The sequence below is a fragment of the Paenibacillus selenitireducens genome (assembly GCF_002021565.1).
GTDB lineage: Bacteria > Bacillota > Bacilli > Paenibacillales > Paenibacillaceae > Paenibacillus_K > Paenibacillus_K selenitireducens.
Window position 1 is genome coordinate 345,570 of the sequence record NZ_MSZX01000002.1, and the last position, 230,686, is coordinate 576,255.

Consider the following 230,686-nt stretch of genomic DNA (forward strand, 5'->3'; position numbering starts at 1 on the left):
ACAGAACCTGCAGGAACTTAAGAAAGAGGGTGAACGTACGATGTCCATTCGTGTTCTCATTGTTGATGATACGAAATTTCTACGCCTGATGTTAACGGATATATTAACAAAATCCGGGTATGAGGTTGTAGGTCAAGCAGAGAACGGTGTTATTGCCGTCGACAAGTTCAGAGAATTGCGGCCCGATCTGGTGATTATGGATATTACGATGCCAGAGATGGACGGAATTACGGCGTTAAAGGAGATTAGGGCCATCGAGCCGCAGTCTGTCATCTTAATCTGCTCTGCGATGAGTCAGCGAGATCTCATTTCCAAGGCATTAAAGGCAGGCGCGAACAATTATGTGATGAAGCCGTTCGAACCTGAGCGCGTCAAGGAGATCATTCTTGAAGTTATGCCACTAATGGAGAACAACAAAAAAGAAAAAGCATCCATAAAAGCTCCGATTGAGCCGGAACCTGTGCAAGAATCCGTGGTGACGGAAGACCAGGCAACTAAATTGCGCAAATCGTTTGCTGAACAGACCAGTGAACAGTATATCTTATCTGAAGCAGCCGTAGCGCCGATAGAAGACTCGTTTCCAGAACCAGAACTAGAATCACCAATAGAACCTCGCCTTGAAGTGAAGGAAGCACTTGTCTCGGAAACGCCCGACTTGGTGGAACAGGTAGAACCCATGTTGGAAGCAAGAATATCTTCCGAAGCGGAAGAAGAGTTCGGCACATTACTCGAAGGCATTGAAAATCCAACCCCAACAGGGATCACTGCGGATCATGAACGAAGCAACCCTGGCGTATTGGAAGAAATAACAGCTGCATCTGCGGAAGCTGCAGTTTCGGTTACCGCTGTCAACGAGATAAATATCTCCGCGGAATCCCTCCCGGGTGATTTTACGCATCTGTCCAAACGTCTGGAGGCTGAGCTCAAGCATACCCCTGAGGAGCCTATCTCTAATACATCAGAAGAGCAGCAAGCTAGCGCAGAGGAAGTATCTTTAGACGAGAACAACGAAGAACAGACTGGAACGAATCATCTTGATGAGAATGAACTTGATGAACAAGAAGGATCACCTTCCCGTTCATCGAATCCTGCCGTCTGGTTCGAACAATTGATTTTTTCCAATTCCAATAAAACGGGGGATGCTGAGATGGCAAGAAATCCGCAAATGATAGATGCTGAGGTCAGACAGGAACATCATGTGGCAACAATCGATCAAGGTAGCAGTTCAAGCATGCTGCCAGAACTGAAACGCAAAAATATGCGGAACTTCGCAAGCAGTATCATGTGCAAATTTTCAGAACAGGTCGATGGGAAGGAAATGGACTATTTCGTTGTCTACAACGAATTTGACAAGTCGATTCGGATCGATATGATCTCTCCCGATGAGAAGCGCAACAGCATTCAATTATCGCTCGACGGGTTCACTTTTATTATGGAATGGCTCGAACAGAAGGGCGTACGCATCGATAAAGTCTTAGATTAATAGAAGCCATCAAAGTTAAGGAGGACAATCATGAAGAACAAGCAAATCAGTCAATTAACTTTGTGCGATTCTTATAACCATTCTCAGATCATACCGATCGCCAATGCGAGGCAAATCTTTGACAAAATCGTTAAGGTCTACGTCAGCCGTGAAGATATCTATAATCACTCGAAGACGCCGAGGGAGTTCCAAGCCTATCAAAACATTGATAGCGAAACCTTGCTTATTGTCGTGAGTATCCGCAGTGATTGGTGGACGCCATGGAAAGGCATGGTGACGGAAGACGTTTATTTTTATCGAGAACCTTTTGCGCAATGAGGTACAGAAGTGAATGAAGAAGCGGGCAACTCCAATCAGGGAGAGGCTCGTTTCTTTTTTTTGTTCTATAAAGGCGCGGAAAGGAGCGGTTATGGTACAAGACGGCAGGTTCATAGACATAATTATCACAAGCGGAGAGGAGCGGACCGAATGCCTAAAGACGCCAAACCATCGTATCGAATACATGTACATCCCGGAAAGGAGAATAGAGAACACATCATGGATGAGCTTGCCAAGCAAGTGATTCAGCGCAATGTAGTGGATTTTCACATGCAAAACGAAAGGGTAAAAAAAATCCCCCTACCAGGACGAGCAGGCTGAACCAATAAAGGAAGCAGACATTTTCTAATGATGAAAATGAATCGTCATGGGGGAGGCGATAATGAGAGCAGCCATTTATGTACGTGTTAGTACGACCAAAGACAGTCAGAAGGATAGCCCGGAACATCAAATTGCAGCTTGTAAATATTTTGCGGAGGACATGGGGTGGGAGACAGCGGAAGACATGATATATGAAGACCGCGAATCTGGGACGAATATTACCGATAGGCTAGCGATTCAGCAAGCGTTAAAGGATGCACATCAGGGCGCATTCCAAGTGATTATTTTCGCCGCATTATCGCGGTTCGCACGTGATATTGGGGATTCGATCAATCTCAAGCGTAAGCTGGTGAATGCCCTTCGGATTCGCCTCATCTCCATCGACGACCATTATGATTCCGACCGAGATGATGAGATGTTATTCTCGATTATCTCGAGTATTAATCAGTCCTTGAGCGAGCAGATCAGCCGAAGTACACGTCGGGGGAAGCGGGAATCCGCGTTAAAAGGGAATTTTACAGGAAATCGGCCACCGTATGGATATGACAAAGAAACGAGAAATGGCTTAAAGACATTGGTACCCAATGAGAACCAGAAGATGGTTGTTGAGACGATTTTCCAACTGTATACAGCCAATCATTTCGGGGAGAAATCTATCGCTGCTTATTTGAATGATCAAGGAATCCCCTCCCCGAAGGATGGAAAATGGGGTATTACCACGATACAACGCATCTTGCAAAACGAAGCCTATGTCGGGAAAAATCGTTCCTCGAAATTTGAAATTCGAAAAGTGTATACCAATGTCGATGATATGACAGAACGTAAAAAAGTATTAGTTCAAAAGCCAAAACGCGAATGGCGTTACGCGCATAACAGCTGGACGCATCAAGGCATTATTGATGAAGCAACGTTCCGGCTTGCTGAGAATCTTCGCTTGCAACGCGGCGGTGGACAACGTGGCGGGCCTCGCCAAAAGGTTAATGTTTTCGCGGGAATGATGAAATGCGCACATTGCGGTTCCTCCATGGTCAGCATGAAATCCACACGTCGAATTCGAGAGCAATCGAGACGAGATTACCGATACCTCATTTGTTCCAGAAGAAGAAGGCAAGGAGAGTCAGGCTGCTGCAACAATTATTGGCTGCCGTATGATCCCTTTCACGAAGATCTCATCCAATGCATATCACAAATATTACGCAGTACATTTTCGCCAGAGGAGCTGTTGGAGAAACATAAGCGTCTTGTCCAAGTCACGCACACGGATCTCGAATCCGAAATGAAAAAACGCAAAAAGTGGATTATCGAAAATCGTAAATGTCTGATGGAGCTTCGCAAAGAACGACTCAAAGGGCATGTGTTGGATGAACATCAATATGAATTAGAAAAAAGTCATTATGAGCGGGAAATCGTGCAGCATGAGAGCAGACTCATTCAACTTCAGCAGGAATGGCAGCGTAAAACGGATATGACGGATTTATACGAGAAGACGATGGAACGGTTAAATGATCTGTTGAATGTATCCTTCGAAACCTTTGATGATAGCCAACTTACATTGAAAAAACTCATCTCTCGTATAGAAGCGGATCGTCAGGGAAATGTACATGTGTTCATGACATTTGATTAGCTTGCTGTTCTTGCGGATACGCTCCTCTATATTCATGTGTGCTTCAAACCCCATCACGAACGTAATGCAGAAACTGAATGTAAAGGGTCGTTCGCAAGCGGTTGTCGAGTTGATCAAGCTTGGGGAGCTAAAAATCTAATCTGCTTGTCACTCTAATTGACCTTCTTTACCTTTGTTTCCTATGGAAGCAGGGGTGAGGGAGGTTCTTTGATTTCCGCTCAAATCGCCAACTGTACGTATTCATCCGGTTTAATCCCCTCGTACCGAGTAAAGGCACGTTTGAAGGAGTATACATTTTCGTAACCGACCCGATGAGCGATATCATCGATTCTGCATTTTTTCTCGCGAAGTAATTCTTTGGCCATTTCCATTCGTAACCGGCATAAATAATCGTAAAAATTGATGCCTGTCACTTCTTTGAAAAGCTTGGAAACGCTAGAAGCCGACATTTGAAACAATTCCCCTAGGTTTTTTAACGATACGTCGGCGCTAGTATAGTTCTCATTGACGTAGAGCAGCAATTTGCTGCCAACCTCCATCGTGGACGATGTATTGGAATACCGATTTCGTTCGCATAGTAAAGTCCCTACTTCAAACACATAGCTCCACATGGCCGTGGTGTTCCCTGCGCTTACCATACTGGCGAATTGTTTGGCGTATATGCCCGTATCGAGATTCACCTCGTGAAGCACGCGGAGCATCGTCTCCATTAATAGCGAGACTAGACGAACCGTACTGTGCTTCGATAGTTGGCGTTTCTCATTCTCGCTGCTTATTTCTTGAAGAATATGCATCGACGTGTCAAGGTTTCCGATCTTCAGGTTGTTAATGAGCTGAACTTCCCAGTCGGTAGGATAATAAAAATCGACTTCATGTTGGATTGTTTCTTCTTGTATCGTGCGTATATGTCCGCGTGAAAATAACATATACTGCAAACGTTCATGGGCTACATAATAGGATTTGCTAATACCTACAAGACCTTGTTCCACCGTGCCATGCAAGACGTCCAGATGAAACCCGCAGTTCTGTTCCATTTCAGCCGCAACTTCGGAAGCGATCTGTTCGATCACCCCATCATCTCCAAAAGGATTTTTCGAGGATACGATCAGCGCTTTGTCTGCGTTTGTGATCTCGAACAGTTCATAGTCCAGGTGATACCGTTGCATGGTTTTCTCGACGACCAGCATCGTGATCATCTCGATTTTTCGAATTTTAGCCATATCGGAAAGATCGTGAATGGCGTGAAAGCTGACCAGCATCGTGCAATAATGCATATCGTCCGTATAAGGGATGCCGAATTTTTTCAACCCGTTCATGTGCTGATCCTCTGGAAAATAACCTTTGAGCAAGCGAAGAAACATATTTGATCTCGCAGCGCTTTCAAATGCTTGCATGGATTGTTGAAGCTCTTGGTTCTCATGCAGCAAGCGGTCGATAGACTTCGCAATGTAGTTGTATTCGGAACCGGCCCCATTCCTCACATCGTCGTACCGAATGGCAACCGAGAGCTTGTTCAGCAGGGCGTGAAGCGGGCGATAGGTGATGCGAGTCAACACAAAGGCAGAACAGGTGCCAACGGCGATCGATATAAGAATGGCCAGCAAGGAGCTGAACAGATTATGGATCCATACCCCGCTGCTGTCGGTATAGGTGACGGCATACTGCCATTCGCTCGCTTGGGATGGCAATGCAATCGTATAAGCTTTATCACTCGTACTTTGGTTATCTTGTGCGTTCTTTGTTTGCTGATAAATGCTCGATTGATGTGAGGTTATCGAAATATCCTTAAACTCGTTGCCTGCGAAACGATGCATATAATCCGAAAAGTAAGCGCTATCAATAAAAAGAACCAAAACAGCACGCGGCTGGTTTACGACCTCTAAGCTTTGAAGGACAGGAATGACGCGTTTTTTGATATCCCATAGCCCCAAATCGACAGGCTGCATAATTTTGAAATCGGTAATGGAACTTTGCATCGTGTGCTGTGTGGCTGGGTCGAATACGGCGACATGCGAGAAGAAATCGTCTGCCTGGAAGTTGCCAATGGAAGACAGGATCCATTGTTTCTCAGGGAAATAAATCATGCCGAAGGAGAGAATGCCCATGGAATTCACATCATTGTCCAGGTCTTTCCGAAGCTCAATCATTTTCAATAAATCGAATTCCTGATCATACACGTTCGTATTTTGCATGAGTTTTCTAACCCATGTTTTGCTGCTCATCGTTTTGCCGAATTGTTTGAGTTCATTTAATTTGTTGTCTACCATATCCGCGATCCGCTTGGCATCCGACGTATGCTTATCATATTGCTGTCGCTGCTCCTCCAGGATGTTCCGGTGTACGTTTAAGCTGCTAAAGATGATGATGGGAATAATCAGAATGGCGGTATAGGACATAAATATTTTTCGAAACGTGCGGTTTCCGAATTGGTTCTTATACAAATGCGTCCCTCCTTCGGCATCGAATCCATCAAAATCTATGAAAGAAAATGGCAGTCCATCATGTCGTATGAGGTCTGCCATTTCCCTATTTTTTCAAACCTTACTGGATGCTATTGTACCTGTCAAGCAATTGTTGATCGATTTCAATCAATTGGTCGAGGCCAAGCTTCTTCAATTCAGCGATATATTGATCCCAGTCATCAAGCGATTTTTGACCTAACGCCAGCTTGGTTGCAAGCTCTGTGGAGTAAGTGTTCAGGTTCGTTAATATTTTGGTCTTTGTCTCCAATTGCTTATCATCCGGGATCGCTAAGAAGTTATTATTCATGTTGACAAAATACGGTTTGTAATTTAGTACTTGCAGTTCGTTGTCTGCTTTATATTTAGGCGCACTGGAAAGCTCGAACTCCAGGTTGGAGAATTGTACGCGCGGGAAGACCGTATCTCCCATCAGCATGTTGCCCGTCACTTGCTTCGTTTTTGCCAGTTCCTCGGCCGGTCCGTTGTTGAGATATATTTTTGCGCCGTTGCTTTCCACTTTATAGGTCTGCCCTTCAATGCCCCAGAACATGAGATCTGCGTATTTGTCCGAGTATACCATATCGAAAAATTTAATGGCTGCTTCAATGTCTTTACAATCTTTTGTAATGGCATATTTATTGAAAATAAGGAAATGAGGCTCCTGCTGTACGGCAGGGGTGATGCCTTCAACCGCTTTGAGCGGCATGAGCGGCAGGAATTCGCCTCCGCCACGGATTGTGGGTTCTACATAGTTTTCCAGATTGTAATCATGCAAGGATGCCACCTGGTTGTCTGTTATTTTTTGTTGATTTTGCTCCCCTGTTGCTTCGATGAGACTCGTGTCAAGCACGCCTTCCTTCACTAATCGCTGCATGTAACGGAAGTAATCCTTGACGCCTTCCTGATACCATGGAGACACGACTTTTTTGTTCTCGACATCAACCGCTGTAACGCCTGTTCCGAGTCCGAACCATTGCGCAATGGCGCCAGTGAACTGGCCAGGATAATTGTATACAAGCACTTCGTCTTTCTTGCCGTTGCCATTGGCGTCGAGTTCTCTGAATTTCTTCAGCGTTTCCAAATATTCATCCGCTGTTGTTGGAACCGGAAGATGTAGCTTATCCAGCCAGTCTTTGCGAATGAGCATGGTAAGGGAGACGGGTGCGGGATCTTTGCCTTGGTATGTTTTCTTGTGAAGATTGCTGAACCAGTACATTTTGCCGTCGGGAGAGGTTGTTGATTTTTTGGCATAAGGGAACTCGACGTCATACATTTTTTTGATGTTGCCGTTGCTGTATTTCTCGATCAATGGGTTCAGATCTAGAAGTACGCCTTGCTTCGCTAAATTCAGAACGGTCGTATTATCAAGCTTCGATATGTTCACGATGTCCGGAAGGTTGGACCCTGATGCCATTCTTGTCTTGAGGACCACTTCATATTGTTCTGCAGGGACCATTTCGTTGTCCAGCTCTAGTCCGTTGTTTTTCAGCAGCTTGTCAATCTCTGCCCATACCGGATATTTATCTCGATCATCGAATTTAATATATTTGTTGATGCCGGCTGGGCCAAGCATTTTTAGTTTCGTAACCTTTTGTTCGGAAGAAGTGGTGCTGCCGCTGCCTTCCTGCTTCGTGCCGCTCGAACCGTTATCGGTTTTGCTGCTGCAAGCAGTGATTGATCCGACGAGCAGAACTGCCGCCATACTGGATACGAATGTTTTTTTCCAAAGCTTCATGGACGAATTCCCCCTAAAATCATTTTTTGAGTCTTATTCTTTTAATGAGCCAAGAAGCGCACCCTTGATGAAATACTTCTGAAAGAACGGATAGGTAAAGATAACGGGTAATGTTGTAAAGACGATGATCGCATACTTCAATTGAATGTTCGACAGCATGTTCTCAACGGCATTGCGGGTATCCTGAAGCGATAGCGTTTTCAAATCGACCGATTGCTGCACGACGACACGGTACAAATACATCTGCAGTGGATGCAGCTTCTCATTCGGCAGATATACGAGTGCATCGAACCAACTGTTCCAGATGGCGACGATCGAATAGATGGCAATGACTGCGATAATCGGTTTGGAAATCGGCAAGATGACTTTGAACAGCAGCTGCCAGTGGGAGGCTCCGTCAATAAATGCGGATTCCTTCAATCCTTCCGGGATTGTCGTAAAGAACGTTCGAACGAGAATGATGTTCCAGATGCTGACCATGCCGGGAATGATGACGGCGAACATGGTGTTGTATAAACCGAGCTGGTTCACCAGCAGGTAGGATGGAATCAATCCGCCTGCGAAATACATCGGGATCAGGATGAAGGCAACCACCCATTTGCGCCCCATGAGACTGCGTACGGTTAGCGGATAGGCGCCCAATATGGCCATCAGGCAATTCAGAAACGCCCCGGCAGAAACGTATATCAGCGTATTCGAGTAAGCCCACCACATTTTGGTATCGCGGATAATGAGTTCGTAGGAGCCGAGAAAGAACCCTTTGGGAAACCAGAACACGTTCATGGCTGCTACTTCTTGAGGCGAGCTGATGGACATGATGATAACGAAGTAGAAAGGATACAGTGTAATGAAACAAATGATGAGTGCGATCAAGAGAAAAGCAATATCGATTAAGATTGAACCTTGCCTGATCACGTTCGGATTTCTCCGGAGCGAGGTGATCATCGAATTCCCCCTTACCATAAGGCGTAATCAGAGTATTTGCGGCTTAGTGTATTAGCAATGTACAGCAGAGAGAAATTGATGAGCGATATGAACAGTCCGACTGCCGTACCTGAGCTGAAATTGCCGCCAAGCAGACCGTCACGGTACAAGTAGGTGCCAATGACATCTGCCGTTTCATAGACCATCGGATTATAAATAAGTAGAATAAATTCGCTGTTCGCTGACAATAAATTACCAATCGCAAAGATCAGCAGAATGAAAATCGTTGGACGAATGGAAGGCAATGTTATATGAAGCATTTGCTTGAACCGATTCGCGCCGTCCATTTTGGCCGCTTCATACATGTGCGGGTCGACGTTGGACATCGATGCGAGATACAGAATGCTGCTCCAGCCGAAAGACTTCCATATATTCGTAATCGTATAGATGACGGGGAAATACCCTGGCTCTGTATTCAAAGCCACTGTTGTTTCACCGCCGAACAGATGGACCAGTGCATTAATGATGCCGTCCGCATTGATAAAGGATAACACCATGCCGGCAACGACGACGTTGGAAATAAAGTGAGGCAAGTAGCTTGCCGTCTGCACGAATTTTTTGAAAATGCCGCTCTTCAGCTCGTTAAGCAGAAGTGCAAACAAGATCGGCACCCAAAAGCCGAATACAAGCGTGTAAAAGCTGAGTAAAAACGTGTTACGCATCAGCCTACCGAAATAAGGGCCGTTAAAAAAATCAATAAAGTGCTGCAGACCAACCCAGTTAGCGCTTTCAAATGAGAAGAAAGGTTTTCCCGGGTAATAATTCTGGAATGCGATTACGATCCCGTACATCGGTATATAGCTGAAAATAAAAATATGCAGCAGGACTGGAAGCATAATCAAATACAGCTGCATATTCTCACGTAAGCGAAAAGAGACACGCTTACCCGACTGACTCGTTGCTCTCATAACCTTCCCCTTTCACCGATCGATTGCGGCATTACCGGGCCCGTTCTTCCGCATGGATTCATAATAAAGGGGAGCTTCTAATGAAGGCAAGCAACATAATTTGATGCGCTGCGCAATATTTGCGCACTATTTTTTCTACTAATACAATCTTTAAAAGTGAATAAATGTATATCCATGTAAATAAAAGTATATTGAAATTACCAACTTCGCCCAACATACTAACCCTGTGACCGTACCTGAATCGGAACCATTCAGCTTCACATGGGAAGCGCTAGATCCTGATAGCGGAATCGCTGATGTTAAGGCTGTATTTGACCGCGGAACCTATCAACAGGGGACAACTATCGATCTAACAGGAAAGCCCGGCAAGCACCAACTGGAAATTACGGCAATAGATATGGTAGGCAACACGACGAAAAAATCCTTTATGATTGAAGTGACAACGAGTGCCAACGAAATGATCAAGCTAGTCACTCGTTTAGAAGAAGCGGGAGAATTTTCGAATCATGGGAACGCTCGCGCCCTACAAGCTCATTTGGAAACCGTGAAGAAATTTCAAGAAAAAGGCGAGACGAAGGGGATCGACACGGTCGTCATCGATTGGGAAGCAGCGCGTGCCAAAACATTTAAAATACTCGTAGGAAGCGATAAAGAACAATGGACAAATGTGATAGACAATGACGGTATAATCGAAGGAATAGACGGAAAACAAACCATTCGATTCAATCCAACGACGGCCAGATACGTGAAATTCCAGGGCATACAAAGAGCGACGGTGTATGGGTATTCCTTCTACGAATTTGAGGTACACAAAAGATTCTAATCGTTAATCATGATCATGATCGTTCGTGCGAGCGGCGAAGGGTGCAGCGAACGGAGCTTGTAATGAACGGACACAGGAGACCTTAATTATGCCAAAAACACTCAAAATGCAGGGCGAACGGACACAGCAGCTCTTATCATGCTAAACATAAGCTATATACTCATGATTCGAATGGAATAAGGGCATCTAGGTCCGAAAAACGGCTAATCAATGAGCATAGCAGACAATAAGGTCTCTCATGTCCGTTATACACAAAGAGCTTATTTCATTAGATACGATGAGAAGACACTGCAATGGAAAATGAGGTGGACAATACCAAGATGGACGTGTGACAATTCATACTAATTAAGTGGGGATGTTTGCGGTTCTATCTGTAGAACAGGAACAAGCTGAGGGTTTCGCAGATATGCGTAAGCATTGGGCGGCGAATGCAGTTCAGGAAGCGACTCGACTCGGTTTTGTTTTGACTGGCTACGGAGATCATAACTTCCATGCAAATCAACAAATTTCGCGTGAAGAAATGGCAGTGATCATCATACGTGCTAACGGTTAATCGATAGATGCGAATGCCGCATTATCGTTCAAAGATACGAATCTTATTGCCAACTGGGCGAAACCTTTTGCTGCAGCGGCGGTTCAGTCTGGGTTGATTCAAGGGAAAGGCGACGGCACTTTCGTACCGGCAGACTGAGCCACTCGCGCCGAAGCAGTAACGATGATCCTCTCATTGTTAAAGCATTTGGACAAATAATTTATTTATGTACAAAATAAAAAAGCCCGATTCCAAGAATCGGGCTCTTCCTTATAAGACAGCATTATCCTTGACGGATCGCTGTTTCCAATGCCACTTCAATCATGTCGTTGAACGTCAATTGACGCTCTTCGGAGGTCGTAGCTTCACCCGTAAGGATATGGTCACTTACCGTGAACATGGCTAGACCGTTGATTTGATGCTTCGCGGCTAAGGTGTACAATGCGGCTGTCTCCATTTCAACGGCCAACACGCCGTATGCGCCAAGCTTCAACATGGTTTCTTTATTGTAGTCCTCTGTATAGAAGATGTCAGAAGACAAGATGTTCCCAACGCGAAGGTTTAATTTCTTCTCAACACCGATATCATAAGCTGTTTTGATCAGATCAAAGTTAGCGATCGGAGCGAATGTATATCCAGGGAAACGGTTCGTATTGATGGAAGAATCCGTACATACCGCTTGAGCAATCAGAACGTCGCGCAGTTGCACATCATGTTGAATCGCACCGCATGTTCCGATACGGATAATTGTCTTCACATCATAATCTTGAATTAATTCTGTTGCGTAGATCGCGAAGGAGGGAACCCCCATACCGGACCCTTGAATGGATACAGGTTTACCTTTGTAAGTCCCTGTGTAGCCAAGCATACCGCGTACTTGGTTATGACATTTCGCATTTTCCAAGAATGTTTCAGCAATATATTTCGCGCGTAGCGGATCTCCAGGCATTAATGCTACCGGTGCTATTTCACCTTTTTTTGCTTCTAAATGTACACTCATTGAATCGTACCTCCTCACAAATTTTCAACCTTTTGAATTATGAAAACGTTTTACTCCTATACCCTAACATACCCGTTGTGAAAAATCCGTAATACAAGCCATCGGTTTTCTGTGAAGTAGATTACAAAAAAACAGTGTAGCGTTTAACTGAACTTCTTGCCAAGACCATCTATAATCGAGTTGTTCCCAGCAGTTGAGTACCACGTTCGCTGACTCGGCGAAATATAGCTGACACCATCGCAAATGGTGCGAAGTTGGGGTAGGTCGAGAATTTTGATGGTTTTGTGTTCAATCGAGATGATGCCTTCATCTTGAAAATCTTTAAGTACTTTAGAGACAGACTCTCGGGTCACGCCAACCATGTTGGCAATGACATGATGTGTCAATTTGTAGTTGATAATGTAAGCGGATTCAGATTCCAACTTCTGCCCAAGGTTACAATACATGTCATAAACGAGATTTGCCGTCTTCAAGCGCGTGTCAAGAAAGGAGATATATTGGGCTTTACGGTTGAGAATCCGCATGCTCTCCACGAGCAGCCAGTAGGAGCGTCGCAACACGCTTGGATACTCTTCCACGATGGCTAAGAAATCTTTTTTCTTCAAATACCAAGTGTGTACGGCTTCCATCGCGGCAATGGAGGCAATGCGGTAATCATCATAATGGATGGCCTCAATCTCCCCGACGACATGGCCTGGGAAGGCGACACCATATATGATTTCCTTGTCTTCTAATAAACTATACACTTTGATCGATCCCGATCGAATAATGAAGACATCGCCGCTGCGATCTCCTTCGTAGATGATGACTTGATTTTTGCGGAATTGCCGTTTTCTCAGCATGGGCATGATGCGTTCAACCGCTTCATCCGAAAGGTCTTGAAAAATTGAAATATTTCTTATATCCGTAATCATCATAGATGTCCTCACTTTCAAATTTTCATGGCATTGCAGAATAATTGCGAAGCCTAACATTTTTCCATGAAATATAGGCAAATATAAACACAGGAGTAGTGATGAAATATGACTTTCAAACGAATTTGCACCATTGTGCTCGACAGCGTAGGCATTGGCGAATTGCCTGATGCGAATAAATTCGGTGATACAGGTTCCCACACCCTCGGACATATTGCGGAGCGTGTGCCGACCATGAAGTTGCCGCATATGCAGCAGCTAGGTTTAGGGAATATCGCGCCGATCTCTACCGTTCCACCGGTTCAAGAGCCGCAGGCTATGTACGGTAAGATGGCTGAAACATCGGTCGGTAAAGACACGATGACAGGTCATTGGGAGCTGATGGGCTTGAACGTGACGATTCCTTTTGATGTCTATCCCAATGGGTTCCCAGCAGATTTTATTCAAGAATTCGAAGCTAAGACAGGTCGTAAAGTGCTTGGTAACAAACCGGCATCCGGGACAGATATTCTAGATGAGTACGGTGAAGAGCAAATGCGCACGGGTGCTTGGATTGTCTATACATCAGGGGATAGCGTATTCCAACTTGCAGCGCATGAAGAAATCATTCCACTAGAGGAATTGTATCGCGCTTGTAAGATTGCTCGTGAAATGACCTTGGAAGAGCCGGTTGCCGTAGGTCGTGTCATTGCTCGACCATATGTAGGCACGCCTGGAAGCTTCAAGAGAACGCCGAACCGTCACGACTATGCACTAGCTCCATCCGGACGGACCGTGTTGAATGCGTTGAAGGATGGCGGATATGATGTGATCGCCGTTGGGAAAATCAATGATATTTTCTCAGGTGAAGGGATCACAGAAGCGACACCAACCAAAAGCAATGAAGACGGCATTCTCAAAACCATCGAATATTTAAAAACGGATTTTAACGGCATGTTATTTACAAACCTCGTTGATTTTGATTCCTTGTATGGGCATCGTCGGGATCCTGAAGGGTATGCTGCTTGTTTGGAAGAGTTTGATCGGTATGTACCTGAGCTGCTTGCTACGCTCGGCGAAGAGGATCTCTTAATTATTACAGCTGATCACGGCAATGATCCTATACATGCAGGAACCGACCATACCCGCGAATATGTTCCTGTGTTAGCCTACAGTCCGAAGTTTCAAGGGAAAACAGCGTCCATCGGCGTTCGCAGCACATTTGCAGATTTGGCAGCCACAATCTCTGATAATTTTAAGGTTGATTTTAAGGGTCATGGGACAAGCTTTCTGTAAGTAACTACTGTTCATTATGACCGTGATGCGGCTGAAATTCAAGGTTGAACCATGTTCGTCGCGGTTAATGAAAATATATTTACACAAAAATATATGTTGGAGGGTCAACAGATGAAGAAAAAAATGAATCTTGTGCTCGTATTCGTATTGATGGTAACCATGGCGTTAACGGCATGCGGCGCGAAAAGTTCCAAAGGCGAAGGTGGCACTGCACCAGAAACTGGCGGCAAAAAGCTAAAAGTTGGTATGGTTACGGACTTAGGCAGTGTTAACGATAAATCCTTTAACCAAAATGCTTGGGAAGGATTGCAGAAGTTAAAAGCCGATATGGGCTATGACGTAAAATATTTGGAGCCAAAACAAGACGCTGACGTTATTCCAAGCTTGAACCAATTCGTAAAAGGCGGCTATGATCTGACGTGGGCAACTGCATTTACGCTTGATGATGCTGTAACAACGATCGCGAAAGAAAATCCAAATGCAAAGCTTGGTATCATTGATTCCTCAATTGAAGTACCAAACGTTGCAGCCGTATCCTTCAAAGAACAAGAGGGTGCTTACTTGGTAGGGGTTATCGCTGGATTGATGACGAAGACCAATAAAGTGGGCTTTGTCGGCGGGATGGAAATTCCTCCAATCCAACGTTTTGCAGCTGGTTTCCGTGAAGGTATCAAAGCGGTAAATCCGGATGCGAAATTAATCGTGAACTACACAGGACAATTTACACGTGTGGATATGGGTAAATCCGCAGCAGCTACGATGTACAATGATGGCGTAGATATTATTTTCCACGCTTCCGGTTTGACAGGTAACGGTGTATTTAACGAAGCTAAAGAGCGCGTAGCTAAAGGTCAAAAAGTATGGGTTATCGGTGTAGATAAAGACCAATCCTTAACTTTTGGCGATGAAGTAACACTTACGTCCATGATCAAAAAAGTAGACGTTGCTGTCTATGAAATTTCCAAACAATTAGCGGAAGGCAACTTCCCAGGCGGTAAAGTAACAAACATGGGACTTAAAGAGAACGGTGTAGACATTGCGCCAACATCCTCCAAAAACGTTCCAGCAGATGTCTTGAAGAAAGTAGAAGAATACCGTACGAAAATCATTAACGGTGAAATTACAATTCCAACCAAGTAGAAGATCGAACTGAACTGATTGAACCAAGAAGCTCCCCTCGCCTCTAATCTGCGGGGGGACGTTTCTGAAGCAGGAAGGAGAAAAGTCTAATGGCGCAACCTGAAACGGTATTGGAGCTTAAAGGAATCACAAAGCGTTTTGGTGAAGTGGTCGCGAATGAAGACATCAGCTTTGCCTTGAAGAAGGGCGAAATTCATGCATTACTGGGTGAGAATGGTGCCGGCAAATCGACATTAATGAATATCGTATTCGGATTGTATCAACCAACGGAAGGTTCTATTTGGGTCAACGGACAAGAAGTTCTTATGGATACCCCGAACCGGGCTATTGATCTCGGGATTGGGATGGTCCATCAACATTTTAAGCTAGTACAGCCTTTTACCGTAACAGAAAATATTATTCTCGGCATGGAACCGAAATCCGGCCTGAGAACAGACTTGAAAAGCGCTTCATCCAAAATACGCCAATTATCGGAGCAGTATGGCTTGAACGTGGATCCTTCTGCAAAGATTGAGAATATTTCAGTAGGGATGCAGCAACGGGTAGAAATCTTGAAAACGTTATACCGCGGCGCAGATATCGTGATTCTGGATGAGCCGACAGCTGTGCTGACACCCCAAGAGATTACCGAGTTGCTCGCAATTATGAAACGGCTTGCAAGTGAAGGAAAGTCTATTATTATTATCACGCACAAGCTGAAGGAAATTATGGAGGTTGCGGATACCTGTACGATCATTCGTCGAGGTCGCGTGATCGACTCCGTCGTTGTTAAGGATTCGAGTCCTCGAGAATTAGCAGAAAAAATGGTGGGCCGTGAAGTTCGGTTTAAGACCGATAAATCTGCAGCGGATCCGAAGCAACCGATTCTGTCCGTGAAGGACTTAAAAGTTCGTGGAGACAATGGTCAGATGGCGGTAGACGGTCTATCCTTCCAAGTTCGCGCAGGCGAGATTGTTGGTGTTGCCGGGGTTGACGGGAACGGTCAAGCCGAGTTAATCGAAGCTTTAACCGGCATGCGGCGCGTTGAAGAGGGTGAGATTGACTTGGACGGCGTAAATGTCGTGAACAAGACACCTCGTGTCGTGGGTCAATCAGGCATGTCGCATATTCCACAGGATCGGCATAAGCACGGTCTCGTGTTGGATTTTACGGTTCCTGAGAATGCGATCTTACAGACATATTACAAGCCAGAATTAACAAAAGGCGGTCTGATGGACCACAATGCAGCGGTATCGCTAGCTGAGAAGTACGTAAAATCCTTCGATATCCGTATTCCTGGTCTTGATGTTCCTGTACGCGCGATGTCCGGTGGTAATCAGCAGAAGTTGATTATTGCGCGGGAAATCGATCGTCGTCCGAAAGTATTGATTGCCGCACAACCAACTCGCGGCTTGGACGTTGGGGCCATAGAGTTCGTTCATAAGGAGCTTATTGCAGAACGAAATAATGGTAAAGGGGTACTTCTCGTATCCTTTGAATTAGAAGAAATTATGAACGTAGCCGATCGAATTATCGTGCTCTTCAACGGTCAAATCGTAGGGGAAACCTATCCAGATCAGACCAATGATCAAGAGCTCGGGTTGATGATGGCGGGTAGACGACAAGGAGGCGATTCCAATTGAATAATTTGAAAAGACTCCTGCGTCAAGAATCGGTCTGGATTCCGATCATTTCGATTGTGATTGGGATTGTGATTGGAGCGATCGTCATGCTCATCGGTGGGTATGATCCATTGCTTGCGTATTCATCGTTGGTACAGAAGATTTTCGGCAGTGTCTATGATGTCGGCGAAACGCTGCGTCAAATTGTGCCGTTGATCCTTGCGGGTCTTGCTGTTGCCATTGCCTTCCGCGGTGGGATGTTCAACATCGGGGTTGAGGGACAGATCGTGATGGGATCTCTCGGGGCTTTGATGGTGGGGAACATGATTGATTTGCCGCCTATCATCCATGGGATTGTCGCAATTATCGTCGGCGCTTTGTTCGGCGGGATCTGGGGCGCGCTCGTCGCTATATTTAAGGTGAAGCGGGGACTGAATGAAGTTATCTCCTGTATTATGTTGAACTGGATTGCCTTATATATCAGTCATATTACGATTAAAGCGTTCATGGCTGAAGCGGGCACTTCACGTTCGCAAATGATCCATGACTCCGCTAGCATCCAGATTCAGTGGTTATCAGATCTATTTAACGGCGCACGGATCCACTGGGGATTCTTCATCGTGATCTTTATTCTTATCGGTTATTACTATTACATGAATCGCACGAAGTGGGGCTATGAGTTGCGTGCGGTTGGTTACAATAAGCATGCAGCGGAATATGCAGGGATGAACGTATCCAGCATTGCGATCCGTACGTTCTTCATCTCCGGTGCGATTGGCGGTTTAATTGGTACATTCGAAGTACTCGGTGTATTTAAGTACATGGCGATTGCAGCCAATACTTCAGGAACCGGATTCGACGGTATCGCGGTAGCCTTGCTCGGTATGAACAGCGCGTTAGGCGTATTCTTATCCTCAACACTATTCGGTGCATTATATTATGGTGCACAAGGGATGAGCTTTGGTGCCGATGTACCGCCGGAAGTTATTAAGATGGTTATCAGTATCATCATCTTCTTCGCGGCTGCGCCAGGTGCTATCCGGATGTTCATCAAGATGTTCAAACGCAAATCGAAGCGAGAGGAGGGGTAACACATGGATATTCTAGCAAATCTACTGAATGGAACATTCGTGTTTGCCACGGCATTGATCTTTGCCTCACTCGGCGGGGTCATCGTCGAACGGACAGGTGTCATTAACTTGGGACTTGAAGGATTTATGGTCTCGGGAGCCTTCTCTGCAGCGATAACGACGCATTATGCAGAAAGTGCAGGGCTTGGCGGTGCATCGCCTTGGCTGGGTCTGCTCGGCGCGATGATCTTCACCCTTATCTTCTCCGGCATTCACGCACTCGCTTCGATCAAATTTAAAGCGAATCAAGTCATAAGCGGGATTGTCGTCAACTTGCTTGCGGCAAGCTCCACCTTCTTCATGGTAAAGCTGTTGTTCGAAGGTGCAGCGGAAACACCGATCATTGATCATGTATTTCATAAATGGTCTATCCCATTCTTAAGTGACATTCCGTTCCTTGGGAATGCGTTCTTCACAGCCTATCCAACGACCTTTATCGCCTATATCTTCGTCTTCGTGGTATGGTTCGTGATGTACAAGACGCCGCTTGGCTTACGGATGCGCGCGGTTGGGGAACACCCAGGAGCCGCGGATACAGCAGGTGTGAAGGTAAACCGTCTTCGTACATTATCCATCCTCGTTGGGGGATCGGTGGCTGCATTAGGTGGGGCTACAGTGGCCTTAACAGCGAATAGCAGCTTCGCGCAGAACACGATTTCAGGCCAAGGCTTTATCGCGCTTGCCGCGGTAATTTTCGGGAAGTGGAATCCGGTAGGTGCATTCGGGGCTGCGATCTTCTTCGGATTTGCGCAAGCACTGAAGGACCAGGTCGTCATCTATGATTGGGCCAGTAACATTCCGACGGAAGTATTCTACATGCTTCCATACTTGTTAACCTTGCTGGTCTTGCTCTTCGCCGTTGGACGTTCCAGCGGACCAAGCGCCCTTGGAGAACCGTACGACCCTGGGAAAAGGTAATTTATTCGTCCGTTTTTATGGATGTTCAAGGAATATTCAGGACTGTCCGTCATATGTTGATAATACAAGTTCATTATGATGGCAAAGACGCCAAGAATCATGAATCTCTCTGCAGAAGAGGTTCATGAAGCTTGGCGTTTTTTTATTACAACTAAATCAAGAGATTGGAGTTGAGGATTCGTGATCGGTCAACCCATTCGAGCCATACCTTTAGCGGTGCGTATGATCCCTAATGTAGATGCGGGATTGGCGCGTCATCTTCCGCTAGATACTTCAATTCGCAGCTTAGGCTTGATCACTTCCAGCATAGACGATGTCGGTTATACCGCGATTGATGAAGCGACGAAACGTGCAGCCGTAGATGTCGTGTATGCAAAGTCCTTTTATGCAGGTTCGGGTCATGCATCGGGACCGCTGTCTGGTGAGTTCATCGGCATCATCGGAGGGGCAACGCCTGCCGAAGTGGAGAGTGGGCTCGCGGCTGCCATGGAAGTGATGGAGCATGGCGCGTGTTTCTATGCGCTGAATGAGGAAGGTACCCATGCGTATTATGCACACGTCATTTCGCGATCAGGCCGTTATTTATCCGGGGTTGCGGGAATTCCTGAAGGGGATCCGATTGCGTATCTCATAGCTCCGCCGCTCGAAGCCATGGTCGGACTGGATGCCGCCTTGAAGGCTGCGGATGTGAAGCTCCAGACATTTTACGGACCACCGACGGAGACGAACTTTGCCGGTGGATTACTAACAGGGAGCCAGTCGGCCTGCATGGCTGCGGCGCAAGCTTTTCAGTCTGCGGTAAAAGAGGTTGTCTTGACCCCGCATGGTATCACGCTGGGGTCAGGAGGAGGTCATCGATGAGCAGTAAACAGGAAGCATTGGGGATGATTGAGACTTGGGGGATTCCAGCCTTGATTGCAGCTGCGGACGCAGCGACGAAGGCAGCAGATGTGCGCGTCATGACCTATGAGATGGTGGATGCGGGGATCGTAACGCTGTATCTCGTAGGAGATGTATCCTCTGTGCAAGCTGCGGTGGATGCGGGACGTAGTGCGGCAGAACGTGTAGGCAAGCTGCTGCACACCCATGTCATCGCAAGACCTGATTCACAGCTGCGAGCCCGGCTGTTAGGTGATTCCGATTAGGGGGTGCCCACGACGAGATGAAGGAGATCGACACGGATTTATTATCGATTCAAGAAGTTCGCGACGCGCTGCAACGTGCCAAGGAAGCTCAATCCCTCATCGCGGAGATGAATCAGGAGCAAATCGATGCGATTGTGGGAGAAATGGCACAAGAGGCGCGAAAATCTGCCGCTGATCTAGCCGAATTGGCGGTAGAAGAGACGGGGTTCGGGAATGTCCCGGATAAGACCATGAAAAATTTGTTCGTGGCAGACCATATCTACCCGGCGATTCAACCGATGAGAACGGTCGGCATGATTCATCGGGATGAGGAGCTGAAGGTATGGGAGATTGCCCAACCTGTTGGCATCGTGGCGGGAATCGTACCTTCGACGAACCCGACGTCCACCGTCATGTTCAAAGCCATGATCGCATTAAAAGCTCGTAATGCCATCGTATTTAGCCCTCACCCGGGAGCGAAGCGATGTTCCTTGGAAGCCGCGCAGCGCATGCAGAAGGCAGTGGAGCGCGCCGGAGCCCCGGCATTCAGTATCCAATGTCTGAGAATTCCCACATTGGACGCGAGCAGAGAGTTGATGACGCATCGTTCCACGGATGTCATCCTTGCCACCGGCGGGACGGCGATGGTCAAGGCGGCTTATAGCTCCGGGAAGCCGGCTTATGGCGTAGGGCCTGGCAATGTTCCTGTTTTCGTGCATTCAAGCGCAAACGTGGAGCAGGCCGCCGAAGCCATTCTTCGGAGCAAAACCTTTGATTATGGCACCATATGTGCCTCAGAGCAGGCCATCGTAGTCGATCAACGCGTCAAAGCTCAGCTTGTTGATGCGTTCGTAAGACGAGGAGCTTATATGCTCTCTACGATGGAGAAGGACCGGATTGGAAGGTTGATTCTCGCTCCCGGCGGAGGGTTGAATGCACAGATTGTAGGCAAGACTCCGCAAATTATCGCTGAGATGGCAGGATTAGCGATTCCTTCGGATACCGCCGTACTTATAGCGGAAGAGACTGAGGTCGGGAAGTCTTTTCCGTTCTCGTTGGAGAAGCTGTGTCCTATTCTGGCGCTCTATACGGTGCAAGACGTTCAACAAGGAGCTGCTTATTGCAAGAAGCTGTTAGAACTTGGCGGGTTAGGGCATACGCTTGGGATTCATGCAGAGGATGCGGGCGTTGTCGAGAAGTTCGGTATGGAGCAGCCGGCTTCCCGAATCGTGGTGAATGCAGGGACGACATTCGGAGGAATCGGGATGACCACAGGGCTTATGCCGTCATTGACATTAGGATGCGGCTCCTTCGGCAATAACATTACGTCCGATAATATTGGACCCCAGCATCTAATGAATGTGAAACGGGTAGCTTACGGTATTCGCGAACTTCCTGTGACAACCGAGAGCGTGGGAATCCACGTTCAGGAAGCGCTATCTGATCAGACGCACATCACGCGGGAAACCGTCATGGAAATCGTGAAAAGAGTGCTAGCAGAAGTGCAACGTTCATAAAATGGGGGTACATGGCATGTCCTTCACACGGAATTTATTTAAGGAGGCGTTCAAATGGCAGGAGAATGGTCGGCATTAGGAATGATTGAGACGAAAGGGCTGGTCGGTGCAGTGGAAGCGGCCGATGCGATGGTCAAAGCAGCCAACGTTAAGTTAGTCGGCAAAGTGCATGTAGGCGGCGGGTTAGTGACGGTGATGGTGCGGGGGGACGTGGGTGCCGTGAAAGCGGCGACAGATTCCGGGGCTGCGGCTGCGGAGAAGGTCGGAGAATTGATCTCCGTGCATGTCATTCCGCGTCCGCACAGCGATATCGAGCATATTTTGCCCAAGTTAGAAGGCTAACGTGAGGCGATATGGGAATCGTGACGGAGACTCGATTACGGGCCATGCTCGCAAAAGGCATCCCGAACCCGTTTATTTTGCAGGCGGAAGAAAAGTTAACGCCGGCGGCAGCGGATTTTTTGAAATCACGCGGGATTCGTATAGAAACATCGGTAAAGTCATCTGGAAGGACGTTAAATGCACCCTCGGTCTACCCCCTTATTCCTGTTGGCGTATCGAATCGGCATGTCCATTTATCTCGTGCTCACGTTGAGTGTTTGTTCGGTCCAGGATATACGCTAACACCTGATCGGGCATTATCTCAGCCGGGCCAGTATGCAGCGATTGAAACGGTCACCCTTCAGGGCCCGCGAGGAGAGATTCAACGTGTGCGTGTGTTGGGGCCTTCGCGAGCAGAGACGCAAGTAGAAATCTCGCGAACCGATGGGTATCTCTTGGGAATTCATGCACCGGTTAGGTTATCCGGAAATGTAGCGGGTACACCCGGAGCGGTGCTCGTCGGACCTCAGGGAACGCTCGAATTAAGCCATGGGGTCATTGTTGCGGAGTGCCATGTACATATGTCTATCTTGGATGCGGCGCATTTTCAAGTTCAGAATGGCGATACGATCGTTGTAGAAACTCCGTCGGATCGATCCCGTCGCATCCTATTTCCTCAGGTCATCGTTAGGGTGCATGAGCGGTATTCGCTCGATTTTCACATCGATCTGGATGAAGCCAATGCCGCGGGATTAAGGACGGGAGATTTCGTAGAAAGAATCGCATTTCAGGATCAATTTAGCTAAGGAGGCGAACCGATTGGACTTGACGCAGACCGTGGAACGGCTCGTTCGTGAGTTATTGCGCTCGATCCCGACGGACGTTATGCCGTCTCCGCAAGTGCTATATGTATTGGATGATTCGCAAGCGGCAGATCGCTATTTGGATCATTTCGTCGTATTGAAGCAAGCAGGCATCCGATATGATCTTCTCGTTTTGGATGGAGAAAACGCTGGCTGGCTGGGGAAGCAGTGTATTGAATCAACCGGAGCGGGGAACTGCATCGCGATGGATGAGCAAGCCCCGTCTCCTACGGAACTGCCGCAATCTTATGCGGCAATCATCGTTCCGGAGTTGGACTTGGATCAGGCATCCCGAATTCTCCATGGCATCCTTGGTTCCGTGGAGTCGGAATTGGTGCAGGCGGGGCTGATTCTCGGTAAACCGGTGTTCACTCGCATCGACGGGAGCGGGATGACGCAAGCGAATCGGCGTACGCTGCAAGTGACAGGACTGCCCCCAGCCTATGAACGGCGATACCGCGCTACGATTCAACAGCTTCAAGAACTAGGGATGCACATCGCCAGCTTTCAAGAACTGCCTTATCAAGTTGTGACGGCAGTTCTTCCGGGTCAGCCCGAACATTCGATGTCTAGCCCCGCGAGCACGGTGTTCTCAGCGAGGCTGTTAACCGCCTCCGATGCAGCACGCATACTTCAATCCAACCGTGACCGGGTAGTCACTGTAGCACGCGGTACCTTGATATCCCCGTTAGCAAGGGATGTGATCCGAGATCAGCGCGCTGAGCTGCGGATTGTGGATGAGGTGACATTCGATGGTGCTGGGTAAAGTGATGGGGAGCGTATGGGCGACTCATAAGGAAGCCGGCATGGATCAATTGAAGCTGCTGCTCATTCAGCCATTAGACTTCAATGGCCGGGCGCAGGGAAGCACGATGATTGCAGCGGATCGAATTGGTGCAGGGATCGGTGAACATGTCATTGTATCCCGAGGGAATCCTGCTCGCATGCTGTTCGATGGACGGAACGTGCCTATTGATGCCATCGTGGTCGGCATTGTGGATGGCATTGAACTTGGTGATGTGAAGTTATCGTTCGATACAGAGGGGGGCGAAGAACATGACTGATACGAAGCAAAGAGTGGTTCAAGAGTATGTGCCTGGTAAGCAAGTTACCTTAGCCCATGTCATTGCGAATCCTGATCCGCTCCTGTATACGAAATTAGGGATACAGGATGCAGGGGCCATCGGAATTCTCACCCTTACACCAACAGAAACCTCCATTATTGCTGCAGACATTGCAACCAAGGCAGCGGATGTCGGCCTAGGTTACTTGGATCGATTTACGGGATCGCTTGTGATCACAGGGGAAATAGCGGCTGTGGAAATGGCTATGGAAGCCATTAATACGTTCCTCTCCGTCAAGCTCCAGTATACGCCGGCCATGCTCACGAGGTCCTGATATGAAACAAGGGAAGAAAACGCTGAAACGGATTATGATCATTGGCTCGGTAGGAGCGGGAAAATCTTCACTCATGCAGGCCTTGTTTCGCGAAGATCAACCTGCAAGGAAGACGCAAAGCTTAGAATATCGCGATTGGCTTATTGATACGCCTGGGGAATACACGGAGAATCCAATGTATTACCGCTCTTTGATGGCGACATCCTTTGAAGCTTGCATGCTCATGATCGTGCAGGACGCAACCGCCAAGCATATTGCGCTGCCGCACGGATTCGCAGGAGGTTTTCCTATTCCAGCTATGGGGGTGATCACCAAGGCGGATCATCCCGACGCGAACCCGGAACGAGCTGAATCTCTTCTGCGTGTTGCAATGCCGGAAGGCGAGGTATGGCTGACTTCATCCCTAACGAAGCATAACATTGAACCTTTACGGCAAAAGCTCTTGCAATGTCTTGGTCTATCCGAAGCGGATGTTGGAGAACTCTAGAAGGAGATGTAGCCAGGATGCGGAAGCAGACGCTTAAACAAATCTGTCGTCAGTATACGTCGCTCAAACGATCCGATATTGCACAGCTTCAAGACCTCGCGAAGCAGTTGCCGATCATGGCGAATCTAGCGCAGGCGGATGTATTCATTGATTGCCTAACAAGCGAAGGGCAAGCCGCCATTGTTGTCGCCGAGTCCAAACCGGTAACCGTATCTAGCCTTTATACGGGGTCCGTGGTAGGTCAGCTCGCTTATGTGCATCATGAACCTGCCGTGCTCTACAGTCTGCATTCCGGACAACATATCACCGGGTCGCGCGGGATATCGCAAGAACAGAAAGAAATGCATCAGAATGTGGCGCCCATTACGAATGCAAGAGGGCAGACGATCGGCGTTCTCATTATGGAACGGGATATGACGAACGAGATCGAACAGCAGCGAAATGTCGCCATGCTGCAAGAAACAACGGAGCAATTAAGCGAAACCTTACTGCATCTTGCGATGCACGAAGACCGTATGACGGGGCTGATGCATGAAGGAATGATCTTATTCGATCAAGAACGATGTATCACGTATACGAATCGAAGCGCAGATGCCTGGTTGGAAAAGTTAGGCTTTTCCGCACCATCGATGGGGGCTTTTATTGCGAAGCTGCTTCCGAGGAACCTCGAGGCCACACCGAATCAAATGATATCGCATGAATTTGTGACCGGGAGTTACGCGCTTGAGGTCAAATCGATGCTGTTGTGTAAAGAAGGGCATCCTGTCGGAGGACTTCTCTTGCTCCGAGATTTATCGGAGTTGAAAGAAAAGGAGAAGGAGCTCGTGATGAAGTCTGCCTTTATTCAAGAGATTCATCATCGGGTCAAAAATAATTTGCAGACCATCTCCGGCATGCTTCGATTACAAGTACGGCGTACTTCCCATGAAGAAGTGAAGCAGACTTATCGGGATATGATTCACCGGATGAATAGCATTGCACTGATTCACGACATGCTGGCGTATAAAGGCCTCGAACACATCGATCTGCAGGAAGTCATGAGTCGGCTGTGTCCGATGATCATTCGTTCGCTAACGGTGCCTGAGCAGAACATCCGACTTGTGATGAACGAGGATCAGAGCCTCCTGTTAGAGACGGAACAGGCGACCACCATCGCTTTGATCGTTACGGAATTATTACAGAACAGTATCATCCATGGTTTTGATCAGCCGATGGATCGATCTCCGCTCATTACGATTGATTTGCAACGTACGGATGAAGTGATTTGTATGACGATTGCGGATAATGGAAAAGGATGTGCTGATTATCGCACGGCATGGGAAGATCCATCTCGGCATTTTGGATTGAACATGGTAAGGACGTTGGTGCAAGGGCAGTTAAACGGCATGTTTCAGATCGAGAGCTCCGAACAAGGTACGGTAGCCCGATTGCTGTTCACGATACATGATGTTGACGCAACGTACGAAGGAGGGGAGGCCGTTGCATACCGTTTCCACTAGAACGGAGAGAGCTCGACGGACGATCATCATCGTGGATGATGATGCGCTCATACGCATGGATCTGCGTGAGATGCTGATCGAGCATGGCTATGAAGTGGCAGCTGAAGCAAGGAACGGCGAAGAAGCCATCGAGCTTGCACATCGCTATAAGCCGGAGATCATGCTCATGGATGTCAAAATGCCCGGACGAAATGGGATTCAAGCCGCCAGAGCCATTCAGAAGATGAGTGTCCATTGGCAGAGCGGGGCGCCTGCTATCATCTTGTTGACCGCTTATAGCGACCGTTCTTATGTTGAAGAGGCTACGAAATCAGGGGTTACGGCTTATTTGGTGAAACCTGTGTCGGAGCATAATCTCATACCGGCCATCGAGGTGGCATGCAGCCAACGGGAACAGTTCATGCAGGTGCGCGTGGAACTACAGGATTTGCGCCAATCCCTTGAGGATCGCAAATGGATTGAACGGGCCAAAGGCAGGCTTATGCAAGTGCATGGATACAGCGAGGATCGAGCATATGAGTGGCTGCGAGAGCACAGTATGAACGAGCGGAAGCCCATGGTTGTGTTGGCGCAGCAGCTCATCCTGGCTCACGATTTGCAATTAGATCCAGCTGGGTGGGGCATTGAATGAAGCCGGCTCGTGAACAGTGGTTAACGAGTGTCGGCATTGACGTGGGTACCAGTACAACGAAGATGATTGTCAGCCGGTTGCGCCTCGCCCGGATGTCCAGTACGTTTGCCCTTCCTCGCTATGACATTGTTGAACGCCAGGTACGTTACGAAAGCCCGGTGATTATGACCCCTCTGGTGTCCGATCAAATTGACTCGGAGCCTTTATCCCAATGGTTGAACCAACAATATCAACTCGCAGGAATTCAACCGAGTGAGGTGAATACGGGGGCCGTGATATTTACAGGCGAAAGTGCAAGCAAATCCAATGCACAGGCGATTCTACATGGTCTTGCGGAAGATTCCGGCGCATTCGTCGTGGCTACAGCGGGAAGCGACTTGGAGGCTGTCTTAGCTGCCAAGGGTTCGGGTGCGGTTGCCTATTCCCGAGAGCAGAAGGATATCCTCGTGAATGTGGATATTGGGGGAGGAACGGCGAACGCGGCCTATTGTTATCGCGGAAAAGTCATCCATACGGTAACCTATCATGTTGGCGGACGCCTCATTCGATTGCAGCCCGATGGAACGATTACCTATATTTCGGGGGCGCTGCAGCCATGGCTAGAGGCGAATGGATATGCTCTTCGATGTGGAGAGTGCATAACCTACGAAACGTTACGAAACTTGACGATCACGCTCAATCGAAGCCTATTATCGGCGCTTCGTCACGTAAGTGACGAAACATCGCAGCTTCTGATGATAGGAAGTACTGCGCAGGAGGTTTCTCGCGAACATTCATTAACCTTTACGAAGATCATGATATCTGGCGGTATTGGGCAATGGTTCTATACGATGGATTCCAATCCTACAGCGCTCGAAGAAGTAACGGTTTTCGGAGATGTCGGACCTCTACTCGCATCAAGTTTGCGTGTGGTCTGCGAAGAACAAGGGCTTGAGATCATCCCTCCGCTCCAGACTGTGCGAGCGACGGTGTTAGGTGCAGGGATGCAGAGCACGGAAATAAGCGGTTCCACGGTACACTTTGAGCCTGGTCTTCTCCCCCTTCGCAATGTACCGATCGTACAGTTCGCTATCCCTGTTACAGATTCACCCTCATTTGCTTCTCAATACACAACGCTCCTCCATCACACCTTTCGTCAAGCAGCGGCATTATATCTGGAATCAGACGCGAGCGCATCGCGGACAGATTCACGTATACGCGTCATCGGCTTTGCGTTACAGGTTCGTAAGCTAAAGTACCTTTCCTATGATCAACTCGAGTATGTAGCAACACAGCTTATCGCAGCTTTCAGGCAGTATTTTCCGCATGTGGAAACTTTAGTGCTCGTCTGTGAGCAAGATATCGCGAAGGCGTTAGGTCAACGTCTGCATCTGCTATGTCTAGGCCAGCCGCAATTGATTTGTATTGACCAAATTCGTGTGGAACACGGTGACTATATCGATTTGGGAACTCCGGTCAACGGTACGACCATTCCTGTCATAATCAAGACCTTGGCGTTCTAAGAAATCTGGAGGGAGATGTCTTGCGTTGAAGACCAAGATGACACTGCTTGGGAAGACCTATCAGTTTCAGAGTTTGAAGGAAATTATGGCCAAAGCGAACGAAGAAAAGTCTGGTGATCAGCTTGCCGGGATCGCGGCACAAGATCATACAGAACGTATGGCAGCCAAAGCAGCCCTTGCAGAGGCAACACTGGCTGATATTCGCAATGAACCTCTGCTTCCACCAGAGCAGGATGAGGTGTCCCGCGTGATCGAAGAGCAACTCAATGAGAAGATCTATGGTGAAATCAGGAATTGGTCCATTGCCGAACTTCGTGAATATCTGCTGCGACCGTCCACAGGTCAGCCCGAAATCATCCGCCTAAGCCGCGGCCTGACGAGTGAAATGATCGCAGCCGTTGCGAAGCTGATGACCAATTTAGATCTAATCCAAGCGGCAGCGAAGATTGAAGTGTTGACACATTGCAACTATACGATTGGGCAAAAGGGTGTGCTTTCGGGCCGCGCGCAGCCCAATCATCCAACCGATGACATCTTGGGCATCAAGGCAGCACTTTACGAAGCCCTCAGCTATGGGATAGGGGATGCCGTCATTGGCGTGAATCCCGTCATTGACACGACAGATAGTGTGAGGGAAGTACTCAAAATGACGAAAGAAGTCATGCACACGTGGGAAATACCTACGCAAAACTGTGTACTTGCACATGTCACAACGCAGATGCGTGCTATTCGGCAAGGGGCGCCGGCGGATTTGATTTTCCAGAGTCTCGCAGGGACGCAAGCGGGAAATAAGGCATTCGGCATTCATGAGAAGTTATTGGATGAAGCGGATGATCTGATTCGGCGAGACGGTACTGCTGCTGGTCCGAATTTGTGGTATTTCGAGACAGGGCAAGGCTCCGAATTATCGGCAGAAGCGCATCATGGGATTGATCAAGTGACGCTGGAAGCCCGATGTTATGGACTCGCCCGCAAATATAAACCGTTTCTCGTCAATACCGTCGTCGGCTTTATCGGTCCGGAGTACCTGTACGATAACAAGCAGGTCATGCGCGCTGGCCTTGAAGATCATTTCATGGGCAAAATGCATTTGCTGCCGATGGGCGTTGATGTATGCTACACGAATCACATGAAGGCAGATCAGAACGATATGGATAATTTGGCTGTTCTGCTGGCAGCTGCGGGTGTGAATTACTTGATTGGCGTTGCGATGGCTGATGATTGTATGTTGAATTATCAATCGACAAGCTTTCATGACATCGCCACCGTGAGGGAACTATTCGGTCTGCGCCCTGCTCCGGATTTCGAGATGTGGCTGGAACGATTCGGACTGATGCAGAACGGCAGGTTGACCGCGCATGCCGGAGATCCCACTTTATTCATGTAATTGCATGTATTCGTTGGAATCAAGGAGGGTGAAAATCGATGAACGAGTCGACGACGTTGGATTGGCTCGTGGACCAAGTCATGAAAGTCCTCGAACAACAACAGGCACAGGCCACAGCACCCGAAGAATCATCGACGATTTCGGAGTCCATAACAGCGCAGGACTTCCGTTCAACACAGATCGATATCATGGATACCTACTCGCGGGTGGAAGAACTCCCGCCTTCTCTTACAGATCCTATACAACACTCAAATGTCCCTGAACCGAAATGGGCCGAAGGGATGGAGGAATTATTAGCAAGCACACCTGCCCGCATTGGGGTATGGCGAACCGGAACAAGGCCGCTAACCTCTACGATGCTTGCTTTGCGAAATGCCCATGCTGCCGCGATTGATGCCGTTTTTAGCGAAGTCTCGCCAGCACTGCTTCAGGAAATGAATCTCTTCACCGTCGAGACCCATTATGAGAATATGGAGACCTTTCTGCGGCGACCGGATAAAGGGCGATTAATTACGGATTCAGGCGTTGCGCTGATGAAGGACAAATGTATATTGAAGCCGCAAGTACAGGTTGTGATTGCAGATGGTCTCAGCGCAAATGCCATTGAGAGTAACTTGAAGGATGTCTACCCTGCGCTTATGAATGCGCTGAAAGTCTATGGATTAAGCTGCGGCACACCGTTTTTTGTCAAAGGAGGCCGTGTAGGCTGCATGGATCATATTGGTGAGATCCTGCAACCCGAAGTTCTCGTCCTGCTGATTGGCGAACGGCCGGGTCTGGTGTCGTCCGAATCTATGAGCGCTTATATGTGCTATCGTCCGCATGTTGGCACGGTCGAATCCGACCGGACCGTCATTTCCAATATTCATCGCGGGGGAACGCCGCCGATTGAAGCGGGTGCCCATATGGGGACGGTACTTCATAAGATGCTTGAACAACAGGCCAGTGGTGTCAAACTCGTGATGTAGAGGTTGGAGCATGGAAGGCTAAAAGGCGAGGAGGTGGTGGAATGAACTTGCTTCTCGGAATTTTGTTAGTGCTTCTGACATGTGCGGTCATCGTGAGCATCGTATTGCTGGCGAACAAAAATATCCGGAATTACGACGAGAAAAACCATGAGAATTTCTTGAGCTAGGCCAAGAATATGTAAAGGAGCGATACAATGAGTCAGACAACGGATCAACAACGTCTTGAAGATAAGAAAGATTTGAACCGATTTGGCTATGCGCAAGAATTGCTCCGCAGTATGGGCGGATTCTCTAACTTTGCGATCTCATTCTCCGTCATTTCCATTCTAACGGGTGCGGTATCCTTATACGGTCATGGTCTGCTGTACGGCGGTCCAGGCATGATGGGCTTTGGATGGCCGTTGGTGGCACTATTCGTCATTCTTGTCGCTGCGTCCATGGCGGAGCTTGCATCGGCGATTCCGACAGCGGGCGCGCTCTATCACTGGGCATCTCTACTTGGGAACAAACGGTGGGGCTGGTATACGGCATGGATTAACTTGATTGGCCAGATCGGAATCGTGGCAGGGATCGACTATTCGGTGGCCTTATTTGCTGATCCGCTGCTCGCATCGGTCTTCGGCTACACTTCGAATGATACGACAACCTTGATCGTATTCGCTGTCATCTTGCTCAGCCACGGCATCTTAAATCATGTCGGGATTCGATTGGTGGCGAAATTCAACGATATTTCCGCATGGTACCATATTATTATTGTTGCTGTATTGGTCGTGAGCCTAGCTTTCTTCACGAATTCGGGCTTGAAGCCGATCGATTATATTTTCCAAGTGGGAGAGACGTTCTCCGATAAACCCTATGCCTTTGCGTTCTTAATCGGATTGCTGCAAGCACAATGGACCTTTACGGGCTATGATGCGTCAGCGCATACGATCGAGGAAACGATCAACCCCCGCATTCGTGCGCCTTGGGGAATTTTCACTTCTGTTGCGTACTCCTTTGTTTTCGGTTTTATCATGCTTGTCTTTGTCACTTTATCGATCCAAGATGCGAGTGCAGCCGCAGGGGCCAGCAACGCGTTCATCTATGTCATCACCGAAGCCCTTGGGGGTACGTTCGGCAATACGATTCTGTGGTTGGTGACGCTGGCCATGTGGTTCTGCGGCTTGTCTTCGATCACATCCTTTTCTCGCATGATGTATGCCTTCTCCCGGGATAAAGGCATGCCGTTCAGCAAGCATTGGGCTCAGATTTCGCGTAAATTCCGGACACCGGCCAAAGCCATTTGGCTTGCCATCATCCTGTCCTTTGTACTTGCAGCGATCGATTATATTCTCAAGCTCATTAACCCAGAGAACACCGTAGGTACCATTGTATTTATGACGGCAATTAGCGTCGTCGGCCTCTATGTTGCGTACGGCATCCCGATGCTTCTTCGGTTAGCTGCCCAAGCCAAAGGGAAGTTCCAGCCCAAGCATCTGGGCCCATGGAATTTGGGCAAATACGGACGGTTTATTAATGTGCTTTCGTTACTATGGATCATTTTCATCAGCGTCTTGATGGTCATTCCGCCGAACCAGAACGCAGGTTATGCATTGATCGGCATGTTCGTGCTCTTGATTTTGATGGATTTTCTGTATTACAACAAACATTTTGAGGGACCGCAAGCCGCGCTCAAAACATCCATTAAAGATATCCTTCAGCGGGAAAAGGAGCTGGAGAGCTGATTAGATTTTAATGACACTTGATTCGGTCAGATGCACCTCCGTGACCACATCAAAGGTTGCTTTAGGGTAGTGGCGGACCCAGTAAGCCCATTCTGCGGCATCTCCATCCCGATAGGTCGCTCGGTATCTGAGCCCAAACCCTGCGGGATCGGAGTCTGTTTGTTGCAAATGCTTAAGCAATTTTTCCATACGGTGCTGGAGCTCTGCGCTGGCCTCCTTTTCCATATCCGCTTTAGATAAGGCAAGGGAGGCTTTTTTGCGCTCGGATACGCTTCCTGTTACCTTCATATGAATTGTTATGACAATACCATTCGCAGTTCGCGTTATGGATTGCTTGCATGTGGAATCGCTGATTTTCACGACAAAGGCATTTTGGGGTTCTCTGACCCGAAATGAAAATAGATTGCCTGATTTCATTAGCATTTTTAGAAGCTGTACTTCATGAGGCGAAAGCTTGCCAATGGACTTCGATTTGTGTAATAAAGCGATTTGATTAATATCATACTTCTGGTCCGTCACATGAATGATGGGCAAGAAAGGGTCTTTACCTTTTTCTTTCCAACGATTAAAAAATTCAGATTTCGTAATTCCGATCGTTTCGGACTCCGAAATCCCGTACTTCTGGAAGTGAAGCGTGAGTGCGTTACCATACACTTGCTCCGATGCGTTCTTGACGTTTAATACCGTCTTTGCATCTGGGGAACCCGCTGCAAACAACGAAGTCTGTTGGATCTCATATCTACGAGTCAACCAGTCGATGGCCTGTGTGAAATCTTGTTGAATATAGGCTTCTCCCATCACAATCAAGGCTAAATGCGAGAAATCGAGTTCTTGATCGAACAGGGATTGAATGGATTTTATGGCTTCTCCAATCGTTGGACCATCATGACTCGTAGTAATGAATTTGGCCTCGCCGGGAGATCGTTTCGCTGAGGGAATTCCGATTTTCATCGTTATATGTACATCGTCCGGTCGGTTAGGGATATGATCGATTCCCATCGTTGTTACAAAAGATCGTTTATCCATATCTTTGAATTGACATCCTGATAACAATAAGTTGAGAGATGTGATGAGCAGGACGATCCTATAGCATCCTGTTTTCATAGCGATACTCTCCTCCGTCAAATATATATAGAGCATAAGGAAGGGTTGGCGTGCGTTCGTTCATATGGAATCATCTAACATCATAATTTCTCATAGGTTACCCATTGATCCCTAATTTACACTCCATAACAAAAGGACACGGTTTCTATCGTTAGATAGATAACGTGTCCTTTAACGTGAACATGCCTATGTTATTTGACGACCATAACGGCACAAGGCGCATGCTGCACGACTTTATGACTAACGCTGCCGATAAATAGTTCTGAGAATAGGCTGATGCCTCGACTCCCCATGATGATCAAGTCAACGTTCTCTTCCTTCGCTTTTTTACAGATGAGTTGGGCAGGGTCTCCTGTGAAGTATGCGGTCTTATACTCGATGTTCTTATCGGCGAGAAGCTGCTCTGCATGATCTAATACTTTGCGTCCTTCCTCTTCTTGCAATGCAATAAGATCGACGCCGATCGCAACCTCATTTATGGAGATATGAGGGTTGACGTGCAGCAAGGTAAGCTTGCAATTTTTTTCATGTTGTGCGAGTTTGATTGCATGTTGAACAGCTAGGAGACTGTGCTCCGAACCATCTACTGGAACTAAAATATGTTGATACATCAGGGTGTCCTCCTTCAGATTTAATGATGTGACTCTGCGGCATCAATGCCAGCCAGATGGTGACGTCTAGCGAATAAGAAGATCACGGCGATCAGGACCATCGCTGCGCCGAAGTAGAAAGGAACCTTCGCGTTATACCATTCCGCAAGTTTACCTGCCAAGTAAGGTGCTGCAGCGCCGCCTAAGAACCGTACGAAGCTGTAGGCTGCGGATGTAACGGAACGTTCTACTGGAGCGGATTCCATAACGGCTGTGGTAATCAGCGTGTTATTAATCCCTAAGAAAATCCCCGACACGATCACGGCAATAATAACGACTTTCGGTGTATCTGCCCCAATCCCCATAACGAGCAAGGTGATGGCGAACAATGTAAGTACGATACATATCGATTTAACCGAACCTAACCAGCTTTGAAATTTCGGTGCGACAAATACAGACGTAATCGCGAGCAACAGTCCCCAACCAAAAAATACATAGCCTAGACCATGCTCATCCAAATGCATCACGAATGGAGCGTACGCCATTAAGGTGAACATCCCGAAGTTATATAAAAAGGCAGTGACGCCTAAAGTTAACAAACCAGGGAACGCTAATGCTTTGAAGGGTGCTGAGATCGGTATGGCTTTTTTGGGTTTTGGTACGTTCGGCATCATGAACAGAATGAAGAAGAAAGCCAGTGCCATCAAGACGCTAACGCCGAAGAAGGGTCCGCGCCAGGAGATGGATCCAAGCTCACCGCCAAGTAAGGGTCCAATGGCAATCCCAACCCCGAGTGCGGCTTCATAGAGAATAATGGCTTTGGCTGTTCCTGAACGGGATAAGCCGACAATGGCGGATAGCGCAGTTGCAATGAACAACGCATTCCCTAATCCCCAGCCACCACGGAACCAGACGATACTGCTGATGGCATTGGAACTCCCTGCAAGTCCTGCGAAAATAATGATCATGAAGATCCCGGTGATTAACGTCCATTTCGTGCCGAGACGAGATGAGACAAAGCCCGTAATTAGCATGGCTACGCCAGTAACTAAATTGTAACTCGTAAACAAAAGGGACACCTGACTTGGTGAAGCATGTAATTTCTCGGCGATTGCCGGTAGGATCGGGTCAACAAGGCCTAATCCCATAAAAGAAATAATGCTGGCAAATACGATGGCCCATACAGCGATCGGTTGATTTAATATGCCGGATTTCCCCGAACGCGCCTCTATTTCTTGATATTGCGATGTGGATGATGACATTGGTTATGTTTCCCCCTATAACTTGCAAATTCCATTAGCAAATGGATGAACTTGTAAGTATGTGTATGATGCATTAATATATATGTATTATACATGTATTTAGAGGAGAGTCAATAGAGATTGCTGTGTTACACAAATTTTGTTAAATTTATCGAAAGAGTATGAATGGGTAGGGTGAATGAGATGAATCAAGAACTTATCGAGAAGCTAGATTTGGAGATGGCCATGTTAATTCGCAAAGCTTCATCGATGGCTGTGGAGAAACGGTTGGGCAATTTAGATCGTTCAGGATATTTAATTCTTCATTATCTGAGTCGCCGGAGCTCCCAAGGCATCAAAGCCTTAGCTGAAGAGTTCCGATTAGATGCCTCCACAATGAGCAGACAAATTGCCGCGCTAGAGGGCAAAGGTTATGTTGAACGATTGCCTGACCCGAATGATGGGCGCGCAAGCTTATTCCAAATAACAGACTTAGGAAGCTTAGAGTTCTCAAAAGCTAAAGAAGCACGAATCCATCGATTCCACGAATTATTCGAGTCATGGACCGAAGAAGAAGGACTGCAATTTATGGAGCTTATCGGGAGACTAAATAGGGCGGATTAATTTTAAATAGAGAGAAAATGTATAATGGGGGGGAGGGAATCGCCATGAGTGAATGGTTTGAACGCAGTTTTGGAGAAGATTACTTAATCGTATATCGACACCGAGATTTACATGGCGCATACCAAGAAGTTCACAAGATGATTAACTGGCTGGGATTGCCTGCGGGTGCTAAAGTGCTTGATTTGTGCTGCGGTATGGGACGCCATTCTGTTGTCCTTGCAGATCAAGGATACGAAGTGACAGGTGTCGACCTGTCGGATGTCTTGCTGTGCGAAGCGAAGAAGCAGGATACGGACAATCGCATCAAGTGGATACAGAGCGATATGCGCGAACTTCCGCTCCAGGGCGGGTATGACGCAGTGGTGAATCTGTTTACGTCTTTTGGATACTTTGAGTCAGATGAAGAAAATATGAAAGTACTATATGAGATCAAACGCATGTTAAAGCCAGGCGCTCCTTTTATTATTGATTATCTCAATCCGATTGTGGTCGAAAATTCGTTGGTCCCTTTTTCCGAGAAAGAAGAGGAAGGGGTAAAAATTGTTCAATATCGAAAAATCGAAAATGGTTATGTGAAGAAGGAAATTGTGATTCAAGATGCAGGTCGTGATGAGCGCCGATATCTTGAACGCGTGAAGTTATATCGCTTAGATCAGTTCGAAGAAATGCTCGACAAGGTTGGGTTGCAGCTTGAGCAGGTTCACGGGACGTATGACGAAAGTACATATGATGAGGTGAATTCACCGCGAATGATCTTTGTAGGCCGAGGGTAAAGGAGTATCGTCAATGTCAACCAAGCTAGAACTAACAGCATGGGGGAGTGACATCTCACAGGTCAAAATCCCACTGCCGAATGCGTTGAAATGGGTGAATAGCTATCTCGTAGAAGGATCAAATGGCTACACGGTAATCGATCCAGGCCAGCATACGGAAGACGCCGTTGAGGCATGGCAGGCCGCATTTGCTGAATTGAACATGAAGATAAGCGATGTGGAGAAGGTGGTATTAACCCATCATCATCCAGATCATTACGGGCTTGCGGGTTGGTTTCAGGAAGCATGTGATGCACCCGTCTATATGTCGGAAATTGCCCATCAACATGCGCAGATGATGTGGGGGCAAGGACAACGAGCGACCGACGTGATTTACCGCTTGTTTGAGCAGCATGGGATGGATTCGGACATGTTAGCCGAAATCCGAACGCATCTGGAGAGCTTCGTCCCTTTTGTGAGCCCACAGCCTGAGGTGCGATATATTGAAGGGGATACGATTCAACTAGGAGATCGAACGTGGGAGACCATCCTGACGAATGGACATGCCTCGGGTCACCTCTGCTTCTACGCAGGTGCGACGAAGGAAATGATCATCGGGGATCAGGTGCTGCCGCAGATTTCACCTAATATTAGCTATGTGCCGGGCAGTGATCCACAGCCGTTAGAATCGTTCCTGACAAGTCTGCGACATTTGTCTAGTTACGACGTGGCGATCGCTTATCCGGGCCATCGTAACCCGTTCCAGCATGTACAGGGACGTATTGCCGACTTACTGGTGCATCACGAAGAGCGATTATTGAAGTTTAGGGAACTGTTGACGGAACCCAAGACGGCATATCAATGCTGCGTCGCGTTATTTAACAGCAACAAGCTTACCGTGCATCAGCTTCGGTTCGCGATGTCCGAGACCTTGGCACATCTGATCGAATTGGAGCGCAGGGGGCATGCGCGCGAAGAGCGCTTAGTAGATGGAACTATGATCTATCGGTCCGTATAGTAAATGAAGAAGCCTATTTCCGATTCAATGGGGATTAGGCTTTTTGTCGTTAGGTGCTTATTGAGGAAGCGGGTGGAGGATGCGTTGAGTAGTGGGTAGGGGGAATGGTATGGCTTGTATGAGTATGAGTATGAGTAGTAGAGTATGACCTGTATGATTAGTATGGCTGGTGGAGAGAAATGAGGATGGAGTATAGTTCATGTCGCGTGTTGTAGGTAGTATTGAGGGGAATTGGCAAGGTATGTTGTGTTGTGTGCGTTGACGATACTTCTACACTTTTTAGATTTATCTAATTTGGTCAGAATTTGAGAAGAACGGAGAAATGATTCCCACATTGGAATTGCGATATAGCGGCAATTGTTGATAGAGCGTACCTATATTGGATAATTCGAACATAGCCCTCATCACAGAGGATAACGGTACTCGTATAATGGACAAATCCAATGTAGGAGCACGAAAAGGTCCAGTATGAGCTCATTTGCACGTTCTATATTGGATTACTCCAAGATAGGGAGCAAAATCGGCAGAATTAAAGCAAAGTTAGTGGAAAAATCCAATATAGCTGAAGTATAGGTGAGAGACATCAACGTTCCCAAGCACAACTTCGATAATCACTTGTGTAATTGGTCCGGTATGAGCTCATTTGTACGTTCTGTGTTGGATTACTCCAAGATAAGGCCGATATTCACAGACTTATTGCAAAGTGCTACTGTGTATAGCCTACTGCCCCTCATCTACACACTTGCATCAGGCGATCCCCATACCTCCACACAACACAAAAACCCCGCAAACCGAATCCTCAGGTTGCGGGGTTAGTCTTCTTAAGCCAAGAAGGCTCTCAACATCCATACGTGTTTCTCAAGTGTACCTTTAATGCCTAAGAGCATATCAGAACTTGCTTCGTCTTCTGCTCCCTGAGCAACATCCATACCGGCTTTCAACTCAGCAATCACGGTTTCGAAGTCAGCTTTGATCGAAGCGACCATATCTTTTGGCGTTTCTTTGCCTGTTGCTTCTTGAATGGTAGCTGTCGCTAAGTATTCTTTCATGGTTGCGAGCGGGTTACCTTGTAAAGTTAAGATACGCTCAGCTAGATCATCGACATATGTAGCCGACTCGTTATAATATTCCTCAAATCTTTCGTGTAATGTGAAGAACTGTTCGCCTTTAACGTACCAGTGAAAGTTATGCAATTTAACGAAAAGGATATTCCAGTTAGCCAGTTGTTTATTTAGTACGTCTACGACTTGATTATTAGAGTTGCTCATGTGTAACATCTCCTCTTATTATAATTATTTCTAAATTAGAATTATTCTAAATAACTCTTGAATTGATCATAACGCATCTAGTTCAAAAAGGCAACACCTATTCTGGAAATTTCGTTTTTGGAGTAAGTTTTCCTTCAGCCATTTCCTTGGCAGCTTGCTGGCGATGCGCGATTCGACTGCTCGCAGCAGCGGCAATTGCACCGACAATGTCATCTAAGAACGTATGTATCTCGCCGTCATGTTTATCGTTCAGCTTTTCCAAAATCCCCGGCTTTAGCTTGTCCACATAACCATAGTTCGTGAAGCCGATGCTCCCATAGACATTCACGATCGAGAAGGCGAGTATTTCATCGACGCCATATAGACTTTCGTCATTTTTGATGATGTCCTGCAGCGGTTGTATCAGCTTATCTTGCTCGGCAAGCATATCAAGTTGAATGCCCGTAAGTACGGCATTCTGCACCTCACGCTTGGACAGGACCATTTCCACGTTTTCCATACAGGTCTCAAGCGTTAGATCCGGGAAATACTTCTGCTGCAAGAACAAAACCAATTCTGCAATTTGTTCGATCGTGACGCCTCGTTCCGCAATCAACCTGCGGGTGGCATCCGCGACTTTTGTACTGTCGAGACTATAAGGAGACTTTGTATCATCCATTTGAATACACCTCGAAGTTATTTTTGCTAACTGTTTCAATTAGTATACCCCAGCCTTATTTTTCATCCCGTGAAAAAAAACACATTCCAACATAGATGAATTGGACAAAAAGTAGTTATATCTCCGCCAGAGACTCGTATACATAGTAGTACAAGTACAACCATTCCGTTTAAGGAGGAAATGAAAGATGCTTATACACAAATGGCTTCGCAATTTGGCCCTAGGGGGACTCATCGCTATACCTTTAACACTGTCGGGTTGCGGGTTGTTCTCGAAAGAAGCCAGTACTCAGATTGACCCACCGCCATCGGATGTCGAATTGTCCATGATGAATGATTCACAACCCGTCCAAGCTGTCAAAACGCCACAAACTGCGAAAGCCAAAATTGAAAATGGCTTAACCGTGTTTTTAAAAGACGGCAATGGATTTCTTGCACCGATTACCTTGGACGTAAAAACCAAGAAAGACGAGAACGCAGCTGTGAAATCACTGGAAATGATGGTGGAGGACGGAAAGTATAAAGCTGACCTGCCAACAGGTTTCCAAGGAGTTCTGCCAAAAGGAACGCAAGTCAAGAGCGTAACTCGTGATGATAAACAGAAGCTTGCCATCGTTGAATTTTCCCATCAGTTCTCTGATTATAATGTGCAAGATGAGCGTAAAATTGTAGAAGCCGTGACTTGGACGTTAACGAACGATCCAACGATTGATAAAGTTCAAATCTGGCTGGACGGTCAACAATTGAACGAAATGCCTGTCGACGGATTGCCAATGGATGAACCGCTAACGCGTGAAATGGGTATCAACTTAGAGAAATCGGATAATGTCACTTACCTGAACTCGATGCCGGTTACTGTGTATTTCTCTGCCGTAACACCGGATAATGTACAATATTATGTCCCTGTTACACGCTTGATCGAACCATCATCGGATTTAGCACAAGCCTCACTGAAACAATTAATTCAAGGTCCGCTTACCACGGATAAATCCCTTGTTCCTGTCATCGACACAGAGACACAAGTGAAGCAAATCCAACAGACGAAGGATACAATCACCGTCGATTTAACGGATTCCATTTTCGATGAGAAAGACAAGACACCTTCTGAAATGCTGCAAGCCCTTGTCCTCACGCTAACGGAAAATACGAGTGCCCAAAAAGTACAAATTAAAATTAATGGTACCGAGAATGTAATCGGGGATGACGACCAAAACTATGGTAAACCCGTATCTCGTCCAAACAGCATCAATGCCATCAAATTGTAAGGGTTCGATAAGATGGATTAACCGCATAGGATACATTTGAAACAGGGGGGATGCGAATCCCCCGCTTTTTGTCTTCAAATGTTGATCCGAAAAGGTGCTTTTCTAAAAAGTCTTTGGTAGAATAGTGAAGTTACGTTTTTCTGAAAAGATGCACGTGTCAAAATAGAGGAGGTTGCAATCATGAGATTGAACGGACGAAAAACAGATCAAACACGATCGGTTTCCATCACAACAAATGCCAACAAATATGCAGAGGGTTCGGTGCTTATCGAATTTGGAGATACGAAAGTGATCTGTACGGCGACCGTAGATGAGAAGGTTCCTCCTTTTATGAAGGGTCAAGGGAAAGGCTGGATTACAGCAGAATATTCCATGCTGCCGCGGGCAACGCAAGTGCGGAACCAACGGGAATCCGCTAGAGGTAAATTAACAGGACGCACGATGGAAATTCAACGCTTAATCGGTCGCGCGCTGCGCTCGGTCGTGGATCTGCATGCACTCGGCGAACGTACCATTACACTTGATTGTGATGTCATTCAGGCGGATGGTGGGACGAGAACCACGTCGATTACCGGTTCTTTCGTTGCGATGGCCATTGCCATTCATGAAATAGCTGAGAAGCATAAATTGGCAAGATTTCCGATTACAGATTTTCTGGCTTCCGTAAGCGTTGGGATCATCAATGACGAGCCGATGTTAGATTTGAACTATGAGGAAGATTCCAAGGCCAAGGTGGACATGAACGTCGTCATGACAGGAAGCGGTAAATTCGTTGAAGTACAAGGTACAGGCGAAGAGGCACCGTTCTCCCGTGAGGAGTTCAACCAACTGCTCGCATTAGGGGAATTAGGCATTCAAGAGCTTGTCGAGCTTCAGAAGACAGCCCTTGGACCGGTTATTTCTGAGAAGATTGAAAAAGTAGCAGCGGCTGCACGGGGGTAAATCAACATGGTCAATCAGATCGCTCACGATACGATTATTGTTGCAACGAAGAACAAAGGTAAGGTGAAGGAGTTCGCGCATGCCTTTGCGGCCATTGGGAAGAACGTGCAGAGCATGTATGATTACCCGGATCTGCCAGATGTCGTTGAAGACGGTGAGACTTTTGCGGACAATGCCTTGAAGAAAGCGAAGACGGTTGCTCTAGCCTTAGGAATTCCGGTCTTAGCTGATGATTCGGGACTATGTGTCGATAAGTTGGATGGAGCACCTGGCGTGTATTCAGCGCGTTATGCCGGAGAGGGTGCTACGGACGAAGCCAACAACAAGAAGCTGCTGGATACACTGGGTCAAATGGAGCAAGGTGAAGATACGGAACAGCCGCTGTTAAGTCCAGCACAGTTCGTATGCACACTGGTGGTCTATGATCCGGAGACCGATCGTGTGATTCAGGCCTCAGGCGACGTGGAAGGATTCATTATCGCAGAACCGCGTGGCTTTGGCGGGTTCGGATATGATCCACTCTTCTATCTGCCTGAGTACGATAAGACGATGGCGGAACTCACAATGGAAGAGAAGCAGGCGATTAGTCATCGCGGAAGAGCGCTTGAACAATTAATGAGCCAAATATCGAGAAATCCCTCTTAATGGAGGGATTTTTTTTTGATCTATTCGATTACCTCGACAGGAGCAGTGATTTCAAGCGTGGCTTGATGATTTGGAAAAGGCTATAAGCACGGAGCAGCTTTCTTTTGCGCGATCGGTTAAACATGCGGAAATGATAGTTAATCTTAATCGAATCTGCCCAGTAAAATTTATATTCCTGATTACCGCTCAAAAAATCGATTTCTCGCAGGTCACTGTCTAAATAGGACTTCACGACGTGATTGGTTAATATCAGTCCCAACCCATATTCGGCATAGAGCTTTGGAGAAGCCATCATGTATAAATACACTTTATCTCCATATGAAACATCAAGATTCCCTACCGCGATTTGTCCATCGATTTCAATATATGAAAAATGTGTGTTTTGCTCTCGAGTATGAATGATTTCTTTAATAAATGCTTCATGATCTGCTTTGTTTAATAAGCTGTCCTGCCAGCGCTGCTTATGTAATGCACTAAAGTTGTCCCAAATTCGCTCATCATAGGGCTGGTTGAGTCTAATCTTCACCTCATGTTCTCTGCGCAGTTTTCGTTCTCTTCGTTCAATATCTTTGATTTTACTTTTATCGATCTTTTGGAGTAGGTAAGTATCTTTATCGATATACGGCGTCGAAGATAATTGTCTTTCATATAGTTCAAATTGCTCACTGAACGTTTGTTTGATTAAGGCTGTGTTCGGATTGTTCGATTGAAGACTGTACAGTTCGATCCATTCCCATTCGTCTTGATGCTCAAGCAGTACACCGGAAATCATTTTCACAAGTTTCTTGCCATGGTATTCTCGATGAAAGTAAAAGTTGTTTGATTCCCCGGTATCATAGACGATGAACTGCAAAGCATTCACCGTCCGCCATTTGATTCTTTGACTCACTTTGCATAATGGAGCTATGGCGACGCATTTGTCTTGATCGGTTACAACGATAATGAAAAGTTCTTTTTTCGGGTCTAACAAGTGGCGAACATAGGCCTGCAGCCACTCCCACGATGCGAAAATCTCGGGTTTTTCTACATGAAGTAATAAATCTCTCCATTGCTTTTCAAACGCATATAGTTCCTCTACGCTTCGGATGATCGATGTCTCCACTTCATTCACACCTTTACGGATTTATCCTGTTCTTGTATTAATACACCTCGTTATCTCAGATTCCTTCTACCTATCGCCCTGTTCGACAAAGGTTCTAAAAAACCGCCAAAATACGAAAAGACGTCCTATTCCGCAGATTAGGACGTCTGTATGATGATATGAATGAGTGCTTACAATGATTGCAGTGTATCCGCGATAAGGGAGGCATACGCTTTGGAGCCAGCAGGCGTGAGATGCACACCGTCTTTCTCGAAATAATCGTCCTGATGCTCACTAGCGCTGTACCAATCGATGAGCGTGGCATTCGGCATGCTACGTGATAAATCATCCAATAAATGATTCACCTGACTCTCCCATTTGCGCGGGACACGCGAATTGATGAGTAGAATATGCTCTACATTTTGAAGGGAGTTTAAGCAGCCTTCCAGTTGTTTTTTGTTGAATGCGCCATTCGTACCAAGCCCAATGATTACGGAATTGCCAAGCTTCCCATCCTGTGCAAGCTGCCTAAGCATATTGGAACCGGTTGACATCTGACGCCCAATCACAGCATCGACATGAATGCCTGGAAGCATCTCTTCGAGATAGGGCTTTCCATCCAACATGACGGAGTCTCCAATTGCTGTTACACGGCCCCATTTTCCTTCCGCTTGAGAGCTGGTGCCATCACGAGTCCCCGTTGCATCGGAATCCGGTTGCTCGGCATCTGTGTTGGAGGTAGTTCCTTTAGATTCTTCCGTCACTGCCGTCTCTTTGGCATTCACATTTGCATTTAATTCAGTATGCGTCGGAGACACAGGTTTGCTTGGTTTCACTTCAGGTACAGGCTCAGCGGTATGAGGCAGCGGAGGGGTAGGATCCGGATAGATCGGACCGAGTACTTCCTCTGCTGCAACAGGTGGTTGTGTTAGGCTTGGATCCGTAATAACTTGCTCTGACGTAGCAGCTGTAACGGGAATCCGGGTAATCATCCCGACGGAAGATACGATGAGAATGGCGATTGCGCAGGTGGATATCATCCAATGCTTCAACGAGAGCTGATTCCAGGTCCATTTCCGCTCATAAATCTGTTTCCATCCTTTTGTTATGGCGCCCCGGCGGATGGGTTCCTCGATGTATTTATAAGAAAATGCTGCAAGTAGAACACTGGCAGAGACCTGCAAGATGGTAAGTGTCCAGTTGAACCCATCGGTGTTCACGGCAGGTTTGGTTAATTCGATGATCGGATAATGCCATAGATAAATCCCATAGGAACGAACCCCAATCCACCGCAGCGGTTTCCAACTCATGAGCTTGCTTATCTGCGTTGTCGGATGGAGTAAGGAAGCAACCACCATCGCCGCCGCGACGGCTGCAATGACGAGTCCTCCATGGTAGACAAAGTCATCAAATTCATTCATATGTATGAAGAGATATAAGATCGTAGCTAATCCCAACCAACCCATGCCTTCAAAGATCCATCGTGTTCGAACGTTATGGTTTGATACGAATGTATGACTGGGTATGAGCATGGCGAGCGATGCGCCAATGAGTAATGCGAACACGCGCGTATCCGTACCATAATATACTCGACTTGGATCAAATCCGGGTTGGTACATCAATGCCATGGTCAGAACCGAAGCTAAGATGAGCAATAATGTTATGCCTACCATTTGGATCCGTTTTGGTGTGAACCGCAGACCAAGCGCGAGCAAGAGCGGCCACACGATGTAGAACTGACCTTCAACGGACAAAGACCAGAGATGAACTAGTGGTGCGGGATTACTGAATCGTTCGAAGTATGAGACTTGATGGAAAATGAGCCACCAGTTATTGCCGTAAACCGCTGTTGCAAGTACGTCGCCGCGTAATGAGGGAAGCAGCGAGCGGTCCAGCAGCGTAACCCACGCTACTAAGATTATCAGCATGAAGATGAGGGCTGGCAATAATCTTTTAAATCGACGTACCCAGAAATTCGCTAAATTCAATCGGTGTTCACTCTTTCGGCGAGCAATGATTAGATCTGTCACAAGAAAGCCGGATAGGACGAAAAATATATCAACACCGAGAAATCCGCCAGGGATCCCGGAAATATCCAAATGGTAGGCAATGACTGCGATCAGAGCAAGCGCACGCAATCCGTCTAGCCCAGTAATGTAATGACTCTTTCCTTTCTGTAGACTAGACATATGTAAGAACTCCTCTATCTATATTAACGCCAAGTTGCTGCGCCTCTTCATGATCTATAATCGGGTCAAGCTTGTCTAATAACCCCATCATTTGTTCCGTTGTCGATAATTCTTTTTGTTTCACATGAAATCAGTCCTCTCGATGTTGTGTAACATGAAGAACCCCCGCATTCAATATAGAAAACGGGGGTAAATCAACCCATTGTATTGCCCGTAATCTTGTTGTACGATCCTCTTCGTTGCCCGATGCAATGAATGATGAGACAAACATATTCCATTATATCCGATGTTATATTACAGTCAGATTACAAATAAAACACAATTTATTTCAAAATTGAAATATTGGTAAACTCATCCATTCGCTGCGTATCGCAAAAAATCGCCTGTTGGTAACAGACGCGCGGGATACGTAGAAAGTTTTGTTGGTTTCGACTTTTCCATAACATGGTAAAAACAAAATGCCCTCAACCTCCCAAGAAGCGGGAGAACGAAGGGCATTTTTTCGTAAAATGGGCAGTTATCGAATACTGACTTTATAGTGGCGTAACCATGTATCTACTTGAATGAGATAAGCGAACAGCTGAGGACCGCTCATTAACTGACCGAACCAAGGGATATTAGATTTGGCTTCATCGGATTCCGCAAGTTCCCGCAATTTCTTCACATCGATCAGCGGAAGCAGCGGGGAGTTTGCATCATCGATCACTTCCAAGAACCAGCGTTTCACGGCTGCCAAGTAGTTCGGATTATGCGTCTTCGGATAAGGACTCTTCTTGCGCGTGAGCACGTCATCTGGCAGGACGCCTTTTAACGCTTTGCGCAGAATCCCTTTCTCGCGATCGCCCGCGGCTTTGATTTCCCATGGAATGTTCCATACATACTGTACCAAGCGATGATCACAAAAAGGGACGCGAACTTCAAGCCCAACGCCCATGCTCATTCGATCCTTTCGATCTAATAAGGTTGGCATGAAGCGGGTAATATTTAAATAAGACATTTCACGCATTTTATATTCTTGTACGGATTCTCCAGGGAGATGAGGCACTTCACGCAGGGCTTGATCATACCGATCGGCAATATAGTGGAGCGGCTGAATCCATTCGGCAACTTCATTGGATAATAGCTCCGAGCGCCACTGGGATGCCAAGGACCAAGGAAAGGTACCGGCATTTAAAGCTTCATCCCGATGGAACCAAGGGTATCCGCCGAAGATTTCGTCTGCGGCTTCGCCCGAAATGGCGACCGTGATTTCTTTTTTGATTTCTTTACAGAACAAATACAGTGATGCATCTACGTCGGCCATCCCTGGTAAATCGCGCGCTTTCATCGCAGGAAGGAGAGCTTGCACGAGCTCAGGAGTATCAAATTGCATCCAATGATGTTTGGTGCCAAGATGTTCATTCATTCGTTGTATCCATGGCGCATCCGCATTCGGTTGAAAGGTGTTCGCGGTGAAGTACTTGTCATTGTCGACATAGTCGATGGAGAAGGTGCTCAAGGTTTTGCTAGAACCTGTTCGTTGATAGTATTGAACCGCAAGCGCGGTTAATGCGCTGGAATCCAAACCACCGGACAGGAGGGTACCGATGGGTACATCCGAGACGAGTTGGCGTTCCAACGTATCTTGGAGTAGTTCGCGTACCATTACGGCGGTGGCATCCACATCTTCCAAATGTTCTAAGGCTTCCAGCTTCCAGTAGACTGCGATGTGGGAACCGTTCCGGTCAAAGGTGAGGCATTGGCCTGGCCGCAGTTCCGTAAGTTGCTTGTAGACGCCATTTCCTGGCGTGCGTGCAGGACCAACCACGAAGATTTCCGCAAGTCCATCCGCGCTTACGACAGGCTCTACCGCCGGGTGGGCTAGAATGGCTTTGGGTTCCGAACCAAAAATAAACAAACCGTTCACTTCCGCGTAGAACAGTGGTTTGACCCCTAAACGATCGCGTGCTAGGAAAAGATGTTGTTCTTTCTCATTCCAGACAGCGAACGCAAAAATACCGTTAAATCGATCTAGACAAGCAGGCCCCCATTCAATATAAGCGACCAAAAGCACCTCCGTGTCACACGTGGTGCGGAACGCATGACCGCGTCCTTCCAATTCTTTGCGCAGTTCGATGGCATTATACAATTCACCATTATAGACAAGGGTATATCGATCATCACCGACGGTACGTATCATAGGCTGGGCACCATTCTCCGGATCAATGACGCTTAAGCGCCGATGCCCAAGCGCACAAGAACCAGAGATCCACGTGCCTGACGCATCAGGACCCCGTTCCGACAATGTCTCTGTCATATTTTCCAGAATGGTCGAATCCTGTGTTAAGTCTTTTCGCCAGTCGATCCAACCTGTTATTCCGCACATCAAAGCTCATCTCCTTCACGATAATTCATCCCGGAAAAATAAGGGTTTAACGGCACGACATGAATGTTCTTAGGTATATGCGGTGCGCCAGAATAAAATGTATGTCCGCCAGGAGACCCTATGAAAAATGGAACTCATTCATGAACATGAGGCACTAAGAAGGGGAGGTGAGTGGAATGGCCGAGAAATACAAGAAAAATAAAGGAAACAAATATGCGAATCAAGCCGGTTATGCTGATCAAGTAGCGGCGAAGAATGTCAAACAAGAGGCGCAGAATAATCCGAAGGATCGAATATAAGCTATTTTGGCATCAAAAAACCGACTTTCCTCGCAAATATGGAGGGAGTCGGTTTTTTATGTGCATTCTCCACTTAGGAAGAATGCACGTTCTTAGCTATTTTGGGTTTCGTTGGGGCAGGGGTGCGACTGAATAGACTGTAGAAGAAAATACCAAGCAGAATGACAAATGAGCCGATAAGTTGTTCGATGGTGAGCCGTTCTCCAAGAAGGAAATAAGCCAAGATGCATGTCCCGACAGGTTCACCTAGGATACTCATGGATATGGTAGAGGGGCTCATCCACCGGATGAGTCCATTCATTACGGTCTGCCCGAATAGCGTAGGGATCAGCGCTAATCCCGCGAAGAGAAGCCAATCTTGCTGGCTGTGACCCTGAAAGGGATAACCTAGAACTCCGCAGTACACCGCGAGAAAAACACTGCTGCTCCCATATACAATGAAAGAATAGGTCGGTAAAGAGGTGACCTGGCGAACCGATTTGCCAATAAGAAAATAAATGGCGATGACGGCAGCCCCTAGCAGCGCTAGAATGTCGCCGAATAGAGCCTCCCCACCGATACGAAAATCACCCATGCCAATAATGAAGCTGCCGATGAGGGCGAGGACACCCCCCATGATTGCCAAGCCGCGTAATCGTTCCTGAAAAAGAAAATAGCTGCCGACAAAGGTGAACACAGGCTGGAGGGTCACGAGTACCGTTGAACTAGCTACGCTCGTATATCGCAGCGATTCGAACCAGAGTATAAAGTGAACGGCAAGCAATACACCGGACAACACCATAATCCCGATTTGTTTGATGTGTAAAGCTTTGAATTCAGATCTGCTGGTTTTCTGAAGACTTAGCCATGGAAGAATGAGCATGGTCGAGAACAGCATTCGATAAAAAGCCACCATGGGTGCGGGCGCTGAGGATAATTTGACGAAGATGGCCGATGTGGATAAAGCCAGTACGCCAATGAATAAGGCAAAGTATAAAGAAGCCGAGCTAGGTTTAAGCAACAGAATTTCCTCCGATGGTTATGATGATGTGCGTACAACAGTCTAGTGCTTCCTTTCCTTCTCGTCAAGAGATACGTTAAAAGCACGTATTGTGACCGGGAATGGCCAAGCAACTCCGTGTTCATAGGTTGTTCATATTTTCTTGATAGACTGTTGAGAGAATATGAAGGAGGGGCTAGAGCCGATGAAAAAGAAGATCTGGATTGTATCCATTGTGGTGATACTTATGGCTGCATTGCTGTTCGGATACAACGCGTTGAACAAGAATAAGAAGATAACTACTGCCGTACAGCCGACGGCGAAGGTGACGAGAACGGATCTTGTCGTGAAAGTATCCGGAACCGGAACGGTATCCTCCGTGAACAAAGCAACCGTAAATTCATCAGAAACGGGGAAAATCGCAAGCATAAAGTTTAAAGAAGGTCAAAAAGTAAAAAAAGGCGAGACACTTGTCACCTTCGAAACCGAGGATATGACTTCGCAAATCCAAAAATCAGAGCTGCAAATCCAACAGAAACAAATGGATTATGAAGATTTGAAGAAGAAGTATATGGATGCAACCGAGGAAGAACGCGCTTCGATGAATACGCAGATCGAACAGAAGAAATTAGACATGCAGCTTGCCCAAATTGATTTACAGGATTTAAAGGATAAGCAAGCCAAATCAACGGTAGTAACATCGCCCATTAATGGGACGATCGTGACTAGCGCTATTCATGTTGGAGACCAAGTGTCACCGAATACGGTTATCGCGGAAATTACGGACTACGATAACCTGGAATCCATTGTTCAGGTGGATGAACTAGACGTGGATAAAGTCAAAGCGGGCCAGAAGGTTCAAATGACATTAGATGCTTTATCGGATCAAACGGTGGAGGGGAAAGTGACTGCCGTCTCGCAAGAAGGAACGGCGTCGAACGGGGTTGCCAGTTTCGATGTAACCGTTTCAATCACCAAAAATGATTCGATTAAGATTGGGATGTCTTTACAAGCAGATATTATCGTACAAAGTAAAGAAAATGCGCTCGTCGTTCCGATTGAAGCGGTTCATCAATTGGGCGGCAAATCCTTTGTTCAGCTTGCATCGGCTGCTGAGGGCACGACAACAGGCAGCACCGCTACAGGGAACAAGGAAACGGGAGCGGCTGCGGCACCTTCTGAACAGCCTCAGGAAGATAAGAGCAATAATGCGAACAGAGCGACGAATGAAGGAGCAACAAACCGAGCGAAAAATGGAAATGGCAATGGGACAAATCGGACGGATCGCAATACGATGATGCAGAACATGAAAGAAATCGAAGTTGGCATCCATAACGAATCCTATATTGAAGTCTTAAGCGGACTTGAAGAAGGAGAACAGATTCTTCTCCCGGCGGTTAAAGCCTCTACGGGCTCTTCAGCTCAAATGAATGCCGGATTTGGCGGCCTCGGCGGCATGGGGGGAGGAAACTTTGGCGGTGGACAAGGCGGATTCCGTCAAAGTACCTCATCAGGGGGTCAGCGTACAAGCGGTGGAGGCGGTTCACGATGATTGAGGAGGCTGTACAAATCCAACAACATCGCAAGCCATTGCTGATTCTTGAAAATATCGTGAAGACCTATCAAATGGGCGGTGAGCTCGTCACGACTTTACATGGCGTTTCGCTTCAAATCCACCAAGGTGAATTTGTGGCGATTGTGGGTCCGTCCGGTTCGGGCAAATCAACCTTAATGAATATGATTGGATGCTTGGATCTGCCGACGAGTGGTTCCTATTGGATCGATGGGAACGAAGTGAATCGAATGAATGATAATAAGTTAGCGGAAATCCGTAATCAGAAGATCGGTTTTATTTTTCAAAGTTTTCACTTGTTATCTGCTTTATCCGCGCTTGAAAATGTTGAACTTCCACTCGTATATCGCGGGATCTCGGCAAAAGAACGGAAAGCCCAGGCGCAGCAAGCATTACGTGAAGTAGGACTGGAAGAGCGTATTCATCACCGCCCCTCACAATTATCAGGAGGGCAGCAGCAGCGCGTAGCCATCGCCCGGGCATTGGCTGGACAGCCGCCTATACTGCTTGCGGATGAACCAACAGGAGCGTTAGATACGAAGACAGGCCATGAAGTGATGCAGATGATTCATACGCTGCACGAGAAAGGGCATACGATTGTGCTGATTACGCATGATCCTGAGATTGCGAAGCAAGCAGAGACCGTGATCCACATTGTCGACGGTCAAATATCTCACACGGAGGTGATGCAGACATGAAGCTCTCACAAGCTTTCAAGATGGCCTGGAAGAGTATTCTTTCGAACAAAACAAGAACACTGCTTACCATGCTGGGCATTATTATTGGCGTCTCGTGTGTTATTCTGCTCGTCTCGGTCGGGCAAGGGGCTACCAGCTCCGTTACCGCGCAAGTACAAGGCCTCGGCTCGAACCTGCTAACCGTATCGGTGACCGGTCGAGGTGACCATAATTCGGTTACGTTGAAGCAAGCGATGGAGTTCGCAGATTTAGAAGGCGTACAGGCGGTAGCGCCGACGGTAAGCGGGAATGTACAGGCGAAGAATGGAAGCAAAAATGTCAATGTATCCGTAGAGGGGATTACGTCCGACTATGAAGAAGTTCGAGTAACAGGCGTACAGAGCGGAAGGTTTATCCTGCCGATTGACATCGATTATACCCAGAAGGTCGCCCTGATCGGAACGGAGACGGCAACAACGTTGTTCGGTACAGAGAGCCCTGTAGGGCAATATGTCACCTTGAACGGCATGCGTTTCAAGATCGTCGGACTTTTGGAAGATAAAAGTACGACCAAGACGACAATCAAGATCCCTTTGACGTCTGCACAGCGATTATTACGATCAACTGGCATCCGTACGATTTATTTGCAGGGGGAATCCGGCGACACAACGTCTATAGTAAAGGCACTTGCCGAGCAGAAGCTAGATAAGATATTCCGAGATACAGAAGATAGCTATACCGTTACGGATCAGAAAGAGATGCTAGAGACCGTCAGTTCCATCACAGATACGCTATCGATTGCGCTTGGAGGTATCGCAGGCATTTCGCTGATCGTGGGCGGCATCGGAATCATGAATATTATGCTCGTATCCGTAACAGAGCGTACCCGTGAGATCGGGATACGGAAATCCGTCGGTGCGAAGAAACGAGATATTCTTTTGCAGTTCCTGATCGAATCCATTGTGATTAGCAGCATTAGCGGGATTATTGGGATATTGATTGGTGTAGGCGGCGGCGCACTGGTTAGCAAAATAACGAGTATGTCGATTGAGGCATCTTTGAATATTATTCTGATTTCCTTCGGATTTTCTGTATTTATTGGTGTATTCTTCGGGATTTTCCCAGCGAATAAAGCAGCAAATTTGAAACCAGTGGATGCTCTGAGGTACGATTAGGAGAGGAGGCTGAGGAATAGATGCGACAACCCAATGTACTCGTAATCGAGGATGATGCGTACATTCGCGATTTACTTTCCTTGTATTTAGATAAACATCAATTCAACTACGACATGGCAGAGAACGGTACACAGGGTATCGAGCTGTTCCTATCGGCCAAACCTGATATCGTGCTGTTAGATATTATGCTCCCTGAGATGGACGGCTGGCAGGTCTGTGAAGAAATACGCAGATATAGCGACGTTCCGGTTCTGATGATGACGGGGAAAGGCGAGAGTTATGACAAGCTGAAAGGCTTTGAGCTCGGCGCCGACGATTATATCGTGAAGCCGTTTGATCCGAAAGAACTGATGGCACGTTTGAAAGCTGTTTTAAGAAGAACACAAGCAGGTTTAGTCCAAGAAATGATCCAATACCCAGGCCTCGCCATTTTAATGAATGAATATAAATTGGTCCTGAATCAATCGGAATATATGCTGCCGCCGAAGGAAATGGAGCTGTTGCATGTATTAGCTTCTCACCCGAATAAAGTGTTCACCCGCGAGCAATTGTTGAATCAAGTCTGGGGACATGATTATTGGGGTGATTTCCGGACAGTAGACGTGCATATCAAGCGCATTCGCGAAAAAATTGGAGAGACAGAGCACTGGAAGATTGTCACGGTCTGGGGTGTGGGCTATAAGTTCGAGGTGACGGCATGATCAAGCTGCCGAACATGAAATTCGGTATTTTTGCGAAAATATTAATGACATTTGTCGGATTTCTAATCGTCTCTTTACTGATCCTGGCTTTTGTGTTCAATTGGTTCTTCCGCGGAGATTTAATGAAATCCCATCGAGATCAAGATCTCAAACAACTAGATGACATTAGACGTTACATTGAGCAGGCGTATCAAGAAGGTTGGAGTACCAGTTCTGTCAAAGCAGGACTTCGACTGGTTACCCCGCAGGAGATACGCTCCTTGTACCTCTTAGATCGACGCTCAGGGCAAATTCTGATGCAGATATCGAACCCGAAGTCGCCTGAACTGCGTCCAACGTCGGAATTAATCCAAGAAGTTCTTCGTGACACCAAGCTGACAAATAACCGGTATATGATAGAGAACGAGAACGGTAAAGCCAACGTGGTTGCTGGTTCAGTCATGCTGAATGGTCAGCCGCAATGGACGGTGATGCTGATCTCGAAGTCATTTCAGGCCGATTTCTCGAAGTCGAACAGTCGAATGGCGTTAGCGCTCGGAATCACGCTGATCGTATGTTTCTTGTTCACATTAATTCTATCCCGGCAGCTTACGCGAAGGGTGAAGCAGTTAACGGAAGCCACCCGCGCGATCGCAAAAGGGAATTTCACACCCGATATTCGCGTGAATTCGAAGGATGAGCTTGGCGAATTGGCACGGACCGTACAACAGATGGGCTATGACCTTGAAAGCTTGGATCGTATGCGTAAAGAATTTGTGGCGAATGTATCCCATGATTTACGTTCTCCGCTCACATCGATGAACGGATACATTGAAGCGATATTGGATGGAACGGTACCGGAGAAGCGAATGAAGCATTATCTAGGAATCGTTCAGGATCTGAACGGAAGATTGATTCGACTTGTGAATGATCTCTTAGATATGAGTAAAATTGATTCCGGGCAGTTGGAAATGCATTTTGGTCCATTTAATGTGACGGAGACGATTCGTCAAGTGCTTGCCAGTATGGAGTCGCAATTCGTGAAGCATCAAGTGATTTTCCGTGTATTCCCTCAAGAGGAGAAGCGGGAAGAGCATGAACGGGAAGAAATATACGTGTATGGTGATCCGGATCGAATTAAGCAAGTCCTGACGAATTTGATCCAGAATGCAATTGAGTTCTCACCAGATGGCAATTCCATTCTGGTTGATCTAGTAGAAAGCGACGGTGCAGTGATTTCCGTGAAAGATCATGGCATTGGGATGGAGAAGGAACAATTAGAGCGGATATGGGAACGTTTTTATAAAGCAGATGAAGCTAGAACAAGGCGCAATGGGACGGGGATTGGATTATCGATCGTCAAGACCATTATCGAACGACATGGTTCAGATATTCAGGTAGACAGCGTGGTTGGAGAAGGCACGAAATTCACGTTTACATTGCCTTTTGCCGAAGATAAGGGCAAGACCCATCTGGTGCAACTGGATCCTGAGTAGAGCATATACAGCATGGGAGATACGGGATATAAGGGAGGTACGGAACATGACGGAACATGCGATGGAGGTCGCCGATGTTTGTGAAGAGGACATGAATGGGGCTTTTATGGAGGAAATCGGTCCTTATCTGGAGGAGCTGCGTACATACTGTACGTATGTCGCTTCGTCTGCATGGGATGGGGAAGATTTATATCAAGAGGTGTTATTAAGAGCATTCATATATCGTGCGAGGGTTCATCGTACGTCTGCTTCATTTACGAAGCCTTATTTATTTCGCATGGCTCAAAATGTGTGGGTAGATATGTACCGGAAGCATCGAGGACGTATGATTCCATGCGAGCAGGTGGAGCATTGGGGGACGGATTCGAACCGTTATGTAGAAGTACGCGAACTTGTAGAGCATGTGGCTGATCGTGTCTCTGAGCGCCATGTGGATATGCTGCTCATGTTGGATGTCTTCCGTTACTCGATGGAGGAAATTGCGTTAATAAGCAACACCTCGGTACCTGCTGTGAAATCCGCCTTGCATCGGACACGTACGAAGTTAAGAAAAGCGAGACGTGGAAGAGGACCACAATCCGTGACGGTGTCTAATCGCGCGCAAGTGGAGCGCTGGATATATGCCGTCATGAAGGGGGATCCCAGTGAGATGTTAGCGAATGTGTCTCAAGGATGAGGTTAGGAAGAGTGGCTCATTTTGCTGAAGCCACTCTTTTCTTGTGGAAATATTGCGAAAGATGTATTACAATGGTTCTTGTCGCGTTTTTTAGTGAGCGGAACATCAAATATTGGAGTGGGCATCATGAGCAGCAACAAAAAGAATTTGTTTTTTCCTAATTTAGATATGGATCGCATTATGGGTCTCATTGGATTAATCGAATCGAATGACGCTCCTGAAACGCTAAAGGCAGAAGAGCAAAAACGGACGCTAGTCATTGAACCGATGAAACGGAGACGTCCTCAGAATGTTGAGACACTGCTTCGTAATGTATTGAATAATTAAACACGTGTTACCTAATGAAATAAGCTGTCCAAGTAGTCATGTTGATGACGGTTTGGACAGCTTATTTGTGTACTTCATGAAGTAGGTGGGTTCGTGTAACATGGATTGTAGCAACCTTATTTCGGCATTGGCCGAGGTAAGGTTTTTTCATTTTCCATGCAACGTGGAATCGGAAATTGAAGGTACACTTTCGCCAAAAAGGTATTGTATTATTATGCATTTAGCTGTATAGTCTACTTAATTAACGTTAATTAATGTTGGAGTGTGAGGGTATTCATGACTAGAAATAAGCTAAAAGAAGTGGCGATGAGGCTGTTCGGAGAGAAGGGGTATGACGGTACCGCGTTGTCTGAAATTGCGAAGGAAGTTGGCGTCAAGACACCGGCAATCTATGCCTTTTATGAGAATAAAGAAGATCTGTTTATGACGGTCTTTCGTGAAGCGATGCAATCTTATAATACGTTCATTCAAGAGGTGTCGGAAGAGCAGAAGGAATTGAACGCTCGGGAAAGCCTTTACCGGGTATTATCAAGACAATATCAATTCTACAAAAAGAGTCCAGAGCCTAATTTATTCGTTCTTCGGTATGTGTTATTTCCGCCTTCATTTCTTAAGGAAACGATTGAGGATGCCTTTCTACATTCGGACGAGACATTAACAAAGGCAATCGAAGGTTTAATCGAACAAGGGATACGAGAAGGTGTGATGAAGGATCAGTCTGTTCAGCCTCTCGTGGATGCATTTCTCAACTTGATGGACGGGTTAAGCATGCAATATTTCTATTACACTTCCAAGGAACTTTACGAACGCAAGCTGAATAATGCTTTTGAAATATTTTGGAACGGCGCGTGTTCGTAAGGAACGAGTAAGGACCAACAAGATCATATTACAACAAGGGGATGGGTTACATGAGCGAAGGCAGTCAAGTCGTGAGTAATGATTCAAAAATGCAAGATTTTGAAAGGGAACCCGTTCCCGCACATCTGCGGAAGAAATGGTTGTCCATGTCGCTCGTCTGGATTGCGATCGGTATTGATTTATCAGCGATGTTCCTGGGAGCAGAGCTTGGCGCTGGAATGAATTTGGTAGATTCGCTAACAGCTACAATGATTGGTTCGATCATTCTTGGTCTTATCGGCGCTTTATGTGCTTATGTAGGAGCCAAAACAGGGCTTTCAACAGCGATGATTAGTCGATTCTTGTTCGGTAATCGGGGTGCGCGCATCGTATCGATCATCCTCGGCGTATTCTCGCTCGGATGGTTCGGCGTGCAAGCCGGATTTTTCGCTTCAAACATGCAGACGGCTTTCCATAAATTATGGGGAATCGATTTATCCTTAGGTCTGCTATCGTTTATCGGCGGGATGTTGATGATGTCAACCGCGATTTGGGGCTACCGTTCGATTGAGAGATTAAGTGTATGGTCTGTGCCGCTTCTTATTATCTTCATCGGGATTGCGTTGTTCTCCGCGTTTCATGGGCAAGGTACATCGGCGATTTGGGAACCGATCAGCGGTGCAGCGCTGCCGATGGGAACCGCGATTTCACTCGTCATCGGGATATTTATCGTAGGGACGGTGTTATCGCCAGATATTGCACGTTGGGCACGTACACCAATGCACGCGGTAACGGCGGCGTTTATCGGTTTCTTTGTAGGAAACAGCTTTATGACGATTATTGCGATTTTCTTGTCGCGGATGATGGATACAAGTGATTTAACGAACATTTTCATTACATTAGGGTTAGGCCTTCCGGCAATTATTGTTCTAACATTGGCACAATGGACGACGAATACGAACAACTTGTATTCTGCTTCGCTAGGGTTTTCTGTTGTATTCCAACGGGTACCGAAATCGGCTATTACCATTGTTGCAGGGATCCTGGCAACCTTGTTAGCTGTATTTGGAATCTATGATCGTTTTCTATCCTTCCTGAATGTGATCACGATGTTCGTCTCTCCAATTGGGGGGATTTATACGGCAGAGTATCTTATGGTAGATCGTAAGAAGTTCACTTTTGAAGGATTGGACCGTAACAAAAATTGGGTTATTCGTTCCTTGGTTGTATGGGCAGCAGCTACATTCTTCGCCTATATGACAACCCCGTCTCCTGATGGTTTTGGATTATTCCAAATGACGAGAGTTCCGGCATTGGATGCCTTTATTTTCGCATTTATTGTGCAATGGATGGTAGGGAAAATGATGAATAAGAAAGGATTACACCATGAATAACAACAAGCTAACGGAATTAAATGAGCAGGCTATTCAATATATTGCTGTTGGCGCAGCGGTTCTAGGTACGGGCGGGGGCGGAGATCCCCATATTGGCAAATTGATGGCGATTGAGGCGATACGCAAATATGGTCCTGTCCGTGTGGTGTCGCCTGATGAGCTTGGAGACGAGGATTTGATTGTTCCTCTGTCGATGATCGGCGCACCAACGGTCATGAATGAGAAAATTCCATCAACGTTGCAAATGACGAAGCCCTTGGAATTGCTCGAAAAGGAATTGGGAAGAAAAGTGACCGCGATTATGCCGATTGAGGTAGGAGGTGGGAATTCGCTTGTGCCTGTTATTGCGGCTGCTGAGCGCGGAATTCCGATGCTGGATGCAGATGCGATGGGACGTGCTTTTCCAGAGTCGCAGATGGTTACATTCTACTTGGACGGACTGGATTGCAGTCCGGTTACGATGGCGGATGAACGAGGGAATAGTGTGCTCTTGCATGCGATCGACGGCGTATGGGAGGAACGGATTGCTCGTGCGATCACCATTCAGATGGGGGGCTCGGCTTCGATCTGTGATTACCCGGTGACGGGCGCCCAGGTGAAACAAAGTGCTATTCCACATACGTTAACGCTAGCTTATGAAATCGGAAAGACTTTATTTGAGTCCAAAGAATTGAAACAGAACCCAATTGAAGCCTTGTTGAAGCAGCTGCATGGTTATGCCTTGTTTTATGGCAAAGCCGTGGATATTCGTCGCCGTACCGAAGGCGGATTTACGCGAGGCGAGGCCGTATTTGAAGGAACCGGTGCGCAAAAAGGCCGTTCGATGCGTTTGTTCTTCCAGAACGAGTTCCTCCTTGCAACGGAGGATGGCCGCTCTCTCGCTGTAACACCGGATCTGATCTCACTTCTCGATCAAGATACCGGGATGCCGATCACGACGGAGAATTTGAAATACGGCGCACGAGTCACCGCGGTTGGCTTCCCGTGTGATCCGAGATGGAGAACGCCGAAAGGTCTAGAGACCGTAGGACCGCAATATTTCGGCTATGATACACCATATGTAACCATTGAAGAGTTAGCAGCTGAGAAAGGTGGGGAACTGTCATGAATCATACAATGACCCATAACGAAGAGATGTATCGTATCGGGATTGATGTCGGGGGGACGAACACAGACTCTGCTTTGTTGGATTCCCAACTGAATACAATTCATACCGTGAAAGTGCATACGACTCGCGATGTCAATGAAGGGATTGTAGAATCGGTACGTCGATTGATTGCGGAGAGCGGTGTGAATCCGGCACAGGTTCGATATGCGATGCTTGGAACAACACATTGCACCAATGCCATTGTTGAGCGTAAGCACTTGGGCAAGGTGGGGTTGATTCGCGTCGGGGCCCCGGCAACGACTTCCATTCCGCCGTTAGCGGATTGGGATGAATCACTGAAAGCTGCTATCGGACCGCATACTTACGTAGCAAAAGGCGGCTATGAGTATGATGGCCGTACAATCGTGGATCTAGATGAGGCGGAGATTCTTGACATCTGTACCCGCATGAAAGGAGAAGTCGATGCGGTCGCCATTTGCGGCGTATTCTCGCCTGTGAATACATCTCAAGAAAAACGCATTGAACAGCTAGCGAAACAAGTTCTTGGTGAAGACATGCCTGTTACGTTGTCCCATGAGATTGGGAGCATTGGACTCTTGGAGCGCGAGAATGCTTCCCTATTAAACGGCGCGCTGCTTAATGTGATTTCCGGGGTGGTCCATGGTTTCGAAAAGGCACTTCAAGGATTTGGAATTCAAGCCGGCGTGTATATTTGTCAGAACGACGGTACGCTGATGCGCAGTGAATATGCGCTGCGTTACCCGATTCTCACGATTGCTTGCGGACCTACGAACTCGATTCGCGGTGCAGCACATTTATCCGGGTTGAACGATGCCTTAGTTGTAGATATTGGTGGAACAACGACGGATATTGGTGTCTTGATGCAGGGCTTCCCGCGCCAGTCTTCGGCCGCAGTGGAAATCGGCGGCGTGCGTACCAACTTCCGTATGCCCGACATTTTGTCAATCGGGATTGGCGGCGGAACCATTGTAAGAGCTGGCGTTGCACCAGAAGAGGTTACGGTAGGCCCTGATAGCGTAGGATACGAGTTGCTGCAGCGTGGTCGTATCTTTGGCGGCGATACGCTTACGGCAACGGACGTGGCTGTCAAGCTGGGACGGTTCGAATGGGATGGTGCGCTTACGGAAAACTTGGATGAGGCGATTTGTCGTCAAGCTAATGCCATCATCACACGCGACATTGAGGATGCGATTGATCGTATGAAGACAAGCGCAGATCCCGTGGACGTGATTCTCGTCGGCGGCGGGAGTATCCTTGTCCCGGATAAGCTCGAAGGTGTCGCGCGAATCGTAAGACCGGATCATCTTGACGCAGCGAATGCCATTGGGGCTGCGCTTGGCGAGGTTAGCGGCGAAACCGAGCGAATCTATTCGCTTGATGATATGACATATGATGAGGCCATGGCTGAGGCACGCAGCCATGCCATCGAACAAGCCGTACTGGCGGGAGCAGACCGCGCTACCGTTCAGATCGTACTGACGGAAGATATTCCGATTGCCTATTTGCCGGGGAATGCCTTGCTTGTGAAGGTTAAAGCAGCCGGCCGGTTATAATCAGGTTAGATGCATCCTTGTATTTATATAAATAGAGGCCTCTCCTTTGTAGATGATCTACGACAGGAGAGGCCTCTATTTTTTCTGAAACTCTTTATTCTTTGCTATCGAACGCTACGGGGAGTGAGGGCATGGTTTCATATAAATCCCTCACGTCACATCCCAGGGTATTCGCAATGGATATAGCGATCTTCAGCGACATGATGCGTTTGTTCTCGATAAAATCGGTTAATCGCTCCGGTCTGTAGAGCAGTACCCGTGCAAGTTGTTCGATCGTCATCTGGGCTTCTTGCAACCGTTCTGGCAGCAGACACCGTCCTAGTTCAACCTTCATGATTATTTTCCTCCGATCATTTAAGCACGTTCCATCATTTGCTCCCGGTTCGGACCTACAGATATGAAGCGAATCGGTACGCCAATCAATTTTTCCAGATGCTCCACATATTGCTGCGCTTCTTGAGGAAGCTCGTGGAACGAGCGGATCTGGGATATATCGCATTTCCATCCTGGCATCGTGTCAACGACAGGCTCTGACTTCTGCAATTGCGGCGTATTTGGAAAATCCGTCGTGACTTGACCGTTGCTCCGGTAACCCGTGCAAATTGGGATTTCATCCAGATAACCTAGAACATCAAGGTTCGTCAGTGCTACTTCGGTTGCTCCTTGAAGCTTACAACCATAACGTGTAGCTACCGCGTCGAACCATCCCACGCGACGAGGTCTGCCGGTTGTCGCACCGAATTCTCCTGCATCACCGCCGCGTCTGCGCAATTCGTTCGCCGGTTCATCGAAAATTTCAGCCACGAAAGGACCTTCACCGACACAGCTGGAATAGGCTTTGGTCACAGCTACGATACGAGTCATCGCATAGGGCGGAACACCTGCTCCGACAGGAGCGAATCCGGCTAAGGTCGAGGAGGAGGTGACGTATGGATAGATTCCGTGATCCGGGTCACGCAAGGCGCCCAATTGCCCTTCGACTAAGACTTGCTCCCCTTGATCCAATGCATGGTGCAGCAGGGTCGTCGTATCACTTACATAAGGCTGAAGGAAAGCAGCTTGCTCCCGCAACTCGTTCATGAGTCCTTCGATTTCATAAGCGGGTTTATGATATAGATGCTGAAGCAGCACGTTCTTCGCTTCTAGGGAGCGATTAAGCTTTGTTCTTAATAATTCTTCGTCGTATAAGTCACTTACTTGGATGCCAAGCTTAATATATTTATCAGAGTAGAAGGGGGCGATGCCCTGTTTCGTGGAGCCGAACTTGCGATCAGCAAGACGTTCTTCCTCTAATTCATCGAACAGAATATGATACGGAAGGACAACCTGTGCACGGTCCGAAACATAGAGCTTTGGTGCAGGAACCCCTCTGGAGATCAATTCGTTCAGTTCCTTTTGCAAATTGGGGATGTTCAAGGCCACGCCCGGTCCAATCACGTTACCTACCCCTGGATTAAATACGCCTGACGGGAGTAAATGCAAAGCGAACTTGCCATAATGATTAATAATCGTATGTCCTGCGTTGCTTCCCCCTTGATAGCGGACAACATAGTTCGAATTCGCTGCAAGCACGTCCGTAATTTTACCTTTTCCTTCATCGCCCCAATTGGCACCTACAATCGCTGTAACTGTCATTTCTGCACTCCTATTCATTCTTGGAATTTCGGTCTACGTTCAGTATAATAAAGTTCATTATATGAAAATAATTAATATTTATAATATCTACTATTATCTCAATTTATACCAAGGAGGTGCCGTAAAACGTGATCCAGAATATGGAGCTTTACCAGGTGTTTTATATAACGGCCAAAGCGGGCAGTTTGTCCAAGGCGGCAACCGAGCTGTTCATTACGCAACCCGCGGTTACGCATTCCATCAAACAATTGGAGGCGAAGTTAGGGGGCCAATTGTTCTTCCGTACGTCTAAAGGCGTTCGATTAACAGCGGAGGGTCAAGTCCTCTTTACTTATATTGAGCAAGCCTATCATTTTATACTCAATGGGGAACGGAAAATGGCAGAGATGCATCAGCTAACCGAGGGGGAAGTAAAGATTGGGGCAGGAGATACATTATGCCGCCATTTCCTGCTGCCGCATTTACAGACGTTCCACGAAGCTTACCCGCAGATCAAAATTCAAGTGACGAATCGGACGACAAGAGAAATCATTGCACTGTTAAAAGAAGGAAAGATTGATATTGGCATCGTCAATCTGCCGATATCGGATCATCAAATCGATGTTCAAGAAAGTCTGGAGATTCACGATTGCTTCGTGACGGGCGAGAAGTATAAGCATTTATCGGAGTCTCCGATATCGCTGGAATATTTGCTGGAGCACCCCATGATTATGCTAGAACAAGGAAGCAGTACGCGGGCGTATGTGGATCAATTCATTACTTCGCAGGGGCATACCCTCAAGCCTGAAATTGAATTGGGAAGCGTTGATTTATTGGTGGAATTTGCGCGCAGTGGATTTGGCATTTCGTGTGTCATCAAAGAATTTATTGAAGCGGAACTTATGGATCATTCGTTATATGAAATTCAGCTCAAGACACCCGTACCGCCAAGGCGTGTAGGGATCATTAAGCTGAAAAGTACGCCGTTGCCCGCTGCCGCAAGACAGATTTATGATAAGTTATTGGTCAAATCGACGGAATAGGATTCCGCTCTTGTCCCTTTACTTCGGTATGAGAATATTGTATGATACCCTCATCATTTGATTTCAATGAACGACAAAATTTCACGAGGTGTTTTATGAGTGTAGTAGGGTCTAAATAGGCACAACTTAAAAAGAAATAAATCTGTAATGTAGGTGAGGCGGAAGACTGCCTAAAAATCCCTATATTATGGTTTTATTTGAGTTACCTATGAAGATACCTACAATACGTGATAAAGCATGAACCAAGAAGCAGCAGGGCACATGTTATGGCGACGAATTTTTTGTGTATGCCTATGGTGGGACCTGCCTCGTTTGGTGATGAACTATGCCTTGTACATGTATGTAAAGCTGTGGTATCCCCACAGCTTTTTTTGATGCTTATTTTAGCATTTTCATTGAAATCTTATGATGTAGGGATCTTCATCATGATGGATCAATCGTGAGGAGAATGAACATATGAATAGCAGTACATGGGAAAAATTACAATACAACGAATTAAAAGAAATCGTCAAAACCTTTTGTGTGAGCGGGTTGGGTAAGCAGCTCATAGATAAGTTGGTGCCAAGCTCCAAGCTCAGTGTGGTAAAGCTTCGGTTGAATGAGACAACGGAAGCAAGGAACATCCTGGATACGGAGAGTCATGTGCCATTACTAGGCATCTCGAACATTGAGTATATGATGGATAAGCTGGAGAAAGGCATGGTCCTTGATCCATCCGAGTTGATTGCGATTGCTGATTTCTTGCGAGGCTGTCGGAAGATCAAGAAATTCATGCTTGAGAAGGAGTTCTACGCGCCAAAACTGAGCGCTTATGCCTACTCCATGACGGAGTTTCAAGATATTGAAGATCATATTCATTTTGCGATTAAGGGCAATCGTGTGGATTCGGGAGCCAGTAAAGAGCTGAAGCGAATTCGGAAGCACATCGATATGACAGAAGCGAAGATCGAGGAGCAGTTACAGAAATTTTTGAAGAATAGTACGAACAAGGAGTATATCCAAGAGTTCTTCGTGAGTAAAAAAAATGATCGATTCACGATTCCGATCAAAGCTGCTTATAAAAATCAAGTGGCGGGATCGATTGTTGAGGTGTCCTCCAAAGGGTCGACGGTCTTCATCGAACCGATATCCGTATCAAAGCACAACGCGGAATTATCTAGTCTCAAAGCCGAAGAAGTCATGGAAGAACTACAGATTCTAGCCGAGCTGTCGAATAGGATCTTTGATCAGATGCACCCGATAACGATCAATATTGATCTGATCAGTCAGTACGATATGATTTTTGCCAAGGCGAAGTTCAGTAAAAGCTTCGACGGGATCGAGCCGAAGATCAATGATTATGGCTGCATCAAATTAGTGCAATGCAGACATCCGTTGCTACCTAGCAGCGCAGTTCCTTTGAATTTTGAAATCGGGGATGCCTATCGCAGTCTCATCATTACAGGTCCAAATGCCGGCGGGAAGACCGTTGTGTTGAAAACCATTGGTCTGATTACGCTTGCGACGATGTCAGGGTTCCATATTGCCGCGAACCCAGCGACAGAGATTGCGGTCTTCGATCAAATCTTCGTAGACATTGGTGACAATCAGAGTATGGAGAACGCTTTGAGCACCTTTTCTTCTCATATGAAGAATATTTCCGAGATTATGCGGCAAGCGAATCACAATACCCTTCTATTATTTGATGAGATTGGGAGCGGAACGGAGCCGAATGAAGGAGCTGCACTTGCCATTGCCATCCTCGAAGAGTTTTATCATATGGGATGTATCACGGTGGCGACGACGCATTATGGAGAGATCAAGCAGTTCTCTGAATTGCACAGCGATTTCATGAATGCGGCCATGGAATTTAACAGCGAGACCTTGGAACCGCAATATAAACTGATCATCGGACAGTCAGGGGAGAGCAATGCGCTCTGGATTTCAAGGAAAATGAACTTGAAAGACCAAGTGCTGGAACGTGCGAAACGCTATATGGATCACAAGGATTACCGCTTAGACCGCCTTCGCGACAGTAAAGTCATGAAACCCAAAGTGCAGGAAGAAGTCAAAGAGGAGTTCGTGGAGTACGGGATCGGGGATAAGGTTCGATTACTGGAGCAGGAAGATTCGGCGGTTATTTATAAAGGAAGAGACTCGTTCAACAATGTGACGGTGTTTTATCAAGGCAAGTACATGGAGGTTCATTGTAAACGAGTGATGCTGGAGCTGCGAGCGAGTGAGCTGTATCCGGAAGGGTATGATCTGAACACGATATTCGTCAGTTACCAAGAACGAAAATTCCAGCATGATATGGAACGAGGTTCGAAGAAAGCATTACGTCAAGTGCAGAAGGAACTTCGAAAGAATCGTAATCGTTCCGACATGTAAAAGAAATGATGTAATGCCATACAACCTTACTCGGTAGTGATCCGGGTAAGGTTGTATTATTTTCTAGGGAAAAATGGACAGGGGGATTATGGAGAGGACAAAGCCTGAGGATTAAGTGAAAATTCCACTCATTAATACGATGAACCCCATGATTGTAGCAACAACTCCCCCAAATCTTGTTAGGGTTAAGTATGTATCACTGGGCTCAGAATCACCATCTACCTTCCAACCTTCTTTTAAATACCATGCGAACTCGGGTTTGAATATGTTAAGCAAACCAATTGCGATGATTATGATTCCAGCAAAAGTAAACATTAAATCATCCCCTTTGTAGATAAATACGCAAAACAATGGCAAAATGTTCCATTACAGTATAGTGAAAAGGTAGCAATTCATAAGAAATATCAGTTTTCATATTTGCTATGATGGAATGAATGACAACAATTTACAAGCGGAAAGGGGATGCGGTTTGAGCTATGTCGACGTAATCGAAATCTACAAATAGGAACTCCAGCGCGAGAGTGGTTTGAATTGGTCGGAATGCATTTTCGCCATCACCTGCGCCAGGAGGCCGAACTCGAACAAATGCTGAAAAATTAATATCAATTTCAAAGGAGAGGGTGTACACATGAAGAGTTTAGGATCTATGAATGTGGATGTCATTACGCTGTTCGTTGAGGATTTTCAGAAGGTAAAGGCGTTCTATCAGGAAGTATTCGGATTTCAAGCCGTATATGAAGATGAGGTCTCGTCGGTGTTTAATTTCGGGAATATGAGCGTGAACCTCTTGGATATTTCCGAGTCACACGAATTGATGAAACCGGGAACAGTCGCAACACGTGAATCCGGATTCCGGTTCCTGCTCACCATTCGGGTCGATGACGCGGATGCGGTCTGTGATGAATTGAAAAAACGCGGGGTTGCTCTACTTAACGGTCCGATCGACCGGCCATGGGGAGTACGAACGGCTTCATTCATCGATCCGGCAGGACATGCCTGGGAGATCGCGCAACAATTGGCATAGGGACAGAGTTTAAGCATTGAACTACCTGGTACGTTAGTTCAATTTACCGCCTTTTCGTCAAGGCGGTTTTCTTTTGGCCAAATATCAACATTTTGAGTTAACATAGCCAAATAAAAAAAGCACGGTGCCACAAATGTTGGCAACCGTGCTTTAAAGGGGTAACTGTATGAGCTAGAGTTATATTATGCAAAGAATGTGTTTAGTGTGAAAGGTTTCTTTACTAGACTCAGAGGATCTTTTCATTTCAGATATCACATGATCGACATTAGGCATTAATAGCACTTTCTCGGATTTATTAGTTGAAGAAACCACAACAACTACAAGCGACTATAACTAACAAGATGAACAATACGAGGATAGTACCTGTACTTGTAAAGCGTTCACGAAACTCGCCCATGTCAACACCTCCCTATTTTTGAGTACACGTTATGTTATGAAGACTGATCTCTCTTTGTTTGGATAATTGTTACTGGTTATTTCACTATTTTGAGATGAATAAAACTACGAAAACTAAAAAACGCCGGAAACCCTTATATGGCTTCTCGCGTTTTCTCTGTATTCATAGAGATTCGATATATTTAATGCAACAAATGTAAATTGTTGCAGCCCCATAGGTATTGGACCTGTGGGGCAATTTATTTAAATTCCAAGCACATGATAATTTATTTTGTTTAAATTGCTAAGCGTTTAGAATTTTGCTGATCACTCCGAGGCTCTTTTTCTGTTTCACAAATAAAAAAGCACGGTGCCATAAATAGTCGGCAACCATGCTTTAAAGAGGTGACTGTATGATCTAGAGTATCATATTATCGTCATTAGGCACTAACTGTAATATGTCGGCTTTATTAGATACCGAAACCACCCATACATGCACAAGAGACAATTACTAACAAGATGAACAATACAAGGATTGTACCTGTGCTTGTAAACAAACCTCCGCGAAACTCGCCCATTTCAACACCTCCCTAATTTTGAGTACACGTTATGTTATGAAGGCTGATCTCACTTTGTTTGGGTGTTTGTTACTGGTTATTTAACTATATTGAGATGAATAAAAAACTCGGAATCGCCTCTGTGTTAAAATTTAGGGAAGCCACAATAGGAGAAGGGGAGAGGGATTGAGATCCAAAGGTATTTTTATTGTATTATGTCTAATATTAATATTGGTGGTTTGCAGCAGTGGGGGATTAAAGTTAAACACACTGAGTAAAGATGATTTGTGAATTGTTAAAGATGATGATAGCAAAGCGAAAGTGTGCTATGGGATGGCGCGATTGGAAGCTGAGAAGGTTTTAGGGGTTGGGGATAAAAGTCGTCCTTTTGGAACTTGACCGTCGTTCTTACAACATTGTTATTACTGAAGAAGGAAGAACATTTAAAATCGAGGTTGTTAAGAGATTAATAATATAATGAGAATAAACTCGTTTTAGTCTCAGCGTGATCTGACGATTTAATCATATCATGTGTAAAACTTGTGTAAAAATAGAAAACGTAAGGTAATCAAGCTTAATCTAGATAACTACATTGAAAATTAAAAAACGCGATAAACCGTTGTTATAAGGGCTTATCGTGTTCTTCATGTATTTTTGATTACATTAAATTTATTGATATGGCGTCCCAGAAGGGATTCGAACCCCTGACCGACGGCTTAAAAGGCCGTTATTGCCGGCTAAATCCCCGAAACCTAGCGTTTGCCTTTAACGTTCATTCATACGGTGACACACGGTTCGTTATAAGCTATGCGGTTTGATTATTTACTACGCCGATTTCACGATAATTTCCAAATGTTAGCAAGCAGCATAATTTAGTATCCTGACGTGGCATTTTCGTATACTTGCGTTGCGATCATATTCGTAATTGCACCGAGGATCAGACGATGCTTGTTTTGATTCTAATATAGTGAAATAACCAGTACAACCATCCAAACAAAGTGAGATCATCTTTCATAACATAACATGTACTCAAAAAGAGGAGGTGTTGACATGGGTGAGTTTCGTGAACGCTTTACAAGCACAGGTACTATCCTTGTATTGTTCATCTTGTTAGTTATTGTCTCTTGTGCATGTTTTTTTAATTAGTGCCTAATGTCGATAATTATTAATAAGAGTAGTCCGAGCACACTTAACACATTCTTTGCATAATATATCTAGCTCATCCAGTTACCCCTTTAAAGCACGGTTGCCAACTTTTATGGCACTGTGCTTTTTTATTTGTACTATAGAATAAAAAACCTCGGAGTGTGGTGATCCGGTGTTATTTTATTGATTGTCTTGATTCCAATATAGTGAAATAACCAGTAACAATCGTCCAAACAAAGTGAGATCAGCCTTCATAACATAACGAGTACTCAATAATAGGGAGGTGTTGAAATGGGCGAGTTTGGTGGAGGTTTGTTTACAAGCACAGGTACTATCCTTGTATTGTTCATCTTGTTAGTTATTGTCGCTTGCGCTTGTACGGGTAGTATCGGTGGTTTAGGTTGCGGTTGCTAATAATGCCGATATAGTATAGTTAGTGCCTAATGTCGATAATATGATATTTAAATTGGAAAGAGCCTCCTTTAAAGCACGGTTGCCAACTTTTGTGGCACTGTGCTTTTATATTTGTACTACAGAATAAAAAGCCTCGGAGTGATCCGGTGTTATTTTATCCTCCGAGAGAATTTCGACATGTTACTCGGTCTAGAACGCAGCTCATACGCCTATAATCCGTTATATGATAAGGTCTGGCATGGTTCAGATAGGCGGATTGATAGCTTACGTTGAGTTACATCGGCTGGACGTCTCAGGGCGAGGGCCGTCCGAAAACTCAGGGGGTTAGCGCGAGCGCCGCTGTATATCGAATGTATATCGTCGAAATTACGATTAACTCGGATTGCTTCAATGGTGCGGTTTATTAGCGGATGCATAAACGTTGTATACGGACTATTTACTAATCAATAGAGAATCTAATTTATTTATCAGTTGGGTATTTGTAAAATCCTCCATTAATAACTTAATGGTATTTTTAATTTCAATTACATTGTGTAATGAAAGATTATTGTAATGCAACTCTAATAATCTGGTTTCTAACGTGTAAGCGTAATGGAAATTATAGCTTGAATAATCTGATAGTGCTGCAATTTTACTAGCTTGGCTTATAACTATAGAATCAGGAATAGTATCTTCTTTAATCCGTTGTGCTAAACCGTCAAGTTCGGAAATCAAGCTAGTGTCTATGTTTGATATCATTCTGTTGTGTTGGATTGTTAAAGACAACTGATAAAAGTTAAGTACTACTAGCGTAATTAAAATTAAAGAGGAAATAACAATAACAATACTTTTCTTATTAATTGGTATATACCTCCACACTTTTTTCATTTACTCGCTCATTCGGAAGATATAAACATTATATTCCGGATCACTCCGAGGCTCTATTTCTGTTTTATAAAATAAAAAAGCACAGTGCCACAAAAAGTTGGCAACCGTGCTTTAAAGAGGCGACTGTATGATATAGATATATTATGCAAAGAATGTGTTTAGTGTACCCGGATTACTCATATTAATATTTATCGACATTAGGCACTAACTGTACTATATCGGTATTATTAGATACCGAAACCACCCATACATGCACAAGAGACAATTACTAACAAGATGAACAATACAAGGATTGTACCTGTGCTTGTAAATAAACCTCCACGTAAATCGCCCATTTCAACACCTCCCTAATTTTGAGTACACGTTATGTTATGAAGGCTGATCTCACTTTGTTTGGACGTTTGTACTGGTTCTTTCATTATTTTGGAATCAAGATAAAGATGAAGAAGTAACTGGAGTCGTTGTTGACCTGGAATAAACTTCGTTTTAGTCTCAGAGTGATCTAAGGTTTTTGTAATATCGTGTGTAAAAAAAACGAAAAAAAGCGATAAACCGTTGTTATAAGGGCTTATCGCGTTCTTTATGTATTTTTGATTACATTAAATTTATTGAAATGGCGTCCCAGAAGGGATTCGAACCCCTGACCGACGGCTTAGAAGGCCGTTGCTCTATCCAGCTGAGCTACTGGGACAACAGAACTTATTGTATCAAAAGAATTGAAGATGTGCAATAGAAAAATTTTATTTTTTTCTGTATAATCTGTTATGATGTGAATGAGACACTATGAGCAGGTAGAAAGTTGGTGTAGCTTATTACGGATTCGAACAAGCAAGACACCCGTCAAAACAATATTATTTTATTTCCGAAGATGCTCGATTTTTATCAAATTCAATTGACTCGTTGCTTGGAAACAGAACAGTATGGCGAAGCCATACAACTGTTGAAGTTCCTTTTGCAATGTGAAGGTCAGGAGCAGTACAAAACAGAATGGCAAGCTTTGCTGGACTGGCTCTTGGGTGCTTTCCCTGAAGCAAGAGGGCTAAACGACGCTATGGTTGAAGACGAGACGGAATCGGATATGGCAGAGCAGTATTTTCGCACCAAAGTTGATGAGGATCCGGAATATGTAAATAAAGTATTGGATTCGATCATGAATGGACCTTTGACACCGCAGAAGCTCTTGGCACTGGAACAGCTGACGTATATGGATCACCCGGAGATTGATGAGGTGTTGAAAACATGGCTGAAGGCTGAGCAGTTGCCGGCATTGTTACAATTTCATGTTCTGCAAACCCTGCGCAAACGCGGAGCAGCCGGTACGGTGGAGTTCACTCGCGGTCACGAACAGTTGGAGTTAGAGATTGAAGCAACACCTGTACGTTACGAAGATTTCCCTCAAGCCGTGTTGAATGTGCCCGAGCGTGTACGTGAGCAGACGGAGATCCAGGACCCCGGACTTTCTTTGTTAGCCTTGGAGTTATGGGAGCAATGCGTAATGGCGATGTATGGAACGGCAGCCTACAATTCTATCATCGATGACGATGACTCTACGATTGATATTTGGGCGGCGTCATTACATATTTGGATGAAGGAAATGCTAACAGGCGATTTCGACATGGAGTCGGAAAAAATCGAAATTCGAGAGAGTTATGGCATTACAGACGCATTAAGGTTTAGAATGGAACAAGCCTATAAACAATTAAAAGGCTTGATAGAAAGCCCTTTCCTGACGTCAGACTAGCTAAAAATGGCGAAGAAACGCACTTTAGGGGCTTTTTGTCAAGTCGCATTCTTGATTAAAATCAAGATGTTGTATATAATGTAATGGTTGTTTCGAACGTGGACTAGTCACGGGTCTAGCGCATTGATTCAACGAATGCTGATCATGTGCATAGAGCCATGTGAATTTTTTGGAGGGGAAGGCATAAAATGAAAGCAAGCTGGGAAAAAATAGAGAAGAACCTTGGGGTTCTGCAAGTTGAAGTAGACGCGGAGCGCGTCGCAGGTGCCTTGGACAAGGCGTTTAAGAAAGTTATAGTAAAGGTAAACGTACCAGGTTTCCGTAAAGGTAAAGTACCTCGTCCGATTTTCGAGAAAAGATTCGGTGTAGAAAGCTTGTACCAAGATGCAATTGATATCTTGTTGCCTGAAGTTTATACAGAAGCTATTCAAGAAACAAACATCGAGCCTGTAGATCGTCCTGAGGTAGATGTTGAACAATTCGCTAAAGGCGAGAGCTTCATTTTCAAAGCTAAAGTATTGGTTAAACCTGAAGTTAAATTAGGTGAATACAAAGGCATTGAAGTTCCAGTTGAAGAAGCAGTTGTAACCGAAGAAGAAGTAGCTGCTGAATTAGAGCGTCTTCAACAACGCCACGCTGAATTGGTTGTTATCGACGAAGATACAGCTAAAGAAGGCGACACTGTCATTATCGATTTCGAAGGTTTCGTTGATGGGGCTCCATTCGAAGGCGGTAAAGGCGACCGTTACTCTCTAGAAATTGGTTCTAAATCGTTCATTCCAGGCTTTGAAGAACAATTAATCGGCCTTGGCACAGGCGACTTCAAGGATGTTGAAGTAACATTCCCAGAAGTTTACCATGCAGAAGAATTGGCTGGTAAAGCTGCTACATTCAAAGTAAAACTTCACGAAATCAAACGTAAACAACTTCCTGTATTGGACGATGAGTTTGCTAAAGACGTAAGTGAATTCGATACATTGGATGCGTTCAAAGAAGATTTGAACAAACAAATCAAAGAACGCAAAGAGAAAGAAAACGAAGGCAAACGCGAAGCTGAGATCGTTGAGAAAGCAGCAGAAGCAGCTGAAGTTGAAATTCCACAACCAATGATCGACACGGAAGTGGATCACATGGTTCGCGATTTCGATAGCCGTCTTCAAGCACAAGGCATGACCTTGGATATGTTCATGACATTCTCCGGTCAAACGATCGAAGACATGAAACAACAAATGCAAGCTGATGCGCAAAAACGTGTTCGTAACAACCTTGTTCTTGAGCAAATCGCGAAAGAAGAAAACATTGTTGCTACTGAAGAAGATGTGAACGAAGAGCTTTCCCAAATGGCTGAAGCTTACAAACGTTCTACAGACGAAATCCGCAGCATCTTGAGTGCAAATGGTTCGCTTGCGAACTTGACTGAAGAAGTAGCGATCCGCAAAACAGTGAAATTCCTTGTGGACAACAGCAAGAACTAATCAAAAATGAAACAGACCTATAAGGCACGTATCTTCACTGCGTGCCTTATTTTTAACTCTACTTAGGTGGTTTGTTCCGTTCACAAATGAATTTTGAAGTACATAATACATAATTGTTGCACCCCAAGGCGCAAGCAAGACACAATTTCCGGCGTCATGATACATAGAATGAAATATCGGTAATCGCAGTAGAAATGACATGATCATCGGAACGTGATAAAATAACAGTAGTCACGAATTCATAATTGAAGAGGAAAAGAGGTTGGTCACATGAATCTGATACCTATGGTTGTAGAACAAACAAATCGCGGGGAGAGATCTTACGATATCTACTCGAGATTGTTGAAAGATCGCATTATTTTTCTGGGGAGTGCGATTGATGATGATGTAGCCAATACAGTCATTGCCCAACTCCTCTTTTTAGCAGCTGAAGATCCGGAGAAGGATATTTCGCTCTATATCAATTCCCCTGGAGGATCTGTCACAGCAGGTTTGGGTATTTTGGATACAATGAATTTCATTAAGCCAGATGTCTCGACGATTTGCGTCGGTCTCGCTGCGAGCATGGGTTCGCTTCTTTTGACTGCCGGAGCAAAAGGCAAACGTTTTGTGTTGCCGAATAGCGAGGTTATGATCCACCAGCCGTTAGGCGGTGTAAGAGGTCAAGCGACAGATATTAAAATCCATGCGGATTGGATCATCAAGACGAAGCAGAAATTGAATCAAATTTATGTGGATACGACGGGTCAGCCCCTTGAGAAAATCGAGCGAGATACAGACCGAGACAATTTCATGAGTGCAGAAGATGCCAAAGCTTACGGTTTGGTGGACCAAGTTCTCACTCGGCCCATTTTGAACTAAGGGGGGATTCCATGTTTAAATTTAACGAAGAAAAAGGTCAGCTGAAATGTTCGTTCTGCGGTAAATCGCAAGAACAAGTGCGTAAGCTTGTAGCTGGTCCTGGTGTATATATATGTGATGAGTGTATCGAATTGTGTACGGAAATCGTGGAGGAAGAACTCGGCCATGACGAGGATATCGATTTAAAAGATATTCCGAAGCCGAAGGATATCCGCAACATTCTGGACCAATACGTCATCGGGCAAGAGCAAGCGAAGAAATCGCTCTCGGTTGCGATGTATAATCACTACAAACGGATTAATACACAGAGCAAAATTGAAGATGTGGAACTGCAAAAAAGTAACATTCTACTCGTTGGACCTACAGGTTCCGGTAAAACATTACTTGCACAGACCATGGCTAAAATTTTGAATGTACCATTTGCGATTGCAGACGCTACTTCATTGACTGAAGCTGGTTATGTCGGTGAGGACGTAGAGAATATTCTTCTCAAACTCATTCAAGCAGCGGATTACGATGTCGAGAAAGCAGAGCGCGGTATTATTTATATCGATGAAATTGACAAAGTTGCCCGTAAATCAGAGAATCCTTCAATTACTCGTGATGTGTCAGGTGAAGGCGTTCAACAAGCATTACTCAAAATTCTTGAAGGTACGGTAGCTTCGGTACCGCCGCAAGGTGGCCGTAAACACCCGCATCAAGAGTTTATTCAAATCGATACAACGAACATTTTGTTCATCTGTGGCGGTGCCTTTGACGGCCTGGAGCAGTTGATCAAACGTCGTATCGGTAAAAAAGTCATCGGCTTTAATTCCGTTGGCGATAGCACGAAAGAGTTGAAACCAGGCGAATACTTGTCCATGGTATTACCAGAAGACTTGTTGAAATTTGGATTGATTCCGGAATTCGTGGGTCGTCTACCGGTTATTTCAACGCTAGAGCCGCTGGATGAGAGCACATTGGTACGTATTCTCTCCGAGCCGAAGAATGCGTTAGTGAAGCAATATCAGAAGCTCCTTGAGTTTGATAACGTGAAGCTGGAATTCGAACAGGGTGCCCTCGAAGCTATTGCAAAAGAGGCAATCAAGCGCAACACGGGAGCGCGTGGTTTGCGTTCAATCATTGAAGGTGTTATGCTGGATTTAATGTACGAGGTTCCATCACGTGATGATATTACGAACTGCGTCATTACGGAGAAAGTCATTCAGGACAAAATTGTCCCTGAATTGACGACGAAGAAGAGCAAGAAGAAGGAAGAAAGCGCCTAAATAAGACTATTGTTTTTGTCGAGATATCACCCTGATATGCTTCGTAATCAAAAGTTAACTTAGGCTTGAATACAACACAGTTGAACTCCACCTGTTCATTCGGACATCCGTGCCTCGCGCTACGGCTGGATGGCGGGTGGAGCTTTGACGTTCTTGGGAGAGAATAAATATGTTCTTGAGAAAACAAACGCGTCCGATTAAAGTCGGCAACTTGACCATTGGCGGCAGCGATGAAGTCGTTATTCAAAGCATGTGTACGACCAAAACGGCAAATGTAGAAGCAACAGTAGCTGAAATTCTTCGATTGGAAGAAGCAGGATGCCAGATGGTTCGTGTCACCGTGAATAATATGGAAGCTGCGGAAGCTATCAAAGAGATTAAGAAGCAAATCCATATCCCATTAGTTGCGGATATTCATTTTGACTATCGTCTGGCTCTCGCAGCGATCGAGAATGGCATTGATAAGGTTCGGATCAATCCAGGGAATATTGGTCGTCGTGAGAAGGTAGAAGCTGTTGTGAAGGCTTGTAAGGAGAAAGGGATTCCAATTCGGATCGGTGTCAATGCGGGATCGCTAGAAAATCATTTACTTGAGAAATATGGTTATCCAACGACTGAAGCGATGGTGGAGAGCGCGAAATTCCATATCGGCATTTTGGAAGAGCTGGATTTCCACGATATCATCGTGTCATTGAAAGCGTCAGATGTTCCGATGGCGATTGCTGCGTATCGAATGGCTGCGGAGAGCTTTGACTATCCGTTGCATTTGGGAATTACGGAAGCAGGAACGCTATTCTCTGGTACGGTGAAAAGTGCTGCCGGCATCGGGGCGTTGTTATCCATGGGCATCGGATCAACCGTACGTATTTCGCTCAGTGCAGATCCGGTTGAAGAAGTGAAGGTTGCTCGTGAACTTCTGAAATCATTCGGTCTTATTTCGAATGCGGCCACGTTAATCTCCTGTCCGACATGCGGGCGGCTCGATATTGACCTATTTTCGATCGCTAATGAGGTTGAAGAGTATATTTCGAAGATCAAAGTACCGATTAAAGTATCTGTTCTAGGTTGTGCTGTAAACGGTCCGGGGGAAGCTAGAGAAGCAGACATCGGGATCGCGGGAGCACGCGGGGAAGGGATGTTATTCCGGTACGGCGAAATGATCCGTAAAGTACCTGAAGATGAGCTTCTGAATGAGTTGAAGAAAGAAATTGATATCATTGTTGAAGCTTACGAGCGCACGGGAGAAATTCCGGGTCGGAAGCAGCATCATCATTCATAAGGTTGAGTCAAACGGCATATCCCGTCTGCAATCTTGGTTGCAGGGAAGGATGTGCCGTTTTTTCTTTGCATAGAATAGTGGTTTGTAGCTAAAGGTAAAATTTAAAAGGAAAAAAGTAGTGATAAAAAATACTTTCATTTTCAGAAAAATACGATAAAATAAATTATGTTAGTTAATCTGACATCTAGACAAGGCAGAAGAAGGGATGATTGATTGCGTGGAATGGTTTCACAATGTGGTATTATCTTTAAGTGATTTCGTCTGGACGTACATCTTGATCGCAGTGTTAATTGTATTAGGGGTATATTTCTCCGTTCGTACAAGATTTGTTCAAGTGGTTGCGATTCGAGAAACACTACGATTGTTAGTGGAGAAGGAGCCTTCCGATTCCTCGACGAAGGGAGAGAAGAAAGGGGTATCCTCTTTCCAAGCCTTTTGTATTAGTACGGCATCGCGGGTAGGCACAGGGAACTTGGCGGGTGTGGCGATTGCCATATCGCTTGGAGGGCCTGGCGCTGTGTTCTGGATGTGGGTTATTGCCATCTTCGGCGCAGCATCCGGATTTGTAGAATCGACACTTGCACAAATCTTCAAGGTGCGAGACGGTAATAACTTCCGTGGAGGTCCAGCTTATTATATGGAGAAAGCGCTCAATGCGCGGTGGTTAGGTATTATTTTCGCTTTGCTGATTACGTTCAGCTTTGGGTTTGTGTTCAATGCTGTGCAAGTTAATACCATGACTTCCGCCTTTCAGGGCTCATTCGGTTGGGAGCCTTTATGGATTGGAATTGTACTTGCTGTGATGTTAGCGCTCACGATCTTCGGCGGGGTACAGCGGATTGGGCAAGTATCATCGGTGATCGTGCCTGTCATGGCAACCGGCTACATTTTGATTGCTTTGTTTGTCATCGTGATGAACATTTCCGCCATTCCTCAAGTGTTCTCAGATATTTTCATGCATGCATTCGGTTTTCGAGAAGCAGCATCCGGAGGAATTGGAGCGGCGATGATGATGGGCATTAAACGTGGCTTGTTCTCGAATGAGGCGGGTATGGGCAGTGCGCCCAATGCGGCGGCTACCGCGAATGTGAGTCACCCGGTGAAGCAAGGGATGATTCAGTCGTTAGGCGTGTTCGTAGATACGCTGCTTGTCTGCAGTGCGACGGCGTTTATTATTCTTTTCTCAGGCTTACACGCTTCAGGAGATTATGACGGTATTCAGCTCACGCAACAGGCTCTTGCTTCACAGGTTGGTGATTGGGCGAATATCTTTGTAGGCTTGGCGATCTTCTTATTTGCCTTTAGCTCCTTGATTGGGAATTACTACTATGGTCAGAGTAATATCGAATTTATCAATGGCAAAGGCCGTCATATCAAAATGTGGATGCTCTTGTACCGGTTAGGTGTCATTGCTATGGTTATTTTCGGGTCTGTGGCTAAGGTGGCACTTGTCTGGGATATGGCAGATCTATTCATGGGCTGCATGGCCTTGATTAACTTGGTTGTAATTACATTGTTAGGGAAGTATGCATTTGCAGCACTGCAAGATTATCGTAGGCAACGACAGAGCGGAGTAGATCCTCAGTTCCATGCGAGCACGATACCAGGCTTGAAACATGCGGATTGTTGGGTAAAAGAATAGAATAAAATATGGTTATTTGGACCGAGAAAAGGAAATACTGTAACGTATTACACTTTCTCGGTTTTTTTGTGTTGAAAATTGAGAAAATGATTCAGATGATCATAGTGAAGTAATGAGGAGGAATGACGGATGGATTTGAGCATCGCTTTAATGTTTATTCAAGTATTTTTTGCGATTATTATTGGACTTTATTTCTGGAACTTGCTACGATCGCAAAAGACCAATCGGACAGCTGTGGATCGGGAATCCCGCAAAGAAATGGATAAGCTGCGCAAAATGCGCTCCATTTCCTTAACCAAACCTTTGGCTGAGAAGACGAGACCGACGAACATGCGCGATATTGTAGGTCAAAAGGATGGGCTGCGTGCGCTAACAGCAGCGCTCTGCAGCGCGAATCCGCAGCATGTCATTATATATGGCCCGCCGGGTGTCGGGAAGACTGCGGCAGCTCGTGTTGTATTGGAGGAAGCAAAGAAAAATCCGAGCTCCCCATTTATGTCGGATGCGAAATTTACGGAAATTGACGCGACTACGGCTCGCTTCGATGAGCGGGGCATTGCTGACCCGTTAATAGGTTCTGTCCATGATCCAATCTATCAAGGCGCAGGTGCGATGGGGGTTGCAGGGATTCCGCAGCCGAAACCTGGTGCTGTAACCAAAGCGCATGGAGGGATTCTGTTTATCGACGAGATTGGTGAATTGCATCCCATTCAAATGAATAAGCTGTTAAAAGTACTGGAAGATCGTAAAGTGTTCTTAGAGAGCGCCTATTACAATTCGGAAGATACGAACATTCCTGTCTATATACACGATGTGTTCCAGAATGGCTTGCCAGCCGATTTCCGTCTCGTGGGTGCAACCACGCGTTCACCGCAGGACATCTCTCCAGCGCTTCGTTCCCGTTGCATGGAGATTTTTTTCCGACCACTCTTGGCGGATGAGATCGCGATCATTTCGTCGGATGCGGTTCGCAAAATTGGGTTTGATCCTTGCCCCGAAGCGGTTGAGGTAGTCAGTAGATATGCTACCAATGGACGTGAAGCCGTGAATGTCATTCAGCTCGCAGCAGGTTTAGCGATGGCCGAGAAACGGAATTCGATTTCAGCAGCAGATGTGGAGTGGGTTGTGAACAGCAGCCAAATTCCACCGCGTCCGGAACGTAAAATCCCGCTCAACCCTAGCGTGGGATTCGTGAATGGGCTAGCGGTCTATGGACCGAACATGGGTGCATTGCTTGAAATTGAAGTGACGGCCATTCGTGCCAAGCCAGGGCAAGGGAAGTATAATATCACCGGCGTTGTCGACGAGGAAGAGCTTGGCGGTGGGGGTTCACGTACGTTGCGCCGCAAGAGTATGGCGAAAGGTTCGATTGAGAATGTGCTGACCGTGCTACGTACGATCGGCTTAGATCCTTATAGTTATGATCTGCATATCAACTTCCCCGGGGGGACGCCGATTGACGGTCCTTCTGCAGGAATTGCCATGGCAACAGCGATTGCTTCTGCCATGAATCACATCCCGATTGACAATAAAATGGCGATGACGGGTGAAGTAAGTATCCATGGAAAAGTAAAACCGATCGGCGGCGTTATTGCGAAAGTGGAGGCTGCTTTTCAAGCGGGAGCAACGACAGTGATTATTCCTCGCGAGAATTGGCAAGCTATTTTCACAGATCTGAATGGGTTGCGCGTCATTCCGGTAGATACGATTCAAGATGTATTCCAACAGGTGTTTGGTGAATCGGTTCAAGAAATCTTACTGGATATTCCGCAAGAGAACAAGGACTTGTACCTTGCGCCGCCTACGACCTATCTACAAGCGAATCGAATCGAATCGCCGCGTACGACAGAATCTGGCGGGATGTAGCTGCTTAAACGGGAGCCCATTGGTTTTTTCATGCAACATTTGATAAAATGTGAGAAAACCTTCTATCGAGGTCCTTTCGGAGATGAGCGACCGCGTTTAGAGGTGGTTTTATCGCCAAATAGAATTTTTTAGTTTTGATATACCGAAACTTTTATAAATTCTATTGTGGTTAAAAACATCTTATTGAGAGCCACTGGAGGTGCGAAAGATGGGCCTATACAAGGGAAAAGGTCGCCGTATTCCTCTGCTACCCTTAAGGGGACTGCTTGTTTATCCGAGCATGGTATTACACCTGGATGTCGGACGTGACAAGTCGGTTAAGGCTTTAGAGCGAGCGATGGTAGAAGATAATATGATTCTCCTGTGTTCACAATCGGACATCGATATGGAAGAGCCGGGAACGGATGATATTTATTCCATTGGAACAATCGCCAAAGTAAAGCAGATGCTTAAGCTGCCGAATGGGACGATTCGTGTATTAATCGAAGGCGTAGTTCGCGCTGAAATTTTACAATACACAACCAATGAAGAATATTTCGAAGTACACATCAAGGAGCTTCCCGAACAGGAATCCAAGGGACCGGAGATCGATGCGCTGATGCGCACGGTATTGAATCAGTTTGAATACTACATAAATTTGTCCAAAAAAGTTACGCCGGAGACGCTTGCCGCGGTATCGGATATTGATGAACCCGGGCGATTGGCGGATGTGATTACAAGTCATTTATCTTTGAAGATCAAGGATAAGCAAGGGATTCTGGAGACCATCGATGTGACGGAACGGCTGGAAAAACTGCTGGATATCCTGAACAATGAGCGCGAGGTGCTGGAGTTAGAACGCAAGATCAGCCAACGCGTGAAGAAGCAGATGGAGAAGACGCAGAAGGAATATTATCTGCGTGAGCAGATGAAAGCCATCCAGAAGGAGCTGGGCGAGAAGGAAGGCCGGTTAGGCGAGGTTGAAGAACTACGCGCGAAGCTGGCTGAATTGACGGTTCCTGAATCGGTGCATGAGAAGATTTCCAAAGAAATCGATCGGCTCGAGAAAACACCGGCAACATCCGCAGAAGGCGGCGTCATTCGCAACTATGTCGACTGGCTGCTATCCTTGCCTTGGTCCAATAAGACCGAAGACCACTTGGATATTATGGAAGCGGAGAAGATTCTGAACGAAGACCATTACGGCTTGGAGAAGCCCAAGGAACGCGTCTTAGAGTACTTAGCTGTACAACAACTGGTGAAGAAGCTGAAAGGGCCTATCCTGTGCCTCGTCGGTCCGCCGGGGGTAGGTAAAACATCGTTGGCACGTTCCATCGCACGCTCTCTGGGTCGCCAATTTGTTCGCATTTCCCTTGGCGGTGTGCGTGACGAAGCGGAGATTCGCGGACATCGACGTACTTACGTCGGTGCGATGCCGGGGCGTATCATTCAAGGGATGAAGACGGCTGGTTCCATGAATCCGGTATTCTTGTTGGATGAAATTGATAAGATGGCTTCGGATTTCCGAGGGGACCCATCTGCGGCACTGCTTGAGGTGTTAGACCCCGAACAGAATAATACCTTCAGCGATCACTTCGTGGAACTTCCTTTCGATTTGTCGAACGTCATGTTCGTGACCACGGCCAATGCAGTGCATAACATTCCTAGACCGTTATTAGACCGGATGGAGATGTTATACATTCCGGGGTATACGGAGCTTGAGAAACAACAAATCGCGAGACAATACTTGCTTCCGAAACAGACGAAGGAGCACGGATTACAGCCTGAACAACTGGAAATTGGAGAAGAAGCACTCTTAAAGGTTATTCGCGAATATACGCGAGAGTCGGGCGTGCGGAATTTGGAACAGCAAATCGCAGCGCTGTGCCGTAAAGCGGCGAAGCAGATCGTATCCTCTGACGTCGAGAAGATTGTCATCGCACCGGATGACATCAAGGATTATTTAGGGATTTCTAAATTCCGATACGGTCAAGCCGAAGAAGAGAACCAGATTGGTTCTGTTACAGGACTTGCTTGGACCGAAGTCGGTGGAGAGATGTTGAATATCGAAGTGACGGTGATGCCGGGTACCGGTAAATTAACGCTCACAGGGAAGCTTGGAGATGTGATGAAGGAATCGGCGCAAGCCGCTTTTAGTTATATCCGATCCCGTGCCACGTCGCTTCATATTGATCCGAATTTCCATGAGAAGAATGATGTGCATATTCACATACCGGAAGGCGCTATTCCGAAGGATGGCCCTTCGGCAGGGATTACGATTGCTACAGCATTGATCTCTGCGTTGACGAATCATTATGTCTCGAAGGATGTTGCCATGACTGGAGAGATAACGCTCCGTGGACGTGTGCTGCCTATTGGGGGATTGAAAGAGAAATCGCTTGCTGCGCATCGTGCTGGCATTAAGAAGATTCTTGTTCCCAAAGATAACGAACGTGATTTGCAAGACATTCCAGATAGCGTGAAGAAAGATATTACGATCGTGCTTGTAGGCCATATGGATCAAGTGATCGAGCATGCGCTTGTTGAGCCGATAGATATTGAAGTGCATTAGAAAGAGGGAATACAGACGATGAAAGTAACACAAGCAGAATTTATTATAAGTGCTGTAGGACCTGACCAATACCCTGATGATGCCTTGCCGGAGATTGCTCTGGCAGGGCGTTCTAATGTTGGAAAGTCCTCGTTAATTAACCGTATGATCAATCGTAAAAACTTGGCTCGGACAAGCTCCCAGCCTGGTAAAACACAATGTTTAAATTATTATCGCATCAATGATCTGATGTATTTCGTGGATTTCCCGGGATATGGGTATGCCAAAGTATCGAAGACGCAGCGTCAAGCTTGGGGGAAAATGATAGAACGTTATTTGCTAGAGCGTGATCCTCTGCAATTAGTTCTGCAGGTCGTGGATCTTCGTCATCCACCATCCAAGGATGATATTATGATGCGTGAATGGCTGATTCATTATGACATACCAACCTGTGTCGTGATGACAAAGGCAGATAAATTGCCAAAAAGCCAGTGGCAAAAGCATATGAAAGTCATTCGTAACGATCTTCAATTAACTTCGAGCAATCCGATGGTTATGTTCTCTTCAGAGCTTGGTCTAGGCAAGGACGAGCTTTGGGAAGTTATCAGCCGATATGCTTTGACAACAGATGAGGTAGGGAATCCGCAAAGTTAGTGTATTAAACCGAGTATCTTGATTAAAACCTGAATTTCCTCACGAATAAATCCGTGTTTTTCGAGGAAAATGAAGAAAAACAAAGTTTCGATCGCAGGCATAATGTTGATGGGTATAGTATAATATCCTTAAGGCAAGTAATATTGAAGTTTTTCGATGTTAAAGAATTGAGGAGATTTGTATGGGTCAACGGTTGGCCACAGAATATGTTAAAGCCAGTTTACAGTTAACGGAAGCAGAGATGTCCAAGTTTGTGCATAGTTTTGAAGAGCAGGAGATCCATTCGTATGTGATGGTGCTCGATAACGGAAATCAAGAAGTTGTTCTTGAGGATGGTGCAGGGGAGGAGATTCGGTTACCGTTTCAACGGAAGGCCACGACGTATGTATGTGAAACGTCCTGCCGTCTGGTTAAACCGAAGTTGACCAATGCGATGCGCAAAGCCGTATCCGCATTTAAAGGCGATGCGATTGTAAATCGAATTTATACGGGCTATACGATGGAATATTGGTATAAGCAAGGCAAGGTATCTAAAATCGTTGAACATGTGGATGGTCATGATCGTCTCGTGTTCGAGTATAAAGATACGGTTGGGCAATTACAGCAATTGTTCAGAGAACGTCAAGTTGAACGCCAAATTGAACAAATTCAATCTGAGATTAATGCATTATTGGATGCTAGGAACCGTTCCGAATATACCGAGCAAATCGCAGAAATTGATGCCCAACTGAAAAACTGCACGCAGCAATTATTCATACTTGAAGCTTAATAAATGATTTATTTCATGCCAAAGGAATCCGTGAGGATTCCTTTTTTCATGCTCTTGCACATATACAAATGCCATGCATATGTTGTATACGGGGTGGCGTAATCCGGTTCGCTTGCATTATTACCCAAAAAAAAGTGTTGCATTTCTAGTCGGAAGATGTTATTTTTATTTTCGTTGAAAAGAATATAGGAACCAGGATTCACTCAGGACATTGTATGTTGCGAGAGATTTTTCCCTCGGGAAGTGAATGACGTAGGTCCTAGCGGATGAAATTTTTCAAACATTTTATTCCTAGGAAGGGGGAACCGAAAGATGGAATACTCAACTTTCGGAAGACACGTTGCCGTTGACACTTGGGGCGTAGATTTTGAACTGCTTAACAATGCTGAATTTTTGCAAGCACAAATGGTGGAGGCTGCTGAAGCAAGCGGCGCAACCGTTTTGTCGGTCCAATCCAAACAATTTGAACCACAAGGTGCAACAGTGCTAGTGATGCTGTCAGAGAGTCATCTCTCGATCCACACGTATCCTGAAAGAGGTTTTGCTGCAATTGATTGTTATACATGCGGCGAGACTGTAGACCCGCAAGTTGCAATCGACTACCTGGTATCCGTACTTAAACCGGATAAAACGTATGCGAAGAAATTGGTTCGTGGCATTGGAGAACTCCAAGTGGAGAATCCAGTTGTGAAGCAAGCTCAGCTCGTATAATAAGCGATAGTCAGAAGATGGCCATGGAGATTCGTCTCCATGGTCATTTGTTTGAATTTTTATATTTTTCGAGGCACCCGCAAAGTACCTGAATCAGCTTCGAAGCCAAGTCCCCACTTTGTGGGGTTATTTCTCATGTTCTAACCCCATACAATGTACAAGGTTATGATTCCATGTAAAAAGGGGTTAGAGGCATGCGTCGAAGTTCAGGTCGTGGAAAAGGAAAGCTTTTTATATTCGTCTTGTTATTCCTACTTATCGTTTGGCCGTCTTATCAGCTTTACCAAGTGTTCGGAGGATCGGACCATCGGGAAGATGCAGGCCGGATGCTGTATGAAGTTGCGTTATTTCAAATGGGCCTTGTTCAAAGTTCATTAACGGAAGTCGCATCCATGTCGAACACAGGTCAGTTAGATGCCGTAAAGCTGGCGGTATATTCGGCGAACTATACACACGACCGATTAGTGCTTGCATATGGTAAAGATAAGCTCAAACCTTTGGATGCATTCAATAAAATGCTGGAGTTCATCACAAGTGCACAGATTGCGGGATATCGCCCCTTGCACGCCGAAGAGAAGCAGATGCTTCAAGAGGTGAAAAAGCTCTTTGGAGAGCTTTACGAGGCCTACGCGCAGCTGATCACCTCGAATGGTCATGTCATCAGCTCGGAGGCCGTGATTGTGTCGAAAGCGAATGACTCCATGATGAAAGTATTGGAACAGCAGCTAAAGCCATAAGACCCAAAATGCTTGATGAATATAGGGTATAACAATCAAGTCAAACGACCAAAATAGAAAAGTCTGCTATTCATAATTTCTTCAAAATTGCAACTAAAGAGAATGTCGAATTGTGATATAATTAACATAACTTCTAAAAAGAATGGCAGGTGGAACAATGCACATTTTAGCGGTCGGTCTAAATTATCGAACAGCTCCGGTTGAAATTCGTGAGCGGTTTGCAATTGCCGAGCATGCTTTACCGGAAGCGTTGCAGCAGCTCAAAACTACAAAAAGCGTTCTGGAATGTGTTGTTGTTGCGACTTGTAATCGGACAGAAATCTACGTCGTTGTCGATCGACTTCATATGTGCGGACATTTCATCCGCAGCTTCATGGAGAAGTATTTTCAAATTCCACGTCAAGAATTTACGAATTACTTATACATGTATGAGGATGACCATGCGATAGAGCATTTATTCCGAGTCGCAAGCGGACTAGATTCGATGGTAATAGGCGAGACTCAAATTTTGGGTCAAGTGAAGGACTCCTTTCTCTTAGCACAAGAACTCGGGGCTACGGGAACATGGTTCAATATGTTATTCAAGCAGGCGGTCACTATGGCCAAACGCGCACATTCAGAGACATCCATCGGTGAGGCGGCGGTTTCGGTAAGTTATGCCGCTGTTGAATTGGGTAAGCGCATCTTCGGCCAATTTACGAAAAAGAAGGTCCTCATTCTCGGCGCTGGCAAGATGAGTGAATTAACCGTCAAACATCTGTACGCGAGCGGTGCAGATGAAGTGGTTGTGGCGAATCGGACCTTAACCCGTGCAGAGCAGCTCGCAGCCAAGTTTAACGGCACGGCTTGTACGATTCCTGAAGGGATCGCACGACTGCATGAGATGGACATTGTGATTAGCTCAACGGGAGCAGACGGATATGTGCTTACGATGAGTCAATTGCAAGAAAGTATGAAAAAACGTAAAAATCGGCCGATTTTCATGATTGATATTGCCGTTCCGCGTGATTTAGATCCTGCGATGGCTCAACTTCCGAATGTGTTCTTGTATGACATTGACGATCTCGAAGGGATTGTAGAGAGCAACATGGAACAGCGCCGTAAGGAAGCAGCCAAGATTGAAGCGATGATCGCGACAGAAATTGCCGCATTCCACAATTGGTTGAAAACGCTAGGTGTGAGTCCCTTAATATATGCCCTGCAGCAGAAGTCCTCTCAAATTCATCAAGAGACATTGGAGAGCTTGTTCAAGAAACTACCCGAATTGGATGAACATCAAGCAAAGGTCATTCGTAAATTAACGAAGAGTATCGTCAATCAGATGCTGCATGATCCGATCTTGAGAATCAAAGAGATGGCTGTGGAGAAGAACAGTGATGAGGCCTTGGAAATGTTCACACAGATTTTTGCTCTGGAAGATCATTTGGAGAAGGCGGAAGAGGAGCTGCAGCAGCGTCAACAATCTGCAGACAGCAAATCATATGAAAGTTCGACTGCCGATAGGAAGTCCGGCATCGCTTGGGCGGCTGTGACGAATTAAGGTGGTGGCATACGCATGGTAACAACGTATTGGATGTACGATGCGATTATTTATATATACGCCCTGAGCCTTCTGTTTTATTTCTCTGATTTTGTAGGTACAAATCGGAGTGCGAAGCGGATGGGAACAGGGCTCCTTCTTTTTGTATGGGTATTACAGACTCTATTTTTAGCTGTAAAGCTCGTGTCAACCAAGGAAGTACCGCTTTTATCTGTATTGGAATTTATGTTTCTGTTATCTTGGTTGCTTGTAACGATATCGTTGTTAATTAGTCTGTTTTTTAAGATTGAATATATTGTGTTTATTGTGAATGTTATCGGATTTGCTGTCTTATTATTGAACTTATTCAGTAATCCCATTGGCGAACAACGACTGGAACATTGGGAGATCGTTCAAGAAATTCTAATTCTCCATGTCGCGTTCGCGATTTGCAGCTTTGCAGCTTTTACGCTGGGTTCAATCTTCTCGGGGATGTATTTGTATTTGCATCGCAAGTTGAAGGATAAGAAGTGGACAGACTCTGTACGGCGGTTGCCCAGTCTTGAGAAGATGGACCGTTACGCGAACTTGTCCCTCATGATTGGTACACCGCTTTTGATTCTCTCCCTTGCTGTAGCTATATCCTCGGTCTATGTGGAGGGGAAGTTGGAACTCATGTTTGATGTAAAAGTGATTCTAACACTCGCAGCCACCGTCTGTTATGTGTATTATTTTATTAAAAGAATTTCACATCGGCATACAGGTTACATCATGGCTCGTTGGGCGCTTCTAAGTTATGCCCTGTTGCTCATCAATTTTAGCGTGAATTCTTTCTCAACGTTCCATCATTGGATTTGGGAGTGATTGATTTGGGAGAAGGGACGAATGCACCCTATTATCCTGTACAACTGCAACTTGCGGGGCAGCGATGTATGGTCATTGGCGGCGGTCAGGTGGCAGAGCGGAAAATACGCGGGCTTCTCGAAGTTCAGGCTCAAGTTATTGCGATAAGTCCTTTTTTCACCCCTCAGATTGAAAAATGGATTGAAGAGGCTGTGATTGAAGGACATCGTCGAGAATATGTATATGGAGATTTGACGGCGGATACGACGTTGGTATTCGCCGCGACGGCAAAGACGGAAGTAAATGAGTCGATTGGGCTAGATGCGAGAAAGCTGGGGCTGCTCGTCAATGTCGCTCATGCTTCTGAGCTAAGTAACTTTGTGAATCCGAGTACAATGCGTAGAGGTAAATTAATTGTTGCTGTATCCACGTCGGGAGCAAGTCCAGAGGTGGCTAAACGTATAACCTCCGAGCTAGAAGAGCAGTATGGGGATGAATATGAAGTTTATTTGGACGTATTACATCGGCTAAGGCTAATGGTTCAGGAACGGGTGCTAGATGCGTCACAACGGCGTCAGCTCATGAAGCGAATGCTCCATACCGATTGGTTGGATCAAATACGTCGGGGAACAACGACTCCATGGCTTACGGAAGCGTATTTACATGCATGGATCGACGAACAAATGGTTGCAATAGAACACGATTCCGGACTACGGGAGCGATAGTATAGATGAGGAGGCTTACCATGCGTACGATTATCGTAGGAACAAGACAAAGTGCTCTGGCACTCACGCAGACAGGGCAAGTGATTCAACAGTTGGAACGAATTTGTGAAGAGCATGCGTTACCCTATCAATTTGAAATACATAAGATTGTCACGAAAGGTGATCAAATTCTCGATGTAACGCTTTCGAAAGTTGGCGGCAAAGGGTTGTTCGTGAAAGAAATCGAACAAGCATTGCTGGACGGCGTGATTGATATGGCGGTACACAGCATGAAGGATATGCCTTCGGAATTGCCGGAAGGACTCATGAATGGCGCTGTACCCAAGCGTGTCGATCCACGGGATTGTATGATATCAAGAGACGGCCGCTCGCTTGCTGAACTGCCGATTGGTGCCAAAGTAGGGACAAGCAGCTTGCGCCGTTCCTCGCAGATGCAGCATGCACGTCCGGATTTGCAGATTGAGTCCATCCGGGGGAATATCGACTCAAGGCTACGGAAGCTCGAGACAGAAGGCTTTGATGCGATCATGCTTGCTGCTGCAGGATTAACCCGTATGGGATGGGAAGAACGGATTACGGAATATTTGTCTCCGGATGTATGTCTCCCTGCTGTAGGACAAGGAGCGCTCGGGATTGAATGTCGTGAAAATGATCCTGAGGTTCGTGAATTACTCCAGTTGTTCAATGATCGAATAACAGAAATTACGGTGCGTGCAGAACGCAGCTTTCTTGGCACACTAAATGGGGGTTGCCAAGTACCGATTGGCGCTTTTGCGACATTAATTGAAGATCATGAGCAGGAGCCTGTGATCGAATTAACGGGAATGGTTGGTTCAACCGATGGTCGTGTTATACTAAAAGAAACACTCCGCGGGAACAACCCAGAACAACTTGGCATCCAGGTGGCTAACCAATTAATTGCACAGGGAGCAGACCGAATTTTGGCGGAATTAAATCAATAGGGAGATGGACGGCTTGGGGAAAGGTATCGTTTATCTCGTCGGCGCAGGGCCGGGAGATGCCAAACTGATAACATTAAAAGGTCTGGAGTGCATTCAACGATCAGATGTCATCGTCTATGATCGGCTTGCTTCGCCGCGCTTGTTGAAATATATGAAAGCAGGCGCTGAGAAAGTGTATGTCGGCAAATTACCGGATCGTCATACCATGAAACAGGAAGATATTAACCAACTGCTTGTTGATTTGGCGCTTGAAGGGAAGGTTGTTACTCGACTCAAAGGCGGTGACCCTACGGTTTTTGGACGAGTCGGGGAAGAGGCAGAACTGCTTCGAACCTATGATATCGAATATGAAATCGTGCCGGGCATTACATCGGCCATTGCCGTGCCTGCCTACGCGGGTATTCCTGTCACACACCGGGATCTGGCATCTTCGTTCTCCGTAATCACGGGGCATGAGAGCCCAGATAAGCTGGACAAATCCATCTATTGGGATAAAGTTACGAATGCGACTGGAACGCTTGTCTTCCTTATGGGCGTAGCCAAGATTGATTACATCAGTGAACAATTAATAAATCACGGCAGACCCCCGGAAACGCCCGTTGCCCTTGTTCGGTGGGGAACAAGACCTGAACAAGAAACGTTGGTTGGGACGCTGGCAACCATTGCGGAGCAAGTGCGCACGACAAATTTCCAATCACCCGCGGTGATTATCGTTGGGGATGTCGTCCTGCAACGTGAGAAATTAAAGTGGGTTGAACGGCTGCCGTTATTTGGTCGCCGAGTCCTTGTGACACGGGCGAGATCACAAGCAAGTGATCTCGTTCAGCAGATTGAGGATTTAGGCGGAGAACCTCTGGAGTTCCCGGTGATTGAGACAAGACGTACGACGAAGCCGGACCAGTTGGCTGTAGTTCGTGAAGTGATGCATCAGCTGGAATCGTATGATTGGGCCATCTTTACGAGCGTGAACGGCGTAGAATGCTTCTTCGAGCACCTGCGCGAGAATCGGATGGACATCCGTCGAATGACACGCGCCCGGGTCGTCGCTGTAGGTCCCAAGACAGCCGAAGCGCTGGAACAACACGGGATCATGCCGGAGAGCCTTCCTGAACAATATCGTGCCGAAGGTATTCTCGATGCGATCCAGAGTGAGCTGAAGGCGGGTCAGCGCGTTCTCTTGCCACGAGGGGATCTGGCACGTGCTTGGTTACCGGACCAATTGCAGCAGCTCGGGCTGGATGCAACAGATTTGAAAGTTTACGAGACGGTCCAAGTTCATGACGATGAGGAAGAACAGCAATTGATCGAGCGTTTAGAGGCGCATGAAATTCATGTGATCACCTTCACGAGTTCTTCGACCGTCACGAATTTTATAGAAGCATTACATCGACAGGGCGTGAAGCAGCCTTGGACTTTACTCGACGGCATTGATATTGCATGCATCGGTCCATTGACGGCAGAAACAGCCATCAAGAACGGCTTAACCGTATCCGTGGTTTCGCAAGAGGCGACGATCGAATCCCTCGTGGATTCATTACGGTCATTAGCGGCAACACCCATACATTGATCTAACTTCAAGGAGGTACATCCTATGAGTTTCCCAACAGTAAGACATCGGCGCCTGCGCCGTACCGCAGGCATTCGCAATCTGGTTCGTGAAACGGTATTGAACGTGAACGACTTGATTGCTCCTATTTTTGTTACCCATGGCACCAATGTGCGCAAGGAGATCCCTTCCATGCCAGGTGTGTTCCATTTGTCAATCGATCAATTAGACGCTGAATTAGATGAAATCGTGAGCTTGAAGATTCCGGCTGTATTGCTGTTTGGTATTCCGGAAACGAAAGATGCCATCGGTTCTTCGGGTTTTGCTGAAGATGGTATTGTACAAGCAGCGACCCGGCATATTAAGAAAAGATATCCTGACCTTGTGGTCGTAGCGGATACTTGCCTGTGTGAATATACGGATCACGGTCATTGCGGCATGATTCACGTTGAGAACCGTGACGGTCACATCCATGCGGAAGTAGATAACGATGAATCCTTAGACCTTCTCGTAAAAACGGCGGTATCTCAGGCGGAAGCTGGTGCAGATATTATCGCGCCATCGAATATGATGGATGGTTTTGTTCAAGCCATTCGTGCGGGATTGGATGAAGCGGGTTATTCCCACATTGCAATTATGTCCTATTCTGTTAAATACTCTTCTGCCTTCTACGGTCCATTCCGTGAAGCAGCTGATTCGGCACCTCAATTCGGTGATCGCAAAAGTTATCAAATGGATCCGGCGAATGCTTTGGAAGCACTGCGTGAATCGGAGTCCGATGTACTTGAGGGTGCAGACATGCTTATGGTCAAACCTGCTTTAGCCTACTTGGATATCTTGCGCATGGTAAGAGATCAATTCGATCTTCCGCTTGTTGCTTATAATGTGAGCGGCGAGTATTCGATGGTCAAAGCGGCAGCGGAGAAGGGCTGGATCGACGAGCAAGCGGTCGTGTATGAGATGCTGCTGGGGATGAAGCGTGCCGGTGCAGATATGATTATCACTTATTTTGCCAAAGATGCGGCAAGATGGTTGCAATAAAGGAGACGTGAACAGGATGGAAAATCTTCAAATTCGAAAAGATGCTCGTGCGAAAGAAGCCTTTGCTGAGGCGAAACAATACATTCCAGGCGGGGTGAACAGCCCCGTACGTGCCTTTAAATCCGTCGGTCTAACGCCGATTTATGTAGATCATGCTGCAGGCTCGCGCATTTATGATATTGATGGAAATAGCTTCATCGATTATATCTGTTCTTGGGGACCGCTGATTCTTGGACATGCGCATCCTGAAGTGATTGAAGCCATTCAGAAGACAGCTGCAAAAGGGACAAGCTTTGGTGCACCTACAGAGCTTGAGACCATGATGGCGAAATTGGTCTGCGAGCGCATGCCTTCTGTAGATATCGTACGTATGGTGAATTCGGGAACTGAAGCAACCATGAGTGCGATTCGTCTTGCACGTGGCTATACAGGTCGCAATAAGGTGCTGAAATTCGAAGGATCTTATCATGGCCATGCGGATAGTCTATTAATTAAGGCGGGCTCAGGCGTTGCTACGCTAGGTCTACCGGACAGCCCAGGCGTTCCTGAGGGTGTGGCAGCAAATACGATTACGGTGCCTTACAATGATTTGGAATCGGTAACCGTTGCATTTGAACGTTATGGCGAAGAGATCGCCTGTGTGATCGTTGAACCTATCGCAGGGAATATGGGTGTTGTTCCGCCATTGCCAGGCTTCTTGCAAGGATTGCGTGATTTAACAAACCAATACGGCAGCTTGCTTATATTTGACGAGGTTATGACAGGTTTCCGAGTACATATCAATTCAGCTCAAGGACTATTTGACATTACGCCTGATTTAACTTGTATGGGGAAAGTCATTGGCGGCGGTCTTCCGGTAGGAGCTTACGGCGGTAAACGTGAAATCATGGAGCAAATGGCGCCAGCAGGTCCGATTTACCAAGCAGGTACATTGAGTGGTAATCCGCTTGCGATGATTGCAGGATATACCACATTGAAGCTTTTACAACCTGAGGTATATCAACAGCTTGAACGTCAAGCCGTGAAGCTTCAACTCGGATTTGAGAAAAATGCTCAGGAGCTTGGCGTACCTGTGACGATTAATCGTGTAGGCTCCATGGTGTGTCCTTTCTTCACGGATCAACATGTGATTAACTACGATGTAGCTAAATCATCGAACCTAGATCATTTCCGTCGTTATTTTGAGAATTTAGTGAATCTCGGCGTAAGTATTGCACCGTCCCAATTTGAAGGTATGTTCGTCTCGGCGGCGCATACGGATGCGGACATTGATGCAACGATCGAAGCGAACTATTACGCGTTGAAAAATCTATGATGGAACATGGGATTCGCCCTGCACAATGGGTTCGTAAAGGAGAATGGCTTGTGACGACTGCACCGCAGTCGTCTTTGCATCTTCCAGAACGATTTGCTCGTAAATTAATGCAGCAAGGAGACGTGCAGACGACAGGTGATCGCTTGCGCATCCGGTTGTTTCGGGATGAAGAGGATGCTACCCCGCCCTATTGGATGGACCTTGAGATCTTGTATGAGGATGACTTCTGCTTGGTTGTCAATAAACCAGCTGGCATGCTTGTTCATCCGACGGTACCGGGGCAGCAAGAGACACTTGCGAATGCAGTAGCGAGTTACTACGCATGCACAGGGCAGAAGCTTCGGGTTCGGCATATTCATCGGCTTGATGAGAATACAACGGGTCCTGTTCTCTATGCGAAGAATGAATTCAGTCAATTGATCCTTGATGCTGCCATGCGGGAAAAAGCCATTGAACGGATTTATGTGGCTTTTGTTCAAGGTCAAGTAAGCAGCACGCTGCTGAAGATAGATGCACCGATCGGCAAAGATCGGCATCATAACAATCGGCGCCGCGTCTCCCCAAGCGGAGATGCTGCTGTGACGCATGTAGAGGTCGTAGAGACTTATCCGGATGCGGATGTAAGTCTGGTACGCCTCCAACTCGAGACAGGAAGAACGCATCAAATTCGTGTCCATCTGAGCTATGCTGGACATCCTTTGCTAGGAGATGCGCTTTACGGTGGTTCGACAACGTATGCCTCCTATCAGGCATTACATGGGGAAGAGCTGCGTTTTCAACATCCATTGCATCGAGATGAGATCTCTGTCAAAGCACCATGGACACCACTTTTCAACACGTTAAGGTCTACATTTAATAGATAAGAGATTGTTGTTGCTAGGATAGGACAACTAGAAACGCCTACGGCATCTTTTACAGGATATCGTAGGCGTTTTTGCGATTCCCACCACATTAGAAAGATAAGATTGCGGATTATAGTAAAACAACTTTCTAATTGGCGATATTTGAAAAAATAGGCATGCTCCTTCCTTCTAGGCATATAGATAAATAGTAAGTTGTAATCATGAGTATTCATGTCATGACGGACTATATTCTAGGTTTATATGCAGAAGGGAGGACCTCGTTTTGTTTGATCAATCCTATGGTTTGCGATTTGACATCTACGAGCGGGTTCACTTATCAGAAGAGGTAGTGGGGATCCAAGAACTCGAAGAGATCGAACTCGTGCCGAATGTTCAAGTTATACCGCTCGGAGACCAAGCAACCCTACGTGGTAATTTATTGTTATCTGGCGTCTACAGAGGGGATGATCATGATCGTTCTACACTGACGTTAGAGCATTGGATTCCTGTTGAAATTACATTACCGATGAACCGAGTTCAGAGTTTGGATGATATTGCTGTTGAAATCGAAAATTTCGATGTGGATTTATTATCGACAAGAACGTTGAATATCAATGGTGTTTTATTGTTAAGGGGTATTGAAATGGTCCAACCCGAGCCTTCTCCTTGGATGTCGGATCAGTTTACGGTGGTTCATCAAACCAATCCGCAAGAGGATGAGCCTTCGGTCGCGCCTTATCCATGGCGTTCAGAAGAAGTTAGCCCTGAAGTGGAACGCCAAGTGGTAGAAGAGCTTACACCTGATCATGGCCCTGAATCTGTAGACATCCTCGAAGATGTCAGCTTGTATGAAAGGGAACAGGAAATTGAACGTGAGTTAGAACAAGAGCTGCAGGTCGAGCGTGAACAGGAACCCGAAGCGGATGCTCCCACAGAGGCTGAAATACAGCAAGAACTTGACGAGCTTGCGAGCAGACCAGAACCTTATGAAGCGCGTCCAACGTCGACAGAGACGGATTTCCTTGCGTATATATCCTCCCTACAGGCGGACAAGGAATCTAAGGATGTTCAGCCAACGATAACCGAAGATGATGATCGGACGACAGCCACCGAAATGGAATCGAATGCGGCTGAGGGGCAAGCGCCATTCTATGATTACGGGCTGGCGGAAGACACGAGTGATCATGCAGAAGAATCAGTAGATCCATACTTAGAAGAACGTATTGCTGAAGAGAAGAAGGAAAAAGAGCTCAAGATTGCGCTCAGCAGTAAACCGGAACAAGAAGTCCCTGAGTTGCATAACGTAGGTCTCAGCGCCTTGCTTCACTCCAGTAAAAATATTCGAGAGATCGAAACGCGTCAAGCCGTTGAGGAGTTAGAACAGCAGGCCAAGAAGTTATTGTCAGGAAACAACAATGATGAGGTAGAATGGAAGAGCTTGTTCTTAACCCATGAAGATGAGAAACGAGCTTTCCGTAAGTTGAAACTATGTATCGTTCAACGCGAGGAGACACTGGATACCATTGCGGAACGATATAATCTGAATCCAAGGGAGCTGCTCCTCTATAATCGTCTGAGCGACCAGACGGTGTCGGAAGGTCAAGTCATCTATATTCCTTCCTAATGGATATCGTGAACACCAAATAAGCCCATTCAGTGGAATCACTGGTTGGGCTTATTTGGTTCTATGATTTTAGGATCATAGATTTTCATTAATATATGTTGAGTATAAAGCCTAGAAAGATGAGGAAAAGGACAAATAGGATAAATACATCCAGACCGGTTGGAAGGAATAGTGTATGTAAAAATTGTATACATATGAGCGGGAAAATAACACCTTTTACGGAATATCTTATTTTCCACCACCATCTCTCCATCATAACCACCACCTTAGTTCTAATGTATGTCTGACCCCTAGGCTTATGACACGATGGACTTATATTTCGGGCCAAGCATCGAATAGGCAAGCGTTTATTGACTTGATTGCTTGGTAAAGCTATAATTGAGGATGATTTTATTGTCATGAAAGACGTAGATAGGGAATAGTAAGCACTGAACCCTTCAGAGAGTGGAACCGTTACGCTGTGAGGTTTCATAGGATGTAGCTGCTGAAGTCGCCCTGGAGTCGTTTGCATCGAAATCTTCGACAATTGGGGTTTTCAGATTGTTGTAGTGTAGAGCAAGCCGGTAACAGCCGTTATCTGTTCAAGTGTCGTGTATAAACCGTCATTAAGGTTGAATATGCGAAACAAAGGTGGTACCACGGAAGATAACCCTTTCGTCCTTTGAGACGAGGGGTTTTTTGCATTTTTTAGGTCTGATTCGAATAAACGGAGGGTGTATCATGTCAGAAGCAAATGAAAACAAAAGCGCAACGTCGATGCCTACGACGTACGATCCCAAAGCAGCTGAACAGAAGTGGTACGATTTTTGGACAAAGAATGAATTCTTTAAAGCCGGTTTAAAACCCGACGCACCGAAATATTCTATTGTCATTCCGCCGCCGAACGTTACAGGTATGCTACATATCGGGCATGCGCTCGATTTCACATTGCAGGATATCCTTGTACGTGCAAAGCGTATGCAGGGATACGATGCGTTATGGCTGCCTGGCTCTGACCATGCAGGGATCGCTACGCAGACAAAGGTAGAACAGAAATTGCGCGAAGACAATATTAGCCGCTATGATCTAGGACGTGAGAAGTTTCTCGAGAAGGTATGGGATTGGAAAGAAACTTATGCAAATACGATCCGTGAACAATGGGCGAAGATGGGATTATCGCTCGATTACTCCCGCGAACGTTTCACCTTAGATGAAGGATTGTCAAAGGCTGTTCGTGAAGTATTCGTGAAGCTCTATGACAAAGGCTTAATCTATCGCGGCAAATATATCATTAACTGGGATCCGGCTGCGCGCACTGCGTTGTCTGATATCGAAGTGGAGTATAAGGAAGTCCAAGGACACTTGTACCATTTGCAATACCCGCTTAAAGACGGAAGCGGCTCTATTACCGTCGCTACAACGCGCCCAGAAACCATGTTAGGCGATACAGCAGTAGCCGTACATCCTAAAGATGAACGCTATAAAGATATGATTGGAAAAATGCTCGTTCTTCCCATCGTAGGACGCGAGATTCCGGTTATTGCGGATGAATACGTGGACAAAGAATTTGGTAGCGGTGCTGTGAAAATTACGCCTGCACATGACCCGAATGACTTTGAAGTAGGTCTTCGTCATGATTTGCCGCAAATCATCGTCATGGATGAATCCGGTGTGATGAACGAGCTTGCAGGCAAATACCAAGGCATTGACCGTGCAGATGCGCGCAAACAAATCGTGAACGACTTGAAAGAATCTGGCGTGTTAATTAAGATTGAAGATCACGTTCACCAAGTTGGTCACAGTGAGCGCAGCGGTGCGGTAGTTGAACCTTATTTATCTACGCAATGGTTCGTTCGCATGAAGCCTCTTGCAGAGAGAGCAATCGAAGCGCAGAAAGCTGGCAAAGGCGTTAACTTTGTGCCGGATCGTTTTGAGAAAACGTATCTGAACTGGATCGAAAATGTTCGCGACTGGTGTATTTCCCGTCAATTATGGTGGGGTCATCGGATTCCTGCTTGGTATTGTAATGAATGCGGAGAGTTACATGTTGCCAAGGAAGATGTATCTGCTTGCAGCAAATGCGGAAGCACGAACTTGAGACAAGATGAAGATGTATTGGATACATGGTTCAGCTCCGCGTTGTGGCCTTTCTCAACCCTTGGCTGGCCGGATCAAACCGAAGACCTGAAACGCTATTATCCAGTAGATGTGCTTGTTACGGGCTATGATATAATCTACTTCTGGGTTGCACGGATGATCTTCACAGCGCTCGAATTCACGGATGAAATTCCGTTCAAAGATGTATTGATGCACGGTCTTGTTCGTGACTCCGAAGGACGTAAGATGTCCAAGTCGCTCGGTAATGGGGTAGATCCGCTCGAAGTCATCGAACAATATGGTACAGATGCCATGCGCTATATGATCTCGACAAGCAGCACGCCAGGTCAAGACTTGCGCTTCCGTTGGGAACGTGTAGAGCAGGCTCGTAACTTTGCGAATAAAATCTGGAATGCTTCCCGCTTTGCCCTCATGAATCTGGAAGGCTTCACGGCGGATCAAATTGATATTACAGGTCCATTAAGCACAGCGGATCGTTGGATTCTACACCGTCTGAACGAAACGGCTCGTGATATTACTCGTCTATTAGACGCCTACGAGTTCGGTGAAACGGGTCGTGTCCTCTATAACTTCATTTGGGACGATTTGTGTGACTGGTACATCGAGTTCGCGAAGCTTAGCCTTTATGGAGAGAATGCCGAAGCGAAACGTACGACGCAATCGGTATTATCCTATGTGCTTGATCGCACGCAGCGTATGATCCATCCGTTCATGCCGTATATTTCCGAGGAAATATGGCAGCACTTGCCGCATGAAGGGGAGACCATTACACTTGCTGCTTGGCCTACGTATGATGCAAGTCTAGAAGCGCCTGAAGCGGTGAAAGAAATGAACTTGCTCATGGATATCATTCGTGCGGTTCGTAATGTTCGCGCGGAAGTGAATGTACCGATGAGTAAGAAAGTAGAATTGCTCGTGAAGTCCGCAGATGCGCAAAGCGATGCGATCATTCGCAACAATGAAGATTACATCAAACGGTTCTGTAATACGTCCCATCTGGAGGTTTCTTTGGATCTTACGGCTCCGGATAAGGCGATGACAGCCATCGTGACAGGTGCAGAATTGTACCTTCCGCTTGCAGGCTTGATTGATATTGCACAAGAAGTGGAACGTCTTGAGAAAGAAGTGAAGCATCTTAGAAGCGAAGTGGAACGCGTAGATAAAAAATTATCGAACGAAGGCTTTGTTGCCAAAGCTCCTGCTAAAGTGATTGAAGAAGAACGCGAGAAGCAGAAAGACTACTCTGAAAAGCTTGAGAAGGTGTTAGCTCGTATCAGCGAGCTTCAAAGCTAACGGAAGGGTGAGATCACCATGGCAGAAAATCGTGGGGCTGTTACGCCAGCCCCATTCGTTCACTATCAACAAGCGGTAGATTGGATTAACGGGTTAATCCCGTTTGGCATTCGTCCAGGTATGCAGCGAATTGAGCTGATTATGGAACGACTAGGTCATCCTGAGCGCAAGCTGAAGTTCATTCATGTGGCGGGGACGAATGGCAAGGGTTCAACTTGCGCCTTTCTTACCTCTGTACTGCGTCAATCAGGTTATGATGTGGGGACTTTTACGTCTCCTTACATAACGAAATTTACGGATCGCTTTCAGTATAATGAGACGAACATTCCGGATGAGACGTTGCTCGAAATTACGAATGAGCTGAAGCCTCTTGTTGAAGAGATTGCAGCGACGGAACTTGGCTCACCGACGATGTTCGAAGTGTCTACAGCGATAGCCATTTATTACTACGCCAAGGTTGTATATCCTGATTTTGTTGTCTGGGAGACAGGCGTTGGTGGAAGACTGGATGTTACCAATATCGTTACTCCGGTTGTATCGATTATTACGAATGTAGGCCATGACCATATGGATATTTTAGGTGACTCGCTAGAAGCGATCGCAAGCGAAAAAGCAGGGATTATTAAACCAGGCGTCCCGGTCATTAGCGCTGTGGAACAACCAGAAGTCATCGAAGTCATTCGTGAAACAGCAAGACAGCAAAAATCAACGTTATATTTGATGGATGATCAGTATCGCTTGGATACGGTTTCGACGGCTGAGAACCATCAGATATTTCATTTTCACGGACCTTTCCGTGATATCCAAGATCTAACGATCCGCATGAACGGCGCGCATCAATTAAAGAATGCCGCTGTATCTGTGATGGCGCTTGAAGTATTGCGTCAATATTATGCGGTTCTTGTCGATGACGAAGATTTATCCACTGGATTAGAGGCCATGAAGTGGGCTGGGCGCCTCGAGATGATCTCGGAGCAACCACGCTTATTAGTTGATGGAGCCCATAATCCAGAGGGGGCAGCAACGTTAGCCCAAGCTTTACGAGAGACGTACACGTACAATCGTGTCCATTTGATGATGGGAATGTTGTCAACGAAGAATCATACAGACTATTTACGGCATATACTACCAATAGTGGATACGCTCATTTTGACCGAGCCTGATTTCCGTAAAAAAATGAATGCGGAAGATCTCAATGCCATCGTGCAACACGTGTTGGCTGAATCTCCGCGTCCTGATCTTCAAATCATCATCGAACCGAACTGGAGAAAGGCGTTAGATCATCTTCAAGGCATGACGGAAGCAGATGATTTAGCGGTTGTATCCGGTACGCTGTATTTAATTGCAGATGTACGATCTCATATTTTGTATCAAACCGATTCTGAAAAAGGTTGGTGAGGATTTCTTGAATACGACAGAGCATGTTCATTTTATCGGTATTGGTGGCTACGGGATGAGCGCCATCGCACGCGTTATGCTAGAGATGGGTTACGTAGTAACTGGCTCCGATGTTGCAGCACAAGAGTTAACAGAGAAGCTACAAAAGAAGGGTGCTAAAATATATATTGGGCACACAGCGGGTAATGTAGAAGGCGCAGATTTAGTGGTCTACTCTACTGCGTTATCCAAAGATAATGTGGAGCGGGTAACGGCAGAGAAGTTGAATATTCCTGTATTACACCGCGCAGAAATGCTTGCTAGACTAATGAATTCGCGTAAAGGCGTTGCAGTAGCAGGTGCGCATGGTAAGACGACTACCTCGTCGATGATCGCTTTGGTCATGGAGAAGTGCGATGTAGATCCGACTTATATTATTGGCGGAGAAGTCATGAACATGGGCACAAATGCGAAGGCGGGAAAAGGCGATTATGTCGTCGCCGAAGCGGATGAAAGTGATGGTTCATTCTTGCAGTATCATCCGCAACTTGCAATTGTTACGAATATCGAAGCAGACCATTTAGAGAACTATGATGGAGATTATGCAAAATTAAAGCAAGCCTATGTGCGTTTTCTCAACCAAGTAAAAGCGGATGGCAAAGCTATCGTATGCGCAGATGATGAAATTCTACAAGGGATGATTCCGAAGCTGCAGTGCGAAGTGCTGTCCTATGGTATTGATTCACCTGCTGATTATAAAGCGACAGATATCGTGCTTGGGGATCGTAAAAGTTCCTTCACATTCACATATCAAGATGTGCCATTAGGCACGATTGAGTTGTCTGTCCCTGGACGTCACAATATTTCGAATGCGATGGCAACCGTGATTACGTGTATGCAAGCAGGCGTTCCTTTCTATGCGATTGCAGATGCAATTAAGGAATTCAGTGGCGCGAAACGTCGGTTCCAAGTACTCGGTGAAATTAATGATATTCTGGTGATTGACGATTATGCACATCATCCGACGGAGATTCAAGCAACCATTCAAGCTGCTAAATCGACAGGCAAGCGGATTATTGCCGTGTTCCAGCCGCAGCGCTACACACGAACATATTTCTTGTTCGATCAGTTTAGTCAGGCGTTCGGTGATGCGGATGAAGTCATTATTACCGATATCTACTCCCCTGCGGGAGAAAAACAAATCGAAGGAATTAATTCGTCGAAGTTGGTGGATCTGATTAAGCAGAACAGCAACGCAAACACGACGTATATTCCGACCAAAGAAGAAGTACTTACTTATTTGAGCGACCGTGTTCGTCCAGGTGACCTTGTGATTACAATGGGTGCAGGCGACATTTGGAAAGCTGCAGACGGCCTTGCGAAGACGCTACGTGCACGTGCAGAATAATCGATAAAGGGCTCTCCTAGAAGGTCATGGACCTAAAAGGAGAGCCCTTTTTATTTGTGCTGATATTGCTTGTCAAAGATGCTCATTAAGGAGCTGGGACCTCATGAGCACCGCCGCCCTTCCGATAGCAGCATATCCCTGTTGCAATGCCGCCGACTGTGATGGTGAGGATTGATAAGAAGAAGGTTCGAGGTGAGAACAATAAGCCACCCAATGTAATAATTATACCGTCAAGGATAAATATGGTAAATCCTACATTCACAGAAAGCCGATCTGCTATAAATTTGGCGAGCAGATCGGTGCCTCCAGTGCTGATGTTATTGCGCAGCATTATACCAAATCCAACCCCCATAATGATGCCTCCTATAAAGGAACTGACAATCGGTAGGATATGCAATTGGGTCAATAATTTGAAGCTGAGATGGGAGAATAAGTCGATGAAATACGACGATATGAGCATCCCAGGAAAGCTGCTGAAGAAAAAATGTCTAAATTGGAACCAGGCCAAGATCAGGATCGGTATGCTGCATAGAATAAACGTTAATCCTACTTTGGCTCCCCATAAATATTTAGCTATAAGCGCGATACCGATGACGCCCCCATCCAAGACACTATAAGGGATGAGAAATAAGTTGATGCCTATGGCTAACAGCATGCTGCCCGTAACCATAGCAAGTATTTTCTTCAACACCACGTTCATCAGCTCCACTTTTATCAACGGATAATAAGGCTTGTTTCCCTTTTTCATGTATATGCTAGTTTGTCCCGTCGTATTCAATGGAAACCGCGTGTGCGATGCAGGGAATACTCTCTCCTTGCTGGAAGGTTAGAGGGGATAAGAGTGCGCCAGTTGCGACGACAAGGATCCTTTTCCATTCCCCTGCTCTTAATTGGTTCAAGAGATGCCCGTATGTGACGACGGCAGAGCATCCGCAACCACTTGCGCCCGATTGAACGTTCTGTTTCTCATAATCATAAATCATCATCCCGCAATCCCGGAATTCAGTCTGATTCATCGGAATATGATGTTTCTTCAATAACTCTGATGCGATTTCAAAACCAAGCTTGGCCAGGTCTCCTGTGACAATTAAATCATAATGTCCTGGCTGTATTTTCAGATCGCGGAGATGGGCTTGGATCGTATCTACTGCAGCAGGGGCCATCGCCGCTCCCATGTTGAATGGATCGGTAATACCCATATCGATAACGCGTCCGATGGTGGCCGATGTAATCAAGGGACCATTTCCATGCCTCGAGACAACCGCAGCGCCTGCGCCGGTGACGGTGTACTGCGCCGTAGGCGGCTTTTGCGAGCCGTATTCGGTTGGATAGCGGAATTGTTTCTCAACCGTAGAATTGTGACTGCCAGTAACGGCCAGAGCGTAATGTGCTGAGCCGGAATTAACCAACAGAGATGAGATAGCCAGACTCTCCATCGACGTTGAACATGCCCCGAATACACCTAAATAGGGGATGCTTAACGTCCGTGCTGCAAAACTGCTGCTGATTATTTGATTCATTAAGTCTCCGCCAACGAAGAATTGCACTTGTTCTTTAGTCAATCCTGCGCTTTCGATCGCCGTTTTCGCTGCTTCTTCAAAAAGTGTTTTCTCCGCTTTTTCCCACGTATCTTGTCCAAGATGCAAATCGCCATGAATGATGTCGAAATCATTCGCTAGAGGGCCTTGCCCTTCAAAAGGTCCAACCACGGTAGCTGTGGAAAAGATCCGAGGCTTATTCTCAAATACCCAAGATTGATGCCCTTTCAATGTCATTATGACCCTCCTCCGATCCCGGTTCCCCCGAAGATCAAGTGCAGAATGCCGACAATGAACGCTGCTACGGTTCCGAAGACGATAACGGGCCCCGCTACTTTGAACATTTGTCCGCCCACGCCTAAGACAACACCCTCACTTCGATGTTCAATGGCTGCAGAAGCCATCGAATTGGCAAATCCGGTTACAGGCACCGCGGTTCCTGCACCTGCCCACTGCGCAATTTTATCATACACACCGAGGGCGGTTAGAATGACGGAGAGAAGCACCAATATCGCAACGGTCGGATTGCCTGCCGTTTTCTCCGTAAAGTTGCCCCATGTTATAAAAGCTTGGGTTATGCACTGTCCAAAAAGACAGATAAGCCCACCCGAGAGAAAAGCTCGAATACAATTTTTAAGCACAGGTCTCGGAGGTTCTTTTTGTTTAGCGAGTTGTTGATATTCCTGTTGAACGGGCGTTAGTTTTTTCTTCTTTTGATCTGCCATTCGTGATGCCTCCTATCTACGTATTATTAATGGGTCAGAATGGGTTTCATGTCGGAAATGACTTGCTGCATCTCGTTTACGCATTGCTGGTACATGGCTTTGACGTCTTGATTATCTGTAGAGAGACCGAACATTTCGAGATCAGCTTCGCATTTTTTCAATGTTGCATAAAGGACAGCTTTCTTCTGCGGTTGAGGAACTTGCAGCTGATCATCGTACACGTCAACGTACAATTGGTTGTATCCGTCCACCTGTCCTAAAAAAACGTTCTCTAAAGCGAGCCCTGTTTTTTCCAGTTCCGTATTTAGCCATTGTCGGCTTAAACCGAGTGTCGCCAGCGGCTCGTCCATGATCTCTCCATCCATGATGACTGCTTGCGGTGCAATATCAGGTGAGACTTTAATTCCTAAATGCCTTGGCGTCAGCGGCTGATTCTCACGTTTGAGGAGTACATTGATTTCTCCGTTGGACTCCATAATCGCAAACTCGACATCCGCAGCATTAAATACATTCTTTTTGCGTAGTTGGCCTAATAATTCATCGGAGGTGACACGAACCTTCTTCAAATGTTCTTCTAGAATTTTGCCATCTTTAATGAGCACAGCGGATTTACTATCTACGAAATCTCTGATTTTCTTGCTCTTGAGCTGCATGATCTCAATAAGGTAAGACATCGACACCCAGACTCCAAGTGAAATGAGCCCAAGACCCCAGTGTCTTTCCAAATCCATTGAAATATAGGCTGCAAGACTACCGATTGTTATGCCCGTTATATATTCGAAGAGCGATAACTGGGCGACTTGACGTTTACCTAATAATTTGGTGAAAAAAAACAGAACTAACACCGCTACGGCGGTGCGTATCGCGGCTTCTATCCAATCTGACAAGGGTTAGCCATCTCCTTTCTCTCCATTCATCATCTTTTGAACAGGAATATGAAAAAGATACCCAAAATAATTAAAGAATATTCTTCTGAAGTTCGGAGACATTATTGGGGTATGTTGAGAAAAGGAGGTGTCACATGACAGTTGGATCCCAAGTGAAAACGACATTAGCAAGTTTGAAAAGTGCGCAAGCAAGCTTAGAATCCTTCGCGCTTGAAACGGTGAATCAATCAGCGAAAACGATGTTTGAAAGTGCAGCAAAAGCAACGCAAGGCGTTGTTGATCAAGTTCAGCAACGTGTTACAGAGTTGGAAAATGAGGAACCTCAATTCAAAGGGTTCTAATTGGTAGCAAGCAGGAGTGGAAAAATCTCGATTCGCTGTAGAAGTCACAGCGGATCGAGATTTTTTTATGAGGAAGAACATAAATCTCTTAACTCTATCATATAGATGAATTAGAAGATTGGACAAGGGAGAGGTTAAACATGAGCAAGGCAAAAATGACGTTTCGATTCGATGAGCCAAAACGAAGATCTGAACCTACGTCGTTGATCTCCGCGGAACAAGAGGAAAATATCATCGTGCAGGAAGAAACTACGCCAGCTAATGTGATTCCGGTTCCTGCGTATACAACAGATTATGGCGCATGGGAGAGTTCTTTTGATGAAGAGACCGATCGAATCGAGCAATTAATTCGGAATAGTGAGCCTGTAAGTCCTCCAACGCGTAAGTCTGCGATACAGGTGATTGATAGTGTAGAAGATATCGTAATTGATAGGGATGCAGAACAACACAATCCGTTCGTCGACATGGTAGAGGAATCGCAAAAACCTCAATTTACCAGTCTTCCCGTTGGAGGATACTATCGTAAATCACGAAACCCTTCGTGGGTGAAAGTGTTCGCTTCGGTAACGGGCGCGATTGTAACAGGAGCGGTTTTTGGATTTGTGGTACTGTCGCTTTTTCAAGGGGACATTCAAATTCCGGGCTTAACCTCCACTTCTTTAAAGGACGATGTGCGAACAAGCAGCACGGTTCAATCGCCAGCAGCTGACAAGGGTACGGAAACAGGACCCGAAGCGAAGCCAGCCACAGCTGAACAAGCATTTAACGCAGCTATCAACAGTGATGCCAAAACATACTACATGCTGCAATACGGTGTTTTTAAGGATGCTGCAGGGGTGAATGCTGCGGAGCAAGAGCTGATTGCCAAAGGCATGGCGGCTTTCGGAGATACAACGGACCAGAATCGGGTATATGCAGGGATGGCGAATGCGCGTGAAGATGCTTTATTATTTGCGCAACAATTGAAGGCACAGGGCGTAGAGCTCTATGTAAGAGAGTTGCAGATTCCAGAGGCGAAGCAGTTGGTGTATGGCGGCGATGCGAAGACGATGGAGCAATTTCTGAGCCAAAGTGATAAAGTGGTACAACTTCTGCTGCAAATGTCTGTGACACAGTTAGAGAAAGAAGATTCGATGGCATTTACGCAAGCCGAGCTGGTCGCCATGAAAGATGCGCATCGGCAATGGACTGAACTCGAGAGTAAAGCTTCAGCTGGGTTACCCGAAGAAGCGAAGCCGGCATGGAATAAAATGACTCAAACGATGAACACGGCTATCATTTCCTTGAACGAATATGGTAAAAAATTGTCTCAGACCCACTTGTGGGGAATCCAATCGGCAGCGATGGAATTCGTCATGGCCGAAAAAGGCTTGCTGGACTCGATAAGAGCGGAATAAATGCAACGCATTCGATGAATAAAATACCAATAAAAACCGGGAGTGTCTGATTTCATTGACATTGTCGGTTTTTGGTTTGTGTTACTCCGAAAATAAAAGTATAATGTGTAAGGGTGTAAAATAATGGCGAAGGGGAATGAAATGTGCTGAAATCAGACCGTCAACATCTCATATTAGCTTCATCATCACCGCGTAGACAAGAGCTCATTCGTACGTTGAATATTCCATTTGAAATACGAGTGAGTGATGTTGATGAGACGACACCAACCTTCTGGTCTCCAGCCCAAGTCGTAGAGCAATTGGCATTGCGCAAAGCCGAGAAAGTGAGAGAAACCTTGCAAGCAGGAGAGCAAGGAATCATCATTGGGGCGGATACGATTGTGGTTCAAGATTACAGGGTTTTGGGTAAGCCCAAAGACGACAATGATGCCATCTGGATGATTGGCTTGCTTCAAGGCAAGACGCATCAAGTTTACAGCGGCGTCGCTTGCATTGATGCAGCGTCAGGTGAGACACATGTATCCCATCGCATTACCTATGTGACTATGAAACATTTAACAGATCAACAAATTGCAAATTATGTAGCAAGCGGCGAACCTCGCGATAAAGCAGGTGCCTATGCGATTCAAGGCCTAGGTGCAACGATCGTAGAATCTATCGAGGGATGTTATTTTAATGTCGTTGGATTGCCATTATCACTGCTAAGTGATATGTTGGCTAAATTTGGTGTTGAGGTATTGTAGCAAAGAAGTTTATGATGATAACGATGAAAGAGGGAAATTCATGGAATCGCAAAGTTACGTACTACGCGATATCCCCCATGAAGAACGTCCAAGAGAGCGCATGATGCAGAATGGGGCTAGCGCGTTGAGCCACGCGGAATTGCTCGCCATCCTGATCCGAACGGGGACAGCGAATGAATCAGCTGTGCGTGTTGCGGAACGGTTGTTGAAGCAAGTAGGTAATATTCGCCATTTGGTGGATATGAGCGTGGAAGAAATGACTCAAATCAAAGGTATAGGGCCAACGAAGGCAATTCAGTTAAAAGCAGGTATTGAGCTTGGTCGTCGATTGTCACGTGCATCATTGAACGAGACGGTGACGATTCGTAAGCCGGCGGACGCAGCAGACCTACTCATGGAAGAGCTGCGATATTTGCAGAAAGAACACTTTGTTTGTCTATTTCTCAACACGAAGAACCATGTGCTCCATCAAGAAACTTTATCTATGGGCAGCTTAAATGCGTCCATCGTTCATCCTCGCGAAGTATTTCGTGCTGCGATCAAATACAGCAGCGCTTCCGTTATCTGTGCACATAATCATCCAAGCGGTGATCCCACACCAAGTCCAGAAGATATTCAACTCACACAACGTCTCATGGAAGCCGGTCAACTGATCGGTATTGAAGTACTGGATCATTTAGTCATAGGTGATCGCAAATACATAAGTTTGAAGGAACAAGGACTTATGTAATATAATGATAAAAATGTTAGCACTATATCTAATAAACGATTGATTGATTGGAAAGAAAGGGAGATTACATCATGTTTGGGAGCTTCACGAAAGATTTAGGAATTGACTTAGGAACTGCAAATACATTAGTTTACGTTCGAGGGAAAGGAATCGTCGTCAGAGAACCGTCTGTCGTGGCGATTCGTACAGATACGAAGAAAATTGAAGCCGTAGGGGAGTCCGCTAAGAAAATGATCGGACGTACACCTGGAAACATCCGTGCGATTCGCCCGATGAAAGATGGTGTCATTGCGGATTTTGATACAACGGCGACGATGATTAAATATTTTATTAGACAAGCCCAAAAACAACGTGCTGTATTCCCTCGTCATCCCAATGTGATGGTCTGTGTTCCTTCTGGAATTACAGCTGTCGAGCAGCGTGCGGTTGAAGATGCAACGAAACAAGCAGGCGCTAGAGAAGCTTATACGATTGAAGAGCCATTCGCAGCAGCGATCGGTGCGGATCTACCTGTATGGGAACCAACCGGCAGTATGGTCGTAGATATCGGCGGGGGAACGACAGAAGTAGCTGTTATCTCGCTTGGTGGTATCGTAACTAGTCGTTCTGTTCGAGTAGCTGGGGATGAAATGGATGATTCCATCATTCAATACATTAAACGGATTTATAACTTGATGATTGGAGAACGTACTGCAGAGCAAATTAAGGTAGATATTGCATCGGCATTACCGTTGGATCAAGTGGAAACTGTTGAAATTCGCGGACGTGATTTAGTTACAGGTTTACCTAAGACGTTAACCATTACATCCGACGAAATTACCGAAGCCTTAACAGATACGGTCAATGCTATGGTAGATGCTGTCAAAGTAACGTTGGAGAAATGTCCTCCTGAGCTTGCTGCAGATATTATGGACCGCGGGATCGTGTTGACAGGCGGAGGCGCGCTGCTTCGCAATTTGGACAAACTATTAGCTCGCGAAACGGGCATGCCGGTCATCGTAGCGGAAGACCCGCTAGATTGCGTTGCCAAAGGTACAGGCCGCGCACTTGAGAACATCCACTTATTTAAATCTAAAAGCAGTACGGCGGTTCGCTCGAAACGATAAGAGGTGTTTAAACTGTTTAAATTATTGGGGAATAAACGATTGTTCATCTTATTGCTCGGGATGATTTTGTTCATTTCATTGCTTGGTTTTACACTAAGTAAAAGAGAGAACCTTTCATGGCCTGAGAAAATGTTAAACGATACGTTTGGGTTCGCTCAAAATATGATCTACAAGCCCGCTGGCTTTATAGCGGGCTTGTTTGAAGATATTAGCAACTTGAATCATATCTATGAAGAGAATGAGCAGCTCAAGATTGCCGTATCGCACTATATTCGGGATAAAGCCAATTATAATTTCATTGCAGCAGAGAACGAGAGATTACAAAAGGCTCTGAATTTTACGGAGCAGCAGAAGAAAATGTATAAGTACGATTACAAAATCGCGCAAGTGGTTTCCGTTAATCAAGACCCGTACAACTATACAATCACGATTAATATCGGAGAGAAAAACGGCGTGAAGAAGAATCAAGCTGTAACTTCAGTTGATGGCATGGTTGGCGTAATCAGCCAAGTGTCACCGCTGACGAGTACCGTACAGCTGCTGACAGGCCTTGATGAGCGGAATCCGAACTCGAACGCGATTGCGGCGACCGCAATCGGGAAGGAAAATAAATCTTTTGGCTTGATTGAAAGCTATAATGCTCAAGAGGGTACCTACCTCATGACGAAAATTGATGAAAATGACCCGCTAGCTGTCGGAGATACGATCATTTCCTCAGGAATCGGTGAAGCATTTCCACGCGGTATTGTCATCGGGACGGTTCTATCTACGCAAGTTGGAGACTTTGGTCTAACGCATACGGCAACGATTAAGCCAGCGGTGAATTTCGATAATTGGAAAGAACTCTTCGTTGTTGTGCCGATGTAATGGAGGATCGTAGATGAAGCGCAGATGGATGATCGTCGTAATGATTTTACTGTTGATGATTGAGGGAACGGTGATGCCTTGGATTATTCCTGGGGATTGGAAGCTAAGAATCATCCCTCATTTTGTGTTTGTTATTGTATTATTCTATGGCGTCTATACGAGTAGATATTTAGCGCTTGTGATGGGGCTCGTATTCGGTTTATTGCATGATGTCATTCATTATGGAAATATGATTGGGGTCTATTCCTTTAGCATGGGGTTATGCGGGTATTTGATCGGGAAAGTATTCGGAGACAAGCGGCTTGGGATTGGCTGGATGATGCTTATCGTTGTGCTGGGCAGCTGGCTCTTTGACTCGACGACCTATTTGATCTATACGATGTTCCGCGTTAACCATATGTCCTATGATTGGGCACTCTTCTATCACATTATACCAAGCGTGTTCTTACAGTTAGCCTTTGCACTGCTTGTATATGTTCCTGTTCGCAGAACGTTAGACATCGGATTTCGAAAGCACGATGAAGATTAGCCGCGCAGGAAATCTGCTTCACAATTTCGCCGCCAAGCAGGAACTTCCTAACCCTAGCACGAATTGAATAGGTAGGAGGGACAGGCATATATGGGAACGACTAAACAACATCTTGTGACAATCAAAGGAATAAAAGACGGCCTTGTGTTCCTGCTGGATGACCAATGTGAATTCACAGCGTTAATACAGGACTTGCAATATAAATTGGAGCACACGCACCAGAATATTTTGACTGGACCGATCATGCATGTTGACATTAAGCTTGGAGCTAGATCGGCGTCGGATGAGCAGAAGGAAGAAATTCTTCAGATTCTGAAGCAAAAAGGTAATTTATTGATCCGTTCGATTGAATCGGATGAGCCGGAAGCGGACACTTCCAATGAGAATGAAATGAAGATTATGACCGGGGTGGTGCGTTCTGGACAAGTACTGCACCATGTCGGAAATCTTCTGTTTCTAGGGGATGTTAATCCGGGGGGAATCATCCATTGCACGGGGGATATTTATATTATGGGATCGTTGCGTGGCATGGCTCACGCTGGTTTTGAAGGAAACGAAAACGCCATTATCTCTGCTTCTTATTTCTCGCCTACACAGTTACGAATTGCTGATGTTATCAGCCGCCCGCCGGATGAATGGGAGATTAAAGAGTCGAATATGGAATTTGCCTATCTTCAAGAAGGTCAAATGCAGATCGATAAGATTTCGAATATATCGCGTTTTCGTAAAGATACCCATATTTACAAAGGAGTGTAGTCCGCATGGGAGAGGCAATCGTCATTACATCAGGGAAAGGCGGAGTTGGAAAAACAACAACTTCTGCAAATTTAGGAACTGCTCTCGCGTTACTTGGTCGTAAAGTGTGCATGGTCGATACGGATATCGGTCTTCGTAACCTTGATGTTGTTATGGGACTTGAGAACCGCATTATTTATGATTTATGCGATGTGGCCGATGGCCGTTGCAGATTGAATCAAGCCTTGGTGAAAGATAAGCGATTCGAAGAGTTATACATGCTGCCAGCGGCACAAACAAAGGATAAAAATGCGATTTCGCCAGAGCAGGTAAAAGATATTATTCTTGAGTTAAAGAAAGAATTTGAATATGTCATTATCGATTGCCCCGCTGGAATCGAGCAAGGATTCAAGAATGCCATTGCTGGAGCAGATCGGGCGATTGTGGTAACAACGCCTGAGAATGCAGCGGTTCGTGATGCCGATCGCATTATCGGGCTGCTGGGTAGTTCTCATATCGAATCTCCGCGACTTGTCATTAATCGGATTCGTCCGAACATGGTCAAGTCTGGAGAAATGTTGGATATCGATGAGATCATTCAAGTTCTAGCGATTGATCTGATTGGCATCGTGCCAGACGATGAGCATGTTATTAAGGCAGCCAATAGTGGTGAGCCTACGGTCATGAATCCAGATTCCAAAGCAGCAATTGCGTACCGCAATATTGCTCGTCGTATTCTGGGGGATACCGTACCACTCATGTTGATGGATCAGAAGCCAGGGATGTTTAAACGAGTGAAGAAGTTTCTTGGAATGGGCTGATGTAGTTGCTTAACAAATTTAAAAAAATAGACTGGCCGATTGTCATCATCTTGATCATCTTTATGTTCATCAGTATCTTCGTCATTAAGAGTGCGACATTTAGCGATCCGAAGTTCGAAGGTTCTCATTTGAAGATGATGTACTTCTATGTAGGCGGATTTGTCGTTATGTTGGGGATCTCGCTGATTGACTATCGACTTCTCTTAAGATTTTGGATCTATTTCTATGGATTAGGTATTGGCTTACTTGTCGCGGTGTTCTTCCTGGGCGCGAAGATCAATGGTGCAGTTGGGTGGTTCAAGCTTCCGGGCGGGCTCCAATTCCAACCGGCAGAGTTCATGAAGCTCGCGATTATTATTATGGTGGCTTATCTCATGGGCAGAAGAGGCGGAGATCCACTAAGGTTCCGCAGAGACGTACTACCGATCGGTTTGCTTACGTTTATTCCTTTTCTACTGGTTGGTGTGCAGCCCGATTTGGGGAATGCGATCATTTACGTCGTCATTTTGCTTGGGATGTACTGGATTGGTAATGTAAAGTTTACGCATGTGTTCATTGGTTTATCGAGTGTACTTGCGGCCGTATTTTTATTTGTCTTCTTGTTCAATACCTTTAATCAAGATATTAAGGTGTATATGGAGGAGCAGAAGATAGGTCACTGGTACCAACGGATTAACACGTTTATGAATCCGGATTCCGCGACAGAAGACGAGAAGCATCAATCGAAGAATGCGATGATTGCGATCGGTTCTGGGGGACTATCCGGTGAAGGATACATGCAATCCGAGTCCGTGCAGAAGAAGTTCATCCCTTATCCTTACTCGGACTCCATCTTTGTCGTCATTGGCGAAGAATTTGGCTTTCAGGGAGCTTCTGTATTACTGTTGCTGTATTTCCTATTAATCTACAGGATGATCGTTATCGCCTTTCAGTGTTATGATCAGCGGGGATCCTATATCATTATTGGTGTTGTATCCATGTTCGTTTTCCAAATTTTTGAGAACATTGGGATGATGATTGGCATTATGCCGATCACAGGGATCACATTGCCCTTCATCAGTTATGGCGGAACTTCGTTGATACTTAATATGTTGTCCATCGGGATCGTTCTGAGTGTAAAGGTATATCAAGAAAAATATGAGCTTGAAGATTGAGCCAACGCTTAAGCGTTGGCTTTTTTTGTCTGATTTCCGGGGCCCCCGCAAAGTACCTGAATCAGCTTCGAAGCCAAGTCCTCACTTTGTGGGGTTATTTTGTGCGTTGCTTGTACATAATCATGCGGGGCTTGTCATAGTTATGGTACAAAGAGTGCAACGATTAAAGGGGGAAGACCCATGCAAATTAAAGATAATGTACGTAAGCGGAGACAAGCCCGAATGAGAGAGCTGATAGAAGAGCATTCATCGGTAGAAAGGCAAGAATCTCCTATAGAATCGAGTGATTTTAGTCCGATCGTCGTGGCACCTATCCATCAAGAGCTCATACGTCCGGTTCCTATGACCAGCTCACTCATTCCTTCAGGAGCCGAAGAAGATCCGGAGCTTGCTTGGAAAGAGCAGCAGCGCATCTGGCGTACACAGCTTGCAAGTGATCCGCCGAAGTCATCGGAATCAGATATGCCGAATTGGCCGTCATCAGGGTCATGGGTTCAATCTCTAAAGGTAAAAGTGCTGGTATCAGCCCTGCTATTTGGAGCTGTGTGGGGGATCTTCCAGGTCAGCACACCATGGACGGAAAAAGCAAGAGGATTTATTGCCCAAGCGCTTAGCGAAGAAATGAATTTCGGGGCCGTAGCGGTGTGGTACGAGGAGACATTTCATGGAGCACCGTCGTTCATTCCGATCTTCGGCAATTCCGATGCGTCTGCCACCAAAGTGAACACCTCTAATATATTGTATGTTCCTGTGAATGGCACAATAGTTGCCCCCTTTACGGAAGACAGCAAAGGAGTTCGCATTGCTGCGAAGACGGAAGCGGGGACCCAAGTGGTCATCAAGTCGATGGAAGCCGGTCAGATTAAGGAAGTAAGTCAGACATCGAAGGAAGGTATATCAGTCACCATTCAGCATGCGAATCAGACGGTATCTGTCTATTCAGGACTCGAAGAAGTTATGGTCAAACAAAATGATTGGGTACAGGGTGGCCAACAAGTAGGCGTATTATCTGCTACAGCTGATGAGCCGACAAGCCAACTCTATTTTGCAATAAAGAAAGGAAATCAGTATATCGATCCGACGGAAGTGATTTCATTTGATTAAATGGGGCGGGACCACATTTTCTTTACATCCGCTTTTTATTATGGTCATGCTTGCGTCATTATTGACAGGGCACTTCCTAGAAATGATCACCCTATTCGGTATCGTCCTGATCCATGAGCTCGGACACGCTGCGGCGGCAGCATATTTTGGATGGAAGGTACAAGAGATCAAACTCCTTCCCTTTGGAGGCGTAGCCGTTACAGATGAGAGCGGTGCAGCACCTGTGCATGAAGAGCTGTTGGTTGCGATCGCGGGCCCATTGCAGAATGTCATCATGATGGCCGCCGCTTATGGTGCTCATCAGGTAGGCTGGTGGAATTCAGAATGGACGAATTATTTCATTCAGGCGAACCTCATGATCGCTTTGTTTAATATGATGCCTGTATTGCCGCTGGATGGCGGACGAATTGTTCAAGCTCTCTGCAGCCTGTTTATCCCATACCATCGTACGCTGATATGGTGTGGGCGCATCAGTATTGCTTTTAGCTGTGCGATGGTGGTCTACGCTGTCATACCGCTCTATTGGCAACAACAAATCCAGTTGAATTTACTTGTGATCGGATTATTTCTGGTATACGCGAATTGGACGGACTATCGGAATGTTCCGTACCGTTTTGTCCGATTCATGACGCATCGGGAGCGGTTCTCATTAAGCCGCATGCAGCAAGGTTCGTTAGCTTTTCCGATAATTGTTGGCTCAGAGCAACCTTTAGGAGGGGTTGTACGTCTATTTATGAAGAGCAAGTATCATCTAATTTACGTGTTGAATGACCGCGGTAAAATTGTCGCCGTCCTGCCTGAACAGCGGTTGGTTGATTCTTATTTTGCGAATTTCATGGTAAAATAGATTAAAAAGCGCTATGGACAGGGGTGATCCCATGAAGAAGATCATTGTTCATTGCGAACAAGAGATCACACAAATGGCGTTGGTGGAGCAAGATCAGCTCGTTGAATTTACAAGTGAGAATTCGCAAGGCAGACAGCTAGTTGGTAATTTGTACAAGGGTCGGGTCGTCAACGTCCTTCCTGGGATGCAAGCGGCTTTCGTAGATATCGGGTTAAAAAAGAATGCATTTCTATACGTTGACGATGTGCTGCACCCGCATTTGGAGAAACAGCCCAAGATTAAACCTTCCATTTCAGAACTGCTGCAAGTAGGACAAGAAATTGTCGTGCAAGTGATGAAGGAGCCTCTAGGCGGTAAAGGTGCTCGTGTTACGACGCACTATTCCTTGCCAGGGCGGTGGCTCGTGTATATGCCTCATGCCGATTATATTGGTGTTTCGAAAAAAATTGAATTGGAAGCAGAACGTCTTCGATTGAAACACATCGGTGATCATGCACGTCTGTCGGGCGAAGGCATAATTCTACGGACGGTGGCTGAAGGGGAGAGCAAAGAAGCGATTCAATCCGATCTTCAACTTCTGCGTGCTTTATGGATTCAAATTGAACAACGCGCAGCTGTATCGACAGCTCCAGTACAACTCCATCAAGATTTGAATATTATCGAACGGCTGGTTCGTGATATGTTCACCTCGCATACCGAACGGGTCATTATTGATGATCCAGTTCAAGGAGAGCAAGTGGCATCATTTCTAACCCAAGTTTCGCCAGAATGGTCGAGTCGAGTTCAGATTTATAAGGGCAATGAACCTATTTTCCAGCATTATCGTATCAAAGAGGAGCTAGACCGTGCCTATCAACACAAGATTTGGCTTGAGAATGGAGGCTACCTGGTCTTCGATCACACAGAAGCCTTGACCGTGATTGATGTGAATACGGGGAAATTCATAGGCTCGAATACATTGGAAGAGACGGTATACGAGACGAATATCCAGGCCGCCAAAGAAATTGCCCGGTTGCTTCGACTTCGTGATATCGGCGGTATTATAATTATTGATTTTATCGATATGAATGTGGAACGGCATCGCCAAGATATTCTGGACATGCTGGAACAATGGATGAAAAATGACCGAACAAAGCATCTGATCCTGGGGTGGACCAAGTTAGGTCTATTAGAAATGACGCGTAAGAAAGTTCGTGACCATGCGCTGAATTCGTTCCTTGAACCATGCAACACATGCAAAGGTACGGGTACGGTATTTACGAAACGATAAAATATACATGTATTTGTAGAACGATCGTTGATTTATGTAGGTAAATGTGTTAATATGCTTGAGTATGTGTTTCGTATTTATTGCGACACATGCTGTAACCGCACTGATCGGGTATGAAGAACGAACCATGTTTCGTTAAGAGACATGTGAAGTCACCTAATTCGGGCGAGTCTGAGACATGAGGAGGTGCAACAAATGTACGCAATTATCGAAACAGGTGGTAAACAATACAAAGTGCAAGAAGGCGACGTATTGTTCATTGAGAAATTGAATGCCGGTGAAGGTGAGAACGTAACTTTTGATCGCGTATTGGCAGTATCTAAAGGTGAGGGCTTGGTAACAGGAACTCCTGTAGTTGCTGGTGCGTCTGTTTCTGCGAAAGTAGAAGCTCACGTAAAAGGTCAAAAAATTACAGTCTACAAATACAAGGCTAAAAAGAACTACCACAAAAAACAAGGTCATCGTCAACCTTACACAAAAGTAACAATCGGAAAAATCCAAGCATAAGAAGGTGCGGTATGATACGCGTCAAGATTATGCGCAACCCGAGTGACCGTTCAATAGAGAGCTTCTCGATTGATGGACACGCGAACTATGCGAAACACGGTGAAGATATTGTCTGTGCAGGCGTATCCGCTGTGACCGTAGGGACGGTAAATTCGATTGAAGCTTTAACAGGTGTTGTGCTCGATAGCAAGATGAAGAATGGATTTTTGAGCGGAAGGTTAACTTCTGTGAAATCTCCTGATACATTTGCTCAAGTACAATTACTGCTGGAATCGATGATTGTCATGTTACAAACAATCGCAGAGTCATACGGAACGTATATAGAAATACACGACAAATAATTAAAGAAGGAGGTAGACAACATGTTAAAGTTGAATCTTCAATTATTCGCATCGAAAAAAGGTGTAGGTTCCACAAAGAACGGACGTGACAGTGAGTCCAAACGTCTTGGTACAAAACGTGCTGACGGTCAATTCGTTACTGGAGGAAGCATTTTGGTTCGCCAACGCGGAACAAAAATTCACCCAGGTAACAACGTTGGAATTGGTAAAGACGATACTCTTTTCGCGAAAGTGGAAGGTGTTGTTAAATTCGAACGTTGGGGTCGCGATCGCAAAAAAGTGAGCGTCTACCCAGTTGATGCAGCTCCAGTAGCAGCAGCACTCGAAGTTTAATTCGGTATAAGAGCCCTCGGCGCAAGCCGGGGGCTTTTTTAATCTATTAGAATTTATAATTTCCAGGGCCCCCCGCAAAGTACCTGAATCAGCTTCGAAGTCAAGTCCCCACTTTGTGGGGTTTTCTTAGGTTCGTTGAACATGCTATACTTGGATAGTATGTCGCTTTCTAATTTGTGGAAGAGGAATGTGGGAGACGGTGAAATATGGGAGAACGCTGCGAATAGCGGCGATGAGTTCTTTGGTTATTCCTTTGCTGATCGTAATCTTATTCCAGCAGATTTGGGCTTGGATGATCGCGTTATTGGTACTTTGGATCATCGCTGTAGGCTGTGTAACAGAATGGAGTATTCGTACTAGTCGGACCGCTATTCTACAGACCGAACAATTAAAGGCTATTCGTATACTGAACCACCATCGTCATGATTGGATGAATGATCTGCAGATTATTTCGGGTTATATTCAATTGAAGAAGCATGATAAATTAGTGAATAGTGTGGAAAGAATAAGAGATCGCATGTTTGCGGAGAGTAAAATTGCGAAGCTCGGCATCCCCTCATTAGTGATGTTCTTCCAATCCTTTCGTACCGTTTGTAATGAAATTCAATTAGATATCAACATTGTGGACGAGCTGAATTTAGCAGAGCTTCCTCTAGCCATTCCGCTTGAGACACTTTCCGCGCAGGTGCAGGATATGGTCTGGACGTATGTCGAACATGCAGAGCAAGGATTAGGGGAACCACAAGTTTTATATATTGCATTTGAGAATTACCAACAAGAGCTGTGCGTTCGCTTCCATTACGAAGGGGAGATTCGATCGGACAGTGATTGGAGCAGCAAGGTGAAATCGGCTTTACAGGGCCAGTTCGTACGAGTGGAACAGGAGCAGGTTCCTGGATCACTTCACATGTATGTGTCTTGTACAGCCTAACGAGGTGAAACGATGTTTGTAGATAAGGCCAGAATATTTGTAAAAGGTGGCGATGGGGGCGATGGGATCGTCTCTTTTCGTCGAGAAAAGTATGTACCTGAAGGCGGGCCTGCAGGCGGTGACGGCGGACGCGGAGGTAACGTGGTATTTCGCGTCGATGAAGGTTTACGGACGTTAATGGACTTTCGCTATCAGCGGCATTTCAAAGCAGATCGTGGGATTAAAGGCCGCAATAAAAGTATGCATGGTGCAAATGCCGAGCATATGATTGTTCGAATCCCACCAGGTACGGTCATTATTGACGAAGATACAGAAGAAGTGATTGGCGATATGACACGTCATGGACAAGAGGTTATCGTAGCTCGTGGCGGACGTGGCGGACGCGGAAATATTCGCTTTGCAACGGCCAACAATCCTGCACCGGAAATCGCAGAGAACGGTGAAGAAGGCGAAGAGCGGTATATCGTGCTGGAACTGAAAGTGATGGCAGATGTAGGTCTCGTTGGATTCCCGAGCGTAGGTAAATCAACCTTGCTCTCTGTTGTATCAGGTGCGAAGCCGAAAATCGGTGCCTACCATTTCACGACGATCACGCCGAATCTTGGTGTTGTGGATGTGGGAGACGGACGCAGCTTCGTGATGGCGGATTTGCCGGGATTGATCGAAGGTGCGCATGAAGGTGTTGGTCTGGGCCATGAGTTCCTGCGGCATGTGGAACGGACACGTGTCATTATCCATGTCGTGGACATGGCAGGTTCCGAAGGTCGTGATCCTTTTGAAGACTGGGTGAAGATCAATGAAGAATTGGATCTGTATAATGCCAAGCTATCGGATCGTCCGCAAATCGTAGCAGCGAACAAGATGGATATGCCGGATGCGGCAGCGAATCTTGAAGAATTCCGCAAGAAGGTGGGCGAAGTTCGCGAGGATATCGAAATCATGCCGATTTCGTCCATCACAAGACAAGGGATACAAGAACTTCTGTATCGGGCCATAACGATTCTGGAGGAAATTCCAGAAGCACCGCTCGTGGAAGAAGTTGCTAAAGTTGAGGAACGTAAAGTTTATCGACTGGAGAAAGAAGAAGAAGAGCAATTTACGATTCGTCGTGAGAACGAGATGTTCATCGTAGAAAGCCCAACCGTCGAGCGCATGATGAAACGTATGCAAATGAATTCGCATGACGCCATTCTTCGTTTTGCACGTACGTTACGGAAGATGGGGATTGACGAAGCATTGCGTAAACGGGGAGCAGTGGATGGTACCATCGTTCGACTCGGTGACTTTGAATTTGAATTTGTAGAAGGCAGCAGTTACTACTATTAAAGGTGAAGCTCTTTCGGCCAGGCGCCGAGGGAGCTTTTTTGTTTAGGTAATTGATGTACGAGCTGGCTTGATTTTATTATAATATATTTAACTATTGCCCCGTGATCTATAATCCTATATAATGTCCACTATAGAAGAACAGTAGTCTTCAATAGGAGGACATTGGCATGAGCGAACGTTTTTATTTAGTCCGTGAAGATATTTTACCCGATGCCCTTGTGAAAACAGTAATGGCAAAACAGTTACTGGCAGACGGATCGGCCAATACGGTAAATGAAGCGGCAGAGCGGGTTGGGTTAAGCCGCAGCGCTTTTTACAAATATAAAGACGGAATATTCAACATTAACCAGCTGGAACGTGAACGGATCGTGACCATCTCTGTAGATTTGGAGCATCGATCAGGCATATTGTCCAAAGTATTAGGGTTGGTTGCGGGGCTGGAAGGCAATGTATTAACCATTCATCAGACCATTCCTTTGCAAGGGATGGCGAATGTCGTCATTTCGGTGGAAACCTCGCGAATGGGAGAGCATTTATCAGCGCTCTTAGATGCGCTTCGTGCGCAAGAAGGTGTGAAACGAGCAGCAATCATCGGGCAAGGTTAAAGGATTTATTGCGATAAATACATGGTAGGAGGATAAGGAATGAAACCGATAAAGGTAGGTCTATTAGGTTTAGGAACGGTAGGTACAGGGGTTGTTCGTATTGTAGAGGGGCATCAAAGTGATCTGCAAAGTCAAGTTGGATCTCCCATTGTGATCGAGAAAGTACTCGTTAAGAATGTGGAGAAAGCACGGAATATTTCGGTATCCACCCATAAAATTACGGACGATGCTTGGGATATTATTCGTGACCCTGAAATCGATGTGATTGTTGAAGTGATGGGCGGCATTGAGACGACCAAGGAATATCTTATTGAAGCCTTGGAGCGCGGGAAGCATGTCGTTACGGCGAACAAAGATCTAATGGCTTTGCATGGTCCTGAGATTATGGCAAAAGCACAAGAACATCATTGTGATGTATTCTATGAGGCAAGTGTTGCGGGCGGAATTCCGATTATTCGTACATTGTCCGAAAGCTTCTCATCGGATCGAATTCTGAAAATCATGGGGATTGTGAACGGCACAACCAATTTCATCCTCACGAAAATGAGTCAAGAGGGCGCATCCTATGCGGATGTACTGAAGGAAGCCCAAGAGCTTGGTTATGCGGAATCGGATCCGACTTCCGATGTCGAGGGTCTGGATGCGGCGCGTAAAATGGCTATTCTGGGTACCCTAGGCTTCCGTGCGAATGTCGCACTGGAGGATGTATCCGTACGCGGGATCTCACAAGTGACAAAGGACGATATTCTATATGCGAAACGTCTTGGCTATGAAGTGAAGTTGTTAGGGATTGCAGAACGTCAAGACGAACATATCAGCTTGAGCGTTCAACCAACAATGATTCGTAAATCGCATCCGATTGCATCGGTCAACGGTGTATTTAACGCCGTATATGTTCATGGTGAAGCAGTTGGCGAGACGATGTTCTATGGCGCAGGCGCAGGGGAGCTGCCGACAGCGACTTCCGTTGTTGCGGATTTGGTATCTGTCGTGAAGAATATGAAGCTTGGCGTAAATGGTCAACATTGCACCGTACCCTACAAAGAAAAGAAACTTAAGAACGATGAGCAGATCGCTTACAAAAACTTCATTCTATTGCACGTACAAGATAAAGCAGGCGTGTTAGCGCGTATTACGCAAGTGTTCGCAGAATATGAAGTAAGCTTGGCGTCCGTTCTTCAACAGCCAAATCCGGATAACCCGGAAGCGGAAATCATTATCATTACACATGACGCAAGCAAAGCAAGCATGGATAAAGTTCTGAAGCATTTCGAAGAGTTGGAAGTCATTCGTAAGATTAAGAGTGTATACCGCGTCGAAGGGTAACGGAAGTTAGAAGGAGAGAACGGAAGATGACAGCTCCAGATCGAGTAATCGTAAAAGTACCTGCAAGTACCGCCAATTTGGGTCCAGGGTTCGATACCCTGGGCATGGCGTTGGAATTATATGCTTATATTGAAATGTCCAGAGCGGAAGTTACGCAGATCGAACTCTATGGCAATGAAATGCAAGGCATCCCAACGGATAAAAGGAATCTGATCTATAAAGTGGCACAAATCGTGTTTGACGATGCAGGCGTATCTGTTCCTGAGTTGCATATCTCGATGTACAGCGATATTCCGCTGACTCGCGGATTGGGGAGCAGCGCATCGGCCATTGTTGGCGGCATGGTAGCCGCGAACGCATTGATTGGGAATATCCTGTCCAAAGAACGTATCTTTACGCTCGCAACCGAACTGGAGAGACATCCTGACAATGTAGGAGCTTCGCTGTATGGCGGAATTATTGTTGCAACATGGGATGGGGAAACAGCGCGGCATATTCGACTGGAGCCGCATGCAGATTTAACGACGCTTGTGGCAATACCTGAATTCCAATTGGCAACAGAGAAGGCACGCCATGTTCTTCCAGCAAGTATCACGATGGGGGATGCCGTATTTAACGTGAGCCATTCTTCACTGCTTGTGGCTGCATTTGCAAGTGGGGAATTTGAAATGATTCGCCATACGATGAAGGATCGGATGCATCAGCCATACCGTGCTTCGCTTATTCCAGGGATGACTGAAATCTTAGAGAAAGCAACGGATAATGGTGCGCTGGGTGTTGCACTTAGCGGCGCGGGTCCGACATTAATTGCTTTGGTTGATCGCAAGCACGAAAAAGAAATACAATTGGAACAGTTCTTATTGGAAACGTTGAAGCATGAACAAATCACTGCTACGACGATGCGATTAGCTCCTTGCACTGAAGGTGCTGTTGTATTGCAGGCGACACAGGGACAATCGTTCATGGATGTTATTAAAGGGGAAATGTAAGATGGTTCGGATAGCCTTATTGCCAGAAGGATCTGTATCTCATGAAGCCGCGAATTATATCTTTCAAGGCGAGCCGGTCGAGATGGTGCACCATAAATTAATTTCCGATGTGTTCTTATCAACGGTGGACGGAAAGACGGATTACAGCGTCATCCCTATTGAGAATACAATAGAAGGTTCCGTGAGTTTGCATATGGATTGGTTAGTCCATGAAGTGGATTTGCCCATTCAAGCCGAATGGGTCTATCCGTCAATTCAGAACTTAATTGGCCGCCGAAATGAATTGTTGCTAGCGGATGAGAAGACCATCGATTTTAGCAAAATCAACAAAGTTATGTCACATCCTGTGGCGATGGCACAATGCCGTCAGTTCCTTCGTGAACATATTCCGCATGCAGACCTTGAACATGTTAGCAGTACGGCGGAAGCTGTGAAACAAGTGAAGGATCATCCAGGGGAAGGCGCTGTTGCCATTGGGACAACCCTTGGCGCTGCGAATCACGGCTTAGATATTCTAACAGCCCGCGTAACGGATCATCAGAATAATTTTACTCGGTTTCTATTAGTCGGTCCGAAATCAGCTCCGTTGCAGCCTTCTAGTAATGTGAAGACAAGCATTCTTATCACACCGCCGGAAGATTACTCTGGTGGACTCCATCAAGTATTATCTGCCTTCGCATGGCGCAGAATTAACTTGTCCCGGATTGAATCCAGACCCACAAAGAAGCAATTAGGCAATTATTATTTCTATATTGATGTGGAGGCCTCGATGGATTCGGTCCTTCTGCCTGCCGCCATTGCTGAGATTGAGGCGATTGGCTCACAGGTTCGTATTCTGGGGTGTTATCCTAGCTATACATTTGATGCAGATAAATTGGTGTAAAAGTATTTGAATAAAATGCAATGGAACTTTCGTTCCCTCTAGTGTTTCTTCGTTTGTCGAAGCTAGGGGGAATTTTTTTGTGCGAAGGGATGTCAAATGCCTATGATTTGCATAGGATGTATTAATTGGTTCCGGGCTCTTGTTCTACGGATGGAACTTTTGAAGTGAAATACGGTGGGTTGAGCTCATATTCTGCACAAAAAAATGTAGGAGGTTCATACGCGTGAAAATTCACATCGTAAAAAAAGGGGATACACTTTATTCTATCGCAACAAAATATGATATCCCTCTTCAAAAACTGATTGATGCGAATCCAGACTTGAAGGATCCTAATCGGCTTGAAGTAGGGATGAAAATCAAAATTCCGGTGGAAGCGAAACCCGTGAAACCGGAATATGAAATGATGCATAAACATGAAGTACAAAAAGGCGATACCTTGTGGAAACTGTCAAAAGCTTGGGGCATCCCGATTCAAGATATGATCAAAGCCAATCCACAGTTAAAAGATCCGAACATTCTAGCAGTCGGCGAGGTTGTCTTTATTCCAAAAGTAACAGGCGTAATGCCAAACGTGCCGCCGGTTCAACCGCCCGTTACAGGCGTAATGCCAACGGTACCGCCGGTTCAACCACCAGTTACAGGCATAATGCCAACGGTACCGCCGGTTCAACCACCAGTTACAGGCATAATGCCAACGGTACCGCCGGTTCAACCGCCCGTTACAGGCGTAATGCCAACGGTACCGCCAGTACAACCGCCCGTTACAGGCGTAATGCCAACGGTTCCTCCTATACATCCAGCGTACCCAGGCATCGGGCCGACCCAGCCTGTCTATCCATACCCTCCGACGACCGATTGCGGATGTCACGGACAGCCAACTCCAGTGCCATATGGTCAGCCTTATGAACCATATTCCGAAGATTTATTTGCTCAATTCCAAGTTCCAGCGACAGAGGCTATTTCCTTATATGATTTGCCGCAAGTACCTGAAATGACAACTGCTTCGCACTTCGGCAACTACATGCCAAACATTCCGTCAAGCGGATTTGACGGTTATCCGACTCCTTATGGAATGCCTGTATATCCGCAAGGTTATCCTGGTGCAGGCTATGGAATGCCTGAAATGCACGGAATGCATGGGATGCCTGGAATGCCTGAAATGCACGGAATGCATGGGATGCATGGGATGCATGGGATGCATGGGATGCATGGAATGACTGAAATGCACGGGATGCATTGTATGCCTGGAATGCATGAGATGCATGGGAAGCATGGGATGCATGGGATGCCTGAAATGCATGGGATGCACGAAATGCACGGAATGCACGGAATGTCTGGTGGTATGCCTGGTGTGCCATTCCCTTCGTTCAATCCTTATGCGATGCCATACGATGGGGATCTATATGGAGCACAAGGTCAACCGATGTATGACCATGCGCCAGGTTGTGGCTGCGGCCGCTGCCAGCAGTTTAATGAAGCCCAGGAAGCACAACAAGAAGACAGCACCAGCACGGGTGTAGGTACATCGGCGAAGAGAACGGCTCCGCGGACCTCAACGAAAGCGAAAGCCAAAACATCTTCCAACAAAACGAGCAAATCCAGTCAATCCAATCGTCGTAAACCCAAGCAAAGAAAAACGAGCAGCATTCCTTGGATTAACGGTTAAGGTTATTGATAGGCATCGACTACAGTCATCCTCTTGTAAGTTAAGGGGGTGACTTCTTGCATTTATGCATCCCTTCTGTATAAATCCAAGCATCTGTGGCTACACTAGGGGAAAATTAGGATCGAAGGGGATAAACGTGATTTTGTTTAACATTTGGAAGCAAATCAAAAAACGTCTGCGCCGTGGCAAACGTCCCTTACTATCATTAGGTTTGTTAATCGTGCTCATGACGCTTCTAGCCATGGGTTACCATACATCAGATAGAGGATCGTCGAATACGGTCATGAAGATGCTGCAAGAAGATGAGAAGGACCGTCAAGTCCATTTGACGCGTCAATACGTATCCGACAAGGAGACATTATCACTAGGTCTCATGAATGCCAATGCGATTATCCAGTTAATGCTTCAACACCCAGAGTGGAGCGGGCATGTGGATCAAGCAGGGGAAGTGTGGCTGACGGAAGAGATTGACGATATCTCCTCATCTTGCAAGGAAAATGGTTTTATTGGCGTGGATAAAGAAGGAAATATAACCTTATATGAAGGCCCGCCGAAAAAAGAGAAGGTCATGCGAACATTTTTCCAAGTAGATATTGAATCTATGGAAAGTTCATTGCCGAAATCGGTATTAAAAGAGCTCCATCAAGGGATTCGAGTTAGTGACGTGGATGAATACAATAGTGTTCTATCCACCTTTAGCGACTATGCTATCGAACAGACAGAGAAAGTGATGAAACACCAAGAACCGTAGATATATAGGACGTAGGACGTGAGAACGTCCTCTTTTTTTTGGGCAGAATAAAGATGTGAATGGCAGCTTAAGTTGGAGGCGTGGACATGGAATTGGTTCTTCAATTACTCATTATTCTTGTGTGTACCAAGTTGGCAGGGGATTTGACGGTCAAGTTAGGACAACCGGCGGTTCTTGGGAAATTAATCACTGGTATCGTGATTGGGCCGGCACTTTTGGGGTGGATTGATCGTGGAGATCTCTTAAAGGAGCTGGCGCAGATCGGTGTGCTTCTCCTGATGTTTATTGCAGGGCTGGAGACGGATTTGGACCAGCTTCGCAAGAACTGGAAGTCTGCCTTAGCTGTTGCCATCGGCGGAATTATCCTGCCTTTTATCGGGGGATACGGGGCGAGTATTGGATTTGGATTATTTAGCAATCAGGCCTTGTTTATGGGGCTGCTGCTCTGTGCGACATCGGTCAGCATTTCTGTACAAACCTTGAAAGATTTGAATCAGTTGAGTACGCGGGAAGGGACCACGATTCTTGGAGCTGCGGTCGTCGATGATGTACTCGTTGTCATTTTACTTGCCTTCATGATGAGTTTATTAGGAACCGGAGAGGAGCATGCAAGCCTAGGAATTATCATCGCGAAAAAGGTCATCTATTTTGTGGGTGCAGGGGTACTGGGGATTTTCGCTGTTCCTTGGGTCATGAGATTCTTCGCACCTTTACGCGTCACGGAAGCCCTGATCAGCGGGGCATTGATCTTATGCTTCTTGTTCTCCTATGTGGCTGAAATGCTCGGTGTTGCAGGGATCATTGGCGCATTCGCAGCGGGAATCTCCATTTCGCAGACGCCATATAAACAAGATGTAGAGCACCGATTGGAGCCGATCGCTTATGCCATTTTTGTGCCTATCTTTTTCGTGAGTGTCGGATTAGATGTACGTTTTGAAGGGGTCGGTAGTCAAGTGTGGTTTATTGTGATTTTTACAATCGTCGCAATTTTGACGAAGCTGATCGGGTCGGGCTTAGGCGCACGCTTAACCGGGTTTCAGTGGCGTTCCTCCATCGGGATCGGTTCTGGAATGGTGTCCCGCGGCGAAGTTGCCCTCATTATCGCAACGACAGGACTCGCATCAGAATTGCTTGCTCCCGCCTATTTTACCCCTCTCGTGATTGTGGTCATCTTAACCACGCTGGTGACTCCACCGATGCTAAAGCTAGCTTTTGCCCCGAAATTGTAAATCGGATTGGAAAATATATAAGTTCTCTTCCTCATGATCTTTTGTTATAATAAAGTGGATACATATGTTCGCTTTGTTAGATGAGGGAGAGATTTTTTTTGCGTATTTTAGGAATTGACCCGGGGATTGCGATTGTTGGATTTGGATTTATCGACAAAGAAGGCAGTAAATTAACCCCAGTCCAGTACGGATGTATTCAGACGGAGGCGCATACGCCAACGGAAGAAAGACTACTACAAGTATACGAAGCAACCCTGCAATTATTAGATAAATATAAACCGGATGCGATGGCGTTAGAGAAGTTGTTCTTTAATCGGAACGTGACAACAGCCTTTACCGTTGGCCAAGCCCGCGGCGTGCAGATTCTTGCCGCAGTACAGCGTGGCATCCCTGTTGCAGAATATACGCCGCTTCAAGTGAAGCAAGCCGTTGTAGGATATGGGAAAGCGGAGAAGAAGCAAGTTCAGGAAATGGTTCGTATGTTCTTGAAGCTTAAGGCGATTCCGAAGCCGGATGATGTGGCAGATGCCCTCGCGGTAGCCGTATGTCATGCGCATTCAAGCACCCTAAATAATAAAATAGCCGAGGTATTACGTTATGATTGATTATTTGCATGGAAGAGTAGCGCATTTAGAGACAGACTATATTGTATTGGATGTGCAAGGTGTAGGGTATCGGGTATTTTGTCCCAATCCTTATTTTTTTGCGAAAAGCGATAAACCCGTTACGGTCTATATTCATCATCATGTCCGTGAGGATGCGATCCTGCTGTTTGGGTTCAGCTCACGGGAAGAACAAAAGTTGTTCCGTAGGCTGCTGGACGTGTCGGGAATTGGACCAAAGGTTGCGCTGGGTATTCTAGCTGGTGGTCGTCCGGAGACGCTGGTTGCCGCCATTCAACAAGAGAATTTGGCGTTCCTTACGAAGCTTCCAGGCATCGGGAAAAAGACGGCACAGCGGATGGTGTTGGATCTGAAAGATAAGCTCGATCATGTAGGATTAGGCTTGGATTTAACAGCCGGAGGTTTATTGATGGGAACAGCCACCGATACAGCACTTGGCGGCGGCGCTTGGCCTGAGGCGAAGGAAGCGCTCAAGGCTTTGGGATATACCGAAGCCGAGCTCGATCGTGTGTGGCATACAATGAAAGATGCTGCAACAGATGCAGATGGGGTAGATGCCTTAATGAAGCGGGCCTTACAGCTCCTTTTTAAAGGCTAATGGCCTATTTTGTGCAACGTTTATGCCATTTAGAGCGTCATAATTATAGAAGATGGAGAGGAGCGCAAGGACTGTCATGGATGATCGAATCATATCGGCGAACTTGATGATGGAAGATCAAGCGGTGGAGTTGAGCCTTCGCCCTCGGTATTTAGCTGAGTATATCGGACAAGGGCAAGTCAAAGAGAATTTAAAAGTATATATTGAAGCTGCGAAGATGCGTAAAGAGGCATTGGATCATGTTTTGCTCTATGGACCCCCGGGCTTAGGGAAGACGACCCTTTCGAATATCATCGCCAATGAGCTGGGCGTTAACTTACGCACCACATCGGGACCTGCGATCGAACGGCCTGGTGATCTTGCCGCGTTACTGACGAATTTGCAGGAGAACGATGTATTGTTCATTGATGAGATCCATCGTCTGCACCGGACGGTGGAAGAGGTGCTGTATCCTGCGATGGAGGATTTCGCGCTGGACATCATGATCGGCAAAGGGCCAAGTGCCAGATCCGTGCGATTGGATCTGCCACCGTTTACGTTAATCGGAGCGACGACTCGGGCGGGCTTGTTGTCTGCCCCTTTACGGGACCGGTTCGGCGTTGTCAGCCGCTTAGAGTATTATACGGTCGATGAGCTGACTTTTATCGTATCGCGTGCTTCGGAAATTCTTAACGTGCAGATTGTCGGAAATGCGGCTGAAGAGATTGCGCTGCGGTCGCGTGGGACACCGCGGATCGCAAATCGACTATTGAAGCGGGTCCGCGACTTTGCACAAGTCCGAGGAGATGGCATTATTACGGCTCCAATCGCGAATGAAGCCTTGAAGATGATCCAGATCGATGAAGCAGGACTGGATCAAATCGATTATAAGATGCTGACAGCGATGATTAAGAATTTCCGTGGAGGTCCGGTTGGACTGGACACGATTGCTGCAACGATTGGGGAAGAGAGCCAGACCATCGAAGATGTGTATGAGCCTTACCTATTGCAAATTGGTTTCTTACAGCGTTCACCTCGCGGTCGGATCGTGACAGAACAAGCTTATCGACATCTTGGCATTCCGGTGCCAACAGAACACAACAAGTAAAAGCTATAGGAGGAACGTAATGTACTTACTAGGGAGAGGGAAATCTCGTTCTTTCATGGGAAAAATGGGATTAGCGGCACTATTATCATTATCGATGGTGCCCATGTCACTCGCACAAGCGGATGAGGCTGCAATTCAGACGGAGAATCAAGGAGATATGCCAACCCCAACAACAAAGGCGCCAGCGATGTCATCGAATGACATCCGAGTTGTTCTATTTGCTGATTTGGGTACGCAATATAAGGCGATTCAGTCGACGGTTACACTGACAGGAGCTAATGGGTATCAGATTGGCGTAAAGGATGGAGCTGGCTTTGATGCTTGGTTGAATGTAAGCAGCAATCAATCCGTGAAATTCAGTGTGGACAGATTCATGGTGAAAGTACAGGAGACGTCGGACACCAAGGAAGTTGCAGGCATTGTTAATCGGCTCCAAAGTATGAAGGAAGCTCCGCAAGTCATCGAAGTCAATCGCAAGGGTATAAAGAGCTACCAAATCGTGCTTGGCGATTATGCTTCGAATGCGGAAGCGGCCAAAGTTCGTGATCGTATGACGAGTGATTCGACGCTCGCAGCTTATTATAAAAATGGGAAGCCGGTTGTGACGGGGAATTTACATTATTCTGCGGGAAGTTATGGTTCAGAACAGCAAGCAGCTGCCGTACAGCAAAGCGCTCTCGACGCGGGATTAGATGCCATGCTCGCGCTACAGAAGGATCGAAATGGTGCATTGCGTTTTGACGTATGGGTAGGACAAGCATCGGATGCGGCTGAACTGAGTGCCCTGAAGAGTGACGCGGCACAGAAAATTCCAGGCGTGGCATTGCAGCCTGTGGACACATCTCGCGTATCTTTGATCGTGCGGGACGACGCAACAACAACTTATGCATCAGGGCAAGATGCCATTCCGCATTATTATGTCAGCGGCGATGCAGATCAGAAGATATGGATGAATAGCAGTGACGCAGGCATCCAAGTAACCGAACGAAGTAAACGTACATATCGCGGAAGTCTTGAAGTGAGCGCATATAATAATCGTCTAGCGCTAGTCAATGAATTACCGTTAGAACAATATTTGTATTCTGTTGTGGCAATGGAAGTCTCGCCTTCATGGCCGCAGGAGACCTTAAAAGCTCAAGCGGTTGCAGCGCGATCTTATGCTCTTTTCCAAGGCATGAAATTTAAAATTGGACAGGTGGTAGATACCACCCTAAGTCAAGCCTACTATGGCATGGAAAAGGAACATCCGAATACGAACGCGGCAGTTGATGCAACGGCGGGTATCGTGATGAAGGTGAATGGAAAGATTATCGAGCCTGTCTATTCCTCGAACAGTGGAGGCAAGACAGCAGATGCAGCGGAAATTTGGGGAAATCCTACCTCATACCTCGTAAGTGTTGATAGTCCTGATGAAGCTGCAGAGAATGGGTTGCCTTACTGGTACCGAGTCATGCTGAACGATGGAACGACAGGTTATGTTCGCGAGGATATGGTGCAAGATACGGGAACGAAGACCCAAGCGGGATTACCCATCTTTAAGATCAATACCGCGGATACGAACATTCGCCCCATCCCATTAATCCAATCGGACGTTAAGCCCGAGGCTGTCGTGTCCGTAGGCACACAAGTGGTCGTGCTGGAACGGACGATTCAATCCAATACGATGCATTGGGTCCGTGGAACGTATACATCGGATGAGTTGTTGAAGTCGATGACGGGGAAAGTAACTTCTGCTGTAAATGGTCCAATCACTTCGCTAGAAGTATCTTCTCGAGGTTCTTCAGACCGTGTGACCGAAGTGAAGGTGAATGGGCAGGTATTAGCCGTTAAGAACCCGGATACCTTACGCAGTGCCTTAAATGGACTGCCTAGTACTCGATTTGATATTGAAGAAACAGGCAGGTATACTATATTAGGTGCTGACGGGGTAAATAGAACAGTCGCGAGCAGTAACGGTACCGTACAAGCGATCACGAATGCCGGGAAAGCGGCGCTCCAAGCCAATTCGAACCTGTTCATGGGCGCGGATCAACGAGCTCGTGTCGTTACAGGATCCATTGGATATCGGTTCATTGGAACAGGGAACGGGCATGGCGTAGGGATGTCCCAGTGGGGTGCCAAAGGCCTTGCAGATCAAGGGTATGATTACCAAAAAATATTGCAATACTATTATAAAGACATCAATCTTGTTAAGGACTGACAGTGGAACTATGAATGTGGACTTATATGATTTTCATTTACCAGAGCATTTAATTGCACAGACGCCTTTGCTGAATCGGACAGGTTCCAGATTATTAACCCTAGAGAAAGCAACAGGCAACGTAGAACATCACGTATTTACCGATCTCATCAATTACTTACAGCCTGGTGACACGCTTGTCTTAAATGATACGCGTGTCATCCCGGCGCGCATTATGGGTTCCAAGCCGGATACTGGAGCGAAGATGGAAGTCTTGCTGCTGAAAAACGTAGGCGAGGATCGTTGGGAAGGACTTGTGAAGCCAGCCAAACGTGCTAAAGTGGGTACCGTGATTCAATTCAGTGAGGAATTATCCGCAACGGTTGAATCCGAAGGTGACATGGGCGCGCGCGTGCTGCGCTTTTCATATGAAGGCATCTTCAATGAAATTCTGGATCGCCTAGGTCAAATGCCGCTCCCGCCGTATATCAAGGAGCAACTGGATGATCAAGAACGATACCAGACGGTATATGCCAAACATGAAGGTTCTGCTGCTGCTCCAACCGCTGGATTGCATTTTACTTCAGAATTTTTGGAACTTATTCAAGCGAAGGGCGTAGATATAGCTTATATCACGCTTCATGTAGGTCTGGGGACGTTCCGTCCAATGTCGGTGGATCGCGTTGAAGATCATGTTATGCATGAGGAATATTACTCCATCTCGGAAGAAACAGCATCTCAGCTGCAAGCTGCGAGAGATCGAGGCGGACGTATTGTAGCCGTAGGGACAACCTCAGCCCGTACCTTAGAAACCGTGGGTACGCGTTTCGGCGATGAACCGATTCAAGCTTGTAGTGGATGGACATCGATCTTTATTTTCCCTGGCTATACGTTTAAGCTCGTGAATGCCTTGTTAACGAACTTTCATTTACCCAAATCTACACTCGTCATGTTAGTGAGTGCACTCGCAGGACGGGAACATATATTAAACGCATATCAAGAAGCGATTGAACAGGAATACCGATTCTTTAGCTTTGGCGATGCGATGTTTATCTACTAACGGCATAAGAGGAAGCGATAAAATGGCTGCAATAACTTACGAACATATTAAGACCTGTAAACAATCCGGCGCACGACTAGGCCGGGTACATACGCCGCATGGTGTCATCGAAACGCCGACATTCATGCCTGTAGGCACGCAAGCTTCCGTAAAGACGATGAGTCCGGAAGAATTAAAGCAAATGGATGCGCATATTATCTTAAGTAATACGTATCATTTGTTCTTGCGTCCTGGACATGACATCGTTCGCGAAGCAGGAGGACTCCATAAGTTCATGAATTGGGATCGCCCGATTCTAACGGATAGCGGTGGGTTCCAAGTATTTAGCTTAAGTGAAATGCGCAAGATTACAGAAGAAGGCGTGAATTTCCGTTCACATCTGAATGGGGACAAGCTATTCCTTTCACCCGAAGTGGCCATGGAAATTCAGAATGCGCTTGGATCCGATATTATGATGGCCTTTGACGAATGTGCGCCGTTCCCTGCGGAACATGCGTATGTGAAGCATTCCTTAGAACGTACGTCACGTTGGGCAGAACGCTGCTTGAAGAGCCATGCCCGTCCAGAGGACCAAGGATTATTCGCCATCGTACAAGGCGGAATGTATGAAGATCTGCGCAGACAGAGCGCTGCAGATTTGACTTCGTTGGATTTCCCGGGTTATGCTATTGGTGGATTAAGTGTTGGAGAGCCGAAGCACCTGATGTATGAAGTACTAGACTATACAGTACCATTGTTGCCTACGAATAAACCTCGTTATTTGATGGGGGTAGGTTCACCGGATGCACTGGTAGAAGGTTCGATTCGCGGTGTGGATATGTTCGATTGTGTGTTACCTACTCGAATTGCCCGCAATGGGACAACCATGACGAGCCAAGGGCGACTTGTCGTTCGCAATGCGAAGTATGCTCGTGACTTTGGTCCGCTAGATCCGAATTGCGATTGCTATACGTGTAAAAATTATTCTCGTGCGTATCTCAGACATTTGATCAAAGCCGATGAGACTTTTGGATTACGTCTAACGACATACCACAACCTTCATTTCTTGATTCAATTGATGCGGAATGTGAGACAAGCCATCCGTGAAGATCGTCTTCTGGATTTCAGAGATGAATTCTTTGAACAATACGGAATGAAGGACAATGAAAGCGGGTTCTAATGATCCACCTACATAGATTACAGGATTTAATTGAAAGGGGGGAAAACGATGTTATTAGCTGATACACCGGCAACCGGGGGCGGCAGTATTTGGGGCATGATTTTACCGTTTGTACTGATGTTCGCTGTTTTTTATTTCTTACTTATTCGTCCACAACAAAAGAAACAAAAAACTCGTAACTCCATGCTGAGTGCCATTAAAAAAGGCGAACGTATTGTAACCATCGGTGGTTTACATGGTACGATTTTAGAACTAACCGATGATATTGTCGTACTTCTTGTGAACGATTCAACCAAATTGACATTCGATCGCAGTGCAATTAGCACCGTAACGAAATCAACAGAAGCTTCCTAATATTGGATGGAATGCATGAAAAAAGAGTCTTCTTCTGGAAGACTCTTTTTTGGCGTGTATATAGTTTAGATTAACGTTGATCTAAAGGCTGCTTCGGAACTCCCTCGCGTCCTGGAACAGAGAGCGTTGAAGGGCTTCGAAGCGTGTTGCGATGAGCCAACCAATAGCCAAGCGTTGACGCGGTGCCTGCTAGAACAAGTCCGCCAATCATATCGGTTAACCAATGGATCCCGAGATAGAAGATCGAGAACACGATAATAACCGCACTGATTGTGGAGAAGATGGCCCATCTTTTATTGCCTGAACGAATGGCAAGAATCGCTAATGTGACAGATACGGATGTATGCAGGCTTGGGAAGCAGTTGTTCAGTCCCGATAATGCACGATATTGCTGTTCAAAGTTCGGGAAGATGTCCAACATAAGGAACTGTACTTGTGCAGGTGCATACGACCATACTTCGTTGACAGGGAAGAACAAATAGAATGGAATGGCTATGATATAATTTATCATAACTGCATAGACCGTTGCATAGACCATTTGGTTTTTCTTTTCCGCTGTATAAATACTAAGTGAAGATAGTAATAGAGCTTGAAAAATAACGACATAAAAAAAGCCAACGATCGTCGTAACCCAATCATTTCGGAACCATTGTTGAAAATGATGTACGAAGTTGCCTTCAATCTGATGAATAAACGGGGTGAAATCCCATTGCAAATTCATGGCATTTTCTATTTTTAATTCCACGTTATTTAGGACCAAGATGGCGACCAGCGCTAGGATATGAAATAAGTATGTTCTAGAAGTAAAGAGCTGTCGGATGAAAATACCCGCTATTGTGATTGGGTTTTTCATAGATCCGAACCACATAAGTAGGATGAAAGCAGCGGCCGTCAGCCAACTTACAGTGGTCATGGATTGAAAAAGTACCAAGTGCATTTCCTCCTAATCAGATTCAGTTGTTATAACCTGAACCATTATAGCACATTTTTGAAAGGAAGAAATGTCAGGCTCTTTTCATATTTACACCAAGAATTCCACCTAACGCGCCCACAGAGAATGCTGCTGTAAGCATAACAAAGACTGAAATACGCCACCCGGCATCAAAAGCAAGGAAACTAATGAGCATGATGATCAGGCAATAAAGGATACCTAGAAGCCCCCCATAATACCATCCACGACGATTAGCTCGTCGCCCTGCGGTCATCCCTCCAATAAAGAGCGAGAAACCATGAAGAATATAGCTATACTTCGGAAGGTTATCTTCTTGCATCCCACTGAGCCAGAGGAGCATGGATAAAGCAAGTGCTCCGAGCGTTAACCAGACAAATCCGTACGTTAAACCGGATAGAATCGGACTAGAAATGTGGAATTTCGAGACACGGTTAATCGGATTCATACGAAATTTCCTCCTGTATCTATAGGTTCTAAACCATTGATTAAGACCAGTCTATGGTCAAGCCGTCCAAAATAGTACAAGGGAAGACAAGACATTTCCATTAATTTAAAACCAGGTTCCTGCATGAGGCAGGAAGACCTCGGTCAGAATACCATGGGAAGAGCCTGCAATAAATTATCGAGGGGGCAAAGATCGATGGAAAGTCTGATCGTTATTTTTCGTACGGCGCTCATTTACTTTATTGTATTTCTTGTGATGCGTCTCATGGGGAAACGCGAAATCGGTAAGCTATCGGTGTTCGATTTAGTCATCTCGATTATGATCGCGGAGAGTGCTGTCTTCGTTGTTGAAGATACCAAACGTCCGATATGGGACGGCATTCTGCCCATGTTAACGTTATTGGTCATCCAAGTGAGCATTGCTTTTATCTCGCTCAAAAACCGCACACTTCGTGTATTGTTTGATGGTTCACCTAGCATGCTTATCAATAACGGTAAGCTGGATATGAAAGAAATGCGCCGACAGCGATACACGCTAGATGATCTGATGCAGCAGCTTCGTGAACAACAAGTAGAGAACTTAAACGATGTGCAATTTGCCATGTTAGAGACAACCGGGAAACTCAGCGTGATTCTGAAAGATCAACAAGGCGAATCCAAGGCCAATTCAAATTCCAATGCATCGCAGGAAAAAGAAGGCTCGAAAAATCCGATACCTAGTTCGGGTGAAATTCGGTATGTATCGCTCCCTTTGCCATTAATCATGGACGGGAAAGTCCAAGATGAGAATCTCGAGAAAATCAGTAAGACGCGTTTCTGGCTGAAGAACCAAATCCAAGCCAAAGGGGCAAGTGATTTCAAAGAAATATTCTTCTGTACGATTGACCACAAGGGCCAGCTATTTATAGACCACAAGGAGTCGGATTAGGCTTTGAAAAAACGTTTCAAAAGAGGTACACGTGTTAAATCGTCCCGATCAATGAGTTTTACGATCACCATGAGTAGTAAATAGATGACGACACCTGCAACACAGGCGATTAACATTCTTGCCCATGCATCCATTTGAAGAATGGGATGGCGGTATATAAATTGAACTGCAGCACCCATAATGAACATCGAAGCTATAATTTTCAGGAAATCAAGCCATGGAATGCGGATGTGCAATACCTGTACGATACTTTGAAAATGCATGATCGTAACGATTAGGATATTGACCATAATGGCTATTAATGCGCCGTAAATACCAAACTCCGGATTCGAAGCCAGCTGAACAATTAATACCAGTTTGATGGCCGCTCCAATAAAAGTATTGAGCAAGGCCTTGCCAGGTTTATTCAATGCTTGGAGCGCCGCTTGAAGCGGCGACTGTAAATAGATGAAGAGTGCAACGGGTGCCATCATCTTCAGCATTTTGGCGACTTCGATATTGTTGTACAATAATGCACATAAGGGCTCGGCAAGGATATACATGATAATGGCAAAGGGCGCTCCGGATACAAGAGCTAAGCGCATCGCCTGATGCAGCCGCTTATGGATGGTCCTCATATCATTTCGCGCGGCAGCTTCGGATAAGGAAGGAACCAATGACACGGCAAGTGAGTAAGTCAACGCTCCGGGCAGCAAAATGATCGGCATAATCATGCCTTGAAGTGCGCCGTATTGTGCGGTTGCAATTCCGGTAGCGATGCCCGCAATCGCCAGACTTTGTGCCGTCAGAATGGACTCGAACAAATAAGATAAAGAACCAACGAGCTTTCCTGCGGTAACAGGAATCGATATGCCAAGGATACGTTTGAGGACGCCCATAGGTTGTGAAGATTGGTTGAAATCAAGGGATTCATCGGCTTCATAAGCAGACTTTGTTGGGCGCTCCCGCTTTTTATTTACTGCATATTGCCATAGTAATGTAATAAATCCGCATAGTTCTCCTGCAAGTACCCCTAACATCGCTCCAGCTGCAGCATATTCCAACCCCTTAGGAAGCAAGAGATAGGCGAAAAGAAGAATGGCTATTATACGTACCAGTGTCTCTATGATACTAGACAATGCCGTCGGGATCATGTTTTGTTTCCCTTGAAAATATCCACGAAAAACGGAGGATATGCCGATAATCGCAATCATAGGACTCATACTTAAGAAGGACAGATACACGCGCGAATCCGTCAAAAGATGCTGCGTAATCCAAGGGGCGAGCGTAATACATAAGATGGTGAACAAAATACTGATGGCGAAGGTAAACCACAGAGACACGGAGAGAATGCGCTTCACACGAGCATGATTTCCTTGGGATTCTGCTTCCGCTACAAGCTTGGCAATCGCTAGAGGCACACCGCCTGTAATAATCGTGATCATGACAATGAGGAAGGGATAACTTAATTGATATAGCCCGACCCCTTCCGCGCCGATGATCCGCGGTAATGTAATGCGAGGGATAAAGCCGAGTATTCGATTGAAGATACCGGCAGCGAGTAATATCATCGTGCCTTTAATAAATGATTGTTTGGTTTGTTTTGTTAGCTTGCTCAACGGAGATCCCTCTTCCTTTACTTTAATGGTCTATGAGTCAAGCTCTAGGCTGTCCATTACATGTTTATGCGCAAGGAATCCGCGACATGTCCAACCGTTGTGAACAATATTTTGGATAAGCTAATAGAAAGAGCAGGATAAAAGCAGGATAATCTAGAGGGGAGATCGAATCAGTAAGGATGTATAAATGATGAGTTCGTTCCAAGACACGCAAGGAGGGATCACTGAAATGACGAATGAACGAATGATAGATCCAGAATTGAACGAAATCATTGCACAGTTGTGTCAGAGTAAAGCGGAAGAATTCCATTTAATCGGCTATGAACATGTGACACCAGAAGAAATCTGGAACTGTGTAAATGACAAATATATGAAGAAAGGCATGCCGCAGCTCCATGAAATGGTTAATGATATCCTGTCATTGAAAGCTACTAATTTTATGAATTATATGACATTATCAGCATTTAAAGGCTCTCCTTTTGGATAAAAGGGGAGTTTTTGTTGGAATATAATATCAATAAACCAGAAAAAAATGGATTTATTTCCTGATTTAAAATACATGCCATGTTTCGTCATAAATTGACTCGAATTTATCACGTCGCTATAATAGGAATATTGAGAATGAAAGGGGAACAGGGGACGGTATGAAAAGAGTTGTAGCTTTTTTTCTTGTCGTGGTAGTGTCCGCTGGGATAATGGCTTGGACTACCCCGGGACTGTTGAAAGACATTCGATTAGGTTTAGACCTCAAGGGAGGCTTTGAGATCCTATATCAAGCACAACCGCTTGATGCGAACGGAAAAGTAACGAAGGAAGCCCTCCTTCAAACCGCAAAAAGTCTGGAGAAGCGTGCCAATGCTTTAGGTACGAGTGAACCGGAGATTAATCCAGAAGGTGCGGATCGCATTCGTGTGAAAATCGCGGGGATTAAGAATGAAGAAGAAGTTCGTGAGATTATGAAAAAGCCTGCAGAATTAACATTCCGTAGTGCAGAAGGTGCAAAAGCAGATGCGAAAACCGATTTGGAGAGATATCCGAAGATCGAGCTTCGTGGTAATGATTTCGTGGAGAATGGCGCGGCGATTACATATGACCAGCTTCATAATCCAGAAATCGCCATCAAAATTAAAGATAAGAAGAAATTTCAAGAAATTTCCCAACGGTTGCTAGGCAAAAATTTGGCCATTTTCTTGGATGAGCGTTTATTGTCAGATCCACAAGTGAATGGCGTATTTACGGATGGAACCGCCGTTATTTCGGGGAAATATACGATTGATGAAGCCAAAGAATTGCGTGATACGATTAATCTAGGCGCACTTCCTTTGAAATTAACGGAGAAATATTCGAACAGCGTGGAAGCTACATTAGGACAGCAATCCTTGCATGCTACAATGCTTGCAAGCTTAATCGGTTGCGGCATTATTCTATTGTTTATGATTGTGTTCTATCGTTTGCCAGGTGCAGTCGCTTGCTTCACGTTGATTACATTTACATGGCTCTTGCTTCTCATCTTTAAATTGGGTGCGATTACGCTTACCTTGCCGGGTATTGCGGCATTCGTACTCGGGATCGGAATGGCCGTCGATGCCAATATTATTACGTATGAACGGGTAAAAGAAGAACTTCGCAGTGGGAAGAGCATTATGTCTGCCTTCAAAGCAGGTTCCAGAACATCCTTACGTACGATTATTGACTCCCACGTGACAACGTTGATTGCCGCGGCGGTATTGTTTGTTCTAGGAACAGGTACGGTAAAAGGCTTCGCGTTAATTCTCATTATGACCATTATTACGAGCTTGCTGACAAACGTAGTATTCTCACGGTTCTTGATGGAATTACTCATCAAAGATCGGTTTGTGAAGAAGCTTGGATATTTCGGTGTGAAGGAGAGTGAAGTACGTGAGCTCTAATAAGAATAAACACTATCTGGATACAGATAAATATAAAGTTGATTTTGTGAAACTAAGCAAATACTTTTTCACGTTCTCCATTATTATTACGCTGATTGGGGTCATCATGCTGTCTGTTAAGGGTCTTAACTATGGCGTAGATTTCCGTGAAGGCTCAAGCATTGATGTGACCGTGAACAAGGCATTCGAGAAGGATGCTGTGGAACAATTCATTGTAGACCAAGGCTACAAAAAAGATCATACGATTTCGGTATCGAATAATCGTGTAACGATTCGTCTAGGTGATGTATTGACGCATGATCAAGAATTAACGTTCAAAAAAGGATTCCAAGAGAAATTCGATCCGAAAGCTTCTTTTGAAATCAATACCGTTGACGTCGAAATTGCACGCGAATTACAGACGAATGCATTGCTTGCCGTTGCGATTGCAAGTATTGGGATTATCATCTACGTTAGCATCCGTTTTGAATGGCGTTTTGCGATTGCCGCGATTATCGCGTTGTTGCATACCTCATTTATCGTCATCAGCGTATTCTCGATTTTCCGTCTGGAAGTCAACTTAACGTTTATTCTTGCCATTCTTACGATCATTGGTTACTCGATTAATGATACCGTCGTTATCTTTGACCGGATTCGTGAGAACCTTCGATTTGCGAAATTGAAGAATACAGACGATTTAATGACGCTTGTGAACCATAGTATTTCACAGACGATGACGCGTTCCATTAATACGGTCTTTACCGTATTCATCGCTGCATTCTGTTTGTTAATTTTCGGAAGTGAATCCATTCGTATGTTCTCGCTGGCGATGACCATCGGCTTAGTGTGCGGTGCATATACTTCGATCTTTATTGCGAGCCCATTGTGGTTAGTGTTGAAGAACAGAACTGGCAAAAAGCCGTCTAAAACAGCAGCGACCAAAACGTCTTAAAGGTTAAAGGCTTATGAATTACGGAAGGCCGCGTCCCCGCGACGCGGCTTTTGCGCGTGAGTGCAGCCGAGTGAACTTGGAGGGAAACAAATGAGCAATGATCGTAATGTTCAGGCGGAAGCCGGCGCATGGGTGGGGATCATCGGGAATTTGTTGTTGGCATCAATGAAAGGATCTGTCGGCTGGTTTGCAAGCAGTAATGCGTTAATGGCGGATGCCTTTCATTCCGTTTCAGATGCCGTAGGGTCCATTGCTGGACTTGTAGGTATTCGTACAAAGGATCGTTCGTATAGACGGGCAAAGGCAGACTGCATTGCTGCAATTATCGTCTCGATTCTTCTTGTTTTCGTTGGCTATGAAATTGCTCGAGGCTCATTGGTCTCCATCCTTTCGGGTGTGAGCCGAGCACCTCACGGGTACGCGGTACTTGCTATTCTTATTTCGATTGTTGTGAAGGAAGCCATGTTCCTATACAAATATAAACTTAGTAAAAGGTTAGGTCATCAGGTACTCATCGAGCATGCAGGGGAACATCGTTCAGATGTCTATTCGTCGCTTGCAACCCTGATCGGAGTAGGAGGAGCGCTAGTCGGGGAGTGGCAGGGCATTTCCTGGTTGCTTTATTTGGATCCGATCGCTGGACTTGTTATCGCCATGTTGGTGTTACGGATGGGGTACCGGTTCGTCATTAGGGCGATTCGCAAAACATTGAATAATCAGTGGCGGAGTGAGGATACGAAAGAACTCGTATGTGTAGCGGCTGATGTGCCTGGCGTTATCTCAGTCCATGATTTACGGGCTCGGGATCAAGGACATTATGTTCGTATTGAAGTAACCATCTGTGTGGACCCTCGGATTAGTGTTCTGGATGGATATCGGATAGGAAAACGTGTGAAAAATCGATTCATGGACCAGCTTTCTCATATATCTGATGTGATGGTGCATGTCAATCCTTATGATCCGGGATATCCTTACAAGAGTAATCATCTAGTGATGGATGATGAGCATCCCACGATATTGCAATAAAATCATCACATAATCCTCATGGGAGTTGAGGATGAAGGGGGTGGATACGATGCTTCATTCGAAGATGAAGTGGTTACTAAAGGAGACACCGCAGCAAGATCAAATTCAAGCATTAGCCGACCAATTAGGCGTGTCCCCTATGTTAGCGCAAATGCTATGGGTGCGCGGGATACAGAATGTGGATCAGGCGAAACTTTTTTTACACGGAAATTTAGATCATTTACATGACCCGATGAAGCTCAAAGGCATGGCCAAGGCTGTAGGGCGGATTCAACAAGCGCTCGCTTCGGGTGAGAAAATACGGGTATTTGGCGATTATGATGCCGATGGGATATCAAGCACCTCGCTAATGATCGCGTTATTGAACCAATTAGGAGCGAATTTCGATACGTATATCCCGCATCGCACGAAGGAAGGATATGGCTTGAATCTCACTGCCATGGATCATGCCCTGGAACATGGCGTGAAGCTTATCGTTACGGTGGATACGGGGATCAGTGCCGTTCCGCAGATTGCTTACGCCAATCAATTGGGGATCGATGTGATCGTAACGGATCACCATGAGCCGCCAGAGGTATTACCGGATGCGTTCACGCTCGTGAACCCCAAATTGCCGGATTGTCCGTATCCTTTTAAAGGATTAGCTGGTGTTGGGGTCGCTTTTAAATTAGCTCAAGCTCTACTCGGACGGGTGCCTGAAGAATTGTTGGAATACGTAACCTTAGGAACAATCGCTGATTTAATGCCATTACAAGGAGAGAATCGGATTCTTGTTCGTCAGGGTCTGAACCGGATGCGCGATTCTTCGAACCTGGGCATTCGCGCCCTCTTTGAAACGGCAGAGATCCAGCTTAGCCAAATTGGTTCGACGCAAGTCGCATTCGCCATGGCTCCGCGCATCAATGCGAGCGGTCGGCTGGAGCACGCACAAATCGCTGTCCAATTGCTTACGACAGAAGATCCGAAGGAAGCCAAAGAACTCGCACAGCACTTAGACGCATTGAATCGGGCTCGACAGGATCTCGTGGAGGAAATCGCGAATGAGGCCGTTATCCAACTAGAACAGAAGATGCAGCTGTCTCCTGACGGAAGAGTTCCGAATGTCATCATTTTGGCCGGAGAAGATTGGAACGTTGGTGTGATCGGTATCGTAGCTTCCAAAATATTAGAGCGGCATTATCGACCTACACTGATTTTGGGCATTGATCCGGAGACAGGCAAGTGCAAGGGATCTGCGAGATCTATTCAAGGTTTCGATATGTACGAGGCGCTGACGGAGTGCTCTGATCTGTTAGAACATTACGGGGGGCATCAGGCTGCAGCAGGATTAACGGTCCAACGAGAGAACATCGGGGCTTTTGAGGAACGAATGAATCAGCTAGCAGATCAATGGCTAACGCCGGAACATTATGTGGCTTCCACGGAGGTTGATCTCGAATGTCAGTTATGCGATGCAAATCTTGCATTAATTGAATCCTTAGCTATGTTGGAACCATTCGGGATGTCGAATCCAGCACCTCGCGTCATGATGAAGGGATTGCGAGTGAAGGATCGCCGCCAGTTGGGACAAGAAAAACAGCATTTGAAGTTAACCTTATCCGAAGGCTCAACCGAGCTGGATGCCATCGCTTTCCGGAGCGGAGAGCTCGCCACCCTCATGGCAGATCACGCAGCCCTGGATGTTCTTGGTGAACTTCAAGTGAATGAATGGAACGGAAGACGCAAAGCGCAATTGCTCGTTCAAGACATGGCTGTGCGTCATACACAGTGGTTCGATGGGCGAGGGAATCGTAACCCTAAACGATACATTGAGGAGACCTATTCTGCCTGGGAGCAAGTGGCAAGCGGATCCGCTGCGGATGCCGAGAAGCAAGGCATCGTTGCATGCGAAGATTTTTGGAGACGAGATCCGTTTTCACAAGAAATTGACTTGGAAAAATTCTCGCTTTGGGTATATGATAATGAAGTTGGCATTCGTCCGGCTTCCCCTGCCAAGAATATGGATACGGTACCGTATGAGCTTGGAAAATTAAAGTCCTTGTACATGGTAGACGTTCCGGATACGATGCAGGTTATCGATAGGATTCTCGATCAAGGGAACCAATTGGAACGTATTCATGCGTTGTACGCGGATACAATTGCCCCTGCGGAACGATTAACCATACCTTCCAGAGAGCAATTCAAACGAATATATGTAGAAATGCGCAACGAAGGATCCTGGCCAGCTGCTATGAAAGGGAATTCATTTATTTATCGATTACAGAAGCAGACTGGATTATCGCAGCGTACGTTAGACTATGTCATGGCTGTTTTTAAAGAGTTAGCATTTATTGTGGAGCATTCGGGAACGATTTCTATGAATGATCAACCTCAGAAAGCTGATTTAACGACAGCGAAAGCTTATCAGGAATTGGAACAAAGAACAGAAGTGGAGCAACAGCTCGTGGGATCGTCTTCCGAACAATTATCGAAGCGATTTCAACGGCGTTATTATAAGAGTTGATTAGAGGAGAGATATGACGATGGATTTCAAACAGCACATCCGTGTTATCGAGGATTTTCCACAGCCGGGCATTAGCTTCAAAGACATCACGACTTTATTAAAAAATGGTGAAGCTTACCGCGAAGCGATTCTTGCGATGAAAGAATTAATTAAAGAAAAGGAAATTGATCTTATTGCAGGTCCAGAAGCACGCGGATTCGTTGTTGGTGCACCGCTTGCTTATGCGTTAGGCGTTGGCTTCATTCCCATCCGTAAGAGCGGCAAGCTTCCGGGTGAGACCCTTGAAGTAGGGTATGACTTGGAGTATGGTACGGATAAACTAGCAATGCATACAGATGCGATTCAACCCGGACAAAAGGTATTGATTGCAGACGACTTGCTCGCAACAGGAGGTACAATCTCGACATCGGTTAACTTAGTGAGACAACTTGGAGGCGAAGTGGTAGGCGCAGCTTTCTTGATTGAGCTTGTTGACTTGCAAGGCCGCAATAAATTGGACAAAGTAGACGTATTTACTTTATTGCAATACTAATTGATCAGGCCTATAGAAAAAGAGCCAGTGTAACATGAACGTTACGGTTGGCTCTTTTTTGTGTTAAAATTTATGATTTTTCGTTAGACCATCCAAGTTTTTCGATGACTGTGAAGAACAGACTCATCACAATCGCAACGATTGTTGCAAGTGCCATCCCTTTTAATTCAACGTGACCGATTGTTAACTTCGCACCGCTTATCCCGATGACAAGAACGATGGTCGTCAGCAAGAGATTCGTTGGTTTTCCGAAGTCCACTTTTTGCTCAATCAGGATACGTAACCCGGATGCCGCGATTACGCCGAAGAGCATAAGAGAGACACCGCCCATGACTGGGACAGGGATACTCGAGATCAACGCTGAGAACTTGCCAAAGAAGGACATGATAATTGCAAATATTGCTGCACCACCAATGACAAATGTGGAATATACTCTGGTTAAGGCCATGACGCCGATATTCTCACCATATGTCGTATTTGGTGTTGATCCTACAAATCCTGAGATAATCGTGGAAATCCCGTTACCTAGAATTGAGCGATGTAGACCAGGTTCTTTCGATAAGTCTTTACCTACAATGTTACTCGTCACCATTAAGTGACCCACATGTTCTACGATAACAACAAGTGCTGCTGGAATGATCGTAATAATAGCCGTCCAGTTCCACGTTGGTGCTGTCATATGCGGCATCGAGAATAAGCTGGCGCTCGATACAGCGTTCCAATCGACAAGACCTGCGTACCAAGCCACGATATAACCGACGATGATCCCGATCAGAATGGGAATGATTTTGAAGAAACCGCGGAACATGACATTACCGATGACCGTGACGCCTAGGGTGATAAGGGATACCATGATCACTTTTGGATCTGGCGTCCAGTTCGCGTCACTGCCAACAAGTCCAGCCATGCCTGCAGCTACAGGTACAAGCTCAAGACCGATCACGGCAACAATGGCACCCATCGCAGCCGGTGGGAAGAGAACATTCAGCCAGTTGGTTCCGGCCACTTTAATCAGTAGAGCTACGAGGCAGAAGATGACACCCGTAATAATAAAGCCGCCTAGTGCGTCAGAATAACCGTTGCCGCCTTTCAAAGCAAGAACAACACCAATAGGTGAGATAAATGCAAAGCTGGAGCCTAAGTATGCGGGAATTTGCATTTTACAGAGGAACAGATATAGCAACGTTCCGATCCCGTTCATTAAGAGCACGATACCTGGATCAATTCCGAAGAGATTCGGAACAAGTACCGTTGAACCGAACATGGCGAACAAATGCTGTATGCTCAGGATAGCTCCTTTTCCAATAGGGGGTCTTTCGTGTACTTGAATTTCTCTTTGCGACAACAAAATCACTCCTCAATAATTTTAAAACCTGTACTATCTTACTTAGATTTTCCGATAATTTCAACAAAAATGTGCACAAATAGACAATCATTTGCAGGAATAGTTGACGAAGCCCCTACAGAAGGGCATAATTATAGGAAATCGGAATATAGTTCGGGTTATTATTCTATATGGAAAGGATTTGGAACGGAGCAGATGGGCATTGAAAAGTTACTTGAGAAGGCATCCGCATATATTAAACCACAGGACCTGCAGCGTATTAAGGAAGCCTACGATTTTGCTGAGAAAGCCCATGAAAATCAGGTGCGCAAATCGGGAGAGCCTTATATCTTACATCCGCTTGCGGTAGCTGATATTGTGGTGAACATGCAAATGGACACAACCTCCATTATTGCAGCATTGCTGCATGATGTTGTTGAAGATACATCCGTGTCATTGGATATGATCCGGGAGAAATTCGGCAATACATGTGCGTTATTAGTCGATGGGTTGACGAAGTTGGAGAAGATCCAATTCCGATCTAAGGAAGAACAGCAGAACGAGAATTATCGCAAAATGTTCGTTGCCATGGCGCAAGACATCCGCGTGATCGTGATTAAGCTAGCGGACCGTCTTCATAATATGCGCACGTTAAAATATCAATCAGAGGAAAGCCAACGTCGAATTGCCTACGAAACGCTTGAAATATTTGTTCCTATTGCCCATCGCCTAGGGATTTCGGCAATCAAATGGGAAATGGAGGACATCGCCCTTCGTTATTTAAATCCACAGCAGTATTACCGTATTGCAAATCTCGTGCAGAAGAAACGCGTGGAACGTGAGCAATACATTACGAATGTCATTGGCCGCATCCAAGAAAAGCTTGACGAAATGGGGATCGATGCCGACTTATCCGGCCGCCCGAAACATATTTACAGCGTATATAAAAAAATGTCGACGAAGAACAAACAATTTAATGAGATTTACGATTTGCTGGCGATTCGGATCATCGTGGATAATATCAAAGATTGTTATGCGACCTTGGGGATTATTCATACGTTATGGAAACCGATGCCGGGGAGATTCAAAGATTATATCGCGATGCCAAAAACCAATATGTATCAGTCGCTTCATACTACTGTGATTGGACCGAATGGGGAGCCAACCGAGGTTCAGATTCGGACGTGGGAAATGCACCGTACCTCTGAATACGGGATCGCGGCACACTGGGCGTACAAAGAGGGCAGCGTTGTACCCGCCGGGAATTTCGAAGATAAGATGAGCTGGTTCCGCGAAATTCTAGAGCTTCAACAAGAGACCAAAGACGCGTCAGAGTTCATGGAATCTTTGAAAATGGACTTTTTTGCGGATCTTGTATTCGTGTTTACCCCAAAAGGCGAAGTGATCGAATTGCCAGCGGGCTCCGTTCCACTTGATTTTGCATACCGCATTCATACGGAAGTTGGGAATCGGACGATAGGTGCCAAGGTGAACGGACGGATTGTACCGCTTGACCATAAATTAAAAACGGGCGATATTATCGAAATTCTGACGTCGAAGCATTCGTACGGTCCGAGTCAGGATTGGGTAAAAATTGCTCAATCTTCCCATGCGCGCAGTAAGATAAAGCAATGGTTCAAGAAGGAACGCCGTGAAGAGAACGTGGAAAAGGGACGCGATCTGCTTGAACGCGAGTTGAAGCGGTTAGGTCTTGAACCTTCCGCATGGCTGACCGACGATAAATTGTCAGAAGTGGCGAAGAAATTCACCTTCAACGATATTGAGGATATGCTCTCTGCCATCGGATTTAGCGGGATTACCGCTGCTCAAATCTGTACACGTCTGACAGAGAAGATGCGTAAAGAACAAGAAGAAGCCAGCCTGATCGAGCTAACCAATGAGGTTCGCGAAGTGAAGACAGCAGCCCCAGAGAAGAAATCACGTCCAACGAACGGCGTTCGGGTCAAAGGGATTGATAACTGTCTCGTTCGTTTCGCACGCTGCTGTAATCCCATTCCTGGGGACGAGATCATCGGCTACATTACACGCGGGCGTGGCGTATCCGTACACCGCAGTGACTGCATAAACCTTCCAAGCCCAGACGATGGGGAAGAAGCAGCGCGTGTCATTGAAGTGGAGTGGGAGAAATCCGTAGAATCGAACTATAGTGTTGATATAGAAATTACCGGACTGGACCGTCGCGGCATGTTGAATGAAGTATTGCAGGCCGTGTCGGAGAGTAAGACGAATATTTCCGCCGTATCAGGACGTTCCGATAAGAACAAATTGTCCTTGATTCATATGACGATTCTTATCCGTAATAATGAACATTTGCAGTCGGTGGTTGATAAAATCAAGCGTGTCAAAGATGTCTATTCGGTTCACCGAATCATGCAGTAAGCTAAAGGAGTACCCGTAACGATGAAAGTTGTTATACAGCGTTGTAAAGAGGCACAGGTTCGTGTCGATGGAGAAACCATTGGGCAGATTGAGCAAGGATTAATGCTCCTTGTCGGCATTACCCATGAAGATACAGAGCAGGATGTACGTTATGTGGCGGATAAAACAGCCGGGTTGCGTATTTTTGAAGATGACCAGGAGAAAATGAACTTTTCGGTACTGGATGTGGGTGGACAGATATTATCCGTCTCTCAATTTACGTTATATGGAGATTGCCGTAAAGGGAAACGGCCTAATTTCATGGCTGCGGCACGACCGGATCAGGCTGAGCGATTATATGAATTATTTAACGATCGCCTTCGAGAGCTTGGCTTAGTCGTGGAGACAGGGAAATTCGGGGCGATGATGGATGTGAGCTTGACGAATTGGGGCCCGGTTACGATTATTCTTGATTCTAAACAGGATAAAGGAGCGTAACTTAGCATGAATCCTGCCCTGATCGGTAAGACTAGGTATATACAACCTGGTGTTATCGGAAGGAGTAGAGTCATGCGAACGTCGAAGAAGGAAGCTAACATGCGAAGAGCAGATTACCGCATGTTGGGTTATGATCTGCATGAATCGATGCGAATGGGTGTCAGTCGGTCGGGGAATGAATTTGCAGCCGAGATGATGAGTCCTACGAAGCGGAATATGGATCGTGTGTAAGGTGAAGATTTTTTTCGGGTGGGAAATAGATACAGAGAGAGGCGACTATTCGTTCAAAATCGAACGAATAGCCGCCTCTTTCATTTGAAACCATTAAGAAATTGTGAAAACCTCTACCCACGCCTTTCGAAGATGAGCGACCGCGTTTAGATGTAGGTTTTATAGCCAATAAGAAAGTCGTTTTCGGATGCCGAAAACTTATACTTTCTGATGTGGTAAAAACATAAGTTGTATAGATCTTCGATCTATCGACCGATACGTTTTTTTACCCTTGATGCTATGTTTGATTTATGCAGGATAGGACGCCCGAATGAGCTTCGTTGCTTATCTATAAATTCTATTTGGCGAAAAAAACTCTAAACACGGTCACTTATCTTCGAATGAACCGAAGGTAGAGGTTTTCTCAACATTCTAGAATGTATAACTATTCGAGAGATTGCCGAAATCAAACTAGGGTGCAGGGAACGGAGCGAGAAATGAACGGACACAGGAGACCTTAATGATGCCAAAAGCACTCAAAATGCAGGGTGAACGGACACAGCAGCTCTTATCATGCTAAATATAAGCTATAAACTCATGATTCGAATGGAATAAGGGCATCTGAGTCCGAAAAACGTCTAATCTATGAGCATAGCAAACAATAAGGTCTCTCATGTCCGTTATACACAAAGAGCTTATATAATTTGTCAAGATTTCGTATCTACGACAGCTGAAACGCAAAACACCAACCCATCTCTCCGATCCACCGACGTATAGGTTCACACAATAAAGGACCGTCAGGTGATCCCCTGACGGGTTTTCTCATAACATATGTTTTTCAGTGCCCTCGGTTTTGTTCGTGTGGTTTTCTTTTGATATTGCCTGTTAAACATGCATGAATAAAGCGCTTTATTTTTTGTAATATGACTGTAATGTGAATTAAACACTCTGATAACAATATCGATCTATACTACATACATGACCCCCTTTTTAATATAACATTTGGACCTACAAATGAATTTTGTAGGTTTTTTTCTGCCCATTTACGCATCTTGATAACCAATTCTTGACTTTACTTCGTTAACTGGATACAATCATATAATAAGTTGAACAATCTGTGATTCGTTGAAGGGATAAAGTACTTCACCCCACATAGGCAGAGAGGGATCTCCAGGCTGCAAAGATCCTTATGATGGATGAACGAATAGACCTCCCCGAGAACAACCGATGAACACATGGGATGAAGATCGATAGGATCTCATTCAATGTTAAGTAATCGGCTTGCGTGTAACGGGCGTTAACCGTAAAGCGAGCTAAGACAGCTCGAAATGTGGGTGGTACCACGGGTGTATTGTGAACAACAATCTCTCGTCCCTGTTCTGATGATCAGACAGGAGCGAGGGATTTTATTTTTTTTACGGAGGTAATCAGGTCATGGCATTTCAAAAACCGACGGGCACACAGGATATTCTGCCGGGTGCAGTAGAGAACTGGCAGTTTGTTGAAGAAAAAGCGCGGGATTTAAGTCGTCGCTTTAACTACAAAGAAATTCGTACACCGATTTTTGAACAGACGGAATTGTTCGAGCGCGGTGTCGGGGAAACGACAGATATTGTCGAGAAAGAAATGTATACGTTCCGCGACAAGGGTGATCGCAGCATGACGCTTCGTCCGGAAGGGACAGCAGGTGTTGTTCGCTCTTATGTTGAGAACAAGCTCTATGGCGAACCCGATACATGCAAATTATATTATATCGGTCCGATGTTCCGGTATGAGCGTCCACAAGCAGGACGTCAGCGTCAATTCCATCAATTTGGTGTAGAAGCATTCGGTGCCGTGGATCCTAGCATTGATGCAGAGGTGATCGGCCTAGGCTATCAATTCTGCCGTGAGGTGGGCTTGCAGGATGTGAAGGTGGAGATTAACTCTGTTGGGAATCCGGCCGTCCGTGCGGCGTATCGCCAGACATTACTCGATTTCTTAAATCCAATGCGCGAAGAACTTTGTAAAGATTGCCAGTCACGGATAGATCGTAATCCGCTGCGTGTACTCGATTGCAAAGTGGATCAAGCGCGATTTGTGAACGCACCGTCTATTCTCGATAGCTTGGATGAGGAATGTGCTACGCATTTTGCCAAAGTGAAACAGCATTTGACAGCGATGGGCGTCGAATATACGATCAATCATCGTCTCGTACGCGGATTGGACTACTACACGCATACAGCGTTTGAGTATAAAGCACAAGGCATCGGCGCGATCGATACGATTGGCGGCGGTGGTCGTTACAACGGCTTGGTAGGCGAAATCGGCGGACCGGATCAACCGGGTGTCGGTCTAGGGATCGGTCTGGAACGTATCTCCTTAATTCTTGAAAAGCAAGGTATTGCTGTACCGCAGCCGAAGCCGCTTGACGTGTATTTGATTGCACTCGGCGAGAAGGCAGAAGATGAAGTAACGAAGCAATTGCATATTTTGCGTACGAACGGCATCATCGCGGAGAAAGACTACCAAGGACGTAAAATGAAAGCACAAATGAAATCTGCTGACCGCATGCAAGCACGTTACACGGGGATTATCGGTGATGACGAGCTGGAGCGGGGAGAGATTGCGTTAAAATCGATGGCTGATGGGGTACAACGGATGGTTCCATTGGAGCGCCTAGCTGAAGAACTTAAGTAATTACAATGATAAAGGGGTAGAACGAAAATGATGCTAAAAACACACAACTGTGGCACGTTAACCAAAGCAAACGTGGGCGAAACCGTTACCTTAAACGGTTGGGTCCAACGCCGTCGCGACCTTGGGGGCGTATTGTTTATTGATCTTCGCGACCGTAGCGGGATTGTTCAAATTGTCTTTAATCCGGATTTCTCAGGCGATGCCTTAAAAATCGGGGATCGTGCACGTAATGAATTTGTACTTGCTGTTTCGGGTAAAGTGGTAGAACGCGATGCGGAGACCATCAACACCAACCTGCCTACAGGCGAAGTTGAAGTGCAAATTACGGAAATCGAAATCTTGAATGCAGCGAAGAACCCGCCATTCTTCATCGAAGATGGCATTGAGATCGATGAGTCCCTTCGCTTGAAATATCGTTATCTTGACCTGCGTCGTCCAGAGATGCAAAAAACGTTATTGCTTCGTTCCAAAGCGGCTAAAATCTTCCGCGACTTCCTTGACGAGCAAGGCTTTATCGACGTTGAAACACCAATTCTAACGAAAAGCACGCCTGAAGGCGCACGTGACTATCTTGTACCAAGCCGTGTTCACCCGGGCGAATTTTTTGCATTACCGCAATCTCCACAAATTTTCAAACAATTATTAATGGTCGGCGGGATTGAGCGCTATTATCAAATCGCTCGTTGTTTCCGTGACGAGGATTTACGTGCAGACCGTCAGCCTGAATTTACGCAAGTCGACATCGAGACGTCCTTCTTGTCCCAAGATCAATTGCTTGGCATGATGGAACAGCTGATGGTTCGTTTGTTCCGTGAAACGATTGGCGTGGAGATTCCTACTCCGTTCCAACGTATTACGTATGCTGATGCAATGGGTAAATACGGTTCCGATAAACCGGACTTGCGTTTCGGTCTTGAATTGATCGAAATGAACGATATCGTAGCTAACTCTGGCGTAAAAGTATTCGCATCTGTTATTGAAAAAGGCGGAGAAGTGAAATGCTTGAACGCAAAAGGATGCGGTACTTGGAGCCGTAAAGAAATCGACGATCTTGGGCCATTCGCTGCGCGTTATGGTGCGAAAGGCTTAGCTTGGATCCAAGTGAAAGACGGCGAATTCAAAGGGCCAATCGTGAAGTTCTTCAATGAAGAGGAAATTGCAGCCATCAAAGAACGTACAGGCGCAGAAGAGGGCGACTTGCTCTTGTTCTCCGCAGACAACAAAAAAGTCGTGGCAGATGTGCTTGGGAACTTGCGTCTTAAAATCGGCCGTCAACTAGGTTTGATCAATGATAATGAATATAAATTTGCATGGGTCGTGGACTTCCCACTCCTTGGCTATGATGAAGAAGCTAAACGTTATGTTGCGGAACACCATCCGTTCACGCGTCCGAACGAAGACGACGTTCATTTCTTCGATACAGATCCAGGACAAATCCGTGCACAAGCTTATGATATCGTCTTGAACGGTTATGAAGTGGGCGGCGGTTCGATGCGGATCTACAAACGTGACGTGCAAGAGAAAATGTTCAATGCGCTTGGCTTCACACCAGAAGCAGCCAAAGAACAATTCGGTTTCTTGCTTGATGCATTCGAATACGGAACACCTCCACATGGCGGTATCGCGTTTGGCTTTGACCGTCTCGTGATGTTATTGACAGGACGTACGAACTTGCGCGAGACGATTGCATTCCCGAAAACAGCAAGTGCAACCGACTTATTGAGCGATGCTCCATCTCCTGTAGATCCTTCACAATTGGACCAATTGCATATTAAGTTGGCGAAAAAAGCAGCGGATGATAAAAATAAAGCTGTGATTGGTTAAGGAGGCAGATGACTCATGCTGCATCAGTTTTCAAGAACGGAACTAGCAATAGGTCCCGAAGGTTTACAGAAAATGAAGAATAGTACGATAGCTGTCCTCGGTATAGGTGGTGTAGGCTCTATCGCAGCCGAAGCCTTGGCTCGGACTGGTGTAGGCCGTATTATTCTGATTGATAAAGATGTCGTGGACATTACGAATATCAATCGTCAAATCCATGCGTTAACAACGACAATCGGACAGAAAAAGGCAGATCTCATGCGTGACCGGATTAAGTTAATTAATCCGGAATGTGATGTCATTGCATTGAATATGTTCTATACCGAGGAGACGTACGAGCAGTTATTCGCATATCCCCTCGACTATGTGGTCGATGCATCGGATACGATTATTTACAAGATTCACTTGATTAAGCAGTGCTTGGAGCGGGGCATCCCGATCATTTCCAGCATGGGGGCAGCGAACAAGATGGATCCAACGAAATTCCAGGTGGCTGACATCTCGAAGACTTCGATGGACCCGATTGCTCGTGTTATGCGCCAGAAGCTGCGTAAGGAAGGGATCAAGAAAGGTGTAAAGGTCGTCTTCTCTACAGAAGAGCCTGTAAAGCCGCGTGAAGACGTAACACAGCGTATTGTGCCGGAGAATGCGCCTGACATTCGGAAGGCGCAAATGCCGCCTGCGAGCAACGCATTCGTTCCGCCAACCGTTGGCTTAATTATGGTGAGCGTCGTTGTACGGGAACTGTTAGAGACATTAACCCAAGAAGCATAATCTATCCCCAAAGAACCTGTTCAGGGCAAAGCTCTGGTACAGGTTCTTTTTTTTTTTGCCCACATAAGAAAGTATAAGTTTCGGTATACGAAAGTGACTTTCTCATGAATCTGAAGTTGAGGATAAACTACATGAACTCATTGTAAGCGGTCATAAGCCCATGTGACGACACTTACGGATAACAGGAGGGCAGACAGGACGAAGATCGTATAGCCTATCTTTGTCCGTGTGACGGTATGTTTATCATAAAATTCTGGTTTACGACATAGGCCTATCCATAACTCGCCGACGAGATTAAGAACGATAACCGTGAAGCTTTTCATAAGTTTCATGATTAGTACCTCCGATAGGATAGATGGGATTTACATAATCAACCATATACATCTTAATTTGTATATTAGCATAACAAGCCACCCATTGACAGCATAATAAGGGTGTGCTATTTTATAATTAAATTTAGTACCTGATACTAATACCTTGTATTAATTTATTGGGTAATATTAGAAATGAAAATCATAGGAGGAATGTACGTTGAATACACAAATGGAGCAAAACAATATGCTGTCTGATAGAAATCGGGTTGCCGGAGCACGTATTACGGGCATTGGTAGTTATGTGCCAGAACAGATTCTTACGAATTATGATCTGGAGAAGATGGTGGATACGAATGACGAATGGATTGTCCAGCGTACGGGAATTCGCGAGCGTAGGGTTGTGGCGGAGGGGCAATATACGAGCGACATGTGTATCGAAGCCGTTCATAATATGCTTGCTCACTACCCAGTCATGCTTGAAGACGTGGATATGATCCTTGTCGCGACGAACACGCCGGATTTGCCGTTTCCGTCGGTTGCAAGCATCGTGCAGGCTCGTTTTGGCATTCCCGCCACAGGCACATTGGACTTAAATGCGACATGTGCAGGATTCTCCTATGCATTACATCTGGCAAATGGCATGATTAGCGCGGGACTTCATCAGAAAATTCTTGTATTCGGGGCCGATACGCTTACGAGAGTGACGGATTACACGGATCGCTCTACCTGCATTTTGTTCGGAGATGGAGCAGGCGTGGTCATGGTAGAGAAGGATCCGGAACAAGGGGCCTTCATCACGGCTACGCTTGGAACGGATGGCTTGGGAGGAACGCATGTATATCGCTCAGGTTCCAGAACAGAGCTTCATGGCGCGACACTAGCTGGTGACGGGAAGATCGTACAGAATGGGCGAGAAGTATACCGTTTTGCTGTCAGTACAGTTCCAAAAGGAATTCAGACACTCCTCGATCAGGCTGGTTGGGATGTGGAGCAAGTGGATTGGTTCATACCGCACAGTGCTAACCTTCGTATTATTGAATCGATATGCGAGAAAAGCGGAATTCCAATCGAGAAAGCCCTATACAGCTTAGAATACTACGGGAATACGTCAGCGGCATCGATTCCGCTTGCCATGCATTTAGGCGTTACTTCGGGGAAAGTACAACCTGGGGATCATATGCTGTTGTTTGGTTTCGGCGGCGGGTTAACCTATGCGGGGTTGTTATTGCGTTGGATGTAATTCACTCTCAGAAAGTTTTTCATATTTTAGGTTTTTTCAGGAAATAATAATCTCTGGATTCTTATTTCGTGAAGGCGGTGCAGATGGATGTCTAACCAACCGAATACGCCTGTACTGTCAACATCAGTGAAGGACAATATTAATAACTTTCGATGCGTCTTAGGGAGCCCAAACGATCTTCAGGTGAAGGAGATCACACTTGGAAATGCACACCCTTGCGGGGTTGTAGGTATTGAAGGACTCACGAATAAAGATATCATTCAGGATCAGGTTCTGCGAAGCCTAATGATTTCGCTCACAGATTCTAACAAGAATATTCCAGTATCGGGTGAGGAGCTGCTTTTATTCGTACAGTCCGAGGTTTTGCCCCTGCAAGCCATTGATGTCATTTCGGATTTCGATGAAGCTATTCGATGCATCCTGGCTGGAGATACAGCATTGTTCGTAGAGGGAGCGGACAAGGTGCTCATGCTAAGCACGAAAGGCTGGAAGAGCCGGGGGATTGAAGAACCGCAGACCGAAGGCCTGATCCGCGGTCCCCGAGATGGATTCACCGAGGATTTGGGTACGACAACTGCACTGGTTCGTAGAAAGGTGCAAGACCCGCATCTTCGATTTGATACTTATAAGATAGGTAACCGGATGAAGAAAGATGTGATCGTAGCCTACATTGATGACCTAGCGAACCCGAAGCTGGTTCAGGAAGTAAAGAGAAGGCTTGTCACCCTTCATAAGGATGATGTGGATGGGTCGGGTCTTATTGAGCAGTGGATATCAGATAACTATTTATCTCCATTTCCCCAAATTTTAAGTACGGAACGCCCAGACAAGGTTGCCGCCGCGCTTCTGCAAGGGAGGGTAGCCATCCTTGTAGACGGTACACCTTTTCAATTGATCATGCCGATTACTTTTGCGACGTCACTACACTCTCCCGAGGATAATTACCAGAATTGGATGATATCTAGCGTAATCCGTCTCTTGCGAATCGGAGCAGCCTTTATGGCTACCTTTCTACCAGCGATATATATAGCGTTAACGGAATTCCATCATGGCATGCTCCCTTCCATGCTTGCATTTTCCATTGCTGGTGCTAGAGAGGGAGTTCCGTTTCCCGCTGTGGTGGAGGCATTCATAATGGAGATAACACTGGAATTATTGCGCGAAGCGGGAATACGGCTGCCTAAACCAATAGGTCAGACGATAGGAATTGTCGGAGGACTCGTTATCGGAGAAGCGGCGGTATCCGCCGGGATCGTAAGTCCGATCATGGTTATTATCGTGGCGATTACTGCTATATCCTCCTTTGCTTTGCCATCGTATAGTACGGCGATTTCGTTGCGATTGCTTCGTTTTGGCATCATGATTGCTGCCGCGGTTTTTGGTTTATATGGCATTGTGCTTGCATTTATTACGATCATGATCCATATGGTGAATCTCAGAAGCTTTGGGCTTCCTTACTCTACGCCATTTGCTCCTACGTTCTTCAAGGATATTACAAATACTGCAATTCGTACGCCCGTATCGCATCTGGAGATGGAGCCTGAAATGCTAAAATCGGGAGATCACCAGCAGAATCATAACAGAAAGAGGTGAACCATGGGGATTTTCAACTATGCGGATGAAGAGATTGGCCAACGGGAAATAACCATGACGGTAGCCTCTATGATTATTGGGCTGGGCGTGCTAACCCTACCCCGGCTCGTCGCTAGTGAGACAATGTCCTCGGATGGTTGGATATCCATCCTTGTTGCCGGAGGAATTGCTCTGTTCTTTGGTTGGATCGTCTCGAAATTGTGTGGAAGGTTCAAACGGATGACGTTTTATGAATACACTTCGTTGATAGTCACCAAGCCGGTCGCCTATGTCCTGACTTTGCTGCAGGCCGTATACTTTTTAATGTTTTGTGCGTATGAGATGAGAGCTGTTGCAAGTATATCGAAGCAATATTTGTTCGACCGAACGCCCATCGAAGTCATTGCGCTCACGTTTCTCTTGGTTGTCATCGTTGCAGTTTCAGGCTCGCGGGTGGGTATTATTCGATTGTGCGTTTTATTTCTGCCGATCGTCCTGTTTTTTGTTATCGTCATGCTCGCCTTTAGTGTGGAATTATTTGAGTGGGAGAATTTGAAGCCCATGTTCATCACAGATGGCAAGCACATTTATAGCGGAGCAAGGCAAGTGATATATTCTATGCTGGGCTATGAGATCGTGATGTTTTATAGCATACTTATGCGCAAGCCAAAAGAATCAACGAAAGCCATCATCATCGGCATTTCGATTCCGATTCTTCTATATTTAATTATTTTCATAATTGCGATTGGCATATTTACACGCGAAGGAACGATTAACATCATGTATCCTGCGATTGAAATTGCAAAAGAGATCGAAATACCTGGCCAATTTTTTGAACGGTTTGAATCCGTACTTTTTATCATCTGGATTATGACGCTCTATAATACATCGAGTATTGTTATGGATGTGTCCGTTCACTGTCTAACCTCAGCAATAAAGAAATTGGATAAGAGAACATGTCTACTCATCCTTAGTCCGATTATTTTTCTGATTAGTATGTTTCCGAAGGATCAAGTGGAATATGTCTACTTGGGGACAATCATTAGCATCATGGGGATAGCATTTGCAGCAATTATTCCCACCAGCCTACTGATTGTGGCAGCAATCCGGGGAGTACAATCAAGTGATTAGGAGGGTGGTCGTCAGTCTGGTGATGGGTTGGACCTTGTTTTGTACAACGGGGTGTTGGGATCGAGTTGAAATTGATGAACGAGGATTTGTGGTGGGGGTCGGGATTGACATTCCTGATGAACAAGAACAAGGTGCTGCAGAAGAAGGTAATGGATTCGCGGAGCGAGACTATCTGGTTACTTATCAATTGGTTGTACCTTCCCGTCTCAAAAGAGCGGGCAGCAGCGGGAGCTCTGACCAAAGTTATTTCAATATAACGCTTCGAGGCGATACACTCTCATCACTTACGGCCAAGCTATCGTCAAAGACGAGCCGTTCTCCGTTCTTTGAGCATCTTCAGGTCGTCATCGTGTCAGACCAAGTGGCAAGGAGAGAAGGTGCCTTTTCGGATATTATGGATTACTTCGTTCGAGAGAAAGAGATGCGCAGATCACTTAGTGTGATGGTGTCCAATGGAAAGGCGAAGGATATCCTTAATATCAAACCTCCGAACGAGGAAATGCCGACGAAATTCATCCATTCAGCAGCGCAAAACACACAGGAAAGTTCCAGAATGCTTGAGGTATCACGACTTGGCAAGGTACATGCATCCCTGCTAAAAAGAGATAGCTTCTTGATTCAGCTTATATCCATTACCAAAGAACATAACATTTTTATTAATGGAAGTGCCTTATTTGATGGTCGGTCAAATCGATTCATTGGTTTTCTTGATGGTGAAGATACGGCGGGAACGAATTATATCCGTGATCTCGTCAAGGGCGGCGTAATTAATGCAAAACTGAACGGTCAATTAGTAGCCTATGGTATAGAGCGCGTTAAACGCAAGATGCATGCCCAAATCACCGGTGAGAAGCAGGTTACCTTCTATATTGATATCCATACGATGGGGACGCTAGAACAGATTTATAAACAGATGGATATCACGAAGAAGAAGATCATCCTTACTTTAGAAGATCGGATAGACCAAGACATTGCACGGATAACGAACCATGTGGTTAAGATTTTGCAACAGGATTACGGAAGAGATGTTCTGGAGTTAGGGGCATATTTGTCTCAGGAGCATTATGCGCAATGGGAAAAGATCAAAGATAACTGGGAGGAAGGAGAGAATCTATTCTCGAAATCCAAAATCATCATCAAGGTCAACAGCATTGTTAAACGAACGGGTAATGTCATAGAATCGGAAAAGGATTGATGTTAGCTTGTGGAATTGGTTGAACGAACGTTATCCGCCCGGAATGATTATTTTTTGTGCGATTCTGTCGTTTGTCGTCCCATGGTGCTTCTATCGAATCACGGATTGGCTGCATGCAAAGGGCGACCCTACATGGAAAAAATCAAAGTAACCTTGAAGAACCTCACCCATTCGATTGGGTGAGGTTTTGTGGTATGATATAAGAACAAGTGTTAGCCTTGTAGGATGATATAATGAAGAAGTAGAAGGCTGGGATTAGAGCATGGATTTATTTTCATATCAAGAAGAAGCACAACCACGCCTGCGGTTGCTCGCAGATCGCATGCGTCCGCAGACGCTGGATGAATATATTGGACAGGAACATATCGTTGGAGCTGGCAAATTGCTGCGACGAGCCATTGAGGCGGACCAAGTGAGCTCCATTCTTCTGTACGGACCTCCAGGGTGCGGGAAGACGACATTAGCTCATATTATTTCGCAACAGACCAAGGGCACCTTCGTCCGTCTGAATGCCGTGGATGCTTCGGTAAAGGATGTTCGCGATGTCATTGAACAAGCGAAGCAGAATAAGGTGATGTATGGAACCAAGACGACGTTATTTTTAGATGAAGTGCATCGCTTTAATAGCTCCCGACAAGATGCGTTGCTCCCGGCCGTGGAGCAGGGCATTATTGTATTTATCGGTGCAACGACGGAGAATCCGTTCCATTACGTGAATGGTGCCTTACTAAGCCGTTCAACGCTGTTCCAGCTGCAGTCGCTTACGCAAGAACATTCCATGTTAGCTATGCGTAGAGCACTAGCGGATCACGACCGAGGGCTTGGGTTTATGCGTTTAGGTGTCAATGAAGATGCGCTTCAGCATATTGCAAGTATGGCTAATGGTGATATTCGGCGCGCCTTGAACGCCCTAGAGCTCGCTGCCCTGACAACACCACCCGATGCAGAAGGGGATATTCGTGTCACGGTAGAGGTGGCGGAAGAGTCCATACGTCGGCCTACCGTGCGAGCGGATGAATCGACGCAATATGATGTTCTATCCGCATTTCATAAGAGTATTCGCGGTTCAAGCGATGCCGCGTTGTTCTGGTTTCTCTATGCCGTCGAGAAGCTTGGTATGGACCCGATGACCTTTATTCGTCGACTAACCGTTGCATGCAGTGAAGATATTGGCCTAGCGAACCCGCAAGCGATGGTACAAGCAGTTAGCGCACTGGACGCCTATCACAAAATTGGTTGGCCAGAGTCTCAATACATTATTGCCCAGGCAATTTTGTTCGCTGTGGAGAGTCCGAAGTCCAATGCTGTTGCGCTGGCTATCTCGAAAGTGATGCAATCTTTTGAAGAGATTAAATCAGCAGAGGTGCCGTTGCATTTAAGAGATACGCATTATAAAGGGGCTGTGAAGCTGGGCCATGAAGGATATAAGTATCCGCATAATTACCCAGGCCATTATGTAGAACAAGATTATTTGCCGTCGAATATCCGAAATCGTATTTTCTATGAAGCTACGGAGCAAGGCAATGAAATCAAGATCAAACATAATCAAATGCTGCGTAGAAAGCCGAAATCATAGGCATTTACAAGATATCCAGCTTTTTATTTCTCTTCGAATTATTTCCTATGATTTGACGGACAAACCTATCAATCGTTATAATTAAATATTAATATAGGATTTCTAAAATTAAAGGAGGTGTACCTATTCGCCTTCAGCTCGCTTTAGTTCATGCAGCGAGGGGGAGTAGGAAGGAAGAATGGATGACCCACTGCCGAGTTTGTTAAACTTATTTTTTGTTTTTGTATTGGTATTTTTAAATGGTTTTTTTGTAGCCGCGGAATTTGCGATGGTGAAAGTGCGGGGCAGCCGCATCGATACACTCGTCCAAGAAGGGAATAAGAAAGCTAAATTCGCCCAAAGCGTCGTGAACCATTTAGATGCCTACTTATCGGCATGTCAATTAGGAATTACACTTGCTTCGCTAGGATTAGGTTGGTTAGGAGAGCCTGCGATTGCGCAGTTGCTAAAACCCGTGTTCGAATCGTTTGGCATGGGAGAGGTTCTGATTCATACCATTTCGTTTATTATTGCATTCGTAGTGATTACAATTTTACACATCGTGCTAGGTGAATTGGCACCGAAGACGATGGCGATTCGTAAAGCAGAGAATGTTACGCTGTTAGCTGCACCGGTTCTTATGGTATTTTATAAAATCATGTACCCATTCATTTGGGCATTAAATGGACTTGCGAACAAACTCCTTCGCGTATTTGGAATTGCGCCAGCTTCGGAGCATGATTCGGCTCATACGGAAGAAGAGATTCGCATCTTGATGAAAGAAAGTAATCGCAGCGGTCTGATTGATAATACAGAGATGACGCTTGTTGATAATATATTTGAATTTGCTGAGACCACAGCGCGGGAAATCATGATTCCGAGAACGGAAATGATTTGTCTGTATACCCATTTGACGCAAGAAGAGAACAAAGCTATTGCGTTAGAAGAAATGCGTACACGTTACCCGGTGTGTGAACAAGATAAAGACCATATTATTGGATTCATTCATATTAAAGATTTGTTGAAATCGCAAGATTTAACCGATACGAAATCGATTATACGTTCTATTACTTCGGTGCCTGAGTCTATGCAGATTAGTGCGCTTCTGAAATTAATGCAGAAGAATAAGACGCAAATTGCCATTTTGATTGATGAGTATGGTGGAACATCCGGTCTTGTGACGTTGGAAGATATCATGGAAGAAATCGTTGGTGAAATCCAGGATGAATTCGATGAAGAACGTCCTGTCATTGAGAAGAGAGACGAGAATACGTATTCTTTAGACGGATTACTATTAATTGATGAAGTCAATGATAAATTCGGTTTAGAAATTGAAACGGAAGATTATGATACGATTGGCGGCTGGTTGTATGCACAAATTGAAATTCCTCCGCAAAAGGGATTATCCATTATGCATGGCGACTTCGAGTTTATCGTTGAAGATACAGATAATTTGCGTGTCTCCCGCATTAAGTTAATTAAGTTAAAACGGGAGTTGGTTACAGAAGCTGAGTCTTTAGAAGCGGTATAATGTATATCATACACATCTAACACAAAGGAGTGCATCATCTTTAAAGACGATGCACTCCTTTTTTGTATTCGTTCATTTGTTATTCGCTAAAACCTTGAATAATTGCGGATATACCAGCAAAGGTACTATGGGAGCCATTCTCAGCAATATGAAATTGTGGAGCGCGTTCTTTCAGGTAATCACGTGTACTTGGGAGGAAGAGGTCGCCTGCTTTGGCAATTTGTCCACCTAAGATGATCAATTCCGGCTGAAATTCATCCACATAACGTTCAAGGACTTCTCCTAACATGGTTCCGAACTGATGGAAGACGGCGATAGATGCTTTATCTTTCTGTTCTCTGGCTGCATCTGCGATATCACGTACATCCCATCTCGTGGGAACACCAGCTTCTTCAGCGATCTTAAGAATACCGCGTTTGGAGATGTAATCATCGATAATGCTCTCACGATAGGCATGATCGTAGATTTCTTTATTCTTAATCGCAACGCCATGGTCGATAAATACGGCACCAGTTCCCGTCCCGATCGTGATACATAGCGATTTGTCGACTTGCTTCGCCGGGCCTGTGAACCACTGACCAACCCCGAATAAACGGGCATCATTATCAAAAATGATCCGGTAGTTGGGTTCCATCCGAGGCCGTAATTGTGCATCTTCTTCTAGGCGCTCTCGAACCGCATCCATGATACTAACGCCATATAAGGCATCAAATTTGGATTGTCCTTGAATGTAACTGATCCCATGCTCGTAATCACATGGAGCTGGATAAGCAAACCCGATTCCAGCAAAGGTATGCTGCTTGTCCGTTATTTTGCTAGCCTGCTTCTGGATTAGCTGATAGAAGTAATCGAGAAGAAAAGCCCGGCTTTGATTGGAATAAGCGGGGTACGTCTCTACCGTTGATTCAATAACTTGACCGTCCTTCGTCGTAACGGCCGCTTTGATTGCTGTTCCACCCACGTCAAATACGATGGAATAGGGATTCATCTGTACAACACATCCTTGTCTTCATGAAGTAAAATATGCAAGATTTTATGATCATGCTTTGGGTTGTTGCGTGGACTCCCGAAGGATCAAATTGGACCTTAAGAGAATTTCCACATAGGGCTCTTCGGGATGATGGATACGCCAGAAGAGTTGTTCGACGGCTTTACGCCCGAAGTAAGATAGATCTACATCCATCGTTGTCGTCATCGGCGTCGTGATACGTGACAATTGTCCATTATCGAAGCTGACAATGGATACATCTAGGGGAATATGATAACCTAGCTTGTTCAATACGGAATTGATAAAGAATCCAAACCCATCATTGACGCAGAACCATGCCGTGGGTTGCGTGTCCAATCCTTGAATCGCATCGTAGACATAATCCATTTCTTCCTTAGCACGATCAAATACCCATACGGGATTGTATTCAATTCCAGCCTGGTACAGGGCCAGACGGTAACCGTCTAAGCGCTCGTAATAACTAGGAGAGAATGGAATATTGCCGATAAAGCCGATTTGGGTGTGTCCTAAATCAATTAAATGCTGCACTGCTAAATAAGCGGCATAGCGATTATTGGTGAGGATACTGTCCGCTTGGATACCGGGATAGTGATGATCAATTAACACCGTGGGAATCCCGGTCTCGGTCACTGCTTGGATATAAGGATCGGTAATATGGGATAGAATCAAGATCCCATCTACAGATTGATCCGTTAATATCGGAGGCAGAATCAAATGATCCGCAGCATGCTTGTCAATGGATTGAATAACCATTCGTTTATTTCGCTTCGCGGCTTCCTTCTCAATGCTTAGATAAATTTCTCCGAAAAAGTTACGCTGGGAAAAAGCGAATTCCGATGCCAAAATGACAAAGGTTCCAGCGTCCTCTTCTGTGTTTTTGCGCCCTCGCGAATAGATGTAGCCCATCTCTTCCGCTGCATCGATAATTAATTTCCTCGTTTCCTCACTTACACCGTCTTTACCGGAAAGAGCCTGTGAAACAGAGTTCTTCGATATGTTTAATCGATCGGCGATATCTTGCATCGTTATTTTCACTTTCATGCGAAGATACGTCCTTTCTAATAGTAGTTCAATGCATGATTTTCCCCGCTATTTCTCATAATACTAAAGATTATGCTGCAAAACCATCATTACAATACGTTGATTATAACAATATAATAACGTTACAAAATGATTTAGTAAAGTTGGGAGATGGTATTAATAATTGTGTCTTTTACATGAAAAGATAAAAACAAGGTTGACAATTCGCCCGAAAAGCTTAATAATTACACTTGTAACGCTTACAAAACGTAAACAAACATTAGTTTGTAACGTTACAAATTCGCATCAAAGAATTACAAATGCATGCATGAGAGTGCATCGACATCTAGGGAGGTTTTATTTCATGAAAAAGAAGCTTTCGGTATTACTTGCATTTACGCTTGTATTCACGATTCTTGCAGGTTGTGGAGCGAAGAGCAGTAATTCAGGTACTTCAGCAGATGGAGTAACAACAATTGAGTTCTGGGCATCACCTAACCCACCTCAACAAGCTTATTGGCAGAGAATTGCTAAAGAATATGAGGCAGTGAACTCTAAAGTTAAAATTAACGTAAGCGCGATCAAGGAATCTCCAACTTCAGAAGCAAGTATCCAAGCAGCCATTGCAGGCGGAAGCGCACCAACGATGACTGAAAATATTAGCCGTGGTTTTGCAGCGCAGCTTGCGAACAGTAAAGCGTTAGTTCCGATGGATACGTTAGATGGTTTCAATGATATTGTGACGAAACGTAACATGACCAAAACGATTGAACCTTGGAAATTTGCGGACGGCCATCAATATGTACTTCCAATCTACTCCAATGCGATGTTGTTCGGATGGAGAACGGATATCTTGAAAGAAGCTGGTGTGAACGAAGTTCCAAGAACATACAGCGAAGTGATCGAAGCAACAAAGAAATTAAAAGCCAAATTCCCGGATAAATATCTGTGGGCGAAACCAGACTTGGCCGATCCAACATCTTGGAAAAGATGGTTCGACTTCTTTATGTTGTATGATGCAGCTTCAGACGGTAACAAGTTTATTGAAGGAACAAAATTTGTCGGCGATGAAAAAGCAGGCGTAGAAGTTCTTACTTTCGTGGATAACCTACGCAAGGAAAAAGGGCTATTGACTCAGAACGTAACGGAACCATTCGAAAATGGAGTGGGCGTCTTTACAGATATTGGCCCTTGGACATTCAACATGTGGGCTGAGAAATATCCAGAACTTCAGTACAAGAAGAACTATGAAGTAACCTTGCCTCCTGTTCCAGACGGTATGGATCCAGCGAATGCAAAAACATTTGCGGATGCGAAAGGACTTGTTATTTATGCATCAGCAAGCCCTGAACAACAAAAAGCTGCCATGGAATTCATCAAATGGGTATACTCGGATGACAAACACGATGTAGATTTCTTCCAAGAAACGAATTTGCCTCCGGCACGTGATGATGTAGGTACGAATGAAGTGTTTAAACCTGTATTTGATAAAACGCCTGTATTGCAAGAATATGCAAAAGCAATCCCAAGTGCAGTTCCGCCAATGGACAATCCGAAATTCAACGAATTACAAACTATGATTGGCCAAGAAGCATTCAACAAGATCGTTCGTGGTGAGATTGATCCAAAAACAGGTTGGGATAAGATGAAGAAGGCGATTGAAGGGGAACTTCAATAATGATTGACAAACACAATAATCGGTTGGGCTGGCTCTTTACCAGCCCCTACCTTGTTTTCTCGACCGTATTCTTCTTAGGGCCGCTCATCTGGTCCCTATACTTGTCCTTCACGAACTGGGACTTAATTTCACCAACCTATGATTTTGTAGGATTTAAGAACTTTACCAAAGCTTTAGGCACACCGGGAGTGCAAGCGGCGTTTTGGGTAACATATAAATTCATGATCGTATTTGTTCCGCTTGTCACAATCTTGTCGCTTCTAGTCGCGGTGGTTGTAAAGGGACTGCCTAAATTTAAATCCGTGTTTCTTATTGGATTCTTCTTACCCTATCTATCATCAGGGGTTGTTGCTTCCCTGATTGTTAAAGGGTTTTTATCACATACAAGCCCTGTCCAGACGTTCTTGCGGGAACGATTAGGACTTGATATCGATTGGCTGGGCGGATCCTTCTCGGCATTGTTCGTCGTTGCGTTAATCATTGCTTGGAAATTTACCGGCTACTATGCCCTAATCCTTACTTCTGGTCTAGAAAGTATTGATCAAGAAGTGTATGAAGCTGCAGCGATTGATGGCGTGAAAGATAGCCAGAAGTTCTGGAAAATTACATTGCCGTTGCTTTACCCTGCGATCTATACGACATTAATTTTGTCCTTTGGGGCAACGTTCGGGATCTTCACTGAGGTGTACCAATTAACAGGCGGTGGACCGAACTATGCAACGAATACCTGGCAAATGGAAATATACAGCCAAGCCTTTAAAAACCTGCAGGCAGGTTATGCATCCGCTATCGCGATTTTGGCCGCTGTCGTAACATTTGTGTCCATCTTCGTGATCAGAAAACTATTAGAAATGTGGGGTAAGCGCAATGGTTGGGTCTAAAGCAAACAACAAGTTACGGTTGTCGATCCGCTACATTTTTGCGATCGTACTGCTCGTGATTATGGTTTTCCCCTATTTATACATGGTATTGAACTCGCTTGCCGATTGGTCGCAGGTAGATCGGAAATTGATACCGACGAAGTTAACGCTGCGCTCTTATCAATGGCTCTTTACGGGTGGCGAGACAGGGATCACAAGACCATGGATTCATGCCTTCTTTAACAGTGTATTCGTATCGTTAGTTTCTACAGCGTTGATGATGCTGTTCGGGATCATGGTTGCTTATGCCTTAGCGAAGCTGAAATTCCGCGGAAGAGATACAATCAACAATTTTGTATTGTTCCACATGTTCTTCCCGGCGATTATTCTAATCATTCCTAACTTTTTGATCATTCAAAAAGTGGGACTGTTCGATACGTATTGGGCGCTTATTATTCCGAAAGCCATGAGCTTATGGGGAATCTTCATGTACACGAACTTCTTTAAGGCGGTACCAACCGTGTTCATTGAAGCAGCGAAGCTGGATGGTGCATCAGACTTCAAGATTCTATACAAAATTATGATGCCAATGTCGAAGTCCATTACAACCGTTGTCTTCTTGTTCCTCCTTATGGAACGTTGGACAGAGCTCCTCTGGGATATGATCGTCGTACGGAGTGACGGGATGCTGACGTTGAACGTCTTGCTATCGCAGATGTTCGGTCCGTATCAGTCGTATCCAGGTCCGATGTATGCCGGGGCGGTTATGCTCACCTTGCCGATTATTATCTTGTTCATTATTTTCGGTAAGAAGTTCCAAGAAGGTATGCAATTTAACTTGAAATAGGCCTGCATGGGAGGGGATATCGAATGGTTAAGCCGTGGTGGAAACAGACGGTATTCTATGAAGTGTATATGCCAAGCTTCAGTGATGGCAATGGGGATGGGATCGGTGATTTCATCGGTCTTACCTCAAAGTTAGATTATTTACAAGATCTTGGGGTGCGAGGGATCTGGTTAACGCCGTTCTATACGTCGCCAAAAGTAGATAATGGATATGACATTGCAGATTATTGCCAAGTAGACCCTGATTTTGGAACTATGGATGATTTCGAACGTTTTATCCGGGAAGCGAAGGTGCGAGGGATTCATGTGATCGCGGATCTGGTTTTGAATCATACGTCTTCAGAGCATGCATGGTTCAAGGAATCTAGGGTCTCCAGGACGAATCCGAAGCGGGATTGGTATATTTGGAAGGATGCCGTCGATGGCGGTGTGCCGAATAACTGGGAGTCCTTTTTTGGCGGAACGGCCTGGGAATGGGATGCAGCGACAGAACAGTATTACTATCATGGCTTTGCGAAAGAACAGGTCGATTTGAACTGGGCGAATCCAGAAGTCAATGAAGCGATGAAGGAGGTAATGGCATTTTGGCTGGACAAAGGTGTGAACGGCTTCCGGCTAGATGTCATCAACTTCTTGTCCGTATCCAATCAATTCCCGGATAACCCGATGGATGAAGCAACCGGTGAACAGAAGCATGTAAATGACCAGGATCAAGATGGAATTCTAGAGGTCATCCAAGAAATCAGCGAGTTTGTTCATGCACGCAGCGGAATGTTCATGGTGGGTGAGGTCGGCTCCGAAGATATGAACCTGCTGAAGCATTATAGCGGTGACGGGAAATTGGATGTAGTCTTTAATTTCAATCTCGGAAGTCAGAAGGAATTTAGTCCGGAGAACTTGTTCGCCGAGTTGGAGACGATGGAGCGGGTACACCGTGAGGATCAGATTCCGACATTATTTTTCGGCAGTCATGATATGGCTCGTGTCATTTCACGTTTTGGCGAAGGCGATATGGAGATCGACACAAAGCGGGCTCGCCTCATGGCGACGTTGGCCCTCACCGCCAAAGGGGTGCCTTTCTTATATTTCGGCGAAGAGATCGGTATGCGGAATTTCGTAGCTCATCGACTCGAAGATATGCGGGATGTTCAAGGATTAAATGCCTATGACATCGCTGTGAACCACGGGAAGACGCCAGCGGAGGCACTGGAAATCGCAAATGCGAAGGGACGGGATGCTTCCCGCTCTCCGATGCAATGGAATGCAGGTCCCCATGGCGGGTTTACCACAGGAACACCTTGGATTGGTATGGGTCCGAATTATCAGCAATGGAACGTGGAGTCCGAATGGAGTCAACCGGATTCGCTGCTTCATTATTATAAAAGGCTTCTGCATTTGCGCAATACACTGGAAGTATTTCAGTTCGGAGATTATACCGTATTGGAACGCAGAGGCAATCTTATTTTATATGTAAGAACATGGAAAGAAACGAATAGCAGTGCGCTTGTCGCCTTAAATTATGACAAACAGAGCGTACAGATCGATCCTAGAGCGTTGTTAGGCGGGGAAGCTACTTGTTTATTATCCAGTTGTCGAGAAACGGTGAATGGGATAGATTCGGTCAACTTGCTGCCGAATGAGGCCGTAATATGGATGCGTGTATAACGTGACCATTGATGAAAAGAGAGGATGAAATCGCAATGAAACTAAGTAAATCCGCCGTCAAAACATGTGAGCAACTCCTTATGGAATACGCCATGAAAGATGCTGCCGTAACGGATGTAGCGAAATTAATATTCACAGGTGTTGGCGACAAAGATGTCTATAACATTACCGCACTCTTCGAAGATGAGAAGGATTGGGTGATTGCAGGACGGGTTGAATCTCGTGACAGCGAACATTCAGATGTCGTATTTTTCGTCGAGCGTGACGGCGTATGGGTTCCACGTGAAGGAGCCCCTACCCTAGAACTTCAAGATCCGTTCTTTACGAAAATCAACGGCGAGTTGATCGTTGGGGGCGTGCAAATTTATCCGCACCCGACAAAGGCGGAGGGTTTGATGTGGCGTACAGTATTCTATCGTGGGAAGAACATCGCCAACTTGGAGTTGTTCTTCACAGGTCCAGACGGCATGAAAGACTTGCGGCTTGTAGACTTGAAGGATGGCGTCGGCGTGCTGACTCGTCCGCAAGGGGATAAAGGCGGACGCGGCAAAATCGGCTTTACCCGCATTGCATCCTTGGATGAGCTATCCATTCCATTGATCGAAGAAACACCGCTGCTGGAAGGGCAATTCATTGATGCGGAGTGGGGCGGCGCGAATGAAGCTCATTTGTTGAAGAACGGTCTTCTCGGTGTCCTTGGACATATTGCATCGTTTGATGATGCAGGGGATCGTCACTATTACCCGATGGTATTTGCGATTGATCCTGCGACAGGTGTATATTCGGATATTCAATTAATCGCTGTACGTAATCAATTCTTGCCAGGCGTAGCGAAACGCGCTGATTTGGAGGATGTCGTATTTAGCGGTGGGCTTGTTCGCCATAAAGACGGTACGGCTCACTTATATGCTGGAATCAGCGATGCGGAAGCACAACGTGCGACAATTCCTGATCCGTTTGCTCCATTTGAAATCTTATAAATATGAAATCCATTGTTTAGGAGAGTTATTACAATATGAAAATCTATCGTTATGAACAAAATCCACTGATTACACCAGCTGACGTGAAGCCGTATCACGATAACTTCGAAGTGATTGGCGCGTTTAATGCCGGTATCGCGAGCTATAATGGCGAAGTATTGATGTTTCTTCGTGTAGCTGAACGTCCAATCAGCAAGGATCCGAAAATTGTGAAAGCCCCGGTTTTCAATCCGGAGATAAATGAATTAGAGATCATTGACCTGAGCACGGATGATGAGCGTTTTGACTTCTCGGATCCACGTGTGATCAAGAATAAATCCGAAAGTGCAACGTTCCAGTATTTGACTTCATTATCGTATATTCGAATTGCACGCAGTAAGGATGGACATCACTTCACGGTGGATGAGAAACCATTTGTATATCCTACAAATTCGTTAGAGACATTCGGTGTGGAAGATCCTCGCGTAACCCAAATTGGAGATACGTACTATGTGTATTTCTCTGCCGTATCCCCTGTGGGTGTAGGTGAATCGATGGTATCGACCAAAGATTTCGTGAATGTAACTCATCACGGTATGATCTTCGGACCCGATAATAAAGACGTGTTGATTTTCCCAGAGAAAATTAACGGCAAATATTATGCTTTGCACCGTCCAACGACGAAGAGCACAGGAAATCCTGAAATGTGGATCGCTGAATCAGATAACTTATTATACTGGGGGAACCACAAGCATTTGATCGGATTGCGTGACGGCATGTGGGACAGTGGTCGTATCGGCGGGGGCGCAGTGCCTTTCAAAACGGAAAAAGGTTGGTTGGAGCTGTACCATGGCGCAACGCTGGATCATCGTTATTGCATGGGTGCGGTCTTGCTAGACCTGAACGATCCTTCAAAAGTGATTGCACGCTCCAATGCACCGATCATGGAGCCGGAAGCTGAGTACGAGAAGAACGGTTTCTTCGGTGATGTCGTGTTCTCCTGCGGTGCGCTCGTGGAAGGCGACGTTGTCAAAATGTACTATGGCGTTGCGGATACATCGATGGCTTGCGCAGAACTTAGCGTACAAGAAATTTTAGATAGCTTAGTTTACGTATAAAACAGGGACGTCAAAACCGAAACCGGTTTTGGCGTCTTTCATTTTAGGAGCGATGATGAAGAGAATGAATATTAAATTAACCGAAAATTGGAAGCTGCGTGATTTTCATGTTGGGGAAGCCCGAGATCTTGAAGTTGCATCGCCTGATTTCATTGATTACTTTTGGATGACAACGACGGTGCCTGGTGATATCCATACCACGCTGCGTGAGAAAGGGATCATTGAGGATCCGTTTTTTGGCCACCAAGATCAGAAATGCCGTTGGGTGGAGGAAAAGGTTTGGTGGTATCGGACGGTCTTTTCATTCGATGCTGATCTGGAGCCGGGAGAGAAGATGGAGCTTAAGTTCGAAGGGCTGGATACCTTCGCAACCATCTATCTGAATGGCGTGGAGCTCGGGTCGACGGATAATATGTTCATCAGCCATTCTTTCGATGTAACCCGTGAGTTAAATAAGGGGAAAAATACGCTTGCGGTGAAATTTGATCCTGTTCATGTACATGCGGGAGATAAAATTCAATATTATTGGTCGGGCTTTAGCAAGAAACGAATTTGGACGCGTAAAGCGCAAAGTCATTTTGGGTGGGACTGGGGTCCGCGCCTTGTCTGCGCAGGAATCTGGAAAGATGTGTATTTGATGAAACGGCGTCACGCGCATATAGACAGCGTGTTTGCTCGCACCACCTCCATACAGGATCAAGTCGGTGTTGTGGATGTGGATTTATGCGCGCATGCCTTTGATCGCGGGGCTTCGTATTCGGCGCGTGTGGAGCTCTTAGAGGGCGCAGAGAGCGTTGCGGAAGCCAATGTGCCTTTAGATCGCTTCGGGGGTGTAATGGTTGACGGCGCGATTACAGCGCGGACGTTGCATAACTCCGTTACCTTGAAGGTAGCAGATCCGAAGTTATGGTGGACCCATGATCTAGGAACCCCTTTCTTATATCATCTACGCGTGACGTTATTTGCGGATGGGGAGCAAATTGATACGTATGAGCAGCCGTTTGGCATTCGCACGATCGAATTAATGCAGCGGGATGAAGAGGGACGTCATGCCTTTACGTTTGTGTTGAACGGTGTTAAAGTGTTCGCTAAAGGTGCCAATTGGATTCCTATCGACAGCTTTATTGCGACCGTGCCGGACAGCCGGTACACGCATCTTCTTCAAATGGCCAAAGATGCCAACATGAATATGATGCGTGCGTGGGGCGGCGGCATTTATGAACGGGATATTTTCTTTGATGAATGTGATCGGCTAGGGATTTTAGTCTGGCAGGACTTCATGTTCGCTTGTGCATTGTACCCGGATTATAACCGTAATTTCATGAACAATGTGCACCGTGAAATTGAGCAGATTGTAAAACGTCTTCGCAGTCGTACATGCCTTGCGCTATGGTGTGGGAATAACGAAAATGATTGGTTGTATGAGGCCCTATACTCTAGTGGCGAGATCACACATCCTTTTTATGGGGAAAAAATATATCACGAGCTCATGCCCGCGGTTCTCGAGCAATTAGATCCAACGCGAACGTTCTGGCCTAGCTCGCCTTTTGGCGGGAATGACCATAATTCGCGTGATGTGGGCGATACGCATAACTGGCAGGTCTGGCATGGAAATAATGAGCCGCGCCACTTTGGTGAACCACAGACCCAAGATTATAGTGTTGAAGGGATCTCGTTCAAACGATTCAAGACCGATTTCACGAAATTCGCCAGTGAATTCGGGATGCATGCCGCTTCCAATCGATATACCTTAGCGAAGAACATGCCGGATAACCAATTCTATTGGGGCAGCGATGAAATGAAGTATCGCAACAAAGATGTCCATTACCCTAAGGGAATTCTACTAATGGAAGGTTATACGGGGGTTCCGAAGGATATCGATGAATATATTCAATTCTCGATGCTGACGCAGGCTGAGGGGTTAAGGTATGGCATTGAGCATTACCGGCGCAATAAACCGGATACGAGCGGGGCTCTATTCTGGCAATTTAATGACTGCTGGCCGGGCACAAGTTGGTCTGTAATTGACTATTACGGCTTACCCAAGGCGAGCTATCACTATGCGCGTAAATTTTTCGCACCGGTGCTCTTAAGTGTGGATCATGATCCGAACCAACCGCTACGCCTTTGGGCTGTCAATGACCGGCGTGAGGCTTATCAGGATCAGGTGGAGTTGATCCTTTATCTGATGGATGGTACGGTCGTGTTTCAGCGCGAATTCGATGTGTTCGTGGAAGAGAACGGAAAAGTGAATTTTGCCACGCTTCCGGAAGTAGAGGTGCTGCAGCAGCATAATCCGCGTGACGTTGTCGCCGTGCTTCGCTCGAAGAATCGAGTGACAGAAGATTATGTATTCTATTTGCGGGATCACAAGTATATGGATTATCAACCGGCACATATCCAAGTCTCTGTGGATGAGGCGAAAGGACTGATCTGCTTGCTATCGGATCGTGTTGCACGGATGGTGATGATTGAACTAGATGCCCCTTGGGTGGTCATGGATGATAATTTCTTTGATCTTATCCCAGGGGAGGAGAAGATAGTTCGTGTTCAACACGTGGACGCTGAGGGGCTACCTTGGGAGACGTTACGTGTAACGGCGATGAATGATGCAGGATTGCAGGATTTTGGAATCAAGGAGATGAGCTAAGATGAAGGCGGCTGTATTTCAAGGGAATAAGCATATTGAGTTTACGGATTGGAAGGTTCCAGCTGTTGGCCCCAATGAAGTGAAGCTGCGTGTGAAAGGCTGCGGGATTTGCGGGACAGATCAGCATATTTATCATGGGTTTCCAGGGTCTGCAGAGGTGACACCTCCGATCGTATTAGGGCATGAACTCGCGGGTGAAGTGGTCGCTGTGGGGGATGAGGTTACGAACTTGCAAGTAGGAGATCGAGTATCCGTGGACCCGAACATCTATTGCGGGAACTGTTATTTCTGCCGGAACGGCAAAGTACATTTATGTGATAACTTGCAAGCGGTTGGGGTGACCCGTGATGGTGGCATGGGTGAGTATTGCGTTGCACCGGCAGCGAACTGTTATTTGCTGCCTGATGAGTTGAGCTGGATTGAGGGAGCCATGATTGAGCCTTTAGGTTGTGTGCTTCACGGATTTAAGAAATTAGATATTCGTCCGACACACCAAGTTCTTATTATCGGCGGCGGCTTTATTGGCCAATTGTTCCTGCAGCTCGTCAAGGCAGCGGGCGTGAAAGGAATTATAGTTAGTGAGCCGGAAGCATTCAAACATGATCGATTAGTCGAATTAGGTGCAGATGAAGCGGTATCTCCTGCGGCTGAAGGTGTGATGGATGCTCTTCGCCATCAGTTTGATATTGTCATTGAATGCGTTGGCCGTGCGGACTCGATGGAGTTGGCTGTGAAGGCATCGCGTAAGGGAGGACAAGTATTAATGTTCGGCGTGGCTTCCCCGGATACGTTCATTCAAGTCTCACCGTTCGAGATTTTTACCAAAGAGCTGCGAATTATGGGTTCTTTCATTAATCCTTATACCCATGAGGAAGCGATTGCGCTGATTGAGAAGGGGATCGTTCAGGTTGAGCCGTTAATTAGTCATCGCTTCTCGTTAACAGATATACCGACAATTATGGAACAGTATCCAACATTGCGCGTATCTAAAGGGGTTATTGTGCACGATAGTTAGTCTGTGCACGCCCATTATCGATAAGAACAAAAGACGACTACTCATCCTGTAAAAGGGATAGTGTCGTCTTTTTGCATTATAGCACTTTTCTTAATAATTGCTCCACATCAGTGTTCGACGGCATGCCGCTCTGTGCACCGAACTTTGTAACAGCAAGTGCATCGTCATGATCCTTTTAACAAACGGCTCATTAACATGCTGACCATTCGATCTGCATCCACATCCAAGCATACCGCTACATTCGTTGGCTCCGCAAGGGTAGCCAGTGTTTGCCCTGTCTTAGGCCGATGATCGTATTCGATCTGAACATGCATGTTCTTCGTCGTAACGAGGCTGCGGTCTAACAGTAACGATACCGTGAGTGGATCATGCATAAAAGTATGTTGTTCTTGGACAAAATCAAACCAATGTTTCATCATGTCCGCAAGTTTCAGATTAAGCGGGTCATTGGACTGTAGAAGTTGCCTTCGTTCCTGTTCCGTAATTTGAACCTTTAAGGTCACATCGAGCCCAACCATCACAATAGGTGCCCCACTGTTGAATACGACGGACGCGGCTTCCGGGTCACAGACGATATTATGCTCTGCAATACGCATATCTGTTCCATTATCGCCGAGTCGAGTAACTCCTCCCATCAGGACGATTTCCTTGACATGTTGGGCGATGCGGGGCTCGCGAATCAGGCTTGCGGCAATGTTTGTTAATGGTCCGATCGGAATCAGTGTTATCTCGCCGGGGTTATTCATTACCGTATCAATAATGAAATCAATCGCATGTCGGCTGTCATAGGTTAGTTCTTCCGCCGGTTCGATGAGTCCTACGCCTTCATGGCCCGCCATCCAAATGGGACGATTACGGAGCAAGGGATCGTTCAACCCCGCAAAGACGGGAATGTCCGTCCGATTTGCCAGTTTCAGCATTTTGCTAACCATTCTGGCACGAAGATGTGTGTCGCCGTACACTGTAGTAATTCCCTCTAATTTCAATTCTGGCGAGCGCAAAGCGAGAGCGATCGCCATCGCATCATCAATGTCGCTTCCAATATCGGTATCAATAATTACGCGGTTCATTGGTTTCATTCCTCTCCCTGGATGATTACCTAGTCATTCACCACTTATATTATTCAGCGAAGTGGTTTCGCAGTAATGCTGCTTTGATCTCGTCTTCCACAAATGAGGCTTTAATAGCGAGCGTATTCATTTTCATGAAATCACGAGGTTCAAATCCGAAATTGTTCGCTAATCGCCCATATTCCAGATTTAATGTTGTATTGGAAACTGTCGCATTATCGGTATTGACGGTAACGGCGATACCTTCATCATAGTACCTCCGAATCGGATGCAAGCTCCGATCTGCTGCCGCCTTCGTCTGTATATTGCTGCTGAAGCACATTTCTAGTGTTGTTTGACTCTCTCGAACGTGCGACAAGAGATCTTGATTCTGCTCAAGTCGAACGCCATGTCCAATTCTTTGCGCGTGAAGTGCAAAGATGGCATCTCGAATGCTATCAGCACCAGCAGCTTCACCTGCATGGATCGTGATGGGAATGCCTGCGAGATGAGCAGCTTCAAAGACAGATTTATGAAGAATAGCAGGGTAGCCTGCTTCATCTCCCGCCAGATCAATGCCGACGACACCTTTGCGATAGAACATTTTGGCCAGTTCGAGCACTTGCTCATTCATAGAGACAGGGTGATTGCGCAGGCAAATGAGAATGAGCCGAGAGATTGTCCCGCATTGCGCTTCCCCGCGCTGCATCCCTTTCAATACCGCCGTCACGATGGCTTCTAAGGTTAATCCTTGCTCCACATGCAGCTGGGGAGCAAAACGAATCTCGATATATTTCACATTGGTGTTCGCGGCGTCTTCTACGGCCTCAAATGCGATACGTTCGAGATTTGCTGCGGTTTGCATGAGCGAGATGGGCAGCTGAAATTTCTCTAGATAGGATGTGAGACTGTTACAGCTATCTTGAACTTGAATGAGTTGGAGAAATTGCTCCTCATCTTTCGGAAGCGGAATGTCGGCTTCAGTTGCTAAGGCACGAACGGTAGAAGGTCGAAGTCCGCCATCTAAGTGATAATGCAGCTCTACTTTAGGTAATTGCTCGAATGCTTGCCCAGGTTCGATTGGCAGTTTCGTCATGAAGATTTGGTCTCCTTTAGCTTGGCTTTTGTCAGCTTTCTTTTTTTCTTTTTCGATTCTGAAATCGCATAGACCATAAGCGCGATGACAGTCACAATGTACGGAGTTGTCCCAATTAGCTCTGCAGGCAGCTTCAGAATTTGAAGTGCATTCGCTAGTGCATCGGCAGCTCCGAAGAGTAAGGCAGATAAGAAGGTACCGATGGTTGTACTGCGGCCCACAGCTTCCGCTGCAATGCCGATCCAGCCCCTTCCGGCAGTCATATCCCTCGTAAATAGCGACAAGTAGCCCATGGACATATACGCACCGCCTAATGATGCGAAGAATCCACTAATTAACAGCGAGATAAATTGAATGCGGTTGACTTTTACACCGACGGATTGAGCAGCTTTTGGATTCTCACCCACGGCTCGAATTTGCAAGCCTAAAGGTGTTTTGGCGAGCAAATAATAAAGACCTGCAACGGCAACTAGAGATACATAAGTAAGTACATTATGTCCAGACAGAATCGGCCCTAACACCGGAATATCTTGAATCAGCGGAATATGCAGATTCGGTAGGACGCCGCTTTTCAAGGAGGTGGAAGCCCCTTTATCTCCGCTGACCAAGTACAGAATAAAGACCGTTCCACCGGATGCAAACATATTGACCGCAATACCGCCTAAGATGATATGCGTTTTGAATTTTAGTGTAAAAAAGCCTAGAAGAGCTGCAATGATAACGCCAGATAGGACCGCACATAACAAACCGACCCAAGCACTGCCAGAATATGCGCTTGTGATGACACCGGTTAAAGCGGCTACAAGCATTGTTCCTTCCAAGCCGATGTTGACGATGCCTGCTTTGTTCGAGATCAAAGCGCCTAACGCAGCGAATAAGATCGGCGTCATCACACGAAGGACCGAGAATGCAAAGTCTGTTGAGAATAGCAGATGCATAAAGTTATTCACGAATGCCAGCCTCCTTCAGCAACATCCGAGTTTTCCAGAATTTCAAGAATTGCTCCGCTGAAATGAGTAGAATAATAACGGCTTGAATAATGGAGATCATCTCCGATGGGACGTCGGATAGAATAGACATCTGGTTGGCACCTATTCGGATATAAGCTAAGAATAACGCAGCACCAATAACCGACAACGGATTATTCTTAGCAAGCAGGGCAACTAAAGCGCCATCTAGGCCGTAACCAGGTAAGGCGGTCCATTGAAAGCGCGTATACATGCCGAGTACCTCGACCGAACCGCCCATACCCGCCAAGAAACCAGCGATAAGATGCACGATAATAATGACTTTGGTGGTATTAATCCCGGAATACTCCGCAAAAGAGCGGTTTGAGCCTGTCATACGCAGCTCGTATCCCCATTTGGTTCTATATACAAAGTAATGCACAACAATAATACTAATAATGACAAGAATGAGCCCAGTATGAATGCGTGTCCCCGGAATTAGATTATGCAGCAGCGCTGAAGGCTGCATTTTGTAGGATGAGTTTGCAAAGGCTTGCGGGTCCCGCAATTTATAGTTCAAGAAATATAAACCGATTCCGAACAGGATACTATTGAACATCAACGACGTAACGAGCTCGTTCACATTCCACTTGGCCTTAAGTATACCTGGAATGGCAGACAGTAAAGCACCCGTGATTGCCCCTGCCAGGATGGCTAGAATTGGATGGAACCAAGCGCTCATGGTGACATGAATCGCAATGGTTGAGGCCACGATACCTGCGAAATAAAAAATGCCCTCCGCACCTAAATTAAACATATTCGTTCGAAAGAGGAGTACAACAGACAGCCCCGTGAACATTAACGGAATAGCCATTTCCACAACATTGCCAATATGGGAAACGGATGATATCGGCTCGAATAAGAACACAGCTATGGTATACAATGGATTGTCGCTGACAAAGGCAATAATGACAAACGTAAGAAGCAGGGAAATAAGAATAACGGCTAACGTCCGTATTTTCTCGAAGTGTTTCGCTTTAAACATGAATTGCCCTCCTAATTTGATCCTCGTTATGCCGTTTGAGCCCCAGCATGGCGAATCCTAAATCCTCTTCCTTGACTTGCTTTGCATCCGGGAAGTAAGCCGCGAATTGCCCATTATACATGACAAGCAGGCTGTCACTAACTTCAAGAATTTCATTTAAATCAGCAGATAGGAGAAGAATTGCACATCCTTCTTGGCGCATCTCAAGCAATCGTTGATGAATCAACTGTGCAGCGCCCACATCAACGCCTCGCGTAGGCTGCTCGGCGATGAGCAGCTTGGGTTTATCGTCGCATTCTCTGGCCACGACGATCTTCTGCATATTGCCTCCTGAGAGCATGCCAATAAGCTGCTCGGGTCCGCTGCACCGAACCTTATAACGCTTAATTTGTTCTTCGGAGAATTCTGTTATCTTTTTCTTGTTCAGGAAGAGGCCTTTGTTCCATGCTTTAAATCGATAGAATCTAGAAATGAGATTATCTGAAATGCTTGCATCTGCAGCGGTCCCTTGGTGCATACGGTCTTCAGGAATGTAAGACATGCCAAGGTCGCGAATTTCTTTCATCGTATGGCCCTGTAGGCGATGTTCACCGATAGCAACATGTCCTGTGAAGTCAGAAATCTGTCCAGTGAGTGCTTTGATAAGCTCTGCTTGTCCATTGCCCTCGACGCCTGCAATACCTACAATTTCACCTTCACGAATGGTAAAGCTGATATTGTTCAACAGTGGTTTGGCATCAGACTCGGCATAGGATACATGCTCTACTCGAAGCACAGGAGAGCCGGGCTGATGATTGGTTTTGTCATATTTCAGGATTACGTCTCTACCGACCATAAGCCTAGAAATTTCTTGCTCTGTAACATCAGCAACTTGAAATACACCTTCTGTTTTTCCGGCACGCATAATCGTAATACGATCACAGATTTCCTTTACCTCTTTCAGCTTATGGGAGATAAACACAATCGTGTGACCTTCGCGCTTGAGGCCGAGCAGCTCACGGAATAATTCTTCCGTCTCTTGCGGCGTGAGGACAGCGGTAGGCTCGTCCAAGATAAGAATGTTTGCACCACGAATAAGCACCTTGAGGATTTCAACCTTCTGCTTCATACCGACGGATAAATCTTCAATCTTCGCCAACGGTTCGATAGCAAGATTGTATTTGGCAGATAGCTCTACCGTCATACGGACAGCATCTTTGTAGTCAATATTGAACCCTTTTATTGGTTCCATGCCGAGAATAATGTTATCCACGACTGAAAATGATGGGACGAGCATAAAGTGTTGATGTACCATGCCGATGCCATGATCAATGGCATCTTGAGGAGATTGGAATTTCACTTTCTTTCCATTTAAATAAATTTCGCCCTCACTAGGTTCTTCTAATCCGAATATCATTTTCATCAGGGTTGATTTGCCTGCGCCGTTCTCACCGACAATGGCATGAATTTCACCCTTTTCAAGAGAGAAGTTTACATTGGAATTAGCGAGAACCCCGTTCGAATAAATCTTCGTAACGTTGCGCATTTCAAGTAGTGGAGAAATCTCCATAGGATGTTATCTCCTTTCAATGATGTGTTTCTGAAAAATAGAAAAGGGGATGTTCCGAAACGGTCGGAATCCCCTTTGGAGGTAAATCAAGGTTTTACGGATTGGCGAATCTCATCGATCTTGGACGTGTCCATGCCCATCGCATTGCTGACTTTGATTTCTCCCGAGGCAAGTTTATTCTTCAGATCAGCGATCTGTGTGCGAATCTGTTCCGAAAGGACATTTTGATACACGTTATTCTCAGCAAGACCGACGCCATCTTCCTTGAGGCCTGCGATCTCAAGTTTACCCGTTGTTAGTGTGCCTGCTTGCATTTGTTTCACAGCATTAAAGATGACTTGGTCAATCTTTTTAATTGCAGATGTAACAATGAGATTTGCCTTCTCATCATCGGTTCCCTGCATCATAGCAGATTGATCAGAATCTACACCGATTGCATATTTCTTCTGATCTTTGGCTGCATCAAATACACCAAGACCCGTTCCGCCTGCTACATTGAAGATCACGTCAACGCCAGATTTATATTGCAGCAGGGAAAGCTCTTTGCCTTTACCTGGATTTGTAAAGTCACCTGCGTAAGAGATGGCTACCTTAATATCTGGGACAACGTATTTAGCTCCTTCAATATAGCCGACTAAGAAAGCATTGATACCCGGAATGTCCATGCCTCCAACAAAGCCAATTTCCTTCTCAGGGTTTGCGTGTGGCAGATTCGAAGTAGATAGGAGTGCTGCTGTTGCACCTGCTAGAAAAGAGATCTCGTTCGTAGCATAGGATACAGCATACACGTTGGATGCGACCTCGTTAATGTCTGTATCATAGTTGATAAACGTTTTTTTTTGATATTTTTCAGCTACGCTATTCATGAGCTCTGTAATTTGAGAGCCTCCAGAGATGATGACATCCCAATCCTGTGAGGCGATATCATTAAAGGTAGGTTCCCATTTGGTCTGATCTGTTCCCATCTCAATTACTTTTGTGTCTGCGCCTAGCTTTTGCTTGATTTCGTTCAATCCATTGTTAGCGGCATCGAAGAACGATTTATCTCCTAGTGTACCCGGAATGAGCAGAACAACCTTTAACGCGTCATTGGCGCCGTTGCTGGCGGTAGACTCATTGCCTCCAGATGAGGTATCTTTAGAGCAAGCGGTTACAAAAATGATCGTTAATACAATGAGCAGGCTCAGCGCTTTTTTCATCGATGTTACCTCGTTTCTGTTCAGTGGTATAGATTAACAGCTTCATCATTTAAGCTCGCGATACTTTAATGATTTGGCTATCAATGTACTATCATTATATCAAGAGTAATAGCGATAAATTATGCATTTTCGGTCAATATTATTATACGATCTGGCTATATTGGAGGTAAGTTTATATGGATTTCCTAGATTTCCTATTTTACACAAGGCGTAATAACGATCGATACATCCCTTATCATAGCCATGCATGTTATGAGCTCGTTTATTATTTCGGGGGTTCTGGTACAACTCGGATTGGTTCGAAGGAGTATCAGTTCTGGGACCGAATGGTAGCTTTAATTTCGCCGGGGACGATTCACGATGAGCGGCACAACGAGGGTGGGGAAGTACTCTTTATTGGCTTTCATAGCGATAATAGCTTTCTACACAATATGAATACTGTTATTCAAGATGACACTGACAATCACTTACAACAGCTCATTCTGCGAATGCATGAAGAATTCACGGGGAAGAAGCAGGGCTACGCCGAAATGCTGAATTTGATGACGGGTGAATTGGTGATTCATATTCAACGGTTGACCGACCGGCGCAAATCTGCAGAGTTGACGGGCGACCAATTGCAGTACATACGAAATTATATGGACGAACATTACAGGGGGAAGATTTCGATTGAATCCTTAGCTAGAATGTCAGGATATAGCTATGATCGTTTTCGTCATTTATTTAAAGAGACATATGGTCTCGCACCACTGCAGTATGTGTTCAGGAAGCGTATGGAGTATGCGAAGCTGATGTTGTATGAGACATCACTGCAGGTATCGGAGATTGCACTTACATCAGGCTTTTCAAGTGAAGCGCAATTCTGCACGATGTTTAAGCGCGAGACGGGTACAACAGCGAAGGCGTTCCGACGCCGTACGAATCGGTAGTCATCGCTTCTCGTTAACAGATATACCGGCAATTATGGAACAGTATCCAACATTGCGCGTATCTAAAGGGGTTATTGTGCACGATAGTTAGTCACATCTGGACATAGAAGCGCCCATGGTTGCATGAAGCAGCCATGGGCGTAATTTATTTAGATTTCTTTTATTTTTTTATACACCGACTTGCATCAATTCTCTAGGTTTCAAACTTGGCCAAGTTGCATCCTGATCGAAGAAAATTCGATAATTTGCAGCCATTCGAGGTAACAATCTTAGATCTGCATTAAGGCGTGCTTTCATCGCATCGGTAATGCTGATTCCTGATAGTGCTCCGTACTTCTGTTGGGTCGGTATGTAGCTGACGCCACGTTCATGATCGCATGGACCTGGAAACACATACCCGATTCCTGTAATTTCATCTGTTCTTCCAGAAAGCGTTGCGGCTTGCTTACGAATCAGTTCATACAGGTAATCCAATAGAAAATTTCGGCTTTGATTTGAATACGCTGGATAATTGCGGACGGTCTTCTCTACAACGTTCCCCGATTCTGAGACAATGCTACTTTTAATCTCGGTTCCACCGACTTCGAATACGATGGTATATCGGTTCATTTTGAAACCTCCTTATGGATGCTGCAATAAGGATTGCGCCTGTGATAACGATACCATGAAGATGTGAAAAATGGTATTGATCTGGCAGACGAACTATGAATTTTTTGTTAACAAGTTGTTAAGATTGGCGTCATGACGTAGGTTTTTGGTAATTTGTGTGGTTAAATGTATGTACATATTGTAAATCAGGTGGTAGAGAGCGATGTATAAAAAAGGAATTGCGGTTGGACTTGGCGGGTTCGCGGGGGCATTGCTTCGCTATGGAATAAGTGAATGGATACCCGCTGTGAATGGTTTTCCATGGGGCATTCTCATAATTAACTGGACAGGGTGCCTATTCTTAGGGTGGTTCCTTACGGCGGCAGGAAGACAGTTCCAAATCCCTCCCCATGTGACACTTGCGATTGGTACCGGATTTGTTGGTGCCTACACAACGTTCTCCACATTTGCGGTAGATACCGTTCATTTGATGCAGGATGGACATATGGGAAAGGCGTTGTTATATATTGTGAGCAGTGTCATCGTGGGGCTATTGCTTGCATTTGCGGGTGTTCGACTCGGATATCTTGGTGCTGCGAAGTCTAAATCGGAAGGGAAGGTTGTCTGATGGTCTGGTGGATCGGTCTTGGAGGAATCTGTGGCAGTATCCTGCGATTTCTCTTAGGTACCTGGATATCGTTACGATCAACGTCTAAATTCCCGTACGGTACGTTCGTCATTAATATTAGCGGCTCGCTGATTCTCGGCTGCATCGCAGGATTGCACGAGCAGCGCGAGATCTCATCCATGTTATATGCCTTGTTAGGCATTGGATTTTGCGGAGCATACACGACCTTTTCCACGTTCGGGGTAGAAACGATACGGCTGCTTGAGCAGCGTCTATGGAACAAAGCTGCGGCATACGTGCTCTGTTCCGTATCGATCAGTATTGCGGGTGCATGGTTAGGGATGTGGTTGACGATCAGGTAAAACAGCTTACATCCGATGGTTCGCATGCAAGCTTGCGGATTCATCGCGATGGAAGGAGGCGTGGATCATACAGCATACGACAGCAAGAATTCCACCGCCTACCGCTACCCAAGCTGCGTGCTGAATACCGCCGGCATCATACATGAGACCAATCATATAGGGACCGAATAATCGTCCTAGACTGCTAATTGCGCCTTCAACACCAAGGTAGAAGGGAGCGTGCGATCCGCTGCGTTCGCTGATGAAGGCAGGGATGGTAGGGGAGATCAACATCTCTCCGATGGTAATGGTAATCATGGCAAGAACAATCATCGGATAACTATGATTGATTAAGATCATGACGAAACCTGCGAAATAGAAAATGGCGCTTCCCGTTAGCTGCGAAGTTAACTGTCTCATGAAGGTCTGGTTCAACCATTTCACGAAGGGCTGTCCCACAAATATAAGTACACCATTCATAGTCCAGAGGATGCTGTACGATATCGGCTTCATGCCTTCAGAATCGAGAAACGTTGAGATCCCGGTTCCCCATATGGAATTACCGAACATGATAAATAGGGCGCCCATAGCCATAAACAAGTATAATTGATACGCCCCGAGCAATTGCCACGTTTGACTGAAGCTTGATTTTGTTTTTTTCTGCTTATGCATGTCCTCTGTCGACACATTCAAATCCATTTTGCGCATGAAAATCCAGAAGAACGTAGCGAACAAAATCGATGTCACGCCATTCATCACAAAGGTCAAATGATAGGAGAAACTTGCAATAATTCCGCTGCAAGCCGTCCCTATGGCTACACCCAGGTTATTGCCGACATAAGCAATGTTATACATTTCCCGTCTGCGATCCGCCCAACGAAAGCCGATAAACGCGGATATGGCCGGCATACTAATCGCATTGAAAAATCCAATACACGCCATCAAGCCTGCATAGATATGGAAATTGCTTGTGAACATGAGTGAGAATTGAAATAAAGACGTAATCGCAAGGGCCCATACCACTAATGTTCGCATGCCTATGCGATGAAATAAGGTGCCTCCGACAAGTTGTCCCATGATACTAGCTAAGGCTTGTCCAAGTAATACAAGCCCTGCATCCGCTGCGGAACGATGAAAGAATGAGAAAATATAAAGTGTCGTTAACGGCCACATGAATGCATTACCCAACGAATTGACGAAGCTTGCAGATACGAATACCCAAACCTCCTTGGGGAATTTTGACATATGATTTAAATTAAGATTGAGTTTCATGATCGTTCTCCTGTCTGTCCCGCCTGGTCCGAAATATATCCAACATAACATACAGATAACATAAGAAAAAGCCCTATTTGTAAAAATCATACAAAGTGAGGGATGTATGATCTTACTTCTAGGACTTTTTCTTAGAGGGTGAGGGTTTCTATCATTAACCTAGGGTTGAATCTTGGGTTGATTATTGCGCTGCGGCTACAGCTTGCAAAGTGACAGGTTCTTTCACATTGGTCGCAGATGGACGACTAGATGTACTGCTATAGGATTCGCCTGCTAATTCATATGGCAAGCATAATGGTAGACCTGTTCGAGGGTCTGTTACGATGTCTGCTTCAATGCCGAAAACTTCGCGCATCACATCGGGCGTAATCACTTCTACAGGCGAGCCGCAGGCTGTGACTTTACCGCTCTTAATCGCAACCATATGCTGCGCGAAGCGGGAGGCGTGATTCAAGTCATGGACGACCATCACGATGGTCCGCTGCTGATCCTGATTTAATTTCTCTAGAAGTTTCAATACTTCAAGCTGATGCGCCATATCTAAGAAAGTAGTAGGCTCATCCAAGAATAAGAGATCCGTGCCTTGCGCTAAAGCCATCGCAATCCATGCACGCTGACGTTGTCCGCCAGATAATTGATCGACAGGGTGATCGGCAAAAGCGGGCATACCCGTTACTTGAATCGCCCATTGGATCATTTCATGATCATCTTTACTCATACTGCCGAAGCCTTTCTGATGTGGGAAGCGGCCGTAGGAGACCAATTCTTTTACGGTTAACCCTTCAGGAGCGATCGGATTCTGCGGTAAGATCGCAAGCTGCTTCGCTACTTCGCGGGTGGATTGTCGGTGTAATGACCGCCCATCAAGAATGACCGTACCTTTCTGAGGTTTCATAATACGTGCCATTGTTTTTAAGATCGTCGATTTACCCGATCCGTTCGCACCGACAAGTGCTGTGATTTTACCTTCCGGTATCGTTAAGTTCAAGTCTTCAACAATTAAGCGCTCTTCATAAGCGATATTCAAATGTTCCGTAAATAATCGATTCATCCGTCCAGCAACTCCTTTGACCATCATCCGTTATCTATAAGTATCGAGAAACTATCATGTGTAGTAAAAGATCAAGTACGAATTTCTATGTTGATTCAAATGATAATGATTATCAACGTCAATGTCAAGAGGAGCACACAAAAAAACTGCCGGATGGCAGCGAAGAGGTTAAACATGTGAACACTTTCTGAAGCATGCGGCAGGAAGGTTACTTCGATGCCGATGATAATCACCCTTCATAAATAGCTAATATCACATGTATTCCTCACGGCCAAAGGCAGTTGTAGAATAATAGAGGCGTAGATTTACGCCTCTTGGATTTGTACTTTGTGAACTTGATCAATCGTGCCGCCGCCGAGACATAATTCACCGTCGAAGAAAACGACAGCTTGGCCTGGTGTGATGGCTTTTTGTGGTTGATCAAATGTTACTTCCATTGTATCATCCGACGTCCAAGTTAATGTCATGCCTTGATCAGGCTGACGATAGCGGAACTTCGCAGTACAACGCAGCGGCTGAGACTTATCTGCGTGACCGCTGATCCAGTTGATTCCGGTAGCTGTGAGTCCTGTGGAATAAAGACTTGGGTGTTGGTCACCTTGCACAACATATAGAATGTTCTTCTCTAGATCTTTATCTGCAACAAACCAAGGCTCGCCAGATCCGGACCCGCCAATTCCTAACCCCTGCCGTTGTCCTAACGTATAGTACATCAGACCATCATGGTCGCCTTTCACTTCACCGGTGCGAATATCGATCATTTTACCGGATTTGGCAGGCAAATAATTGCTGAGGAACTCCTTGAAATTGCGTTCGCCGATAAAGCAGACACCTGTACTGTCTTTCTTCTTCGCCGTAGCTAATCCGGCTTCTTCCGCGATTCGTCGAACTTCCGGCTTCGGCAAATGGCCAATAGGGAACATGGCCTTTGACAATTGTTGTTGATTCAGCGCATTTAAGAAGTAGGTTTGGTCTTTGTTGTTATCCACTCCGCGAAGAAGCTTGTATGTGCCGTCTTCTTCAATGACGCGCGCATAATGTCCTGTTGCGACATATTCAGCGCCGAGATCGATGGCTTTTTGCAAAAACTCACCGAATTTGATCTCGCGATTACACATGACATCCGGATTCGGCGTTCTTCCACGCTTGTACTCCTCAAGGAAATAAGAGAAGACTTTATCAAAATATTGCTTCTCGAAATTGACTGTATAGTAAGGGATTCCGATTTGTTCGCATACGCGGCGCACATCTTCCGCATCATCTTCTGCGGTGCAGTGGCCGAACTCATCCGTATCGTCCCAGTTCTTCATGAATATACCGATGACATCGTAGCCTTGTTGCTTCAGAAGCAGTGCGGTAACCGATGAGTCGACGCCGCCTGACATCCCTACAACGACACGAGTGTTCGCTATTGAATTCGACATAGTTATCACCATTTTTCCTGTATTATCTTAGAGGTTGTTCATTTTTTTTGAACATTCACTCAATATCACCTTGTATTGTAACATAACATTCGTAAATCTTCGAACCGCGGTTTGGAAAATCTGTGTTATGATGAACATTCTTGTGAATATGTTGATGTTTTTTTGCCCATAACGATGATAAATGTGTTAACATAAACAAAGGTGTGTTATTGGAATAATCGGAATACCATGATATTGAATTTTAATGTGAATGAGAGAGGTGCTCTTTTTGAAAATATCTACGAAAGGCCGTTACGGGCTAACGATTATGATGGAATTGGCAGCTAAGTTTGGTGATGGTCCAATATCATTAAAAAGTATTGCGGAGAAAAATCAATTATCAGAGCATTATTTAGAACAGCTTGTTGCTCCATTGCGTAATGCAGGACTTGTAAAAAGTATTCGCGGCGCATACGGCGGCTATATTCTAGCGAAAGAACCTGAACAAATCACGGCTGGAGATGTAATTCGCGTCCTTGAAGGACCGATCTCGCCGGTTGATTTCACTGAGGAAGATGATCCCGCAAAACGTGATTTGTGGTTGCGTATTCGTGATGGCATTGCCGAAGTGTTAGATTCAACAACATTAGCGGATTTAATCGCATTTAAAGATGAGGGCGCGTTAGATAATTATATGTTCTACATTTAATTGACGCCTTACGATACAGCTCTGTTAGAAGCAGGTGAAGGAAATGTCTTATATCTATTTAGATCATGCAGCAACGACGCCTATGCATCCCGAGGTGATCGAGGAAATGACCCGTTACATGCGGGAACATTTCGGGAACGCATCAAGCGTTCATCGCGTAGGCCGTGAAGCCAAACATTACTTAAATCAAGCACGAGATCGGATTGCAGCAAGACTTCATTGTCAGCCGAACGAAATCGTGTTTACTTCAGGTGGAACGGAGAGCGACAATATGGCGCTCTTCGGCGCTGTATCGTACGAACGGGATCGCAGCGGGAAGAATCATATCATAACCTCTCAGATCGAGCATCATGCGATTCTGCATACCTGTGCGCAGCTTGAGCGTATGGGAATGGAAGTTACTTACGTTCCTGTTGATGCGACGGGGCGAGTAGATGTGGCGGATATCGAAGCTGCCATACGACCTGAGACCTTATTGATTAGTATTATGTATGGGAATAATGAAGTAGGGACTGTACAACCCATTCGTGAGATTGGTACATTAGCCCGTGCTAGAGGAATTAGATTTCACGTAGACGCCGTGCAAGCGTTAGGAGCTTGTTTATTTGACGTATCCGAATTACCTGTAGACCTCATGAGTTTTTCCTCCCACAAAATTAATGGACCTCAAGGTGTTGGGGCGCTGTATATGGCTCGCAGCACAACCGTTGATCCTCTTCTGTTCGGGGGCTCTCAGGAACGCAAACGCAGATCTGGCACAGAGAATATCGCCGGAATTTTGGGCTTTGCGAAAGCCGTGGAGCTAGCGACAGATTCACTAGACGATAAAATTCATACTACCTCACATTTACGATCGACTATGTTCCAGCTGCTACAGTCTCAACTTGGCACAGAACGTGTCGTACTCAATGGACATCCTACGGAATGTCTGCCGCATATTTTAAATGTTAGCTTACTAGGAGCTCCGACAGAGACCATGTTGATGAACCTGGATATGGAAGGTATTGCGGCTGCAAGCGGCTCTGCATGTACTTCCGGATCGCTAGAAACATCACATGTTCTTCAAGCCATGCATCTTTCTGATGAAGTTTTGCAATCGGCTGTACGTTTTAGCTTTGGTTTGGGCAATACTATAAAAGATGTGGAATTTACCGTCCAAAAAATTGCAACCATTTTGAGTCGTATGCGTAAATAAAGTTAAGGATTACTCTGTGGACAAGGAGGGACAAGCATTCCACATCTTTCGGAGAACAACTAGGCGACAGTCATTGGCTGATTGCTAGGTGTTCAGATGGTATTACCGAACGAGGAGGGACCTCTTTAGCACCATGAAACTGCTGGAAATGATCGGCTTACCCATTTATGAAGTGGATACGGGCAAAAGGATTGGAAGAGTTCAAGATTTTCATGTGGATGCCCGTTGGGATATTGAAGGGATTGAACTTGAACCGAGGAAATTGTTCTCGTCTACCATTCTCATGGTGCCTTGGCACGAGATTATGGCTTGCGGTGAAGATGCTGTAATGATTAAGAATAAACAGGCGATTCAGAAGAAGAACGCCGTCGATATACAATACACACTCATGTGCGGAGATCACAAATTACGTGATCTTCCGCTCTTAACACCCGATGGTAATCAACTCGGCCGCGTTGTCGATGTTTATTTTGACCATAATATGGGGAATACAATAAGAGGGTTAGAAATTACGGATGGTTTTATTTCAGATCTCATCGAAGGTCGTAAGTGGCTCCGGGTCACGGATGTGCTTACAATTGGCCAAGATGCCATCATGGTTCCAGTTGATAGTGAGCAACGTCTGGAGAAAATCATTACTTCTGTTAATGGATAGGTGAATTTTATGATGAGATGCCCAAATTGCAACTCCAAGGATATCGGCAAGATTGGTTCTCACCAATTTTATTGCTGGGGATGCTTTATTGAGCTAACCGTGAACGGAGAAAAGATGTCGGTGTTTCAAGTGGAAGAGGACGGAACGCTGAGCTCATTGGATGATCTGTTTTTTGGAGAGGAAATGCCACAAGAATTCCCTTCGGTTCAGGTATCGCCGTAGCTTGGGAAATATAGATGTGAAATCATGCCCTTGTCCCGTGTGTTTGCAATGCGCAACCGTCACAGGAGAAGGGTTTTTGCTCTGCATTGAGGGGGTTAATTTTCCGGTCGGCTACATATACTGAAGGATATGCTAGTCCGAACGGTGGGGATACGAAATCGTGGAGCGATTTACCAAAAGCAAGTTTTTCGTCTATAGTGTCTTTACGTTGCTTGGTTTAATGATTTTGTACATGCTGCTGCTCATCAAACCTATTTTCGTGGAGATTTTTCAATTTTTGAAGGCTGTGATTACGCCCTTTTTGATTTCTATCATTATCGCGTATGTGTTGAATCCGATTGTCACCTTATTAAAAGATCGCAAAGTACCCAGAACAATGGCGGTACTGCTGATCTATGCGGTGTTCTTAACATCGCTTACCGTGATTCTTATGAATGTCATTCCGATGTTCATGAAACAGCTGCAAGAATTGAACGAGCATATGCCAGAGTTAAGCATGAAGGCGCAGAGCATTGTGCATGATTTGAATCATTCCGTGTTACCGCCGAGCATTCGTTTAGGGATATTTAATTGGTTGGGACAGCTAGAGAGCAAGTTGGCGCACACGATCTCCGATCTGATGAGCAACCTTGGGGCAACGCTTAATTTGCTGATGGTTGCGTTTATCGTACCATTTCTGATCTTTTATATTCTAAAAGACTTCGAGGTGTTCGAGCGGGCCGTTATACTCTATGTTCCACGCTCCCATCGCAAGCAGATTGTCAAACTGATGAAAGATATCGATCAAGCCCTGGGCAATTATATTAGAGGTCAGTTTCTCGTCTGTCTTATTGTAGGAATTCTTGCGTACATCGGATATTGGATCATTGGCATGCCGTATCCGCTGCTATTAGCCAGCGTTGTAGCGGTCTTTAATATTATCCCCTATCTAGGTCCCTTCTTCGGTGCGGCACCGGCCATTCTGATGGCGTTCATGGTTTCTTGGAAAATGGTGCTGTTCGTCGTGATTGTCAATACGATATGCCAAATCCTCGAAGGAAATGTTATTTCGCCGCAGGTGGTAGGTCGCACATTGCATATGCATCCGTTGCTCATCATTTTTGCCTTGTTGGTCGGCGGTGAAATCGCAGGTGTCATTGGGCTGATTCTTGCCGTTCCATTATTTGCGGTAATGAAAGTTATTCTGCAGCATTTCTTCGCGTATTACGTCAAAAGAAAGACGATTTAAGGGCGAATTTGACAGGATTGGGCTTCGCCGATATACTTTTAATGATAATGAGATTATCTATGAAATAACATGAAATACGTTGATGAAATCAAGTAAGTCGCACCCATATCCAGAGAGTGAATTCCTTCTCGGCAGGTTCATCGTCAGATGTTCTGCTGCGTCGGCTGAGAGAATTGACCATGAAGGACGACTGAACGCTAATTTCGGAGTGCGAATGAACTTCGCCGGGTAGTTCCGTTACCAACTTTACGAGGAGATCGTTCGAGAGAAATCGGACGATAACCAGGGTGGTACCGCGATCATTCGTCCCTGTTTTATTTGGGGGACGATTTTTTGTGTTTTGGTGGTGTGAACCCCCTGAATCTAGGCGAGTGCGAACCCCCTAAATCCCCCTTCTCGAAGGGGGACCCCAAAGGGTTTCCCTCTGGACACCCAAAGTTTGTCTAGGGAGAGAGAGCGGCGTGCTTGGTGGAGGTTGTGTGCTGAGACCGCTACTGTCCTTCGGACTCGCTTGAACTTGGGTGCAAGACTCGTGGGTAACGCTCCGAAGAAGGGCAATGAACCTGCGTACTCGTTGTACGGCGTTCATTGTCATAAAAGACTTGAGAGCGTTGCTCTGAAGAGGAGCCATGAACCTGTGTACTGATGTACTACGTTCATGGTCATGAAAGACTCGTGGGTAAAGCTCCGAAGAATGGCAATGAACCTGCGTACTGATGTACTACGTTCAAGGTGAGGAAAGACTCGTGAGTGATGCTCCGATGGGTCGCCATGAACCTGTGTACTGGTGTACTACGTTCATGGTCGTGCAAGACTCGTGGGTAACGCTCCGAAGAATGGCAATGAACCTGCGTACTCGTTGTACGGCGTTCATTGTCATGACACACCGTTATTATCGAACGGTGTGAGGTGGGCTTAACGAGGGGATGGGTGAAGATAGCGGAGCGGCTGAAATTGTTCTGCAGAAGCGTTAGCGTTCGCCTTTGTGATCGGATTTCAACCCTATCAGGGTTCATCCAATCAAGGAAATCCGGGAACAAGAGCGATCGGAAGAACAATTCACCCATCGCCCTTAGCGGTTGACATCCTGCGCCCACCCACACCTACTTATAAAACTACATTTTAATATGGAGGTAACTACCGATGAAAGCTAGTGAAATTCGGTCCAAATGGTTAGAGTTCTTTGCAAGTAAAGGTCATAATATTGAACCTAGTGCTCCGCTTGTTCCACACAACGATCCTTCGTTGCTATGGATTAACGCAGGGATGGCGCCGCTGAAGCCATATTTTGACGGCCGCGTGAAACCAGAGAATCCACGCATCGCGAATTCACAGAAATGTATCCGTACCAATGATATTGAGAACGTAGGCAAAACACGTCGTCACCACACGTTCTTCGAAATGTTAGGGAACTTCTCCATCGGCGACTACTTCAAAGAAGAAGTCATCACATGGGCATGGGAATTCCTAACGGATAAGAAATGGATCGGGTTTGATCCAGAACGCCTCTCCGTTACGGTATACCCTGAAGATGAAGAAGCTTTCAAGCTATGGAATGAGAAGATCGGTATTCCTGCAGAACGTATTTATAAGACAGAAGATAACTTCTGGGATATCGGCGAAGGCCCTTGCGGACCTTGTACAGAAATTTTCTACGACCGCGGCGAGAAATACGGAGATCTATCGGATCCAGAATGTACCCCAGTAGGCGAGAACGAACGCTTCCTTGAAGTATGGAACTTGGTGTTCTCTCAATTTAACCATAACAAGGACGGCAGCTTTACGCCGCTTCCGAATAAGAACATTGATACAGGCGCAGGTCTAGAGCGCTTTGCTTCGATATTGCAAGATGTGGATTCGAACTTTGACACGGACCTATTCCAACCGATCATTCAAGCGGCTTGCCAAATTGCGAATGTGAAATATGGTGAGAATACAGAAGTGGATGTTGCATTAAAAGTTATCGCTGACCATGTGCGTACCGTTGCTTTCTCCGTTGGGGATGGCGTGCTTCCTTCGAATGAAGGTCGCGGTTATGTCATTCGTCGTTTGCTGCGTCGCGCAGTTCGTTACGGCAAAGTACTGGGCATGGACCGTCCGTTCATGTACCAACTCACTTCGGTCGTAGGCGATGTCATGGGCGTATACTATCCGGAAGTCGTAGAGAAACGCGAGTTCATCGAGAAAGTCATTCGTACGGAGGAAGAACGCTTCCACGAAACATTGTCAGACGGCTTAGCGATCCTATCGGATCTTAGCAAGAAGGCGAAGCAAGATGGCGTGACGGAAATTAGCGGTACAGAAGCTTTCAAATTATATGATACGTACGGATTCCCGTTCGACTTAACGGAAGATTATGCTTCAGAACATGGCCTTACCGTAGACCGCGCAGGCTTCGACGCTGCGATGCAAGAACAACGCGATCGTGCACGTGCAGCTCGTCAAGAGACCGAAAGTATGAAAGTGCAAGGCGGCGTCCTGTCTGATTTTACGTCTAAAAGTGAGTTTGTTGGATATAATGAATTGGAGATTCCAGCAAAAGTGATCGGGATTATTATGGAGGATGCTTGGGCAGATCTTGCTGAAGAAGGTCAAAGCTGCCAAGTCATTCTAGATCGTACACCATTTTACGCTGAGAGCGGCGGACAAATTAGTGATTTAGGTACATTAACCAATGACGCGGTATCGGCTCAAGTGGAAGGTGTATTCAAAGCGCCGCAAGGCCAGCATGTTCAACTTGTAACGGTTCAATCCGGCACACTCCGTGTTGGAGACACGGTTCAAGCGACTGTACGTAAAGCGGCAAGAGAAGATATTATTAAGAACCATACAGCAACACACTTGCTTCACCGTGCATTAAAAGATGTGTTAGGCGAGCACGTTAATCAAGCGGGTTCTTTAGTGGAAGCGGATCGTCTTCGCTTTGACTTCTCGCATTTCGGAAGTATTACAGCAGAAGAGCTTGCAGATATTGAACGTCGTGTGAACGAGCAAATCTGGAAGGGTACGAATGTTGTAATTGAGCAAAAGCCTATTGCTGAAGCGAAATCGATGGGCGCCATGGCACTATTCGGTGAAAAATACGGTGACGTCGTTCGTGTCGTTCAAGTAGGTTCATACAGTATTGAGCTATGCGGTGGATGCCATGTAAGCAATACATCACAAATTGGATTGTTCAAATTGGTTAGCGAGAGCGGTATTGGATCGGGTGTGCGAAGAATTGAAGCCTTAACGGGCCGTCATGCGTATAAGTATATGGATGAGCAGTTAGATGTGCTCAAACAAAGCGCTTCTCTCTTAAAATCGAATATTAACGATGTGCCTAAACGTTTGGATGCGTTGTTCGGACAAATTAAAGAATTACAACGTGAGAATGAATCCCTTCAAGCCAAATTAGGCAGCATTGAAGCGGGTCAATTAACGAATCAATTGAAACAAATCGGTGACGTACAGCTTCTTGCAGCGAAAGTGAATGCGAATGGTATGGATGCGCTTCGCGGTGTAGCAGATGAGCTCAAAGCGAAGTTTGAGTCAGCGATCCTCGTGCTTGGCGCAGTTGCAGAAGATAAAGTCAACCTTGTTGTATCCGTGTCTCCGGATCTTGTCAAGCGCGGCTACCATGCGGGTAAACTTATCAAAGAAATCGCAGCGATTTGCGGCGGTGGCGGCGGTGGACGTCCTGATATGGCACAAGCTGGCGGTAAAGATCCATCCAAATTGGAAGAAGCACTCACATTTGCCACGGAACTTGTTACAAAACAAGCACAGTAGCGTGAAGATTGATTTTATTGTGAGTAGCAATGTGTTATGATAGGGAGAAAGCTTTGGAATTGAAGTGAAGGTGGTGTTGGCGATGGAGTCGATGGATAAAACGATGAAGTTTAACGTCAAGGCAGAAGAAGAAGAGTTTACTTCGCAGGAAATTCTTCTGAAGGTGTATGATGCTTTGATGGAGAAGGAGTATAACCCGATCAATCAAATTGTAGGGTATTTATTGTCCGGGGACCCTGCTTATATTCCTCGTCATAACAATGCTCGAAGCTTAGTACGAAAGAAAGAGCGAGATGAGCTGATTGAAGAGCTCGTGCGTTCTTACTTACATCAGCATCGATAACAGGAGTACGAGAAATGAACAAAATTCTTGGTCTGGACTACGGGGACCGTAGAATCGGTATTGCCGTTAGCGATATTTTCGGATGGACAGCCCAAGGGCTGGATGTCATCGATCGAAAACGTGAAGGCAATGAGCTGAAACGGATCGAGGAAATCATTCAAGCAAATGAAATCGGTGAGATTGTGCTTGGTTTACCGAAGAACATGAATGGAACGATCGGCCCCCGCGGCGAAATTTGTATGGCATTTGCCCAAACGTTGCAAGAAACTTTTAACTTACCTGTTCACCTTTGGGATGAGCGACTGACAACCGTTTCTGCGGAGCGTACACTAATCGAAGCAGATATGAGCCGCAAGAAGAGAAAGCAAGTCGTGGATAAGCTGGCAGCAACGTTGATTTTGCAAAACTATTTGGATTCTAAAATGAAAAGGTGAGGGTGATTGCAGATGACAAAGGACAATGAAGTACAAATCGATGAACCGGAAATTATTTATATTCCTGATGACGAGGGCAATGAAGAAGAATTCGAAGTCATCATGAAATTTGAAGTAGATGGCTCCGACAATAAGTATATGATGGTTGTGCCGATGGAATCAGACGATGAGGACTCCGAAGAGGTGTATGCCTTCCGTTATGAGGAAGACGGCGACGACTTGAAATTGTATATTATCGAAGACGAAGAAGAGTGGCAAGTGGTTGAGGAAACCTTCAATACGCTAGTCGGTGAGCTAGAAGAGGAGAATTAAAACTATGAGTTATTATCAGTTAAGAGATGTCGTGTATTCGAACCGTCTTGTTGAAGCCTTCGGCAATGATATCGAGCTAACAGATGATCAGGGGCATGCCATTGTATATCGTCTACTGAAGGAGTTTCAATTAGGAGCACAAGGTTATGCCGTGCTTCAAAGCGATGCAGACCCGCATGGTGAGGTTGAGATTTTCCGTATTTCAACATCCGCCGAGGGAACACCGGAGCTAGAAACCATTGAGGATGATGATGAGTGGGAGAACATCTCAGAACTGTATGATGAACTTACACTCCCAGATGCCATTGACGAGCCCTAGAACACGATTGAAACTTCATTTATAATGAGAAAAGAGCGGAATCTTTCCGCTCTTTTTGGTGGTTAATGATCCACATACATCTGTGGTATACTTTCAAGAGTTTTTACCACTGTAGAATTTATAAAAGTTTAAGGGGGGATGATGAACAGAATGAAGAAGCTGGGGTGTATGGTTCTCGTCATTTTGCTGATCATCGTAATAGGTGGAGCAGGATATGGCTGGTTACAAATGCAGCCAACCGCAAAGAGCGAACAAGCGATTGAAATTCAAATCCAACAAGGGATGGGAACTTCAAAAATCGCAGATTTGTTAGATCAAGAGGGACTCATAAAAAATAGCTTGTTATTTAAAGTATATCTGAAAACGAAAAATGAAGGAAAATCCTTCAAAGCGGGTAAGTATGCGATGACACCAGGGATGACGTATGATGAGATTATTAAGAAGCTTAATACCGGGGATGTCATTCCCGATGAAGTGATTCGATTCACGATTCCTGAAGGATACACAGTCATCCAAATGGCTGAAAAATTAAGTACAGAGCATGGGCTGAATAAAGATGAGTTCTTGAAACTCGCAAACGAACCAGCCGTGTTCACCTCTGCAGAGACAGGTTCGATTCCTTCAGAAGCACCGCTGCTTCATCGGTTAGAAGGTTATCTATTCCCGGAAACGTATGAACTTAAAAAGGGGAGTACGGAGAAGGATATTATTCAGCGAATGCTGGATGAATTAGATAAGAAAGTGAAACAGCTTCCTACGGGTTGGGAGCAGCAAATGAAAGAACACAATTTGGATTTCCACCAGTTGATGACCGTAGCTTCCTTGATTGAGAGAGAAGTTGTTGTAGATTCGGAGCGCGGACTTGTGGCAGGTGTGATTTATAATCGTCTGAAGCAGAATAAACCGTTGCAAATTGATGCAACCATTCAGTATCTGTTCGATAAGCCGAAGGATCGATTATTCAATAAAGATTTGAAAATCGAGAGTCCATACAATACCTACCTGCACGATGGTTTACCGCCAGGTCCGATCGCAAGTCCAAGTCTGGCTTCTATTGAAGCAGCACTGAATCCGACGCCATCCAAATATTTGTACTATGTAACCAAAAAAGACGGTACGCAGACCCATTTATTCGCGGAGACCTATAAGCAGCATTTAGCGAATATTAAAAAGAGTAAGGAAACAGCACAATAAGGTGAATGGAAAGACCATGAGGTGAATATAGACAATGACCAAAAAACCGGAATTACTCGTGACTGCGGGTTCCTTGGAACAATTGCAGAAATATATGCAAGCCGGCGCAGATGCCGTGCTCGTTGGAGAACAGAAATACGGGATGCGCCTTCCGGGCGACATGACACTCGCTCATATTCGTGAGGCGGTGCAACGAGGTAAGGAAGCAGGCGTAAAGATTTATGTGGCAGTAAACAATATTATGGATAACCAAGTACTTCATGAGCTTCCCGCCTATCTCACAGCTTTGCAAGAAGCAGGTGTGGATGCGATTGTATACGGAGATCCGTCCGTTCTGATGACAGTACGGGAAGCAGCTCCGCAATTACCATTACATTGGAATGCAGAAATGACCTCCACGAATTATAAGACAGCGACGTATTGGGCGAAGCGTGGAGCTAAGCGTGTAGTTCTTGCGCGTGAACTGAATATGGATCAAGTATTGGAAATGAAAGAGCAGCTGCCAAACATGGAAGTGGAAGTTCAAGTTCACGGCATGACGAACATTTATCATTCGAAGCGGAACTTGGTGAAGAGCTATATGTCCCACCAGAATGTGCGGAATCATGACGCTGTGGAGGTTCATGGGGAGGATCTAACGATAGATCGCGGACTATTCCTCATTGAACAAGAACGTCAAGAAGAGAAATATCCCATCTATGAAGATATAAACGGTACGCATATCATGAGTTCGGATGATATTTGTATGCTCGAGAATATTCATGAATTGCTTGAAGGCCGTATCGATAGTCTGAAGATTGAATGTTTGCTGAAATCCGATCGATATAACGAAACAATCATTCGCAGTTATCGTCTGGCAATTGATGCGTATACTGCCGATCCTGAGAACTATGAGTTCCAACCCGAATGGTTAGAAGCCGTTCAAGAAGTACAAGACCCCGAGCGCGAGCTAAGCTACGGATTTTTCTATAAAGAGCAAGTCTATTAAGAAGTTGTCTTCGGACACAGATGAAGAGCAAGAGGTGCAAACAATGTTAACGAGTGAAAAACCGAAATTAAAGGGCAAACGAAATCGGCTTGATAAACCGGAATTGCTTGCTCCGGCAGGTAATTTGGAAAAACTGAAATTTGCGATCCATTATGGAGCAGATGCGGTGTATATCGGAGGCCAGAAGTATGGTCTTCGATCGAATGCAGACAACTTCAGCTTTGAAGAAATGCGTGAAGGTGTTGAATTTGCGAAGAAATACGGCGCAAAAGTGTTCGTCGCAACGAATATTTATGCGCATAACGAGGATATCGAAGGTATTGAAGAATACCTGCGTAATTTATATGATGCAGGCATTTCCGCAATTATTGCGGCAGATCCGGCTATTATAGAGACAGCGCAGCGCGTCGTACCGGGCCTTGAAGTTCACGTAAGTACGCAGCAATCCATCATGAACTGGCAGACCGTGAAGTATTGGAAAGAAGAAGGCGCTCCGCGGGTGGTCCTGGCACGTGAGACTAGCCTGGAAGAGATTTATGAGATGAAGCAGCATGTGGATATTGAGATCGAGGCGTTCATTCATGGTGCCATGTGTTCTTCCTATTCAGGTCGTTGTGTATTATCAAATCATTTCACGGATCGTGATTCCAATCGCGGGGGATGCTGTCAATCTTGTCGTTGGAAATATGACTTGTTCGAAGATGGACGAGCTGATCTGGACGAGCTCATTAGTGAAAAAGAAGCAGGTCAAGACTCCGTACTGGAGCAATTCAAAGTCGGGATCACACAGCTTCCGTTGTTCCAGAAAGAAGATAATCCGTTCTCGATGGGATCAAAAGATCTTTGTATGATCGAACACTTGCCGGATCTGATTGAAGTCGGCGTGGACAGCTTCAAGATTGAAGGAAGAATGAAGTCGATTCACTATGTTGCAACGGTCGTGAACGTATACCGCCAGGTTATCGATTCTTATATGGCAGATCCCGATAATTATGTCTTGAAGCCGGAATGGATTGAAGAAATCAACAAAGCGGCTAACCGCCCGCTGAACACGGGATTCTTCTACGATACACCCGATCATGAAGACCATATTTATGAACCGGAAGAGAAAGCTGCACCTTACGACTTCGCAGGACTTGTCATGGATTACGATGCGGAGACAGGGATCGCGACGATTCAGCAGCGTAATCACTTTAAACCGGGACAAATCGTGGAGTTCTTCGGACCGAATGGAACATTCTTCAAACAGACGATTGAAGAAATCTGGGATGAGTCTGGAGCCCCACTTGATGCGGCGCGCCACCCATTACAACGTGTACGTATTAAGGTCCAAGAGCCTGTACAATATTTTGATATGATGCGGAAAAAGAACGGGAAATAAGGAATAACAAGAGCCTTCGATCATGGATCGGAGGCTTTTCTTTAACATATTTTATTTTTTTGTAAAAATAGCAAAGGTTTTTGTCTAATAGTGCCGAAGAAATATATATAGAAATATATAGGTAAAGGATGGTGCAGTTGGATGCACGCTCAACCGAAGTTAAAAGTGACCTTCAAAAATCCTTTTAAATCCGTTGGTCTCAAGCTTTTTATCATCTTTTTTGTCAGCAGCATTGTATTCGTCTTGGGGATCGGGCTCTATTCCTACTCACAGTCAAAGACCATCATTAAAGAACAGTCATCCGAAGCGAATTACCAGACGATGGTACAAGCTCGGGAGAAACTGGATCTGATCTTTAGTAAATACGAAGATCTCTCAATGCAATTACTAATGAGCAAAGAACTACAAGAGAACCTGAACATTTCGATTTCAAGCGGCGAAAGCGATTACAACAAATTCTCTGCTTCCAAGAAAGTTTCTGATATTTTGCAGCAATTTTCAGTGACGAATGCGAGTATTTCCGGAATTTCGTTGATTCCGATGAAAGGAGACACTCACATTGAGTCTACGAATGGAACCGGAGCGAACGTAGAAGAGATCCGGAAGAAAGACTGGTTCATTGATGCGCTGAAAGCCAACGGAAGAACCGTGTATATACCTACGCAAACAGGCAGGTTGATAGGGGGTTCGCAAGAACAGACTTTTGGAATGGCACGCCAGCTTAAAGATGTATTATCCGGCCGTACTTCGCATGTGCTGTTGATTGAACTCAAAGTCAGTGAAATTGGGAAAAACCTGACATCGATTAATTTAGGTGACGGCAGTGATCTTTTATTGCTTGGACTGGATAATCAGGTCGTATATTCCCAAAAGCCCGAGCTAATTACCCAAAAGTCAGCATTGGTTCTGCCGGAGGCGCAAGAAGCGAATCAAGGCGCTAGCGCAACGGTTACGAACGAGACAGGTAAAGACTTTCTTGTATCCTATAGTCCATTGGCTGCAAGCGGATGGAAATTAGTTAGTGAAGTACCCGTGAAGAAGCTTGTTGAAAAAGCAAGTTACATCTTTAACATTACGATCATATCAGCCGTGATTGCGACGATTGTTGCCGCATTGGTGGGACTATGGGTTGTGGGTATGGTCGGTAGACCATTAAACCATTTGCGTAATCTGATGAATCAAGGGGCTAACGGCAACTTAGCCGTACGAACCAAGATTAAGACCGAAGATGAGATTGGTCAACTATCCAGAGGGTTTAACGAGATGATGGATAATATTACGTCACTCGTGCAGCATACGAGTCAATCAGCATCAGATGTACTACATACCGCATCAGAATTAAGTGATGCATCGAAGAAAACCGCGATATCTGCAAGAGAGATTGCCGTGGCGACCGAAGAAATTGCCAATGGCGCGTCAAATCTGGCTGTAGAGGCCGAGCGTGGTAATGATCTAACGATAACGATTGGTACGAATATGAGCAAGGTCATCGAGTCCAATATGGAGATGGGTACCGCTGCTTCCGAAGTCGAACGCGTCAGTGAACAAGGGATATCCCATATGAACACCTTGACGGAGAAGACGAGTTTGACGGAAGAAATGGTTAGATCGTTGGTTCAAAAAGTAAATGCATTGAAAGAAAGCACGAACTCGATTCGTAAGATTCTTGATGTATTAAGCAATATGACGAAGCAGACTAATATTCTATCGCTGAATGCGACGATCGAGGCCTCTCGTGCCGGCGCTGCAGGGAAGGGATTTATGGTCGTCGCGGACGAAATTCGCAAACTCGCTGACCAGTCAAGACAATCCATCAGTATCGTCGGGGAGATTACAGATAAAATTTCCGGGGAAATTGTCGAAACGGTCGATGTACTGTCTACGGCTTATCCGATTTTCCAAGAGCAAATTCTTTCTGTACGGGAAGCGAACGAAATTTTCTGGACGGTTCAAGGTCAGATGGGCGGCTTCATTCAACAATTAGATCAAACGACGGATTCCATTCAACAGCTCGATCAATCACAGGCAACACTTGCAGAAGCCATGAGCAACGTCAGTGCTGTGGCGGAAGAAGCGTCTGCGACGTCGGAGGAAGTAGCTTCATTGAGTAACGAGCAATTGAGTGTAAGCAGTAACTTAATTGACCTATCGAATAAGCTTGAAGAGGTATCTACGCGTTTGAAAGAAACCTTGTCTCGTTTTACATTATAAGATTCACAACGATGACCTGTCTGAGGATACTCAGACAGGTTTTTTCGCGTTGGAATGGTAATACTGATGAGATCGACGAATGGATGAACGGAGCGATCTGCATGTTTACGGAGAAACGTAGAATTTTTATTAGCCTCATGGTATTAACCCTGATCTTTACCTGTATTGCAGGAAGGATTGCATGGATGCAATTGCGTGTCTATGAAGCTCCAACAACAACCGGGAAAAGTATCGCTCAATTATCTGTGTTGCAACGCGAACGTGGAATTGTACTCGATAGCGGCCGCGGAAATTTTTATGACCGAAAGGGTCTACCGCTCACAGGAAAGTCGGTACCTGTCCTGGTTCTATTTCCTATCCATGCATCCTCTCGTGGCAGTCTTGAACAACAACATCAACTCGCGAAAGTTTTGCATATATCGTATGAAGCTCTGAACCTGTATTGGAAGCAATTGAAAGCACCAGAGATTTGGAGACAAGCAGGTCAGGATGAACCTCATCAGCTTACCTCCCAGGAGATCCAGCAAATTGAATCCTTAACATTGAACGGCATCCGGGTCTTGTCCTACCAAATGAGATATGGGGCAACTGCCGTTGCCAAGCAATGGTTAGGATTCGTTGCACAGCAGCCAAAACTTGTGCAAGATCAAGCTGCGAACGGGCTCAACCGCTGGAAGACAGCATTGGTCACACCGATCGGCGCCGCGGGGTTAGAACGGACATTTGATCCCTTCTTACGCGGGGTGGGGCCTACAACAGTAACCTATTTCGTTGACGCCGCCAAACGGCCTTTACTAGGGTTAGATACGCGCATGACGAAGCCGGATAACCCTTTTTATCCTTTGCAAGTGATGACGACGATTGACTCTTCAATACAAACCAAGTTAGAGGCTTACGCCGATCGTTCAGGATTGAAGAAAGGGGCAATCGTTGTCCTTGATGCGTATACTGGTGATATCATCGCGATGGTGTCCAAACCGACATTTGATCCGAGTCACGTCGATCCGAAGAATCAAGATTGGGGAAATCGCGGGACGAAGGCGCTAGTCCCAGGGTCCATTTACAAAGTCGTGACGGCTGCGGCTGCGCTTGAGACGATCAAGGGGATAACACAAGCAACGTTCGAGTGCCACGGAGATTATGGGAAGTATGGATTCTCTTGCTGGAAAGAAGGCGGGCATGGATTAGAAACGTTGGAGGAAGGGTTTGCGAATTCTTGCAATATCGTATTCGCGACGATCGGAGAGCATCTAGCACCAGAGGTATTGGCTCGTTACGCTTCCATGTTAGGGTTATCCCGAACCATAGGATGGCAGGCTGACGCATTTATGGATCAACGGAATTTCAAACAACTTGACGGGGAAGAAGCGGGGCGTGTATTTACGAATAACCCGATCGATGGGGGTGTCATGGTACAATCTTCTGTTGGGCAACGCGACGTTCTGGTATCCCCATTACAGGCTGCCAATATGGTCGTAACCCTATTGAATGGCGGACAGGTTCATGCGCCAAGAATCGTGAAGGAGATTCGGTATGCGAATGGTCAGCTTATGTCCACTTTAGAATCACATTTAGCCCCCTCGCCGTATGGATCGATTCGACCCGAGACAGCACAAGAAATTGCACATTGGATGCAAGAAGTTGTGACGGAAGGGACAGGAACTTCTTTATTGAAGGCGAAATGGCAAGTAGCTGGAAAATCAGGAACCGCGCAGGTAAAGAAGCCAGGGCATTCCTCGACGAACCATTGGTTTATCGGATATGGCCCTGTTGCTTCTCCACGCTACGCGGTTGCCGTGGTTAGCGAGAATCGGCCTGTGACAGGCTCGAATCAAGCAACATTTTTATTTCGTGGTGTCATGGATATCTTGGCTGATCACAGCCTCTGATCCATCGAATTCTTCTTTTGGCATTCGAATCCAGCGTTTGATATAGCCTTGGTCCATCAGCGCTTTAATAAGAATGAGCAGGATTGGCGATAATACTAATCCAGCGACGCCGAACAAGGATAGTGAAATCATCATACAGGAGAGCATCGTAAAAGCAGATACGCCCAGTGTATTCCCTGTGATTTTAGGCTCCATGATTTGCCGGACCAGCATCACGATTCCAAGAACTACAAGCAACCAGATCGCAAGGCTCGTATTCCCGACAATGAATAGATAAATAACCCATGGAATAAAGAGTACTGGTACACCTACTAATGGCAGTAAATCCAGTAAGGCAGAGATCAGCGCGAGTGTGAAAGCGTTGGAGACATTAAGTGCGATCAACCCGACGAAAATACCTACAAACGTGATCGAAATTAATTTAAATTGAGCTTTGATGTAGATTCCTAGACCTCGGAACACATTTTCTCGCAAGAAAATAAATGCGTTTTTGAACGTTCGGGGCGTTTTCTCATTCGCCAGTATCTGCCAAGACTTAATTTCTGTACTTAAGAAATAAGCAAGAATAATCCCGATACCGAAGTTCACCAAGAAGGAGGAGAAGGATTGTAAGTAACTAAGCATTGTATTCAATACGGAGATCCCGATAGTGGATGCTTTGCCTGCCATAGAACCTAAGTATTTGTTAATATTCGCGAGGACATCTGGCGGCAATAAATTTGCTTTGTGTTGAAAATCAATAATGATGGTATTCAACGTCCCTTTGAACGCATCACTGTAGTCAGGCAATTTGTCAATAAGACTGGAAATCTGTGCGATGAGAATCACGCTTAAGCCGAAGAAAACACTCAGCAGCAGTAAAATAAATACCAAGACGGATATAGCTGAAGCAATGGCTTTTTTGATACCCCGCCGATGCAGAAATTTGGCAAGTGGTTCAATGATCAGATAAATGATAAAAGATAAAAATATAGGTGTAGCGATTTTATACAAATAACTGAACAGTGACATGGTTAAGTACACCGTAAGAATAATTAAACCAATGTCAAATGCGGTTTTCCAATATTTTTTGTAAAAAGGTAACAACTACGCAAACCTCCCTAAATTCTTTAAGAAATGTATACAATTGATTGTACACTATTTTCAAAATTAATGCCTATTTTTTGCACCTGTATGATACAATAATAGAAGCTCATTTGAAAAGTGGGGAAATGTACATGGAAAATTTGGTTCTATGGTGTTTCTACATTTTAACGTTTTATGCGTTTCTCCCAGGCGTGTTCAGTCGTATTTTTGGATTTCGAGTGTTCAAAAGAGGGCAGAGCGAGCGGGAAATATGCTTAACTTTTGATGACGGACCGGACGCCCATTACACGGAAGAGTTGCTCGATTTGCTCAAAAGGTTTGATGCAAAGGCGACTTTTTTTGTTGTTGGGGTGAATGCGGAAAAAAATCCCGCAGTGATCAAGCGAATTCATGATGAAGGGCATTTGATTGGGATTCATAATTACGTTCACAAAAGTAATTGGTTCATGCGACCAGGCACCGTTCGTAAGCAAATCAAGAAAACGACGGACATCATCCATCATATTACTGGATCCAAAACGATATATTATCGACCGCCTTGGGGAATTGTGAATTTATTTGATTTTGGCAATCTGGGTCACATTCAAATTATTCTGTGGTCTGCGATGTTCGGGGATTGGAGAAAAAGAGTCGGCGTGGATCGGCTTGAACGTCGATTAATGCGTAAGCTTCGGCCTGGGGAAGTTCTGTTATTACATGATTGCGGAACAACGTTCGGAGCGGATCCTGAAGCACCGGGTAATATGCTCGTGGCTTTGGAACGCTACATGAAGGCAGCAGAGGCCAAAGATTATCAGTTCGTTCGGGTTGATGAAATGATGAAGACGACGGATCGCTTCAAGTCGAAACAATTAAGCCTTGGTAAAAAAGCCTTAGTGAAAGCTTGGCTGGTGTGGGAACAATGTTTCCACGTACTATTTAACTTAAAGAAAACAGCTGATCCGGATCCAACATTTCATTATCGGGTAACAACGTTTCACGGCGAATCGATTACGATGCAGGATGGGAACGTACTTCACAAGGGAGATCAAGTGATGGAAATTCATTTCGACAATCAGAAATTGTTCGATATGGGAATGAATTCACGGTCAACTGTGCACATTGCGATTCAACTCATTCGAGGGGTAGAGAAGGCACTGCCTTATTTCGCTGAAGAAATTGTTAAAAATCCACAGCTATCGAATGTCAAAGCCCTTTATGGTGTATCGATGATTCACCGCGGCGCAGACAAACTGGGATTTAGCGTGCATGATTTACCAAAAGGGTTGTTCGCAACCCTGACGCAAATGTATTTGAAAATTCTACTATCCGTTATCCATCCGAAAGGCAAATCCCGTGTGAAAGACCGCTCTACAGCATTAGTCCCTAAAAGCATTGTGCTATCCGCAGAACTCTTAAAAAAACGGTATGATGTAGGAACACATATTCAAAATGGCAAGGAAGTTGAAGAGGTTTTACAAGAGAAGCAAGTACTGAAAATGGCTGTAGAGCAGACCTACAGCAATACGCCGAATACACCATCGGCAACGCCATAATTTATATTCAATCTTATGGAACAAATCCCCTGAACTTCAAGTTCAGGGGATTTTCATATGCGGAGGAAATTAGATTTTCATAACGCCGCCGGTACTCGCATTGGTTACAAGTTTGGAGTAACGTGCAAGGTATCCGGTTTTTACTTTTGGTTCAAAGCCTTTCCAATTCGCTTGACGACGTGCAAATTCTTCGTCGCTTACATCGAGAAGATTGATCGTCCGGTTCTTCAAATCCAATTCAATGATATCGCCGTCTTCTACGAATGCGATTGGACCGCCTTCAGCAGCTTCTGGAGAGATATGACCGATACTGATACCGCGAGAAGCACCCGAGAAACGGCCGTCGGTAATTAATCCGACTTTTGCACCTAGACCCATACCTACGATTTGCGAGGTTGGCGCCAGCATTTCAGGCATACCTGGTCCGCCTTTAGGTCCTTCATAACGGATAACAACCACATGGCCTTCTTTAACTTTGCCGTTAGCGATACCTGACAATGCTTCTTCTTGGGAATCAAAGCAGATTGCAGGACCTTTATGATAACCGCCAACCGATTTATCTACCGCACCCACTTTGATGATGGAACCGCGAGGAGCTAGGTTACCGAAAAGTACGGAAAGACCGCCTTCTTCACTGTATGGATCATCTAAGGGATGAATAACGTTGGTGTCTTGAATTTCACAGCCAGCTACATTCTCACGCAATGTTTTTCCTGTTACCGTAATGCAATCACCGTGAAGTGCGCCTTCTTTCTTGAACAATTCGTTCAGCACTGCGCTTACGCCACCCGCATTGTGTACATCTTCAATGTGGTAATCGGAAGCAGGAGCAAGCTTGGACAAGTGAGGAACGCGTTTTGCAACTTCGTTGATACGTTCAATTGGGTAATCAATTTCAGCTTCATGCGCCAAAGCTAAGGTATGAAGCACTGTATTCGTGGAGCCACCCATAGCCATATCAAGTGCAAATGCGTTGTCGATCGCTTCAATCGTGACGATATCACGAGGTTTAATATCGGCTTTGATCAATTCCATCAATTGAATAGCAGATTTTTTCACGAATTCCTTACGCTCAGGAGCTACGGCTAGGATCGTTCCGTTACCAGGTAGTGCCAAGCCAAGGCCTTCAGCTAAGCAGTTCATGGAGTTCGCTGTGAACATACCGGAGCATGATCCGCAAGTAGGACATCCGTACTGCTCAAGCTCAGTTAAGCTATTCTCATCAATTTTACCAGCCATAAATGCGCCTACGCCTTCAAATACAGAAGTCAAGGAAATCGCACGGCCATCACTTGTACGACCCGCTTTCATCGGTCCGCCGCTGACAAACATCGTTGGGATGTTCACACGAAGGGCACCCATCATCATCCCTGGCGTGATTTTGTCACAGTTCGGGATACAGATCATACCATCGAACCAGTGCGCGGATACAACGGTCTCAAGGGAATCGGCAATAATCTCACGGCTCGGAAGCGAGTAACGCATACCGATATGCCCCATTGCAATCCCGTCATCTACGCCGATGGTGTTGAATTCGAACGGCACGCCGCCTGCTTCACGAATGGCTTCTTTTACAATTTTACCGAACTCTTGCAAGTGAACATGTCCTGGAACGATGTCAATGTATGAGTTGCATACCGCTATAAAGGGTTTGTCGAAGTCTTCTTCCTTCACGCCTGCTGCACGTAGTAAGCTGCGGTGTGGCGCGCGGTCGAAGCCTTTTTTTATCATGTCTGAACGCATTTTCTTCGTCGTCATGGCTTTAACCTCCGGTTTTTTCGTACTGTTATTGGAATGATTAAAATTGAGTCTATCACAATCGACTCGCTTTTTCTAGCAATAGATGCAATAGTCATAATAGATATTTCCTATGACTTTATTGCTAAATCAGATCAGCACTTTATCCCATTAATTTCGAGAGTGGATTCTCAGTGTTTTTCTCTTGCAGCATCTTGCCGGTATGATCCATAAGATAGGATTGATAGAAGTTGCTTGAGAAATTAAGTGCCTCCATTACTTTCATCATGTAAGGTTGTAAGGCCTTCTCATTCAACTGATCACCTGTCCAGAAGAAATTCACCAGGAGACGATCTTTATTATACGGATGTTTGATCACATAGGCACCAGATACATCCTTCTGATTCATGGTATCTTTCCACGAGAATCCGATATCTGCGGAACGCTTCACGATTCCAGGCTTCATGGCTTGAATAAAGGCATTGGATTTCGCATTACCGATCACGATGATATTGCTGTTCGCAAGTTCTTTCTCTAACTTCGCTTTGACGACTTGCCGTTCGGTAACAACATTTGCTTGAATACCTAAGAACTCAAAGGACATTTTCATTTGCTGAGCCAATTGATCTTGCTGTGCTTTGGCAGTCTGGGATAATTGGTCACTTAACACGAGTGTTAGGGGTTCACCTTGCAGTGTCTTATAAATGATACGGTTCATCGACTCATACGGAACGGTTGGATTCTGATCAAACACGGCTTGGAATATGGCTACAATTTGCTCGTGCCAATAGGCGGCTTTCTCTTCAGTTGTCATCTGAAATTCCGGTTTCAATTCGAAATTCGGCTGACGCAGTGCCTTCTCCATCTCGTCACGCTGCGTTTGGCCAAGCGTATCTTCAATCGTCTGTAATAAACCGTCAATGGTCGCATTCTGATAGACATACCGGTTGAAATACGCTTTCATGAATTGATCGAATTTCTCTTCGCCTACGCTCCGGTACAATTGATAGATTGCTTGACGACCTTTACCGTAATAGACCGGATTCGCTAAATCTCCAACCTCTGTATTTGTTGAACTGATGCTTTTATCAAATGATTCGTCATCAACTTGGATGGATTTGAATCCATTCGTCGTATCTCCCTGCTTCTCAGAGAAATACACTTTCGAGAAATCCGCGAACCCTTCATCAAGGAACGATTCGGTTTCTGAGTTATTCCCGATTAAGGCATGGAACCATTGGTGGGCAATTTCATGCACGAATACGGTATCTTGCGAGGCATCGACTTTATTCTGGATCATGCCCATTTGGATCACGCGGGCAAATTCGACCGCTACACCTTGAACATAGGACTCCACGACCCGGAATTCAGGGTAGGGGTATTTGCCGTATTTATCGCTAAAAAAGTGAATCGCTTTGAACGCTTGATCGATGTATTGATCTATGATCTCTTTTTTGCCTTGCATATTGTCATAATAATAATATTGTACCGTTAGACCATCGCGCGTCTCGCTCGCCACTTTGAAATTCGGACTTGCAAAGAAGACAAATTCTCGGGTGTTATTTGCGACAGTGGATAGAATCTTACGTCCAGATTCCGCATCCTCATGCGCAGTGATCGTGCCTGGCATCGAGACTTGATACGAATAAGGTACATTCATATTCACTTTATAATCGGACGATGTGTAGTAATCTGATTCGAAAATCGTACTATAAGGTGTCTTGTCCCACTGATGTTTGTCCTCATCATAGACAGACATGACAGGGAACCAGTGCGCTCCATTGATGATATCTTTGTAGTAGGACAACCGCTGGGAACCATAAGGGAGTTTTACGTCAAAATCTAATTTGACCGTAATCGATTGACCAGGCTGCAGTTCTTGCCCCAGCGTTGCCGTTAAGGCTTGATTTTTATTCGTGAATTGCAATGCTTGTCCGTTCGATTGAATCTGTGTAATATCAATGCCGCCTAAGAAATCTTCAGGTTTGCGGTTCGGCTCTTCTTTCTGAATTTCTGCATTCGTTCTATTGAACATTTTAGCTTGCGTATCTTTCGAACGATTCGCATCCGCGAACGTATGGAATACGAGCTCTTTTAACGTATCTTTGGATGTATTGCGGAACACAACCGTCTGGCTGCCGTGCAGCGTCATATTTTTCTCATCTAACCGAACATCGATCTGGTATTGAATCGGGCTGTGGATTGCGGCTTCCTCTACGGATGACTTCGTCGTTGGTGCGGGCTCTGCCATCGCACTTCCCGTCGTTAGAATTGGGCTAATCGCTAGCGTAAAGACTAGTGAGCATGCCAGCATGCGTTTTTGCGTTTGTTTCCATTTTGATTGATTCATTTTATTCTCTCCTTGATGTTTCATCTATCAACACGTTACGTTAAGTATAGAAGCTGATAAATCGTTGCGCTATGCAAGTGACTTACAAGAACCTTACATTTACGTAATCTTGGAAGGAAAGAGTCTGCTTCGTTATAATGAGAGGTATAATTGTCAACAAATACAACCATAAGGAGGAGCATAACTTGCCCCATTTATTGATTAGAGGCGTAGAAGCCGAGAAGCTTGTCCAGGTTAGCCAACCGCTCGTTGAAGAGCTTGCCGAAATCTGCTCCTGCGGAACAGATAACTTTACGTTCGAGTGTTTACATACAACAGCGGTTTTTGGCGGAGCACTCGTGCCATCGTTTCCTTTTATTGAGGTGGGTTGGTTCGAGCGCGGCGATGATGTGCGAGATTGCTTCGCAGAGGCTGTTACGCGCCAAGTGAAATCTCTCGGGATTAGAGAGGTGGAAGTTGTTTTTACAACGTATGAAGAAAAGGCGTACTATATTGACGGCGTGCGCTGCGACAGACTCTAGATCATGAACGAATAGGCTATTGCGATGCCATAACCACGGCGACGTGATAGCTTTTTTTCTGTATGATACATGAAAAACGAAACATTTCTCGCGAATCGTGCGTATGAATGGTCATGCACAAATTTTTACAGGGGGGTTAGCTTATGGAAATGGGTATGATCGTACAATTAATTGAGAAACAATCGGATGGTAATCTTGTTCAAATTGATGAACGCCGCTGGAGCCGTGAGATGGTTGAGGCCCTTCACCATGTGAATTATGTAACCATTAGCGGCCGGGAATTTGAGACGATCGAAGGTCGGTTGAATGTAGAGAAGCAGACGATGGAGCTGCTGTTGATCGCAGTACGGAACCGATCATTGACTTAGATATGGAGAGGAGAGTTCATGGATGAACAAGGAGGACAAGAAAGACACACCGCTAAGGCTGCAATTGTTCGATCAAGAGGGTAAGCCGCTGCGGGTATTATCCACCTCCCTCGGGATTGCGCTGCTTGCGAATGTATTTCTGCTGCCAAGTGATGTTAATATGGCTTCGGCTGAACCGAATACGTCGCAGAGCACGACTGAGCCAGTGCTTGTAGAATGGTCCAATGATGACGTCAAAAAGTATTTTGATGCCGCCGTGGACTGGAATATTCCGTCCTTAGTATCGGATAAACAAGGAACGGAGGAAGAAGGTGATCAGGGGGGAGCTGGGGGAAGCAGCGGAGGAAGCTCAGGTGGTGGAACGACGGTTGTTCATACGACCTCTGGTTTCGGTTGGAATGATCTTTTGTTATATCACCTGATATTCAACCGAGGCAGCACCTACTCTTCGAACTCTTGGTATTCCAACCATACAGCCTATGATACGCGCAGCGGAAATGTATATAAACCGCAGAAGTATGGCGCAAGCACCTTCCAGAACCGAACGGTTCATGGATCATCTGTCGTACCCAAAACCTCGAAATCGTCCGGCTCGATTACGAAACGTTCCACGTCCTCGTCACCAGGAGGAATCGGTGGGAAATCAAGCGGGTTTAGCTCATCTGGTTCGAGCAGTGGTTCGAAGAGCGGCGGAAGCTTTGGGGGATTTGGCGGATGATTGACGAGGCATTTTACGTCTTGGGCAGCCCTGCGCCGAATCGGCAGGATCGCGTGGGTACGCTGGCCGACCTTGGCTTCACATGGGCGGATCTTGAGGGTGATCCATATTGGATAGATCAATTGGTCGTGATCCAGCGGAATGTATATGAAGAATTGGAGTTGGCCTCGCAGCAGTTGTGGCACATTTTCGATAAGACAGTTCGGTTTACCTTGGGAAAGCATGACTTGTATCGGATGATGGGGATTCCTGAGGTACTATGGCATGGTTTGGACACACTTGAGATGGAGGAAGCAGGTGCGATTAGTCGGTATGCACGATTTGATTTTGCGATTTCAAATGGCGGTGACATCAAGCTGCTGGAATTGAACGCGGATACGCCTACCGGATATGTTGAAGCATCCGTGGTAACACCTTGGATGTGTGCCCAGTATGGTATATCGTCTCCGAATGAGATCATGAAACAACTTGTTGCAGATGCATGGGCGGTTGAGCAACCAGATACCGTCGCTTGCGTGGCGTACGGGATACATGCAGAAGATAGCGGGACGATCGATATGTTGGCTCGACATAGTGGCCGGGAGATGGTTCATGTAGACTGTTTAGAGCTATGGGTGGATCAAGGCATACTAAAAGACGCTCAAAACCGTGTGATCGAGCGTTTATTTGCGCTGTACCCGAAGGAATGGATGGCGATTGACGATGGCGGGGATGCCCTCGCTTATGCGATGGAGATGGAGCATGTGAAATTGTTCAATTCACCGCATGCCATCATCTTGCAATCCAAGGGTTTGCAAGCGTTGATCTGGGGGATGCATGAATTAGGTTTACTGTATACCGAAGAGGAGCATGCCATCATTGAACGGTATATGCTGCCTACCTATAATAAAGCGGTTTTTGACGGGAGCTACGTCTCGAAATCGATGTTCGGCCGTGAGGGCGGTTCGGTGCAATTATTCGATCCGGCAGGGCAGCTGGAAGTGAAGGATGAGGCAGGATTTGATACGAGCCGCTATTTTCCACTGGTCTATCAAAAACGAGCGGATCTCGCACAAGTGGAGCTGGATGCAGGAACGTTTCATTTATTGACCGGCATATTCGTGATCCATGGCAAGCCATGTGGTTTGTTGGGGCGTGCTGGCGGTTTGATTACAGGAAATGCAAGTCATTTTGTTGCGTTGGGGGTGCAATAAATGAGTTTATATGATCAAGGACGACGACCTAACTCAGGTTCAGGGGATGGTAGAATTTTTAAATTCATTATCGGTATCGTTGGATTCTTCGTGATTATCGCATTCGCGACAAATGCATGCTCGAATCAGAGTAATGATGTGTGGGATGATTCGGCGATAAGCTGGGATACATCCGGAGCGGGATCCGAACAGCCTAATAACACCGTGCCATGGGATTATCGGATCCTGGAAGGTACAGTAGGCGATATTATCGGCAGTGACATGACGATTCTCCCAGACAATGATCTGCTTGCAAATGACGATAATTATGCAACCGGAGATAAAATATGGACACTCCAAGCGATGGAAGCAGATATGACACCGAATGCAGATGGCAAGGCGTCGGTATCGCTTACCCCTTGGACAACATTGAAATCTTACAAAACGGAGCAAGCGGCCAAAGATGATATCGATAAGCTGAAGATTCGGTTGAAGACAGAAGTGGATCTCGTGGGGGTGTATAAGACATCCTATCAGAATCAAACGAGACAATTCGCCGTACTGACGATGCCTACAGGTCAACAAATCAAGCAGCCGATTGATGAGAAACAATATGATAAGCTGAAGCCGTTAAAAAAAGCATCTGTTGTCTTAGAAGAAGTACATGATTTCGGAAATTACGATTTGGCGTATACCAAGTTTAGGGGGTGGGCTTCATGATCATATTTAATATTTTTATTAGTATTGTTGTCATTATTATATTACAATTACTGGGAATGGTCGTTTTTAGTTGGATGACACCCTACAATGATTTAGAAGAGTTGAAAAAAGGGAATGCAGCTGTAGGGCTCGCGATGGGTGGTAGGTTCTTCGGAACAGCGATATTGCTTGGCGTATCAGCCTATACGAATGCATCAATCTGGCATATGATCCTCTGGTTCGTCGTGGGCTATGTCTGCTTAATCGTCTCCTATTGGGTGTTCGATTGGGTGACCCCTGGACTCCGGTTGTCTGAGCATTTGCAAAAAGGTAATTTAGCGGTGGGAATCTTACTTTGCTTCGTGTTTATTGGCATGGGCTTTGCGGTAAGCAGTCTTATTATCTAAATCCTTAGGTACGTACTGGAGGTGAGATTTGTGGGTAAAAAAACCAAAATAATTTTCAGTACGGTCGTTCTCGTGATGATCTGGACCATCATGTTTATCTCTTTCGGATTTTCTTATCAAGCTTACTTATATGGAGGTCTGATCAGCTTGGTCACGGTGCTAGGTATATTGTCTGTTGAGTCAAGTATTGATAATAGCATTTATCTGAACAAGCTCCAGAATAAGAATAAATGGTAGTGCAGCATAAAGGACCTCCGGGTCCTTTTTTTGGTCTATGGAATTGTGTAACCCAATACATGTATCATAAGAGGGGTATCTCATAGTCAATTATGAAAGTTACGATTTATCATGAAATTAAGATCGAATTCGGATGGGAAATCCGATGGAAATGAACATTTTTACAACAATGTCGGTTATACTGAGTACAGTGGATATTGAACGATGCCGCTTAACTCAAGAGTCGGTTAGGGACTTTGGCGGAGGGGAATTACATATTGGTTAGAGACGAGCAGTGGAATGGATTATGGCTGGAAGATCGTTTTTATTTCTATAGATGGGATTGGAAAGATGTAAAGGATATTGAAGATGAATTAGAGAGCATTCGCATGCGTGCGGAAGAGACTGGTGACCGCTTATGGAGACCTTGGGTTCAGCGAAGAGTGGAGCTCTGTTTTCCTCCGGGCTGGCAGACGGACACACCTGGGCAGGAGACTAGATCTATATTTGGTACGGTACGGGATGTTATCGGGTTTACATTACCGGCGCGCTCCATCGTTCAACTGTTAACGAAATCGGATTACGAAATCGAGTTACAGCAAGTGTTGGGATTGAAGGAACCGGGGCTGATCGGAAAGGATTTGCATTACTGGCGTCGATGCGCATTATTCGCGCAAGATCTAATTACAAGAGAGAGCTGGGTCCCTGATGTCGAGATCGGGCTGAAGACAGGAAAGGCGATTTGGCGGCCGAACTTGGAACGTGAACAGGATATGGAGATCTTTTATCGACTTGCGGAAGGGATGTCTGCATCCAGCCTTGCCATGGTGGGGCGTGATGAAGCGAGACTTACGTGGCGCACGCCTGAGGAGGCGCTATTCTCCTTCCTTATCGCTATCGTAGACAGCAGCGTGCGCGATCGCATGAACCTTAAAGAACAACCTTGGAAAGATCTTGTGATGCCTCGAGACATGCTGGAGGATCGCGTAGCTGCGATGTGGTGGAAATCGGTCAAATCGCCGCAAGCGGCTGTTAATTTCGCTGCGAGTACGCAGGAGATCGAACAATTAGCAGCAGATATACAATCCTGGATCAAAGCGTATCATCCGCTGCGCTCTCCCCAAGAAACAGCAGAATTACGGTTAGGCGTTAGGCTTTCCGTTGATTCAGAAGAAGAACAGCAACAGGAGGATTTATCGCAACAACCGATATGGCGTCTTCACGTATTCCTGCAACCAGCAGATGATCTAAGTTTATACATTCCTGTGGAGGAAATTTGGCAGGAAGAACGGTCAGAGACACGTTGGTTTCATCGTCGATTTCGACATATTCAAGAGGTGTTGCGCAGAAAATTGAAAGAAGCATCACGCGCCTATCCGCCGCTAGGACGCTTGCTTGAAGTGTCTGAAGTGGATGGAATTGTGCTGAACACGCAGGATGCATATCAATTTCTATTACGTTATGCCCAGATTCTGATGGATGGCGGTGTTGTCGTTGAATTGCCTTCCTGGTGGACGGCTGCAGGTCGAAGAAGACTTGGCGTGAAATTGAGCCTTGCAAACCGTCTGGAGGCTCAGCTGGAAGAGGGATCTGCCAACGTGACACAAAGCCGGTTCGGGCTGGAGCAACTTCTTCAATTTGACGCCCAAGTCGCGGTGGGCGATGAACCTATTTCCTTCGAAGAGCTCGAAATGCTCACGCGGTTACAACAGCCGCTCGTACAATTTCGAGGTCAATGGCTAGAAATAAATCCTGCAGATGTGGAGCGGGCTGTCCATTTCTTGAAGGACCGAACATCGGTTGAAATGACGCTGGGCGAACTCATGCATCTTGCAGCGGAAAGTACAGAGGGACTTGCGGAGTTTGATGGCATTCCCGTATCGGGATATGAGCTGCCAAGTCGTCTTCGTACCTTTCTGGATGGAGATTGGATGCTTCAAATGAAGGAGCGCGATGTTCCGGATAACCTTCATGGGACATTACGAACGTATCAAGTAACAGGGTTTCAATGGCTTGCATCCATGCGGGATCTTGGATTTGGTATCTGCTTAGCTGATGATATGGGACTTGGGAAGACGGTTCAGATCATCTCTTTATTATTAGATACCGATTGGAATGCATTGCGAGAGGCAGCGCATCAGCAGCAAGCCGCGATGGGGCCTGCGTTAATTATTTGCCCTACATCCTTGTTAGGCAACTGGCACCGCGAGTTAGCACGATTCGCCCCTGATTTACGTGTCTATATTCATCACGGCAGTGCTAGGCCTCAGGAGGATGACTTCATTCGAGAAGTGCACGACTATGATGTTATACTCTCTACTTACAATTTGGTTGGCCGCGATGAATCTACATTCCGGAGACTACGGTGGACGTACCTGATTCTGGATGAAGCACAGAATATTAAAAATGAGCATGCAAAGCAGACGCAGAGTATTCTAAGACTTCGCTCCGATTATCGCGTAGCGGTAACCGGGACGCCTGTAGAGAATCGTCTAAGTGAGCTATGGTCGATCTTTCGCTTCCTCAATCCCGGCTTCCTAGGGTCAGCATCGAATTTCCGTACCCGGTTCGCCCTTCCTATCGAACGGGATCATGATGAAGCCAAGATGGATCGATTGAAGCGGCTCGTAGCCCCATTTGTATTGCGCCGCGTGAAGACAGATCCGAACATTAGTAAAGATTTGCCAGATAAGATCGAGACGAAGGCGTATTGCAACTTGACCAAAGAGCAGGCTGCGCTTTACCAGACGACAGTAAGAGGGATGCTCGAGCAGATTGAGACAGCGGAAGGCATGAAGCGCAAAGGATTTGTCATGGCGAGTCTGACGAAGCTGAAGCAAATTTGCGATCATCCGGCTCTCTTCTTACAGGACGAACAATCACACGAGAAGCGATCAGGTAAGATGGAGCAGCTGCTTGACTTAGTTCGCAGCATCCGAGATGCCGGGGAGGCCGTTCTGATTTTTACACAATATGTGAAAATGGGACATATGCTCGTGGAGCAGTTGCGTGCAGAGTCAACGCTTACGCCGTTATTCCTGCATGGAGGCGTACCGAAGAAGGATCGGGATACGATGGTTGAACAATTTCAACGTCCTGACGGTCCTGATATTTTTGTCCTTTCTGTAAAGGCGGGGGGCGTCGGGTTGAATCTGACGCGTGCGAACCATGTCATTCACTTTGATCGTTGGTGGAATCCTGCTGTAGAGAATCAAGCCACAGACCGCGCGTTTCGCATCGGCCAAACACGGAACGTTCAAGTGCATAAATTAATTTGCACAGGGACCTTGGAAGAGCGTATCGATGAGATGATTGAGTCCAAACGTGCGTTATCAGAACAGGTCGTCGGGTCAGGAGAGATGTGGATTACCGAGTTGTCGACCGCACATTTGCGCAGTCTGCTCGAGCTTCGCGAAGAGGCGATTGAGGAAGAAGATTCCGAGAACGGGGAGTACGCTACATAATCTGTACATATGTGGAGAAGCTATAACAATTCATGTTTATCAGAGCTAAAGAGCTATAGGAGTGTTGAATAAACAAATGTTATCGTACCTCTCATTGTTGCTGATGCTTACCCTCCATCCGGATACGCATGTGCCTGAGCTTGTGAAGGAAATTCCGGTTGCCGCTTCAATTGAGCACAAACCTTCGGGGAAAGGCCGCAATTACTACGAGTCCCGTGGCGAAGCCGTATGGGATGTTCCGATGAATCGCAAACTTGTAGCCTTAACGTTCGATGACGGGCCAGATCCGAATCAGACGCCGGAAATCCTGGATTTATTGAAGAAATATGATGCGAAAGCGACGTTTTTCGTGGTAGGTAAAAAGGTGGCTCTGCAGCCTGAACTCTTGAAACGTGAAGCTAAAGAGGGTCATGAAATTGCGAACCATACGTATAACCACATCTATTTCAACTACAAAGTGCCGGTGAACAAGCTGGAAAAGGAAATTAGCGATACGCATGCCCTAATTGCGAAGCACACGGGACAACAGCCGCATCTATTTCGCCCACCTGGCGGGATGTTCAATGAACAACTCATTCAATTGGCGAAGGAAAAAGGTTATCTCGTTGTGCTCTGGTCCTGGCATCAGGATACCAAAGATTGGCGTTCTCCAGGTGTGAATTTTATCGTCCAAAAGGTATTGAATAATATCCGCGGCGGCGACATTATCCTGTTCCATGATTGGGTGGAAGGTCCGAAGCATAGCCAGACGGTCGAAGCCTTGAAGATTATCTTACCTGCCTTACAGGAAAAAGGTTATTCGTTCGTCACCGTGTCGCAGCTGATTGAGACGAACAAAATCGTACCCGCTAAGAAATAAAACCGAAGCGAAGCACCTTCCTAGATCATTAGAGTATGATTCGGGAGGTGCTTTTTTTGTGTTTAATTTACCAAACATTTACACTGCGGTAAAGCTGCGTTAACAATCGGCTGTTATAGTGAATTTATGGAATTGAATAGCAAATCCAAATGATTGGATCGGGATACAAGGGCAGAGACTATGAGAAAACCCTGAGGGCCGATACTCCTCTTCATGCTCTATAGCGGAAGTAGGTTTATTGCTCAGGGTTTTTATTGTGGTCTCTTTTTTGTATTTCATTGGATTCCGGTACCGGTGATGAACGTCAAAACGACGTTTTTCATAGATTAAGCCCATTTCTGAGAGGAGATTTACTTGTGAAAATGAAGCAATGGTTGTTGCTCTTGACGCTGATGATGTTGACCTTTACGTCTGTTATCGGTTGTTCATCCGATAGCAATGCGAAGGAGGAAGCCGTTACGGCTCCGCCCGCCCAAGAGGATACGACGCCGATCAAGATCCAGTACTGGCACAGTCATGACGAAGATCAAACGGCGGGACTCGACTACATGATCAAGGAGTTTAATAAGAAATACCCGTATATCACGGTTGAACCCGTGTTCCAAGGCGACTATGACGAGCTGCAGCAAAAGCTGATGGCGGCCGTGGCAGCGAAGCAAGTTCCAGCCGTGACGAACGTGGAGGTCGCGAAAGTACCGAACTTCTCCGAAAGCGGCATGCTGGCAGATTTGTCGCCTTACATCGCTCGCGATAAGGTAGATCTGGGCGATTTTTCCTCAGGTATGCTGAAGGCCTACAACTATCAGGACAAGCAATTTGGCTTGCCGCTGATCGTCAGCACTTCGGTGTTCGTGTACAACAAAACGATGTTTGATAAAGAAGGCGTAACCCCTCCGCAAACTTGGGACGAGATTGAGTCGTTTGCGCAGAAGTTGACCCAAAAAGAAGGCAATAAGACGACACGTTTTGCATTTTCCGTACCGGGCTGGTCTTCGTGGTATTATGACCCGTGGATTCTGAACGGTGGCGGATCGGTTCTGACATCAGACAACATGTCCGCCATCGATCAGCCTGACAGCATGAAGTTTATGAAAAAGTTCAAGGAATGGAAAGACAAAGGCTACATGCATATTGGATACGGCAAAGGTGCGTCCGACACAATGCGGCAAATGTTCTTTGACGGTAAAATCGGGATGGTGGAGCACACGTCCGCGTTGATCAAATGGTACATGGAAAAAGCCAATTTCGAAATTGGGGTATCCTTCCTGCCGGGGGATCAAAAACGTATTTCGCAAATCGGCGGGGCCGGCATCGCGATGATGGATATGGCTTCCGAGAAAGAGAAGGAAGCGGCTTGGAAATTCGTGAAGTTTATGACCGAATCGGAGAACAACATCAAGTGGGCGGAATTTACCGGTTACCTTCCGACACGCAAGTCAGCGATCACATCGGAGGAAGGCAAACAATACTTCACGAAATACCCGCAATATAAAGCGGTGTTCGACAACTTTGACAACGTGATGCCTCGCGATCAGCATCCGGCGTACGACGAAGTCAGCGATTTCTATAAAGAAGCGTTAGGCAAGGTCGTACTTGAGAATGCGGATGTCGAAGCCTCCTTTAAGGAAGCTGCTAAACAGATGAACGACGTTTTGGCGGAATACGCCAGTAAATAATGATGCGTTAACCCGTTAGGCAATTTCATGCCTGCTGCGTTATCCAGTAATTTATTGGCGGTTCGTTGAGAGGAGAGACATCGGTCTCTCCTCTCCTGTACGTCTAAGTCTGTCGCTCAGACCGACTACACTTGATGAAATTGAGGGATGAAGATGAGTGACCAATCCATACCGAGGAAAAGAAGGCTCGGCTTCCGCACGTTGGAAAAGTGGAAGGACTTTTCTTTGGCTTTGCCTGCATTGCTGTTTTTGGCGATATTTACATATTTTCCGCTCGTATCTTCATTTTATATCAGCATGACCAATTGGGATTTGATCAAGCCGATCAAAAAATACCTTGGTTTTAAAAACTACGAGCGGCTGCTAGGAGACGAACAATTTTATCATGTGCTCAAAGTTACGTTTACGTACACGATTCTGGATGTAGTGCTATCGCTGTTGATCGGCTTGGGGCTTGCGCTGCTGTTCAACCATAGGTCTAGAGCATTCGGAGTCATGCGTCTGCTTATCTTTATGCCGTATTACATTTCGATGGTTATTGCATCCATGGTGTTTGTCTGGATTTTGAATCCGGAATACGGCGTGCTGAATAAAGCACTGCATGTATTTGGCATCGAGCCGGTGTATTGGTTGAATGATCCATCCACTGCGTTATGGTCGGTCGTCAGCGTTTCCGTGTGGAAGGGCGTCGGGTTTGCGATGATCATATTCATTGCCGGGTTGCGCAGCATTCCTACGGAATATTATGAGGCCTCAAGCATTGATGGAGCCGACAAGTGGAGGCAGCTTCTCCATATTACAATACCGCTGCTTTCGCCAACAACGCTGTTTCTCGTCATCACGTCGTTTATCTCATCAATGCAGGTATTCCAGTCCGTGAGCGTAATGACGGGCGGCGGTCCATTAGGAACGACGAAGGTGATGGTCATGTGGATTTACGAAATGGCCTTCGTGCAATTCAAGGCGGGCAAGGCTTCAGCGCTTGTCATTATTTTCTTTTTTATCATTATTTTCTTTACGTTCATTCAGTTTTCACTTTCCAAGCGGAAGGTTCATTATGAAGGATAGGTGAGAGACAGATGTCAAGTAAAGGATTGCTCATAACAACAAGATATACGGTGGCGATACTGATAACGCTGCTCATGTTTTTTCCGCTGTACTGGCTGCTGATTACGTCCTTGAAGTCGCCCGATGAGCTGAAGGCTGCCATCCCGACATTTTGGCCGGAGCGAATCGCCTGGGAAAATTATAGTGATGCCTTTCACGCCGCGCCATTCGGGAGATATGCGTTAAATACATTAATTCAAACGGTCGGCATCGTCGTGCTGCAGCTGAATATCAGCTTGCTGGCAGCGTACGCGTTCGCCAAAGGAAACTTCTGGGGCAGGGACAAATGGTTTTTCCTCGTCATCGCGGCATTGATCGTACCGGATCAGGTGACGTTCGTGCCCGTGTACGTGATGATGGCGAAGTTAGGGTGGTTGAATACGTTTCTAGCTTTGATCATTCCGAACGGCGTTTCAGCGTATAGTATTTTCCTGCTTCGCCAAACATTCAAATCGCTCAATAACGATGTGCTGGAGGCAGCCAAGGTGGATGGATCGAACCGATTCCATATCATCTACCGTATCCTCGTGCCGATGGCATTCCCGACGGTCGTTACGGTGATTATTCTGAAATTTATCGGCAGTTGGAACTCGTATTTCTGGCCGTTGATTATGACGAACACGAACGATATGCGGGTACTTACGGTAGGGATTGCGATGTTGAAAAATTCGGTCGGCGGCTCGGAAATGCTGAACTGGCATTTGCTGATGGCAGGCAGTGTCATTGTCATTGCTCCGATCGTGATTCTGTTTGTTTTTGCACAAAAATATATTGTTGCCGCGATGTCTCATTCAACCTTCAAATAATGTCGAGAGGAGCAAAATGATGTTCAGCATCGAAAAATGGCTGCGGCTGGCGAAATATGCCGGCGTCTTGGGTATTACGGCTTTATTGCTGTTGACGGCCTGCACAACAGTCAAGACCGATTCAGAAAATCCGGTGAGTACGGAGCCTGTTGTCCAAATCAAGCAGGAGGCTCTGCGAACGAAGGAAGTATTCGATCATGACAAATACAAGAATCAACTTACGATACGTTACTTTGATTTGAAATCCAAGGAAGATACCGGAGACAGCATTCTCATCGAGACGCCGGACGGAAAAACGATGTTGATCGACGCCGGTATACCGGAGGTTGGTCCGCAAATCGTGCAATATTTGGACGATCTTGGTATTGGGAAGATTGACTATGCCGTAAATACGCACCCGCATGCCGATCATATCGGCGGATTTGCGACCCTGCTGCAATCCAAAGATATCTCAACCATGATTATGGAAAACTTGCCATATGACTCGAACGCTTACCGAAATACGGTTCAAGCGCTGCATCAAAAGAAACTGAAGGTTGAATATTTAGAAGACGGTGATACGTTCCAGCTTGGCAGCGACGTCAAGGTCGAGGTGTTGAATCCGCCCCCAGGCGCTTTGCCTGCAGCGGTTAAAAATTTCAGTTTTGCCGAAGTCAACAATCAAGCTATGGTCTTGAAAATAACTTACAAGGAAAATACGTTCTTGTTCACAGGAGACATCTACAAGGACCGCGAATATAAACTGGTGGATAGTCATGCACAGGCATTGAAGGCAGATATGATGCACGTGCCACACCACGGGAATACGACGTCATCATCGCCGGCATTTGTCAAAGCGGTATCCCCGCAAATCGCCATCATCAGCAGCAATATCCTGCAGTCGTTGGATGTTGTGAAGCGTTACGAGAAAAACGGTGTGAAGGTGTATGTCACGGGGCTGCATGGGAATATATTGATAACGTCCGACGGCAAGGAGCTGAACGTGATCACGGAAAAAGACTGGAGCTCCAAATGATTGTAAGAGGGAGGGGATCATCATGCATTGGCGGCAAAAGATAGCGGACCAGATGCAGCGTTTCGCGGATGAATATCAATTCAGCGGCACCGTCCTCGCGGCAAGAGAGGGGAATGTCCTATACCAGGAAGCATTTGGCTTGGCGAACCGAGAGCATGAGGTTCCCAATCGTGTCGGCTCCAAATACCGGATTGCTTCGCTGACCAAAGCGTTTACGGCGATGGCGGTGCTGCAGCTGGCGGAGAAAGGCTCCATTCGACTGGATGACAAACTGCGAACGTTTTTTCCGGAATACTCTGAATTTGATGAGCGTATCACGCTGCATCATCTATTGACGCATACGTCCGGCATCCGCGATATTGAAGACGTGCCTCATTTTACAGGCCATTTGGAAAAGCTGTCATACGATCAACAAAGCTTTATTGCGCTGTACAAGGATTTGCCAGCCTTCTTCGCCCCAGGGGAGGGGTGGAAATACGGGAATTGCGGTTATACGATGCTTGCCTATATTCTAGAGGCCGTATCCGGCATGTCGTATGAAAACTTCATCCAGCATCACATCCTTCAGCCGCTTGGGATGACCCACACAGGCTGCGATTCGCATACTAAAGTCGTGAAGCATCGATCAGACGGATATAGTGCAGCAGATGGCAGCATCATCCCGGCGATGTATTATGATCTTGGGACAGTCATGGCCTCCGGGGATTTCTACTCCACGGTCGAAGATTTGCTGAAGTGGGATCAAGCCCTGTACACGGATAAGCTGGTTTCCTCCGAATCCATCAGGATGATGTTCACCCCGCATGCATCCGTGAGCGCCAATCACGATTATGGATATGGCTGGAACATCTATCCGAGTTATGTTGAGCATGGCGGTTGGCTTCCTGGGTATTGGTGCAAGTTTAGGCGGTATCCTGAAGAGCGGATCATGCTGGTATTGCTCGCTAACCATGACTTTGTGCAAGAGGGCGACATTTTGGACAAATTAAGCGCCTTCGTACGAGCAGTGTGAATTCACTTAAGAACATTGTTCTTTGCTATAACAAAATCCCCTCTCTGGAATCATGAGCCAACGATTCAGAGAGGGGATTTTCCTTGTGTAATGGAAGTGCGATATTCGGTAGGTGACATGGCATAGAAGCGCCGGAATTGTCTTGAGAAATAAAGCGCGTCTTGAATGCCTACGGAGGCAGAAATTTGTTCCACGTTGAGATCCGTACGTTCTCGAAGCAATTGTCTTCCCTTATCAATGCGCAGCTTGAGCAGGAAGGTCACGGGAGACATCTGCGTGGCTTGCTTGAAAATGCGGGACAAATACGCACGATTATACCCTAGATTCTCAGCCATATCTTCGATGGAAATCGGTTGGGCATATTGCGTGGACAGATAGCGAATCATTTGCTTTACAGCTTTTTGACTCTGTTGATCATGGTCTAATACTTCATTGTTCTGTTGAAGCACCTCGCTATGCTCGGCAAGTATAACGTATAGGAAGCCTGTCGCCTGCAAGTGACTGCTTGGTTTGCGGCTTTGAAATGCCTGTTGTATGGATTGCATGTACGTAAGAATAGTATTGGAATCGTGCATGTGTGCCATGGGAGGCCGGTCGATAAAGCCGACTTCGGTGATGATTTGCGCTGCGGAGACCCCTTCAAAGGCAACCCAACGATAGTGCCAAGGATCATGCGCATCCGATTCGTAACTAATGATCTGCTCGGGACTAATGAGAAAGCTATCTCCGGCTTGAAGCGTATAGGTCTGTTGCTCTACTGTAAAGGTTCCTTTTCCCGAGATAATATGATGAAGCAGATAATAGTCATAGACTTTCGGACCCAGACGATGCTGGGGTTTGGTCTGGCTCTCACCGGAAAATAACACATGCAAATCACTTTGATCCTGTAGAACCGGATTAGAGGCAACAGAGTAACTATATTTTGGAAACGTTGTCAACTGAATGATCACCTCGAACGGAATGAACTAACTTTACAATATCGTATCAGAAAAAGTCACATAAATCCATGTTGAGGGTACATCGTTTTATGTTCATTTCCGATTGCTTTCGGTATACTGAATGTAAATCATAGAAAAGAGAAGGTGGACTCATTGTCGAACACATTACACGAAACGTTACAATCGAGCTTTTTACAATATTACGGTCCGAGCGACCAACCACTCTTTTGGTTCCATGCACCGGGCCGCGTAAATCTAATTGGGGAACACATCGACTATAATGGCGGTTTTGTATTCCCGGCAGCCTTGCAATTCGGTACAACACTTGTTATTCGTCCACGTACAGATCGCAAGATCGTGATGAGATCCACTAATTTTGACGGTGTGGGTGAAATTTCTTTAGATGAGCTTCCGGCTGTGAAATCCGATGCTTGGACGGATTACCCGACAGGTGTGGTGGTGACGCTTCAACAAGCAGGATACCCTGTAACCCATGGATATGAGTTGTTATTCCATGGTGAGATTCCGAATGGATCGGGACTATCTTCCTCTGCATCCATCGAGGTTGTCACGATGTATGCGTTATTGACACTTGAGGGCCATCCAACCGACCGTAAAGAGATTGCAGTCCTCTCTCAGAAAGTAGAAAATCAATTTGTCGGCGTGAACTCCGGAATTATGGACCAATTCGCGGTTGCGAACGGCCGTCAAGATCATGCCATTCTATTAAATTGCGATACGCTGGAAGAGAAGTTGGTTCCATTCCAAGCGGGTCCATATAAATTAGTCATTGGAAATACGAAAAAACGGAGAGGTCTTGTGGACTCCAAATATAACGAGCGTAGACAAGAGTGTGATGAGGCGGTAGCAGTTCTTGCACAGCATGTGCCGGGTCTGAAATTGCTCTGTGAATTATCGACTCCAGCGTTCGAACAATTCGCGCATCATATTACGAATGAAACGGTTCGCAACCGTGCGCGTCACGCGATAGCGGAGAATGATCGTGTCTTGAAATCCGTGGATTATTTGGAGAACAATGACCTTGTGAATTTCGGTCTACTGATGCAAGCATCTCATACATCGCTGCGTGATTTATATGAAGTAAGCTGCTTCGAGCTGGATGTAATGGTAGAAGAGGCATTGAACGTGCCGGGCGTATTGGGTGCGCGTATGACAGGTGCCGGGTTCGGTGGTTGTACGGTTTCGTTAGTTCATGAAGATCAAGTGGAACAGTTCATTCAGCAAGTAGGCAAAGTCTACGAAGAAAAAACAGGCATTCATGCAGACTTCTATGTCTGTGATGTAGGTAACGGCGTAGAACAACTAAATGCATAGAAAAGAGGCGATCCAATCATGGCAATTCTAGTAATAGGCGGCGCAGGATACATTGGTTCTCATACGGTAATGGAACTGCTTACTCGCGGTGAAGACGTAGTTGTAGTGGATAATTTATATCAAGGACATCGTGAAGCAGTACGTGGCGGTAAATTATATGAAGGCGATATTCGAGACAAAGGCTTCATGGAACAAGTATTCCGTGAAAATAACATTGATGCAGTCATTCATTTTGCAGCGAACTCCTTGGTGGGTGAGAGCATGCAGAATCCAGCCAAATACTATGACAACAACGTATATGGTACGTTATGTCTCTTGGAAGCGATGAATGCAGCAGGCGTGAAGAAGATTGTATTCTCTTCGACTGCAGCAACCTACGGCGAACCGGAGAAGGTGCCCATTGAAGAAACGGATCGTACAGAGCCGACGAATGCTTATGGTGAGACGAA

The 230,686-nt window shown here is 45.8% G+C and carries 217 protein-coding genes, 2 tRNA genes, 2 pseudogenes and 2 other annotated features (2 of these 223 only partly in view); of the genes and pseudogenes, 172 read left to right on the plus strand and 49 right to left on the minus strand.

Annotated features, from left to right (window positions below; translation table 11 throughout):
• From BVG16_RS05825 to BVG16_RS05850, 6 genes and pseudogenes are all read left to right on the plus strand, one after another.
• Nucleotides 1–21 carry the final stretch of a hypothetical protein gene (locus tag BVG16_RS05825; RefSeq protein ID WP_078497602.1) on the plus strand. The gene continues 756 nt to the left of window position 1, outside the view, so the window shows 21 of its 777 coding nt (coding positions 757–777); the start codon falls outside the window, past its left edge; it ends in the stop codon at nt 19–21.
• A gap of 19 nt (nt 22–40) precedes the next feature.
• Nucleotides 41–397, plus strand: a pseudogene (locus BVG16_RS33265) (response regulator); the annotation flags it as partial.
• A gap of 1,116 nt (nt 398–1,513) precedes the next feature.
• Complete coding sequence (locus BVG16_RS05835) at nt 1,514–1,801, plus strand: hypothetical protein (RefSeq protein WP_078497604.1); 288 nt, start codon at nt 1,514–1,516, stop codon at nt 1,799–1,801.
• A 9-nt stretch (nt 1,802–1,810) separates the two neighbouring features.
• Nucleotides 1,811–2,122 (plus strand): hypothetical protein, encoded by a 312-nt coding sequence (locus BVG16_RS05840; RefSeq protein ID WP_078497605.1) that lies wholly within the window; start codon nt 1,811–1,813, stop codon nt 2,120–2,122.
• 61 nt (nt 2,123–2,183) lie between these two features.
• Nucleotides 2,184–3,746: a recombinase family protein gene (locus tag BVG16_RS05845; RefSeq protein WP_233146899.1), complete on the plus strand. Its 1,563-nt coding sequence runs from the start codon at nt 2,184–2,186 to the stop codon at nt 3,744–3,746.
• Nucleotides 3,747–3,792: 46 nt separating this feature from the next.
• Nucleotides 3,793–3,885, plus strand: a pseudogene (locus BVG16_RS05850) (helix-turn-helix domain-containing protein); the annotation flags it as partial.
• 79 nt (nt 3,886–3,964) lie between these two features.
• On the opposite strand, the gene BVG16_RS05855 reads toward BVG16_RS05850, so the two are convergent.
• From BVG16_RS05855 to BVG16_RS05870, 4 genes are all read right to left on the minus strand, one after another.
• Nucleotides 3,965–6,187 carry a helix-turn-helix transcriptional regulator gene (locus BVG16_RS05855; RefSeq protein WP_078497606.1) on the minus strand — a complete coding sequence of 741 codons (2,223 nt, stop codon included), beginning with the start codon at nt 6,185–6,187 and terminating at the stop codon, nt 3,965–3,967.
• Between the two features lie 100 nt (nt 6,188–6,287).
• Nucleotides 6,288–7,943 (minus strand): extracellular solute-binding protein, encoded by a 1,656-nt coding sequence (locus BVG16_RS05860; RefSeq protein ID WP_078497607.1) that lies wholly within the window; start codon nt 7,941–7,943, stop codon nt 6,288–6,290.
• Nucleotides 7,944–7,976: 33 nt separating this feature from the next.
• Entirely contained in the window at nt 7,977–8,888 is a 912-nt protein-coding gene (locus BVG16_RS05865; protein ID WP_078497608.1) for a carbohydrate ABC transporter permease, read from the minus strand.
• 11 nt (nt 8,889–8,899) lie between these two features.
• Nucleotides 8,900–9,835 (minus strand): ABC transporter permease, encoded by a 936-nt coding sequence (locus tag BVG16_RS05870; RefSeq protein WP_078497609.1) that lies wholly within the window; start codon nt 9,833–9,835, stop codon nt 8,900–8,902.
• Nucleotides 9,836–10,061: 226 nt separating this feature from the next.
• Here BVG16_RS05870 and BVG16_RS05875 point away from each other — a divergent pair, with 226 nt between their 5' ends.
• From BVG16_RS05875 to BVG16_RS33960, 3 genes are all read left to right on the plus strand, one after another.
• Nucleotides 10,062–10,658 carry a discoidin domain-containing protein gene (locus BVG16_RS05875; protein WP_078497610.1) on the plus strand — a complete coding sequence of 199 codons (597 nt, stop codon included), beginning with the start codon at nt 10,062–10,064 and terminating at the stop codon, nt 10,656–10,658.
• A 406-nt stretch (nt 10,659–11,064) separates the two neighbouring features.
• The gene (locus BVG16_RS05880; protein ID WP_158081628.1) at nt 11,065–11,211 is read left to right on the plus strand and encodes an S-layer homology domain-containing protein; all 147 of its coding nucleotides are present in this window, start codon (nt 11,065–11,067) and stop codon (nt 11,209–11,211) included.
• 3 nt (nt 11,212–11,214) lie between these two features.
• A complete protein-coding gene (locus BVG16_RS33960) occupies nt 11,215–11,349 on the plus strand; it encodes an S-layer homology domain-containing protein (protein ID WP_078497967.1) in 135 nt (44 codons plus the stop codon).
• 124 nt (nt 11,350–11,473) lie between these two features.
• Here the strand turns inward: BVG16_RS33960 and deoD are convergent, their stop codons facing one another.
• Nucleotides 11,474–12,190 carry a purine-nucleoside phosphorylase gene (gene deoD / locus BVG16_RS05890; protein WP_078497612.1) on the minus strand — a complete coding sequence of 239 codons (717 nt, stop codon included), beginning with the start codon at nt 12,188–12,190 and terminating at the stop codon, nt 11,474–11,476.
• A 143-nt stretch (nt 12,191–12,333) separates the two neighbouring features.
• Nucleotides 12,334–13,107 carry a Crp/Fnr family transcriptional regulator gene (locus BVG16_RS05895; RefSeq protein ID WP_233146900.1) on the minus strand — a complete coding sequence of 258 codons (774 nt, stop codon included), beginning with the start codon at nt 13,105–13,107 and terminating at the stop codon, nt 12,334–12,336.
• Nucleotides 13,108–13,212: 105 nt separating this feature from the next.
• Here BVG16_RS05895 and deoB point away from each other — a divergent pair, with 105 nt between their 5' ends.
• The 21 genes from deoB (at nt 13,213) to BVG16_RS05995 (ending at nt 32,589) form a co-directional block, all read left to right on the plus strand.
• Entirely contained in the window at nt 13,213–14,379 is a 1,167-nt protein-coding gene (deoB, locus tag BVG16_RS05900; protein ID WP_078497613.1) for a phosphopentomutase, read from the plus strand.
• Nucleotides 14,380–14,490: 111 nt separating this feature from the next.
• The gene (locus BVG16_RS05905) at nt 14,491–15,519 is read left to right on the plus strand and encodes a BMP family lipoprotein (RefSeq protein WP_078497614.1); all 1,029 of its coding nucleotides are present in this window, start codon (nt 14,491–14,493) and stop codon (nt 15,517–15,519) included.
• Between the two features lie 89 nt (nt 15,520–15,608).
• On the plus strand, nt 15,609–17,141 hold the full coding sequence (locus tag BVG16_RS05910; protein ID WP_078497615.1) for an ABC transporter ATP-binding protein: 1,533 nt from the start codon (nt 15,609–15,611) through the stop codon (nt 17,139–17,141).
• Complete coding sequence (locus tag BVG16_RS05915) at nt 17,138–18,211, plus strand: ABC transporter permease (RefSeq protein ID WP_078497616.1); 1,074 nt, start codon at nt 17,138–17,140, stop codon at nt 18,209–18,211. Before BVG16_RS05910 ends, BVG16_RS05915 begins: the two co-directional genes overlap by 4 nt.
• Nucleotides 18,212–18,214: 3 nt before the next feature.
• A complete protein-coding gene (locus tag BVG16_RS05920; RefSeq protein WP_078497617.1) occupies nt 18,215–19,168 on the plus strand; it encodes an ABC transporter permease in 954 nt (317 codons plus the stop codon).
• Between the two features lie 183 nt (nt 19,169–19,351).
• Nucleotides 19,352–20,029 carry an ethanolamine utilization microcompartment protein EutL gene (gene eutL, locus BVG16_RS05925; protein ID WP_078497969.1) on the plus strand — a complete coding sequence of 226 codons (678 nt, stop codon included), beginning with the start codon at nt 19,352–19,354 and terminating at the stop codon, nt 20,027–20,029.
• Nucleotides 20,026–20,313 carry a BMC domain-containing protein gene (locus BVG16_RS05930; protein WP_078497618.1) on the plus strand — a complete coding sequence of 96 codons (288 nt, stop codon included), beginning with the start codon at nt 20,026–20,028 and terminating at the stop codon, nt 20,311–20,313. The genes eutL and BVG16_RS05930 overlap by 4 nt, the downstream gene beginning before the upstream one ends.
• Nucleotides 20,314–20,330: 17 nt before the next feature.
• Nucleotides 20,331–21,809 (plus strand): acetaldehyde dehydrogenase (acetylating), encoded by a 1,479-nt coding sequence (locus BVG16_RS05935; RefSeq protein ID WP_078497619.1) that lies wholly within the window; start codon nt 20,331–20,333, stop codon nt 21,807–21,809.
• Between the two features lie 54 nt (nt 21,810–21,863).
• Nucleotides 21,864–22,151: an ethanolamine utilization microcompartment protein EutM gene (gene eutM / locus BVG16_RS05940; protein ID WP_078497620.1), complete on the plus strand. Its 288-nt coding sequence runs from the start codon at nt 21,864–21,866 to the stop codon at nt 22,149–22,151.
• 11 nt (nt 22,152–22,162) lie between these two features.
• Nucleotides 22,163–22,936, plus strand: coding sequence for a phosphate propanoyltransferase (gene pduL, locus BVG16_RS05945; RefSeq protein WP_078497621.1), 774 nt, complete (start codon nt 22,163–22,165; stop codon nt 22,934–22,936).
• A gap of 13 nt (nt 22,937–22,949) precedes the next feature.
• Complete coding sequence (locus BVG16_RS05950) at nt 22,950–23,759, plus strand: hypothetical protein (protein WP_078497622.1); 810 nt, start codon at nt 22,950–22,952, stop codon at nt 23,757–23,759.
• A complete protein-coding gene (locus BVG16_RS05955; protein ID WP_078497623.1) occupies nt 23,746–24,057 on the plus strand; it encodes a EutN/CcmL family microcompartment protein in 312 nt (103 codons plus the stop codon). Before BVG16_RS05950 ends, BVG16_RS05955 begins: the two co-directional genes overlap by 14 nt.
• Nucleotides 24,050–24,391, plus strand: a complete 342-nt coding sequence (eutS, locus tag BVG16_RS05960; RefSeq protein ID WP_078497624.1) for an ethanolamine utilization microcompartment protein EutS — start codon at nt 24,050–24,052, stop codon at nt 24,389–24,391. Before BVG16_RS05955 ends, eutS begins: the two co-directional genes overlap by 8 nt.
• A gap of 1 nt (nt 24,392) precedes the next feature.
• On the plus strand, nt 24,393–24,878 hold the full coding sequence (locus tag BVG16_RS05965; RefSeq protein ID WP_078497625.1) for a EutP/PduV family microcompartment system protein: 486 nt from the start codon (nt 24,393–24,395) through the stop codon (nt 24,876–24,878).
• A 17-nt stretch (nt 24,879–24,895) separates the two neighbouring features.
• Complete coding sequence (locus BVG16_RS05970; protein WP_158081629.1) at nt 24,896–26,377, plus strand: sensor histidine kinase; 1,482 nt, start codon at nt 24,896–24,898, stop codon at nt 26,375–26,377.
• A complete protein-coding gene (locus tag BVG16_RS05975; protein WP_233146901.1) occupies nt 26,358–27,008 on the plus strand; it encodes an ANTAR domain-containing response regulator in 651 nt (216 codons plus the stop codon). Before BVG16_RS05970 ends, BVG16_RS05975 begins: the two co-directional genes overlap by 20 nt.
• Nucleotides 27,005–28,510, plus strand: a complete 1,506-nt coding sequence (locus BVG16_RS05980; RefSeq protein ID WP_078497627.1) for an ethanolamine ammonia-lyase reactivating factor EutA — start codon at nt 27,005–27,007, stop codon at nt 28,508–28,510. Before BVG16_RS05975 ends, BVG16_RS05980 begins: the two co-directional genes overlap by 4 nt.
• A 25-nt stretch (nt 28,511–28,535) precedes the next feature.
• Nucleotides 28,536–29,897 carry an ethanolamine ammonia-lyase subunit EutB gene (locus BVG16_RS05985; RefSeq protein ID WP_078497628.1) on the plus strand — a complete coding sequence of 454 codons (1,362 nt, stop codon included), beginning with the start codon at nt 28,536–28,538 and terminating at the stop codon, nt 29,895–29,897.
• A 38-nt stretch (nt 29,898–29,935) separates the two neighbouring features.
• Nucleotides 29,936–30,865, plus strand: a complete 930-nt coding sequence (gene eutC, locus BVG16_RS05990) for an ethanolamine ammonia-lyase subunit EutC (protein ID WP_078497629.1) — start codon at nt 29,936–29,938, stop codon at nt 30,863–30,865.
• Nucleotides 30,866–30,906: 41 nt separating this feature from the next.
• Nucleotides 30,907–31,032 carry a hypothetical protein gene (locus tag BVG16_RS33655; protein ID WP_269845577.1) on the plus strand — a complete coding sequence of 42 codons (126 nt, stop codon included), beginning with the start codon at nt 30,907–30,909 and terminating at the stop codon, nt 31,030–31,032.
• 27 nt (nt 31,033–31,059) lie between these two features.
• Entirely contained in the window at nt 31,060–32,589 is a 1,530-nt protein-coding gene (locus tag BVG16_RS05995) for an amino acid permease (RefSeq protein ID WP_078497630.1), read from the plus strand.
• Here BVG16_RS05995 and BVG16_RS06000 read toward each other — a convergent pair whose 3' ends face one another.
• The 3 genes from BVG16_RS06000 to BVG16_RS06010 all read right to left on the minus strand — a co-directional run bounded on the left by BVG16_RS06000 (nt 32,590) and on the right by BVG16_RS06010 (nt 35,545).
• Nucleotides 32,590–33,693, minus strand: coding sequence for a Ger(x)C family spore germination protein (locus BVG16_RS06000; RefSeq protein ID WP_158081630.1), 1,104 nt, complete (start codon nt 33,691–33,693; stop codon nt 32,590–32,592). It lies immediately after the preceding gene.
• A 191-nt stretch (nt 33,694–33,884) separates the two neighbouring features.
• Nucleotides 33,885–34,304 (minus strand): universal stress protein, encoded by a 420-nt coding sequence (locus tag BVG16_RS06005; protein WP_078497632.1) that lies wholly within the window; start codon nt 34,302–34,304, stop codon nt 33,885–33,887.
• Nucleotides 34,305–34,324: 20 nt separating this feature from the next.
• Nucleotides 34,325–35,545 (minus strand): MFS transporter, encoded by a 1,221-nt coding sequence (locus BVG16_RS06010; RefSeq protein ID WP_078497633.1) that lies wholly within the window; start codon nt 35,543–35,545, stop codon nt 34,325–34,327.
• Between the two features lie 183 nt (nt 35,546–35,728).
• Here BVG16_RS06010 and BVG16_RS06015 point away from each other — a divergent pair, with 183 nt between their 5' ends.
• From BVG16_RS06015 to BVG16_RS06025, 3 genes are read left to right on the plus strand one after another with little or no spacing between them, the layout of a single operon-like run.
• Nucleotides 35,729–36,148 (plus strand): MarR family winged helix-turn-helix transcriptional regulator, encoded by a 420-nt coding sequence (locus tag BVG16_RS06015; protein WP_078497634.1) that lies wholly within the window; start codon nt 35,729–35,731, stop codon nt 36,146–36,148.
• A 44-nt stretch (nt 36,149–36,192) separates the two neighbouring features.
• Complete coding sequence (locus BVG16_RS06020; protein ID WP_078497635.1) at nt 36,193–36,921, plus strand: class I SAM-dependent methyltransferase; 729 nt, start codon at nt 36,193–36,195, stop codon at nt 36,919–36,921.
• 13 nt (nt 36,922–36,934) lie between these two features.
• On the plus strand, nt 36,935–37,918 hold the full coding sequence (locus BVG16_RS06025) for an MBL fold metallo-hydrolase (RefSeq protein ID WP_078497636.1): 984 nt from the start codon (nt 36,935–36,937) through the stop codon (nt 37,916–37,918).
• 821 nt (nt 37,919–38,739) lie between these two features.
• Here BVG16_RS06025 and BVG16_RS06030 read toward each other — a convergent pair.
• Together BVG16_RS06030 and BVG16_RS06035 are read right to left on the minus strand one after the other, a co-directional pair.
• Nucleotides 38,740–39,186, minus strand: a complete 447-nt coding sequence (locus tag BVG16_RS06030) for a Dps family protein (protein WP_078497637.1) — start codon at nt 39,184–39,186, stop codon at nt 38,740–38,742.
• Between the two features lie 97 nt (nt 39,187–39,283).
• Nucleotides 39,284–39,844 carry a phosphatidylglycerophosphatase A family protein gene (locus BVG16_RS06035; RefSeq protein ID WP_078497638.1) on the minus strand — a complete coding sequence of 187 codons (561 nt, stop codon included), beginning with the start codon at nt 39,842–39,844 and terminating at the stop codon, nt 39,284–39,286.
• 187 nt (nt 39,845–40,031) lie between these two features.
• Between BVG16_RS06035 and BVG16_RS06040 the strand changes: the two genes are divergently transcribed.
• From BVG16_RS06040 to BVG16_RS06050, 3 genes are all read left to right on the plus strand, one after another.
• Entirely contained in the window at nt 40,032–41,108 is a 1,077-nt protein-coding gene (locus BVG16_RS06040) for a GerMN domain-containing protein (protein WP_078497639.1), read from the plus strand.
• A 180-nt stretch (nt 41,109–41,288) separates the two neighbouring features.
• Entirely contained in the window at nt 41,289–42,050 is a 762-nt protein-coding gene (rph, locus tag BVG16_RS06045) for a ribonuclease PH (RefSeq protein WP_078497640.1), read from the plus strand.
• A 6-nt stretch (nt 42,051–42,056) separates the two neighbouring features.
• A complete protein-coding gene (locus tag BVG16_RS06050) occupies nt 42,057–42,695 on the plus strand; it encodes an XTP/dITP diphosphatase (RefSeq protein WP_078497641.1) in 639 nt (212 codons plus the stop codon).
• Nucleotides 42,696–42,723: 28 nt separating this feature from the next.
• On the opposite strand, the gene BVG16_RS06055 is transcribed toward BVG16_RS06050, so the two are convergent.
• The 4 genes from BVG16_RS06055 to asnB all read right to left on the minus strand — a co-directional run bounded on the left by BVG16_RS06055 (nt 42,724) and on the right by asnB (nt 48,330).
• Nucleotides 42,724–43,797, minus strand: coding sequence for a GNAT family N-acetyltransferase (locus tag BVG16_RS06055; RefSeq protein ID WP_078497642.1), 1,074 nt, complete (start codon nt 43,795–43,797; stop codon nt 42,724–42,726).
• Between the two features lie 170 nt (nt 43,798–43,967).
• Complete coding sequence (locus BVG16_RS06060) at nt 43,968–45,965, minus strand: acyltransferase family protein (RefSeq protein ID WP_078497643.1); 1,998 nt, start codon at nt 45,963–45,965, stop codon at nt 43,968–43,970.
• Nucleotides 45,958–46,089 carry a hypothetical protein gene (locus BVG16_RS33660; RefSeq protein ID WP_269845578.1) on the minus strand — a complete coding sequence of 44 codons (132 nt, stop codon included), beginning with the start codon at nt 46,087–46,089 and terminating at the stop codon, nt 45,958–45,960. Before BVG16_RS33660 ends, BVG16_RS06060 begins: the two co-directional genes overlap by 8 nt.
• Before the next feature lie 393 nt (nt 46,090–46,482).
• Nucleotides 46,483–48,330: an asparagine synthase (glutamine-hydrolyzing) gene (gene asnB / locus BVG16_RS06065; protein ID WP_078497644.1), complete on the minus strand. Its 1,848-nt coding sequence runs from the start codon at nt 48,328–48,330 to the stop codon at nt 46,483–46,485.
• 176 nt (nt 48,331–48,506) lie between these two features.
• Between asnB and BVG16_RS33665 the strand changes: the two genes are divergently transcribed.
• Nucleotides 48,507–48,629, plus strand: coding sequence for a hypothetical protein (locus BVG16_RS33665; protein ID WP_269845579.1), 123 nt, complete (start codon nt 48,507–48,509; stop codon nt 48,627–48,629).
• Between the two features lie 73 nt (nt 48,630–48,702).
• On the opposite strand, the gene BVG16_RS06070 is transcribed toward BVG16_RS33665, so the two are convergent.
• A complete protein-coding gene (locus tag BVG16_RS06070) occupies nt 48,703–49,629 on the minus strand; it encodes a DMT family transporter (RefSeq protein ID WP_078497645.1) in 927 nt (308 codons plus the stop codon).
• Nucleotides 49,630–49,813: 184 nt separating this feature from the next.
• On the opposite strand from BVG16_RS06070, the gene BVG16_RS06075 reads away from it, so the two are divergent.
• From BVG16_RS06075 to BVG16_RS06125, 11 genes are all read left to right on the plus strand, one after another.
• Entirely contained in the window at nt 49,814–51,160 is a 1,347-nt protein-coding gene (locus tag BVG16_RS06075) for an efflux RND transporter periplasmic adaptor subunit (RefSeq protein ID WP_158081631.1), read from the plus strand.
• On the plus strand, nt 51,157–51,879 hold the full coding sequence (locus tag BVG16_RS06080; RefSeq protein ID WP_078497647.1) for an ABC transporter ATP-binding protein: 723 nt from the start codon (nt 51,157–51,159) through the stop codon (nt 51,877–51,879). Before BVG16_RS06075 ends, BVG16_RS06080 begins: the two co-directional genes overlap by 4 nt.
• Entirely contained in the window at nt 51,876–53,033 is a 1,158-nt protein-coding gene (locus tag BVG16_RS06085) for an ABC transporter permease (protein ID WP_078497648.1), read from the plus strand. Before BVG16_RS06080 ends, BVG16_RS06085 begins: the two co-directional genes overlap by 4 nt.
• Before the next feature lie 20 nt (nt 53,034–53,053).
• Nucleotides 53,054–53,734, plus strand: coding sequence for a response regulator transcription factor (locus BVG16_RS06090; protein ID WP_078497649.1), 681 nt, complete (start codon nt 53,054–53,056; stop codon nt 53,732–53,734).
• The gene (locus BVG16_RS06095) at nt 53,731–55,209 is read left to right on the plus strand and encodes a sensor histidine kinase (protein ID WP_078497650.1); all 1,479 of its coding nucleotides are present in this window, start codon (nt 53,731–53,733) and stop codon (nt 55,207–55,209) included. Before BVG16_RS06090 ends, BVG16_RS06095 begins: the two co-directional genes overlap by 4 nt.
• 46 nt (nt 55,210–55,255) lie before the next feature.
• Nucleotides 55,256–55,885 (plus strand): RNA polymerase sigma factor, encoded by a 630-nt coding sequence (locus BVG16_RS06100; RefSeq protein ID WP_078497651.1) that lies wholly within the window; start codon nt 55,256–55,258, stop codon nt 55,883–55,885.
• Nucleotides 55,886–56,011: 126 nt separating this feature from the next.
• Complete coding sequence (locus BVG16_RS06105; protein WP_144027305.1) at nt 56,012–56,212, plus strand: hypothetical protein; 201 nt, start codon at nt 56,012–56,014, stop codon at nt 56,210–56,212.
• A 276-nt stretch (nt 56,213–56,488) separates the two neighbouring features.
• Nucleotides 56,489–57,070 carry a TetR/AcrR family transcriptional regulator gene (locus BVG16_RS06110; protein ID WP_078497653.1) on the plus strand — a complete coding sequence of 194 codons (582 nt, stop codon included), beginning with the start codon at nt 56,489–56,491 and terminating at the stop codon, nt 57,068–57,070.
• 50 nt (nt 57,071–57,120) lie between these two features.
• Complete coding sequence (locus BVG16_RS06115; protein ID WP_233146902.1) at nt 57,121–58,443, plus strand: cytosine permease; 1,323 nt, start codon at nt 57,121–57,123, stop codon at nt 58,441–58,443.
• Nucleotides 58,436–59,551, plus strand: coding sequence for a DUF917 domain-containing protein (locus tag BVG16_RS06120; RefSeq protein WP_078497654.1), 1,116 nt, complete (start codon nt 58,436–58,438; stop codon nt 59,549–59,551). The genes BVG16_RS06115 and BVG16_RS06120 overlap by 8 nt, the downstream gene beginning before the upstream one ends.
• Nucleotides 59,548–61,125 (plus strand): hydantoinase/oxoprolinase N-terminal domain-containing protein, encoded by a 1,578-nt coding sequence (locus BVG16_RS06125; protein ID WP_078497655.1) that lies wholly within the window; start codon nt 59,548–59,550, stop codon nt 61,123–61,125. Before BVG16_RS06120 ends, BVG16_RS06125 begins: the two co-directional genes overlap by 4 nt.
• Nucleotides 61,126–61,219: 94 nt before the next feature.
• Here the strand turns inward: BVG16_RS06125 and BVG16_RS06130 are convergent, their stop codons facing one another.
• Together BVG16_RS06130 and BVG16_RS06135 are read right to left on the minus strand one after the other, a co-directional pair.
• Nucleotides 61,220–61,459, minus strand: a complete 240-nt coding sequence (locus BVG16_RS06130; RefSeq protein ID WP_078497656.1) for a helix-turn-helix domain-containing protein — start codon at nt 61,457–61,459, stop codon at nt 61,220–61,222.
• Nucleotides 61,460–61,479: 20 nt separating this feature from the next.
• Nucleotides 61,480–62,760: an adenylosuccinate synthase gene (locus BVG16_RS06135; protein ID WP_078497657.1), complete on the minus strand. Its 1,281-nt coding sequence runs from the start codon at nt 62,758–62,760 to the stop codon at nt 61,480–61,482.
• A gap of 128 nt (nt 62,761–62,888) precedes the next feature.
• On the opposite strand from BVG16_RS06135, the gene BVG16_RS06140 reads away from it, so the two are divergent.
• Nucleotides 62,889–63,782, plus strand: coding sequence for a LysR family transcriptional regulator (locus BVG16_RS06140; protein ID WP_078497658.1), 894 nt, complete (start codon nt 62,889–62,891; stop codon nt 63,780–63,782).
• Nucleotides 63,783–64,238: 456 nt separating this feature from the next.
• The gene (locus tag BVG16_RS06145) at nt 64,239–66,152 is read left to right on the plus strand and encodes an endonuclease MutS2 (protein ID WP_078497659.1); all 1,914 of its coding nucleotides are present in this window, start codon (nt 64,239–64,241) and stop codon (nt 66,150–66,152) included.
• Nucleotides 66,153–66,263: 111 nt separating this feature from the next.
• Here BVG16_RS06145 and BVG16_RS06150 read toward each other — a convergent pair whose 3' ends face one another.
• On the minus strand, nt 66,264–66,467 hold the full coding sequence (locus BVG16_RS06150; RefSeq protein ID WP_078497660.1) for a DUF6199 family natural product biosynthesis protein: 204 nt from the start codon (nt 66,465–66,467) through the stop codon (nt 66,264–66,266).
• A 313-nt stretch (nt 66,468–66,780) separates the two neighbouring features.
• On the opposite strand from BVG16_RS06150, the gene BVG16_RS06155 reads away from it, so the two are divergent.
• A complete protein-coding gene (locus tag BVG16_RS06155; protein WP_078497661.1) occupies nt 66,781–67,176 on the plus strand; it encodes a VOC family protein in 396 nt (131 codons plus the stop codon).
• 845 nt (nt 67,177–68,021) lie between these two features.
• On the opposite strand, the gene BVG16_RS06160 is transcribed toward BVG16_RS06155, so the two are convergent.
• Nucleotides 68,022–68,129: a sporulation protein YjcZ gene (locus BVG16_RS06160; protein ID WP_018756996.1), complete on the minus strand. Its 108-nt coding sequence runs from the start codon at nt 68,127–68,129 to the stop codon at nt 68,022–68,024.
• A 657-nt stretch (nt 68,130–68,786) separates the two neighbouring features.
• Nucleotides 68,787–68,860, minus strand: a tRNA-Lys gene (locus BVG16_RS06165).
• A 298-nt stretch (nt 68,861–69,158) separates the two neighbouring features.
• Between BVG16_RS06165 and BVG16_RS33965 the strand changes: the two genes are divergently transcribed.
• Together BVG16_RS33965 and BVG16_RS06170 are read left to right on the plus strand one after the other, a co-directional pair.
• Nucleotides 69,159–69,254, plus strand: coding sequence for a dihydroorotate dehydrogenase (locus BVG16_RS33965; protein WP_144027307.1), 96 nt, complete (start codon nt 69,159–69,161; stop codon nt 69,252–69,254).
• A 291-nt stretch (nt 69,255–69,545) separates the two neighbouring features.
• The gene (locus BVG16_RS06170) at nt 69,546–69,668 is read left to right on the plus strand and encodes a sporulation protein YjcZ (protein ID WP_078497662.1); all 123 of its coding nucleotides are present in this window, start codon (nt 69,546–69,548) and stop codon (nt 69,666–69,668) included.
• 432 nt (nt 69,669–70,100) lie between these two features.
• Here the strand turns inward: BVG16_RS06170 and BVG16_RS06175 are convergent, their stop codons facing one another.
• The 3 genes from BVG16_RS06175 to BVG16_RS06185 all read right to left on the minus strand — a co-directional run bounded on the left by BVG16_RS06175 (nt 70,101) and on the right by BVG16_RS06185 (nt 71,226).
• Nucleotides 70,101–70,535: a hypothetical protein gene (locus tag BVG16_RS06175; protein WP_078497663.1), complete on the minus strand. Its 435-nt coding sequence runs from the start codon at nt 70,533–70,535 to the stop codon at nt 70,101–70,103.
• Between the two features lie 227 nt (nt 70,536–70,762).
• On the minus strand, nt 70,763–70,870 hold the full coding sequence (locus BVG16_RS06180) for a sporulation protein YjcZ (RefSeq protein ID WP_078497664.1): 108 nt from the start codon (nt 70,868–70,870) through the stop codon (nt 70,763–70,765).
• Between the two features lie 279 nt (nt 70,871–71,149).
• Nucleotides 71,150–71,226 (minus strand) — tRNA-Arg (locus BVG16_RS06185).
• Between the two features lie 213 nt (nt 71,227–71,439).
• Between BVG16_RS06185 and BVG16_RS06190 the strand changes: the two genes are divergently transcribed.
• From BVG16_RS06190 to murC, 24 genes are all read left to right on the plus strand, one after another.
• On the plus strand, nt 71,440–72,276 hold the full coding sequence (locus BVG16_RS06190) for a hypothetical protein (protein ID WP_233146903.1): 837 nt from the start codon (nt 71,440–71,442) through the stop codon (nt 72,274–72,276).
• Between the two features lie 188 nt (nt 72,277–72,464).
• On the plus strand, nt 72,465–73,751 hold the full coding sequence (gene tig, locus BVG16_RS06195) for a trigger factor (protein WP_078497666.1): 1,287 nt from the start codon (nt 72,465–72,467) through the stop codon (nt 73,749–73,751).
• A gap of 270 nt (nt 73,752–74,021) precedes the next feature.
• Nucleotides 74,022–74,612 carry an ATP-dependent Clp endopeptidase proteolytic subunit ClpP gene (gene clpP / locus BVG16_RS06200; protein WP_078497667.1) on the plus strand — a complete coding sequence of 197 codons (591 nt, stop codon included), beginning with the start codon at nt 74,022–74,024 and terminating at the stop codon, nt 74,610–74,612.
• Between the two features lie 11 nt (nt 74,613–74,623).
• Entirely contained in the window at nt 74,624–75,880 is a 1,257-nt protein-coding gene (clpX, locus tag BVG16_RS06205; protein ID WP_078497668.1) for an ATP-dependent protease ATP-binding subunit ClpX, read from the plus strand.
• A gap of 169 nt (nt 75,881–76,049) precedes the next feature.
• Nucleotides 76,050–77,159 (plus strand): flavodoxin-dependent (E)-4-hydroxy-3-methylbut-2-enyl-diphosphate synthase, encoded by a 1,110-nt coding sequence (ispG, locus tag BVG16_RS06210; protein ID WP_078497669.1) that lies wholly within the window; start codon nt 76,050–76,052, stop codon nt 77,157–77,159.
• A gap of 217 nt (nt 77,160–77,376) precedes the next feature.
• Complete coding sequence (locus BVG16_RS06215) at nt 77,377–78,801, plus strand: alanine/glycine:cation symporter family protein (RefSeq protein WP_144027308.1); 1,425 nt, start codon at nt 77,377–77,379, stop codon at nt 78,799–78,801.
• A 129-nt stretch (nt 78,802–78,930) separates the two neighbouring features.
• Entirely contained in the window at nt 78,931–80,667 is a 1,737-nt protein-coding gene (lonB, locus tag BVG16_RS06220) for an ATP-dependent protease LonB (protein WP_078497671.1), read from the plus strand.
• Between the two features lie 208 nt (nt 80,668–80,875).
• A complete protein-coding gene (gene lon / locus BVG16_RS06225; protein ID WP_078497672.1) occupies nt 80,876–83,218 on the plus strand; it encodes an endopeptidase La in 2,343 nt (780 codons plus the stop codon).
• 18 nt (nt 83,219–83,236) lie between these two features.
• Nucleotides 83,237–83,851, plus strand: coding sequence for a ribosome biogenesis GTP-binding protein YihA/YsxC (gene yihA, locus BVG16_RS06230; RefSeq protein WP_078497673.1), 615 nt, complete (start codon nt 83,237–83,239; stop codon nt 83,849–83,851).
• 181 nt (nt 83,852–84,032) lie between these two features.
• The gene (locus BVG16_RS06235; protein WP_078497674.1) at nt 84,033–84,620 is read left to right on the plus strand and encodes a non-ribosomal peptide synthetase module; all 588 of its coding nucleotides are present in this window, start codon (nt 84,033–84,035) and stop codon (nt 84,618–84,620) included.
• A gap of 312 nt (nt 84,621–84,932) precedes the next feature.
• Nucleotides 84,933–85,331, plus strand: a complete 399-nt coding sequence (gene speD, locus BVG16_RS06240; protein ID WP_078497675.1) for an adenosylmethionine decarboxylase — start codon at nt 84,933–84,935, stop codon at nt 85,329–85,331.
• 194 nt (nt 85,332–85,525) lie between these two features.
• Nucleotides 85,526–86,068 (plus strand): hypothetical protein, encoded by a 543-nt coding sequence (locus BVG16_RS06245; protein ID WP_078497676.1) that lies wholly within the window; start codon nt 85,526–85,528, stop codon nt 86,066–86,068.
• 157 nt (nt 86,069–86,225) lie between these two features.
• A complete protein-coding gene (hemA, locus tag BVG16_RS06250) occupies nt 86,226–87,608 on the plus strand; it encodes a glutamyl-tRNA reductase (RefSeq protein ID WP_078497677.1) in 1,383 nt (460 codons plus the stop codon).
• A gap of 15 nt (nt 87,609–87,623) precedes the next feature.
• Nucleotides 87,624–88,451 (plus strand): cytochrome C assembly family protein, encoded by an 828-nt coding sequence (locus BVG16_RS06255; RefSeq protein WP_078497678.1) that lies wholly within the window; start codon nt 87,624–87,626, stop codon nt 88,449–88,451.
• A gap of 5 nt (nt 88,452–88,456) precedes the next feature.
• Nucleotides 88,457–89,155, plus strand: coding sequence for a precorrin-2 dehydrogenase/sirohydrochlorin ferrochelatase family protein (locus BVG16_RS06260; protein ID WP_078497679.1), 699 nt, complete (start codon nt 88,457–88,459; stop codon nt 89,153–89,155).
• Nucleotides 89,156–89,175: 20 nt separating this feature from the next.
• Nucleotides 89,176–90,117, plus strand: a complete 942-nt coding sequence (hemC, locus tag BVG16_RS06265) for a hydroxymethylbilane synthase (RefSeq protein ID WP_078497680.1) — start codon at nt 89,176–89,178, stop codon at nt 90,115–90,117.
• A 13-nt stretch (nt 90,118–90,130) separates the two neighbouring features.
• A complete protein-coding gene (gene cobA / locus BVG16_RS06270; protein ID WP_233146904.1) occupies nt 90,131–91,684 on the plus strand; it encodes a uroporphyrinogen-III C-methyltransferase in 1,554 nt (517 codons plus the stop codon).
• A gap of 24 nt (nt 91,685–91,708) precedes the next feature.
• On the plus strand, nt 91,709–92,704 hold the full coding sequence (gene hemB, locus BVG16_RS06275) for a porphobilinogen synthase (RefSeq protein ID WP_078497682.1): 996 nt from the start codon (nt 91,709–91,711) through the stop codon (nt 92,702–92,704).
• A gap of 16 nt (nt 92,705–92,720) precedes the next feature.
• Nucleotides 92,721–94,019, plus strand: a complete 1,299-nt coding sequence (gene hemL, locus BVG16_RS06280) for a glutamate-1-semialdehyde 2,1-aminomutase (RefSeq protein ID WP_078497683.1) — start codon at nt 92,721–92,723, stop codon at nt 94,017–94,019.
• Nucleotides 94,020–94,069: 50 nt separating this feature from the next.
• Entirely contained in the window at nt 94,070–94,882 is an 813-nt protein-coding gene (locus tag BVG16_RS06285) for an RluA family pseudouridine synthase (protein ID WP_078497972.1), read from the plus strand.
• Between the two features lie 262 nt (nt 94,883–95,144).
• Entirely contained in the window at nt 95,145–96,485 is a 1,341-nt protein-coding gene (locus BVG16_RS06290; protein WP_078497684.1) for a LysM peptidoglycan-binding domain-containing protein, read from the plus strand.
• A 399-nt stretch (nt 96,486–96,884) separates the two neighbouring features.
• Nucleotides 96,885–97,150: a binding site (T-box leader), on the plus strand.
• Between the two features lie 55 nt (nt 97,151–97,205).
• A complete protein-coding gene (locus BVG16_RS06295; protein ID WP_078497685.1) occupies nt 97,206–99,875 on the plus strand; it encodes a valine--tRNA ligase in 2,670 nt (889 codons plus the stop codon).
• An 18-nt stretch (nt 99,876–99,893) separates the two neighbouring features.
• Nucleotides 99,894–101,273, plus strand: coding sequence for a bifunctional folylpolyglutamate synthase/dihydrofolate synthase (locus tag BVG16_RS06300; RefSeq protein ID WP_078497686.1), 1,380 nt, complete (start codon nt 99,894–99,896; stop codon nt 101,271–101,273).
• 7 nt (nt 101,274–101,280) lie between these two features.
• A complete protein-coding gene (gene murC / locus BVG16_RS06305; protein WP_078497687.1) occupies nt 101,281–102,660 on the plus strand; it encodes a UDP-N-acetylmuramate--L-alanine ligase in 1,380 nt (459 codons plus the stop codon).
• An 85-nt stretch (nt 102,661–102,745) separates the two neighbouring features.
• Here murC and BVG16_RS06310 read toward each other — a convergent pair whose 3' ends face one another.
• From BVG16_RS06310 to BVG16_RS06325, 4 genes are read right to left on the minus strand one after another with little or no spacing between them, the layout of a single operon-like run.
• Nucleotides 102,746–103,360: a YitT family protein gene (locus BVG16_RS06310; RefSeq protein ID WP_198957436.1), complete on the minus strand. Its 615-nt coding sequence runs from the start codon at nt 103,358–103,360 to the stop codon at nt 102,746–102,748.
• Nucleotides 103,361–103,415: 55 nt separating this feature from the next.
• The gene (gene spoVAD, locus BVG16_RS06315; RefSeq protein ID WP_078497688.1) at nt 103,416–104,435 is read right to left on the minus strand and encodes a stage V sporulation protein AD; all 1,020 of its coding nucleotides are present in this window, start codon (nt 104,433–104,435) and stop codon (nt 103,416–103,418) included.
• On the minus strand, nt 104,435–104,923 hold the full coding sequence (gene spoVAC / locus BVG16_RS06320; protein WP_078497689.1) for a stage V sporulation protein AC: 489 nt from the start codon (nt 104,921–104,923) through the stop codon (nt 104,435–104,437). The genes spoVAD and spoVAC overlap by 1 nt, the downstream gene beginning before the upstream one ends.
• 26 nt (nt 104,924–104,949) lie before the next feature.
• Complete coding sequence (locus BVG16_RS06325; protein ID WP_078497690.1) at nt 104,950–105,810, minus strand: DUF421 domain-containing protein; 861 nt, start codon at nt 105,808–105,810, stop codon at nt 104,950–104,952.
• A gap of 134 nt (nt 105,811–105,944) precedes the next feature.
• Between BVG16_RS06325 and BVG16_RS06330 the strand changes: the two genes are divergently transcribed.
• The 32 genes from BVG16_RS06330 (at nt 105,945) to yajC (ending at nt 135,401) form a co-directional block, all read left to right on the plus strand.
• The gene (locus tag BVG16_RS06330; protein ID WP_078497691.1) at nt 105,945–106,151 is read left to right on the plus strand and encodes a DUF1657 domain-containing protein; all 207 of its coding nucleotides are present in this window, start codon (nt 105,945–105,947) and stop codon (nt 106,149–106,151) included.
• A 140-nt stretch (nt 106,152–106,291) separates the two neighbouring features.
• Nucleotides 106,292–107,548 (plus strand): SPOR domain-containing protein, encoded by a 1,257-nt coding sequence (locus BVG16_RS06335; RefSeq protein WP_078497692.1) that lies wholly within the window; start codon nt 106,292–106,294, stop codon nt 107,546–107,548.
• A 143-nt stretch (nt 107,549–107,691) separates the two neighbouring features.
• A complete protein-coding gene (locus BVG16_RS06340) occupies nt 107,692–108,291 on the plus strand; it encodes a Maf family protein (protein WP_078497693.1) in 600 nt (199 codons plus the stop codon).
• Between the two features lie 40 nt (nt 108,292–108,331).
• On the plus strand, nt 108,332–109,021 hold the full coding sequence (radC, locus tag BVG16_RS06345; protein WP_078497694.1) for a RadC family protein: 690 nt from the start codon (nt 108,332–108,334) through the stop codon (nt 109,019–109,021).
• 71 nt (nt 109,022–109,092) lie between these two features.
• Nucleotides 109,093–110,127 (plus strand): rod shape-determining protein, encoded by a 1,035-nt coding sequence (locus BVG16_RS06350; protein ID WP_078497695.1) that lies wholly within the window; start codon nt 109,093–109,095, stop codon nt 110,125–110,127.
• Nucleotides 110,128–110,166: 39 nt separating this feature from the next.
• On the plus strand, nt 110,167–110,994 hold the full coding sequence (mreC, locus tag BVG16_RS06355) for a rod shape-determining protein MreC (protein ID WP_233146905.1): 828 nt from the start codon (nt 110,167–110,169) through the stop codon (nt 110,992–110,994).
• 13 nt (nt 110,995–111,007) lie between these two features.
• A complete protein-coding gene (mreD, locus tag BVG16_RS06360; RefSeq protein WP_078497697.1) occupies nt 111,008–111,523 on the plus strand; it encodes a rod shape-determining protein MreD in 516 nt (171 codons plus the stop codon).
• 90 nt (nt 111,524–111,613) lie between these two features.
• Entirely contained in the window at nt 111,614–112,279 is a 666-nt protein-coding gene (gene minC, locus BVG16_RS06365) for a septum site-determining protein MinC (protein WP_078497698.1), read from the plus strand.
• 5 nt (nt 112,280–112,284) lie between these two features.
• The gene (gene minD / locus BVG16_RS06370; protein WP_078497699.1) at nt 112,285–113,079 is read left to right on the plus strand and encodes a septum site-determining protein MinD; all 795 of its coding nucleotides are present in this window, start codon (nt 112,285–112,287) and stop codon (nt 113,077–113,079) included.
• A gap of 5 nt (nt 113,080–113,084) precedes the next feature.
• Entirely contained in the window at nt 113,085–114,233 is a 1,149-nt protein-coding gene (locus BVG16_RS06375) for an FtsW/RodA/SpoVE family cell cycle protein (RefSeq protein WP_078497700.1), read from the plus strand.
• A 180-nt stretch (nt 114,234–114,413) separates the two neighbouring features.
• Entirely contained in the window at nt 114,414–115,337 is a 924-nt protein-coding gene (locus tag BVG16_RS06380; protein ID WP_078497701.1) for a M23 family metallopeptidase, read from the plus strand.
• Nucleotides 115,330–116,184 (plus strand): M50 family metallopeptidase, encoded by an 855-nt coding sequence (locus BVG16_RS06385; RefSeq protein WP_078497702.1) that lies wholly within the window; start codon nt 115,330–115,332, stop codon nt 116,182–116,184. The genes BVG16_RS06380 and BVG16_RS06385 overlap by 8 nt, the downstream gene beginning before the upstream one ends.
• Nucleotides 116,185–116,215: 31 nt before the next feature.
• The gene (locus BVG16_RS06390) at nt 116,216–117,454 is read left to right on the plus strand and encodes an Rne/Rng family ribonuclease (protein ID WP_198957426.1); all 1,239 of its coding nucleotides are present in this window, start codon (nt 116,216–116,218) and stop codon (nt 117,452–117,454) included.
• 86 nt (nt 117,455–117,540) lie between these two features.
• Nucleotides 117,541–117,637: a sequence feature (ribosomal protein L21 leader region), on the plus strand.
• A gap of 12 nt (nt 117,638–117,649) precedes the next feature.
• The gene (gene rplU / locus BVG16_RS06395; protein WP_078497703.1) at nt 117,650–117,961 is read left to right on the plus strand and encodes a 50S ribosomal protein L21; all 312 of its coding nucleotides are present in this window, start codon (nt 117,650–117,652) and stop codon (nt 117,959–117,961) included.
• A gap of 11 nt (nt 117,962–117,972) precedes the next feature.
• The gene (locus BVG16_RS06400) at nt 117,973–118,302 is read left to right on the plus strand and encodes a ribosomal-processing cysteine protease Prp (protein WP_078497704.1); all 330 of its coding nucleotides are present in this window, start codon (nt 117,973–117,975) and stop codon (nt 118,300–118,302) included.
• 21 nt (nt 118,303–118,323) lie between these two features.
• Complete coding sequence (gene rpmA, locus BVG16_RS06405) at nt 118,324–118,635, plus strand: 50S ribosomal protein L27 (RefSeq protein WP_018757042.1); 312 nt, start codon at nt 118,324–118,326, stop codon at nt 118,633–118,635.
• Nucleotides 118,636–118,834: 199 nt separating this feature from the next.
• On the plus strand, nt 118,835–119,566 hold the full coding sequence (locus BVG16_RS06410) for a Spo0B domain-containing protein (protein ID WP_233146906.1): 732 nt from the start codon (nt 118,835–118,837) through the stop codon (nt 119,564–119,566).
• A gap of 12 nt (nt 119,567–119,578) precedes the next feature.
• Complete coding sequence (gene obgE / locus BVG16_RS06415; protein ID WP_078497705.1) at nt 119,579–120,892, plus strand: GTPase ObgE; 1,314 nt, start codon at nt 119,579–119,581, stop codon at nt 120,890–120,892.
• A gap of 167 nt (nt 120,893–121,059) precedes the next feature.
• Nucleotides 121,060–121,497, plus strand: a complete 438-nt coding sequence (locus BVG16_RS06420; RefSeq protein ID WP_078497706.1) for an ACT domain-containing protein — start codon at nt 121,060–121,062, stop codon at nt 121,495–121,497.
• A 39-nt stretch (nt 121,498–121,536) separates the two neighbouring features.
• Nucleotides 121,537–122,823: a homoserine dehydrogenase gene (locus BVG16_RS06425; RefSeq protein ID WP_078497707.1), complete on the plus strand. Its 1,287-nt coding sequence runs from the start codon at nt 121,537–121,539 to the stop codon at nt 122,821–122,823.
• Between the two features lie 26 nt (nt 122,824–122,849).
• Nucleotides 122,850–123,812: a homoserine kinase gene (gene thrB / locus BVG16_RS06430; RefSeq protein ID WP_078497708.1), complete on the plus strand. Its 963-nt coding sequence runs from the start codon at nt 122,850–122,852 to the stop codon at nt 123,810–123,812.
• A gap of 1 nt (nt 123,813) precedes the next feature.
• Nucleotides 123,814–124,695 carry a prephenate dehydratase gene (gene pheA, locus BVG16_RS06435; protein ID WP_078497709.1) on the plus strand — a complete coding sequence of 294 codons (882 nt, stop codon included), beginning with the start codon at nt 123,814–123,816 and terminating at the stop codon, nt 124,693–124,695.
• A 223-nt stretch (nt 124,696–124,918) separates the two neighbouring features.
• The gene (locus tag BVG16_RS06440; RefSeq protein WP_078497710.1) at nt 124,919–126,361 is read left to right on the plus strand and encodes a LysM peptidoglycan-binding domain-containing protein; all 1,443 of its coding nucleotides are present in this window, start codon (nt 124,919–124,921) and stop codon (nt 126,359–126,361) included.
• 142 nt (nt 126,362–126,503) lie between these two features.
• Entirely contained in the window at nt 126,504–127,112 is a 609-nt protein-coding gene (locus BVG16_RS06445) for a BofC C-terminal domain-containing protein (RefSeq protein WP_233146907.1), read from the plus strand.
• A gap of 86 nt (nt 127,113–127,198) precedes the next feature.
• Nucleotides 127,199–128,341, plus strand: coding sequence for a cation:proton antiporter (locus BVG16_RS06450; protein WP_078497712.1), 1,143 nt, complete (start codon nt 127,199–127,201; stop codon nt 128,339–128,341).
• Nucleotides 128,342–128,439: 98 nt separating this feature from the next.
• Nucleotides 128,440–128,946, plus strand: coding sequence for a crossover junction endodeoxyribonuclease RuvC (gene ruvC / locus BVG16_RS06455; protein WP_078497713.1), 507 nt, complete (start codon nt 128,440–128,442; stop codon nt 128,944–128,946).
• A complete protein-coding gene (ruvA, locus tag BVG16_RS06460) occupies nt 128,939–129,562 on the plus strand; it encodes a Holliday junction branch migration protein RuvA (RefSeq protein ID WP_078497714.1) in 624 nt (207 codons plus the stop codon). The genes ruvC and ruvA overlap by 8 nt, the downstream gene beginning before the upstream one ends.
• A 76-nt stretch (nt 129,563–129,638) precedes the next feature.
• Complete coding sequence (gene ruvB / locus BVG16_RS06465; RefSeq protein ID WP_078497715.1) at nt 129,639–130,649, plus strand: Holliday junction branch migration DNA helicase RuvB; 1,011 nt, start codon at nt 129,639–129,641, stop codon at nt 130,647–130,649.
• Between the two features lie 19 nt (nt 130,650–130,668).
• A complete protein-coding gene (locus BVG16_RS06470; RefSeq protein ID WP_078497716.1) occupies nt 130,669–132,849 on the plus strand; it encodes a SpoIID/LytB domain-containing protein in 2,181 nt (726 codons plus the stop codon).
• Nucleotides 132,850–132,859: 10 nt separating this feature from the next.
• On the plus strand, nt 132,860–133,888 hold the full coding sequence (gene queA, locus BVG16_RS06475; RefSeq protein ID WP_078497717.1) for a tRNA preQ1(34) S-adenosylmethionine ribosyltransferase-isomerase QueA: 1,029 nt from the start codon (nt 132,860–132,862) through the stop codon (nt 133,886–133,888).
• A 22-nt stretch (nt 133,889–133,910) separates the two neighbouring features.
• Nucleotides 133,911–135,047: a tRNA guanosine(34) transglycosylase Tgt gene (tgt, locus tag BVG16_RS06480; protein WP_078497718.1), complete on the plus strand. Its 1,137-nt coding sequence runs from the start codon at nt 133,911–133,913 to the stop codon at nt 135,045–135,047.
• A gap of 48 nt (nt 135,048–135,095) precedes the next feature.
• A complete protein-coding gene (gene yajC / locus BVG16_RS06485; RefSeq protein ID WP_078497719.1) occupies nt 135,096–135,401 on the plus strand; it encodes a preprotein translocase subunit YajC in 306 nt (101 codons plus the stop codon).
• Nucleotides 135,402–135,471: 70 nt separating this feature from the next.
• Here yajC and BVG16_RS06490 read toward each other — a convergent pair whose 3' ends face one another.
• Both BVG16_RS06490 and BVG16_RS06495 read right to left on the minus strand, forming a co-directional pair.
• Nucleotides 135,472–136,332, minus strand: coding sequence for a phosphatase PAP2 family protein (locus BVG16_RS06490; RefSeq protein ID WP_078497720.1), 861 nt, complete (start codon nt 136,330–136,332; stop codon nt 135,472–135,474).
• Nucleotides 136,333–136,405: 73 nt separating this feature from the next.
• Nucleotides 136,406–136,798, minus strand: coding sequence for a TIGR04086 family membrane protein (locus tag BVG16_RS06495; protein ID WP_078497721.1), 393 nt, complete (start codon nt 136,796–136,798; stop codon nt 136,406–136,408).
• Between the two features lie 195 nt (nt 136,799–136,993).
• Here BVG16_RS06495 and BVG16_RS06500 point away from each other — a divergent pair, with 195 nt between their 5' ends.
• Nucleotides 136,994–137,725 carry a DUF421 domain-containing protein gene (locus tag BVG16_RS06500; protein WP_078497722.1) on the plus strand — a complete coding sequence of 244 codons (732 nt, stop codon included), beginning with the start codon at nt 136,994–136,996 and terminating at the stop codon, nt 137,723–137,725.
• Here BVG16_RS06500 and spoVB read toward each other — a convergent pair.
• Nucleotides 137,722–139,323 carry a stage V sporulation protein B gene (gene spoVB / locus BVG16_RS06505; RefSeq protein WP_269845580.1) on the minus strand — a complete coding sequence of 534 codons (1,602 nt, stop codon included), beginning with the start codon at nt 139,321–139,323 and terminating at the stop codon, nt 137,722–137,724. The two genes, BVG16_RS06500 and spoVB, sit on opposite strands and share 4 nt — an antisense overlap.
• A 229-nt stretch (nt 139,324–139,552) precedes the next feature.
• Between spoVB and BVG16_RS06510 the strand changes: the two genes are divergently transcribed.
• The 6 genes from BVG16_RS06510 (at nt 139,553) to BVG16_RS06535 (ending at nt 146,225) form a co-directional block, all read left to right on the plus strand.
• On the plus strand, nt 139,553–139,810 hold the full coding sequence (locus BVG16_RS06510; RefSeq protein WP_078497723.1) for a post-transcriptional regulator: 258 nt from the start codon (nt 139,553–139,555) through the stop codon (nt 139,808–139,810).
• A 157-nt stretch (nt 139,811–139,967) separates the two neighbouring features.
• Complete coding sequence (gene secD, locus BVG16_RS06515; protein ID WP_078497724.1) at nt 139,968–141,233, plus strand: protein translocase subunit SecD; 1,266 nt, start codon at nt 139,968–139,970, stop codon at nt 141,231–141,233.
• Nucleotides 141,223–142,164: a protein translocase subunit SecF gene (gene secF / locus BVG16_RS06520; protein ID WP_144027309.1), complete on the plus strand. Its 942-nt coding sequence runs from the start codon at nt 141,223–141,225 to the stop codon at nt 142,162–142,164. The genes secD and secF overlap by 11 nt, the downstream gene beginning before the upstream one ends.
• A 90-nt stretch (nt 142,165–142,254) precedes the next feature.
• The gene (locus tag BVG16_RS06525; RefSeq protein WP_078497726.1) at nt 142,255–143,190 is read left to right on the plus strand and encodes a cation diffusion facilitator family transporter; all 936 of its coding nucleotides are present in this window, start codon (nt 142,255–142,257) and stop codon (nt 143,188–143,190) included.
• Between the two features lie 49 nt (nt 143,191–143,239).
• Nucleotides 143,240–145,693, plus strand: coding sequence for a single-stranded-DNA-specific exonuclease RecJ (recJ, locus tag BVG16_RS06530; protein ID WP_078497727.1), 2,454 nt, complete (start codon nt 143,240–143,242; stop codon nt 145,691–145,693).
• 19 nt (nt 145,694–145,712) lie between these two features.
• Nucleotides 145,713–146,225 (plus strand): adenine phosphoribosyltransferase, encoded by a 513-nt coding sequence (locus BVG16_RS06535; protein ID WP_078497728.1) that lies wholly within the window; start codon nt 145,713–145,715, stop codon nt 146,223–146,225.
• A 70-nt stretch (nt 146,226–146,295) separates the two neighbouring features.
• On the opposite strand, the gene uraA is transcribed toward BVG16_RS06535, so the two are convergent.
• A complete protein-coding gene (uraA, locus tag BVG16_RS06540; RefSeq protein ID WP_078497729.1) occupies nt 146,296–147,570 on the minus strand; it encodes a uracil permease in 1,275 nt (424 codons plus the stop codon).
• Nucleotides 147,571–147,765: 195 nt separating this feature from the next.
• Here uraA and BVG16_RS06545 point away from each other — a divergent pair, with 195 nt between their 5' ends.
• From BVG16_RS06545 to BVG16_RS06565, 6 genes are all read left to right on the plus strand, one after another.
• Nucleotides 147,766–149,949, plus strand: coding sequence for a RelA/SpoT family protein (locus tag BVG16_RS06545; protein ID WP_078497977.1), 2,184 nt, complete (start codon nt 147,766–147,768; stop codon nt 149,947–149,949).
• A gap of 21 nt (nt 149,950–149,970) precedes the next feature.
• The gene (dtd, locus tag BVG16_RS06550; protein WP_078497730.1) at nt 149,971–150,426 is read left to right on the plus strand and encodes a D-aminoacyl-tRNA deacylase; all 456 of its coding nucleotides are present in this window, start codon (nt 149,971–149,973) and stop codon (nt 150,424–150,426) included.
• Between the two features lie 72 nt (nt 150,427–150,498).
• A complete protein-coding gene (locus BVG16_RS32720; RefSeq protein ID WP_158081632.1) occupies nt 150,499–150,657 on the plus strand; it encodes a hypothetical protein in 159 nt (52 codons plus the stop codon).
• Nucleotides 150,658–152,070: 1,413 nt separating this feature from the next.
• The gene (hisS, locus tag BVG16_RS06555; RefSeq protein ID WP_078497731.1) at nt 152,071–153,315 is read left to right on the plus strand and encodes a histidine--tRNA ligase; all 1,245 of its coding nucleotides are present in this window, start codon (nt 152,071–152,073) and stop codon (nt 153,313–153,315) included.
• A gap of 30 nt (nt 153,316–153,345) precedes the next feature.
• Nucleotides 153,346–155,139, plus strand: coding sequence for an aspartate--tRNA ligase (gene aspS / locus BVG16_RS06560; protein WP_078497978.1), 1,794 nt, complete (start codon nt 153,346–153,348; stop codon nt 155,137–155,139).
• Nucleotides 155,140–155,154: 15 nt separating this feature from the next.
• Complete coding sequence (locus BVG16_RS06565; RefSeq protein WP_078497732.1) at nt 155,155–155,910, plus strand: tRNA threonylcarbamoyladenosine dehydratase; 756 nt, start codon at nt 155,155–155,157, stop codon at nt 155,908–155,910.
• Between the two features lie 137 nt (nt 155,911–156,047).
• Here the strand turns inward: BVG16_RS06565 and BVG16_RS06570 are convergent, their stop codons facing one another.
• Nucleotides 156,048–156,242 (minus strand): hypothetical protein, encoded by a 195-nt coding sequence (locus BVG16_RS06570; RefSeq protein ID WP_078497733.1) that lies wholly within the window; start codon nt 156,240–156,242, stop codon nt 156,048–156,050.
• 226 nt (nt 156,243–156,468) lie between these two features.
• Here BVG16_RS06570 and BVG16_RS06575 point away from each other — a divergent pair, with 226 nt between their 5' ends.
• From BVG16_RS06575 to BVG16_RS06600, 6 genes are all read left to right on the plus strand, one after another.
• Nucleotides 156,469–157,464 (plus strand): ketoacyl-ACP synthase III, encoded by a 996-nt coding sequence (locus BVG16_RS06575; protein WP_078497979.1) that lies wholly within the window; start codon nt 156,469–156,471, stop codon nt 157,462–157,464.
• An 87-nt stretch (nt 157,465–157,551) separates the two neighbouring features.
• Nucleotides 157,552–159,057: a spore germination protein gene (locus BVG16_RS06580; RefSeq protein ID WP_078497734.1), complete on the plus strand. Its 1,506-nt coding sequence runs from the start codon at nt 157,552–157,554 to the stop codon at nt 159,055–159,057.
• A 3-nt stretch (nt 159,058–159,060) separates the two neighbouring features.
• Entirely contained in the window at nt 159,061–160,167 is a 1,107-nt protein-coding gene (locus BVG16_RS06585; protein WP_078497735.1) for a GerAB/ArcD/ProY family transporter, read from the plus strand.
• Nucleotides 160,160–161,362, plus strand: a complete 1,203-nt coding sequence (locus tag BVG16_RS06590; RefSeq protein ID WP_144027310.1) for a Ger(x)C family spore germination protein — start codon at nt 160,160–160,162, stop codon at nt 161,360–161,362. The genes BVG16_RS06585 and BVG16_RS06590 overlap by 8 nt, the downstream gene beginning before the upstream one ends.
• A 262-nt stretch (nt 161,363–161,624) precedes the next feature.
• Nucleotides 161,625–162,938: a replication-associated recombination protein A gene (locus tag BVG16_RS06595; RefSeq protein WP_078497737.1), complete on the plus strand. Its 1,314-nt coding sequence runs from the start codon at nt 161,625–161,627 to the stop codon at nt 162,936–162,938.
• 178 nt (nt 162,939–163,116) lie between these two features.
• Entirely contained in the window at nt 163,117–164,448 is a 1,332-nt protein-coding gene (locus BVG16_RS06600; protein WP_078497738.1) for a hemolysin family protein, read from the plus strand.
• A gap of 79 nt (nt 164,449–164,527) precedes the next feature.
• Here BVG16_RS06600 and BVG16_RS06605 read toward each other — a convergent pair whose 3' ends face one another.
• Nucleotides 164,528–165,436, minus strand: a complete 909-nt coding sequence (locus BVG16_RS06605; protein ID WP_078497739.1) for an ROK family protein — start codon at nt 165,434–165,436, stop codon at nt 164,528–164,530.
• Between the two features lie 51 nt (nt 165,437–165,487).
• Nucleotides 165,488–166,498, minus strand: coding sequence for a LacI family DNA-binding transcriptional regulator (locus BVG16_RS06610; RefSeq protein WP_078497740.1), 1,011 nt, complete (start codon nt 166,496–166,498; stop codon nt 165,488–165,490).
• Between the two features lie 343 nt (nt 166,499–166,841).
• Between BVG16_RS06610 and BVG16_RS06615 the strand changes: the two genes are divergently transcribed.
• From BVG16_RS06615 to BVG16_RS06650, 8 genes are all read left to right on the plus strand, one after another.
• Nucleotides 166,842–168,155, plus strand: a complete 1,314-nt coding sequence (locus BVG16_RS06615) for an ABC transporter substrate-binding protein (protein ID WP_078497741.1) — start codon at nt 166,842–166,844, stop codon at nt 168,153–168,155.
• Nucleotides 168,156–168,157: 2 nt separating this feature from the next.
• Nucleotides 168,158–169,036, plus strand: a complete 879-nt coding sequence (locus BVG16_RS06620; protein ID WP_233146933.1) for a carbohydrate ABC transporter permease — start codon at nt 168,158–168,160, stop codon at nt 169,034–169,036.
• On the plus strand, nt 169,023–169,862 hold the full coding sequence (locus BVG16_RS06625) for a carbohydrate ABC transporter permease (RefSeq protein WP_078497743.1): 840 nt from the start codon (nt 169,023–169,025) through the stop codon (nt 169,860–169,862). The genes BVG16_RS06620 and BVG16_RS06625 overlap by 14 nt, the downstream gene beginning before the upstream one ends.
• 23 nt (nt 169,863–169,885) lie before the next feature.
• Nucleotides 169,886–171,526 (plus strand): glycoside hydrolase family 13 protein, encoded by a 1,641-nt coding sequence (locus tag BVG16_RS06630; protein WP_078497744.1) that lies wholly within the window; start codon nt 169,886–169,888, stop codon nt 171,524–171,526.
• 35 nt (nt 171,527–171,561) lie between these two features.
• Nucleotides 171,562–172,506, plus strand: coding sequence for an MTP-1 family protein (locus BVG16_RS06635; RefSeq protein WP_078497745.1), 945 nt, complete (start codon nt 171,562–171,564; stop codon nt 172,504–172,506).
• A 35-nt stretch (nt 172,507–172,541) separates the two neighbouring features.
• Complete coding sequence (locus BVG16_RS06640; protein ID WP_078497746.1) at nt 172,542–173,603, plus strand: BtaManbiosPhlase; 1,062 nt, start codon at nt 172,542–172,544, stop codon at nt 173,601–173,603.
• A 70-nt stretch (nt 173,604–173,673) separates the two neighbouring features.
• Nucleotides 173,674–176,253, plus strand: coding sequence for a beta-mannosidase (locus BVG16_RS06645; protein ID WP_078497980.1), 2,580 nt, complete (start codon nt 173,674–173,676; stop codon nt 176,251–176,253).
• A 1-nt stretch (nt 176,254) separates the two neighbouring features.
• Nucleotides 176,255–177,268, plus strand: coding sequence for a zinc-dependent alcohol dehydrogenase family protein (locus BVG16_RS06650; RefSeq protein ID WP_078497747.1), 1,014 nt, complete (start codon nt 176,255–176,257; stop codon nt 177,266–177,268).
• A gap of 164 nt (nt 177,269–177,432) precedes the next feature.
• Here the strand turns inward: BVG16_RS06650 and BVG16_RS06655 are convergent, their stop codons facing one another.
• The 6 genes from BVG16_RS06655 to BVG16_RS06680 form a co-directional block, all read right to left on the minus strand.
• Nucleotides 177,433–178,338: a nucleoside hydrolase gene (locus BVG16_RS06655; protein WP_158081633.1), complete on the minus strand. Its 906-nt coding sequence runs from the start codon at nt 178,336–178,338 to the stop codon at nt 177,433–177,435.
• 49 nt (nt 178,339–178,387) lie between these two features.
• On the minus strand, nt 178,388–179,413 hold the full coding sequence (gene add, locus BVG16_RS06660; protein WP_078497749.1) for an adenosine deaminase: 1,026 nt from the start codon (nt 179,411–179,413) through the stop codon (nt 178,388–178,390).
• Nucleotides 179,410–180,363 carry an ABC transporter permease gene (locus tag BVG16_RS06665; RefSeq protein WP_198957427.1) on the minus strand — a complete coding sequence of 318 codons (954 nt, stop codon included), beginning with the start codon at nt 180,361–180,363 and terminating at the stop codon, nt 179,410–179,412. Before BVG16_RS06665 ends, add begins: the two co-directional genes overlap by 4 nt.
• Nucleotides 180,356–181,405, minus strand: coding sequence for an ABC transporter permease (locus BVG16_RS06670; protein ID WP_078497750.1), 1,050 nt, complete (start codon nt 181,403–181,405; stop codon nt 180,356–180,358). Before BVG16_RS06670 ends, BVG16_RS06665 begins: the two co-directional genes overlap by 8 nt.
• Complete coding sequence (locus BVG16_RS06675) at nt 181,398–182,954, minus strand: ABC transporter ATP-binding protein (protein ID WP_078497751.1); 1,557 nt, start codon at nt 182,952–182,954, stop codon at nt 181,398–181,400. The genes BVG16_RS06670 and BVG16_RS06675 overlap by 8 nt, the downstream gene beginning before the upstream one ends.
• Before the next feature lie 86 nt (nt 182,955–183,040).
• Nucleotides 183,041–184,153, minus strand: coding sequence for a BMP family ABC transporter substrate-binding protein (locus BVG16_RS06680; protein ID WP_078497752.1), 1,113 nt, complete (start codon nt 184,151–184,153; stop codon nt 183,041–183,043).
• Between the two features lie 176 nt (nt 184,154–184,329).
• Between BVG16_RS06680 and BVG16_RS06685 the strand changes: the two genes are divergently transcribed.
• Nucleotides 184,330–185,082, plus strand: a complete 753-nt coding sequence (locus tag BVG16_RS06685; protein WP_078497753.1) for a helix-turn-helix transcriptional regulator — start codon at nt 184,330–184,332, stop codon at nt 185,080–185,082.
• 168 nt (nt 185,083–185,250) lie between these two features.
• Here the strand turns inward: BVG16_RS06685 and BVG16_RS06690 are convergent, their stop codons facing one another.
• Nucleotides 185,251–185,691 carry an ROK family protein gene (locus BVG16_RS06690; RefSeq protein ID WP_078497754.1) on the minus strand — a complete coding sequence of 147 codons (441 nt, stop codon included), beginning with the start codon at nt 185,689–185,691 and terminating at the stop codon, nt 185,251–185,253.
• Nucleotides 185,692–185,893: 202 nt separating this feature from the next.
• Between BVG16_RS06690 and crcB (BVG16_RS06695) the strand changes: the two genes are divergently transcribed.
• Together crcB (BVG16_RS06695) and crcB (BVG16_RS06700) are read left to right on the plus strand one after the other, a co-directional pair.
• Complete coding sequence (gene crcB / locus BVG16_RS06695; protein WP_078497755.1) at nt 185,894–186,298, plus strand: fluoride efflux transporter CrcB; 405 nt, start codon at nt 185,894–185,896, stop codon at nt 186,296–186,298.
• Nucleotides 186,298–186,660 carry a fluoride efflux transporter CrcB gene (crcB, locus tag BVG16_RS06700; protein ID WP_078497756.1) on the plus strand — a complete coding sequence of 121 codons (363 nt, stop codon included), beginning with the start codon at nt 186,298–186,300 and terminating at the stop codon, nt 186,658–186,660. The genes crcB (BVG16_RS06695) and crcB (BVG16_RS06700) overlap by 1 nt, the downstream gene beginning before the upstream one ends.
• 6 nt (nt 186,661–186,666) lie before the next feature.
• Here the strand turns inward: crcB (BVG16_RS06700) and BVG16_RS06705 are convergent, their stop codons facing one another.
• From BVG16_RS06705 to mnmA, 3 genes are all read right to left on the minus strand, one after another.
• On the minus strand, nt 186,667–187,911 hold the full coding sequence (locus BVG16_RS06705) for an MFS transporter (RefSeq protein WP_078497757.1): 1,245 nt from the start codon (nt 187,909–187,911) through the stop codon (nt 186,667–186,669).
• A 181-nt stretch (nt 187,912–188,092) separates the two neighbouring features.
• Entirely contained in the window at nt 188,093–188,962 is an 870-nt protein-coding gene (locus tag BVG16_RS06710) for an ABC transporter ATP-binding protein (protein ID WP_078497758.1), read from the minus strand.
• Between the two features lie 305 nt (nt 188,963–189,267).
• Complete coding sequence (mnmA, locus tag BVG16_RS06715) at nt 189,268–190,386, minus strand: tRNA 2-thiouridine(34) synthase MnmA (RefSeq protein WP_078497759.1); 1,119 nt, start codon at nt 190,384–190,386, stop codon at nt 189,268–189,270.
• 268 nt (nt 190,387–190,654) lie between these two features.
• On the opposite strand from mnmA, the gene cymR reads away from it, so the two are divergent.
• From cymR to BVG16_RS06790, 16 genes are all read left to right on the plus strand, one after another.
• On the plus strand, nt 190,655–191,074 hold the full coding sequence (gene cymR, locus BVG16_RS06720; RefSeq protein ID WP_078497760.1) for a cysteine metabolism transcriptional regulator CymR: 420 nt from the start codon (nt 190,655–190,657) through the stop codon (nt 191,072–191,074).
• 43 nt (nt 191,075–191,117) lie between these two features.
• On the plus strand, nt 191,118–192,269 hold the full coding sequence (locus BVG16_RS06725) for a cysteine desulfurase family protein (protein ID WP_078497761.1): 1,152 nt from the start codon (nt 191,118–191,120) through the stop codon (nt 192,267–192,269).
• 133 nt (nt 192,270–192,402) lie between these two features.
• The gene (locus BVG16_RS06730; protein WP_078497762.1) at nt 192,403–192,924 is read left to right on the plus strand and encodes a PRC-barrel domain-containing protein; all 522 of its coding nucleotides are present in this window, start codon (nt 192,403–192,405) and stop codon (nt 192,922–192,924) included.
• Nucleotides 192,925–192,933: 9 nt separating this feature from the next.
• The gene (locus tag BVG16_RS06735; RefSeq protein WP_078497763.1) at nt 192,934–193,146 is read left to right on the plus strand and encodes a hypothetical protein; all 213 of its coding nucleotides are present in this window, start codon (nt 192,934–192,936) and stop codon (nt 193,144–193,146) included.
• 160 nt (nt 193,147–193,306) lie between these two features.
• A complete protein-coding gene (locus tag BVG16_RS06740; protein ID WP_078497764.1) occupies nt 193,307–194,374 on the plus strand; it encodes an AI-2E family transporter in 1,068 nt (355 codons plus the stop codon).
• Nucleotides 194,375–195,120: 746 nt separating this feature from the next.
• Complete coding sequence (locus tag BVG16_RS32725; protein WP_158081634.1) at nt 195,121–195,282, plus strand: hypothetical protein; 162 nt, start codon at nt 195,121–195,123, stop codon at nt 195,280–195,282.
• Nucleotides 195,283–195,517: 235 nt separating this feature from the next.
• Nucleotides 195,518–198,145, plus strand: coding sequence for an alanine--tRNA ligase (alaS, locus tag BVG16_RS06745; RefSeq protein WP_078497765.1), 2,628 nt, complete (start codon nt 195,518–195,520; stop codon nt 198,143–198,145).
• 82 nt (nt 198,146–198,227) lie between these two features.
• Nucleotides 198,228–198,488, plus strand: coding sequence for an IreB family regulatory phosphoprotein (locus BVG16_RS06750; protein ID WP_078497766.1), 261 nt, complete (start codon nt 198,228–198,230; stop codon nt 198,486–198,488).
• 14 nt (nt 198,489–198,502) lie between these two features.
• On the plus strand, nt 198,503–198,922 hold the full coding sequence (ruvX, locus tag BVG16_RS06755; RefSeq protein WP_078497767.1) for a Holliday junction resolvase RuvX: 420 nt from the start codon (nt 198,503–198,505) through the stop codon (nt 198,920–198,922).
• 12 nt (nt 198,923–198,934) lie between these two features.
• Nucleotides 198,935–199,234, plus strand: coding sequence for a DUF1292 domain-containing protein (locus BVG16_RS06760; RefSeq protein ID WP_078497768.1), 300 nt, complete (start codon nt 198,935–198,937; stop codon nt 199,232–199,234).
• Between the two features lie 4 nt (nt 199,235–199,238).
• Nucleotides 199,239–199,553, plus strand: a complete 315-nt coding sequence (locus tag BVG16_RS06765; RefSeq protein WP_078497769.1) for a DUF1292 domain-containing protein — start codon at nt 199,239–199,241, stop codon at nt 199,551–199,553.
• A 150-nt stretch (nt 199,554–199,703) separates the two neighbouring features.
• Nucleotides 199,704–200,747 carry an endolytic transglycosylase MltG gene (gene mltG / locus BVG16_RS06770; RefSeq protein ID WP_078497770.1) on the plus strand — a complete coding sequence of 348 codons (1,044 nt, stop codon included), beginning with the start codon at nt 199,704–199,706 and terminating at the stop codon, nt 200,745–200,747.
• A gap of 34 nt (nt 200,748–200,781) precedes the next feature.
• Nucleotides 200,782–201,735 (plus strand): peptidase U32 family protein, encoded by a 954-nt coding sequence (locus BVG16_RS06775; protein WP_078497771.1) that lies wholly within the window; start codon nt 200,782–200,784, stop codon nt 201,733–201,735.
• Nucleotides 201,736–201,778: 43 nt separating this feature from the next.
• A complete protein-coding gene (locus BVG16_RS06780; RefSeq protein ID WP_078497772.1) occupies nt 201,779–203,116 on the plus strand; it encodes a peptidase U32 family protein in 1,338 nt (445 codons plus the stop codon).
• A 141-nt stretch (nt 203,117–203,257) separates the two neighbouring features.
• Complete coding sequence (locus BVG16_RS06785; protein WP_078497773.1) at nt 203,258–205,327, plus strand: methyl-accepting chemotaxis protein; 2,070 nt, start codon at nt 203,258–203,260, stop codon at nt 205,325–205,327.
• A gap of 101 nt (nt 205,328–205,428) precedes the next feature.
• Nucleotides 205,429–207,216, plus strand: a complete 1,788-nt coding sequence (locus BVG16_RS06790; RefSeq protein ID WP_233146908.1) for a peptidoglycan D,D-transpeptidase FtsI family protein — start codon at nt 205,429–205,431, stop codon at nt 207,214–207,216.
• Here the strand turns inward: BVG16_RS06790 and ytvI are convergent.
• Nucleotides 207,172–208,302, minus strand: coding sequence for a sporulation integral membrane protein YtvI (ytvI, locus tag BVG16_RS06795; RefSeq protein WP_078497775.1), 1,131 nt, complete (start codon nt 208,300–208,302; stop codon nt 207,172–207,174). The genes BVG16_RS06790 and ytvI overlap by 45 nt on opposite strands.
• Before the next feature lie 131 nt (nt 208,303–208,433).
• On the opposite strand from ytvI, the gene BVG16_RS06800 reads away from it, so the two are divergent.
• Entirely contained in the window at nt 208,434–209,837 is a 1,404-nt protein-coding gene (locus tag BVG16_RS06800; RefSeq protein ID WP_078497776.1) for a polysaccharide deacetylase family protein, read from the plus strand.
• Between the two features lie 69 nt (nt 209,838–209,906).
• Here BVG16_RS06800 and ilvD read toward each other — a convergent pair whose 3' ends face one another.
• A complete protein-coding gene (ilvD, locus tag BVG16_RS06805; RefSeq protein ID WP_078497777.1) occupies nt 209,907–211,595 on the minus strand; it encodes a dihydroxy-acid dehydratase in 1,689 nt (562 codons plus the stop codon).
• A gap of 142 nt (nt 211,596–211,737) precedes the next feature.
• Nucleotides 211,738–213,924 carry a M1 family metallopeptidase gene (locus tag BVG16_RS06810; RefSeq protein WP_078497778.1) on the minus strand — a complete coding sequence of 729 codons (2,187 nt, stop codon included), beginning with the start codon at nt 213,922–213,924 and terminating at the stop codon, nt 211,738–211,740.
• A 185-nt stretch (nt 213,925–214,109) separates the two neighbouring features.
• Here BVG16_RS06810 and BVG16_RS06815 point away from each other — a divergent pair, with 185 nt between their 5' ends.
• The 14 genes from BVG16_RS06815 to BVG16_RS06880 all read left to right on the plus strand — a co-directional run bounded on the left by BVG16_RS06815 (nt 214,110) and on the right by BVG16_RS06880 (nt 227,964).
• Entirely contained in the window at nt 214,110–214,445 is a 336-nt protein-coding gene (locus BVG16_RS06815; protein ID WP_078497779.1) for a DUF1904 family protein, read from the plus strand.
• Nucleotides 214,446–214,588: 143 nt separating this feature from the next.
• A complete protein-coding gene (locus BVG16_RS06820) occupies nt 214,589–214,813 on the plus strand; it encodes a hypothetical protein (RefSeq protein WP_078497780.1) in 225 nt (74 codons plus the stop codon).
• Between the two features lie 22 nt (nt 214,814–214,835).
• Nucleotides 214,836–215,531 (plus strand): hypothetical protein, encoded by a 696-nt coding sequence (locus tag BVG16_RS06825; RefSeq protein ID WP_078497781.1) that lies wholly within the window; start codon nt 214,836–214,838, stop codon nt 215,529–215,531.
• Nucleotides 215,528–216,724: a glutathionylspermidine synthase family protein gene (locus BVG16_RS06830; protein WP_078497782.1), complete on the plus strand. Its 1,197-nt coding sequence runs from the start codon at nt 215,528–215,530 to the stop codon at nt 216,722–216,724. Before BVG16_RS06825 ends, BVG16_RS06830 begins: the two co-directional genes overlap by 4 nt.
• Entirely contained in the window at nt 216,725–217,423 is a 699-nt protein-coding gene (locus BVG16_RS06835; RefSeq protein WP_078497783.1) for a hypothetical protein, read from the plus strand.
• On the plus strand, nt 217,420–217,809 hold the full coding sequence (locus BVG16_RS06840; protein ID WP_078497784.1) for a DUF350 domain-containing protein: 390 nt from the start codon (nt 217,420–217,422) through the stop codon (nt 217,807–217,809). The genes BVG16_RS06835 and BVG16_RS06840 overlap by 4 nt, the downstream gene beginning before the upstream one ends.
• A gap of 30 nt (nt 217,810–217,839) precedes the next feature.
• Complete coding sequence (locus BVG16_RS06845) at nt 217,840–218,046, plus strand: hypothetical protein (protein ID WP_078497785.1); 207 nt, start codon at nt 217,840–217,842, stop codon at nt 218,044–218,046.
• 257 nt (nt 218,047–218,303) lie between these two features.
• A complete protein-coding gene (locus tag BVG16_RS06850) occupies nt 218,304–221,489 on the plus strand; it encodes a DEAD/DEAH box helicase (protein ID WP_078497786.1) in 3,186 nt (1,061 codons plus the stop codon).
• A 64-nt stretch (nt 221,490–221,553) separates the two neighbouring features.
• A complete protein-coding gene (locus BVG16_RS06855) occupies nt 221,554–222,348 on the plus strand; it encodes a polysaccharide deacetylase family protein (protein WP_408635308.1) in 795 nt (264 codons plus the stop codon).
• A gap of 362 nt (nt 222,349–222,710) precedes the next feature.
• Nucleotides 222,711–224,024: an ABC transporter substrate-binding protein gene (locus BVG16_RS06860; protein ID WP_408635309.1), complete on the plus strand. Its 1,314-nt coding sequence runs from the start codon at nt 222,711–222,713 to the stop codon at nt 224,022–224,024.
• A 153-nt stretch (nt 224,025–224,177) separates the two neighbouring features.
• Complete coding sequence (locus BVG16_RS06865; RefSeq protein WP_078497789.1) at nt 224,178–225,092, plus strand: carbohydrate ABC transporter permease; 915 nt, start codon at nt 224,178–224,180, stop codon at nt 225,090–225,092.
• Between the two features lie 11 nt (nt 225,093–225,103).
• On the plus strand, nt 225,104–225,937 hold the full coding sequence (locus tag BVG16_RS06870; RefSeq protein ID WP_078497790.1) for a carbohydrate ABC transporter permease: 834 nt from the start codon (nt 225,104–225,106) through the stop codon (nt 225,935–225,937).
• 16 nt (nt 225,938–225,953) lie between these two features.
• On the plus strand, nt 225,954–226,952 hold the full coding sequence (locus tag BVG16_RS06875; RefSeq protein WP_078497791.1) for a ComEC/Rec2 family competence protein: 999 nt from the start codon (nt 225,954–225,956) through the stop codon (nt 226,950–226,952).
• 22 nt (nt 226,953–226,974) lie between these two features.
• Nucleotides 226,975–227,964 (plus strand): serine hydrolase domain-containing protein, encoded by a 990-nt coding sequence (locus BVG16_RS06880; protein ID WP_078497792.1) that lies wholly within the window; start codon nt 226,975–226,977, stop codon nt 227,962–227,964.
• A 65-nt stretch (nt 227,965–228,029) separates the two neighbouring features.
• Here BVG16_RS06880 and BVG16_RS06885 read toward each other — a convergent pair whose 3' ends face one another.
• Nucleotides 228,030–228,902, minus strand: a complete 873-nt coding sequence (locus BVG16_RS06885) for an AraC family transcriptional regulator (RefSeq protein WP_078497793.1) — start codon at nt 228,900–228,902, stop codon at nt 228,030–228,032.
• 153 nt (nt 228,903–229,055) lie between these two features.
• Here BVG16_RS06885 and BVG16_RS06890 point away from each other — a divergent pair, with 153 nt between their 5' ends.
• Nucleotides 229,056–230,237, plus strand: coding sequence for a galactokinase (locus BVG16_RS06890; protein ID WP_078497794.1), 1,182 nt, complete (start codon nt 229,056–229,058; stop codon nt 230,235–230,237).
• A gap of 18 nt (nt 230,238–230,255) precedes the next feature.
• Nucleotides 230,256–230,686 carry the 5' portion of a UDP-glucose 4-epimerase GalE gene (galE, locus tag BVG16_RS06895; RefSeq protein WP_078497795.1) on the plus strand. 556 nt of this gene lie beyond the right edge of the window, so 431 of the gene's 987 nt are visible here — the first part of the coding sequence; its start codon is at nt 230,256–230,258; its stop codon lies beyond the right edge, outside the window.

Bases quoted from the DNA above. Each gene is read 5' to 3' on its own strand.
- BVG16_RS06135 (WP_078497657.1), bottom strand. From the start codon at position 62,760: ATGACAGTTACAGCGATTGTAGGTGCCAATTGGGGCGATGAAGGAAAA.
- recJ (WP_078497727.1), top strand. From the start codon at position 143,240: ATGCTTCATTCGAAGATGAAGTGGTTACTAAAGGAGACACCGCAGCAA.
- BVG16_RS06840 (WP_078497784.1), top strand. From the start codon at position 217,420: ATGATCATATTTAATATTTTTATTAGTATTGTTGTCATTATTATATTA.
- BVG16_RS06145 (WP_078497659.1), top strand. From the start codon at position 64,239: ATGAATAGCAGTACATGGGAAAAATTACAATACAACGAATTAAAAGAA.
- BVG16_RS06335 (WP_078497692.1), top strand. From the start codon at position 106,292: ATGAGCAAGGCAAAAATGACGTTTCGATTCGATGAGCCAAAACGAAGA.
- ilvD (WP_078497777.1), bottom strand. From the start codon at position 211,595: ATGACGACGAAGAAAATGCGTTCAGACATGATAAAAAAAGGCTTCGAC.
- clpP (WP_078497667.1), top strand. From the start codon at position 74,022: ATGAATCTGATACCTATGGTTGTAGAACAAACAAATCGCGGGGAGAGA.
- pheA (WP_078497709.1), top strand. From the start codon at position 123,814: ATGGTTCGGATAGCCTTATTGCCAGAAGGATCTGTATCTCATGAAGCC.
- BVG16_RS06580 (WP_078497734.1), top strand. From the start codon at position 157,552: ATGTCTAACCAACCGAATACGCCTGTACTGTCAACATCAGTGAAGGAC.
- BVG16_RS06390 (WP_198957426.1), top strand. From the start codon at position 116,216: ATGAAGAAGATCATTGTTCATTGCGAACAAGAGATCACACAAATGGCG.
- BVG16_RS06625 (WP_078497743.1), top strand. From the start codon at position 169,023: ATGGTTGGGTCTAAAGCAAACAACAAGTTACGGTTGTCGATCCGCTAC.
- BVG16_RS06130 (WP_078497656.1), bottom strand. From the start codon at position 61,459: ATGAAGGTTGAACTAGGACGGTGTCTGCTGCCAGAACGGTTGCAAGAA.
- spoVAC (WP_078497689.1), bottom strand. From the start codon at position 104,923: ATGGCAGATCAAAAGAAGAAAAAACTAACGCCCGTTCAACAGGAATAT.
- BVG16_RS06020 (WP_078497635.1), top strand. From the start codon at position 36,193: ATGAGTGAATGGTTTGAACGCAGTTTTGGAGAAGATTACTTAATCGTA.
- speD (WP_078497675.1), top strand. From the start codon at position 84,933: ATGGAATACTCAACTTTCGGAAGACACGTTGCCGTTGACACTTGGGGC.
- ruvX (WP_078497767.1), top strand. From the start codon at position 198,503: ATGAACAAAATTCTTGGTCTGGACTACGGGGACCGTAGAATCGGTATT.
- alaS (WP_078497765.1), top strand. From the start codon at position 195,518: ATGAAAGCTAGTGAAATTCGGTCCAAATGGTTAGAGTTCTTTGCAAGT.
- BVG16_RS06750 (WP_078497766.1), top strand. From the start codon at position 198,228: ATGGAGTCGATGGATAAAACGATGAAGTTTAACGTCAAGGCAGAAGAA.
- BVG16_RS06010 (WP_078497633.1), bottom strand. From the start codon at position 35,545: ATGTCATCATCCACATCGCAATATCAAGAAATAGAGGCGCGTTCGGGG.
- BVG16_RS06610 (WP_078497740.1), bottom strand. From the start codon at position 166,498: ATGAAAGTGAAAATAACGATGCAAGATATCGCCGATCGATTAAACATA.
- rph (WP_078497640.1), top strand. From the start codon at position 41,289: ATGAGATTGAACGGACGAAAAACAGATCAAACACGATCGGTTTCCATC.
- BVG16_RS06160 (WP_018756996.1), bottom strand. From the start codon at position 68,129: ATGGGCGAGTTTCGCGGAGGTTTGTTTACAAGCACAGGTACAATCCTT.
- BVG16_RS06800 (WP_078497776.1), top strand. From the start codon at position 208,434: ATGGAAAATTTGGTTCTATGGTGTTTCTACATTTTAACGTTTTATGCG.
- BVG16_RS32720 (WP_158081632.1), top strand. From the start codon at position 150,499: ATGCGAACGTCGAAGAAGGAAGCTAACATGCGAAGAGCAGATTACCGC.
- rpmA (WP_018757042.1), top strand. From the start codon at position 118,324: ATGTTAAAGTTGAATCTTCAATTATTCGCATCGAAAAAAGGTGTAGGT.
- BVG16_RS06830 (WP_078497782.1), top strand. From the start codon at position 215,528: ATGATTGACGAGGCATTTTACGTCTTGGGCAGCCCTGCGCCGAATCGG.
- BVG16_RS06245 (WP_078497676.1), top strand. From the start codon at position 85,526: ATGCGTCGAAGTTCAGGTCGTGGAAAAGGAAAGCTTTTTATATTCGTC.
- secD (WP_078497724.1), top strand. From the start codon at position 139,968: ATGAAAAGAGTTGTAGCTTTTTTTCTTGTCGTGGTAGTGTCCGCTGGG.
- BVG16_RS06380 (WP_078497701.1), top strand. From the start codon at position 114,414: ATGCAAATTAAAGATAATGTACGTAAGCGGAGACAAGCCCGAATGAGA.
- BVG16_RS06040 (WP_078497639.1), top strand. From the start codon at position 40,032: ATGCTTATACACAAATGGCTTCGCAATTTGGCCCTAGGGGGACTCATC.
- BVG16_RS06725 (WP_078497761.1), top strand. From the start codon at position 191,118: ATGTCTTATATCTATTTAGATCATGCAGCAACGACGCCTATGCATCCC.
- lon (WP_078497672.1), top strand. From the start codon at position 80,876: ATGGGCCTATACAAGGGAAAAGGTCGCCGTATTCCTCTGCTACCCTTA.
- BVG16_RS06095 (WP_078497650.1), top strand. From the start codon at position 53,731: ATGATCAAGCTGCCGAACATGAAATTCGGTATTTTTGCGAAAATATTA.
- BVG16_RS06690 (WP_078497754.1), bottom strand. From the start codon at position 185,691: ATGAACCGATATACCATCGTATTCGAAGTCGGTGGAACCGAGATTAAA.
- clpX (WP_078497668.1), top strand. From the start codon at position 74,624: ATGTTTAAATTTAACGAAGAAAAAGGTCAGCTGAAATGTTCGTTCTGC.
- BVG16_RS33665 (WP_269845579.1), top strand. From the start codon at position 48,507: ATGGCCGAGAAATACAAGAAAAATAAAGGAAACAAATATGCGAATCAA.
- queA (WP_078497717.1), top strand. From the start codon at position 132,860: ATGAATGTGGACTTATATGATTTTCATTTACCAGAGCATTTAATTGCA.
- ruvB (WP_078497715.1), top strand. From the start codon at position 129,639: ATGGATGATCGAATCATATCGGCGAACTTGATGATGGAAGATCAAGCG.
- BVG16_RS06025 (WP_078497636.1), top strand. From the start codon at position 36,935: ATGTCAACCAAGCTAGAACTAACAGCATGGGGGAGTGACATCTCACAG.
- BVG16_RS06630 (WP_078497744.1), top strand. From the start codon at position 169,886: ATGGTTAAGCCGTGGTGGAAACAGACGGTATTCTATGAAGTGTATATG.
- BVG16_RS06115 (WP_233146902.1), top strand. From the start codon at position 57,121: ATGAGCGAAGGCAGTCAAGTCGTGAGTAATGATTCAAAAATGCAAGAT.
- BVG16_RS33965 (WP_144027307.1), top strand. From the start codon at position 69,159: ATGGGTGAGTTTCGTGAACGCTTTACAAGCACAGGTACTATCCTTGTA.
- BVG16_RS06835 (WP_078497783.1), top strand. From the start codon at position 216,725: ATGAGTTTATATGATCAAGGACGACGACCTAACTCAGGTTCAGGGGAT.
- BVG16_RS06675 (WP_078497751.1), bottom strand. From the start codon at position 182,954: ATGGAGATTTCTCCACTACTTGAAATGCGCAACGTTACGAAGATTTAT.
- BVG16_RS06655 (WP_158081633.1), bottom strand. From the start codon at position 178,338: ATGAACCGCGTAATTATTGATACCGATATTGGAAGCGACATTGATGAT.
- ruvA (WP_078497714.1), top strand. From the start codon at position 128,939: ATGATTGATTATTTGCATGGAAGAGTAGCGCATTTAGAGACAGACTAT.
- BVG16_RS06790 (WP_233146908.1), top strand. From the start codon at position 205,429: ATGTTTACGGAGAAACGTAGAATTTTTATTAGCCTCATGGTATTAACC.
- BVG16_RS06085 (WP_078497648.1), top strand. From the start codon at position 51,876: ATGAAGCTCTCACAAGCTTTCAAGATGGCCTGGAAGAGTATTCTTTCG.
- BVG16_RS05835 (WP_078497604.1), top strand. From the start codon at position 1,514: ATGAAGAACAAGCAAATCAGTCAATTAACTTTGTGCGATTCTTATAAC.
- hemL (WP_078497683.1), top strand. From the start codon at position 92,721: ATGGAAAATCTTCAAATTCGAAAAGATGCTCGTGCGAAAGAAGCCTTT.
- BVG16_RS06785 (WP_078497773.1), top strand. From the start codon at position 203,258: ATGCACGCTCAACCGAAGTTAAAAGTGACCTTCAAAAATCCTTTTAAA.
- aspS (WP_078497978.1), top strand. From the start codon at position 153,346: ATGCTAAAAACACACAACTGTGGCACGTTAACCAAAGCAAACGTGGGC.
- BVG16_RS06605 (WP_078497739.1), bottom strand. From the start codon at position 165,436: ATGAATCCCTATTCCATCGTATTTGACGTGGGTGGAACAGCAATCAAA.
- BVG16_RS05870 (WP_078497609.1), bottom strand. From the start codon at position 9,835: ATGAGAGCAACGAGTCAGTCGGGTAAGCGTGTCTCTTTTCGCTTACGT.
- obgE (WP_078497705.1), top strand. From the start codon at position 119,579: ATGTTTGTAGATAAGGCCAGAATATTTGTAAAAGGTGGCGATGGGGGC.
- BVG16_RS06735 (WP_078497763.1), top strand. From the start codon at position 192,934: ATGATGAGATGCCCAAATTGCAACTCCAAGGATATCGGCAAGATTGGT.
- BVG16_RS06710 (WP_078497758.1), bottom strand. From the start codon at position 188,962: ATGAATCGATTATTTACGGAACATTTGAATATCGCTTATGAAGAGCGC.
- BVG16_RS06150 (WP_078497660.1), bottom strand. From the start codon at position 66,467: ATGTTTACTTTTGCTGGAATCATAATCATCGCAATTGGTTTGCTTAAC.
- BVG16_RS06765 (WP_078497769.1), top strand. From the start codon at position 199,239: ATGAGTTATTATCAGTTAAGAGATGTCGTGTATTCGAACCGTCTTGTT.
- BVG16_RS06120 (WP_078497654.1), top strand. From the start codon at position 58,436: ATGAATAACAACAAGCTAACGGAATTAAATGAGCAGGCTATTCAATAT.
- eutS (WP_078497624.1), top strand. From the start codon at position 24,050: ATGACTGATACGAAGCAAAGAGTGGTTCAAGAGTATGTGCCTGGTAAG.
- BVG16_RS06300 (WP_078497686.1), top strand. From the start codon at position 99,894: ATGGCAGAAAATCGTGGGGCTGTTACGCCAGCCCCATTCGTTCACTAT.
- BVG16_RS05955 (WP_078497623.1), top strand. From the start codon at position 23,746: ATGGTGCTGGGTAAAGTGATGGGGAGCGTATGGGCGACTCATAAGGAA.
- eutM (WP_078497620.1), top strand. From the start codon at position 21,864: ATGGCAGGAGAATGGTCGGCATTAGGAATGATTGAGACGAAAGGGCTG.
- BVG16_RS06105 (WP_144027305.1), top strand. From the start codon at position 56,012: ATGAGCAGCAACAAAAAGAATTTGTTTTTTCCTAATTTAGATATGGAT.
- BVG16_RS06155 (WP_078497661.1), top strand. From the start codon at position 66,781: ATGAAGAGTTTAGGATCTATGAATGTGGATGTCATTACGCTGTTCGTT.
- BVG16_RS06050 (WP_078497641.1), top strand. From the start codon at position 42,057: ATGGTCAATCAGATCGCTCACGATACGATTATTGTTGCAACGAAGAAC.
- BVG16_RS06180 (WP_078497664.1), bottom strand. From the start codon at position 70,870: ATGGGCGATTTACGTGGAGGTTTATTTACAAGCACAGGTACAATCCTT.
- BVG16_RS06400 (WP_078497704.1), top strand. From the start codon at position 117,973: ATGATACGCGTCAAGATTATGCGCAACCCGAGTGACCGTTCAATAGAG.
- ispG (WP_078497669.1), top strand. From the start codon at position 76,050: ATGTTCTTGAGAAAACAAACGCGTCCGATTAAAGTCGGCAACTTGACC.
- hemB (WP_078497682.1), top strand. From the start codon at position 91,709: ATGAGTTTCCCAACAGTAAGACATCGGCGCCTGCGCCGTACCGCAGGC.
- hisS (WP_078497731.1), top strand. From the start codon at position 152,071: ATGGCATTTCAAAAACCGACGGGCACACAGGATATTCTGCCGGGTGCA.
- BVG16_RS06350 (WP_078497695.1), top strand. From the start codon at position 109,093: ATGTTTGGGAGCTTCACGAAAGATTTAGGAATTGACTTAGGAACTGCA.
- BVG16_RS06545 (WP_078497977.1), top strand. From the start codon at position 147,766: ATGGGCATTGAAAAGTTACTTGAGAAGGCATCCGCATATATTAAACCA.
- BVG16_RS06570 (WP_078497733.1), bottom strand. From the start codon at position 156,242: ATGAAACTTATGAAAAGCTTCACGGTTATCGTTCTTAATCTCGTCGGC.
- BVG16_RS06125 (WP_078497655.1), top strand. From the start codon at position 59,548: ATGAATCATACAATGACCCATAACGAAGAGATGTATCGTATCGGGATT.
- thrB (WP_078497708.1), top strand. From the start codon at position 122,850: ATGACAGCTCCAGATCGAGTAATCGTAAAAGTACCTGCAAGTACCGCC.
- BVG16_RS06670 (WP_078497750.1), bottom strand. From the start codon at position 181,405: ATGTTTAAAGCGAAACACTTCGAGAAAATACGGACGTTAGCCGTTATT.
- BVG16_RS06030 (WP_078497637.1), bottom strand. From the start codon at position 39,186: ATGAGCAACTCTAATAATCAAGTCGTAGACGTACTAAATAAACAACTG.
- BVG16_RS06585 (WP_078497735.1), top strand. From the start codon at position 159,061: ATGGGGATTTTCAACTATGCGGATGAAGAGATTGGCCAACGGGAAATA.
- BVG16_RS06680 (WP_078497752.1), bottom strand. From the start codon at position 184,153: ATGAAAAAAGCGCTGAGCCTGCTCATTGTATTAACGATCATTTTTGTA.
- BVG16_RS06575 (WP_078497979.1), top strand. From the start codon at position 156,469: ATGCTGTCTGATAGAAATCGGGTTGCCGGAGCACGTATTACGGGCATT.
- mnmA (WP_078497759.1), bottom strand. From the start codon at position 190,386: ATGTCGAATTCAATAGCGAACACTCGTGTCGTTGTAGGGATGTCAGGC.
- BVG16_RS06175 (WP_078497663.1), bottom strand. From the start codon at position 70,535: ATGAAAAAAGTGTGGAGGTATATACCAATTAATAAGAAAAGTATTGTT.
- BVG16_RS05995 (WP_078497630.1), top strand. From the start codon at position 31,060: ATGAGTCAGACAACGGATCAACAACGTCTTGAAGATAAGAAAGATTTG.
- BVG16_RS05860 (WP_078497607.1), bottom strand. From the start codon at position 7,943: ATGAAGCTTTGGAAAAAAACATTCGTATCCAGTATGGCGGCAGTTCTG.
- BVG16_RS06310 (WP_198957436.1), bottom strand. From the start codon at position 103,360: ATGAACGTGGTGTTGAAGAAAATACTTGCTATGGTTACGGGCAGCATG.
- BVG16_RS06880 (WP_078497792.1), top strand. From the start codon at position 226,975: ATGCATTGGCGGCAAAAGATAGCGGACCAGATGCAGCGTTTCGCGGAT.
- BVG16_RS06005 (WP_078497632.1), bottom strand. From the start codon at position 34,304: ATGTATCAACATATTTTAGTTCCAGTAGATGGTTCGGAGCACAGTCTC.
- BVG16_RS06775 (WP_078497771.1), top strand. From the start codon at position 200,782: ATGACCAAAAAACCGGAATTACTCGTGACTGCGGGTTCCTTGGAACAA.
- BVG16_RS06170 (WP_078497662.1), top strand. From the start codon at position 69,546: ATGGGCGAGTTTGGTGGAGGTTTGTTTACAAGCACAGGTACTATCCTT.
- BVG16_RS05920 (WP_078497617.1), top strand. From the start codon at position 18,215: ATGGATATTCTAGCAAATCTACTGAATGGAACATTCGTGTTTGCCACG.
- BVG16_RS06860 (WP_408635309.1), top strand. From the start codon at position 222,711: ATGAAGCAATGGTTGTTGCTCTTGACGCTGATGATGTTGACCTTTACG.
- crcB (WP_078497756.1), top strand. From the start codon at position 186,298: ATGGTCTGGTGGATCGGTCTTGGAGGAATCTGTGGCAGTATCCTGCGA.
- BVG16_RS06650 (WP_078497747.1), top strand. From the start codon at position 176,255: ATGAAGGCGGCTGTATTTCAAGGGAATAAGCATATTGAGTTTACGGAT.
- spoVAD (WP_078497688.1), bottom strand. From the start codon at position 104,435: ATGACATTGAAAGGGCATCAATCTTGGGTATTTGAGAATAAGCCTCGG.
- crcB (WP_078497755.1), top strand. From the start codon at position 185,894: ATGTATAAAAAAGGAATTGCGGTTGGACTTGGCGGGTTCGCGGGGGCA.
- BVG16_RS05930 (WP_078497618.1), top strand. From the start codon at position 20,026: ATGAGCAGTAAACAGGAAGCATTGGGGATGATTGAGACTTGGGGGATT.
- BVG16_RS06110 (WP_078497653.1), top strand. From the start codon at position 56,489: ATGACTAGAAATAAGCTAAAAGAAGTGGCGATGAGGCTGTTCGGAGAG.
- BVG16_RS06865 (WP_078497789.1), top strand. From the start codon at position 224,178: ATGAGTGACCAATCCATACCGAGGAAAAGAAGGCTCGGCTTCCGCACG.
- BVG16_RS06255 (WP_078497678.1), top strand. From the start codon at position 87,624: ATGGTAACAACGTATTGGATGTACGATGCGATTATTTATATATACGCC.
- BVG16_RS06875 (WP_078497791.1), top strand. From the start codon at position 225,954: ATGATGTTCAGCATCGAAAAATGGCTGCGGCTGGCGAAATATGCCGGC.
- BVG16_RS06495 (WP_078497721.1), bottom strand. From the start codon at position 136,798: ATGAATCCGATTAACCGTGTCTCGAAATTCCACATTTCTAGTCCGATT.
- hemC (WP_078497680.1), top strand. From the start codon at position 89,176: ATGCGTACGATTATCGTAGGAACAAGACAAAGTGCTCTGGCACTCACG.
- BVG16_RS05905 (WP_078497614.1), top strand. From the start codon at position 14,491: ATGAAGAAAAAAATGAATCTTGTGCTCGTATTCGTATTGATGGTAACC.
- deoB (WP_078497613.1), top strand. From the start codon at position 13,213: ATGACTTTCAAACGAATTTGCACCATTGTGCTCGACAGCGTAGGCATT.
- BVG16_RS06295 (WP_078497685.1), top strand. From the start codon at position 97,206: ATGTCAGAAGCAAATGAAAACAAAAGCGCAACGTCGATGCCTACGACG.
- hemA (WP_078497677.1), top strand. From the start codon at position 86,226: ATGCACATTTTAGCGGTCGGTCTAAATTATCGAACAGCTCCGGTTGAA.
- BVG16_RS05935 (WP_078497619.1), top strand. From the start codon at position 20,331: ATGAAGGAGATCGACACGGATTTATTATCGATTCAAGAAGTTCGCGAC.
- BVG16_RS05895 (WP_233146900.1), bottom strand. From the start codon at position 13,107: ATGATGATTACGGATATAAGAAATATTTCAATTTTTCAAGACCTTTCG.
- BVG16_RS06685 (WP_078497753.1), top strand. From the start codon at position 184,330: ATGGATTTCCTAGATTTCCTATTTTACACAAGGCGTAATAACGATCGA.
- minD (WP_078497699.1), top strand. From the start codon at position 112,285: ATGGGAGAGGCAATCGTCATTACATCAGGGAAAGGCGGAGTTGGAAAA.
- dtd (WP_078497730.1), top strand. From the start codon at position 149,971: ATGAAAGTTGTTATACAGCGTTGTAAAGAGGCACAGGTTCGTGTCGAT.
- BVG16_RS05980 (WP_078497627.1), top strand. From the start codon at position 27,005: ATGAAGCCGGCTCGTGAACAGTGGTTAACGAGTGTCGGCATTGACGTG.
- BVG16_RS06525 (WP_078497726.1), top strand. From the start codon at position 142,255: ATGAGCAATGATCGTAATGTTCAGGCGGAAGCCGGCGCATGGGTGGGG.
- BVG16_RS06015 (WP_078497634.1), top strand. From the start codon at position 35,729: ATGAATCAAGAACTTATCGAGAAGCTAGATTTGGAGATGGCCATGTTA.
- BVG16_RS06510 (WP_078497723.1), top strand. From the start codon at position 139,553: ATGACGAATGAACGAATGATAGATCCAGAATTGAACGAAATCATTGCA.
- rplU (WP_078497703.1), top strand. From the start codon at position 117,650: ATGTACGCAATTATCGAAACAGGTGGTAAACAATACAAAGTGCAAGAA.
- BVG16_RS06810 (WP_078497778.1), bottom strand. From the start codon at position 213,924: ATGAATCAATCAAAATGGAAACAAACGCAAAAACGCATGCTGGCATGC.
- BVG16_RS06535 (WP_078497728.1), top strand. From the start codon at position 145,713: ATGGATTTCAAACAGCACATCCGTGTTATCGAGGATTTTCCACAGCCG.
- BVG16_RS06235 (WP_078497674.1), top strand. From the start codon at position 84,033: ATGGGTCAACGGTTGGCCACAGAATATGTTAAAGCCAGTTTACAGTTA.
- lonB (WP_078497671.1), top strand. From the start codon at position 78,931: ATGGATTTGAGCATCGCTTTAATGTTTATTCAAGTATTTTTTGCGATT.
- BVG16_RS06760 (WP_078497768.1), top strand. From the start codon at position 198,935: ATGACAAAGGACAATGAAGTACAAATCGATGAACCGGAAATTATTTAT.
- yajC (WP_078497719.1), top strand. From the start codon at position 135,096: ATGTTATTAGCTGATACACCGGCAACCGGGGGCGGCAGTATTTGGGGC.
- BVG16_RS06500 (WP_078497722.1), top strand. From the start codon at position 136,994: ATGGAAAGTCTGATCGTTATTTTTCGTACGGCGCTCATTTACTTTATT.
- BVG16_RS06060 (WP_078497643.1), bottom strand. From the start codon at position 45,965: ATGTCTAGTCTACAGAAAGGAAAGAGTCATTACATTACTGGGCTAGAC.
- BVG16_RS06420 (WP_078497706.1), top strand. From the start codon at position 121,060: ATGAGCGAACGTTTTTATTTAGTCCGTGAAGATATTTTACCCGATGCC.
- BVG16_RS06780 (WP_078497772.1), top strand. From the start codon at position 201,779: ATGTTAACGAGTGAAAAACCGAAATTAAAGGGCAAACGAAATCGGCTT.
- BVG16_RS06615 (WP_078497741.1), top strand. From the start codon at position 166,842: ATGAAAAAGAAGCTTTCGGTATTACTTGCATTTACGCTTGTATTCACG.
- minC (WP_078497698.1), top strand. From the start codon at position 111,614: ATGGGAACGACTAAACAACATCTTGTGACAATCAAAGGAATAAAAGAC.
- BVG16_RS06635 (WP_078497745.1), top strand. From the start codon at position 171,562: ATGAAACTAAGTAAATCCGCCGTCAAAACATGTGAGCAACTCCTTATG.
- BVG16_RS06450 (WP_078497712.1), top strand. From the start codon at position 127,199: ATGGAATTGGTTCTTCAATTACTCATTATTCTTGTGTGTACCAAGTTG.
- tgt (WP_078497718.1), top strand. From the start codon at position 133,911: ATGGCTGCAATAACTTACGAACATATTAAGACCTGTAAACAATCCGGC.
- tig (WP_078497666.1), top strand. From the start codon at position 72,465: ATGAAAGCAAGCTGGGAAAAAATAGAGAAGAACCTTGGGGTTCTGCAA.
- pduL (WP_078497621.1), top strand. From the start codon at position 22,163: ATGGGAATCGTGACGGAGACTCGATTACGGGCCATGCTCGCAAAAGGC.
- asnB (WP_078497644.1), bottom strand. From the start codon at position 48,330: ATGTGCGGAATAACAGGTTGGATCGACTGGCGAAAAGACTTAACACAG.
- BVG16_RS05845 (WP_233146899.1), top strand. From the start codon at position 2,184: ATGAGAGCAGCCATTTATGTACGTGTTAGTACGACCAAAGACAGTCAG.
- BVG16_RS05910 (WP_078497615.1), top strand. From the start codon at position 15,609: ATGGCGCAACCTGAAACGGTATTGGAGCTTAAAGGAATCACAAAGCGT.
- radC (WP_078497694.1), top strand. From the start codon at position 108,332: ATGGAATCGCAAAGTTACGTACTACGCGATATCCCCCATGAAGAACGT.
- add (WP_078497749.1), bottom strand. From the start codon at position 179,413: ATGACGAAACTGCCAATCGAACCTGGGCAAGCATTCGAGCAATTACCT.
- BVG16_RS06090 (WP_078497649.1), top strand. From the start codon at position 53,054: ATGCGACAACCCAATGTACTCGTAATCGAGGATGATGCGTACATTCGC.
- BVG16_RS05865 (WP_078497608.1), bottom strand. From the start codon at position 8,888: ATGATCACCTCGCTCCGGAGAAATCCGAACGTGATCAGGCAAGGTTCA.
- BVG16_RS06565 (WP_078497732.1), top strand. From the start codon at position 155,155: ATGCTGCATCAGTTTTCAAGAACGGAACTAGCAATAGGTCCCGAAGGT.
- BVG16_RS06425 (WP_078497707.1), top strand. From the start codon at position 121,537: ATGAAACCGATAAAGGTAGGTCTATTAGGTTTAGGAACGGTAGGTACA.
- BVG16_RS06730 (WP_078497762.1), top strand. From the start codon at position 192,403: ATGAAACTGCTGGAAATGATCGGCTTACCCATTTATGAAGTGGATACG.
- BVG16_RS06080 (WP_078497647.1), top strand. From the start codon at position 51,157: ATGATTGAGGAGGCTGTACAAATCCAACAACATCGCAAGCCATTGCTG.
- BVG16_RS06870 (WP_078497790.1), top strand. From the start codon at position 225,104: ATGTCAAGTAAAGGATTGCTCATAACAACAAGATATACGGTGGCGATA.
- BVG16_RS06035 (WP_078497638.1), bottom strand. From the start codon at position 39,844: ATGGATGATACAAAGTCTCCTTATAGTCTCGACAGTACAAAAGTCGCG.
- BVG16_RS05965 (WP_078497625.1), top strand. From the start codon at position 24,393: ATGAAACAAGGGAAGAAAACGCTGAAACGGATTATGATCATTGGCTCG.
- BVG16_RS05970 (WP_158081629.1), top strand. From the start codon at position 24,896: ATGCGGAAGCAGACGCTTAAACAAATCTGTCGTCAGTATACGTCGCTC.
- BVG16_RS33655 (WP_269845577.1), top strand. From the start codon at position 30,907: ATGAACTTGCTTCTCGGAATTTTGTTAGTGCTTCTGACATGTGCGGTC.
- BVG16_RS06595 (WP_078497737.1), top strand. From the start codon at position 161,625: ATGGATTTATTTTCATATCAAGAAGAAGCACAACCACGCCTGCGGTTG.
- BVG16_RS06100 (WP_078497651.1), top strand. From the start codon at position 55,256: ATGACGGAACATGCGATGGAGGTCGCCGATGTTTGTGAAGAGGACATG.
- BVG16_RS06600 (WP_078497738.1), top strand. From the start codon at position 163,117: ATGGATGACCCACTGCCGAGTTTGTTAAACTTATTTTTTGTTTTTGTA.
- BVG16_RS06000 (WP_158081630.1), bottom strand. From the start codon at position 33,693: ATGAAAACAGGATGCTATAGGATCGTCCTGCTCATCACATCTCTCAAC.
- BVG16_RS06640 (WP_078497746.1), top strand. From the start codon at position 172,542: ATGAAAATCTATCGTTATGAACAAAATCCACTGATTACACCAGCTGAC.
- BVG16_RS06470 (WP_078497716.1), top strand. From the start codon at position 130,669: ATGTACTTACTAGGGAGAGGGAAATCTCGTTCTTTCATGGGAAAAATG.
- BVG16_RS06825 (WP_078497781.1), top strand. From the start codon at position 214,836: ATGAACAAGGAGGACAAGAAAGACACACCGCTAAGGCTGCAATTGTTC.
- BVG16_RS06330 (WP_078497691.1), top strand. From the start codon at position 105,945: ATGACAGTTGGATCCCAAGTGAAAACGACATTAGCAAGTTTGAAAAGT.
- mltG (WP_078497770.1), top strand. From the start codon at position 199,704: ATGAAGAAGCTGGGGTGTATGGTTCTCGTCATTTTGCTGATCATCGTA.
- deoD (WP_078497612.1), bottom strand. From the start codon at position 12,190: ATGAGTGTACATTTAGAAGCAAAAAAAGGTGAAATAGCACCGGTAGCA.
- BVG16_RS05880 (WP_158081628.1), top strand. From the start codon at position 11,065: ATGCGTAAGCATTGGGCGGCGAATGCAGTTCAGGAAGCGACTCGACTC.
- mreD (WP_078497697.1), top strand. From the start codon at position 111,008: ATGAAGCGCAGATGGATGATCGTCGTAATGATTTTACTGTTGATGATT.
- BVG16_RS06705 (WP_078497757.1), bottom strand. From the start codon at position 187,911: ATGAAACTCAATCTTAATTTAAATCATATGTCAAAATTCCCCAAGGAG.
- yihA (WP_078497673.1), top strand. From the start codon at position 83,237: ATGAAAGTAACACAAGCAGAATTTATTATAAGTGCTGTAGGACCTGAC.
- BVG16_RS06820 (WP_078497780.1), top strand. From the start codon at position 214,589: ATGGAAATGGGTATGATCGTACAATTAATTGAGAAACAATCGGATGGT.
- BVG16_RS06075 (WP_158081631.1), top strand. From the start codon at position 49,814: ATGAAAAAGAAGATCTGGATTGTATCCATTGTGGTGATACTTATGGCT.
- eutC (WP_078497629.1), top strand. From the start codon at position 29,936: ATGAACGAGTCGACGACGTTGGATTGGCTCGTGGACCAAGTCATGAAA.